The following is a 226,560-nucleotide window of genomic DNA, read 5'->3' on the forward strand; positions in this document are numbered from 1 at the left end:
ATGATGGCGCGCGCCTGCGCCGCCTGGTCCGAGGCGAAGACGCCGAGCAGTTGCAGGTGGCTGGCCGGTTCGGCGCGCGGTGCGGCCGCGCTTGCTCCGGCGAACAGGGGCGAGGCGACGAGATGGGCGGCCGCTACCTGCGGATCGTTGTTGCGATTGCTTGCCGGTGCGGCGGCGGGCAGGACGAAGGCGCCGAGCAGGCCGGCGAACAGCCAGACGGCGGCGAGCAGCACGGCGAGGCTGGCGAGATGTCCGAGTGCCGGCCAGAGCGGCGCCGGGTCGAGGCGAGGGAAAAGCTGGGCGGGGCGGCGCAAGGTGATCATGTCGGCGGGAAAGGGCGCTATGCCGGGGGCGGTGCCGGCCCGGCGAAGGACGCACGATAGTCGGCCTTTGTTACGCTTCGATGACGCCTTGTCATATTCGCCATGGCTGCCCGGTCGGGCCGGCGTGATCGCCGGGGGGGGGCTGTTTCCAGAAGCCGGAAACGACAAAGGCCACCGAAGTGGCCTTGATCATGTTGCGGACTGAACCGCTTTTCGCGTTCTTGCCGGTGGCGACCGACAAGAAATCGCTGGTGCCCAGGAAGGGACTCGAACCCCCACGGAGTTACCCGCTAGTACCTGAAACTAGTGCGTCTACCAATTCCGCCACCTGGGCACAGGTGCGAAGAGGGCGCATTATAAGGACTTTCTCGGGCTTGTACAGCGCTTTTTGAAAATTTTTTAATCCGGCTGTTGCGGAGATTTCCCGGCGACGCCTGTGGCGGCCTGTGAGACAATGCGGCCTGTCCCGCAGGTGTGGGGCAGAAATGAAAAAAGGCCTTGTTTTCACAAGGCCTTCAGTCAAAATCGTTGGTGCCCAGGAAGGGACACGAGTAGCTAGAAAATCAACGGGTACGACAGATATAACCTATTGATTTCTAATGGCTCTGATTCTAGGAAATCCCTAGAACACAACACCACATGACGCAGTTTCTGTCGCACCTACAGTATCACCGTTACCCGGCTGTGTGTAAAGGGCGTGTAGCCTCCGTACAATTTTCAGAGCGGGCTAAAATCTGACCGTAGACTGAAGACCGTCCATATGAACAACTATATGAAGAGTAAAGAAGGTCGATTTCGGGTTGGTTCATAAGAAGTGGGAATTACCTCAGTTATGAATACATCCAAAATGAGTAAAGCCGCCCGAAGGCGGCTTTACGAGTACGTGTCGGAACGGCGCCCGCAGTATCCATTAGAAGATTTCGCTTCAGGACCCCTGCGCTAGGAAACCTAGCACCCCGTTCAGATGGATGACTGAGTCATATGGCCCCATCTCTGCTAAACTACACCTCGCTTTCGTGCCACTACAGCGGGCAGTTCGTCGTATTCAGCGACAGACTCAGTATAGCGCAATCAAATTATAATTTGCAACTGAACCGTCCCCTGAGACGACTCAGAAGGGGACCGAATGACTTACTCTGTAGCAAGCAGAAAACGTGACTATTGGACTGTAAACGGCCAGATTAACTTTGGATTCATTCCTGGTGGACTTGTCCCCAGTGTAAAAGACCCACTGCCTGTGCGATTGCAGCGTGGTGATGCTAACGCACAGTGGGGGCACGACCATATCATGGCTGACCATGCACATTGGATTCGGAGCACAGGTTTGTCGGTTCCACACTTGCTCCTGACTAAACTAGCGCAACCAGGTCAAGCCTACACGACTGAAGTCGACTCGAAATTCAAAATAAAACTCAACCTGACACCCAATGCACTACTCCTCTTGAAGTTAACGCAAGGTGCTGATCCATTTTTTGGAGTCACCTCGCTTTATTAACCTGGCAAATAGATAGGGCGTTTATGTTATGATATTTGCATGGATAAAGAAGATGCCCGCAAGCTCAGGCCAGAGCAACAAAAGGAGAAGCGCAAGATAGCGCTTCGCATGCGAATGAACGGACGCGAATTTGCCGAGATTGGATTAGCGGTCGGAGTACATTCCCGTACGGTCCAATATTGGTGGTCGCGCTACCAGGCAGAAGGCCTCAAGTCGGCGGTAGAAGGCGGCAAAAGAGGCACGGAGATTGGTGAGCGACGCACACTCAGCGTGGAACAGGAGTGGGCAGTGCAGCAGTTGATCAGCGAGAAAATGCCTGACCAACTCAAGCTTTCCTTCGCGCTCTGGACACGGGCAGCAGTTCAGGAGTTGATCCATCGTCGTTTCAAGATCGACATGCCGATTCGGACGGTCGGTGAGTATCTCAAGCGCTGGGGTTTTACACCGCAGAAGCCGTTGAAGCGGGCCTATGAGCAGAAACCTGAATTGGTGGAGGCTTGGCTCAAGGAGAGTTACCCACGCATCGCCCGGCGCGCCAAGGACGAAGGGGCGGAGATTCACTGGGGTGACGAAACGGGCATCCGTAGCGATTGCCAACATGGCCGGAGCTATGCGCCAGCGGGAAAAACACCTGTTCAAAGGGTGCCCGGCAGCCGGTTTGCCACGAACATGATCTCCACGGTCACCAACCAGGGGAAAGTGCGCTTCATGCTCTATCGGGAAACGATGACGGCCACTGTCCTGATTCGATTCCTTGCACGCCTGGTTCGTGATGCTGGACGCAAAGTGTTTTTGATTCTCGACAACCTGCGAGTGCATCACAGCAACAAGGTTCGGGACTGGTTGGAAAAACATACCGAGCACATTGAGTTGTTCTTCTTGCCCGCCTACGCCCCGGAACTCAATCCGGACGAGTATCTGAATTGCGACCTGAAGGCCTTGGTTCATGGCGGAAAGCCTGCCAGGAATCGGGATGAACTGGAATCAAAGGTGCGAGGTGCAATGATGAAAATACAGAATCGCCCAAAACGGGTTATGTCCTATTTTAGACACCGAAAAATCCAATATGCCGCGTAATGAACCTATTGGATTGCCGGGTTAATACTTCCGGAATTCTTCTGTCGATGGTTCTTGGCTTGGAAATTATCCGGCCTGCACTCATGCGAGTAGTTTGCTTGCTGCCGACCCCATATTTAAATTGTTGGAACCCGTCCAACCAATTGTCACAATCAAGAAAAAGCGAGTTTTTACAAAACCTGCTGCTACCAAGGCCTAAAATCAGACCCAGATGAATCCCAAGGGTTCTTGGGTGTTGGATATTGAAAACCCGTATCGGGTATCTCTGCCACCTTGGGTTCTTGCCAACCATAATCGCATTCAGGTTCTTCATGGACCGGTTCGTCAACCTGTTGACGTGCCGGAATCTCAGGCGCTGGAGGTTCGACAGATGGTTGTTTAGGCTGAGGCTGGTTAACCTCTACCGTTGGTTTAGGTTTATCAGGTTCAAGGGTTTCGACCTCCCGTACAACTTTCCATACTGCATGAGTAGGTTGGTCTGCTGGTAGTTTATAGCGCTTGCCAAATAATATCTTGATAACTGAATCAACATGAGTTTTGTATTTATCTGGTATGAAATTTTTAAACTCTGTTAGCTTATCGTTAAAATTATTGAATACAATAGTTGCCATCGCTCTCCACCAACCAAGACTGCCTCCATATTCAGTTTCGGCATTAAAACCATCTTGTATTTCCTTGTAGTAGGATGACCAAGAGTATTTTCGACCGATTAGATTCATAATTTTATGTCGGTCTCTATATTCAACATCAGCATCTTGGCCTAGTAGTGCACGTAACGAGTAACATGCCTGTACATCCATAGGATTGGTTGGCATGTTGTAGCATAGCGTTTTATCTATTCCATTTTTAATTTCCGGCGCTTCATAAACAACCATGGCACGGCATTCAGATTCTTGAAGTGGTCTGACTGATTGCAAGATGCGTTTTCTTATACTGACTAACTTCGCAGTATTGGTTGTTTCTGGCTTAATAATGTTTTCCAATGCTGAGTCACTAGCCAGTGTGACATTGATGGTTTGTGACTTGGTATCTTGAAATTTGATACTATCAATATTAGGTTTTTGCGAACCAATATAGTGTGCTTTCAATATTTCGGTATCACGTTCTTTGTTGTAATCAAGTCCGCGTGATTTTATTAATTCACTCCATGATGCTTTGACTTGGCTACCTTTGAATGTTTGGTTTTCAACTTCAAAACTGAAGCCGTTCATGGTTCCGTTTTGTGCAATATTGGCAACAACAACGATACCCATGCTCTCTAATTTGGATATAAATTTTTCGACAGTTGCGCCACCATCAAGTGCTTCATCTATGGCTCTGGATAATCGCTTTTTTGGATTCAGATGGCTTACATTTGTTTCCTGCTTGCGTTTCTCCATAGCCAACTCTTGTTTGGTTGACTTAACTTCCATGCGTGTGTTTATTTCGTTGTTTGGTGCAATTTTAATTTTGCCAGCATCATCTGTTACATAATTCAAACCTTTTGTAGTGGTCAATCCAAACTCTTTTTCAAGCTCAGAGATGATGCGAGTACTGATAAGGTTCTCGTTTCTGCCAAGATATACAGAGCCATCAATACCTATTCTGTTGGCAATGATGTGTATATGCTGTCCATCTTCATCATCGTGAAGTACGCAAACATATTGAAAGTTGCTTGTGTCTAATTCAAGCAAATTTAAATATGCTTCCGCAATTTTGGCCCATTGTTCTTTGGTCAATTTGTCACCCTTTGGCAACCTTAATGAGTTGTGCCAAACGGGTTTTTTTATGTCCTTACGTGACTTTCTGATGGCATTGAACTCAGCAACTAACTCATCAACATCCAGACCAGCCATGTTGCTATCAATCAATTGACCTGGGTTGTCTGAGTGTCCATTTTTACGATCAAACACGTATAAGAGCACACCTCTGAAGAGGATGCCGCGTTTGATTTTCTGCATACCTTTCATTAGTTTTTACCTACCAGTTCACGCTGTAATTGTTTAACAGCATCTTTGATTTCGGATAGGTTCGTTTCCTGCTCAATGGTCAAGGTTTTGTCGTTCTTGATGATGCTACCGACAGCGCCAAGCAATTTATTGAGGCGCATGTATAGCTCCCTATTCTCGATAGAGATGATGGGTTGTATGGAGCGTAGAACGCACATACGTACCCATTCGTGTTGAGGAACTGAGCCACGGTTTTTGGTGAAGGTGGCATATTCCGATTTATTCAATCGGCAGCAAACAAGCTTAGTGCGTTTGCTCTCGTCAGCGTCAAAACCTAACGATAAATCTTCGGTTTTAGATAGATAATTTTTAGACATAAACCCTCCGTTTATAGGTGCCAACGGCAGGGGTCCAGGGGCTTGCCCCGGCCAGGATAGCTAATATATAGCAAGCGTAGCGCTGCGGAATATTAGCCCTGGCTTCTCCGGTGTTAAAACAAAAAAATAATCGTATCGTTTAACCCTAAAAAGAACTGTTCCGTTAAAACCTAATCAATATTGATTTGATTATATTAACACAAATTAATTAGGTTTCGATAAATAATCTAATATTGTTGATTAATAATATGTGTGTGATATAAGTAACGGTAGAAGGCTCTAGGATACAAACAAGAGAGGGTAAATATGAGCGTGCTAACGAAAAAGGTAGTGATTGAAACAATGTCTATGAATGTGCGTGTTCCTAAACAGCTTCATTCAGACATCGAAGCTATTAATAAAAAATTAGAAGAATATGAACTCGGTTTGGAGATTGTATTATCCAAGGTTGTCATACAAGCCATGAAGGAAGCAAAACGCCAAGGTGATAAGGTTATTAAAGAACATGAAGCAAAATTGAATGCTTCTAAGTCTGCATGATTGACGTTATTGCGATGTATCGACAACGGGATATTGTCGATACATGCGCTTTGGTTTAATTAACTGCAACGTTATATTGTTGTTTGGTTGCTGACATGTTGACGCTTGAGTTCATCGAGTAATGTTGTTACTTGATATAAACATATTTGCCCATCGCAAATCAAGTCATTAGAGAAATCAATAAATCCAAAACCGTTTATGTCACTTAGCATCAGTTCCAGATGGGCGATTGCTTCTGTGATTATATTTTTTAGGTGCTCGTAATTCATTTTGTGTAGCTTGGTAGTTGAGAAGGTGTATACCAAGCTACTTCGATTTATTGAATTAAGGCAACATTTGTTTTGATATTGACATGTATTTTCCTGTCAATACACGTCCATACATGAAAAGCCATGCCAATATATTTATGGCTTTAAACTTGTAATCTGAAAATAAAAATGGGATGCTTTTCTAATTTAGAAAAGCATCCCTATATAGAGTACGCTTGTGTAATTTTACTTAAAACCCAATCCGCTGCTTTGTGTTGGCGTAACAGTGCAAATATCATCATTTGTCCAGTTAATAATGAAACCTTGAAACCAAATTAGATTGTGAGCAGTTAAAGGAAAATGCAATGCTTCGGTTTGTCCTCGTAGAATAATGCAAATTTGTTTGATGCCATTAATGATGGTAATTGAAATTGAAACTATATCGTTCATTTCAATTTCTTGCGTGCCGCCGCCGAACGTGTCAAGGGATACTTTCATTTTATTCCAATAAACGTATCTAACTATCCAAATAGTATGCTTTATCTTTGATATGGCTTTTCTCATTTTTCACTCTGTTTTAATCTGTTCTTAAAATTAAAACAAAAAGTGAAAAATTAAAATCATTTAATCAAAAACTCTTCTTTGTCGTGACCGGCATCAATCAGTGCCTGGAACTCTTTAGGAGCGCGACCACGACCAGTCCAAGTCTTCTTACCATCAGGAGTGATGTACTTGGGCTTAGCTGGTGCACGAGTAGCGGTAGCGACTTCAGTAGGTTCGTTGGTAACAGAACCGAAACCACACTCAGCAGCAGTCAAACCGTATTTCTTGATGATGGCTGTGACTTGTTGGATTGCATCCGACAATTCTGCTTTACGTGCTTCTTCGATACGCTTGTCTAGTTCGTCACGTTCAGCCAGTAGGTCGTGGTAGCTTGCCATGGTGTTTATCTCCTGTGTATGCAAAGTAGAAAGTTTGGCAATTTACTACTGTTTATCATTAGTTACAAGAAACTCTTGGCAATAAAAAACCCACCGGTTTGGGTGGGTTCGGTGTTTATCAGAAATAGTGGGTTGGTTTTTCAGGCTTCAATTTCCCGTTTTGAAACCCAAGGTATGTACTACTTGAAAGCATGCCTGTCACAGGGTCTTCAACTCCACCGTAAGCAAACTGTTCTGTTCCATCACTGTTTCTATCGTACCCACGAGGCTTTCCAAATTTCTTCATAACCTCTTCTGGTGATGCACCATATAGTTTTTCAACTGCAGCATCAAACTCAGCAATGGTATAACCAAGTTTTGGTTTGGCGGCTTGAGTAGGGTTTGTTGTTGGTGTTGGTGCAGGTGGTGGTTCAGAAGAGCCACATGCAGTTAAAGCCAAGCAACACAAAACGATAGCTGGTACATATATTTTCATATTCAACGCCTTTAATTAAAATATTTTATTCGCAAGGCTAATCCTCACCTTTATCGAATATTGCGAAGTAGATTAAACGGAGAATCGGCATCAAGAACCATGGAAGAGTCAAAATCCAGAACACAACAACATCGAGTTTGTCCAGGTCCAGCGTGTCGAAAACGCCGGTTTTTCCAAAACGGCCATGTCCATGAATCCACGCAAACCATGCCGGAATTAGATAGACAATGCTTATAAAAATCAGATATATAAATCGAAGATACCCACTCAGCGATATATATATAAAATAAAGATATTCGAACAATTGTGTTTACTCCACTTTTGATTTAATCATCATCCATTGCTTCGCCTGGGCGATGATATGCACAAACAACCATTTCTATACGGCTGCTTAATTTCTTAATTTCTTTTTGCTTCTTGGATGTGTCACGCCAGTAAAGTTCTCTGGCTAGGATAGTGGTAGCTTGACCAACTAAATTAGATTCCGGGTAGGTGGTAACGGATAGTTCTCGTACTTGGCTACCAGTGTCGCAGTTGAACTCTGCGAGAATTTCGGCAGACTTGACCTTCGATGGGTTCTGGCTAAATCCATCACCAATAATAAATTGTTTTAATTGTGGGTCGATTAGTGTGAACCTTAATACTCCGTATTCACCAATGCGTTTAATCGAACCTGCTTTGATATAGGCACTCATGCCTTTGATGTTTAATGCAGGGTTGCCTACCGTGATGCCTTCATTATCTTGGGCTACTACTCGTTCACGTTCAGCTTTGGCTTCTGCATCCTGTTGTACGTGGTGAGCTGCATAGATGCTCATGCCGGTTGTAATGAGTAGCAGTGCAATGAATGGGCCTGTTCTATATATACGGGTGAGGTAGCTAGGCCACAAAAAGTGAACTAGTCGTCTACTGATGCCGGCTTTTTCTGATCGTCCATAGTCTACAAGGCGCTTGCGTATGGTCAGGTCAAGAACCAAGGCGGTGACGCCTAGCGCCAGTAGTAGCGCAGCCAACCCAACTAGAAGATTGGTAGATATATAGCCGGTCAGAGCCGCTACACCTGCGGAGAAGGCTAGAAGCGTGTTGTAGGGAAGGATGTACTTGACGACGACATGACCAAGGTCATGGCCTACGTGTGGAACGTCTGTTTGGTCGCTTACTGGGTGGGTCATAAATCGGTGAAATGCCGTACTAGACCTAAAGAGTTGAAAGTTTCAACTTAAAACGCACTTCATGTCAATCGGTTGACACTAGACCATCTGGGTCGAATGGAGACCTGTATGCGTGTTGATGAACGTGCGTTAGCAAAAAGGCTTGGGCAGATTGTTGCCAAGCGTCGTGCCATGTGTGGCCTGACCCAAGAAGACCTTGCTGAACGTTTGAATGTTGGTAACGAAGCTGTATCTCGTATGGAACGGGGTACAGTTCCACCGAGTGTTGCTCGTTTACATGAGCTGGCTGGAATCTTCAAATGTTCGGTATGTGACCTACTGATCGAGTCCAGTGCCAGGGCAGAAGAACAATCGGCCTACTTGTCAAAATTGCTTGCGAATGTGTCAGACGATGACCGTAACGTCATTCTGGATGTTGTACGCAAGTTGTCTGAGCACATGCAAAAATAGTCGCTTGTAGAGGCCTTATAGCTCGAAATTGAGTATTAACCTGGCAAATAGATAGGGCGTTTATGTTATGATATTTGCATGGATAAAGAAGATGCCCGCAAGCTCAGGCCAGAGCAACAAAAGGAGAAGCGCAAGATAGCGCTTCGCATGCGAATGAACGGACGCGAATTTGCCGAGATTGGATTAGCGGTCGGAGTACATTCCCGTACGGTCCAATATTGGTGGTCGCGCTACCAGGCAGAAGGCCTCAAGTCGGCGGTAGAAGGCGGCAAAAGAGGCACGGAGATTGGTGAGCGACGCACACTCAGCGTGGAACAGGAGTGGGCAGTGCAGCAGTTGATCAGCGAGAAAATGCCTGACCAACTCAAGCTTTCCTTCGCGCTCTGGACACGGGCAGCAGTTCAGGAGTTGATCCATCGTCGTTTCAAGATCGACATGCCGATTCGGACGGTCGGTGAGTATCTCAAGCGCTGGGGTTTTACACCGCAGAAGCCGTTGAAGCGGGCCTATGAGCAGAAACCTGAATTGGTGGAGGCTTGGCTCAAGGAGAGTTACCCACGCATCGCCCGGCGCGCCAAGGACGAAGGGGCGGAGATTCACTGGGGTGACGAAACGGGCATCCGTAGCGATTGCCAACATGGCCGGAGCTATGCGCCAGCGGGAAAAACACCTGTTCAAAGGGTGCCCGGCAGCCGGTTTGCCACGAACATGATCTCCACGGTCACCAACCAGGGGAAAGTGCGCTTCATGCTCTATCGGGAAACGATGACGGCCACTGTCCTGATTCGATTCCTTGCACGCCTGGTTCGTGATGCTGGACGCAAAGTGTTTTTGATTCTCGACAACCTGCGAGTGCATCACAGCAACAAGGTTCGGGACTGGTTGGAAAAACATACCGAGCACATTGAGTTGTTCTTCTTGCCCGCCTACGCCCCGGAACTCAATCCGGACGAGTATCTGAATTGCGACCTGAAGGCCTTGGTTCATGGCGGAAAGCCTGCCAGGAATCGGGATGAACTGGAATCAAAGGTGCGAGGTGCAATGATGAAAATACAGAATCGCCCAAAACGGGTTATGTCCTATTTTAGACACCGAAAAATCCAATATGCCGCGTAATGAACCTATTGGATTGCCGGGTTAATATTGATAGCGGACCTAGTGCACGGCAAGCCGCGCCATATAAAATTTTTTTGGTTTGGCTAGTTATTGTTAAAACCTGATTTTTTGTTTTTGATTAAACAGAAGATAAATATACTTCGTTTGCGAAGCAATAAATGTAAAAAAGCAGCCCCTTAAAGGCTGCTTTTTTACTATAGTATCTTTAGTAACTATAGTAGGAAATTTTTTGCTTCTTGAATCGTTGAGAGAGTAGGAAGACAAAAATGGGGGCGTGTCTGAAAGTACGGTAGAACGTGATTGAAAGTACGGTAAAGCGTGTCTGAAAGTACGGTTGTTTTCATTTTAATTTAGGACGTTTTATCGTCACAAAACCTGATTCTTTGTCTTCAATACATTCCCATCCGTTCAGTAAATTAATTTCGTCTAATGCATTGCGCAAATACTCTCGTCTTTTTCGAAGTTTTGCGGTTTCAGATTCATCACCCCATACATGCGGCATTAGTAAATCTAACTGGATTTTGTTTTCAGCACCATGGCGAATCCAACTTGATAACCAAACATGCAGACGTTTAGAGACTTCACTTTTTAATTCTCGTTGCTCTTTCATGTCTACGAAAGTTGATTGACCACCTGCTAATGCTTTACTCAGCATCGGGTTTATTGCAATTACTAAACGTTTGTCAATTCCTGCAATATGGCTGAACAGGTTGGCTTGCCAGAATAACGTAGTTACGTCATCACCTTTATAAATTACAAAACTAACGCCCGATAAACGGATAAGGCTTTCTTTGATTTGTTTGTAATTGTTTCCTGCATCAGTAACACCCATTACTTTGCAAATTTCGTTTACTGTCGTTTCCAATACCAATACATCAAGGTCGGATGCGTCATATTTCAATTTAAGAGCATCCCTAACCTCTTTCATTGTTTCAGATTCATCCGCTGGGCCAACACGTGTAACTCTACCTTTTTCAGATGCAAGTCTATGTACTGCCAAGAATACTGATTGGTCTGTAATGTTCAATGGGCAGTAGTTACGCCACCAAAACGTAAGGGCTTTGTACTTGTACCGGATTGATAAAGATTGACCTTCAAAGGATTGCCGTTTTAGCGGTCTGAACAATCCATCAGTCAAACAATGCGATGGGTCTACGCGTGCATGGTCGAACACAATCACATGCTTTTTTGTGTTCACAGGTGGTTTCTTGGTGGGTGTCTTTTTCTTTTTAGTCATAATTAAAAATAGTATATGACTGATTAGATATTAAACAAGTAATCAAAAGTTCATACCCATCTCGGGTAACTGGTTTTCCTCAGCCGTAATAATTTCGTTTCTGACCAACTTGATACCCTTCGGAATACGGTCAGTTTGTACAAGGTTCTGTGAAAGCATCTTGAATGGGGTCAGTTCTAATTTGAAGTCGACTTGTTCAATGTATGGCAGGAGTACATGCGGGTAGTAGTTGTCGCCGTACATTTGGTAGGTCTTGCCACGACCTTCCCGGTCATCTTCAAGCTTTTCCTTGTCTGAACGGCTATAAGCATGGCCTGCAATATCAGCGGCAATGCGTTCCGGTAGTTGGTTCTGCTTGAAGAAGTTGATGAACGTATGCCGGAATGAGTGGTTTGAGATTTCAGGGCGTTTGATTTTTAGAATATCCAGCAGCCGACCGAACCAGTCACCTACATAGTCAGAGCGTTTTTGTTTGCCATCCAGACGCAGGTTGGGAAACAGGTAGTCAAACCCATGACTCTTGATGGTTTCATAATATTCTTTGAACCCAAGGTCATTCCAAAGCTTCGGATGGATAGGAATCAGGCGTACAGACTCTTTGTTCTTGAGCTTCTGGCCGGTGCCTTCATGGAAGTAGAAGCATGGGATGTGTTCAGAACCGGGGATGTTTTCCGGGAACACGATATCTGCGGTTTGAAGTTGGCAGACCTCGTTTAGCCTGGCACCTGTGAAAAGCTGGATGTGTGGCACAAAGTATTGCTCTGGCCGGTTGTATTCTTCTAGATTGTAGTAACGGCTTTCAAAGATGGCCTTGAGTTCATCGGCTGAAAAAGGATCACGACCCTTGCTGTCATCTTCGGGTAAGTCGAGTCCGTTGGCTTCGTTGGTAGCTACCCATTTTTGTTGAATGGCATATTCGTAAAACTGACGTAGCACCCATAGATAATTATTAACGGTCTTGTTTGAACGAGTCTCAAGGTAGTCTTCAATCGCTACATTGATGACCTCCATGTCATTTTTTCTGGCCTTCTCCAAGTCGGTAATGTAGGCCTGCCACTTGGTCCTTTGTTTAGCCAGTACAGTTTCAAGGGTTTGTCCTTTGAAATCGGTCGTAAGGCGCTTCTTGAAATTGGGTGGGGTCAATGCGATGTTGGTACGAGCTTCAATAATCATGTCATGGGTGACATGAGCCACATCCATTTCTCCGATGTGGTAGGCCCATTCTTGAAGGTTGGATTTACGCTCCCCGGCTGAAGATGCTGTGTTCCAACCTTTTTTAGCTGTACGTTGTCCGGGTTTGACCTCGGTTGCACTTTCAATAAATGCGGCGATGGCTTGCGGGAAAGTGACGCCAGAAGCCTTTTGAGGTGCTTGGTGTGGGGTAGGTGCTACCAGTGTATTTTGATGGCTTACAGGGGCGTTTTGGCGAGCCTCGAAAATCTTCAAGATGCGTTCAGCGTTGCCAACCTCGGTTGGGTTGTTCTGATCGTAATCGAGCTTGAAGATACCCTTCGACAAGTCGATTTCTGCAATCAGATGGGTGTCATTGGGATTCGGTTTGATAGCCATACCAATCGGGGCATTAGATGTAAAAACCGTATGGTATTGGGCTACAAGCTCTCTTGCTAGTCGGATGGCTTCTTGAGCGTTCCCGGTACGCAAGGATTGACGGATGTTGGTACGGTTGCCAACCGATTCCCGTAGATGTTCAGGAACATGCAACCGGAAATAATAAATGCCGTGGCGTGAGCGGCTGAGATAAGATGGAACCCGCATGATGAATCCCTTGAACCGTCACCAGTGCGTTGTCCGACCATCTGTCTCACTAGATGGCTATGTTTGGGATTTTCAAGGGGTAGAAAAACAAAAAGCCCTGACGAATCAGAGCTTTATGCTTTTTGTGGTGCCCAGAAAGGGACTCGAACCCCCACGGAGTTACCCGCTAGTACCTGAAACTAGTGCGTCTACCAATTCCGCCACCTGGGCACAGGTGCGAAGAGCCGCGATTATAGAGAAAGAAAAAGAGATGTCAAGAATCAAACTATCCAAGATCCGCCGTGCCGACCCGTTCTTCGAACGTGAGTGCACCCGCTACGAATTCCCGCTGCCGTCCCGCGAATATATTTCCAAGGTGCTGACCGAAGAAGGCCGGCCGCTCTCCTTCATCGAACTGACCGGACTGCTCGACATTGCCGGCAGCGAACGCGACATGTTCCAGCGCCGGCTCGGCGCCATGGAGCGCGAAGGCCAGTTGATGCGCAACCGCAAGGGCTCCTACATCCTGCCCGAGCGCGCCAGCCTGACGCCGGGCCGCATCCAGGGTCACCAGGACGGCTACGGCTTCCTGGTTCCCGATGACGGCAGTGCCGACATCTTTCTCGACCAGCACCAGATGGGCAAGGTCCTGCATGGCGACCGGGCACTGGTCCGTGTCGTCGGTACCGACCGCAAGGGGCGGCCGGAAGGCAGCATCGTCGAAGTCACCGAGCGCGCCAATACGCGCGTCGTCGGCCGCGTCTTTGTCGAGCACGGCGTCGTCTTCGTGGTGCCGGAAAACAAGCGCATTGCCCAGGACATCCTGGTGTCGACCGAAAAGAAGGGCAAGATCAAGCCGGTTGCCGGTCAGGTCGTGATGGTCGATATCATCGAGCAGCCCAGCAAGTATTCCAAGCCGATCGGCTGCATCAGCGAAGTGCTGGGCAATTATGCCGATCCGGGCATGGAGATCGAGATCGCGCTGCGCAAGCACGACCTGCCGTTCGAGTTTTCCAAGGCTGCGCTCGCCGAAAACAAGGCCTTGCCAGACAAGGTCAAGAAATCCGACCTGGCCGGCCGCGAAGACCTGCGCGAACTGCCGCTCGTCACCATCGACGGTGAAACGGCGCGCGATTTCGACGATGCCGTCTTCTGCGAAAAGAAGGGCCGCGGCTGGCGCCTGGTTGTTGCGATCGCCGACGTCTCGCACTACGTCAAGCCGGGCATGGCGCTCGACAAGGAAGCCATGGAGCGCGGCAACTCGGTGTACTTCCCGCGCCGGGTCATTCCCATGCTGCCGGAAAAACTCTCGAACGGCATCTGCTCGCTCAACCCCGATGTCGAGCGCATGGCCATGGTTTGCGACATGGAAATCAGTGCTGCCGGCAAGATCGGCAAATACCGTTTCTACCCGGCAGTGTTCCGCTCGCATGCCCGCCTGACCTACAACCTGGTCTGGTCCTGGCTGTCTGGCGAAGCCAAGCCGGAAAGCGATGTGCACAAGCAGATCCAGCCGCAGGTCAAGGATCTCTACAAGCTGTTCCACGCGCTGCACAAGGCGCGTGAAGTGCGCGGCGCGATCGATTTCGAGACCACCGAAACGCAGATGCTGTTCAACGAGCAGGGCAAGATCGAGAACATCGTGCCGGTAGTGCGCAACGACGCCCACCGCATCATCGAGGAATGCATGCTGGCGGCCAATGTCTGCGCCTCGGCTTTCCTGGCCGAGCACAAGCAGCCCTGCCTGTACCGCATCCATGAAGCGCCTTCGGCTGAAAAACTGAAGAACCTGCGCAGCTTCCTCGGCGAGTTCGGCCTTGATCTGAGTGGTGGCGACGAGCCGGATGCCAAGGATTACGGCAAGCTGCTCGAGCAGGTCAAGCCGCGTCCGGACTTCCAGCTGCTGCAGACGGTGATGCTGCGCTCGCTGCGCCAGGCCATGTACAGCCCCGACAATGTCGGCCACTTCGGCCTAGCCTACGAGCATTACACGCACTTCACCTCGCCGATCCGGCGTTATCCCGACCTGCTCGTGCATCGCGCGATCAAGGCCGTGCTCGCCAAGGAAAAGTATGTTCCGGTCGGCAGCTGGGACGACATCGGTCTGCACTGCTCCGGTACCGAACGCCGTGCCGACGAGGCAACGCGCGACGTCGAGAACTGGCTCAAGTGCTTCTTCATGAAGGAGCGTATCGGCGAGGAGTTCGAGGGCACCATTTCGGCAGTGACCGCCTTCGGTATCTTCGTCGCCCTCGACACGATCTACATCGAAGGCCTGGTGCATGTCTCCGAGTTGGGCGAGGACTACTTCCAGTTCGACAACGTCAAGCACCAGATGCTCGGCGAACGCACCGGTCAGCGCTTCCGTCTCGGCGACCGGGCCAAGGTCAAACTGGTCCGGGCCGATCTGGAAACCAACAAGATCGATTTTGCCCTGATCCGCGAAGGCAAGACTCGTCCGGCCGGCAAGGCCGCACCGGGCAAGGCGCGCCAGGGCGGAAGAATGCAGCAGACGGCCGTGCCGACGCTGGTGCCGGTGTTCGAAAAGCCGGTCGGCAAGACTGCGGCCAAGGTCGGCCGCAAGGCAGCGCCGAAGGTGATCGTCGAGGCGCCCGCCAAGGCGGTCGCAAAGGCCCCCGCCAAGAAGGCAATCAAGGCGGCTCCGAAGAAGGTTGCCAAAGCACCGGCCAAGGCACCGGCCAAGGCGGCCGCCAAGCGGGGTGTCAAGGCTGCGGTCAAGCCGGCGGCAAAAAAGGCGACCGCCAAGCGTTGACCGCTTGAATCCTCAAGGCTCGGTCGGCTCGATCAATTCGGCCGCCTTGAGGGCGAGGAGGGCAGCCCCCTCCTCGTCGATGCCGGGCAACTGCTCGGCCAGCCAATTGAGCGAGGCCCCCGGAATCAGGTGCCTGGCCTCGACGATATCCGAGGGCAATGCCGGGTCATGATGGCCGCCGCTCGCCAGGTGGCGGGCCGTGTCTATGCACAGCCGGGAAAGATTGGCGCGCGTGTTGTCGATGCCGCGGATCAACTGCGGCAGCAATGGCGGCAGATTCCAGATGCTGGCGCATTTCAGGGTCAGATCCTTGAAGCGGAAGCCGCAGACGTCCATTTGCGCCTGGATGGAGCGTTGCGCCTTGCCGCTGTGCAGTGCCTCAAGGGCGGCCAGCGGCAGTTCCGGGGCGAAGGACCAGAGCAGCAATTCACCGATTTCCGAGAGCAGGGCCGCCATGGCGATTTCGTCCGGCTGCAGGTCGGTGCGGGCCATCCCCCAGCGCAGGGCGAGGCGGCTGGCCAGGTGGCTGCGCGCTTCGCAGGCGGCCAGACCGGCATTTTCTTCATTGGTCGCCGGGCAGTCGCGCAGCAGCTTGTGGAAGGTGTCGGTGCCCAGCTGCATGACCGCACCCAGCGGGGTTGTCGTTTCATGGCCCAGGCGCTGGCTGCGCCGGCTTTCGGCGGCGCGCAGCAGGCGCAGGCAGAGAAAAGGATCGGCGCCGGCAATGTCGGCGAGATCACGGGCGGACAACTGCTCGCCGAGTTCGCTCTCGCGTTCGAGCAATTGCGCCTTCGAACGCGGCATGCAGGGCAACTCGTGGTTGCTCAGGTAGGCAGCCCATTGATCAACGCCCCATTGTCGCTGGTGTTCGTTCAGCACGGATTTCCCTTTCATCGGTGAGGCAAGCCGTCAGGTGGTTATCGGCCGCGATGTCGACAACTCAAGGTTCGACCGGAAAATAGGCGTTTCGGCGTAGAATGCGGAAACAATATTTCGCAGGCAGACGACATGTTCGAGCAAGGCATTGGTGGGGCGGGCGTGCCGGCAGATACGATGCCGACCGGTTTGCTGACCGGTAACCGGACCATCGATCTCGAGCATCAGGAACTCTTCGCCGCACTCAAGGCGGCGCGCACCATCTGCCTCGATCTCAAGACCTATTCCTCCTGTGCCGGTTGTGGCGAGGCGCGTCATCAGCAGTGCGAGCAGGCGCTGGTCGATGTGCTGGGCAATGTGCTCAGCTTCGTCCTCGATCACTTCAAGACCGAAGAGTCGATCATGCGTGATTCGCTGCTGATGATGATCGACCGCGAATTGTGCCAGGTGCACATGGAAGACCACGCGGGAATCTCGGCGATGGTCGAGCGCATGGTCAGAGAACTTGATTCGACGCAGACCGTCAGCCTGGTGCGCGAACTGGATCAGCTGCTGACGCGCTGGGTTGCGCAGCACATCGCGACGCACGATGTGGCGCTGGTGAACTGGATCGAGCGCGAGGATTCGGCGCTGCGCACCAGCTTTTGAGCCCGTTTTGACGGTCGACCGCCGCCGGCGCGGTAAAATCGCGCCTTCAATTTTCAGAAAGTCGCCATGTCTTCCCGCCTGATCTACGGTTTTCACGCCGTTACCGCTAAGCTCCGCCACGATCCTGCCGCCGTCAAGGAGATCAGTTTCGATGCCGGGCGTCAGGATGCGCGTCTGCGCGACCTGCTCAAGCATGCCGAACTGCAGGCGGTGAAGGTGCTGGCGCTGGATGCCAAGCGGCTTGACGGCATGGCGCCGGGCGCCAAGCACCAGGGCGTCATCGCCCGCATCGAGGGCGGCCGCAAGGTGGCGCATCTCGACGACGTGCTCGATACGCTGGAAGAACCGGCCTTCCTGCTCGTACTCGACGGCATCACCGATCCGCGCAACCTCGGCGCCTGCCTGCGGGTTGCCGATGCGGCCGGCGTCCATGCCGTGATCGCGCCCAAGGATCGCGCTGTCGGCCTCACCGATGTTGCCGCCAAGACCGCCTGCGGTGCTGCCGAAACGGTGCCCTACGTGATGGTCACCAACCTGGCGCGCACGCTGCGCGAGCTGCAGGAACGTGAAATCTGCGTGATCGGCACGGCTGGCGAGGCAGAAGACGATCTCTATACCGCAACCTGGCCGCAGGCAACCGCCTGGGTGCTCGGCGCCGAAGGCGAAGGCATGCGTCGCCTGACCCGCGAGAACTGCGACCAGCTGATCAAGATCCCGATGCACGGCACGGTGGAAAGCCTCAACGTTTCCGTCGCGGCCGGCGTCTGCCTGTTCGAAGCCCGCCGGCGCCTCGGCTGATCCACGGTCCCGGCCGCGTCAGGCGGCCGGCCGGCGGTATTTCCGCCACATGCTCCAGCTGAACACGAAAAGCCCGAGCCAGATCAGCCCGAAGCTGACCAGGCGGGCGTTCTGCAGCGGTTCGCCGAACAGCCAGACGGCGGTCAGGAACTGCATGCTCGGGTTGATGTACATCAGCATGCCGACGCTGGCCAGATCGAGGCGCTGCGTCGCCGCGGCGAAGGCCATCAGCGGCAGGGCGGTGAGCACGCCGGCGGCAACCAGCAGCCAGGCGGTCAACGCGTCTGGCGCGGCAAAAACCGCGTGACTGGCGGTTTGCCACTGCCACAGCGCATAGATGCCGCACACCGGCAGCATGGCCAGGGTTTCCAGCCATAGTCCGGAAATGGCATCGACCGGCACCTGCTTGCGGACCAGACCGTAGCTGCCGAAGCTGGCGGCGAGGAAGAGCGACACCCAGGGCAGGCTGCCCAGGCTGAGCACCTCGTTGAGCAGCGCCGCGATGGCGAGCCCGACCGAAATCCACTCCAGCCGGTTGAGGCGTTCCTTGAGCACGAGCAGGCCGAGCAGCACATTGACCAGCGGCGTCAGGAAGTAGCCGAGACTGGAGGCGACCACCTGCTGGTTGGCGACGGCCCACAGGAAGACCAGCCAGTTGCTGCCGACCAGCAGCGCGGCCAGCGCCAGCATGGCGAACTGGCGCGGCGTTCTGAACACGGCCAGCACCTTGCCCCAGCCCTGGCGCAGGGTGAGCAGCAGGCTGACGAAAACGCAGGCCCAGACAGCACGGTTGGAGAGCACGTCCATCGGCGCGACATGCGACAGCTGCCGGAAGAAAAGCGGGAAAAAGCCCCAGATGCCGTAGGCGAGCAGGCCGAAGCCGATGCCGGCGAGCGGAGTGGTGGCGCGCATCGGGTCTAGTCTTCTTCGCGCAGGATGGCTAGCGCCGGCGACTGGAAGTCGCGCCGGTAAAGCACGATCAGCACGCCGATGGCGAGCGCGCCGAGGACGACCGGGTGGAGCAGCCAGCCGGAGGCGGCCAGGCCGAAGTAATAGGCGCGGATGCCGCGGTTGAAGTCGTCGCCGGCCAGGCTGTTGGCGCGTGCGACGCGCAGCGCGTAGCGGTCGATGGCCGGATCGCCTGCCTTGCCGAAGGGGGCGGCGCCGACCAGGATGCAGAGCAGGTTGAACTGGCGCAGCGACCAGGTGAACTTGAAATAGGCGAAGACGAAGGACGCGAGCAGCAGCATCAGCTTGAGCTCAAGCAGTTCGCGGTTGCCCTGGCTGCCGAAGGGCAGTTCGGTGGTGAAGCTGAGCAGCTTGTCGGAGGCACCGAGCGCGGCGAGCAGGCCGGCGATGATGTAGATGGTGGTGTTGGCGTAGAAGGAAACGCTGGTCACCAGGTTGCCGATCAGGGTCGAGTCGGCGACGCGGATCTCGCGCTCCAGCATGCGCTGCGCCCATTGCAGACGGTAAGCCTGGCTGGTGCGGACGAGGCCGCCTTCGCCCCAGCGGCTATGTTCGGAATACCAGGCGTAGCCGGCCCAGGAAGCGAAGAAAACGGCCACCGCGAGCCAGTCGACCGTGGAGAGATGAGGAAGTGCGTTCATGGCGTGGAGTTTGCCACAAGGCAGGCCGTCTGCGCGTTTCAGGCGGCGCCGGGAAGACGCTTCCTGCCGCCGATGACGAGGCCGATACCGCCGAGGATGGCGAGCGAACTGAGCAGCAGTTGCCAGCTGATCGCTTCGCCGAGAAAGAGCACGCCGCCGAGCGCGGCGAGCACTGGCACGCTCAGTTGCAGGCTGGCCGCCGTGGTTGCGGCGAGGGCCGGCAAGGCCGCGTACCACAGCGCGTAGCCGAGACCGGACGCGATGCCGCCCGAGGCCAGCGCGTAGATGACGCCGGCCGTATCGAGATTGATCCGTTCCAGGCCGGCGAGGCTGAGGACGAGGCAGAACGGCAGGGCGCGCAGGAAATTGCCGGCGGTCGCCACGGTCGGGTTACCGAGGCGCTTGCCGAGCAGCGAATAGACGCCCCAGGCGACGCCGGCGGCGAGCATCAGGGCGGCGCTGAGCGGCGGTGGCGCACTGCCCAGGCCGGGCGCGAGCAGGCTGAGCAGGCCGCCGAGGGCGAGGATGAAACCGGCCGTCTGCAGCGCCTGCAGGCGTTCGCCGCGCCACAGGCCGGTACCGATCATGGTCATCTGCACGGCGCCGAACAGGAGCAGGGCGCCGACCGCAGTCGGCAGGCTGAGATAGGCAAAGGAAAAGCCGGCGGCGTAGATGAACAGTGCCGCCGCGGCCAGCCAGCTGCCGCCGGGCGGCGTCGCCGGGCCGCGCCAGCGCACGAGCAGCCAGAGCACGGCGGCACCGGAGGCGAGGCGCAGGCTGGTGAAACTGCCAGCATCGATGCCGGTGGTTTTCAGCGCCAGGCGGCAGAGCAGCGAGTTGGCGGCGAAAGCGAGCATGGCGAGGACGACGATCAGGGCAAGGCGGCGGACGGGCATCGATATTTTCCGGGGCTGGCGGGCGACAGGCTGTGCTTGGGAAAGCGCGGCGGCGCCTTAAGTTCCCTTGCCCTTCAGCGCGCGGACTTCAAAGGCGGTTTCGTCCATCGTTTCGCCGCGCCCGTTTTCCAGGCGCAGCTTGTGGCGGCCCGGTTGCGGCAGCCAGGAGAGCTTGTCGCCGGCCTTGCCGAGCGGCTTGTCGTCGAGGCGCCAGCGCCAGTCGGGACCGGCCGTGGCGGACAGGCGCAGCGGCACGCGCTGGCGTTGCGGCGGGATGTCGGGGTCGAGCGCGATGACGCTGCCGTTCGCCGGGTAGGCGATGCGCGCCAGCGCCGTGCTTGGCGCGGCGCGCACGACCGGCATCTCGGTGCCGGCGAGGAACCATTCCGCGCGTTGCGGCTCGCGCGCCGGTTCGAAGCGGGTTTTCATCCGGACCAGACCGGCCGGGGCGGCGGGCGGCGCGCTGCGCACGCCGGGTCGGGCATGGCGCGCATCGCCGCGCTGCAGCCAGTCCATGACCTCGCGCCAGACCGGCGCCGCGCCGGACACGCCGGAGACGTCGTGCATCGGGCTGCCGCTCGCATTGCCGACCCAGACGGCAACGGTATAGCGGCGCGAGTAGCCGATGCACCAGTTGTCGCGCATGTCCTTGCTGGTGCCGGTCTTGGCCGCAGCCCAGTAGGGCGTGGCGAGCCAGGATTCAAGGCCGAAGGTGGTGGCGCGCGCATTGCGGTCGGCGAGGATGTCGCTGACCAGAAAGGCACTTTGCGGCGTGTTGACCGCATGCGGCGTGCCATCGAAAACGCCGGCGCAGCCTTCGCGGCGGCAGGGCGGCTCGGCCGCGGTCTTGCCCGGCTCGGCGCGCAGCGGCGTCCAGAGGCCGGCGTTGGCCAGGGTGCGGTAGGCGTTGGCGAGCATGAGCAGCGAGACGTCGGCCGAGCCGAGCGCCAGGCTGTAGCCGTACCAGTCGCCGCTTTCCTTGAGGCTGCTGAAGCCGCTCGCCTTGAGGCGTTGCTGGAAGGCATCCGGGCCGAGCCGGACCAGGGTCTTGACCGCCGGCACGTTGAGCGAGCCGGCCAGCGCGACGCGCGCCGAGACCCAGCCGCGGTAGTGCGGCTCGTAATTCTGCGGCGCGTAGAGGCCGTTGCCGGCGTCCAGCGTCAGCGGAGCATCCTCGATCAGCGAGGCCGGCGTCAGCTGGCGGCGTTCGAAGGCTTGCGCGTAGAGAAAGGGTTTGAGCGTCGAGCCGGCCTGGCGCAGCGCGGTCACGCCATCGACCTCGGCGGCACCGGAAAGGTCGCCACTCGAACCGATCCAGGCGAGGATCTCTCCACTTGCATTGTCGATGGCGACGAGCGCGCCGTCTTCGACGTTCTGGCGGTGCAGGGCCGAAAGGTGGCGGCGCAGCGCCTCGCCGGCAAAACGCTGCAGGTCGCCTTCAAGCGACGAGCGTAGCGGTCGACCGGTCGAATTGAGCATTTTTCGCGCGAGATGCGGCGCCAGTTGTTCGCCGGGTGGCGTTGCCGGCGCGCCCAGGCTGCCGCCCAGCGCAAGCGTCGCGAAGCCGTCGAGACCGTCGCATTCGCCGGCCCGGTTCATTTCCTTGAGGAGGTTGCAGGCGCGTTTGACGACCAGCGCCGGGGCGGCGTTCGGGGCGCGCAGCAGGGCCGCGGCCAGCGCTGACTCGCGTTCGTCGAGCCCGTGCGGCCATTTGCCGAACAGCTTGCGGCTCATCGCGCCGACGCCCTGCAACTCGCCGCGGAAATCGACCAGGTTGAGATAGGCCTCGAGAATCTGCCGCTTGTTCCAGGAGCGCTCCAGGCGCAGCGCAGCGGTCGACTGCGAAATTTTGCCCAAAATGCTGCGTCGACCGCTGCGTTTCCCGTCTTCGTCGAGCAGACCGGCCAGCTGCATGCTCAGCGTGCTGGCGCCGCGCGTGCGGCCGCCCCAGAAATTCGTCCACGCCGCCTTGCCGGCGGCCTGCCAGTCGACGCCGTCGTGTTCGAGAAAGCGCTTGTCTTCGGAAACGATCACGGCGCGCACGAAGGCCGGCGCGATGTCGTCCAGTGCGGTCCACGCTTCGCGGCGGCCGTTTTTGTCGAGGCGCAGCGTGTGCAGCGGCCGGCCGTCGCGGGCGAGCAGCGTCGCATCGGAGCTGACGTAGGCGGCCCGCACTTCGGCAAAACCAGGCAGCGCCAGCGCCATGCCGGGCAGGCTGCCGGCAAGACAGAGAAAGAGAAGCGGTGCGCGGAGCTGGCGAATGGGCACGAGGAAATGGGGCAGATTGGCTTGCTCGATGCTTATAACGGCTTTGTCGCTGGTGATGCAAGCTGGTTTCCGGCGCCGTCCTGCACTTGCCAGGCTTTTATTCACCGGCTTGTTTACCTGGCGAGAGCAGGACGGCGCATCATGGCGGGAGTACAACAAGAAAAATCATCGATGATCGAATCCATTCTCCTGACTGCCGCCCGCATCTTCACCTTCAACCGGCAGCAGCACCTGACCAACGCCAGCGGCTTTTTCTTCGCGCGCGGCGAGCGGCTGTTCCTGGTGACCAGTCGGCATGTGCTGTTCGATGAACCGAGCAAGCATTTTCCCAATCGCATCGAGATCGAGCTGCATATCGATCCCGACAACATGGCGCGTTCGACCGGTTTCTCGATGCCGCTCTACCGCGATGGCAAGGCGGTCTGGCGGCAGGCGACCGATGCGGCCGGCGAGATCGACGTCGCCGTGCTCGAGATCAATCGCGAGGCCTTGCCCAAGACGACCGTCTTCCGCGCCTTCACGCCGGCCCACCTGCTGGCGCCGGACGACCAGATCGAGGTCGGCAGTTCGCTGCTGGTGGTCGGCTTTCCGCTCGGCTTTCACGACACGCTGCATCACACGCCGGTGGTACGCCAGGCCATCGTCGCCTCGTCCTTCGGCCTGCGCTTCCAGGGCGAGGGCTATTTCCTGACCGATGCGCGCACCCATCGCGGCAGCAGCGGTGCGCCGGTGGTCATGCGGACCAGCGAGGAAAAGCCGGAACTGGCCGGCCTGCCGTGGATGTTGCTCGGCATTCACTCGGCGCGGCTCGATGTCGGCACGCGCGACCTCAAGCTCGACGAGGCGCTCGGCCTCAATTGCGCCTGGTACGCCGACCTGCTGCTGATCCTGACCAAGGACTGATTTATTTTGCGCCGCCCGGTTAATCAACGGGCATCGGCCTATAGTGGGTTGGACCGGCAACTGCCGGAGTCAGTCAGGAGTACGAGCATGGGCAAGACGACGAAAAGCAACAAGGAAACCAAGAAGGCCGCTGTGTTGACGCCGAAGGAAAAGAAATCCGCCAAGCAGGTCAAGAAGCACGCCGGTGACGTCGCGCCCCTGATCCACCGCTAGGCGTTTTCAGTTCAGGCAGCGCCCTTGAGCATGCTCAGGGCGACCTGCTCGGCGACCTTGATGCCGTCCACCGCCGCCGACAGGATGCCGCCGGCGTAACCGGCGCCTTCGCCGGCCGGAAAGAGGCCGTGCGTATTCAGGCTCTGGCATTCGGCATTGCGCGTGATGCGGATCGGTGACGAAGTGCGTGTCTCGACGCCGGTCAGGATCGCATCGGCCATCGCGAAGCCGCGAATCTGCTTGTCGAAAGCCGGGATCGCCTCGCGCAGCGCTTCGATCACGTAAGCCGGCACGCAACTCGCCAGATCGGTCATATGCACGCCCGGCTGGTAGGACGGATCGACCTCGCCCAGCGCGGTCGACGCCCGGCCGGCGAGGAAATCGCCGACCCGCTGTGCCGGTGCGGCATAGGTGCCGCCGCCGGCGACGAAAGCCGCCGATTCCCACTGCCGCTGAAAGTCGATGCCGGCCAGCGGATTGGTCTTGAAGTCGCCGGGAAAATCCTCGGGATTGACGTTGACCACCAGCGCCGCGTTGGCATTGCGCTCGGCGCGCGAATACTGGCTCATGCCGTTGGTCACGACGCGGCCTTCTTCCGAAGTCGCCGCAACCACCTGGCCACCCGGACACATGCAGAAACTGTAGGCGGTACGCCCGTTCTTGCAGTGATGCACCAGCTTGTAATCGGCGGCGCCGAGCAGTTCGTTGCCGGCATTCGGGCCGAAGCGGGCGCGGTCGATCAGGGCCTGCGGATGCTCGACGCGGAAACCGATCGAGAAGGGTTTGGGCTCGATATAAACGCCCTGCGCGTGCAGCATCTGGAAAGTGTCGCGGGCACTGTGGCCGATCGCCAGCACGACATGCCGGCTGGCGAGCGAGCTGCCGTCGGCAAGCGTCACGCCGGTGACCTGGCCATCTTCGATGTCGATACGGTCGACCTTGCTCGAGAAGCGGATTTCACCGCCCAGCGCGGTGATCGTCGCGCGCATGTTCTCGACCATCTTGACCAGGCGGAAGGTGCCGATGTGCGGCTTGCTGACGTAGATGATCTCTTCCGGCGCGCCGGCCTTGACGAATTCCTCGAGCACCTTGCGGCCGTGGAACTGCGGGTCCTTAATCTGGCTGTACAGCTTGCCGTCCGAGAAGGTGCCGGCGCCGCCTTCACCGAACTGCACGTTCGACTCCGGGTTGAGCTTGTTGTCGCGCCACAGGCCCCAGGTGTCCTTGGTGCGCTCGCGCACGGCCTTGCCGCGTTCGAGGATGATCGGTTTGAAACCCATCTGGGCCAGCATCAGGCCGGCGAGCAGGCCGCAGGGGCCGGTGCCGATGACGATGGGCCGCTCGTTCAGCCCGGCCGGCGCCTGCGCCACGAACTTGTAGTTGGTGTCCGGCGTCGGCGCGATGTGGGCGTCGTTGTTGGCCGCCTTGAGGCGCTGCACGACCGCGGCTTCGTCGCGGATCTCGACATCGAGCGTGAACACGAAAACGATGTTGCTGCGCTTGCGGGCATCGTAACCGCGACGGAAAACCGTGAAATTCAGCAGGTCGACCGGTGCGATGGCGAGGCGTTCGACAATCGCGGCACGCAGGTCGTCGTCGGTGTATTTCTTGAGCGGGAGCTTGATTTCGGTCAGGCGCAGCATGGTGTCTATCCGTGGGGGCGCATTGCGGGCGCGTATTCTAACGCAGGCCGGGCGGGCCGCCGAGCAGCGCGCCACCGGCCGGGAAAATCAGGTCGCAGCGGCGGTCGACCGGTGTTCGATCAGGCGGCCGCGGCCGGCATCCTTGGCGGCGTAGAGCGCCTCGTCGGAACGCAGGAGCAGCGCGCCCAGTTCGCTTTCATCGGCCAGGCAGGCCAGGCCGGCGCTGTAGTCGAGCGGAAAGCCGAGCGTTGCCGCGGCGCGGGCGTGCAGGGCGCTGCGCAGGCGATGGTCGAAGGCGCGCGCGGCGCCGGCCTCGGCCATCGGCAGCAGGACGCAGAACTCCTCGCCGCCGATGCGCGCGACGATGTCGCCGCTGCGCTGCTGCTCGCGCATCAGTTGCCCGAACAGGCGCAACGCTTCGTCGCCCTTTTCATGGCCGTGTTCATCGTTGACCCGCTTGAAATGGTCGAGGTCGAGGGAGAGCAGGGCAAGCGGCTGGCGGTAGCGGCGGGCATTGGCAAAGGCGCGTTCGGCCTGCTCGTTCCAGCCGCGCCGGTTGAGGATGGTGGTCAGCGGGTCGATCACCGCCTGGTCGCGCAATTGCTGTTCCGCCTCTTCGCGCCAGGCAACCAGCACCGAAACATTGGTCAGGACCAGCGTCGCATTGGCGACGACGAGGGCGAGCAGGTTGATCGGGTGCGGCGCCGCGAAATTCGGGTACAGTTCGCTGAAAAAGGCGCCGAGGATGCCGCGGGCCAGGGTCAGTGTCGCCATCGTCGAGCAGCAGATGAACAGCGCGTGCCGCCAGCGACCGCGCAGCGCGCTCGATGAATTGAGGGTGGCGCTGGCGAGGATGGCGATTTGCAGGGCGATCAGCGCATTCGACCAGCCGACCCGCCAGGCGTAACTGTCGAACAGGAGCACGTAGCCGATCGGCATGGCGATGACCAGCGCGAGCAGGAGCGGCGCAAAGCGGCGCGGCCCGAGCCAGCGGCCGAGCGCCTGATAGAGCAGCCAGTTGCTGGTGCTGAAACAGGCCATGGAAATGGCCGACAGCACCAGGTTGGGCCAGCGCGTATCCCATTGTTCGGAGAGGATGACGGCGATCCAGGCGCCGGCATGCACGATCAGCGACAGACGAGCCGCGTGCGCGGCCGGGCTCAGCGCCCGCCCCATGATGACGGGGAGCAGAATCGCCAGCGCCAGCAGATTGACGACGTTGACGACGAGCAGGGTTTGCGGATCGAGTGCCATGGCGGGCTATTCTGGGTGGTGGCCGGGAATTGTCAAAGCGGAATCCGGCCATTCGGGTCGGGGCCTGCTCGGGCAAGGCATTCGGGCAAAGGTTCCCGGAGAAAGCCGGTGCCGTACGGTCGACGCCGCCGGGAAGGCCTTTTTCGGCCCGACCGGCTGGCGGTCGACGCGGCTCAGGCCGGCGTTTTTGCCGCGCGCCGGGCGAGCAGCGGCAAACCGAGTTGCTGGCGCAGTTTCTGGCAATCGGGATTGGGCGTGCCGTCGGCCTGCCAGTTGGCAAATTCGCGGCAGGGCGTCGGGCGCTTGCTGTAGATCGTGCAGTGGATGCCCGGCCGGCCCAGTTCGCCGCGCAGCGCGACGCAGCGTCCGTGGCCGCTTTCGGTGCCCTGCATGCAGGCAATCAGCGGGGTGACCTGGCTGGTCAGCTCGGCCGGCACGAAACCGCCCAGGCCACCGGTCAACTCGCCGCAATAGAAGGAAACGCGGTAATGCGCGCAGCAGGCGCCGCAGTCGAGGCAGGGATTGTCCGGCGTCGCGGACGCCGGAGCAGCGGGAACCGGGGAGGCGTGAATTCCTTGGCTCATCTTCGGAAAACGGGAAAAACATGGACAGGGACGCGAATTTAATCAATTCGGCCCGGTTTTGTCAGCCTCCGCTGGGTTGCCCAGGCGCTGCGCCGCTTCGATAACGGCGAGCACGCTCGGGTGGGTCAGGCGGCGCTCGACCGAGATGGCGAAATAACTGACCTGGACCTCCGTCGTCCGGCCGAGCACGGCCAGCTTGCCGGACGCGACGAATTCCTCTTCGGCAATGCTCGCGATGGGAAAGGCGCCAATGCCGCGCAGGCCGAAGGCGGCCATCAGCGCCGTATCGTCGAACTCGCCGACGACGCGGGCGCGGATGCGCTTGCGTTCGAGCCAGGGCTGCAGGCTCTTGCGCAGGGTCGAGTCCTCGCCCGGCAGGAGCAGCGGCAGATGGTTGAGGCAGGCCGGAAAGTCGGCGGCATGCAGCGCTGCTTGTTCACGGGTAACCAGGAAGGAGACGCCGGAATCGAGCAGGCGATGGTTGTAGGCGCGCACGCTGAAACCGGGCGGCAGCGGGCCGTCGGAAATGACCATGTCGAGCTCGTGGACCGCCAGTTGCGCGAGCAGGCGGTCGAGCTGCCACTCGCGGCAGGCGAGGCGGGTCGGTTGTTCGCCGCGGATCGCCGGTTCGAGCAGCGTGCAGGCGAGCGACTTGGGCACCGCATCGGAGACGCCGACGCGGAACTCGGTCGGCCGGCCCTGCGGATGATGCTTGATCATGACCTCGAGTTCGGCGCTCAGCGCGAACAGCTCGTCGGCGTATTCGAGCGCCATCTTGCCGGCCTCGGTGAGCACGATGTTGCGTCCCTGGCGGGCGAACAGCTCGGTGCCCAGGCTGCTCTCGAGCAGGCCGATCTGGCCGCTCAGTGTCTGCGGCGTGACATTGATCGCCGCGGCGGCGCGCGCCACGCTGCCGGCCCTGGCCACCTGCCAGAAGTAGAAGAGATGTTTGTGATTCACGGGAGCTGGTTATCCATCGAGAAAGCCGCATGATTAACTGAAATAAATCGAATTTATTTTAATCCGCACATGCGCTAACTTGCTAACCCGATTCCGCGCGGGCCGATTCTGCTCATCGTCCGGTCCGTCACGCCCAGTCCCCTTCTTCGAGGTTTTGCATGCTTTCCGCCCTTGTCGTCGTTTTCATCATCGCTTATGCCGCGATCGCGCTCGAGCACCCGCTCAAGATCAACAAGTCCGCCTCGGGCCTGATCGGCGCCGGCCTGCTCTGGACAATTTATGCCATGGTCCAGGGCGATCCGCACCTGGTCGGCGAGCAACTCGGCGAGTCGCTGACCGGCACGGCGCAGATCGTCTTCTTCCTGATGGGGGCGATGACCATTGTCGAAGTGGTCGATGCGCACAACGGTTTCGAAGTCATCACCAAGCGCATCCGGACGACCAAGTTGTCGTCGCTGATGTGGCTGGTCGGCTTCGTGACCTTTTTCCTCAGCGCCATCCTCGACAACCTGACCACCACCATCGTGATGATCTCGCTGGTGCGCAAGCTGCTCGCCAAGCACGACGACCGCCTGTTCTTCGCCGGCATCATCGTCATCGCCGCCAACTCGGGTGGCGCCTGGTCGCCGATCGGCGACGTGACGACGACCATGCTGTGGATCGGTGGCCAGATCACTTCGCTTGCCATCATCAAGTCGGTGCTGCTGCCGTCGCTGGTCAGCATGCTGGTGCCGATGGCGATCACTGCCTGGGTCCTGCGTGGCAAGGAGGTGGTCAGCCCGGAAGCGGTCGATAGCGATCACGGCCTGCACACCACCGAGTTCGAACGCAACCTGATGTTCTGCATGGGGATAGGCATCCTGGTTGCCGTGCCCGCCTTCAAGACCGTGACCCACCTGCCGCCTTTCATGGGCATCCTGTTCGGGCTGGGCCTGCTCTGGCTGGTCGGCGATCTCGTGCATCGCCACAAGGAAGACGAATTCAAGATGCATTTCACGCTGGCGCACGCGCTGAGCAAGATCGACATGAGTTCGCTCGTCTTCTTCGTCGGCATCCTGCTCTCGGTCGCCACGCTCGAGCACACGCACATCCTGACCTCGCTCGCGCAGTGGCTGGATGCCGCGGTCGGGCGCCAGGAAATCATCGTGCTGATCATCGGCATCGTCAGCGCCATCGTCGACAACGTGCCGCTGGTCGCCGCCTCGATGGGCATGTATGACCTGGCGCGCTTCCCAGCCGACCATTTCCTCTGGCAGTTCCTCGCCTACTGTGCCGGCACCGGCGGTTCCATCCTGATCATCGGCTCGGCGGCCGGGGTCGCCGCGATGGGCCTCGAGAAGATCCACTTCTTCTGGTACGTCAAGCGGATCAGCGGCCTGGCCCTGGTCGGCTACTTTGCCGGTGCCGCCATTTTCCTCGTCCAGCGCGGGTTGACCGCCTAGGGGCTAGAGCGCGAAACGCAGCAGCAGGCTGGCGCCGCTTGCGATCAACAACAGGTTGAGCAAGCGTGCCAGCTGCTCGCGGCTGATCTTCAGGTCGATATGCCGGCCAAGCCAGACGCCCGCCGCCATCGCCGGCAGGAAGGCGAAGGCGGTGAGCAGCAGTTCCAGATCAAGCAGGCCGAGCGCCAGGCAGAGCACGATGCGCCAGGCCGTAGACAGGCCGATCAGCACTGCCTGCGTGGCGCGAAAGGCCTCGCGGCTGGCCAGGTGGCGTTCGAGATAGCTGGCGTAGATAAAGCCGCCGCTGCCGAACAGCCCGCCCAGTACGCCGCCGAACAAGCCGCTGGCCAGCGCCCGCCGGCCGCTTGGGCGGTTTTCCCCTTTTTTGCCGAGTAGACCGCGCAGGCCCTGGCTGATGATGAACAGGCCGAGCGCTGCTGCCAGCGGCGCGGCCGGCAGGCGGGCAAGGAGCACCACGCCGAGCAACTGGCCAAGCAGCATGCCGGGAAAGAGGCGAGCGAAAGCCGGCCAGTCGACATGCCGGCGCGCCTGCCAGCCGCGCAGCGCCGAGCCGCCGCAATCGAGCATGGCCAACAGCGGCACGCTGCGCGCCACCGGCATGAGCAGGGTCAGCGGGCCGCCGGCAAACAGCGCCGAGCCGAAGCCGACCAGCGTGAACACCGTGTAGGCGGCGGCGACGGCAAGCATCGCAAATATCAGGCTGCCCGGCTGGGCGAGCAGGTCGGCAAGAAAATTGAAGTCGCTCATCGCGTCGGGCTCCGTGGATTGATGCCTTCAATTCTCGATGTGGCTCAGGTATAAGACAAATATCGAATATCAAGCCAATCTATTCAATAAAAGCATGCCTAGCCTGAAGCAGATCCGCTATTTCCTCAGCGTCGCCGACCTTGGTGGCTTCACGCCGGCCGCGGCCGGCCTGTTCGTGGCGCAACCGGCGTTGAGCCGGCAGGTCGCGCTGCTCGAAGAAGAACTCGGCTTCGCGCTCTTCGTGCGCGAACCGCGCGGCGTGCGCCTGACGCCGGCCGGGGCGCTCTACCGCGAGCGCGTGCTTGGCGTCGAACAACTTCTCGCCGGCGCCGCCGAAGAGAGCGGCCAGTTGGCGAAAGGCGAAGCCGGTGTGCTGCGCCTGCTGCATTCCAGTTCGCTGCCGGCGCGCAGCCTGTTGCCGGCGATGCAGCGCTTTCTCGCCGAATCGCCGCGGGCACGCATCGATCTCGACCGCATCGCCTCCGAAACGCAGATCAGCGAAGTCGCCGCCGGCCGCGCCGACCTCGGCATCATCCGCCTGCCGGTCCTGCGCCGCGACCCGGCCGTCCGCCTGCTTGATTTGCCGCCCGAACGCCTGTGGGTCGCCCTGCCGCCGGCGCATCCCCTGGCCGGGCGCGATACGCTGCTTCTCGCTGAACTGCAGGACGAAGCCTTCGTCTCCGCCGTGCACCGCGAACGCGGCGGCCTCGCCCGGCGCGTCACCGAGCTCTGCCTGCAACGCGGCTTCGTGCCGCGTACCGCCCGCATCATCTCGCGCAAAACCTCCATGCTCGACCTCGTTGCCGCCGGCCTCGGCATTGCCGTCGTCCCCGCCGGCATGACCCCGTCCACCCCGACCGGCATCACCTTCCGGCCGCTGGCCGATGCCGATGCCGAGGCGCACAGCGCGCTGCTGCTGCCGCTGCAGGCATCGCCGCTGGCGGAGCGGTTTGTCGGGGTGGTGCGGGAGATGCGGGGTGGGTGAGGCTGCTTGTTGTTTGTGTGGGTAGGAAATCGGGCGGGAAGCGCCCAACTGTGGTCATACGGCTTCTCCTGATAGCCGAAGACGAAATGACCGCTGTACTCGGAGAGCAGCTGTATGGCCTACGAGAACTACTCAGCCAAAGCTGCATTACCCGGAACCTCTTGAGTTACGATGAGAATGCAATGAAAGAATACCAAGACACCGAAACAGGGATGGTCTATGCGTTTGAGGACGACTACGATCCCTTCAGAGCGAATAATAGGAACATCCCTAAGACGCTCACGGCTGCTGTCAAACCGAAACCCGACGATTCTCATGTCTGGTATCAAAATACTTGGATCAAACAAGAGGATGCCCCGGCTGGTTATACACCGCCAATATCGGGTGTTCCCTCGTACAACCCCGCGTGGATGGCTCATTTGCGTCCTTGCAGTGCTGTCCATCGGGACGCTTTCTCAGGCTTGAACGTTACGCTCGACCAGATCAATGCGAACTCATATGACGGAAGCAAGCTTGCTGAGGTGGTCACACTACTACCTCTCGGGAATTCAAGCGGAATTCCAGCCCTCGTTAGTTACGATGGAGCCATAGCGATTCCCCAGTGTGGCGACTTCCCTACTCGGGTTGATGGGGGGCGCAAGCTCAATGAGATACTTTGCAGCCTTCTCCTTGGCGGCGTCCATGTTGAGGTTCTTCGCTCCGAGGAAGTCGTTATCGGAGCGTTGCACGATAAGACCAGTCTCTTTGCATATACCCCATCACTCCACGCAACCCTTCGGTTGAACTGGGCTGCTCCGACAGATCGTTTCGGGCCTTTGATGCACCCAAGAATCCTGATGGCGGATGAGATGCACAAGGCATTTCACCAGGGGCAACACGTCATTCAATCGATGGTCTCTTTCTCCCCGTTCTTCCTGCTGAGTGGCTACACGGCAATGGTGTATCGGAATAACAGCGATGCACTCAACAACCTCTGGATAACTGTTGAGCAGCTTACGGAGCATCTATGGGGTGAGCAGTACCTGAAGAACAGGAGCAGCTTTCCTGCCTATGTTGCGAAAGCCCACTCGAAGCCAAAGATCAAGAAGACACTTGGCCGTATTTCCACAAAGCACAAACTTCTGTGCCTATCGAATATTTTCAGCAAAGATTGCTACCGAGTCCTTACCCGTGCGCGGCGAAAACGCAATGAGCTCGCACATGAAGGTGTTGTACCTGACGCTGGTCTCATAGAACGGTTGTGGAGTGTGCTTCCTGAACTTATCGAAGTGGCCTCTGGTACTAGACCCTTGGGATTGAGGCGACTCAGTGGAGGTGCAGTAGAGAATTGGGATATTCCGGCAAGAACTGACTTCGATGAGTGGGTAAACCTTGCGGAGGCTCTTTAGCTGACAGGCTGCTAGTCCAGCATGGATGGTAGCTTCGCTCAGAAACCTGCCTTTGGAAACTCTGCGGTGCGAAACCGGATTGGGCACCTTGTCGCCATAGCCAGGCAGTAAATGCCTCCAGTGTTCCTCATAGTGCGCTAAGAACACTGGCTAAAGCCCGTCACCCAACCTCCACCCAGGCAAAAAAGCCCTTCCCCAGCGGTCGACCGCTGAAAAAGGGCAAAAACCGCCGGTTGTCGCGACCGGCGGAGGGCTGGTGTTCAGAGTTGTTCCAGCGTTTCCTTGGCTATCAGTTTCCAGACTTGCGCTGCGGCTTTGCCGCGCAGGCGGACGAGGTAGATTTCGTCGTTGCCCTGCTTGATGCGGCTGACCGCTTCGCCGACTGGAATCTGCAGCAGATCGGCGAGGATGAGCGGGGTGACGCCGCCGTGGCTGACGATCAGCACGCTGCCGTGACGGTGCCGGGCGCGGATTTCGGCAATCGCCTGGGCGACGCGGCGGGCCTGGCTGGCGACGGATTCACCGCCGTCCAGGCTGTCTTCGAGATTGCCGCTGCGCGCCTTGAATTCGGCGCTCAGTTCGGCGTCGCGGCCGTCTTCGTACATGCCTTCAAATTTGCCGAAGCTGCGTTCGGCAAGCGCGGCGAGCGGCTTGCCGGCCTGGCCGGGGCGGGCCAGCGCGGCGGTCTCGCCGGCGCGCGCCAGGCTGCTGTGATAGATGGCGGCAAAGCGGATGCCGGCCAGCTTGTCACCGAGCTGGCGGGCCTGCGTCCGGCCGGTTTCGTTGAGGTGGTTGTCGGTGCCGCCCTGCAGGCGTTTTTCCAGGTTCCAGTCGGTCTGGCCGTGGCGCGCCAGGTAGAGATCGAGCACCGGCTCGCCGGCCTGGGCCAGGCCGCTGGCGAGCAGAAGCAGGAGCGGGAGCAGGATGGCGGCGAGGCGGCCGGTGAAGTGGGTTTTTTTCATCGTCGTCTCCGCGCTCAGCGTGCCTTGAGCAGTTCGGGCACGTGCAGCAGGATGAACTCATTGTCGTCCTGGCGGTTGGGCTGGCGCGCGGCCGAGTAGGGCAGGTTGTTGTCGTTGGCGACGACGATGTGCTCGGCGTCGACGACATCCACATCCTCGATGGTGACGAAGGGGAAGGTGAATTTGCCGTCCTTGCCGCCACGGCGGGCGAGGCCCTGCGGGTCGCGGATGTCGAGCAGGTCGATGTGGCCGATCTTTTTCACGAAGCCTTCGCTGTCGGCTTCGCCCAGGCTGATCTTGTAGATGCGCTTGAATTTTGCCGGCACATTCTGGCAATCCGGGCGGGCCGGGCCGTTGCAGGCGTGCTCGGGCAGGCCTTCGCCGTTGTCGCGCTCGATGATCAGGCCGCTGTCGGCGTCGATCATGTTGAAGTCGCCGATGTTGTTGCCGTTCTGCTCAAGCGGGTACTTCCACGAGCGGCCGGTCCATTCGCCCTTGGCGACGCTGAATTCGAGGATGCGCAGGTATTCGCGGCCGTCCTTGTTCTCCCATTTCTTGTCTTCGGCGTTCCAGAGCGGGCCTTCGAGCAGCGGGTAGAGGAACTGGCCGTCCTTCGACGCGGCCATGCCTTCGTAACCGCGCGAGCGGCGGGCGACGGTGGTGAAGGCGCCGGAGGTGGCCGGCGTGGTCACGCTGTAGTGGTCGGGTGATTTGAGCGTCTTGCCGTCGACCTTGGTCTCGAACACCGCGAGCACCTTGCCCTTGCGGTCGGTCTTGATCAGGTAAGGGCCGAGTTCGTCGCCAAACCAGACGGCGTCGCCGATCGGCTGGATCGACTCGATGTCGAAGTCGGCGCCGGTCAGGTAGCGCTGCTTGGTGCCTTCATTGACGATCAGGAAGGGCACCTTGCGTTCCGGGTCGTGCAGGAAGGCGGTCTTGTTCAGCTTGACGCCGCCCTTCTGCCAATCCGGCTGCAGGCGGTGGAACATCAGCATGGCATCGGCGCTGTTGTTCTTGGCGCCGTAGCCATTGTCCTGCAGCACCCAGAAAGTGCCGTCGCCGTTGCTCTTGATCCCGGAAAAACCCTGCACCGGCTGGCCCTTGAAAGGCAGCGGCACGCCGGTCGGGCGCGGCACGCCCTTGTCGGAAAGGTAGGAATGACCGGGCAGGCTGCCCGCGGCATCGACGCGGCGGCCGTCGGCGGCGGTGTATTTGCCGGAAATCTTCAGGCTTTCCGGCGCATCCTTGGGCGGAGCCAGGAAGGTTTGCGCCGGCAGCACGGCATGACCGGTCAGCGTGGCGGGAAAGGCCTGGTCGGCGAGCGACAGCGTCGGCGCGAGCGCGGCCGACAGGGCAAGAACGAGAGCGGAAGGCTTGAGCATGGAGATTCCCGGAGCAAGTGGAGACGATGCAAGCCTATGCATGTCGCGTTGCAGGGGAATGACGGGCAGATGACTCCGCCGGCCCGGGGGGCGGGCAAGGTCGGGCCCGCCGCAGCAAGCCCGACCTCGGGAACGATCAGATGTGCGTGATCAGCGTTTCTGCCGGCAGGCGCGATTTCGGCAGCTTGGCGTTGAAGTCTTCGCTGCTGTGGTAGCCGAGGCTGGCGATGACGACGCTGCTCAGGCCTTGTGCGGCGAGGCCGAGTTCGGCGTCGAGAATCTTTGCGTCAAAACCTTCCATCGGGCAGGCGTCGATTTCCAGCGTCGCGGCGCCGAGCAGCAGGGTGCCGAAGGCGAGGTAGAGCTGCTTTTCCATCCACAGCCGGGCGTCCTTGTATTCGTTGGCGTGCAGGTCGGCGTAGAAGCTGCGCGACTTGTGCTGGCCGGCCTTGGCGTCCGGCGTCGCGAAGCGGCCGTCCTTGTCTTCCTGTTCGAGCACGGCGAGTAGGTGATCGCCATCGAGCGCTTCGCGCACGCAAAAGACGACGACGTGCGAGGCATTGAGGATTTTCTGCTCGTTGTAGGAATAGGCACCCTGCGCGGCCTTGGCGACGCGCGCCTTGCCTTCCGGCGTGCTGGCGACGACGAAGTGCCAGGGCTGCGAATTGACCGAGGAGGGCGCATAGCGCAGCAGGGTTTCAAGCTGGGCGAAGGTTTCGGCGGGAATCTTGCGGGCCGGGTCGAAGGCCTTGGAGGTGTAACGGGTCTGGGCGATTTGGGCGATGTTCATGGATGGTTTTCTCGCGGGTAAATTGGCTGTTTTTTCGGGTTGACCGGTGGGCGTTTCAGAAGCTGTTCATGATTTTTCGCTTGTCATTCAAACCCCTGATGAAACTACTAAGCAACCGACTAAGCCGCCAAAGAACGGCGGCCAAGTCTCTGCTTATCCCCAGCCCTCCCCTTATTAGGGGAGGGTGCTCGCCGGTGCGCGATTTGGGGTGCTCCTCCCCTGTCAAGGGGAGGTCGGGAGGGGTTTTTCAGACGTATCAAATAATGCCGCAGCTTGGTTTCATGACTTTCGGAAGATCGTGAATAGCCTCTCAGGACAGCAGGTCGAGACGGTCAATGTTCACGCCCGTGACCTTGCCGTCGAGGGCGGCACCGAGCGCGGCGAAATGCGGCGTCGCCATGTGGCGGTCGAGCGTCGCGTCGTCCTGCCAGCGTTCGATCATCACGAAGCGGTCCGGGGTGTCGCGCGCGGCGTGCAGGTCGTAGTGCAGGCAACCGGCTTCGGCGCGGCTCGGCGCGACGACGGCGAGCAGGGCGGTATGGACTGCGCTGCGGTGTTCGGGCTGGGCGGTGATGGTGGCAACAACGCTGAGGGGCATGCGGATACTCCGGTGGATGGGTGACGCGGCCATCATCGCCGAATTCGATCTATTAAAAAACCGCTGTTTGACTAATTTATTTTCAAATATTTTTTGAAAATAGGCGGCAATCCTGCCTAGAATTTGCCCATGAACACCCTGCGCGATTTCGAACTCTTTCTCCTGGTGGCGGATTACGGCAGCCTGTCGGCCGCGGCGCGCCGCCTAGATATCACGCCGGCCGCCGCCAGCGTCGCCCTGAAACGCCTCGAGGCCGAGGTCGGCGTCCAGCTCTTCCGGCGCTCGACGCGCAGCCTGCGCCTGACCGACGAAGGGCAGGTCTTTCTCGAACATTGCCGCCAGGCCATGCAACTGCTCGCCGACGGGCGGGCCGCGGCGCTGACCGGCTCGGCGGCCTTGCGCGGCGTGCTGCAACTGTCCATCCCCTCCGATTTCGGGCGCAACGTCATGCTCGGCTGGCTCGACGATTTCCAGGCGCTGCACCCGGAGCTGACCCTGCGCCTGCTGCTCAGCGACCGCAAGGCCGACATCTTCCGGCAACCGGTCGACCTCGCCTTCCGCTACGGCAAGCTGCCCGATTCCTCGCTCGTTGCCTTGCCGGTGGCGCCCGATAACCGGCGCGTCCTCGTCGCGTCGCCGGCTTACCTCGAACGCCACGGCGCGCCGGCGCACCCGGACGAACTGGTCGGCCACAACTGCCTGTGCTTCCTGCTCGGCGAGCAGGTGCATGATCGCTGGCGCTTCTTCCGCGATGGGCAGGAGCTGTCGGTACAGGTGCGCGGCAACCGCATTTCCGACGACGGCGACGTCGCGCGGCGCTGGGCGCTTGCCGGCCAGGGCATCGCCTACAAGTCAGGCCTCGATGTTGCCGCGGATCTGCAAGCCGGCCGCTTGCTCCGGCTCTGCCCCGAATTCACCGGCGAACCGGCGCCGCTGCACCTGCTTTGCGCCGACCGCCGCCAGATCAGCCCGGTGGTGCGCGCATTGCGCGAGTTCGTGACCGGGCGCTGCGCGCAGTTGCTGGGCGAGTAGCGAAGACACTTCGGATTTGCCGGATCTCTGCCGCTTGATGCGCCAGTGCCGGCGCCGGGAGGGCTGGCGGGCTTCCGGCAAGCCTGCAATCAACGCAGGGAGCGCCTTTTGCCTCCGAAATGCCCCGTTTTCTTGCGGCCAGGTAGCCATCTTCGCCGAAAACCCGGCCTCGATCGGAGTAAAATCCCGTCCCCCTGCTTATTCGCCTCTCTGGCGGATTGCCAAAATCTCCGGGAGACCTTCCATGGCGGCCAATCCAGCCCCCGCAACACCTGACTTTTTCGACCGTCGCCGTACGGTTGCCCAGCCCGGCTTCAACCGCTGGCTGGTGCCGCCGGCCGCGCTGGCCATCCATCTGTGCATCGGCATGGCCTACGGTTTTTCCGTGTTCTGGCTGCCGCTGTCGCGCGCACTCGGCATCACCAAGTCGATCGAATGCGCCAAGGACATGGGTTTCTTCGAGCAGGTGTTCAGCAGCGGCTGTGACTGGAAGATTTCCATGCTCGGCTGGATGTACACGATGTTCTTCGTCTTCCTCGGCTCCTCGGCCGCGATCTGGGGCGGCTGGCTGGAAAAGGCCGGGCCGCGCAAGGCCGGCGTCGTCTCGGCGGTGTGCTGGTGCGGCGGGCTGGTCATCTCGGCGCTCGGCGTGCATCTGCACCAGATCTGGCTGCTCTGGCTCGGCTCCGGCGTGATCGGCGGCATCGGCCTGGGCCTCGGCTACATCTCGCCGGTCTCAACGTTGATCAAGTGGTTCCCGGATCGGCGCGGCATGGCGACCGGCATGGCGATCATGGGCTTCGGCGGTGGTGCGATGATCGGTGCGCCGCTCGCCGACAAGCTGATGAAGTACTTCGCGACGCCGACCTCGGTGGGCGTGGTCGAAACCTTCCTCGCGCTGGCCGCGATCTACTTCGTGTTCATGATGGCCGGGGCGCTCGGCTACCGCGTGCCGGCCGAAAACTGGAAGCCGGCCGGCTGGACGCCGCCGGCCAAGGCGAAGACCTCGATGATCACCGACAGCCACGTGCACCTCGACGTCGCCTGGAAGACGCGCCAGTTCTGGCTGATCTGGGCCGTGCTCTGCCTCAACGTGACGGCCGGCATCGGCATCATCGGCATGGCCTCGCCGATGCTGCAGGAAGTCTTCGCCGGCAAGCTGATCGGCGTCGACGTTGCCTTCAACGACCTCGATGCCGCGCAGAAGGGCGCCATCGCGGCGGTCGCCGCCGGCTTTACCGGCCTGCTCTCGCTGTTCAACATCGGCGGACGCTTCTTCTGGGCCTCGCTGTCCGACCGGATCGGGCGCAAGGCCACCTATTTCACCTTCTTCCTGCTCGGCTTCGCGCTCTACGCCGCCATCCCGAGCACGGCGCAAGCCGGCAGCCTGGCGTTGTTCGTCGCCTTCTTCTGCATCATCCTGTCGATGTATGGCGGCGGCTTCGCGACGGTGCCGGCCTACCTCGCCGACATGTTCGGCACCCGCTTCGTCGGCGCCATCCACGGCCGCCTGCTCACCGCCTGGTCGGCCGCCGGCATCTTCGGGCCGGTGCTGGTGAACTACATCCGCGAATACCAGCTCGACCAGGGCGTGGCGCGCGCCGACGCCTACACCATCACCATGTACATCCTGGCCGGCCTGCTCGTGCTCGGTATGCTCTGCAACTGGCGCATCCACCAGGTAGCGGAAGAACACCACATGACGCCGGCAGAACTGGCCGAAGAAAAGAAGGGTGCCGACGACACGCACCAGCACTTCGTCGAAGACGTCTCGGCCCTGGTCAACGAAGCGAGCCACTCCTGGCGCGTCTTCCTCGCCTGGCTAGCCGTCTGGATCCCGCTCGGCTGGGGCGGCTGGATGACGATTCAGAAGACGGTCGTGTTCTTCAAGTAAGACCGGTATGGCGCGGGGAGCGGGTGCAATGCCTGCTCGCCGCGTTGTGGTTTTTGGATTTTTTTGGTGGTTGACCGGTGGGGCGGGTGGTTGGCCTTGTCGCTGTAATTGCCAGCCTAAATAAGCGGGCGCTCAGAACGAAGCTGTAGAAAAATAGTATTCATGCCCGCATCGTGCCGTGAACCATATGGAATAACAAGGCTCCAACCTGAAGACGAGTTCAGGAGAAGGCCATGGCCCGCTACAAAGCAATCGACACCAGCCCGAGGTTTCTGGCGGTGGATCTGGAGAAGCAACTCCTGCCGGGCAGTTTCGAACATGCCGTGCATCACCTGCTTGAGCACGAATTCGACCTTTCCCTCTTCGACACCCGTTACCGCAATGACCAAAGCGGTGCCTGCGCCTACCCGCCGGGGATGCTGCTCAAGGTCATTCTCTGTGCCTACGCTCAGGGTGTGGTGAGCAGCCGGGGCATCGAGCGGCTGTGCCGCGAACACGTCACTTTCATCGCTCTCAGCGGCGACTCCGCGCCGCACTTTACGACGCTGGCCGCCTTCGTTTCCAGCCTCGACGAGGAAGTCGCCCAACTCTTCGCCCAGGTGCTTTACCTCTGCGACCGGCAAGGCCTGATCGGCCGGGAGATGTTCGCCATTGACGGCGTCAAACTGCCAAGCAACGCCTCCAAAGCCAGAAGCGGCACGCGCGCTGACTTCGCCCATCAAGCCGACAAACTCGAAGCCGCTGCCAGGAAGATGCTTGAGCGCCACCGCGCAAATGACAGCCTGCCCGTCGAACCCGACCTTGCCGAGAAATCCCGGCAAAAGGCCGAAAGCCTGGGGCGTGAAGCCGCCGAACTGCGCCAGTGGCTGGCCGATCACCCGAAGGATCGCAAAGGCAGCAAAGGCGCCATCAGGAAGAGCAACCGCACCGATCCGGACAGCGCCAAGATGGCGACCGGCAAAGGCGTCATACAAGGCTTTACTGGCGTGGCAGCGGTCGACGCCAAAAATCAGGTCATTATCGAAGCGCAAGCCCATGGCACCGGTTCGGAACAGGAACTGCTGCTGCCGGTCGTGCGCGCCACGCAAGCCCAGGCCACCCCGGATACGCTCTACACGGCCGATGCCGGCTACCACTCAGAACGCAACCTCAAGGAACTGGCCAAAGAGAACATCAACGCCCTGATTGCCGACAACGGCATGCGCCAACGCGACGAACGCTTCAAGGACCAGGGCAAACACAAGCAGAAGCCTGATCCGCTCTACGACAAGGCGCACCCGAAGAAAGCCGCCAAACGTTACCGGCCGCAGGACTTCACGCTCGATCCGGCCACTGGTATTTGTAGCTGTCCAGCCGGCAAGCAGCTCTACCGCAACGGCACGAACTGCATCCACAACGGCCGCCTCGCCACGAAATACAGCGGCACCCTGCGCGATTGCCTACCCTGCGAACAACGCGCCAAATGCCTGCGCACGCCGGAGAAGACCCAGGTTCGGCAGGTTGCTTTCTTCCGCGGCAAAGCCAATACAACCGAAGAAAGCCACACCGACCGGATGAAGCGGGCCATCGACAGCGAAGAAGGCAAAGCCCGTTACGGGAGGAGGTTTGCCACGGTCGAGCCGGTGTTTGGCAACCTGCGGCACAACAAGCGGCTGGATCGGTTCACGCTACGCGGGCGCAAGAAGGTCGACACGCAATGGAAGCTGTATTGCCTGGTGCACAACATCGAGAAACTGGCGCATCACGGGTTCGGGCAGTAGGCAACAAGAGAAGGAATCTCCCTGCCAGGCGGTTGCCGCCATCCCCGACAGGAGGGCGCAGCGGTTGACCAGTTCAAATGCATGAAAAAGCAAAAAGGCGCAAAGAAAACCTGCGCCATTTTTTTGCCGGAAATCGGGCTGGAAAAGGGTTTTTCTACAGCGTCAACGTTTTAGGTAAGGGGCGCTGCGCTGCGCTTTATCGCGCAGCGTCCAGCGACCGGAGGGAGCGGCCTTGACTGATGGGATGGACTCCCCCGTCTTTTCAGCGCTCAATTGGCGTTGCCGGTGCTCATGGGGATGGGGATCGGTCTTCGACGAAAGGAGTCCGAAATGCATGCTACTACCGTTGCAGTTGATCTGGCCAAGAGTGTATTCCAAATCGCTATTGCCGATGCGCATTGGAAAGTCATCGAGCAGCAGCGCCTGACCCGTAGCCAGTTCGAACGCTGGTTCCACAACCGGGATGTCGGGCTGGTTGTCATGGAAGCCTGCGGTTCCGCGCACCACTGGGGCCGCTGGCTCAATGGGCTGGGGATTGAAGTCAAACTACTGCCTGCCGCCTATATCCGGGCTTATGTGAAGCGCAACAAGACCGACGCCGCCGATGCCTGTGCCTTGCTTGAAGCGGCGCGTTGTGCCGACATCGTGCCGGTGCGGGTGAAATCCGTCGAGCAGCAGGCACTGCAGGGCTTGCACCGCATCCGCTCCCGCTGGATGGGCACACGAACCTCTCGCATCAACACCCTGCGCGGTTTCTGCCGGGAGTTCGGCCTGGTCGTGCCGCAAGGTGCGCGCACCGGCGTCGAAGCGATGAGCCGGGCGCTGGCCGATCCGAATGCAGCGATCCCGCTGTTGATCCGCGAATCCATGAAATTACTGATCGAGGAAATTCGCCTGCTCGAACTGCGCATTGCCCAACTGGAGAAGGAGCTGACTTCGTTGGCCCGGCAAAGCCCGGCCTGTACCGAACTGCTGACCATTCCCGGCATCGGCCTGCTGACAGCCACCGCCATGGTTGCCGCCACCGGCGGCAGCGTTAGCCACTTCAAGGATGCCCGGCACTTTGCCAGTTGGTTCGGCCTGACGCCGAAGGAATTCTCCTCCGGCAACAGTCGCAAGCTCGGCCGGATTTCCAAAAAGGGAGATCGCTATCTGCGCATGTTGCTCACCCATGGCGCCCGCGCCGTGTTGCGGGCGGCCGAACTGGCCAGGCGAGCTGGCAAGCCGCTTGATGGCTTGCGAACCTGGGCCACCGAGATCCAGGCACGGACCCATCACAACAAGGCCGCTTGTGCCCTGGCCAACAAGTTGGCCAGGGTCTGTTATGCCGTGCTGCGTGATCACACGCCGTTCGGGAGTCCTCAGCCCCGTCAGGAAAAGAAGCTCGCCCGGTCGACTTTTGCCATTGCTGCCTGAAAGGAGAAACCGTGTTTCGTTGTTCCCCCTCCTCGCGTTTGCTTTGAGACTGATCGCCCATCATGGCTAATTGGGTCGCACCCACACGGATTGACGCCGATAACTCTGCCGGCAGCTTCATGCGTGCCGCTCGTACCGATTGGCGCTCCGTGGGCAGATTCCATGTCGGCACGGGTCAAATAGAACCCACTATCGATGCCGGATATACGACTGCATGCGTAATCCAACAGCCAGACCTATCGATCAGTTTCCTTGCTTTTTGGGGGAGTCCATATACGCAATGTTAGGAGCCGGGCTGAACCGACCGAAGAATTTGAACATAACGGTTTTGATTAGCAAGAAAATCTTGGCGATCAGTTGTGAATGTGATTGAGGCATAAGCCTTGCCAAGGTTTGCACATGCAACTACGTAGAACGTGGGCTTGGTTTCGCCCGGCCAGACGCCTTCGAACTCGCGATAGATGACAGAGATCTTTTCGGTTTTAAGTTTTTTAACTTGGCTTGTTGGTTTGTACCAGTCATGAACCGAGGAAAATCTATAGTTTGAAAATTCCTCTAGGTTTCCACCCTCTTTCGCGTATGCGGATGCAGTAAGCGAAACCCGCTTATCTGGCGACGAAAATGAAAAATATTTTCGGTCGTTGTTATTCACCCAAGACTTTGGAAGTTGGATAGAAAAGACATTGTCGCCAAAGACATGGGCGACCGATTCTTCTGCAATAGCGCTAAATGGGGCCAGTAGCAGACATAACGAGCTGATGAGCTTTTTCATCTGAAGGCTCCTAACGTGAAGTGGACGGCGTTTTTGATGTATACGCTGGCTCGGCGCCGTATACGCTGGATAACGAGATACTCTGGATGTAAGACACAGCGGGCCTTTTTGCTGATTTGAAAGAATATTCATGGGAATGGATGGCGGCCCAACACGGCGCAGCAAGATCCCTTCCCCGATTCTGCCTGCTGCTAACCCTTTTGTCATTTTGTTGTCGAGCGTTGCCAAAAATGACGGTTGATGGGGTTTCCGAGGTCTGTACCGGTCGACCACCCAAAAACAGCAAAAACCAGCCGTCTACCGCCACACATCCGTAAAATGCCTCCCTTCGTTTCCCCCGCCAAGGTTCGCCAATGACACTCCCTTCCCACAAACCCGATGTCTGCCTGCCGACCGGTTCGGCCGAGCTGGCGATGCTTGATGTCTATATGCCGATGATGAAGTCGGCGGCGATCATTTCGGCGGGGCGGCTAGGGTTGTTCGAGGCGCTGGCGGGCGGGGCGCTGGGGCTGGTCGAGCTGGCGGCGAAGATCGGCAGCAGTGCGCGTGGCACGGCGACGTTGGCGGATTTCCTGGTCAGCATTGGTTACCTGGAGAAGCAGGGCGAGGCGTTTGCCAATACGGCGAGCACGCAGCGCTGGTTCACCAGTGCCGGCCGGGTCGATTACACGCCGGGTCTGCTGTGGACGCACGAAGCCTGGCCGATGATGGGCGAGCTGGCCGAGGCCGTGCAGCGCGGCGGGCCGGAACAGACGCTGTGGCAGGCGATGGAGGAAAGGCCGCAGCTCGGGCCGGTGTTCTCGTCCTACATGGCGGCGTTTGCCGGCGATCTCGGGCCGGATCTGCTCAAACATGTGCCGATTGCGCCGGCGCAGCGTCGGCTGCTCGATCTGGGCGGCTCGCACGGCCTGCATTCGATCCGCTTTTGTCAGGCGCATCCGCAGTTGCAGGCGCAGATCGTCGATTTGCCGAGCGCTTTGACCAACACGCCGGCAACCATTTCCGCGGCCGGCTTGAGCGAGCGGATCAGCCTGACGCCGGGCAATGTGCTGGACCACGACTGGGGCAGCGGGCACGACGTGGTGTTCTACCTGTCGGTCGCCCACAACCAGACGGCGGAGGACAATCGCCGCGTCATCGCGCGCATTGCCGAGTCGCTCAATCCGGGCGGTTTGCTGGTCATTCATGAATACATCGAGGACCGGCCGCTCAACGCCTTCGTGGCCGCCTTCCGCCTGACCCTGCTTTACGAGACCGGCACGCAGACGCACCGGTCGGAAGACTACGCTGGCTGGCTGGCGGAGGCGGGGTTCAGCGAGGTGATGCGGATCGACCTGGATCCGCGGGAAAAGGGTTCGTTGCTGCTTGCCCGGCGCTGATTGCGGGGAGTTGGTTTCGGGCTCCCGCGGCTAGAAACCCCTCCCGGCCTCCCCTTTTCAGGGGAGGTGCAAAACATCCCGGCTCAACCGACCTTCCTCTCCTGAGAGGGGGAGGGGTTTGCGGTCAGGCGAAGCGAGGCCGGTGCCCGGACATATGTCCAGGCAAGGAGCGTGGGCTGCTTCCTATACCAGCCAGAGCTTCTTCCAGCCTTCGTGGCCGATGCGTTCCATGGTTTCGATATTGCGCTCGAAGATGCTCTCGGCGTCCGGAAAGGCGGCGACGGCGCGGTCGATGCTGCTTTCGCGCAGCAGGTGCAGGGTCGGGTAGGGCGAGCGGTTGGTGAAATTGGCGATGTCGTCCGGCTCGCTGCCGGCGAACTCGTATTGCGGGTGCAGGCTGGCGATCTGGAAGACGCCGTCGTAGCCGAGGTTGCGGTTGAGCGCATCGACTTCGGCGAGGAAGAAGTGATAGTCGAGGAAATCGGTCATCGCCTGCGGGTGGATGAGCAGCGTCGTGTCGAGTTCGGCCGGGTCGGTGTCGCGCAGGCGGTTGAGTTCGCTTTCGATTTCGGCGAGCAGCTCGTCGGCCGTCGTCGCAGCGGTCAACGCGTAGCGGACCTGCTTTTTGACGAAGACGCTCTTGGCGAACGGGCAGAGATTGAGACCGATCACGGCGCGTTCCAGCCACAGCTTGGTGTTGGCGATGATTTCGTCGCTGGCGGCGACATCGGTGTAAGGCATGAGCATCTGGGGCATGGCGGCAGACCTGGCAGAAGGGAGGGCTGACCGTCGGTCCGGTCAGGGCGTTTTGCTAACGGCCCTGAACACAGGCTGCGCGCGGGAAGTGCGGCGTTGCACCGGGCTGGCCCGGCGCAACGTCCGCCATTTTAGCCGCTTCAGCGTTCCTTGTTGCCGATCACGCCCCACAGGGCGCGGAACTTGCCGGCGAAGGTCAGTCTTTCGTCGGACATCGCTTCGAGGAAATCGGACAGGCGTTTCGACTTGGCGACGGCAAAAAGCACCAGGGCGATGAAGACCGTGGTCGCGATCAGGCCGTGCATGGCGCGTTCGAGGATGGAACCTTCGCCGAAGGCGATGATGTTCATGCCGAAGTAGCCGGTGGTCACCGTGGCGATCAGGCCGAGGATGGTGATCACGGTCAGGCGGACGACGGTGTTCGATTGCCGGCGCTGCGAGTCGCTGTCGAGGTAGTGGCTCATCTCGCGAATTTCGTCGCGCACGTCGTGGTACATCGCGTCGTTGCGCAGGTGGTCGGCGCAGAGGCGGTAGATGGCCTGCACGTGCGGCCGTTCGGACAGTTCGTGGAACCAGTAGCGGTGCGTGAAGCGCAGGAAAGTCTCGAAATTGGCGCGGATGCGGCGCTTGAAGCGGCGCACCGAGATGTCGTTGCGGATGTCGAGGTCGTTCACCGCATCGACCAGCACTTCGGAAAAGACGAGCAGCGAGGCGCGGTGCAGGTGGGCGATCAGGAAAACGAGGAAATACTGGTGGCGGAACTGCGCCAGCACGCCGCGCTCGCCATCGACGAAAAAGGGCGAGGCGGCATCGCCGACCACGGTGAAGGCATTGCCGGTGCACATGAAGCGGGTGTTCGGGCCGGCTTCGCTGTCGGTCCAGAAACGGTCCTGGCAGAAGCGCTTTTCGAATTCGATGACCATCGGCTCGTTGACCGGCAGCGTCTCATCCGGATGCAGCATGGTGGCGAGGCCGAGACGTACCCAGTCTTCGCGGCGGAGGCTGCGCGGCCGGTCGACGGCAAGAAAGGCCATGATCGGCATGCGCTGGTATTCGACCAGGCGGTAACGCAGGTCGCCGGGTTCGTCGGAATGCGCCAGCACGAGCGGCCGCAGCAGGCTGGCCCAGTGTTCGGAAACGCAGGGGCTGCGGTGCTGGCAGACGTAGCCGAGATACTTTTCGCGGCGCTCGGCATCGGAGCGGGCGACGACCTCGCCGTCGGCATTCAGCCATTCGGCGAGATAGACGTTGTGCAGGCCTTCGCCGCCTTCTTCCCAGCCCGACGGATAGGCGCGCCCGAAGCGGAACAGGATGTCGCGCGCCGTGGCGAGCGGCAGGTCGGTGGCGCGGACTTCGAGATTGAGCTGGACGAGGTCGAGATCGTGGAAGAAATACAGGTCGAGGTGCACGATATGCAGTTCGACCGGTTGCTGGCCCTTGCGCAGGGTCAGGCGCAGGCCGGTGATGTCCTTGCGCCGGAAGACGTGCATCGGCGAGTTGCCGGGCGGGTCGTCCGGTGCGCCGTGGTGCGAGCGGCCTTCGCCATAGAGGAAGCGCTGCACGTAAGGCAGGAAGGAGACGAATTCGCGGTAATGCCGCTCTTCGAACTGGCTCGGATCGTCGGTGAATTCATCGTCGATCAGGCGCCACGGGTGGCTGCCCTGGCGGGCTTCGAAGAATTCCCAGTGGCGGCCATCGCTGCCGTCGGTGGCGAGCGGTTCGAGCTGCAGCGGCCAGACCAGGCTGGCGTGAAAAAGCCGGACCAGGTCGTCGTCCTGGCGAGTGGCGGTCAATGGCACGAATACTCCCTGCGGTGAATGGCGCAGGGGGGATTCTAGGGCAATTGGCCGGCCCGCGTTCAGGCGGCGGCGAGGCCCTTGCGCAACAAGTCGTCGACCAGGGCGTTGAGGTCGAGCTGACGCGCCGTGGCTTGGCTGCGCAGGGTATCGGCGAGTTGCGCATCGAGCTTGACGGCGAAGGGGATCAGACCTTTCGCCTGGTCGAGCTTGCGCTGTTCCTTGCGGTCGACCGTGCCGCCCTGGGCAAAACGGTCGGGCGTGCCGGCCTGTTTCATGCGGCCGTCGATTTTTTGCGAAAGGCTCTTGTAGAGATCGGTTTTTTTCATGGGGGACTCGGTAGGGTGGCCTGTCGGCGCGGGGCAGTCCGGGAGATGCAATGCGGGGCGTCTGCGGAGGCAGAAAGCGATGGGTCGCCATACCGGGCAAGGCTGTTATGTGGCGTGGCAGACAGAGCGGCCGCGCCGGCAAGGGGTACAAGGATAGCGTCTGCCCGCAGCCGGCGGGAATGTTTCTGCCCGGCTGCACTTTTCCGGAGGAATGATCATGAAGAAAACAGCCGTATTGATGCTCGTCGTTGTCGCCAGCCTGCTGTCCGGCTGCGTCGTTTACGATAATCCGAACCGCGCTGGCGGCCCGCGTCATGGCGAGCGCGACCGGGATCGCGATGGTGTGCCCGACCGCATGGATCGCGACCGCGATGGCGACGGCGTGCCGAATCGCCAGGACCGGCGTCCGGCCGATCGCGACCGCTACTAGCCGGCAGCGTCGTGTCGCAAAGCCGACAAGCGCTGCGGCCGCGCCGGGCCGGCAGGCCGCCCGGCCTTGTCCGGCGGGGCGGCGGCTTTCTGGCATCGGTCTTGCGTCGACCGCTGCATCCGCCTACTCGCCTTGACGCCATGACCGCTGCTCAACCCACCCCTTACCAGTGCATTTCACCTGCGGCGGCCGCCGCCCTGATCCGTTCGACACCGAATGTGACGATCTTCGACGTGCGTGATCTGGCCAGTTACCGGCTCGGTCATGTCGAGGCGGCAGCGCATCTCGCCGAGGATCGCTTTCTCGCCTGGTCGAAGCGACTCGACCAGGAGCAACCGGTGCTGATCTATTGCTACAAGGGCAATGCCAGCAAGACCTACGCGCAGATGTTCTGCGATTTCCGCTTCAGCAATGTGTTCAGCGTGGACGGCGGTTACCAGCCGCTGGCCGAGGCGCTGGCGTGATTGCGGCGCACGTTGAACGCTGGGTTGCGGCCAATCCGCTGGCGCCGATCGAGGTCGATTGTGCAACGGCGGTGATGCTCAAGATTCTCGATGGCAAGTGCAAGATGGCGGCCGACGAGAAGATCGTCATGGCGCATCTCTACGACGCGGTGCGGCATCTGCCCGGGGGCAGCCTGGGCGAGGATAGTCATGCCCTGATCGGGCGTGCCCGCGGCCAGGACGACGAGGCGCTGAAAAACTTCATTTACGAGCAGCGCGTGCTCGCCGAAACGGTGATCGGCCGGCTGGTGATGAAGGCTTTCAAGGCGATGATCCGGCAGCGCGGTCTGCTCGCCATCGACGTGCCGGTGGAGGACGACGCCTGATGAAACGCTTCTACATGACGCCCGGTTCGTGCTCGACCGGCATACACATCCTGCTTGAAGAATGCGGCCTGGTCTTCGAGGCCTGGATCGTCAATCTGCTGGCCGGCGACCAGTACAAGAAAGACTACCTGGCGATCAATCCCAAGGGCAGCGTGCCGGCCCTGGTGCTCGACGACGGCAGCGCGCTGACCGAGTTTTCGGCGATTGCCTGGTGGCTGGCGAAAACCTGTCCGAAACGCAAGCTGCTGCCGGAGAGTATCGAAGGCGAGGTGCGCGTGCTCGGCATCATGAACTACGCGGTACATACGCTGCACACGCAGGGTTTTGCCCGCATCTTCACCACCGAGCGCTTTTCATCGAGCGCAGCCGAGCAGGAATCGGTCAAAGCACAGGGTCGCCAGATCATCGACCAGGGCTTTGCCATCATCAACCGCGAACTGGCCGGCCGGGATTACGTCGTCGAAAATTTCGGGATTGCCGATGCGGCGCTGTTCTATGTCGAGTTCTGGGCCGACCGGACCGGCATTCCGCTGCCGGAAAACTGTCTCGCCCACTATCGCCGCATGCTGACCCGGCCGGCGGTGCGCCAGGTGCTGGCCGAAGAGGGCTACGCGGCCGTCCTTAAACAGGACGGCCAGGCAGGCTGATGGTGCTCAGACGGCTGCCGTCGTGGCGACGGCAGCGGCCGATATCTCTGCGCCGGCCTGGGCCAGCGGGTGGGCGCGGCGGGGAATGAAATTGTCGTCGAGCAGGCGTTCGATGCGAAAGAACGCTTCGTGCCGCGAAAAGGGCTTTTTCATGAAATCGTCGGCGCCGATGCGGGTGCCGAAAAACTGTTCCATCGCCTGTTCGTTGCCGCTCATCATGATCACCGGGGTTTCGCGCAATTCCGGATCGCGGCGGATGGCGCGCAGGGCGGCGAAGCCGTTCATGCCGGGCAGCACGATGTCGAGAAAGACCAGTTCGGGTTTGTGTTCATGCATCAGCAGCAGGCCGGCTTCGGCGTCGAGCGCCTCGTAGACTTCGTAACCGGCCGAGCGCAGGAATTTGCGCAGCACCGTGACGATGGTTTTCGAGTCGTCGATGACCAGGACCCGGGTGCCTTCGCGGGCATTGATGCGCGGCTTGTGGCGGCGTTCCTCGATGGCCTGCTCGAGAAACGGGGCCGGCTCTTGTGCGCTTGCCGGTAGTGTGTCGCTGCTGCCGCCAAAGAGGCGCCTGATGAATTCAAATATTCCCACGACTGTTCCCTCAATCGAATACTGCTGTGTCTGGCAGCCTGTCTCGGCCGTTCCAGAACTTTGGAAGAATATCAAGCGGGCTATTCTATGATGCGCCCTGCATTTTTTCGAGGGATTTCTTGATCCCTGCTTCCGAAAGTCCGGAAATGCCCTGTTTTTACAGGTTGACCGGTAGCTGTCATTACCCGCGTTTGCCGTTGTGCCGCAAGGCGTCCATCTCCTCTATCATTCGCCCCTGTCTTGTTTGAGCCGCAGGGAGTGCCCGTGTTTTACATCGTTGAAAGCGACAAGTCCTTCTACGAAGTGACCTTCGATCTGGAGCCGGTCATCCAGCGCCTCGGCTTCAGCGTGCTGCAGGCGCATGACTTCGGTGAAATGCTGCGCAGCAAGGACATCGATTTCGACGACGAGTGCAAGGTCTTCGAAATTTTCAATTTCCGCCAGACGGAAAAACTGCTCAGCCAGGACATGCGCCTCAGCCTGGCCTTGCCCTGGCGGATTTCGGTCTATACCGAGAACGGTGCGACCAAGATCGGCCTGATCAAGCCGACGGCCTTGCTCGCCACGCTGGCTCCCGTTGCCGACTGGGCCAGGCTGGCGCGCGAGATCGAAGAGCGGGCGATCCAGATCGTCGACGAAACGCGCTGAGCCCGGCTTAGTCAATTGCGGCTGCCGCAGCCTCGGCCTTGCCGCTGAAGGCGGGGCCGCTGATTTCTGCTGCCGTCAGGCCGCGATTGACGTCCAGCCCGGTCAACCGCCAGTCATGCACGGCGAGGCCGGGAATCGGCTTGCGCAGGCGTTCGTGAAAGCGCGTCGGCCAGGTGACGCCGGCAATCTGCCGGTGTTCGAAGAAATCGACCTCGGCAATCGCGCCCTGGGTGGATTCCAGCCCTTCCATCGTGAAGCGCACGCGGCGCAGCAGATGCTTCTCGCGGTCGAAGAACAGCTGGTAGCGATCTTCCGCCGACAGCCCGTGGCCCGGCCGGCGCACGGCGATGATGCTGAGGCAGGCACGGCCTTCGACTTCCTCGTCCGGCCCGCTCGCCAGGCTCAGGTTGCCTTCCAGAAAATAGAAAGGTCCGCTCAGGAACATGCGGTAGCCATCGGCGACCAGCGCCGCAGCGGCGAGCGCCTCCTTGTCGCTGCTTGCCGTGCCGTTGTAGCTGACCTGTATGCCATCGACACTTCGCACCACCTGCTTGCTGCCACCCGGGCCACGGTGCTGCTGGGCGTTCAGCGGGCGCGCGCCGAGGATCAGGCGCTCCTGTGAAGTCTGGCGAAATTCGGCATCGATCAGCGTCGGTTGCAGGCGCTTGACCAGTCCGGCCCATTCGCCGGCATAGCTGATGTTGATATCCCGGATCTGGCGGAAAGCGGCAAGGCCATGGGCTTCGGCCGAAGCCTGCAGCACGGCGCGTGCCGCCGGCTGTTCGCCGCTGCTGTCGGGCTGCGGGATGCCGCGCGAGCCGCAGGCCGCCAGCAAGGGCAGGCAGAGCGCGAGCAGGATGAGATGAAAGCGGGTTGGGTGCATGGCATTTTCCTTGGCAGGGCTGGACGGTCGACCGTTGAAAAATGGCCTTTTTCAGTGGTCGACCGGTGCGGGTTTGGTTGCTTTGCCTTGATTGTCGATTTTGTAATTAATATCACATTTGGAAGACATGCGATATCGGAATTTTGTTCCCGGTATTTGGCGATGAGCCCGGAGGTAATGCAGTCCATTTGCACAGATCATCGCGGAATGTACGCAACTGTTACCTATGGCAATGTATTTGATTACTAGTTAACTGGTAATGCTGGTTCTGTGATAAAAACCTGTTTCTATCGCTGCAATATGCAGTTGTTGTGTTGTATTTGTTAAAAATGGGGGTTTTATGAGTATTGCGCAACGGATTGTTCTGCTCATCGGTCTGGCCGTTGCCGGATTGATTGGCTTGGGAGGATTCAGTCTCTATCAAATGGCGACCATCAACAAAGGGGTGCGTCAAACCAACGATATGACCTTGCCCAGCATTCGCACCCTGGAGACTGCCCAGGTCGCTTTCCTGCGCGCCCGTCCGCGCTTGCTCAGCATTCTGCTCAACACCGAACCGGAAAAGCGGGCGGAGGACGAGAAACAGTTCCGTGAGCGCATGGCCGAGATGAACAGTGCCTTGAACGAGTATGAAAAATTGATTTCCGACGACAAGGATCGTGAATATCTCGAGAAGGACAAGCGTACGGCCGAAGCCTACGCCGGCTTTGCCGAGAAATTCCTTGCCGTGGCACGTCAGGGCAGGCGCGAGGAGGCGATGCAGATTTCCGCCAGCGCGGCTGATACGGTGAATAACTTGTCAAAGGCACTCGTCGAGCATGGCAAATACAACCATGATGTTGCCGCACAGGAAGCAAAGGCCGCCTATGGCGTCCATGAGCGTGCGATAACCCTGGTGATCACGGCGGTAATCCTGATCGGCCTGCTGGTCGCCGCCATCGGTTTCATCATCTATCGCCATGTGGCCGGCGGGATGAGTGAAATGGTCAGCATGTTTGCCCGCATCGAGAGCACGCTTGACTTCACGACCCGTCTCTCCGTCAAGGGCCATGATGAACTGGCGCGCGTCTCGGTCGCCTTCAACGGCCTGCTTGAGCGCCTGCAGCAGAGTTTCCGCCAGATCACCAGCCGCGCCGAATCGGTCAACAATGCGGCCCAGCGGGTTTCCACGGCGGCACATCAAATGTCGGTGGCCTCGCAATACCAGAGCGAAGCGGCGTCCAGCATGGCGGCTGCGGTCGAGGAAATGACGGTGAGCGTCAATCACGTCGCCGACCGTGCCGAGGATACCCGCCGTCTGGCCAGCAACGCTGGCGCGGTTGCCCAGCGTGGTGAAGGCATCATCAGCGCCACCGTCCAGTCGATCAACGGCATTGCCCAGACGGTGCAGGGCGCATCCGGTGAATTGAGCAACCTGGAGCAGCAGAGTGAAAAAATCTCCAACATCGTTTCGGTGATCAAGGAAATTGCCGACCAGACCAACCTGCTGGCGCTCAACGCGGCGATCGAAGCGGCGCGTGCCGGCGAGCAGGGGCGCGGTTTTGCCGTGGTCGCCGACGAGGTGCGCAAGCTGGCCGAACGTACCGGCAAATCAACCCAGGAAATCGCCTCCACCATCCAGCAGATGGTGGCCGGCTCGCAGGCTGCCGTGCACAGCATCCAGAGCGTCGAAGGTGCGGTCACCGCCGGTGTCGGCTACGCCGAGCAGGCGAGCAGCGCGATGCAGGAAATCGGCAGCGGCTCGGCCGATACGGTCGGCATGGTCAGCGACATCACCAGCTCGATCCGCGAGCAGGGTGTGGCCAGCACCGAGATCGCCCAGCAGGTCGAAAAGATCGCCCAGATGACCGAAGAAAACAGCGCCGCCGCGCAGTCGACATCGAACACCTCGGAAGAACTGGTCAAGCTGGCGCAGGAAATGCACCAGATCGTCGCCCAGTATCGCGTCTAAACGTTTCAGACCAAGCACAGGCCGGCTCCCGCAAATGCGGGGCCGGCCTTTTTATTTAGGGTGATGTGTCCCGGAGGGCTGCTTCAGGCAGCAAATGCGGCAGATATTCTGTGACCAGCAAATCAACCACTGCGGCTTGGCGTCTGTCTCTGGTTTTTTTCAGGTTTTCCCGGTCATCCTGTTCGGACAGCCAGCGCTTGAATTGACTGAATGTCACCGGCGAGATCGTGTTCATGCGTGCCATGTAACCGGCACTGGAAACGATGACGCTGGAAAACCTCGGCGCGTTCAGCAACATGCCGGCGTTGCGTGCCTGGGTCACCCAGAAGTCATCGTCATCATCGGACAATCGAATCGGGTGCGGATCGTTCTCGATGGCTTCTCTCCGGAGAATATCGACCTCGAAACCCTTGCTGTTCACCGCGGTGTATTTTTGCTCGCTCCGGATCGAGAAAGTCGGGTCAACCTGGCGCAGGATGCCAACCATGGAGGATCCCAGGACCTTCATGCTGCTGACAAATTGCACGCGTTTGCGCGTGTCCCAGAGCAGATCGACATCGCGTGTTTCCATCGCATTCGAGTCCATGATGCGGACCCCGGCGGCGATTTCGTAGGCGTACAAGGCATGTGTGCCGACCACGGTGAAATATTCGGCAAGCCCGGCTTGATCAAGCCGGTTCAGGATGTCCACGACAATGCCCGGGGCGCGCCCGACATGGAGCGCCCGATTCAGGCGCTGGTTGATGCGCATCCGCTCACGCAAATCGGTTTCGCGCTGCTCGGCGGCGATTTTTCTGGCGGTGAAATTGGCGTAGATTGATTCGGTTTCAGCCGATCTCGGCCCCAGGCTTTTCTGGCTGTTGGTGGGCGAGGTGCGAATCAGGTACTCGGTCTGGCCTGCGCTTTTCCAGTACATGCCGCCGCGAACTTCTCGCACTTCCTTGACTGCGCTTTCCCATGCCTGAAAAGTCGATTTTGCATCGATGTACTGGCGCTTTGCACCGTCATCGAGCTCCATCAGGTCAAGCAATTTCGGTGTCTTTTCCATAAATCTGAATTTACACGGAAATTTCTTTTATTTCAATTGACTATGTGTTTTTTCCGGCAGGTCTGTTGCGGCCGGGTAGGGGGGCTCAGGCCTGAGGGATGGCCTGGCCGTCGATGCTGGCCACCTGTGCCAGGAACTGCTCGATCGGCAGCGGCCGCGAGAAATGGTAGCCCTGGCCGTAGGTGCAACCCAGGCTGCGCAGCAGGTCGCGCTGTTCGGCGGTTTCGATGCCTTCGGCGACGACGCTGAGCTGCAGGGCGTCGGCCATCATGATGACGGCTTCGATCATCACCCGGTCGCTGGCGACCTGGCTCATGTCGCGGATGAAGGCCTTGTCGATCTTGACGGTATCGACCCGGAAGCGCTTCAGGTAGGAGAGCGAGGAGTAGCCGGTGCCGAAATCGTCGAGATAGACGCGGAAGCCGGCGCTCCGGATCGCGTCCAGCCAGCGCAGGGCATCGTGCGACTCGCCGATGAGCAGGCCTTCGGTGATCTCGAGGCCGAGACGTTGCGGCGCAATGCCGTGGCGGGCAGCGATCTCGCTCACCTTGGCCGGGCTCAGGCCGTCAGGAATCTGCCGGGCCGAGACGTTGACCGTCAGGCTGAGGTCGAGGCCGGCAGCCTGCCAGTCTGCCAGTTGCTGGCAGGCGGTTTCCATGCACCACAGGCCGATTGCGTTGATCAGGCCGGTCTGCTCGGCGAGCGGGATGAAGTTGTCGGGCGGCACCAGGCCGTGCGTCGGGTGTTGCCAGCGGATCAGCGCCTCGGCGCCGACCACGCGCTGGCTCGCCAGATGCACGATGGGCTGGTAGAACAGGCGCAGTTCGCCGCGCTGCACGGCAAGGCGCAGATCGTTGGCGAGGTTGTGCCGGTGCTCGATGGCATGCCGCATGTCCTGGTTGAACAGGCTCCAGATCTGGCCGCCGCGGTGGCGCGCATCGTTCAGCGCCAGCTCGGCGTTGCGCAGCAGGGCGGGCAGGCTGGTCCCGTCACCTGGGTAGAGTGTCGCCCCGATGCTGGCGCCGAGGCAGGTTTCCTGGCCGCTGACCGAGAAGCGCTCGCCGAGAACGCGCAGGATGCGCTGGCAGATGCTGTCCAGCTTGCCCGGCTCGTCGATGTTGGGCAGCACGACGGCGAATTCGTCGCCGCCGACGCGGGCCACCCAGTCGGTGTTCTTGATGCAGGAGAAAATGCGCGCCGCAAAGCCGATCAGCACGCGGTCGCCGGCCGGAAAACCGAGCGCATCGTTGAGCTGCTTGAAGCCTTCGAGATCGATCAGGAGCAGGGCGAAGTGCTGATCCTGTGCCTTGGCGATCTCGTTCGCCCAGAACTCCTCGAACCCCTGGCGATTGGCCAGGCCGGTCAGCTGGTCGGTGATCGCGGCGCGCTTGGCGGCCAGCTCGGCATTGCGCCGGCTGGTGACATCGCTGACGATGCCTTGCACCATGCAGCCACCGATCGGCGTCAGCGCCACGTTCAGCCAGCGCTGTGGCGTCACGCTGCGGAGCAGGGCCAGGTCATCGGCGACGGCAGCGTTGCTCTCGATGCAGCGCTCGATCATCTGGCGCAGATGAGCCGTATCCGTCCAGGGCAGGGCGAACAGCGAGCGGGGGGCGGCGTGGTCGGCAGCCGGCAAGGGCAGGCCGGTCAGCTGGGCCAGCGAACGGTTGTAGGAAGTCATGTCGCCGAGTGCGTCGGCAATGAAGATACCTGATTCGGCATTTTCGAAAATGTCGCGGTACTTGCGCTGGTCTACCTCATGCCGAAAGTGCAGGCGCTGCTCGATTTCGAGGGCGCTGACCAGGCGGGCGCTCAGCGCATTGATGTCCCGGGTCAGCAAGCCGAAGGCATTGTGTTCGTGGCCGGGCGGTGCGGCCAGCTGCTCGCCGCCGGCCGGGTCGAGCTGGTTCAGGCGCTGCGACAGCTCGGCGATCGGCTTGACGACCTGGCGCAGCACGGTGAGGGTCAGGGCAATGGCGACCGCGACGATCAGCAGCAGCATTTGCAGCGCGATCTGGCGGCGCGCCTGGGCGACCAGGCTATCGATCGCGGCACCGTCGGGCTGCAGCGCAATGTTGCCGACGATCGTGCTGTTCTCGAAGGGCGAAACAATATTGCGGTGTATCGGTTGACTGCCGAAAACGGCCTGTTTTCCCTCTGCCGAATTGCGTTCCAGGTGCGCCAGCATTCCCTTGTCGGAACGAATGTCGACTGCCTGGACTTCGCTGTTCCTGAGCAGGCCGCGCGCCACCTCCATGGCCAGTTCCTCGTTGCCGACGAAGCAGGCGACGCGGACGGTATCCTCGACGGTATCGAGCAACTCGCCGAGGCGCCGGTAGGCGTCCGCTTCGGTCTGGCGGGCAACGTTGATCGACATCGCCAGCATGATCAGGCCGCCGACCAGCAAGGTGATGACGATGATGTTGCCGACGGTGCGCCCGAGCAGGCTGCGTTGCCACAATTCGCGCATCAGCGTCCTGGCTCGAAAATGACCCGCAGGCGGCGATCCAGTCGCGTCGAATCGATATAGCCGATCGCTTGCGGATTCTGCAGCAGGGTGTCGATCAGCTTTTCGTGGCTGTCGATCTGACGCGGCGGTGTGGTGCGCCCGGTGAACAGCAGGCGCGCCCAGTAGGCATTGATCTCGGCCCGGCTCTTGCCGGTCAGGCGCTCGTAGAAGGTGCCGCTTTCCGGGGTCAGGTCGAGCGGTTCGGCGAGCTTGCCGCTGGGCAACTGGCGATAGCGCCCGAGGTAGATGTTGATCAGGTCGTCGCGCTTCAACTGGCCGATCTCGCTGTCCTGGCGAACCACGACGACCAGTTCGCCGGCGCCCGCGACAGGCGGGAGCAGAAGCAGAAGGAGGCCGAGGAGGGCGCGTAGTCGCATGATCGGGCTAGAAGACGAAATCCATGGCCATGGTCAGCACGTTGGTGCGTCCGTTCCAGTTGCTGCTTTCGTTGCGGAACGGAAAGACCGAGCCCGGTTTGCCGCGTATCGCGTCGAACTGGATCTTGAGATCCATGTTCTCGCGAAAGTCCCAGCGCAGGCCGAGCGAGGTGGTGTGCTGATCGGCGTGGCTGTCGGCAAGCACCCTGGCGACGCCGGCATTGAGCTCATCGAAGGGGGCGCCGCCCGGCAGGCCGGTACTCAGCGAACGTGCCTTGGAACGTATCCACGAATAACCGGCGAAAGGCGTCAGGCTGCCGATCCGGTAGCCGGCCAGGAAATAGCCGGACTGCCAGTTCTGGAAAGACTGGCTGCCATGGCGGGCGCGACTGACCATGAACTGGACCTGCCACGGGCCTTCGTCATAAACGGCCCCGAGCGAGTCGAAGCGGCTCGTCGAATCGGCCACGTCGAGGGCGCGCGCCGCCGCAACCGCCGATGGCATGCCGGTTTGCTTCAGGCCACTGGTCAGTTCGTCTATGGGCAGGTTGTGGCTGAACTTCAGTTGCGAGCTGCTCAGGCGCACGGTCCACGCGCCGCTTTGCAGGCTGATGTTGCCGCCCAGCATGCGCGAGCCTTGCAGGTTCCAGCTGCGGTCGGCAAGCGGCAGCTTTTCATTCAGCCAGCCGCCATGGAGGCGCGTGCGCAGCAGCAGATCGCCAATCGGCAGGACCCACTGCGCATCGGCACCGTCGATATGCGCGAAGGGCAGGACGCCGAAATAGTCGGCCGACGGACGGACCGTCAGGTAGGTGTAACCGACATGGCGCGAATCGGCATACATGTAGAAATCGGTGGCCAGCCGGCCGAGACGAAAGCTGCTGTGACCATTCGGGTCGTAGCGCACGAAACCCCACATCAGTTCCGGGTCATAGCTGCTGCCAATGTGATAGCGGCTGATCCCCTGCGCGATGACGGCCAGCTGGTCGCTGAGCACCCAGTTGGCCTGCAGGCCGATCAGCGAGTCGACATTGGCGCTCCATTCGCCCTTGCTGCCATGCGGTTGCGAAAGATCGCGCACGAAACCGGCACCGTTTGATGAAGAACGGGTCATGCCCAGCGTACCGAAACCATTCAGGCTGAAACGGCTGGCCGTCTCGCTGTCCTCCGCCTGGGCAGCCGTATGCACGCCGAGCGCAAGCAGAGCGGCGAGCAAGGACTGGTTTGTATGGTTTTTGTAAATATTTCGCATGGAAAGGTAATTTACCAGATTCGTACTGGATATAAGGCACTAATTCAATACACATTTCCATGACATTGCTTCCGCTCCGGGCGGCGCCGGTCGACGCCGGCTGGCAGGCGGAAATCAGCCGTTCGGGACGCACGGCAGCGAGGCCGGAATATGCCAGTGAAGGGGGCTGGCACCTGAGCGCATCGGCCTCGCGAGGTGCCCGGCATGCGCTTGCCGGCCGCTCATTGCCAAGGCTTTCCGGGCGAGGCTGCAAGGCATTTGTCACGAAACCGGGTTAAATTGGCGTCTTGCTTCTTGTTGTCAGGATTTTTCGATGTTGATGCCCAGTCTTCACTTTCATCCGGCCCGTGAAACCGCCGGCCGGCCGCCGCTGTTCTTCGTGCATGGCGGCTACAGCAACTCCTCCCTGTGGGATGTGCGCTTCATTCCCTATTTTGTCGAGCAGGGCTACGACTGCTACGCGCTCGACCTCTCCGGGCATGGCCGCAAGCCGGAAGATCGCGAGCATCTCGACGATTTCGGCATCGACGATTACGTGGACGATCTGGTCGCCGCGATGACCCAACTGCCGGTGACGCCGGTGCTGATTTCCCACTCGATGGGCTGCCTGGTCAGCCAGCGTTTTCTCGAGCAGGGCACGGCGCGCGGCGTCGCCTTCCTGGCGCCGGTGCCGTCCACGGGCACGGCCGGCACGGCCAGCCGCTTTGCGCTGACCATGCCTGATTTCTTTGCCGAGCTGCCCAATGCGGTCAACGGCACGGCGAGCGAGAAAACCATGCGCACCATGGCCAGCGTCTATTTTTCGCCGGCCATGCCACCGGAAGAAACGCTGCAATACCTGCCGCTGATCCAGCCCGAATCGGAAAAGGCCGTCGCCGAAATGGTCACCTCGCCGCTGCGCCGTGCCCGCGGCCGCGCGAGAATCCCGGCGCTGGTCATGGGCGGCTCGGCCGACCAGGTCTTTCCGGCCTCGATGCTTTATTTCACCGCCGCGTCATGGAATGCCAAGACCGTGATCATCCAGGGCGCCGGCCACATGCTGATGCTCGACCCGCAATGGCCAGACGCCGCCGGCCAGTTGCTCGACTGGCTGGAAAGCCTGGCCTGAGCCAGCGATCAGGCGGCTGACCCGGCCGCTTCCCCGGAAAAATAGCGGCGCGGCTCCATGCCCAGGGTGCGCTTGAACATCGCGGTAAAGGCGCTGGCGCTGCGGTAGCCGAGCTTGGTCGCGACCAGTGCGACCGGCACGCCGTTGGCCAGATGGCCGAGCGCCTCGACCAGGCGCGCCTGCTGCCGCCACTGGCGAAAGCTCATGCCGGTTTCTCGCTGGAACTGGCGGGCTAGCGTGCGGCTGCTCGTCGCCTGCTGCTCGGCCAGGGTTTCCAGGGTGGCGCGGCTCTCCGGGTTGTCGACCAGTTCCTCGCACAGCTTGTGCAGGCGCGGCTCGGCCGGCATCGGCAGGTGCAGCGCCGGGATCTTGAGAAAGCGCAGTTCGCTCAGCACCAGCGTCGCGATCTGGCCGGCCCGGCCGGCCTGGTCGTAGGCGAGCGGTTCGTCGAGCAGGGCGAGGATCAGGGCACGCAGCAGCGGGCTGACGTCGAGCAGGCAGCAGATGTCGGGCAGGTCGGGCGCCGCGTCGGGGCGGATGTACAGCGTGCGTATCTCGACCGGGCCGAGCATGATCACGCGGTGCGGCGTGTTGGCAGGAATCCACACGCCGCGCACCGGCGGCACGACCCAGCTGCCGGCCTCGGTTTCGACGCGCATGACGCCGCTGCCGGCGTAGATCAGCTGGGCGCGCAGATGGCTGTGCACCGGCGTTTCGCCGCCGCGGTAATTGCGCGCCTTGGCGGTCACCGGGTGGGGCAGGGTCTGATGCTGGTCGTCATGGCCGCAACTCATGGTCGGGCCGGCGATTGTCCAATTCACGATATTTTCTGTCCGGACATGCTGGGATCGGTCATTCTAGACTGGCGTTCCAGTAATCTGAAAGACCCCAATGGAAAAGACACTTACCGCCGACGCCACACCCGCCGCGCCGGACGCCCTGAACGCCACCACCTACCCGGTGATTGCCGCGATCAGCTTCTCGCACCTGCTCAACGACATGATGCAGTCGGTGCTGCTTGCCATCTACCCGATGCTCAAGCTCGGCCTCAACCTCAGCTTCGGCCAGATCGGCCTGATCACGCTCGCCTACCAGCTGACCGCCTCGCTGCTGCAGCCGCTGATCGGCCTGTACACCGACCACCGCCCGAAACCCTACTCGCTGCCGCTCGGCATGGGCTTCACGCTGGTCGGCCTGTTGCTCCTGTCGCAGGCCGGCAGCTTCGCCGCCGTGCTGGTGGCGGCGATGACCATCGGTATCGGCTCCTCGATCTTCCACCCGGAATCCTCGCGCGTCGCGCGCATGGCGGCCGGCAGCCAGCCCGGCCTAGCGCAGTCGGTATTCCAGATCGGCGGCAACCTCGGTTCGGCGATCGGGCCGCTGCTCGCCGCGCTGATCATCGTGCCGTACGGGCAGGGCAGCGCCGCCTGGTTCTCGCTGTTCGCGCTGATCGGCCTCGTCGTGCTCAGCTTCGTCGGGCGCTGGTCCAGCCACCATGTTGCCAACTTCAAGAAGCGCATGAAAGCGCAGGTCGACAACGGCCTGACCCGGCGCCAGATCGGCTGGTCGCTCGCCATCCTCGGCCTGCTGATGTTCTCCAAGTTCTTCTACATGACCAGCCTGAGCAGCTATTACACCTTCTACCTGATGGACAAGTTCGGCCTCGAACTCGGCAGCGCGCAGCTCTACCTGTTTGCCTTCCTCTTCGCCGTTGCTGCCGGCACCGTGCTCGGCGGCCCGATCGGCGACCGGGTTGGCCGCAAGCGCGTGATCTGGGTGTCCATCCTCGGTGTCGCGCCATTCACGCTGATCCTGCCGCACGTCGGCCTGTTCTGGACCGGTGTGCTCTCGGTGATCATCGGCATGATCCTCGCCTCGGCCTTCTCGGCCATCCTGGTCTACGCCCAGGAACTCATGCCCGGCAAGGTCGGCGCCATCTCCGGCCTGTTCTTCGGCTTCGCCTTCGGCATGGGCGGCATCGGCGCCGCACTCCTCGGCCAGTTGGCCGACGCGACCAGCATTGAAACGGTCTACCAGGTCTGCGCTTTCCTGCCGTTGATCGGTCTGCTGACGGCGTTTCTGCCGACGATCAGGAAGGCTTAGGGCGCTATCGGTCGACGGTGGAAAAACGCGGTTTTTTGGCGGTCGACCGGTAAAAACGGGTGAAAAGCAAAAATGGCGCGGATAAATCCGTTGTCGCCGAGTCACGCGCTTCTATGCGTGACTCGGTCTGGGGAGATGCAGTGTGACATTGCGCTTGAGCGCGCGCCGCGTGCCGGAGGCAGTCAAAATGAACAACTTCGATTGATTAAAAAACCACAATAATTTTTAATTTGATCTGGTCAATTTTATTTTTACTATGGCCATCATTGCCTATGAGTGATTTCCCGCACGATTTCACCCGAGATACTCTGGATTTGCTTGCTGATCATCGGGGCGAAAATGCCGCCACCTGCCGAAGATGATGTTTTGTAGTTGCGTGTGCCGACAGGTGTCTTGCTCGGTAATTCAAAGAACGATACGTCTGCATCAACAAATGCGTTCCCTGTCATGATTCCGAACATGAATCTAGCTCCCTGCGAGACATAGCGGTAATCAATGACCTTGATGACGACGAGTGTCTGGTTCTTTTGCGGCACTTCGGCGCTTGATTCCTGATATGAAATTGCCATTCCATGTTTCTCCGCCGCATCTTTCATTGCTTCCCGCCATTCCTGGCGAAGCTTTTCCCAGTCTTCCGACGTTGTTGCGAGATCAGAGCCACTAACAGTCAGCACAATGCTTTTAGCAGCACCTTGACTGATTGCTAGTCGGCTCTCTGATTTCGAGGTACGTTCAACGGTTGCTGCGCATCCGGTCAGAACTAGTGCGCTAATGACGATGAGAGCTTTAAGAGGGATAGGCATATTTTTAGAAAAATAATGTGGAAGATTGCCAGCCTATGCGGCTTTTCGCGCAGGTCCGGTTCATTACTAATGAAGATGCTGCTGGTGAATTGCCTCTGAAGCGACTTCCGACAGCATTTTCTCCAGAAATGGCTGGACCGCAGATTCGAATCGAGCATCAATCTCCGCTGCCTTAAGAAAGTGCGGGCGCGCAACTTGGAAGTCTTTCTGAGCATAAGCAGCTAGCGCCAAATACCAATGAAGGGCAGCGTCGTTTGGGTAAATGGTCAATTGCTCCTCGCAGTCTTTGATTACCGCAAGCGTGTCTCCATTTCTGTATTGGAGGTCGATTGACGCAAGTGCCTCATTGGCCTTCTTTCTCTCTCGTGACGCTCGACTTCCATCCCAACTCATCACGCCGATTACGACGAAATAGAGAATGAACAAGGCAATTAGGTAGTAGGGGCTGTCGAGAAAGTTCGATATGACTCCCCGGCCTGTATGGTCGGCGGGAGCCAGCATTGAAGAAATGATGGGAAGTACGGACAGGAAGAGAAGTACTACCGGCATCAACCTTGAGCGATCGAAATGACGCTTCTTCATTTGCGCAACCCCGAGCACGGATTACCAAGGTTCAACAAAGTACATGGCTCCTTTAAGATCCCCCTCGACGCTGTAGAAAAATAGCATCCATGTCGTCATCGTGCCGTGACCCCTTCACCGCAACATCAGCGCGAACACGCCCCAGCCCAGATATTCTCGCGTGTAAGTGGCGTAGCGCTCTGGTTCTGAGGTCAGCTGGGCGCGCACCTCTGGCGCCAGCTCGTCGTCGGGATTGGCTTCAAGCCAGCGGCGCATGGTCAGCCATTTGGCCGCTTCGTACCTGTCCCAGCCATCCTGGTCGGCGAGAACCATTTCGACGACGTCACAGCCAAGCTCGCGGAAGGATGCGAGCAGTGCCGGCAGCGTGTGGAAGTCGGAGATCGAGTGGGCAAGACAGCCCTGGGCAAGCTCTTCCGTCGGCGGCAACTGCCGCCAGTAGGGTTCGCCGATGAGGATGATCCCGCCGGGGCGCAGGCTCTGCGCCAGAAGCGCTACCGTGCCGGAAAATCCGCCCGCGATCCAGGTGGCGCCGACACAGGCTGCGATATCGACCTTCTCGTCGGAGACATAACCGGCCGCATCGGCATGGATGAACCCGACCTGATCGGCGACGCCGAGTTCTTCGGCGCGGCGTTTCGCTTGCTCGGTAAATAGCTGGCTCATGTCGACGCCGGTGCCGGTCACGCCATGATCGCGCGCCCAGGTGCACAGCATCTCCCCCGAACCGCTGCCGAGGTCGAGCACTCGTGCCCCCGCTTCCAGCCGCAGCGCCGCGCCGAGCGTGGCGAGCTTGTCGGGCGTAATCGGGTTATGGATGCGGTGCGCGCTTTCAGTGATGTTGAATATTCGGGGGATGTCCATGGCGGGAGGCTTTGGGGCCGGTCTTATTTGTTTGAAAATGCGGAATTGATCTTGTAGGTATTAACCTGGCAAATAGATAGGGCGTTTATGTTATGATATTTGCATGGATAAAGAAGATGCCCGCAAGCTCAGGCCAGAGCAACAAAAGGAGAAGCGCAAGATAGCGCTTCGCATGCGAATGAACGGACGCGAATTTGCCGAGATTGGATTAGCGGTCGGAGTACATTCCCGTACGGTCCAATATTGGTGGTCGCGCTACCAGGCAGAAGGCCTCAAGTCGGCGGTAGAAGGCGGCAAAAGAGGCACGGAGATTGGTGAGCGACGCACACTCAGCGTGGAACAGGAGTGGGCAGTGCAGCAGTTGATCAGCGAGAAAATGCCTGACCAACTCAAGCTTTCCTTCGCGCTCTGGACACGGGCAGCAGTTCAGGAGTTGATCCATCGTCGTTTCAAGATCGACATGCCGATTCGGACGGTCGGTGAGTATCTCAAGCGCTGGGGTTTTACACCGCAGAAGCCGTTGAAGCGGGCCTATGAGCAGAAACCTGAATTGGTGGAGGCTTGGCTCAAGGAGAGTTACCCACGCATCGCCCGGCGCGCCAAGGACGAAGGGGCGGAGATTCACTGGGGTGACGAAACGGGCATCCGTAGCGATTGCCAACATGGCCGGAGCTATGCGCCAGCGGGAAAAACACCTGTTCAAAGGGTGCCCGGCAGCCGGTTTGCCACGAACATGATCTCCACGGTCACCAACCAGGGGAAAGTGCGCTTCATGCTCTATCGGGAAACGATGACGGCCACTGTCCTGATTCGATTCCTTGCACGCCTGGTTCGTGATGCTGGACGCAAAGTGTTTTTGATTCTCGACAACCTGCGAGTGCATCACAGCAACAAGGTTCGGGACTGGTTGGAAAAACATACCGAGCACATTGAGTTGTTCTTCTTGCCCGCCTACGCCCCGGAACTCAATCCGGACGAGTATCTGAATTGCGACCTGAAGGCCTTGGTTCATGGCGGAAAGCCTGCCAGGAATCGGGATGAACTGGAATCAAAGGTGCGAGGTGCAATGATGAAAATACAGAATCGCCCAAAACGGGTTATGTCCTATTTTAGACACCGAAAAATCCAATATGCCGCGTAATGAACCTATTGGATTGCCGGGTTAATATCAAGGTATTTTGAATAATTGGTAAATGAAGAATTTACTTTTGGATTAGACATCAACTCCTGCATGGCTAACTTGCCAATAGCGGCAAAGGCAGATTGAAAGGATGCAGCACCTTCTTTCTCCATTGCCAATTTTGCTTGCGATCTACAGTTTTCCGTCATCAGGCGCGTAACTATCGAGGCCAACATGCGATCCGCTTCTTCACGGTTTGCATCGGTAATATTCGAGAGGTCCTGCATGTCCGGGTGCGCCGACATACCTATAAATACCCACTTGGCCAAATCCTTCCGCTCTTTGCCTGTGGTGTTGTCAGACAGGCAAGTGCTTAATGCCTCTGTAGCAGGCCCTGCGATTGCGGATGATGTAAGCGTCGCTGAGCCAATAATGATGGCAAGCAGAGTCTTGGTGATTTTGTTCATGGAATTGTTTTTCATGATTTGCGGTTCTGGTGGTTTAGTAATCAGGATATTCTGAATGCGTAACGTTGGAAATAACCGGATCGCTTTAGCGAGTCCGGTTGATTGACTTGTTAGGCGCCATGATTCCAGCAGCCATTACTATCGCAATCAAAAAAATCCACATGAATATGTGGTCCTAAGGTTTCTCTTACGATTTGATAAGACTTATTGCAATAAGCTTGGTCATTTCCGTAAACCGATATTGCTACGCGCTGAATCCCAGTATTTGTCATCTTTCGTAAAATATGGATATCGTGCTCTCCTAAGCCCCAGCCATAAATTGTAAGGTCTGTTTTGGGGGCTGGGAATACTTCTCTGTATACAGTTGAAAGATAATAGCTATTTTGGATGGCGGAAATTTTTTGAAAGGCAGTGCCTTCGCTGACAAATAATGGAATAACTTGCTCGCTCTTCCAGAGATTAAGTATTGACCCCAGCAATCCAATTCCTTGAGCATTAATTTTTGATTCTTGCTCAACGGCATTTCTGCAAAGAATTAGACTGCCATGCGGGTAAAAAACTAGTGTTATTGCTCTGTCGTGAAAGCCAATTGATTGGCGGAATCTCTGCCAGTTTTCATCAAAGTAACCACTCACGAAGCAATCTTTAAATGAATGTTGGTCGCGTATATCCAATCCATACGTCATCGTCCAATAGACAATCAAGTCATAGTTGAGCGAAATGACCGTATCGAATCTCTTTAGGAAGTCATAAATATTTGGTATTTGATCCGAGATATCATTGTATTCTGGATGTATATCGCGAACAGTCTGTATCAGGCTTTCGCGTACCCTGATATATGCGTTGTGAGTTATTGCATCAGGTATCTGTAGTGCTCTGTTTACGTTTGACGCTTGCCAAACGAGACGTAGGACTAACTCAAAATCATTGGTTTGAAAGAAGCCAAATAATTGTTGGACATCGTTTGGCAGAAGGCCGTTGTTTAAAGCATGCTGAAGTAGGGAAGCATAGGCAAATCGTGGGCTAACAGAGATGCTAGCGCCGTTTCCAAGAATAATTGTGCCTCTATAGTTTGCGGAAATATTTGCCCATGGTTGTATTTCAAATGGCACAGAATTCTCCTTGGCGCCTAACGTGAAGTAAACGTCATAGTAAAAAACCAAATCCAGCCATTAATAGCCAAATCCGGACATATCTTTCCATTACTGGACATCAACAAATTTCCATATCTAGGCATCTGCCACCACCCGCATTTCCAGCCCCAGTGCCTTGACGGTTTTCAGCGGGAGTTGCCAGAGTTTGTGTTCCGGATGCCATTTCCCGCCCGCTTTCTTGACGCGTTCGCGCAGCTCGGTTTCGCCGTAGCCGATGCGTAGCCAGGCGGTGGGTTCCGGTTCTGCCGGTTGGGTTTCGACGATGATTTCGACCGTGGTCAGCTTGCGTTTTTGTTGCGGGTCGAGGCGCTGGCGGATGCAGACCAGGGCGTCGCCGTAGCGGTCGACGAGCGGCCCGGTGCCGGGGGCGCCGGGCGGCAGTTGAGTGAGGATGCGGGCGTTGTCGAGGTATTCGGGAGACAGCGTCGGGCGGGGTGGTGCAGCGGTCATCGTTTTCCGGACGACGAAGGAGGAACGGTCAGGTTAATTGACCGCTGCATATGGCGCAAGCATTCACTCGCCCACGACGATCCTTCCATTCGGCATTTCGCCAAAAACGTCAGGGGCATACATCGCTTCGACGCGCGTCGGCGGCAGGGCGAAGTTGCCGGCATTGTTGAGGCGCAGGGTGTATTCGATGTTGAAGCGGCCTTTCGGCAGCATGGCGTAGTAGGCGCGGAAGGCGCTGAAGCTGCGCTCGACGTAGGTCGGCCACATGCCGCGGCTGCTGCGGTTTTCGCCGAGGCCGGCGATGGCCGAGTCGCGGCCGTCGCCGTCGCCCATGATGCGCGCGCCGGCCGGGATCGGATCGGAGAGGGCGACCCAGGTCATGTCGTTGTCGGCATCCACGGTCAGCGTGACGCGCCAGAGGTCGCCGCGGCTGATCTTGCCCGGCGCCTTTTCCTGGATGGGCGTGACCTTGCGGCTGATCCGGTAGCCCATGGCGCGGGCCGGGCCGTCGGGAATCGCGGCGAGCAGCTGGATGGTCGCCCACGGCTTGCCGCTGCCCTGGTGGCTGATGTTCAGCTTGTCGTCCTTGCCCGGTGGCGTTGGCCAGGGAAGGTTGAGCGGCGCGGCGGTTTCGCCGGCGGCGAGCTTCTTCCAGTCGAGTTCGGCTTTTGCCTTGGCGAGGCTGGCCTGCGTGGTGCCGGCCACCGGTTCACGTTCGAATTTCTGCGCAAAGCGGTCGAGGGTGACGCGTGCCCAGGCGTTGGCCGTGGTGGTCAGCCAGCGGCCGCGCACCTGGCGTTCCATGGCGCCTTGCACGAGGCGCGGCAGGTCGTCCTTCCAGTCCGGGTCGTCGAGCATGGCTTCGATCAGTCGGAAGGCGTTGGCGTCGGCGCTGAGCATCATCCACCAGCCGTAGTCGTCGCGCTCGCTGGTGAAGACGAGGCGGCTGCCAGCGTAGCTGAGGCGGTTGCGCAACTCCTGTTTCGCGTCGGCGAGTTTCTTGTCGCGTTGCGGCAGCTCGGGCAGGGCGCGCGCGATCTGCACCCAGTCGATCAGCGCAGCGGTCGACAGGCGCAGCGGGTCGATTTCCAGCGCCGCGGCGGCGCGGGTCGGCTTGCTGCCCTGGCGGACGAGGGCTGCGAGCGCGTTCAGGCGGCGCGCCAGCGAGTAGTCGCCGGGCGCCCATTCACTGGTCTTGATGCGCCCTTCGACAAAGGCGGTGAGGCCTTGCAGCATGCGCTGACGGCTGTCTTCGGGCAGCGTGAAGCCAGCCAGCGTGACCAGGTCGAGCAGGTAGGCGGTCAGTGTGGCGCTGCCGCCGCTGCCGGGGAAGTAGCTGGCCAGCCCGTTGTTGTCGAGGTAGCCGGGCAGGGTGTTGGCGATGTCCTGCCAGCGCTTTTCATCGTGCAGGCCGACGGCGACCGAGGTTTTCTGTTCCAGGCAGCCGAAGGGGTATTCCTCGAAGAAGCGCTTGAGGCCGGGTGGCGGCGTGGCGAGCCTGGGCGACAGGCTGATTTCCAGCCCGCCCTTGCCGGGTAGTGCGCCGGCCGGCGGCGTGACCGGTACTTCAAAGTTGCCGGCAATGCGCGTGAAGCTGGCCTGCTGCACCGTGACCGGCACGGCGGGGGCGATCTGCTGCGTGATGCGCAGCGTGTCCTGGCCATTGCCGCCTTCTTCCTTGGCGCTGAATTCCCATTGCTGGCTGCTCACACCCTCGGCGGCGCTGATGTTCCAGCTCAGTTCGCCGGCACTTTCCGGGGCCAGCGTGAGTTTTTGCGCGGCGAGCAAATTGGCCCCGTTTTTGCCGTTGACCGCTACGACCATCTGGCGCGCCGTGCCGTTGCGCAGCGTGAGCAGCGCCTTGAAGGTATCGCCTTCACGCACCAGCGGCGGCAGGCCGGAGATGATCTGCAGGTCCTGCTTGGTCTTGACGCTGGCGCTGCCGGTGCCGAACAGGCCGGCACCGGCGGTGGCGATGCCGACCAGCTTGAATTCGCTCAGCGAGTCGTTCATCGTCACCTTGAGCGTGGCGCTGCCGGTGTTGTCGAGCACGACGCGCGGCTGCCACTTGAGCAGGGTGTCGAACAGCTCGCGCGCCGGGGCGCGGCCGCCGCCACCGCCGGGCGGCAGGGCTTTCTTGCCGAAGTGGCGCTTGCCGATCACCATCGATTGCGCGGTCGCCGTTTCGACCTCGTAGCCGCGCTTTTGCAGCATGGCGTCGAGCAGGTTCCAGCTGTCGTTCGGGCGCAGTTCGAGCAGCGCCTGGTCGACGGCGGCAAAGGCAACTTCGGTGCCGGCCGGGGCGGGTTTGCCGTCCGGCGTCGTGACCTTGATCTTCACCGTCGCTTCTTCGCGCGGCCGGTAGTCGGTCTTGTCGCTGCTGATATCGACCTTGAGCCTGAAGCCCTCGGTGCCGACGGCGATTTCGGCGAGGCCGAGGCGGTAGGCGGGCTTGGCGAGGTCGACCATGGCGGTCGGCTGCTCCGGGTTCCACCATTCCTTGAACCAGCTCAGCGGTTCACGCCAGCCCCAGTCGAAAAACGAGTACCACTTGAGCGGCTCGACGCGGCCGCGCACGGCGAGCACCGAGACGAAAACGTTCGGCCCCCATTCCGCCTTGACCGGCAATTCGACCATCGGCTTGAAGCGCGACAGCGGCTGCACGAAGGTTTCGATGATGCCGGAGGTTTCCACCGAGATCAGCGCGGTCGCTTCGCGAAACGGCGTGCGCACCTGGAAGCGCGCGGTGTCGCCGGGTGCGTAGGCCTTCTTTTCCGGGATGACGTCGATGCGGTCCTGGTTGCCGGCGGCAAACCACAGGTCGCCGGCGCCGGTGACCCAGTAGCTGGTGCCGGCGCGGGCGATGTTGCCGGCGTTGTCTTTCGCTTCAGCAAGCAGGTAGATCGAGCCGGATTCGCTGCCCTTGGGTTCGCAGAAGAGCAGGCCGCGGCTGTCGGTGGTGCCGGCGCAGACTTCGCCGAGATCCTTGTATTCGCTGTTGTTCTCGTAGGCGTAGAAGCCGCCGACGATGCGCCGGCGGTGGCTGCTGTCGATGCGGCGCTTGGCCTTGACGCTGACCTGCTGGCCGGCGAGCGGCTTGCCGGCGGTGTCGAGGGCGACGATTTCGACGCGGTTCTTGCCGCCACTCGACGCCCAGTCGGCAACCTTGATGCCGACGGTGAGCGCGGCCGGCCACAGTTCGACGCGGCCGTGGATGGTCTGGATCTCGCCGTTCGGGTCGGCAAAGCTCATTTCGGCATAGACCTCGCTCGGACCTTTGGGTTTGGCTGGCAGCGTGACGTCGAGCTTGCCGGCGCCGGCCTTGTCGAGGGTCAGCGCCTGGCGGTCGAGGATCAGGGTTTCGGACTCGCTGTCACCGTCGATCTTGAAGGCGGCGCGCTCCTCGTCGTTGAAACCGAGCTGGAAGCTGTAGGCCTCGTAATGCTTGTACACCGGCCAGCGCGGGCGCAGCGTGGCGGAGACTTCGACTTCCGCATTCTTCGCGGCGCCGCCGTTCAGGAAGGACAGGCCGAGCGCCAGCGGCACCTTGGTCGGCGCCACCTGGCGGCCGGGCACGCCTTGCACGCTGCCGGTGAACACCGGCAGGCGGAAGTCGGCGACGCGGAATTCGCCGCTGTAGATTTCGCCGCGCTTGCCGCCGGAGAGCACGATTTCGTAGGTGCCGAGCTTGGCGGATTCGGGCACTTTCCAGGTGTTGACCGCTGAGGCCTGCGCATCCCAGCTGATCGGCTGGGTGAATTCGGTGCCGGTCTCGTTGTGGCGGATGACCAGCTTGTCGGGCAGGCCGGCCAGCTCGGGCAGCGTGAAGCTGCGGCTGTTGCGGCTGCGCGCGATGTGCTTGAAGGAGGCCGTCTGGCCGGGCCGGAACAGGCTGCGGTCGAGGATGCTGTGAATCTTGAATTCGCCCGTCTCGCCCCAGGTTTCAACGCCGAAGCGCCAGGGTTCGATGCCTTCGTTCCAGTCCGAGCGCACGAAGCTGTAGTCGCCGTTGAGGCGGGCGCTGGCGAACAGGAAGTTGCTGCCGTTGCGGCAATTCGGCACGCGCAGTGCCTGCTCGACGAGGGCGCGGCCTAGGCGGTCGGTTTTGCCCTGCCACAGCGAACTGCCGTCGCAGCCGGAAATGGCGATCACGGCATCGGCCACCGGCTTGCCGGAGTCGAGCGCAGTGACCCAGACCAGCGCGTTGTCCTTGCCGGTTTTCAGATGCACGGCGAGGTTGGTGACCAGCGCCGCGGCGCGCACGTACATCGGCTTGGGCGTCGCGAGCAGCGCGGTGCCGAGCAACTGGCTCTCGATTTCGACGATGTGGTAGCCGGGTTTGCTCAGCGGAATGCCGACCACCTCGAATTCGTTGCTGCCGCCCGGCTTGGGCAGGTCCTGGCGGCTGACGCCGGGGCGCCTGGCGAGGAAGGAGAGTTCGCGGGCGTAGTAGGGGTCGTAGCGTTCCTCCATCTTGCCGTCGATGAGCAGGCGGACCTTGCCGCTTTGCTGCTCGAACTTTTCCAGGGCCTGCATGGCGGCGATCACGTCGGCGTCTTCGGTCAGGCGCTGTTCGCTGAAGCGGTGGCTGCCGGGCAACGCCAGGCGGGCCGTCCTGAGCGCCGCCTCGACATTGCGCAGGGTGACCGGCAGCAGGCCGCCTTCCTTCAGTTCAAGAATGCCGAAACCGCCGGGGAACTTGGCGAGCGGCGGCAGGCCGCCGGTTTTCGTCTTGAGCGGGAAGCTGGCGGCATTGGCGAGTGGGCGGCCGGCGTCGTCCTTGATGCCGGACGGAATCTCGACGGTGATTTCTGCGTTCTGCGGCAGTGGACCGGGGAAAGTCACGCTCTGGAAGGTGCTTTCGCGGGTTTCGTTCTTGGCATTCGGATCGAGCGGGGCGCGCGGGCCCTCAGCGGTCAACAGGCGGAATTTGGCCAAAAGCTTCGCATCGAAGGGCGCATTGAAATTGAGGGTGAGCGCCGACAGCGGTGAGCAGGGTGCGCCGGCCTTCTCGCGCTCGCAGTTGAGCGTCGCCTTGAACGGCTCGCGCACCTTGTGGGTGAAGCTTTCTTCCTTCTCGGTCGGCGTGCCGTTGCTGGCCTGGATGCCCTTGCCCCAGACCAGTTTCATCTTGCTGCCGCTGGGCAGGCGCTCGGCGCAGGCGACGACGAGCGGCGCGCTGCCCATGTTGCCGACATGTTCGAGCACGGCGGCGCGGATGTCCTTGCTCACCGGCCGCGCCGGGATGCGCTGGCCGACGCCTTCGGCTTCGCACCACAGGTTGTTGTCCAGTGACTTCGGGTCGAGCATGGCGCCGCCGTTGATGACAAAGGCCTGGTCTTCCTCGATGCCGGAACCGGGCGCCGGCCGCAGGCTCCACGGACGCGGCGCGGCGCCGCTGAATTCGAAGCGGTTGCGGCCGTTGACCGCCTCGCCGTTCACAGCGGTCAACCCGTTTTTGAGGGTGAAAATGCAGCGCTCGCCGGGTTGCAGCGGCCGCGCCATCTGCCAGGCCCAGGTCCGCTCGTCGATCCAGCGCTCCTCGCCGGCAATGCCGGCGCAGTCGATGGCAAACGGGGCAGGCGCCGATGTCGCGCCGAGCGCCACCAGCGGGCCGCTGAAGCGCGCCGTGACGCGGGTCTGGCTGGCGACCTTGCCCTGCGGCTGGAACTGCTGGACGGTGGCGGCCTGGGCGGCGGCGCTGACGAGCAGGAAACTGGCGAGAACGAGCGGGCGAAGTGAGGTCATGGTCTGGGTGCGGGTGGAAAGTCGGTGGGCATGCGGCGAGCATGGCGAGTGTGCCACAGAGCGCCGCGAATTCGACAGCGGCGCGCCCGGCAGCTATCCTGCGCGCTTTGAAAATTCAGGGGATTCCCATGGGACAAGCCAAAAACCGCGGCTCGCAGGCCGAACGCATTGCCCAGGCGCAGGCCAAAATCGCCGCCAGCAAGCCGGAAAAGCTGGTCTGCAACGGCTGCGGCGCCGACGTGACGCAGATCCACCCGGTCGACACGCGCGGCCTGCGCGGCATCGAAGCGATCTGGGTCGGCCAGTGTGAATGCGGTCAGACGACCTTCGCCGCCTCCGGCGAACCGAAGGCGGTCGATGCCTTCTTCTTCGCGCTCAGCGAAAACTCCGAACTGACCCTGGGCAGCCAGAGCAAGGACGGCGAGCAACACACCACGGCCTGAGGGCTGCCACGTTAGCGGCAGCCCTTGCCGACCGTGCAGGGTATCGTCGAGATGGTCGGGGCCGGCGGTGGTGTCGGGCTCGGCTTCACCGGCGCCGGCACCTGCGGCCGGGGTTCGGGGCGGTGGCTGCCGCCGATCTGGATCGATATCGAGCCGCCCTGGCATTGCGCAATGCGGCGTTGCCGTTCGGCGGCCGGCAGGTTCTGACGCATGACATTGTTGACGCAGTCGTTGCCGCCACCGCCATAGACCGGTGCATAACCCGGCGCGTAGCCGGGGGTGTAGACCGGCACCACGACCGGCTGGCGACCGCTGCGGCAGGCCGCTTCCATCTGGGAGCGCTGGCCGAGGGGAACGGCCTGGCTGTCGAGCTGGCGCAGACAGTCTTCGATGTTCTGCGCATTGCCCTGACTTGCCGATGCGGCCGCCTGGGCTGCCTGGGCAGCCTGCGTTTCACGCTCGGCGGCGGCGTCGGCGCGCTGCGCCGCTTCGCGTTTCTCGACGAATTCCTTCATGCGTGCCACATCGCGTTCGGCTTCGCGGCGCTGTGCTTCCGATACCGGTTCGTCGCGTTGGCTTTTCAGCGTGCTGGCCGGGCTGGCGCAAGGCGTGTTGGAAATCTCGACGCTGCCGTCGGCCGTACGGCATTTGTAGATGTCGGCCTGGACGCCGGCGCTCCAGGCGAGGGCGAGCAGGACAAGCAAATGGGGGCGGATCGGCATGGGGCTGGCTCCTGATGGTTGACGCAGCGGCGTTGCCCTTACTTTAGTAGGCTTGCGCCGCGCGAACAATGCCGGGCGCCGGCTTGTAGCGGTCGACCGTCGATTTTCGGCATTTTTCAGGTCCTGATCCGCGTCACCAGCAGCTGGTCGATCTTGTGGTTGTCGACGTCGATGACCTCGAACTTGAAGCCGGCGTGCTCGACCGAGTCGGTCGGGCGCGGCAGCTTGCGCAGCGTGTACATCATGAAGCCGGCGATGGTTTCGAACTGCTCGTCGTCGGGGAAAGCTTCGATGCCGAGCACCGTTTCCAGGTCGCCGACCGGCGTCATGCCGTCCACCAGCCAGGAATCGACATCGCGCTGGATGATCTGCTCGTCGGCCGGCGCCAGCATGGTGTTGCCCATCAGCGTGCTGGTTACGTCGTTGAGCGTGATCAGGCCGACGATCAGCGCGTATTCGTTGATGATCAGCGCAAAGTCTTCGCGCTGCGCCTTGAAGTGCTCGATGATCTCGGCCAGGGTCAGGGTTTCCGGCAGGATCAGAATGTTGCGCAGCAGGCCCTCGCCATGCAGCGCCAGCGGCTTGCCGTCGAGCAGGCGGCTGAGGATGTCCTTCGAGTCGACATAGCCGATGACATGGTCGATGCCGCCGTTGCATACCGGGAACTTGGCGTGCGGCTGGGCGCTGATCGTGGCGCGGATGTTCTCCTCGCTGTCGCCCTGTTCCAGCCAGACGATGCTTTCGCGCGCGGTCATCGTCGAGGGCGCGGTGCGGATTTCCAGCTCGAAGACGTTCTCGATCATCTGCCGTTCCTGGCGGGCGACCACCCCGGCTTCGGCACCGGCGTTGGCCATCGCGACAATGTCTTCCGGTGTGACGTCTTCCGGGCGAGTTGCCGGCAGGCCGAGGCGCGTCATGACCAGCGTCGCGATGCCGTTCAATGCCCAGATCAGCGGTGTCAGCAGACGCAGGCAGAAGACCATAGGGCCGGCAATGCGCAGTGCGATGGCTTCCGGCGCGACGATGGCGATGCGCTTGGGGATGAGGTCGGCGACCAGCACGAAGGCGACCGTGACGAGCAGGAAGGAGGCGACCGAGCCGAGCGTCTGGGCGGTGTCGGGCTCGACCAGACGGGTGAATAGTTGCGCAAAGCTCGGTGCGTAGGCGCCTTCGCCCAGTACGCCGGCGAGGATGGCAACCGCGTTGAGACCGATCTGGACGGCCGTGAAGAAGTGGCCGGGCTGGGCCTGCAGGGCGAGCACGCGGGCGGCGCGCGCTTCGCCTTCGTCGAGCAGTTGTTCCAGTTTGAGCTTGCGGGCCGCGGCCAGCGAGATTTCGGAGACGGCAAAGAAGGCGCTGGTGGCGATCAGCAGCAGGATGATCAGTGAATTTTCAAGCAGGCTCATGGTGTTTCCTGTGGCGCGGCTGCGGGCAGCCCGGGAATATCCCGACTTTAGCCGGGGCGAGCCGCCGGGGCAATCTTTCCGCGTTGTGGCGGGGAGGTCTTGAACTGCTACAAATAATTAAATTTTATGCTTGTATTTGTATCGAATGGGGTGGTTTGGCCTGAATTCTCGCTAAACAGGTGGCGACTTTGCTATCCTTCCGCCTTGCTGAAAATGATACGCCGGGGAGGGCGGAGCAGACGTTCGATGTCGGCCGGCTTCCCGGTTTTGCTGTTGAACCTTCCGATCTGGCCGTAGCCCCCGTGAGCAATTCCATCCAAACCCGCCTTGACGAATTCCGGCAGCAGCGCCGGGTTCAGGCCGGTTCGCTGATCATTTCCGTCTTTGGTGATGCCATCCTGCCGCGCGGCGGCCGCATCTGGCTGGGCAGCCTGATCCGCCTGCTCGAACCGCTGGAACTCAACGAACGCCTGGTGCGCACCTCGGTTTTCCGCCTTGCCAAGGAAGAATGGCTGCGTACCGAAACCTGCGGCCGACGTGCCGATTACGTGCTGACCGCCTCCGGCCGGCGCCGTTTCGAAGAAGCTTCACGCCATATTTACGCTTCGCATGCACCACTCTGGGATCGCCGCTGGCGGCTGATCCTGGTCGTTGGCGATCTGGAGCCCAAGGTGCGCGAGCAGGTGCGGCGCGCCCTGTTCTGGCAGGGTTTCGGCGCACTGGGCGGCGATTGTTTCGTGCACCCGAGCGCCGAGCTGTCGAGCGTGCTCGATGCCTTGATCGCCGAAGGTCTGGGCGATGCGCTCGGCGCCTTGCTGCCGCTGTTTGCCGCCGATTCGCGCTCGGCGCAGTCGGCAAGCGATTCCGATCTGGTGCGCCGGGCCTGGGATCTCGGTGCCCTGGCCGAGGCTTATGCCGCGTTCGTGGCGGTCTACCAGCCGATTTTGACCGATTTGCAGCACGATCAGCTGGGCGAAGTCAGCGAGCAGGATGCCTTCCTGCTGCGCACGCTGCTGATTCACGATTACCGCCGTCTGCTGCTGCGCGATCCGGAACTGCCGGAAGTGCTGCTGCCGTTCGACTGGCCGGGGCAGCAGGCGCGCCTGCTGTGCAAGGAGTTGTACAAGCGCCTCGAGCCGCTCTCGGCGCGCCATCTCGACCAGGTGCTGTGCCTCGCCGACGGCAGCGTGCCGGCCGAGGATGCCAGCCTGGCCGAGCGCTTCCCGCAATACGATCCGCTCGAGCGCGCCGCCTGAGTTTCTAGCCGCGCGCCTTCAATTCGGTCAAGGGCACGACATCGGGCATTTCGATGCGCTTGCGGTCGGCTTCGACCGCCGTCAGTGGTGCGGTTTCGACCATGCTGCCCAGGCAGCGCCGGGTCAGTTCCTGGTAGGTGCGCGTGCCGTCCGCTTTCCATGTCATTTCCTGCTCCGTCAGCGGCCGGATCACCTTGGCCGGCACGCCGGCGACCAGTACCTGCGGCGGGACGACCTGGCTGGCCTTGACGAAGGCCGAGGCGGCGACGATGCTCGCTTCGCCGATCACTGCGTTATCCATGATCACGGCATTCATGCCGATCAGTGCATTCTTGCCGATGCGGCAGCCGTGCAGCACGGCGCCGTGGCCGATGTGGCCGTTCTCTTCGACCACCGTGTCGGTGCCGGGAAAGCCGTGCATGACGCAGGTGTCTTGCAGGTTGGCGCCGGCTTCCAGGATCAGGCGGCCGAAATCGCCGCGCAGGCTGGCGCAGGGACCGACGTAACAGCCCGGGCCGACGATGACGTCGCCGATCAGCACGGCGCTGGGATGCACGTAGGCAGTGGGATCGACCACCGGGACGATGCCGTCAATGGCATAAACACGCAGGGACATGAAGTAGGCTCGCTTTGGACTGAAGTGCATTATTATAGAATCAGTTTCGAATAACGTAACTCGGGGGGCGAGATGATCGACGAAGCGGATGGCAAGCACGGCGTACAGTCACTGGAGATCGGCATGGGTATTCTGCGCGCCATGGTCGATGGCCAGCGCGCGATGATGCTCAAGGAAATTGCGGCGGCGGCCGAGATGCCGCCCTCCAAGGCGCACCGTTACCTGGTCAGTCTGATCCGTGCCGGTCTGGTCGAGCAGGACCCGATGACTTCGCGTTACGACCTCGGCCCCTTTGCGATGAATATCGGCCTCGTCGCGCTCGATCGTCTCGACCGCGTGCGTCTCGGCCTCAACGCCATCGCCGAGATGCGCGACGAGATCAACCAGACCACGGCGCTCGCCGTCTGGGGCGACCGCGGCCCGGTCATCGTGCGCTGGGAGCGGCCGCGCCGGCCGATCACGGTCAACGTGATTACCGGCACCGTGCTTGATCTGCTCTCTTCGGCGACCGGCCGTGTCTTTGCCGCCTGGATGCCGAAGAAGACAGTGGCGCCGTTGATTGCGGCCGAGCTCAAGGCGGTCGACGTGCCGCCGGAGCTCAAAACGAAGAGTGGCATCGAGGCCATGCTCGCCGACATCCGCGCCAAAGGCTTCGCCACCACCGACGGTTTCCACCGGGTGCCGGGCGTCGAGGCGGTGGCGGCACCGGTCTTCAATTTCAAGAACGAGATCACGATGTCGGTGCTGGTGGTCGGCGTGCAGGGCATGTTCGATACGCGCGCCGACGGCGATGTCGTGAAAAGCCTGCTGCGCCACGCCGAAGCACTCTCCTTGCGGCTCGGCGCACATGGCGAGGCGAAGGTGCCGGTCTGACTCGGCAATGAGTGGCCATTTCGCGCGGACTCAGGGATAACGCCACCTCTCAAGGCGGGTGTCTGCTGCTATTCTTGAGCCTTCGCTAAATCCCGGAGCACGCGCTTTGGCAACGCAACACCGCTTTGCTGTGACGACCTGGTTGCAGGTGCTTGCCATCGTCGTGCTGGGATGCCTGCTGACCTTCGCGAGTGAGCGCTACGATCACCAGCTGGGCGAGCAGGCGGAAATGAAGCGGATCGAAGCCCAGCTGCGCAGCGCCGCACTGCGCCTGGAAAGGAATCTGGGCACCATCCTGCAGGTCAATTACGACTTCGCAGCGGCCTTGCCGCCCGACCTGTCGGTCAATCAGCCGGTGCTTGATGCCGTCGCCAGACGCTTGCTGGCAGCGCATCCGCGTCTGATCAACGTCACCCTGTCACACAAGCTGGACGTCGTTTTCGTTTTTCCGGTGAAGGGAAACGAGGCCGTGATGGGCATGAATTACGCCAATCGTCCGTACATCATGACCAGCCTGCAGCGCGGCATCGAGGCACGGGAAACGATCGTGGCCGGGCCGATCAGTCTGGTGCAGAGCGGTCGCCCTGGTCTGGTGGCGCGAACCCCGCTGTTTCCGGCGCGTGCCGATGGCCAGCCGGGCGATTTTGCCGGGGTCGTATCGACGGCCATCGATTTCGCCGGATTGCTGGCCGATGCCGGGCTGGCTGGCCCGACCATGTCCTTTGTCGTTGCCATGCGCGGACGCGACGGTACCGGGGCGCAGGGCGAGGTTTTCCACGGCGATCCCGGCTTGTTCAAGCAGCCGCATGTTGCCGTCGATCTGAGCCTGCCGGGCGGGCAATGGCATCTGGCGGCCATGCCCAAACCGGGTGGCGAAGGCGATGTCCTGCGTCCCTGGCTGATTCGCGGCATCGGCTTCCTGCTCACGCTCATTGCCGTCCTCTGGTGGCTCGCCCGGCGGCGGCAATTGCTGCTCGCCGCGGGACTGCAGCCCGCAACGGGGGAGATGTCTGTCCGGGATCTGCCAGGCAAGGGCCGGATCGGTCTGCGCACCTTTCTGCTCGGCGCCTTGCTGCTGGTCCTGTTGCCTATCATTGCGATCAGCGGCTGGCTTTCCTATCTCAATGCGCAACAGTCGTCCGGGCAGTTTTCCCGGTCGCTTGCCAGTGCCCTCGGCGAGCGCATCCATGACCGGGTCAGCGACTTCTTCGAGGTGCCGCGGCGCGTCGTCACCTTCAATGTCGAACAGGCACGGGCTGGTCTGCTCAGCGTTGATGCGCGCGAGCAGATGATGCAGCGCTTCCTGCTGCAGATTCGCCAGCAGCCCCTGCTGACCTTCATTTCGGTTGGTCTGGCCGATGGCGAATACTACGGCGGAAGCCGCCCGCCGCTTGGTCCGGACAAGGGCTTGCGCATGATGCGTGTCCGGCATGCCGATGCCGGCGCCCTGCACATCTATCGTGTCGACGATGCGATCCGGCCGGCCTCGCTGCTGGGCAAGGGGAACAGCAATTTCGATCCGCGCACCCGCCCCTGGTACAAGGCCGCGATCAGCGCCGGGCGCATGGCCTGGTATCCGGCCTACAAGTACGTCATCAACGATGCCGAAGGCGCCTATGACACCTGGGGCGTCGGGATGTCGGCGCCGCTCTACGATGCCTCCGGCAAACTGATCGGCGTGACGACCGCGGATGTGGCCCTGTCGCAGCTGGAAGAATTCCTGCGCGAACTGACCGCCAATTCGAATGGCGTGGCCTTCATTGCCGAGAATGACGGCAAGCTGCTGGCCACCTCATCGTTCGATACGGTCAACCGCAGCAAGAGCGGCGAAAGCAGCCGCCTGGATCTCGCCGGAAGCAGCAACCCGCTGCTCCGTGCTGCGGGCATGGCCCTGAAGGATGCCGGACAACCCGAGGGAACGGTGCCGGTGACGCTCGATGGCAAGGAATATCTGATCGACTGGCGCAGGCACCAGCTCGAACAGGGGCCACAACTGACGATCGGGGTCATTGTCCCGAATGACAGCCTCGATGGCCTGGTCAGCAGCATGCTGCGCAATGTCATGTATCTGGTGCTGATGGTCATGCTGTTCAGCGTTCTGATCGGCTTGTTCGCCGCCGAGTGGGTGTCCCGGCCGCTGATTCAGCTGTCGCGCGCCGCCGCCCGGCTGGTTGCCGGCCGCTGGCAGATCGAGGCTGGCCAGGCGAGTCCTATCCATGAAGTCGCCTCCCTGTTCGATGCAATGAGCGGCATGGCAGCCCAGTTGCAGCAGCATACCGACAGCCTGGAAAAGCAGGCGGCCGACCTGCGGCGCAGCAATGAGCAACTGCAAGTCGAGGTCGAGGAGCGGGCCAGGTCGGAACAGCGCATCCAGGCACTCAATGTCGACCTCGCAACACTCAATCAGACCCTGTTGCTCGCCAAGGAGGCGGCCGAATCGGCCAACCGCGCCAAATCGGCTTTCCTGGCGAACATGAGCCATGAATTGCGGACTCCGATGCACGGAATCATGGGCATGATCCAGCTGGTCCGTGGCCGGGTCGGCGATGCCAAGGCACAACACCAGCTCGACATGGCGCGGGAGTCGGCCAACCGTCTGCTGCTGATCATCAACGACATTCTCGATATTTCAAAAATCGAAGCGGATCGCCTGGTCCTCGATGTGGCCGACTTCAAGCTCGACCGTATGCTCGACAACGTCGTCAGCCTGGTCGGCCTGTCCGCCGAACAGAAGGGGCTGAGCCTGCAGGTCAGGGCCGCCCCGGACGTGCTGGATCGCACACTGCTCGGCGATAACCTGCGCCTTGGCCAGGTCCTGCTCAATCTGGTCGGCAACGCGGTCAAGTTCACCGAACGGGGTGGAGTCACCCTGGGAGTCGATCTGCTCGAGGACAAGCCGGGGGGCGTGGTCCTGCGTTTTGAAATTGCGGACAGCGGCATCGGCATTACTGCCGAACAACGCGAGCGCCTGTTCGCCGCCTTCGAACAGGCCGACAGCTCGATGACGCGAAAGTATGGCGGCACCGGCCTTGGTCTGACGATCAGCAAGCGCCTGGTTGAAATGATGGGCGGCAAAATAGGCGTCGATAGCGAGCCGGGACGGGGCAGCACCTTCTGGTTCACCGTCTGCCTGGGCAAGGCCGCCAGCAATGCCCCGCCCTTGCCGCTGCCCGCCCCGGAAAGTGCGGAAAGCCGCCTGTTGCGCGAGTTTGCCGGCGCCCGCATCCTGCTCGTGGAAGACGAGCCGATAAGTCAGGAGGTGTCGTGCGGACTGCTTGAGGAAGTCGGCTGCAAGGTGGATCTCGCCGACGATGGCGAGATGGCGCTGTGCCTGGCACGGGCCGGTCGCTACGACCTGATCCTGATGGACATGCAGATGCCGAAAATGAACGGGGTCGATGCGACGCGGGCGATCCGTGCCGAATCGCTGAACCGGGATGTGCCGATTCTGGCAATGACTGCCAATGCCTTCAACGAGGACAGGCTGCGTTGCCAGGAAGCCGGCATGAACGATCACGTCGGCAAGCCGGTGGTGCCGGAAATCCTCTACGAAATGCTGCTCAAATGGCTGTCGACCGCGCCGCGCTGATGCAGGGCGTCCGCTGGCAGCGTCAGCGGGGATTGGCGAACAGGTTCCTGATCTCCCGGTAGCGTTCGTCCGAGGTCGGGAAAAAGCCGCTGATCTTCAACTCATGGAACATGCCGGTGAGTGGTGCCGGGTTGCCGAGAAAGACCTGTCTGATTTTTGCGGCCAGCGCCGGGCAGAGGCGGTCGCGCAGGACGAAGGGATCGTAGGGAATGGGGGGCGATTGCCAGATGAGCTGCAGTTCATCCGGTTTGAGCTTGCCCTGGCGCTGTGCTTCGTCATAAACGCTGCTGGCCACGAAGACGGCATCGACCAGTCCTTTTTTCACGGCCTCGATGGAGCGGTCGTGCGAGCCGGAGAAAATGATCCGCTTGAAATAGGACTCGGCGGGCATGCCGGTCTGTCTGGCAATCGCCTGGCGCGGCAGGATGGCGCCCGAGGTGCTGGCCGGGTCGGTCAGGCCGAGTGTGCTGCCGCGCAGCTGTTCCAGTTTGTCGATGCCGCGGTCGCGCCGCACCAGCAGCATCGAGTGGTAGCTGGCGGCGGTTTCCGGGCTGCTCCGGTCAACGCTCGAAAAAGTGGCAAAAGGCGTGATCCGGGCGCCGCGGCTGACTGCGATGGCATAGGAGGCCGGACCCAGTTCGGCGAGGTCTATGCTTTCGCCGAGCAAACCTTCGATGGCGGAACTGTAGGACGGTGAGGGGACGACTTCGATGCGCCGCTCCAGGACTTTTTCCAGCTGCCGGATCAGCGGCTGGTATTGCGCGAGTTGCGCTTCCGGATTCTTGAATGGAATCAGGGCGAAGCGCAGCGGACGCGGGTTGTCGCAGGCCGGGGCGGCGCGGGCGGGCAAACTGGCGAACAGGGTAGAGGCGAGGATCAGGCAGGTGAGGATGTTTTTCATGTCGGGGCGAGGGTGGAGGCTTGCAGCAACAGGCGGGCAGCCTCGCCGGGAACCGGGCGGCTCAGGAAATAGCCCTGCGCTTCGTCGCAACCGGCGGTTTTCAGGTGCACCAGCTGGTCGAGCAGTTCGACGCCTTCGGCGATGACCCGCATGCGCAGGTTGTGGGCCAGGGTGATGATGGAGGCGACGATCACCGCATCATCCGGGCTGTTGCGCAGGCTGCCGATGAACTCCTTGTCGATCTTCAGGCAGTGGATGGGCAGCGTGCGAATGTGGGCGAAGTTGGAGAAACCGTTGCCGAAGTCGTCGAGCGCAATGCCCATGCCCAGCGCTTCGACTTCGCGCAACACCTTGCCGGCGGTTTCGAGGGATTCGACCAGGCTGCTCTCGGTGATCTCGATTTCGAGAAGCGCCGGCGCCACGCCGTGCCTGGCGAGAAAGCCGGCCAGACGCTGCGGCAGCTTCTCGTCGTGCAGTTGCCGGGCCGAGACATTGCAGGCGATCGGCACCAGCGGCAGGCCTTCGGCCTGCCAGGCCGCCAGTTCGCGGCAGCAGGCCTCGGCCACCCAGTCGCCGAGATCGATGATGAAGCCGGCGTGCTCGGCGAGCGGGATGAAGTCGTTCGGGTAGATCAGGCCGAACTCCGGATGCTGCCAGCGAACCAGCGCCTCGAAACCGACGATGCGATAGTCGGAAAGCCGCACCTTGGGCTGGAAATGCAGCACCAGTTCATTTTCGGCAATGGCCCTGGGCAGGCGCTGTTCGAGATTGAACAGGCGGTTGCCGGCCGGGTTCAGATCCGGGTCGTAAAAGGTGTATTTGCCGCGGCCGCTGCGTTTCGACTGGTACATCGCGGCATCGGCATGCCGGCACAGCGTGTCGAAGTCGTGGCCGTCGCGCGGAAAGAGGGTAATGCCGATGCTGGTGCTGACCAGGATGTCGTTGCCGTCGAGCTTGTTGAACGGGTGTCCGATCTGTTCGACCAGCTTGGCCGCTATCGTTGCCGTGTCCTCGATGTTTTCCAGGCCGGTCAGCAGCACGGCAAACTCGTCGCCACCGAGGCGGGCGACCAGGTCGGATTCGCGCAGCGTCGAACGCAGGCGGGCGGCCACGGCCTGCAGCAAGAGGTCGCCGACATGGTGGCCGAGCGTGTCGTTGATGAATTTGAAACGGTCGAGGTCGAGATAGAGCAGCGCATAGTGCTTGCGGCTGCGCTTGGCGCGCGACAGGTGGCTGATCACCAGCTCATGGAACATGCGGCGATTGGGCAGTTCGGTCAGGTGGTCGTGGGCGGCCAGCTTGAAGGCGCGGCGCTTTTCTTCCTCGAGCTGCTCGATCAGGCCGAGCTTTTCGCCATCGGCGATGGCCAGCGCCGAGTACAACTGGCCCTGGCGACGGATGCTGCGCGCCACCCAGTAGGTGGCGAACGCAATGATTGCACTCAGGATGCTGAGCACGAAAAGAAAGCGGTTGCGGTTAACCTTGTGGCTGGCCAGGGTTTCCTCGACATCGCGGCTGACCGCGACGCTGAAGGGATGCCGGGGCAGCGCGTGGAAGCTGGCCAGGTAGAAATTGCCTTCGCCGAACAGGTCGACCGTCACCGACCCCTGCTGCACGTCGCCGGCCGGCAGCAGGCGACCCGGCCCGGCCGGCTTGAGGACGAGCCCGGCCTGGCGGATTTCGGCGATGTTTTCGCCGCTGCTTTTGAGGATCTGGATGACGCCCGACGGGCCGATGTCGATGTTCTGGTAGAAGGCGAGGAAATAGCCCAGGTCGAGAACGAGCAGCAGGACGCCCCGGGGCTGGCCATCCGTGCCGCGTACCGGATAGAGCAGCGGCACCTGCCAGGCATGTTCATCCGAGGCGGGCCGGGTGGCGACGCGCATGCCGACCGGCTGCTCGCCGGCGGCATCGCGCAGGATGTGCTGCAAGTCGGCGAGCAGTTCGGGGGAGTCGCTGCCCGGCGAGGAGCCATACACGCGGTGCAGCCTGTTGTCGTACAGCGCCAGGCGCAGGAAGGCCCGGTCGGTGGCCCGCATTGCCGACAGGCGGCTGCCGGCGTCGTTGCGTTCGCCTTCGAAGTATTCGTTGGCGGCAATCGCCATCAACTGGCCGCGATCGAGTACTTGCGCCAGATTTTCGGAAATGATCCCGGCCAGGTTTTCCTGCTGGATGCGGGCATTCGTGCTGACCAGCGCCTTTTCGGCGTCCAGGCGCTGCCAGGTAATGCCCCAGGCGAGGGCGAGCAGCGCCAGGCTGAGGGCGACGCAACCGACAAGCAGGGCGCGCCAGTCGTTCCGGCTCAGACGCAGCAACCAGGCCTTGCAGCAGAGCGCGAACGAAAACCTCACCTTGGCATGATCCGGAATGTAATCGCGCGATTATGTTGCCGCGACGTGACAGGCGTGTGACACCGGTCAGCGCGCAAAGCGGCGCAGCATCAGGTAGCGGCCGTCGACGCCGCTCTTCGGCACCAGCGTGAAGCCATGATCGCGAAAACGCTTGGCCTTGGCGCTGGAGACCAGGATGCGCCCGCTGGTGAAATTCTTTTCTATCCACTCGATGCGCGCCCCGAGCAGGGCGCGGCCTATGCCCTGGCCGCGATGTTCCTGGGCGACCGCCGAGAGATAGAGCAGATGCGTCTTGCTCGCCCAGTCGGCGGCCTTGACGCCGCCGATGCCGACGATCTTGCCGGCCTTCTGCGCGATGAAGAATTGCCGGTAAAGACGGCCGTCGACCGCCTGCAACTCGTCCTGCAGGCGGCGCTGGCCATAATGTTCGGGTTCGGCAAAGGCGTTGACGAGCAGCACCAGTGCCGCCTCGACCAAGGGCGCGCTGCTCGTATCCAGAATTTCGATTTGGAATTTGGTCATCGGCTGGCTGCATCTTGACTGATTGCCTCGGGACATCAGCCTAGCCGGCCGATATTTCATTCCGATGAAGGCTGCCCGCTTGCCGTTTTCCGCTCGGCCTCTGCCGGCACCTGCGGTAGTTGCTGGCAGTCGCCGGGAGCGATGCTGGCGCTGTTGCCGCGCAGGAAATCGAGGCGCAGTTCGCTGACCAGCGCATTCAGGCTCGGTTTGAGCGCCGGGCGCCCGGCTTCGCGGGCGAGTAGCACGCCGCTCCAGTATTGGGTGTGTGAAGCGACCGTCGTGGCGAGCCAGCCATCGACGCAGGGGCGCACCGGGATGTCGCGCACGCCCTGGCCGAAGGCCGGGGCCAGCGGTCCACCGACCAGATCGCCGAAAATCAGTCGCGCGTACGGGAAATACAGGTTGCTCCAGCGGACGCAGGCAAATGGTGCGCCGTGATGCGGGACCGAGACGCTGCACAGGCTGTTGCCGACGCGGTAGGTCTGGTTATAGGCGAGGTCTTCGCCGGGATGCGGCGGGCAGGTCGGGAATTCGTACTCGAGTTTCTTGCGCGCGAAATCGGCGACATCGTCGGCCATCAGCAACTGGGCATGGGCGAGCGGCGAGCCCAGGGTGATGAAATCGGTGATCAGCCAGGGAATGCCGATAGCGCGGAATTCCTGCCAGACATTGTGCTGGCTCTGCTGGAACAGCTCGGGGTTGCGGCTCTCGCCTGTCGTCAGGGGCTGCGCCTTTTTGCCGAATTCCTTGAGCAGGGCCTGTTTGCAGCGATAGGGATGGACCGGCTTGCGCAGTTCGGTCCATAGCGTGCGGATCAGGTCGTAGCCGATCACCGAGCCCAGGCTATGGCCGACGATGACGATGCGCCGGTACTTGCCGGAGGCATGCAGGGTCTTGAGCAGCTTGATGCCTTCGCTGCGGATCTTGTTGCGCGCCTCGATGTTGCCGGGGTCGGGATGCAGGTAGCGCGCCGCATCGGCGACATAGCCGAGGATGAAGGTGCTGCCCACCCATTGGAGGACAAATGCGCCCAGGCCGGCGAGGATGGGCCAGCGCTCGCTCAGGCCGAGGCTGCCGGGCGTCCCGGCGCCGCGGATTTCGATGCCGAGGGCCCAGAGCAGGCAGAACAGGCCACTCAGGATGAGCCCCCGGCTCAGCCAGTAAGCTGCTTTCAGGCCGGGCGGAATCGCCGCCGGCGGCCGGCGCACCAGGCGGAGCAGCCAGCCGACGACTTGCGAATACTTGGCGTCGCGCATGTGATGCGCCCAGTAGAACTCGTAGAAATCGGTGAGCGGCCGTTCGCGCGTGCGCGGCGCCTGCAGGCAACGGGTTTCGAGCAGGTCGCTCATGACGTCGGGCTTGCTGCGATAGCGCGGGTTTCTTTTGCTATCGGCCAGCACGGCATCGACGAAGCCGCGCAGGGTGGCCATCGGCCGCTGTTCGCCGATGCCGTGGATGACGACGACGGCCTGGCGGATCTTCCTGTCGTTGTTGATCTGAACCGCGATTTGCGGCGTTTCGTCCGGTCGACCGCTGGCGGCGGCCGGTTTTTCGGTGTCGGCTGGCGTGTGTTCCTGGTCTGGCGTGTTCATGGTTTTCCCCCGGTGCATGAAAGTTCGTTATAGAACATCGGCATGCACCGGGGCAAGCCCGGCGCCGGTTCAGGCCAGCCAGGCCGGTGGCCGCTTGTCGAGGAAGGCGGCGATGCCGTCCTTCGCTTCGTCGGTGGCGCGCTGCCGGGCGATGCGGCGGGCGGTTTCCTCGCTGATGATTTCGTCGATTTTTTGCCCGTCGACCGCTGCGATCAGGTCCTTGGCCGCCTTCTGCGCCTGCGGGCCGCCCTGCAGCAGGGTTTCGGCGAGTTGCGCGACGGCGGCGTCGAGCGCTTCCGGGGCGACCACTTCGCCGACCAGGCCGATCGCCAGGGCGCGCTCGGCGCTGATCCGCTCGGCACTCTGGAAATAGCGCAAGGCGTGGCGTGGACCGATGGCGCGCAGCACGTAGGGGCTGATCGCCGACGGGATGATGCCGAACTTCACTTCCGACGTGGAGAAGGCCGCCGTGGTGTCGGCAATCGCCATGTCGCAGGCCGCGGTCAGGCCGGTGCCGCCGCCCAGCGCGGCGCCCTGGACGCGGGCGATGGTCGGTTTCGACATCTGCGCCAGGGTTCTCAACATGTTGGCGAACTTGCGCGCATCGTCGAGATTCTGTTCCGGCGTGAATTGCGCGGCGCGCTTCATCCAGTTGAGGTCGGCGCCGGCCGAAAAGTGCTTGCCGCGCCCGCCGAGGACGACGACGCGCACCGAGGCATCGGCATCGAGTTCGCGGCAGGCGGTGGCGAGTTCGGCGATCAGCTGTTCGTCGAAGGCATTGAAGACGGCCGGGCGGTTCATCCAGATCGTGGCGATCCGGCCGGCGCGTTCGATTTCGAGGGTCTGGTACATGATGGTTCTCAGCGGTTCTTGAAGCTCGGCTTGCGCTTCTCGGCGAAGGCGGCCATGCCTTCCTTCTGGTCTTCGAGGGCGAAAGTGGCGTGGAAGACGCGGCGCTCGAAGAGCAGGCCTTCGTTCAACGACGATTCAAAGGCGCGATTGACCGATTCCTTGATCATCATGATCACCGGCAGCGAGTAGCCGGCAATGGTCTGCGCCGCTTTCAGGGTTTCTTCGAGCAAAGCGTCGGCCGGGAAAATGCGCGCGACCAGGCCGGCGCGCTCGGCTTCGGCGGCATCCATCATGCGCGCCGAGAGGCACATGTCCATCGCCTTGGCCTTGCCGACGGCGCGCGGCAGGCGCTGCGAACCGCCGAGGCCGGGCATGGTGCCGAGCTTGATTTCCGGCTGGCCGAATTTGGCGGTGTCGGCGGCATAGATCATGTCGCACATCATCGCCATCTCGCAGCCGCCGCCCAGCGCAAAGCCGGCCACCGCCGCGATCACCGGCTTGCGCGCCGTCTTGATGCGCTCCCAGCCCTGGGTGATGTAGTCGTTCTTGTAGGCGTGCATGTAGTCGTAATCCTTCATCGCACCGATGTCGGCGCCGGCGGCGAAGGCTTTTTCACTGCCGGTGATGACGATGCAGCCGATGTTTTCGTCGGCTTCGAAGGCGTCGACCGCCGCGTGGATGCCGGCGATCACGTCGGTATTGAGCGCATTGAGCGCTTCCGGGCGGTTGAGGCGGATCAGGCCGACCTTGCCGATGACTTCGGTGAGGACTGTCTGGTTCATGGTGTTCTCCGAAAAAATGGCCGCCGGGCGTTAACCCTGGCGGCCGAACAGTGCAGCAGGGAAGATCGAATTACTGGGCGATGCTCCAGTCGCCGCTCTTGACTTCGAGCATGCGGAAAGCGGACAGATCGAGGCCCATGTGGTCGGTGGCCGACATGTTCACGATGCCGCCGGTGCCGACGTAGCCCTTGGTGGCTTCGAGGGCGTCGCGGACCTTGGTCTTGTCGGTGGAATTGGCCCGTTTGATCGCGTCGACCGCCAGCATCAGGCCGTCGTAGGCATGGCCGCCGAAGGTCGAGACATCGGTCTTCCAGCGCGCTTCAAAAGCCTTGCTGTAGCCGACGGCGACCGGTTTCTGCGGGTCCTTGTCGTTGAGCTTGTTGGCGACGAGCAGGGCGGCAGCCGGCAGGCGGATGCCTTCTGCGGCCGGGCCGGCGAGCTTGATGAACTCTTCGGAAGCGACACCGTGCGCGTGGTAGAGCGGCAGATTGACGCTCAACTGCTTGAAGTTCTTGGTGGCGATCGCCGGCCCCTGGCCGAGACCGAAGATGAACACCGCCTGCACGCCCGGCGTGCCCTTGATCTTGGTCAGCTGCGGGCTCATGTCGGTATCCTTCGGCCCGTAGGTTTCGTTGGCGACCAGGGTGATGCCGTACTTGGCGGCAACGCCTTCGCTTTCCTTCTTGCCGGAACCGCCGAAACCGCTGGTTTCAGAGAGCAGGGCGACCTTGCTGATGCCGCGCTTCTTCATGTCCTCGAAGACCTTTTCGGCCGCCATGCGGTCGGTGTGCGGCGTCTTGAACAGCCATTTCTTGACCGGCTCGACGATGACCACGGCGCCGGCCAGCGAGATAAACGGAATGCCCGCCTTCTCGACCAGCGGTGCGGCCGACATGGTGGCGCCGGTGGTGGTGCCGCCGACCAGCACGTCGACCTTGTCGTCCTCGATCAGGCGCTTGGTGAAGCCGTTTGCCTTGCCGGCATCGCTGCCGTCGTCGTAATGGACCAGTTCCAGCGGTCGACCGAGTACGCCGCCCTTTTTATTGATGTCCTCGACGTACATCTGCAGGGTTTTCAGTTCCGGATCGCCGAGGAAGGCGGCCGGACCGGTGACGGAAAGGACCGAACCGATCTTGATCGGGTCGGCAGCGAAGGCACTGAATGCGCCAAGAATCAGGACGGCGCCGGCAGCAAGCTTTTTGATGCTTTTATTCATGGGTTTGTCTCCTCCACGGGGTGTTGTCGGTACTGCGGTTAAAACGGTTTTGCCCGGTCTACAAGCGTGGACCGGGCGGCGGGACTTCAGACGCGCTCGATCACCATGGCGATGCCTTGCCCGACCCCGATGCACATCGTGCATAGGGCGTAGCGGCCACCACGGCGCTGGAGTTCATAGGCGGCGGTGGTGACCAGCCGGGCGCCGCTCATGCCGAGCGGGTGGCCGAGCGCGATCGCACCGCCGTTGGGATTCACATGCGCTGCATCGTCGGCCAGGCCGAGATCGCGCAACACGGCCAGCGCCTGCGCGGCGAAGGCTTCGTTGAGTTCGATGACGTCCATGTCGGCGAGGCTGAGGCCGGTCTGCGCCAGCACCTTGCGCACCGCGGGGGCGGGGCCGAAACCCATGATGCGCGGCGCCACGCCGGCCGTCGCCATGCCGACGACGCGCGCCAGCGGCTTGAGACCATACTGGCCGGCGGCGGCTTCCGAAGCGATCAGCAGCGCACAGGCACCATCATTGACACCGGACGCATTGCCGGCGGTGACCGTGAGTTCCGGGCCGTTCACGCCCTTGAGCTTGGCGAGCTGTTCCAGCGTCGTTTCGGGACGCGGATGTTCGTCACGGTTGACCACTTTCGGATCGCCTTTTTTCTGGGCGATGACCACCGGCACCAGCTCGTCGGCGAAACGTCCGGCCGCATCGGCGGCGCCCCAGCGCTGCTGCGAGCGAATCGCGAAGGCGTCCTGGTCGGCGCGGCTGATGCCGAACTGCTCGGCGACATTGTCGGCCGTCTGCGGCATCGAATGCGTGTCGTAGAGTTTCTTCATCAGCGGGTTGGCGAAGCGCCAGCCGATGGTCGTGTCGTAGATCGCCGCATTGCGCGAGAAGGCGGAGTCCGCCTTGCCCATCACGAACGGAGCGCGCGACATGCTTTCGACGCCGCCGGCCAGCATCAGCGAAGTTTCGCCGGCCTTGATCGAACGCGCGGCGAGGCCGACCGCATCCATGCCGGAGCCGCACAGGCGGTTGACCGTCGTGCCCGGCACTTCGATCGGCAGGCCGGCCAACAGGCCGGACATGCGGGCGACGTTGCGGTTGTCTTCGCCGGCCTGGTTGGCGCAGCCGTAGATGATGTCATCGACGGCCGTCCAGTCGACCTGCGGATTGCGCTCCATCAGCGCCTTGAGCGGAATGGCGCCGAGGTCGTCGGCACGCACGCCGGACAGCGCGCCGCCGTAGCGGCCGATCGGGGTGCGGATGGCGTCGCAGATAAAGGCTTGAGTCATTTTTTTAGGATCCAGGATCGAGTTGTCAGGAGCGAGTGGTCGAGCCATCGGCCTCAGTCGCGTTTCGGGCGTTCGTCGAGCACGCGCTTGGCCTTGCCGACCTGGGTGCGCGGGATGGCGTCGAATTCCATGACGGTGATCTTGGTCGACACGCCGATGATGGTCTTGATGCGGTGCTGCAGTTCCTTGCTGATCTGCTGGATCTCGCTCTGCGGCAGCTTGCCGGACAGCTCGCGCTGGACTTCGCAGCGGACTTCGAGGTTGTCCATGTGACCGTCGCGGGTGACGACGACCTGGTAGTTGCCGGCCAGGCGCTTGTCGCGCAGGATCTGTTCCTCGATCTGGGTCGGGAAGACGTTCACGCCGCGGATGATCAGCATGTCGTCGGAGCGCCCGGTGATCTTGCCGATGCGGCGGAAGGAGCGGGCGGTCGGCGGCAGCAGGCGGGTCAGGTCGCGGGTACGGTAGCGGATGACCGGGAAGGCTTCCTTGGTCAGCGAGGTGAACACCAGTTCGCCTTCCGAACCGTCGGGCAGGACTTCGCCGGTTTCCGGGTCGATGATCTCGGGGTAGAAGTGGTCTTCCCAGATCACCGGGCCGTCCTTGGTTTCGATGCATTCGCAGGCGACGCCGGGGCCCATGACTTCGGTCAGGCCGTAGATGTCGATCGCGTCGATGCCGAGCTTACGTTCGATTTCGCTGCGCATGCCTTCGCCCCAGGGTTCGGCACCGAAGATGCCGACCTTGAGCGAGATTTCGTCCGGCTTGATGCCGAGGCGCTCGAATTCTTCGGCGATCACCAGCGAGTAGGACGGCGTCACCATGATGATCTCGGGCTTGAAGTCCATGATCTGCTGCACCTGCTTCTCGGTCTGGCCACCCGACATCGGCACGGCGCAGCAGCCGAGGCGCTCGACGCCGTAGTGGGCGCCGAGGCCGCCGGTGAACATGCCGTAACCGTAGGCGACATGCACCATGTCACCGGCGCGGCCACCGGCCGCACGGATCGAGCGGGCGACGACGTCGGCCCAGTTGTTGAGGTCGTTCTGCGTGTAGCCGACCACGACCGACTTGCCGGTCGTGCCGGAAGACGCATGCAGGCGGGCAATCTTGTTGCGCGGCACGGCGAACAGGCCGAACGGATAGTTGTCGCGCAGGTCGAGCTTGGTCATGAAGGGGAACTTGCCGAGGTCGCTCAGCGTCTTCAGGTCGTCCGGATGCACGCCCTTTTCCAGGCATTTGCGGCGATACGGCTCGACATTGTCGTAGCTGTGGCGCACCGACCACTTCAGGCGTTCGAGTTGCAGGGCCGAAATTTCGTCGCGGCTGGCGGTCTCGATAGCGTCGAGTTCGCCGGGCAGGGGTTTCTTGGCGGTCATGTTTGTCTCCTCTGTTGTTTGCTTGATCATTAGTTGTTGGCGGCTAGAGCGGTCAGCGGTTTTGCTAACAGCTCTTGCTTCCTAACAACTAACTGCTGCTTTCCAGTCCGGCGATCACTTCGCCATTGATGCGATAACTCTTGCCGCGGAACAGCGCGACGGTCTTGCCGCCGGCCACGCGCACGCTGATGTCGTAAACGCCGGTACGGCCGGCCGCGGAACGTTCGACAGCCTCGGCTTCGAGCGTGTCGCCTTCTTTCGCCGGGGCGAGGAAGTCGATATGGCAGGCCGACGCGACGGTGTTTTTGTTGTAGCTGTTGCAGGCATAGGCGAAGGCGGTATCGGCCAGGCTGAAGATCATGCCGCCGTGGCAGATGTGGTGGCCGTTCACCATGTCGCCGCGCACCGTCATGGTGAGCAGCGCGGCGCCCGGCTGGACGCGCACGATCTTCATGCCCAGTGCCTGCGCAGCGCGGTCACGGGAAAACATCGCCGTGGCGGTGGCTTCGGCCAGGGCTTGTGCCTCGGCCGGGGAGTGGTGGTGTTCAGTCATGGATGTTTCTTCCGGCAAAGACGGCGCGTTGCAGCAGCGGCGAAATGCGGTAGCGGTCCTCGCCGTAGCAGGTGCCGAGGTTGGCGAGCACGTCGCAGATGTTGCCGGCGCCGACCGCGTCGGCCCAGGCGAGCGGCCCTTGCGGGTAATTGACGCCGAGGCGCATCGCCGAGTCGGCGGCGGTTTCGGAGCAAACGCCCTGGTTGACCGCATCGGCCGCTTCGTTGGCGAGCATGGCAACCGTACGCATCACGGCCAGGCCGGGCACGTCGAGAAAGCGCGAGACGGCAAAGCCGGCGGCCTGCAGCAGGCCGACGGCCGAGTTGATGGCGGCCGGTTCGCACTGTTCGGCGGCAGCAATCGCAATGCGGCTGGCCGTGGCGTAGTCGAGTGCGAGGTCGATCAATACCGTATTGGCGACGCCGGATTCGGCGGCACATTGCGTCGCGCTGCGTCCGTCGGTGACGTAGAGCGTCGCGAGCCCGATGTCGGCGATACGGCCGTCCGTTTCCGGCGCGCGCGCAAAGGACAGGCCGCTGTGCGAAAGACGGTCAGCCAGTGCATCCGCAGCGGTCGACTCGCCAAAAACGGTGATTTTGCCGGCCGGCGTTTGCGCCGCTTCGGTCTGCGCGGCCGGTTTCACGGCGCCGTCGCGGTAATCGTAGAAGCCGCGGCCGCTCTTCTTGCCGTAGAAGCCGGCATCGACCAGTTCCTGCTGGATCAGCGAGGGCAAAAAGCGCTGGTCGTTGTAGAAGGCGCGCCAGACCGAGTTGGTCACGGCGAAATTGACGTCGTGGCCGATCATGTCCATCAGCTCGAACGGCCCCATGCGGAAGCCGCCGGCCTCGCGCATCACGGCGTCGATGGTGGCGTAGTCGGCAGCGCCTTCCTGCGCCAGGCGCAGCGCCTCGGCGTAGTAGGGGCGGGCGACGCGATTGACGATGAAACCGGGCGTCGATTTGGCATGCACCGGCGTCTTGCCCCAGGCCGCGGCGGTCGCGAACAGGGTGTCGGCGATGGCGCGGTCGGTCGCCAGGCCGGAGACGATTTCAACCAGGGCCATGAGCGGCGCCGGATTGAAGAAGTGCAGGCCGGCCAGGCGTTCCGGATGCTTGAGCGCGGCCCCGATGGCGGTGACCGAGATCGACGAGGTATTGGTGCCGAAGATGCAGTCGGCGGCGACGATGTCCTCAAGCTCGGCGTACAGCTTCTGCTTGGCTTCGAGGTTTTCGACGATGGCTTCGACGACGAGTGCGCAGCCGGCCAGATCGGCGAGGTTTTCGACCGCTTGCAGGCGCCCGCCGGCAGCCGTAGCCGCCGCAGCGGTCAACCTGCCTTTTTCGGCCATTTTGCCGAACTGGGTGCGGATGCCGTCAACGGCCTTGGCGGCGGCGCCCGGCCGGTTGTCGAGCAGACGCACGACATGGCCGGCGGCGGCTGCCACCTGGGCGATGCCGGCGCCCATGGCACCGGTGCCGACGACGGCTACGATGGCCGGTTGGGGGCTGCCGTATGCGTTCATTTTCCAGCGTGCATTCAATGCCGGATCAGGGGGCGCCTCAGTTCCCTCCCCTTCAAGGGGAGGGGTAGGGTGGGGATGGGTTTGATTTCCTTGCCCTTGGCGGGGAAACCCATCCCCATCCCGGCCTTCCCCTTGAAGGGGAAGGGGAGAGTCATCACGGGGTGTTGGGAGCGGAGCGTGGCTCATGCTCATTCCCCGGTGAACTTCGGTACCCGTTTTTCCATGAAGGCGGCGACGCCTTCGGCGTAGTCCGGGCTCCAGCCCAGCTCGCGCATGTAGCTGCCTTCCAGCGACAGTTGCTGCTCCAGCGTGTGGCCGGGGGCGGCGTGCATCGCCTGGCGGGTGCGCACCAGCGCCTTGGTCGGCGCCGTGGAAAGTTGCCTGGCCAGGGCGTCGACCGCTGCGGCGAACTCGGCATCTTCGACGCATTGCCAGATCAGGCCCCAGTCGGCGGCCTTTTCGGCGGGCAGCTTGTCGGCGAGCAGGGCGAGGCCCATGGCGCGCGCCATGCCGACGCGCTGCGGCAGGAACCAGGTGCCGCCGGTGTCCGGAATCAGGCCGATCTTGGAGAAGGCTTGCAGGAAGGAGGCGGACTTGGTGGCGAGCACCAGGTCGCAGGCCAGCGCGACCGAAGCACCGGCGCCGGCGGCGATGCCGTTGACCGCCGCGATGGTCGGCACGCGCAGGTTCTGCAGGCGCAGGATCAGCGGCTTGTAATTGGCTTCGACGACATTGCCGATGTCCGGCATCTTGCCGTTGATGCTGGCCATGTCCGGATCGGCCAGGTCCTGGCCGGCACAGAAGGCGCGGCCGGCACCGGTCAACACCAGAACGCGGATGTTTTTGTTGGTCTGGACGTGGTCGAGCGCGTCGCGCAGCTCGGCATGCATGGCGCCGGTGAAGCTGTTCAGCTTGTCCGGGCGGTTCAGGGTCAGGCGGGCGACGCCGGCCTCGACGTCAAACTTGATGTTTTCGTAGGTCATTCAATTCTCCAAAACGCGTGCAGAAATCGTCGCGAGCCCGTTCAGGCCGGCCTGAGCAGCGCAGTCGTACGCATGTACGGCGAGCAGCGCAGGGCCGGGATGGGCGGGCGCAGTAGATTTATGCATGCGTTCAAACGTGGTAGCGGCGCTGGACGACTACGAATCGGTTGGCGACGAAAGCGGCATCGGCATAGGACGCATTGGCGGCCGGATTGCCGCCGGTGCCGTGGTAGTCGGAATAGGCCGCCGACTGGTTCACGAAGACGCCGCCGGTCAGGTTGATCGACAGGGCGACCTTGGAACGCATGGTGGCGGCGGTCATCGCGTCGAGTACGTCGGCGCTGGTCGAGTAGATGCCGGCGGTCAGGGCGCCGTGGGTGGAAATGATGCGTTCGGACAGCGCAATCGCGGCGGCGGTGTCGGCGACCTTGACGATGAAGCTGATCGGGCCGAAGCGCTCTTCCATGTAGGCCTTCTCGTCGGCGGCATCGCAGGCGAGCAGGACCGGGGTGCGCACTTCCGACTTCGGGAATTCCGGGTTGTCGAGCCTGGTCGAGGCGAGGATGACCTTGCCCAGCGCGCCGCTGTCGGCTTCATTGATGCGCTTCAGCGTATCGGCCGACTGCACGGCGCCGAGCACGGCGAGGGCAACTTCCGGCTTGGACAGGAAGCCGGAGACGGCTTTTGCCAGGTCGGCACAGACCTCGTCGTAGCTCTTGTGGCCGTCTTCCGTTTCGATGCCGCCGGCCGGCACGAAGATCGCCTGCGAGGTGGTGCACATCTGGCCGGAGTAGAGCGACAGCGTGAAGGCCAGGTTGCGCAGCATCGGCTTGTAGGCGTCGGTCGAGTCGATGACGATGTTGTTAACGCCGGCCAGCTCGGCATAGACGCGGGCCTGGCGGCAGTTGTCGATCAGCCATTGGCCGAAGACGTTGCTGCCGGTGAAGTCGATCGACTTGACGGCCGGATCGGTCACCAGCTTTTGCGTCGTGGCGCGGTCGGCAACGCACAGCGTGACCAGGTTGGGATCGATGCCGTTCTCGGCCAGCACGGCGCGGATGGTGCGTACGGTGATCGCGGCCGGCAGGATGGCGTTGCTGTGCGGCTTGACGATCACGGCATTGCCGGTGGCGAGCGTGGCAAACAGGCCGGGGTAGGTGTTCCAGGTCGGGAAGGTGCCGCAGCCGACCACAACGCCGACGCCATGGCCGACCAGTTCGAAGTGCTTCTTCATGACCAGCGGCGGGTTCTTGCCCTGCGGCTTTTCCCAGGTCGTTTCAGTCGGCACGAAGCTTTGTTCGCGGTAGGCGTAGGCCACGGCTTCGAGGCCGCGGTCCTGGGCGTGCGGGGCGCCGGCCTGGAAGGCCATCATCCAGCCCTGGCCGGTGGTCATCATCACGGCATGGGCGAGTTCAAAGCTCTGCTGGTTAAGGCGCGACAAAATTTCCAGGCAGATGCCGGTGCGGCCGTCGGCGCCGGCTTTCTGCCAGCCGAACATGGCCTGCTGGCCGGCAGCGATCAGCGCAGCGTGGTCGCAGACGGGATATTGCACATTCAAATCGATGCCGTAGGGCGACTGTTCGCCACCGGTCCAGCCGCTCTGGCCGGGCTGGCCGAGTTCGAAGTTCTGACCGAGGTGGGCCTCGAAAGCTTTCTTGCCATCTTCGGCCGCCGTTTCGCCATAAGTCTTCGGGCTCGGCATCTCGTTATAGGCCGACCAGTAGCCACGGGTGTGAATGGCGTTGAGGGCACCGTCGAGCGTGGCGCGGTGTTTTTCCAGTAGTTGGGCGGACATCCATATCTCCTTGGGGCTTTTTTCTTGGGCAAGTGCGCTGCAGTGCGGCGCGAATCTGGGCGAACGATACGAAGTTGCTCGCATGTTGTCAATTGTTTGTATCGTAAAAATACCAATTTTTCGTGGTTATGTTTAGTAAAAACGATTTTGACGCAGTGCAAAAAATGAATAAAAACAATGGCGAAAAATGTTTTGTGCGCAAAATTTTTTGCGAGATTCTGAAATGTAAAATTTGTTCTGAAAAATATTTTACACAAAGCGATACAAAAAACGTTGACACGTGGTGTTGGTAAGTATCATTATTCGATCCACGCCATCCGGGCACCTGGATGACTTACCAACCTGAGACGAAAACCCCGCCAAGGAGGAGATATGGCTAGCAACAAGGAACGTTTTGCCGACAAGATGGAATTCCCGCCGGAAATCCAGCAGCCCAACATCTATCCGCTGTCCTGGAACAGCAAGACCAAGAAGTTGCAGGAAGTCTGGGAAGCCGCCCGTCGCGAAGACTGGGATCCGGAAAAACTGCCCTGGGATACGCTGGATGTAGACAGCTACACCTGGGAAGAGCGCGAATCCATCGCCTACTGGTGGAGCCTGCTCTCCGTGTTCGATGCTTCCGCACCGCCGGTTTTTGCCGAAGCGCTGATCAAGACCTATGAAGTGCATGAGGAAGATCCGGTTCGCAAGTGCTTCTTCTCTGTCACCCGCGACGAGCAGAACCACGAAATCATGTGCGGCCTGGCTATCACCAAGCTGCTCGGCCATCCGGACCCGATCACCTACGTGCCGAAGACCGACCTCGGCCGCCGCCTGCAGAAGAACGTGCAGTGGCTGTACTTCAACGGCGCCCGCTACTGGACCGGCTACAAGCAAGCCGTGCCCAAGTACGACCTGGCGGTATTGTTCAGCTCCTTCCTGATGGGCGAAATCGCTGCCGCCACCATCTTCAAGCAGATGTTCGACAACTCCCGCGAAGCCGTCTTCAAGGAAGGTTTCAAGAACATCGGCCGCGACGAAGGCCGCCACATGGCGATCTGCATGGCCGTCATGGAACGCGACTACCCGGGCCTCAAGGAAGAAACCAAGGCTGTCGTCACCAAGCAGATCCGCGCCGGTTACCTGTTCCTGTCGGCCGTGCTGTTCGAGCCGCCGATGGAATTCTGGGACCTGCCGGAAGACTTCATCGCCAACCAGCGTGAAGGCGAAGAAGTTGCCCGCGGCGCCGGTTTCGGCATCCCGAGCTACGAAGCCAAGCTGGAAAACTGGCGCAACGCGATGATCAACCTGAAGGGCGTGCTCGACAAATACAACATCCCCTTCCCGGCGATTCCGGAAGTCGGCATCACCGGTCAGGAAGTCAGCGACGTCGATCTGGACGACATCATTCCGGTCTTCTGATCGGTCGACCGTGTAAAAAAAGCAAAAACGGCCGGTACCCCGCAAGGGGCGCCGGCTTTGCCGCAATAGAGAAAACAAAAGCGAGGAAGAGACAAAATGGCGAAGATCATCATGCAGCCGTCTGGTAAATCGGTCGATTGCGCCTACGGCGATACCGTCCTGATGGCATTGGAAAAATCCGGCTACGCGCTGCCCAACAACTGCCGCGCCGGTGCCTGTGGCGAATGCAAGGTCAAGGTCACGTCCGGCCAGTTCGACCAGGGCATGGTGCTCGACATGGCGCTGTCGCAGGACGAACGCAAGCAGGGCTATGGCCTGATGTGTATGGCCAAGCCGATTTCCGAGGAAATCAGCATCGAGTGGGGCACCGAGGACGCCAAGCCGAAACTCTTCCCGCCGCGCGAAGACGCGCTCTTTGTGGTTACTGACAAGAAACAGATCGCCGCCCGCGTCGTCGAGCTGCGCTTGCGTCCGGTCGGCCAGCCGATCCGCTACTGGCCCGGCCAGTACGTGACGCTCGGCAATCCGCGCGCCGACATTCCGGCCCGCGCCTATTCCATTTCCAACGCACCGCGCCCGGATGGCGAACTGGTGCTGCAAATTGCCCGCGCCGAAGGCGGCGTGACCAGCAACTGGGTGCATGACCAGCTTGCGGTCGGCGAGGGCGTCAAGGTTTCCGGCGCCTACGGCACCTTCATCGGCGATCCGTCGGTCGATACGCCGGTGCTCTGCATCGCCGCCGGCACCGGCCTGGCGCCCGTGCTGGCGCTGGCCGAAGCGGCACTGCGTCGCGGCTTCAAGAAGCCGGTGACCATGCTCTTCTCGGCGCGCACCAAGGCTGACGTCTATAGCCAGGGCATGATGGCCTGGTGGCGCACCAAGCACCGCAACTTCGACTACAAGGTGACGCTGACCCGCGAAGAAGCCGAGGGTTTCCTCAAGGGCCGCATCGATGTCGTGCTGCCGCAGATGTTCAAGGATCTCTCCAAGCACACCATCTTCATTGCCGGCAGCCCGGAGTTTGTCGATGCCGGCGTTGCCGCCGTCAAAGCGCTCGGCGCGCAGGACGAGTTGGTGCATAGCGAGGGCTTCTTCGCGCAGCAGCAGCCGGTCACGGCGGATGCCGACCATCTGCTGGCCCACTGATCGATTTTTGCCCATTTGCAGCGGTCGACCGCTGCAAAACAATAAAAACGGAGACGACATGAACAACCATCGCCCGCGGGCAGGGAGGCTGTGATGCTTGCCCAGTTCCTGCAATTCCTCTTTTCCGGGATCACGGTCGGCGCCACCTACGCGCTGGCTGCGCTCGGCTTCACGCTGATCTACAACGCCAGCAACGTGATCAACTTCGCCCAAGGCGAATTCATCATGCTGGGCGGCATGCTTGCCGTGTTCTTCACGCAGGCCGGGCTGCCGCTGCCGGTCGCGCTGCTGCTCGCCATCCTGATCCCGGCCATCGTCGGCGTGCTGATCGAAAAGCTCGCCATCGAGCCGGTCAAGGGCGCCGAACCGGTCACCCTGATCATCATCACCATCGGTGCCTCGCTGGTCATTCGCGGCCTGACCGCGGTGATCTTCGGCAAGGGCACGCACAGCCTGCCGGCCTTCTCGGGCGATGCACCGATCGAGATTCTCGGTGCGACGCTGCTGCCGCAGAGCCTGTGGGTGCTCGGCGTGACCGCCGTGGTGGTTGTGGCGCTGTGGTATTTCTTCAACCGCACGCTGCACGGCAAGGCCATGCTGGCGACCTCGTTCAACCGCCTGGCGGCTGAGCTGGTCGGCATCAACACCTCCTGGGTGCTGTTCATGAGCTTCGCGATGTCGGCGGCGCTCGGTGCGCTGGGCGGCATTCTGCTCACCCCGATCACGCTGACCTCCTACGACGTCGGGATCATGCTCGGCCTCAAGGGCTTCGTCGCCGCCGTGCTGGGCGGCCTGGGCAACGGCCTCGGTGCCGTGGTTGGCGGCCTGCTGGTCGGCATCCTCGAAGCGATGGGCGCCGGCTACATTTCGTCCGCCTACAAGGACGCGATGCCTTTCGTGCTCATCCTGTTCATTCTCTTCTTCATGCCGCGCGGCCTGTTCGGCGGCAAATCGACGGATCGGGTCTGACATGAAGAAATCTGTCTACAACGGCCTTTACCTGGTCATCGCCATCCTGCTGGTGCTGCCTTTCGTGCTGCCCAACAGCTTCTACCTCGATCTGGCCATCCGCATGGCGATCAATGCCGTGATCGTGCTCGGCCTCAACCTCCTGATCGGCTTTGCCGGCCAGATCAGTCTTGGCCACGCCGGTTTCCTCGGTATCGGCGCCTATGCCTCGGCCGTGTTGCCGACGCATTTCGGCTGGCATCCGCTGCTTGCCATGGGCGCCGGCGCCGCCACCACCGGCATTCTTGCCGCCCTGGTGGCGCGTCCGATCTTCAAGCTCAAGGGCAACTACCTGGCGATGGCGACGCTCGGGCTGGGCATCATCATCAACATCGCCCTGCGCAACGAAGCGCAATGGACGGGCGGGCCGGACGGCATGCCGGTGCCGGGCATGGGCCTGTTCGGCTTCGAGCTGGCCAGCGACAAGCACTGGTACTGGGTCGTCGCGCTGCTGCTCTCGGTGTCGGTGTGGGCTTCGCTCAACCTGATCGATTCGCCCTTCGGCCGGGCGCTGCGTGCGCTGCACGGCTCCGAAGTCGCGGCGCAGGTGGTCGGCGTCGATATCGTGCGCTACAAGGTCGCGATCTTCGTGCTCTCCGCCGTTTTCGCCAGCCTGATGGGCAGCGTCACGGCGCATTACGTCGGTTTCGTCAGCCCCAACTTCGCCGACTTCTTCCATTCCATCGAACTGGTCACCATGGTGGTGATCGGCGGCATGGCCTCGGTGTACGGCTCGCTGGTCGGCGCCGTGCTGCTGACCGCGCTGCCGCAGGCGCTGGCCACCTTCGAAGGCTGGGAAACCGTGGTCTTCGGCGCCATCCTGATGCTCTCGATGATCTTCCTGCCCAAGGGCCTGGTGCCGACGCTGGCAGCCAAATTCGGCAAGGGGAACTGAACATGTCGCTACTCGAAGTCAAGGACCTGTCCATCCATTTTGGTGGCGTCAAGGCGGTGCAGAACGTCTCGTTCAACATCGACGCCGGCATCGTCTATTCCGTGATCGGCCCGAACGGCGCCGGCAAGACGACGCTGTTCAACCTGATCACCGGCGTCTACAAGCCGACTACGGGCGAAATCCGTCTCGACGGCGAAGCCATCCACGGCAAGTCGCCCAACGAACTGGCCCGGCGCGGCGTGGCGCGCACCTTCCAGAACCTGCAGATCTGCATGAACATGACGGCCATCGAAAACGTCATGGTCGGCGCCCACCTGCGTCTGGACCGCAACCTGGTCAAGGCGGCGCTGCGCTTCCCCGGCCTGAAAAGGCGCGACCGCGAAATGCGTGCCGAAGCAGCGCAACTGATGGACTTCGTCGGCCTCGGCCAGTACGTCGAAACCCGCGCCGACGCGATGTCCTACGGTGCCCTCAAACGCCTGGAAATCGCCCGCGCCCTGGCCATGCAGCCGCGCCTGATCTTCCTCGACGAACCCGCCGCCGGCCTGAATCCCAAGGAAACCATCGAGATCGACCACCTGGTGCGCAAGATCGCCGACTCCGGCGTGACCGTGGTGCTCGTCGAACACGACATGAAGATGGTCATGAACCTGTCGGACCGCATCTTGGTGCTCGACTACGGCAAGAAGCTGACCGAGGGCACGGGCGAGGAAATCAGAAAAAATCCCGATGTGATTGCGGCTTATCTGGGCGCTCACGCGTAACAAGGGGAAGAACATGGAAGCACTACGCATCATCACCGAAGAGCACCAGAACCTCTGGCGCATCGCCACCACGCTGGACATGGTGGCTGACGAGATCGACGCCGGCAGCAAGGTCGAGACGCCGTTCTTCAGCTCGGTCTTCGACTACATCGAGCAGTTCATGGACCGCGCCCACCACGCCAAGGAAGACGCCTTCCTCTTCCCGGCGCTGCGCCTGCGCTCGCCGGCAGCGGCGGCGATCCTCGACCGCCTGCAGGTCGAGCACGTCAACGGCCCGGAAGTGCTGCGCGATTTGCGCACCAAACTGGCGTCGACCGCTGGCGGCGGCGAAAGCAATGCCGCCTTCACGGCGGCGCTACGCAACTACACGTCGGCGATCAAGAACCACATCCGCAGCGAGGAAAAGGACGCCATGCCGCTCGCCCGCGAGGTGCTGACCGGCGACGACTGGGCCGAAATCGACCGTGCCTTTCTCGACAACGACGACCCGCTGTTCGGCGGCAAGGCGCGCGCCGAATTCCGCGAACTGTTCCACCGCATCGCCAGCCTGGCGCCGGAATCGATCGGCCTCGGCGCGCACAGCACCGGCGAGCTGCAACCCGGCGCCGCCAGCGGGCCGGGCGATGTGCTGCTCTCGGTCAAGGGCATGGAAAGCTGCTACGGCCGGATCAAGGCCCTCAAAGGCATCGACCTTGAAGTGCGCAAGGGCGAACTGGTCGCGCTGGTCGGCGCCAACGGTGCCGGCAAGACCACCTTCCTGCGCACGCTCTCCGGCGTGCAGGCGATGAGCGCCGGCCAGATCATGTTCGACGGCGAAGACATCAGCAAACTGCGCGCTGACCTGCGCATGCGCCGCGGCATCTGCCAAAGCCCGGAAGGCCGCCAGGTCTTCGGCCCGCTCAGCATCGAGGACAACCTGCGCCTGGGCGCCTACACCCAGCCGAAAGGGCAGGTCGAAGGCGATCTCGAAAAGATTTTTGCGATGTTCCCGATCCTCAAGGAAAAGCGCAACCTGCCGGCCGGCACGCTCTCCGGCGGCCAGCAGCAGATGCTCGCCATCGGCCGCGCCCTGATGGGCCGCCCGAAAATGCTCCTGCTCGACGAACCGTCGATGGGCCTCGCGCCGCTGCTCGTCGAAGAAGTCTTCAACGTCGTCAAGACGCTGAAAGCCCAGGGCATGACCATCTTCCTCGTCGAACAGAACGCCTTCGCCGCCCTCGCCATCGCCGACCGCGGCTACGTCCTCGAAACCGGCCACATCACCCTGACCGGCACCGGCCAGGAACTGATCAGCAACGAACAGGTCCGGGCGGCTTATCTCGGGATGTAGGGAAATGGGTGGTTTTTAGCGGTTGACCGGTGAAAACGGGCGCTTTTTGGGGCGCCCGTTTTTTTGGGGGGAGGGCTGTTGTTCGGCCAATGTGGTCGTTAGCATCAGCTAATTCAGATGGCCGTTATCTGACTTCTACCAGACGTTACTTATCAAAATACATCTAATAGACAACGCAAATGCATAAGTGATGGTCTTCAACCGGCTTTTGCTAGAAAATGCCCAGCTATTCTTGGAACAACAATAACGAAAAAGCGTAAGCCACCGCCATGTCGAACCCTTTCTTCGATCATCCGATCCTGAATTCCCCGTATGAGCGCCCTGCACGTCACTGGGAGTTGGACGAATCGGGGCAGCCAACGCAGCAAGTTCTGGATGCGCGTCGCCGTGCCGAGTTCATCACACCGATACCCAAGCCGAAGAAGCAAAAGAAGATGCCAAGGCAGGAAGGTTTCATCTTCGACGAAGGCGTGGGGCTATCCACCAAAGCGCAGCAGTACGATCCAACCTCGATCATTAACGAGGTGCGTAACCACGTAGACGCGTGGCGCGCGCTCCCGAATCCGAACCAGTGGCAGGTTACGCCTGAGACGGCGCGCCTGCTCCTGCACTGGCGGCACCACGGTTTCAACGGTGTTCGGCCCTTTTTCTGTCAGGTCGAAGCGGCTGAAACAGCCATCTGGCTGACCGAGGTTGCACCCAGCACAAAGCACGGCAAACGCCTGCTCGAACACCTCGCAGCCGCCAACAAGGACGCCAACCCGGAGTTGATGCGGCTGGCCCTCAAGCTAGCCACTGGGGCGGGCAAGACAACCGTGATGGCCATGCTGATTGCCTGGCAGACCATCAACGCGGTGCGTCGTCCGAGCAGCAAACAGTTCACACGTGGCTTTCTTATCTGTGCGCCGGGCCTCACCATCAAGGACCGGCTACGCGTACTGCAACCACATGACCCCGACAGCTACTACAAAGAACGGGAACTGGTGCCGGCCGACATGCTCGATGACATGGGCCGCGCCAAGATCGTCATCACCAACTATCACGCCTTCAAGCTGCGCGAGCGCATCGATATTTCCAAGGGTGGGCGGCAACTGCTCAAGGGGCGCACTGGCGACGAAATCGTCACCACGGAAACCGAAGGCCAGATGCTCCAGCGTGTCATGCCCGACCTGATGGGCATGAAGAACATCCTGGCCATCAACGATGAAGCCCACCACTGCTACCGTGAAAAGCCCCTGGGCGCAGGCATTGGTGACGATGAAGAACTGAAAGGCGACGAGAAGAAAGAGGCCGATAAAAACAACGAAGCCGCCCGGTTGTGGATCTCCGGGCTCGAAGCCGTCAATCGCAAGCTGGGTCTATCCCGCGTCTTCGATCTATCCGCCACGCCGTTTTTCCTACGCGGTTCAGGCTACGCCGAAGGCACGCTATTCCCCTGGACGATGAGCGACTTCTCGCTAATGGACGCCATCGAATGCGGCATCGTCAAACTGCCGCGCGTGCCGGTCGCGGAAAACATCCCCGGTGAAGAAATGCCGGTCTTCCGCAACCTCTGGGAGAACATCCGCAAGGACATGCCCAAAAAAGGGCGCGGCTCCAATCAGGAACTCGACCCGCTCAAGCTGCCGACCCGGCTGCAAACCGCGCTGCAAGCGCTTTACGGGCATTACGAGAAGACCTTCAAGCTCTGGCAGGATGCCGGAATCTCCGTGCCGCCGTGTTTCATCGTGGTCTGCCAGAACACCGCCATTTCCAAGCTCGTCTATGACTTCATCTCGGGCTTTCAACGCAAGAACGACGACGGCAGCAGCACGCTGGAAAACGGCCGTTTGCCCCTGTTCCGCAACTTCGACGACACCACCGGCAACCCCCTACCACGCCCCAATACGCTGCTGATCGACAGCGAGCAACTCGAAGCTGGTGACGCGCTGGACGACAAGTTTCATGACATGGCGGCCGATGAAATCGAGCGCTTTCGTCGCGAAATCATCGAGCGCACCGGCGATGTCCGCGCCGGTGACAACATCACTGATCAGGCCCTGCTGCGCGAAGTCATGAACACCGTCGGCAAGGCCGGGCAACTCGGCGGTGCGATCCGCTGCGTCGTCTCGGTGTCGATGCTCACCGAAGGCTGGGACGCGAATACCGTGACCCACGTGCTGGGCATTCGCGCTTTCGGCACGCAACTGCTGTGCGAACAGGTCATCGGCCGCGCCCTGCGTCGCCAGTCCTACGAACTCAACGACGAGGGCCAGTTCAACGTCGAATACGCCGACGTTTTCGGCATCCCCTTCGACTTCACCGCCAAGCCGGTCATCAGCCCGCCGCAACCGCCACGCGAAACGGTGCAGGTCAAAGCCATGCGCCCCGAGCGCGACGCCCTCGAAATCACCTTCCCGCGGGTCGAGGGCTACCGCGTCGAATTGCCCGAAGAACGCCTGCTGGCCAACTTCAACGAGGAATCCACGCTTGTCCTGACGCCCGATCTCGTCGGGCCGTCACAAACCCAGAACTCGGGGATCATCGGTCAGTCGGCCGACATGACCCTGCAGCATCTGGGCGATGTGCGCTCCTCCACCTTGCTCTTCCACCTCACCCAGCGCCTGCTCTACACCAAGTGGCGCGACCCCGGCGAGGAACCCAAGCTGCACCTGTTCGGCCAGCTCAAGCGCATTACCAAGGAATGGCTCGACAATCATCTGGAATGCAAGGGCGGAACCTACCCCGCGCTGCTCATGTATCAGGAACTGGCCGACATGGCCTGCAACCGGATCACCGCCGCCATCACCCGCCACTTTCTCGGCGAACGGCCCATCAAGGCGCTGCTCGATCCTTACAACCCCAGCGGCTCGACCCGCCACGTGCGGTTCAACACCTCCAAGGCCGACCGCTGGCAAACCAGTTCCCAGCGCTGCCACATCAACTGGGTTGTGCTCGATAGCGACTGGGAGGGCGAATTCTGCCGCGTCGCTGAAATGCACCCCAAGGTCAGTGCCTACGTCAAGAACCATGGCCTCGGCTTTGAAGTGCCCTATCGCTACGGCTCGGAAACGCGCAAATACCTGCCCGACTTCATCGTGCTGGTCGACGACGGCCACGGGCCGGATGACCTGTTGCGCCTGGTCGTCGAAATCAAAGGCTATCGACGCGAGGACGCCAAGGAAAAGAAATCGACCATGGACACCTACTGGGTGCCCGGCGTCAATCACCTTGGCTCCTACGGGCGCTGGGCCTTTGCCGAGTTCACCGACGTCTTCCAGATGCAGGACGATTTCGCCAAGAAGGTGGAGGCCGAATTCGGACGCATGATAGCTGTGGCCGTTCAGAAGGGAGTGGATCATGAATAACATCAAGCTATTCGAGTCGAAGCAAATTCGCTCCGCTTGGGATGATGCCGCCCAACGCTGGGTTTTTGCCATTGTCGATGTGATCGCGGTGCTCACCGAAAGCCCCAATCCGCCGGTCTATTGGCGCGTGCTCAAGAAGCGCCTGCTGGCCGAAGGAAATGAAACCGTTACAAGCTGTAACGCTTTGAAGCTGACCGCAGCCGACGGCAAACAGCGCCTTACCGATGTGGCGGATACTGAGCAACTCCTGCGCCTAATCCAGTCCATTCCTTCCCCCAAGGCCGAACCCTTCAAACGTTGGCTGGCCAAGGTCGGCTACGAACGCCTTGAAGAAATTGAAAACCCGGAACTCGCCGCCGCCCGCATGCGCGAGATTTACAAGGCCAAGGGCTACAGCGACGCCTGGATCGAAAAGCGGGTGCGCGGCATCGCCATTCGCGACGAACTGACCAACGAATGGCAGAAACGCGGCGTCAAGGAACAACGTGAATACGCCATCCTCACCGCCGAAATCAGCCGCGCCACCTTCGGCATGACGCCGAGCGAGTACAAGACCTTCAAGCAACTCGACAAGCCCGCCGACAACCTGCGCGACCACATGACCGACCTGGAACTGATTTTTTCCATGCTCGGCGAAGCCTCCACCACCGAGATTGCCCGCCAGCGCGAGGCCCAGGGCTACGACGAAAACCGTGCAGCCGCCATCGCCGGGGGCAGCGTGGCCGGCAAGGCCCGGCAAGACCTGGAACAAAAATCCGGCCGCCGCGTCACCAGTCCGGAAAACTACAAGGCACTGCCCGAGGCCGTTGCCCGCAAAAAGTTGAACAGGAAAGAAGATTGAGCATGGCCAAAGCACCCAGCACCACGAACGTCGAGCAGATCACCCACGACGACGCCAAACGCAAGAACATCCCCACCGCCGAATACCAGTCGGTGCTCGACGACAACCAGAAAAACCCAAAGCAGGTCCGCTACCCGCGCAACACCGATCTCGACCCGCAACTGGTCTGGCGCGGCAAGGACGAGCAGGACTGGAGCGACCTCGTCGTCCACGCCCCGCCGCTCTACATCCAGGAAAAGGTGCACCCCAAGGCGCTGATCGACGAGCTGCTGCGCGAATCCAAGGACCGCGAACACGAAGCGGGGCAGGCAACGCCCGATCTCTTCGCCGACTTCAACGGCATCCCCAAGGACGCCGACAAGACCGAGTTCTACCAGCACGACCAGAACTGGAGCAACCGCATGATCCTCGGCGACAGCCTACAGGTCATGGCCAGCTTGGCCGAGCGCGAAGGCCTGCGTGGCAAGGTGCAGTGCATCTATTTCGATCCGCCCTACGGCATCAAATTCAACAGCAACTTCCAGTGGTCAACCACCAGCCGCGACGTCAAGGACGGCAAGGCCGACCACATCACCCGCGAGCCGGAACAGGTCAAGGCGTTTCGGGATACCTGGCGGGATGGGATTCATTCCTACCTGACTTACCTGCGCGACCGGCTGACCGTGGCGCGCGATCTGCTGACGGACTCGGGGTCAATCTTTGTGCAAATCGGGGATGAGAATGTGCACCGGGTGCGGGCGGTGATGGATGAGGTTTTTGGGGACGATAACTGCTGCGCCGAAATTGTGTTCCGTAAGACGACTGGCAAAGGAAGTGCGCTTCTGGATAGCAGCTATGATGTGCTGCTCTGGTATGCGAGGGATAAGCAACACGTCAAATATAGATCGCTGTTTGACGACAGAACTTACGTTGGCGACGACAATCTTCGCTTTTTCGAGGATGCGGTATATCAGACCTTCACAATGACGCCAGAGCAGTTGGCTGGATTTGCCCCATTGCCAGCCGGCAGCAAGGTCTATCATCCAAACCCAATCACGAGCGCACGATCCAGCGGCGAGAACGACGTCCGTGATTTCGAGTTCAATGGAAGACGCTTCACTCCTGGAACAAGAACTTTCAGTACCAATGAAACCGGGCTGCGGCGATTACGTTCCGCTGGTCGCCTGCTCGCCATTGGTAATACGCTGAGGTTCAAGCGTTACCTTGACGACTTCCGCGTAATGACGCGGACGAATATCTGGGACAACACGAGGCAAAGTGGGTTCGGTGATGCGAAAGTCTATGTGGTGCAAACGCCTAGCATCGCCATACAGCAGGCAATGCTAATGACCTCCGACCCCGGCGACCTCGTCCTCGACCCGACCTGCGGTTCTGGTACCACCGCCACCGTCGCCGAACAATGGGGCCGCCGCTGGATCACCATCGACACTTCCCGAGTCGCACTGGCGCTGGCTCGCGCCCGCATCATGGGCGCCCGCTATCCCTACTATCTGCTCGCCGATTCCCGCGAAGGGCAGTTGAAGGAGGCGGCAGTTACTCGCACGGCACCCAGTTCGCAACCGACCCACGGCAATATCCGCCACGGCTTTGTCTATGAGCGCGTGCCGCACATCACGCTGAAAGCCATCGCCAACAACGCCGAGATCGACGTGATCTGGGATCAGTGGCAGGAAAAACTGGCGATTTCCTGCGGTCAACTGCAAAAATTGCTCAAAAACAATTGGCAGGAATGGGAAGTTCCGCGCGAAGCCGGCAAGGATTGGCCGGCCGCGGCCAAGCAGGCGCACGCCGACTGGTGGCAGGCGCGCATTGCCCGGCAGAAGGAAATCGACGCCTCCATCGCCGCCAAGGCCGATTTCGAGTACCTCTACGACAAGCCCTATGAAAACAAAAAGGCGGTGCGCGTGGCCGGCCCCTTCACCGTCGAGAGCCTCTCGCCGCACCGCGTGCTGGGTGTCGATGAAGATGACGAGTTGATTGACACCCTGCGCCAGCAGGAAGCCAAATATGCGGCGAAGCAGTCCTTCCCGCAGATGATCCTGGACAACCTGAAAACTGCCGGCGTGCAGCAGGCGCACAAAGCCGACCGCATCAGCTTCGTTTCGCTGGTCGCCTGGCCGGGCGACATGGTCTGTGCAGAAGGCCGCTACCTGGAAGCCGAAGGGGTAGAAAAACGCGCTGCCATTTTCATCGGCCCCGAATTCGGCACCGTGCAGCGCGCCGATCTGGTCGAAGCAGCCCGCGAAGCCGCCGACGCCGGCTTCGACGTGCTGATCGCCTGCGCCTTCAACTTCGAAGCGCACACCACGGACTTTGCCAAGCTCGGCAAACTGCCGGTCCTGAAGGCGCGCATGAATGCCGATCTGCACATGGCGGAAGACCTCAAGAACACCGGCAAGGGCAACCTGTTCGTGATCTTCGGCGAGCCGGACATCACGCTTCTACCTGAAGGCGACAGCCTGCGCGTGAAGGTGAATGGCGTCGACGTGTTCAAGCCGCAAACCGGCGAAGTCATCAGCGACGGCGCCGACGGCATCGCCTGCTGGTTCATCGACACCGACTACAACGAAGAAAGCTTCTTCGTCCGCCATGCCTACTTCCTCGGCGCCAACGACCCCTACAGCGCCCTGAAAACCACGCTGAAAGCCGAAATCGACGCCGAAGCCTGGGCCTCGCTCAACAGCGACACCTCACGCCCATTCAAGAAACCGAAGTCCGGGCGGATTGCGGTGAAGGTAATCAATCACCTGGGGGATGAGGTGATGAAGGTGTTTCGCGTGGCATGATGCTTAACTGGATTAAAGAGTACGGAGAAAGCAAATGGCGTTGATCGAAGGATTTCGGGTCAAGAATTACCGGGCGCTCCGGGATGTGACGCTGGGCAAGTTGTCGACTGGACAGCAGCAGGTTGAACCGCTTACGCCCTTCACAGTGGTGATCGGCAAGAATGGCGCCGGCAAGAGTACTTTGTTCGACGCCTTTGGTTTCGTCGCCGATTGTCTATCGACGGACTTGGAAACTGCCTGCGACGCCAAACAACGTGGCGGGTTCGAGCGGATGCGTTCACTGGGAACAGATGAGCCGATTTGTTTTGAGATTTACTACCGCGAATCCAAGAGCGAGCGGCCGATTACCTACGAGCTGCACATCAACCTGGATGAGTCGGGCCGCCCCTTTGTGCAGTATGAGTTTCTCGGGCAACGCCGAAAAGGACAGCGCTTTGGTCGTCCCTACCCCTTTTTGCGCTTGACGCACGGTTCGGGTACGGCATGGGCGGGTGACACCGCTATTGAGGGCGAGGGCGACGAGGAGCCGAACACCAAAATGGACGTTACCCTCACTGATCTTCGGCAACTGGGTATCGCCACGTTAGGAACGCTCAAGGAGCATCCTCGCATCAAACGGTTCAGGGATTTTTTGAAAGGCTGGTATCTGTCTTACTTCCACCCTGACTCAGCACGCTCGATTCCCTCTGCTGGTGCACAGCGTCACCTGAATATGCATGGCGACAACATCGGTAACGTAGTGCAGTACATGGAAAGGGAGCACAAGGAGCGTTTCCAGTCGATTCTTGATCGGATTGCAGCAAAAATTCCCGGCATCCAAAGCATCAAGACATTGGTGACGGCAGACAAACGGGTGCTACTCCAGTTCAATGATGGAGCGTTCGCCGATCCATTTTACGCAGGACAGATGTCAGATGGGACGCTGAAAATTTTTGCCTATCTGTTGCTGATGGAAGACCCCGAGCCGCCACCGTTTATTTGTATCGAAGAACCAGAAAATGGTCTTTATCACAGGTTGCTGGATGCGCTGGCCACCGAATTACGAAATCATGCGACCGGCAAAAAAAACGCGCCGCAGATTTTCGTGACGACCCATCAGCCTTATTTCGTGGACGCGCTGACGCCTCAGGAAGTGTGGATATTGAAAAAAGGGGCAGACGGGTACTCGACGGTACGACGCGTATCCGAACTGGCGTTGGTAAACAACTTGGTCGATGAGGGCTTGCCGCTTGGTAGCCTCTGGTATAGCGACTATCTGGACGCGGACTGAGCCATGCATATTGAAGTGCTTGTGGAGGATAGTTCGGGCGCGAAGTTGGTCGAAACTTTGCTGCCTGCTTTGATCGGGGGCTACGGAGAGCCACATACCTGGCGCGTTCACTCGTACAAAGGGATCGGTCGTCTGCCCCCCAATCTGGCAGCCGGAGGCGACCCCGCCAAGCGGGCCTTGCTTAATCAATTGCCAAGATTATTGTCTGGATATGGCAAAACGCCTGGCATTGACGCCGTCGTGGTGATCGTTGATAACGACGAGCGCGATTGGAAGGTTTTCCTGGGGGAACTGAAAGCGCTTTTGGCAACGTGCGACCCTGCACCGAATACCCTTTTTCAATTGGCGATTGAGGAAATGGAGGCCTGGTATCTCGGTGACAGGCAGGCGATTGTGGCTGCTTACCCAAAAGCAAAAATAGCTGTACTGGATAGCTACAAGCAAGACAGCATTTGCGGGACATGGGAACGCCTTGCGGATGCGGTGTATCCAGGGGGTAGCGCCGCAATACATAAAGCAGGCTGGCCATTACCAGGCCAAGTTAAGCATCAATGGGCCGATGCTATCGCGCGCCACATGAATGTGGAGGAAAACAAGTCTCCCAGCTTTGCAAAATTCCGTAACGGAATATTGGGCTTGATTGCTTAACTTGAGGTTGCACATGGAGTTTCGCATCGCCGACACCTTCACTGACAGTCTTGCCAGACTGACCGGTGACGAGCAGAAGCAGGTCAAAACAACGGCCTTCGACTTACAGTTGAATCCGGCCAGCCCTGGCATGAGTTTCCACAAGCTGGATCGCGCCAAGGACAAGAACTTCTGGTCGGTGCGGGTGGGCAGTGACATTCGACTGATTGTTCACCGTAGCGAAGCCAGTCTGTTGCTCTGCTACGTAGATCACCACGACAAGGCCTACGAATGGGCCGAGCGCCGCAAGCTGGAGACGCACCCGAAGACCGGTGCGGCGCAACTGATTGAAATCCGCGAGACGGTGCAGGAAATCATCGTGCCGGTCTATGTGCAGAGCCCGTTGCCATTGCCGGCAAGCGCTACACAGCTTCTGTTCCGGGGCGTGGCCGATGACCTGTTGCTGAGCTATGGTGTTCCGCCGGAGTGGCTGCCTGATGTGAAACTAGCTACCGAGGACACACTGCTCGCGCTCGCAGATCATTTGCCGGCAGAAGCGGCCGAAGCGCTTCTCGAATTGGCGACGGGCGGCAAGCCGCGCATGCCGACGCCTGCAACCGCCAATCCGTTTGACCACCCCGACGCGCAACGCCGCTTCCGGGTGATGAGCAATGTCGAGGAACTGCAACGGGCGCTCGATTTCCCGTGGGAGAAATGGACGGTCTTCCTTCACCCCGAGCAGCGCCAATGGGTGGAGCGAGACTACGCCGGTCCGGCCCGCGTCTCCGGCTCGGCGGGTACCGGCAAGACCATCGTTGCCCTGCACCGTGCAGCCTACTTGGCGCGCCAGCATCCCGATGCACGGGTATTGCTGACCACGTTTTCCGATACTTTGGCCAATGCCCTGCAATCGAAGCTGAACCGGCTGCTGACTTCCCAACCACGCCTTGCCGAGCGGATTGACGTGTATTCCCTCGAAGCCATCGGGCTGCGCCTGCACAAGACTCAGGTCGGCTCGGCCAGGCTGGCGTCCAGCGAAGACATTCGCCAACTCATGGCCGATGCCGCCAAGGCGGTGCCGGGGCATAAATTCGGCCGTCACTTTCTACTCACCGAATGGGAGCATGTGGTCGATGCTTGGCAACTCGATCACTGGGAAACTTATCGCGACGTGGCGCGCCTCGGCCGCAAAACCCGGTTGCCGGAAGCCCAACGGGCGGTGTTGTGGGAGATCTTCGAGCACCTTCGTTCCGGCTTGCGCGAAAAGGGTTTGCTTACGGCCTCGGGGCTGTTCACTGCTTTGGCTAATGCCCTGAAGGCTAGGAGCAACCCCGTTTTCGATTTTGCTGTGGTTGATGAAGCGCAGGATATCGGGATCGCGCATTTGCGCTTTCTGGCAGCACTGGCCGGCGGCGAGGGTGCGATTCGCCCGAATGCACTGTTCTTTGCTGGCGATCTCGGGCAGCGCATCTTTCAGCAACCTTTTTCATGGAAGTCACTTGGCGTCGATGTACGCGGACGTTCGCGCACACTACGCGTCAACTACCGGACCTCGCATCAGATTCGCAGCCAGGCTGACCGATTGCTTGGCCCGGCGGTAACCGATGTGGACGGCAATAGCGAAGATCGCAGCGATACCGTTTCGGTATTCAATGGCCCGCCGCCCTGCATCCAGACCCTGCGCGATGCGGCGGAAGAAAGTACGGTGGTCGGTCGGTGGCTCGCTGACTGCGCAAGCGCAGGCATCCAGCCGCACGAGATCGGCGTATTCGTTCGTTCCGACGCGCAAATTGCTCGGGCCGAGGAAGCCGTTCGCCTCGCTGCTTTGCCTTACCTGATTCTGGACGAGCATGTGGCTATGGAACACGATCATGTTTCGATCAGCACCATGCATCTGGCGAAAGGACTGGAGTTCCGCGCAGTGGCCGTGATGGCCTGCGACGATGAGGTTATTCCTTTGCAGGAGCGGATCGAAACGGTTGGCGATGACGGCGATCTGCAGGAGGTTTACGACACCGAGCGGCAATTGCTCTATGTAGCGTGTACCCGAGCCAGGGATCGTTTGCTGGTTACTGGTACAACGCCATCATCTGAATTTTTGGATGACCTACAAGGCAAGTGAGTTAACGTCGAGTTTAGAAATTCTGATATAGGAAATATCGGGAATTTATCCCGTCGTTGGCCTATTGGATTGCCTGTGCCTACGGGAATGAAGGCCGAACAACCTCCGAAAATTGGCAGTTTTTACCGGTCGACCGCTCAAAACGGGCATTTTTCACAATGCCCGTTTTTCCTGCCCAAATTTTGTGCTGCACCCGTTCTCCATACAACCCCGCTTTCCCCCAGGAAATCCGGATAATGGCGCCCAATCCATTTCTTCACGCCTTTTCTGGAATTCCCGCATGGAAATCAAGGTCAATTTTCTCGACAAGCTTCGTCTCGAGGCCAAGTTCGACGACTTCACGGTCATCGCCGATCAGCCGATCCGCTACAAGGGCGATGGCTCGGCGCCGGGGCCGTTCGATTACTTTCTGGCTTCGTCGGCCTTGTGTGCGGCTTACTTCGTCAAGTTGTACTGCGACACGCGCAACATTCCGACCGAACACATCCGTCTGTCGCAGAACAACATCGTCGATCCGGAAAACCGCTACCAGCAAATTTTCAAGATCCAGGTCGAGTTGCCGGCGGATATTTCCGCCAAGGACCGGCAGGGCATTTTGCGCTCCATCGAGCGGTGTACCGTCAAGAAGGTGGTGCAGACCGGGCCGGAGTTCGTCATCGAGGAGGTCGAGAATCTCGATGCCGATGCGCAGGCCTTGCTGACGCTGAATCCGGACTCGGAGGCGAGCACCTATATCGCCGGCAAGGATCTGCCGCTCGAGCAGACCATCGCCAACATGTCCGGCATTCTGGCCGGGCTGGGCATGAAGATCGAGATCGCCTCCTGGCGCAATCTGGTGCCCAACGTCTGGTCGCTGCATATCCGCGATGCGCATTCGCCGATGTGCTTCACCAACGGCAAGGGCGCCACCAAGGAAAGCGCGCTGGCCTCGGCCTTGGGCGAGTTCATCGAGCGGGCCAATTGCAATCACTTCTACAACGACAATTACTGGGGTCCGGAGATCGCCAACGCGGCCTTCGTGCATTACCCGAGCGAGCGCTGGTTCAAGCCCGGCAAGAAGGATGCGCTGCCCAAGGGCCTGCTCGACGACTACTGTCTGGAAATCTATAACCCGGACGGCGAGCTGCGCGGCTCGCATCTCTACGACACCAATTCCGGCAACACCGAACGCGGCATCTGCGCGCTGCCCTATGTGCGCCAGTCGGACGGCGAGACGGTGTATTTCCCGACCAACCTGATCGACAACCTCTTTCTCAGCAACGGCATGAGCGCCGGCAACACGCTGGCCGAGGCGCAGGTGCAGTGCCTGTCGGAAATCTTCGAGCGGGCCGTCAAACGCGAAATCCTCGAAGGCGAAATCGCGCTGCCCGATGTGCCGGCCGAGGTGCTGGCGAAATACCCCGGCATCGTCGCCGGCATTGCCGAACTGGAAAACCAGGGCTTCCCGGTGCTGGTCAAGGATGCGTCGCTGGGCGGCGAATTCCCGGTGATGTGCGTGACCCTGATGAACCCGCGCACCGGTGGCGTCTTCGCCTCCTTCGGCGCGCATCCGAGCCTGGAAGTGGCGCTCGAACGCAGCCTGACCGAACTGCTGCAGGGGCGCAGCTTCGAAGGCCTAAACGACCTGCCGCGCCCGACTTTCGAGAGCAATGCAGTCACCGAGCCGAACAATTTCGTCGAGCACTTCATCGATTCGAGCGGCGTGGTGTCCTGGCGCTTCTTCAGCGCCAAGGCGGATTACGAATTCGTCGAGTGGGATTTCTCGGGTGAGGGTGAAAATTCCAACGCCGACGAGGCCGCGACGCTGTTCGGCATCCTCGAAGACCTGGGCAAGGAAGTGTACATGGCGGTTTACGACCAGCTCGGCGCCACCGCCTGCCGCATCCTGGTGCCGGGTTATTCGGAAATCTACCCGGTCGACGACCTGATCTGGGACAACACCAACAAGGCGCTGGCCTTCCGCGCCGACATCCTGAACCTGCACCGCCTCGACGATGCTGCGCTGGAAGCCTTGCTGGAGCGTCTGGAAGAGAGCGAACTCGACGACTACACCGACATCATTACGCTGATCGGCGTCGAATTCGACGAGAACACGGACTGGGGCCAGCTGACGATTCTGGAATTGAAGCTGCTGATCAATCTTGCCTTGCAGGACTTCGCAGCCGCCAAGGAACAGGTCGAGGCCTACCTGCAGTACAACGAAAACACCGTCGAGCGCGGCCTGTTCTACCAGGCGCTCAACGTGGTGCTGGAAGTGCTGCTCGACGACGAACTGGAACTGGACGATTACGTGGTGAATTTCCGCCGCATGTTCGGCAACCCGCGCATGGATGCGGTGCTCGGCTCGGTGGACGGCAGCGTGCGTTTCCATGGCCTGACGCCGACCAGCCTGCAACTCGAAGGCCTGGACCGCCACCAGCGCCTGATCGACAGCTACAGGAAACTGCACACGGCGCGGGGCAGGGCGGCCTGATCAAAAAAAAGCCCCCGAAAAATCGGGGGCTGGACTGCAGTTGATATGCCTTGGCCGGACTCAGGCGAGGTCGAAGCGGTCGGCGTTCATGACCTTGGTCCAGGCGGCGACGAAGTCCTGCACGAACTTCTCCCGGTTGTCGTCCTGGGCGTAGACCTCGGCGTAGGCGCGCAGCACCGAGTTGGAGCCGAATACCAGGTCGGCGCGGGTCGCCGTCCAGCGCGTCGCGCCGCTCTTGCGATCGACGATGGCGTAGCTGTTGCGGCCGGTCGGCTTCCAGGTGTAGGCCATGTCGGTCAGATTGACGAAGAAGTCGTTGCTGAGCACGCCGACGCGGTCGGTGAAGACGCCGTGGGCGCTGCCGCCGTGGTTGGTGCCGAGCACGCGCAGGCCGCCGATCAGCACGGTCATCTCATGGGCGTTCAAGCCCATCAATTGCGCCCGGTCGAGCAGCATTTCCTCGGCGCTGACCACGTAGTCCTTCTTTTGCCAGTTGCGGAAGCCATCGGCCAGCGGTTCGAGCACGGCGAAGGATTCGACGTCGGTCATCTCCGGCGTCGCATCGCCACGGCCGGCGGCGAAGGGCACATCGACCGCGTAGCCGGCAGCCCTGGCAGCCTGTTCGATACCGACATTGCCGGCGAGCACGATCACGTCAGCGACGCTGGCGCCGGTTTTGGCCGAAATTTGCTCGTAGACCGCCAGGACCTTGGCCAGACGCGCCGGCTCGTTGCCTTCCCAGTCCTTTTGCGGGGCGAGGCGGATGCGCGCACCGTTGGCGCCGCCGCGCTTGTCCGAACCGCGGAAGGTGCGGGCGCTGTCCCAGGCGGTGGCAACCATCTCGGCGAGCGACAGGCCGCTGGCGGCGATCTGTGCCTTGACGGCGGCGACATCGTAATCGGTGCGGCCGGCCGGAACCGGGTCCTGCCAGATGAGGTCTTCCGCCGGCACGTCCGGACCGATGTAGCGCACTTTCGGACCCATGTCGCGGTGGGTCAGCTTGAACCAGGCGCGGGCAAAGGTTTCCGAGAAGTAGTCCTGATCGTCGCGGAAGCGCTCGGCGATCTTGCGGTATTCCGGGTCGAACTTGAGCGCCATGTCGGCGTCGGTCATCATCGGCATGCAGCGGATCGAGGCGTCTTCGACGTCGACCGGCTTGTCTTCCTCGCTGATGTTGATCGGTGCCCACTGGTGCGCGCCGGCCGGCGACTTGGTCAGCCACCAGTCGTACTTGAAGAGCAGCTCGAAGTAGCCGTTGTCCCATTGCGTCGGATGCGTCGTCCAGGCACCTTCGATGCCGCTGGTCACGGTGTCGCGGCCGATGCCGCGGCTCGTGTGATTGTTCCAGCCGAGGCCCTGTTCATTGACGTCGGCGGCTTCCGGCGCGGCGCCGAGATTGGCCGCGCTGCCGTTGCCGTGCGCCTTGCCGACGGTGTGGCCACCGGCCGTGAGGGCGACGGTTTCTTCGTCGTTCATCGCCATGCGGGCAAAGGTGATGCGCATGTCCTGCGCCGTCTTGAGCGGGTCGGGCTTGCCGTCCACGCCCTCCGGATTGACGTAAATGAGGCCCATCATCACGGCAGCGAGCGGGTTTTCCAGATCGCGTTCGCCGGAGTAGCGGCTGCCGGTGGCGCCGGTCGGGGCCAGCCATTCCTTCTCGGAACCCCAGTAGATGTCCTTTTCCGGTTGCCAGATGTCTTCGCGGCCGAAGGCGAAGCCGAAGGTCTTGAGGCCCATCGACTCGTAAGCCATGTTGCCGGCGAGGATCATCAGGTCGGCCCAGCTGATCTTGTTGCCGTATTTTTTCTTGATCGGCCAGAGCAGGCGGCGTGCCTTGTCGAGATTGGCGTTGTCCGGCCACGAGTTGAGCGGCGCGAAGCGCTGGTTGCCCTTGCCGGCGCCACCACGGCCGTCGGCGATGCGGTAGGTGCCGGCCGAGTGCCAGGCCATGCGGATCATCAGGCCGCCGTAGTGGCCCCAGTCGGCCGGCCACCAGTCCTGGCTGTCGGTCATCAGCGCCTTGAGGTCGTTCTTGAGTGCGTCGACGTCGAGCTTCTTCACTTCTTCGCGGTAGTTGAAGGATGCGCCGAGCGGATTGGTCTTGCTGTCGTGCTGGTGCAGGATGTCGAGATTGAGGGCCTTCGGCCACCATGCCATGTTCGAGACGCCGGCCGAGGTGGCGCCGCCGTGCATGACCGGGCATTTGCCGGCGGAACTTGCGTTTTTCTGATCCATTTTTCTACTCTCCTGAGTATGTGGCGTTAATAGAGGCAACACGGTCATCTTAGAAAAGGCGGGGTCTTTTATCTAATTGATTGGTCGGATTTGATTGATAGGGATCGGCTATTGGTGTTCCTGTCGCCGGAGATTTGCTGCGGGGTGATGCGCTGCTGGCGCTGCGGGGAGGTGGGGTTGGGTCGGCTGCTTGTGACAGGCGAGGGCCGGTCGTCCGGGCGATCAATCTAGCATAAATAGATGCCGGGTATTCCGGGGTGTGCATGGCGGGCTGGCGCCGGGCACGTTGGGCGGAGTCGGTCGGTCGCGCCATGGAGATTCTCGCCGTTTGCGGCAACAACTTACAATGCCGCCATGACCGCAAACAAGTCTCCCACGCCTTATCTGACCGGTTATCCGGCCGACCTGGTGGCGCAGGTGCGGACGCTGATCGAAAACGATCAGCTGGCCGGCATCCTGCTCAAGAAGTATCCGCAGCCGCATGCGGTGCGTACCGACCGGGCGCTTTACGATTACGTGCTGGACCTGAAGAACACCTATCTGCGCAACGCCGGGCAGATCAGCAAGGTGGCTTTCGACAGCAAGCTGCATGTGATCCGCAATGCGCTCGGCACGCACACCAGCATTGCGCGGGTGCAGGGCACCAAGCTCAAGGCCAAGCGCGAAATCCACGTATCGACGCTGTTTCGCGAGGTGCCTGAGGATTTCCTGCGCATGATCGTCGTGCATGAACTGGCGCACACCAAGGAGCGGGCGCACGACAAGGCTTTCTACCAGTTATGCCGGCACATGGCGCCGGATTACTTCCAGCTCGAGTTCGACCTGCGCACCTACCTTTGCCATCTCGATGCCGGCGGGCGGGCGTTGTGGCCGGCTACGCCCGACAGTCAGGTGCCGGATGCCTAGGCTGCGGCGGATAGACTGCCGGATTTCGTGTTGGCCGGCCGTTGCCGCTTGATGCTCAGAGTGCCGCTACGGGTTGGCTGGGGCAACATCGCGAGTTGCTTGCGATCGGGACGTTGCAGCCAGTCGAGTAGTTCGCCGAGCTGTTTTTCCGATCCGAAGGCAATCTGCAGCAGATATTGCACAGACTTCGGGATGTCGCGCCCGGCCTCATAGTGCGATCCGCCGGACTGGGTGACTGATACGCGCGCCCAGAATTCATGCTGGCTCATGCCCAGTAGTTTCCTGAGCTGGCGCGCTTGTTCGCCGGTCTTGAAAACAAGTTTAGGTTGTCTGATTGTCATTCCTGCCTCTCCTCACGGTTTTCGGGCTTGGCTTGGCTAGTGGTCGGGATATCAACCATCAGGCGAAATCATAGCGCAAATAAACGATTAAATTGATACTAAATTATCAATTTAATCGTTTATGTGTGAGGGGTGGGCAGGCTCGCTCTGCGCAATCGTATGGTTGCGGACAAAAAAATGGCGCGGATTACGCTCCGCGCCATCTTGGTTTTTGTGCTTTTCCAGCGGTCGACCGCTAAAAAAGCACGATTTCTACAGCGTACGTACCTTGACCGTCTTGCCCTTGACCTTGCCGGCCGAGAGTTTGCGCACGGCGTCGCGGGCGATGTCGCGATTGACGGCGACGTAGCTGCTCTGGTCGGTGACGGTGATCTTGCCGATCTGTTCGCGGGTGAAGCCGGCTTCGCCGGTCAGCGCGCCGAGAATGTCGCCGGGGCGGATCTTTTCCTTGCGCCCGCCGAGGATCTGGAGCGTGGACATCGGCGGCACCAGCGGCGAGGTATCGTCGTTCTTGAGGTCGCTCAGGCTATCGACTTCGAGCGGGCAGTTCATCGCCTGGGCAATCGCGGTGATGCGCCGGCGGTCGCTGTTGCTGCACAGGCTGAGCGCCCAGCCGTCCTGCTCGGCACGGCCGGTACGGCCGATGCGGTGGATGTGGATTTCCGGATCGGGCGTCACGTCGACGTTGATCACCGCTTCCAGATTGGCGATGTCGAGGCCGCGCGCCGCGACGTCGGTGGCGACGAGCACGGAGACGCTGCGGTTGGCGAACTGGATCAGCACCTGGTCGCGCTCGCGCTGTTCGAGGTCGCCGTTCAGGGTTAGCGCCTGGATGCCTTCGTGGCGCAGCACGTTGAGCAGGTCGCGGCATTGCTGCTTGGTGTTGCAGAAGGCAAGCGTGCTGACCGGGCGGTAATGCTTGAGCAGCATCGCGACGGCCTGCAGGCGCTCTTCGTTCTTGACCTCGTAGAAGCGCTGGCGGATCTTGGTTTCGGCGTGCTGTTCAAGGAGCTTCACTTCCTTGGGCTGGCGCAGGAACTGTTTGGCGAGCTGGGCAATGCCTTCCGGATAGGTCGCCGAGAAGAGCAGGGTCTGGCGCTCGGCCGGCAGGCGCTTGACGACGTAGGCGATGTCGTCGTGGAAGCCCATGTCGAGCATGCGGTCGGCTTCGTCGAGAACCAGGGTGTTGAGTTCTTCAAGACGGATGCTGCCGCGTTGCATGTGGTCCATGATGCGGCCGGGCGTGCCGACCACGATATGGACGCCGTTTTCCAGGCTGGTGATCTGGTTGCGCATGGCCGAGCCGCCGCACAGCGGCAGGACCTTGATGTTTTCTTCAAAGCGCGCCAGACGGCGGATTTCCTGCGTTACCTGGTCGGCCAGCTCGCGCGTCGGGCAGAGCACCAGTGCCTGGATGGCAAAGCGCTTCGGGTTCAGGTTGTTGAGCAGGGCGAGGCCGAAGGCGGCGGTCTTGCCGCTGCCGGTCTTGGCTTGCGCGATCAGGTCGTTGCCGGCCAGCGCGAGCGGCAGGCTGGCCGCCTGGATCGGCGTCATGCTGTGGTATTCGAGCTGCTGCAGGGTCGCCTGCATGGCGGCCGGCAAAGGCAGCTCGGCGAAGGACGGGCTGGCGGTTTCGGTGATTTCGCTCATCTCAGTCCTTGCGGCGACGCGCCGGCATCGGCTTGCGCTGGCGCTGGCCGGGGCGTTGTGCCGACTTGTCTTCCGGTTTCGGCTTCGGCACCAGCAGGTTCTTGACCGGGCTGGCCGCGGCGGCGCGGTGTGCGGTGATGGCGGCGTTGACGGCGGCTTCCTCAACCGTGACGACCGGGTGTTCGCCCTTGCTGGCGTACATCGAGAGCTTGTCGCGGATGATGAACAGGCGTTCGGCGGTATCGGCCTTTTTCGGCAGCTTGTTGACGATTTCCTGGGCGTCCGGCGTCAGCGCATAGCCTTCGCCAGCCTGCACCAGCAGGCCGTTGGCGGCGAGGCGGGTGAAGGCTTCGGCGAGCTTGGGCGCGGCCGGGACATTGCCCTGCAACAGGTCGATGGCGGCGACGATGTCGAGCAGTTCGGCAGGTTTGCGCTTGGCGCCGAGCATTGCGGCGAGCAGGAGGAGGACGTCTACATCATGAATGGCTTGCATCTTTGACCTTTGAAATTCGGTGAAATGGGTGCCGGGCGGGTGCGGGCACCAAACATCCGCGCGCAGGGAGGCGCGGATGGAAAGCAGTGCTTTTCGGTGAGGGTGAGAGTGTAAGGGCTGGCACCCCAAAATAACGAGTGCTTTCAGGCCTTAAACCGGGAGAGAATGCAACTATGAAGCCAAACGCCACAGATATAGCCGCGCCGTACGACTGTGACAGCGCTTTTCCCGAGGCCCAACCCGCTGCCGATATTCCGGAATATCTCGGCCAGCATTACTGGTGGGCCTACCTGCATCCAGGCGCCGTGCGCTTCTTCGAGCGCGAATGGCTGGTCAACCTGATCCTGTGGGGCAATTTTCGTCGCCTGCGCGATGCGGCCCTGGCCGAACTGGGGCCGAGCATCAAGGGTCGCTGCCTGCAGATCGCCTGCGTCTATGGCGATTTCAGCCAGCGCATCGCGGCCCGCCTCGCACCCGAGGCCCGGCTCGACATCATCGACGTGGCGCCGGTCCAGATTGCCAACCTGCGCAACAAGCTGGCGCCCGATCCGCGCATCCACCTCGGGCAGCAGGACGCGAGCGCCCTGCGTTTTGCCGACGCGAGTTTCGATTCGACACTGCTCTTCTTCCTGCTCCACGAGCAGCCGGCCGCCGTGCGTGCCGCGACGCTGGCCGAAGCCATGCGCGTCACCAAACCGGGCGGGCAGATCGTCATTGTCGATTACCACAAGCCGCGCGCCAGCAATCCGCTGCGCTACGTCATGCATCTGGTGCTGAAAACCCTGGAGCCCTTTGCGCTCGACCTGTGGCGGCACGAGATCGCCAGCTGGCTGCCGGCTGGTGTGGCGCCGGCGTCGATCAAGAAAAGCACTTCGTTCGGCGAGCTCTACCAGAAGATCGTCATCCGGCGCTAGAAAACGGGTTTTTTGCGGCGTCGACCGCTCAGGCCCAGGCCGTGAAGCTCTTTTGCTGCGCCGTTTCGCTGCTGCCGTAGTAGCGCTCGATCTGGCGCTGGCGTGCCGCGCCGGATTCGTCTTTACCTTCGTCCGGTTGCTCGCGGGCCAGTTCAAGTTGAGCTTCCTGTGCCATCTGGCTGGCCTGGGCGGCGACTGCCAGGTCCTGTCCGGAAGGATCGGCCGGGGCCAGTGCCGCAGCGCGGATGGTCCGGGCGCGGCTGATGGTTTCTTCCGGCGTCCGGCCGGGCGAGGTATCGATGCTGACTTCGCCACCGACTGCATAGCTGACGCCGTCCGGACCCTTCTGATAAGTGAAGCTGGCCGCCGATACGGCGAGCCCGCCGGCCGCGGCCAGATGCGCCTGCTCATGGCGGCGGACCTGCTGGTCGCGGGCCTTGAGTTTGGCGATCAACGCGGCGTCGGCCTTGTTGCCACTGGTGTCGCTTGCGCTGCCGGCCTGGCCTGCAGCGGCTTTGGGCGTGGCGCTGCCGCCGTTTGCCGCCGGCCCGGCGGTCGACGCTGCATAAGAAGGTGAATTGAAGCGCAGGCCGGAAATGTTCATGGGCGTGCCAGTTCGCGCCAGGTGGCGCCTATCTGCCAGCTTTCCATCCAGGCTGGCAGGCTTTCGGGGGGCATCGGGCGGGCGATGCCGTAGCCTTGCACGATGTGGCAGTCGAGCTGGTAGAGACTGGCGGCGTGCTGCATGCTTTCGACGCCCTCGGCAATGACGGCACGCTCGAAGGCCTGCGCCAGGCGGATGACGCTTTCGACAATGCTGCGGTCGCCGGGCGCGGTCAGCATGTTGCGGACGAAGCCCTGGTCGATCTTGAGCGTCTGGATCGGCAGGCGCTGGAAATAGGTCAGCGACGAATAGCCGGTGCCGAAGTCGTCAAGGGCGATGCTGATGCCGAGCGCACGGCATTCGAGCAGGGTTTTCGAGACATCTTCAAGGCGGGTGATGGCCGCCGTTTCGAGGATTTCGAGTTCGAGGCCGCGCGGGTCGATGCCGTCAAAGCGGGCGATGGCATCCTGCAGTTGCCGGGTGAAATCGGGCTGTTGCAGGTGGTGCGCGCTGATGTTGATGCTGATTCCGAACCGTCGCCCGGCGGCCTGCCAGCGGGCGAGCTGGCGCAGGGCGTGGTGGATGACCCATTGGCCAACGCCGATTTCGAGTTCGGTGCCGGCCAGCGCGGGCAGAAAGGTGGCCGGGGCGAGCAGGCCGAGTTCCGGATGCTGCCAGCGGATCAATGCTTCGACGCCGACGATTTCGCCGCTGCGCAGGTCGACCTTGGGTTGGTAAAAAAGGCACAGTTCGTTGTTTTGCAGCGCCCAGGCCAGACGCAGGCGCGATTCGCGGTGCGCCTGCACTTGCCGGTCCTGCTGTGTGTCGAACAGGTGGTAGCGGTTCTTGCCGCTCTGTTTGGCGAGGTACATCGCCTGGTCGGCATGGCGGATCAGGGTGTCGGCATCGGCGTCGTCACTCGGGAAGAAGGTGATGCCGATGCTGGCCGAGACCTGGCAAGTGATGTCGCCGTGGCGGATCGGCGTGGCCGCGGCATTCAGGATGCGGCGCATGATTTCGTCGCATTCGCCGGGCCCCGCGATGCCCTGCAGGACGATCACGAATTCGTCACCGCCCAGGCGGGCGATGGTGTCGTCCTCGCGGACGCAGGCTTGCAGGCGGGTGGCGATGGTGCTGAGCAGGATGTCGCCGGTTTTGTGCCCGTGCGCATCGTTGACCGCCTTGAAGCCGTCGAGGTCGAGCAGGCAGATGCCGAGCGAGCCTTCGGTGCGGTGCGCATGAGCCATGGCCTGGCGCAGGCGGTCATCGAGCAGGCGGCGGTTGGGCAAGCCGGTCAGCGGGTCGAAGTGCGAGATGCGGTAGAGCTCGGCCTCGTGCTCCTTCAGGTGATTGATGTCGGTAAACACCGCCAGATGGTTCTTGACGGCGCCCTGCGGGTCGCGAATCACCGCAATCGACAGCATTTCCGCGTAAATTTCGCCGGTCTTGCGGCGGTTCCAGATTTCTCCCCGCCAGCTGTCATGGTTCAGGAGATCCCGCCAGAGGGCCTGGTAGAAGGCGGCTTCCTGCATGCCGGAACTGAGCAGGCGGGGATCGCGGCCGAGCACTTCGTCGCGCGTGAAACCGGTGATCCGCGAGAAGGCACGATTGACATCGACGATACGGTTGTCGGCGTCGCTGATCATGATGCCTTCCTGGCTGTTCTCGAAGACGCTGGCAGCCAGTTGCATGCTGTCCTTGATCAGGCAGGCGACGGCGGCCTGGGCCAGCTTTTCGGCCAGCGGCAGAAAGGCCAGTTGCAGCGTCTGGCTGAGCGCTTCGCCCTGGCGACCGAAAACCAGCGTGCCGAAGCCGGGCAGGTGATAGAAGTGGAAGTGGGTGTCGCCGATTTCACGCACTTGCGGTGCAGTCGGCTGCTCGGCCAGGCCGGAGCCGTAAAGCAGGAAAGCGTGGAAACTCGGATTGGCCAGCGGATGGCGCGGCAGCAGGCAGGCCGCTTCGGCTGGCTGGCCGTCGTGGGCGGCCGGTGTGGCGCGCAGGATGGCGCAACTGGTGCCGTTGAGCAGGCGCAGCAGGGTGCGCGCGGTGCGCTGCAGCATCGGACTGAGTTCGCTGCTCGATCCGATGACCAGGGAGATCTGGTAGAGGATTTCGGTTTCGAGGCAGATGTTCATGATCTGGCCAGCAGGCCGAGTACGGCGGTCTTGTTGAGGAACTCGGGGTAGTCGCGCCCGTTGTTGCAGATTTCGCCGATCGCCAGCATGCCGATCAGCGGCTCCTCGCCCTGGACGCTGGCCAGTTCCTCGGTGAAGCGCTCGCCGAGAAAGAGAACGCGCGAAATGCAGTCGATGAACAGGCGCAGTTCGCCCGGTCCGGCACCGCTGCAGGCACGTCGGGCCGCTTCGCCGGCGGCGGCGATCAGGGCCTGCGGTTCGCCGTGCAGAACATGGACAAATGCGCCGGTGGCGACTTCGCCGACACAGGTCAGGCTGCCATCGCTGCCGACGCTGATCGGGTCGCGCACCACGACTTCGCTGCCGAGTTTGTGAATGCCGAAGGGGTAGGCCTTGGCGACCGCAAAGAAGTTGTCCGGGCCGGGTTCCTGGCCGCCATGGGCGCTGACGATTTCGCGGTAGACCTCCAGGGCCGGCCGGTAATTGAGGCTGTGGATAGTGTTCTGGTGCGCCGCGGTGACCTTGATCGAATCCGAGATGATTGTCCAGCCGTGGCTTCTGCCGATGCGACTATCGATTTCCAGGTGAACCAGCAGGGCGACATCCTGTTGCAGGCCGGCATTGCTGATTACGCAAGGTTTCTGCATCAGCGACAGCGAGCCGGCGCCACCGCCGATCTGGTTCATGCCCAGCCCGAGGTGTTCGAACAGGGCGCCGATCAGGTCGCCGATGCGGCCGGCAAAGCCGTCCACGAAGATGAGCAGGCTGCCCTGTGCGGCGCGCAGGTCGGCGCAGGCAGCGGCCGCCTGGTCGATGTCGAGTGCCGGATCACTCAGTTGCCCGATGCAGCGGATGTCGGGCCGTACCGGCAGGGCAACGACGATGCTGCCGCGGGCAAAGTGCTCGCGACCGAAGATGAGGCGCGGAAAGATGCCGCCAAAAACGGGCTTGCCGAGTTTGCGCAGGATCGGGTCGAGGGTTTCCGGCGAAAAGCCGTTGTCGTCGCAGGTCAGCAGCAACAGCCCGCCGGTTTCGGGTCGGGCGTCGAATGCGTCGAGAATCTGCGTCAGCGCGGCGAGCGTTCCTGTCGCTTCGAACCTGACCTGCATGTGAGAAAGCTCCCTGAATACGGCGCCATGAAACATTTGTCTCCAGTCGGGATGACGGGGAGGCCGCGTTTTTTGCGTTGTTTCGGGAAATTCTACACTCGCCCGGCATGGATGGTCAGTGCAAGAAAATAATGAGTTTGTCCGTGACAATGTGTCACGGACACTGACGAAAGGCGTATTATCCGGGCCCATGAATTCAGCCAGTGTTGTCGATGCTGCGGAGCTTGAACGTGAAACCGGTCTGGGCAAGGATCTCTTGCGCAAATGGCGTTCCCGTTACGGTTTTCCGACGCCCTTGTCCGGTAGCGACGGGGTGTCCGGCTATCCGCGCGAGCAGGTTGCCCAGCTGCGGCTGATCAAGCGTCTGCAGAACACCGGTTATCGCGCCCGGCAGGTAGTTGGCAAGTCGCTGGAAGAGTTGCAGCAACTGGCTCTGGTGGCGGTCTGCGCCGACAATGCGCAGCCGGAATCGGCATCGACCCGGCGGGCGCTGGATTTGCTGAAACAATTCGACCTGGCCGGCCTTGATGCTTTCCTGCTGGCCGAGCGGCAGCGGCAGAGCTTGCACGATTTTGTCATCGACACGGTTTCGCCGCTGGTCACCGGGCTCGGAGATGCCTGGGCGCGGGGTGAAATCGAGATTTACCACGAACATTTATGTACTGGCATCCTCAGTCGCCTGCTGCTTGCAGAAATCGGCAAGGCGATCCCGAAAGCCGGTTACCCGCGCGTCCTGTTTGCCACGCCCAGCGACGAGATGCATGTTCTCGGTCTGTACATGGTCCAGGCCGTGCTGGCGGATGCGGGGGCCTGGTGCACCGATATCGGCCCGCATGTGCCGCCAGGCGAGCTGGCATCGGCCGCGCGGGCCTGTCAGGCGGATATCGTTGCCCTGTCGTTCAGTTTTTCCTATCCCGAATGGCGGGTGCGACCGCTCCTGACGCATTTGCGCCAGAGTCTCCCGGCGACAGTGGCGTTGTGGGCCGGCGGGGCTGGTGTTTCCTTCATCAAACGCCCGTCGCGCGGGATTCGTGTGTTTTCCGACCTGGGCGCTGCGGTGGCGGCCCTTGAGCAGCGCGCCAATAAGACTGACGCGCCCGACCCGGCAAAGGAAGCTTGAATTTGGCCAAGCCGACCGATCTTTCTGATGTCCGCCGCCTGTTGCGGGATGGCACCCATGCCGAACATGTCCGGCTGAATCAGCATCCCCTGCTGGCGGGTATCACCCGGCCTGACTATGCACTGACGACATACCAGCTCGTACTGACCGCCTACTTCCATTTTTACCGTGCCCTCGAGGCAGCCATCGACCAGGCGCTGGCCGCCGGCTTGAGCCGCTTTGATTATGCGCCGCGCCGCAAGCTGCCCTGGCTGGTGGAAGATCTGGCGTATTTCGGGATCGATCCCGAGCTTGCTTTCCGGCAAGCCGGCATTTCACTGCCGGCGATGAGGTTGACCGATGAGGGGCAACTGCTGGGCGCGCTCTACACCATCGAAGGTTCTTCGCTGGGCGGCCAGGTCATCTCGCGGCATCTGGCAGCGCATTTGGCGCTCTCGCCGGAGCAGGGGGCGCGGTTTTTCTACGGCTATGGTGATCAAACCATGCCCTTATGGCAGCAGTTCGACAGTTTTATCAATGCCGCCCTGACGCACGAAGCAGCTCGCCTTGCTGCGCTGCAGACCGCCCAAACGACATTTGCCACGATGGAAGCAGTTCTCGATGAATACCTTGCCCGAAGCCAGCCAGCAAGCAGCGCTTGAAGAAGCCCTGAAGGTTTGCGCCAGCGAACCGATTCACCTGATCGGCAACATACAGCCGGTGGGCGTTCTGCTCGCGGTGGATAGACAGTCATTCATCATCCGGGCGGCGAGCGCGAATCTGGACAGTATCTTTCCGGCGACCGCCGGCGGGGTGATTGGCCAGGCGCTGGCCACGCTGATCAGCGCCGAGCAACTGGACTGGCTGCACACCCTGATCGAACTCGGTGACTGGGGCGGGGCCAAGGTCTGGTCGGTCGACCTGCCAATCGATGGCAAATTGCGCACTTATGATGCCCAAGTCTTTCTCGCCGGCGATCTTTTCGTGATCGAGGTGGAGCAGGCGCAGGCATCGACCGGCGACGTCTTTCACAAGCTTTTCATCCCGATTCGCGATGCACTGTGGAAACTGGATGCGGAAAACGATCTCGATCAATACGCCCGCATGGCGGTCGAGCAGGTCCGTTCGCTGACCGGTTTCGACCGGGTCATGATGTATCGCTTCGATGCCAACTGGGATGGCGAAGTGATTGCCGAAAGCAAGATCGAGGAAGCCGACTCCTATCTCGGCAACCATTTTCCTGCTTCCGACATCCCGCCGCAGGCGCGCGCCTTGTACACCAAAAACCTGGTGCGCGTCATTGCCGACGTCAATGCCGAGCCGGTGGCGCTGCTCTCGGTCGACGGCAAGCAGCCGGCACAGGCGATCGATCTGAGTCATTCCTGGTTGCGCAGCATGTCGCCGGTGCATATCGAATATCTGCGCAACATGGGAGTCTGCGCCAGCCTGAGCATTTCGCTGGTGCAAAACGACCGGCTGTGGGGGCTGATCGCCTGCCATCATTTCACGCCGCGCTATGTCAGCCTGCGTTCGCGCGAACTCGACGAGTTCATCGGTCGCGTGGTCTCCCTGAAACTGATCAACATGGACGCCGTGGAGCGCGATGCGATGAGTCTGCGCATCCGCGACCTGCTTTACGAACTGACCAGCCTGATCCGGACTTCGGACGAGCTTGATTCGATCATCGTGCTGCTCAAGGAAAAGCTGCTCGGCCTGGTCCGCGCCGAGGGCGCCGTCGTCACCATCGAGGGGACTCGTCACCTGCTGGGCAATGTGCCGCCGCCGGCGGTGCTTGATCGTCTGGTCGGCCTGCTGCGGGAGCTGCCGGTGGCGCCGGTGTTTCATACCGATGATCTGCGCCAGTTGCTGGAAGGGGCGGGCCTGACGGTCGATGATGACGCGCTGAGCGGCATGATGGTGGCGCCGCTGGATCACAAGCTGAACAACTTCGTCATCTGGTTCCGCCCCGGTATCCTGCGTACCTTGCGCTGGGCCGGCAACCCGCAAAAGACAGTGATTCGCGATGGCGACGGCTTGCGGATCTCGCCGCGGACTTCCTTCGATACCTGGATCCAGACCTACCACGACAAATCGATGCCCTGGTCGCAGGTCGAGATCGATGCGGCCAATTCGCTGTCGCTCGCCCTGATCGAGGTGCTCGCCCAGAAGGCCCTGAAAAGCAGCGAGGAGAGTTACCGCCTGCTTGCTGAAAACTCGACCGACATGATTGCCCGCCTGCAACTGGATGGCCATTTCCGCTTTGCCTCGCCGGCCTGCCGTGAATTGTTCGGGCGCGAGAGCCTGCAGTTGAACGACCTGTGCCTGAGCGATGTCGTGGATGAAGCGCCCGAGGTGATCGCCAGCCTGCTGCAATCCTTGCAGTCGCTGGGGGCAATGACGACCCGGGTGATGCGGGGGCGGCGGCTGGATGGCTCCGATTTATGGGTCGAAGCGACCCTCAAGCACACCATCGGTGCGCATGGCGAGAGCGAGATCCTGCTCAATGCGCGCGATGTGACACAGCGCTACAACTATCAGCTGGCGATCGAGGATGTGCATCGTCGCCACACGCAGATTCTTGAGGCGGCGGGCGAGGGGCTGGTCAGCATCGACAATCGCGGCAATGTGGTTTACGCCAACGAGGTGGCGGTCAAACTCCTCGGTCACGACGAAGAGGAACTGGTCGGACGTTACTGCTGCGAGGTCTTTTGCTGGGAGGTGCCTGAGGTTTGCGGCACTGACGCAGGCTTTGGCTGCCCCTTCATCGCCACGCTGAAGGACGGCGAAACCCGTCAGGGAACGCAGCTGGTCGAGGCCGGCGAGGGGCGCCCGCACATGTTGCTGCAGTATGTGTGCACGCCTTTGTCCGATCATCAGCAGGTCAGCGGCTGCGTCATCGTGTTCAGTGAAATCGCCCCCAAGGCCGAGACCGGACAGAGCCTGCCGACCGAGGTGATTCTCGACGAGGCGGCCGAGGCGGTCATGGTGACCAACAGTGCGGGGCACATTACCTCGATCAACCGGGCCTTTACCGAAATCACCGGCTACAGCAGCAGTGAAGCCCTCGGGCAGAGCCCGCGCCTGCTCAAGTCGGGGGTGCATACGCCGCATTTTTATGCCGAGTTGTGGCGCTTCCTGCAGGAAAAGCGGCGCTGGTCCGGAGAAATCTGGAATCGGCGCAAGAATGGCGAGATTTATCCGCAGTGGGGCAGCATTTCGGCCGTGCTCGACAATGCCGGCAACGTGCAGAACTACGTTTCGGTGTTTTCCGATATCTCGAAGGCGAAGCAGGCGGAAGAGCGGCTTTTCCATCTGGCCAATCACGATCCGCTGACCTGCCTGCCCAACCGGATGAACTTCACCGAAGTCCTGGATCAGAGCCTGCAGCGCTGCAAGCGCCAGAAATATGGTGCCGCGGTGATTTTCATCGATCTGGATCGTTTCAAGATCATTAACGACACCCTGGGCCATGCGGTCGGTGACAAGTACCTGAAGATTATCGCCGAGCGCCTGCAGGCGGCGACGCGCAAGCAGGATGTTCTTGCCCGCTGGGGCGGTGACGAATTCGTGTTGTTCATGGAAGGCTTCGACGACGTGCACATGATCGGCGAGACGATGAGCCGCATGCTCGCCGGCCTGGCCGAACCGTTGCTGATGGGCGGGCATGAACTGATTCCGACGGCGAGTATCGGGATTGCCATTTATCCGAACGATGGCCGGCGCTCGGCGGAACTGATCAAGGCTGCCGATACGGCGATGTACGGCGCCAAGCAGCGCGGCCGCAATTGCTACGAGTTCTACTCGCAGGACATGGTGAAGGGGCTCAACGACAAGTTGCAGATGACCAGCGAGCTGCGCCACGCCTTGCTGGAGCAGCAGTTTTTCCTGGTCTACCAGCCGCAGGTTGATCCGGCCGACGGCAGCGTCAAGGGCGTCGAAGCGCTGGCGCGCTGGCGGCACCCGCAACGCGGCGTGCTTCCGCCGGCGGCTTTCCTGCCGATGATCGAGGAAATGGGGCTGATCGGCGATTTCGGACTCTGGGTGCTCAACGAAGCCTGCCGCCAGATGCGGCTATGGAGCGAGCAGGCGCTGCCGATTCCCAAGGTGGCCATCAACGTTGCGCCGGCCCAGCTCAAGGATTCCTTCATTGGCGAGGTGGACGCGGCGATCCGGAAGTCGGGCATAGATCCGGCCCGGCTCGAACTGGAAATCACCGAAGGCGCGCTCGAATCCGGCGAAACCGCCCGCCGCATTACGGCCGGCCTGCGTGCACTCGGGACGCTGCTCGCGGTCGACGACTTCGGTACCGGCTATTCCTCGCTCTCCCACATCAAGCTTTTTCCGATTACCTGTTTCAAGATCGACAAGTCCTTTGTGGACGGCATTCCGGACAATGCCGCCGACGTCGCCATCGTGCGCGCCATCCTCGCGCTGGGTTCGAGCTTCAAGGTCGAAATAGTTGCCGAAGGTGTCGAAACCGTCGAGCAGATGCAGTTTCTCAAAAACGAAGGGGTGAGCAACATCCAGGGCTACTACTTCGCCCGTCCGATGCTGCCGGAGGATTTGTTGGGCTGGCTGAGCTGAAACGAAGGCCGGCTGGTACATGGATAAAAAAATGCCTCCGGAGTCGGAGGCATTTTTGCTCTTTTGATGCGGTCGACCGTTACAGGATCATCCCCGCGCCAACCGTGTTGTTGTTGCTTTCATCAATGATGATGAAAGCGCCGGTGCCGCGGTTTTCCAGGTAGGGGTCGGCGAACAGCGGCTGGGCCAGCTTGAAGGTCACCTGGGCGATGTCGTTCATCGCCAGTTTCTCGGCCGGCACCTTTTCCAGCGTGTTCACGTCCAGGCGATGGTCAATGGCGGCGAGCTTGGCTTTGCTGTCGCGCGTCGTGTGGCGGATCAGGTAGGTGCGGGCACGGTCCATCGGCGCTTCGGCCATCCAGCAGACGGTGGCTTCGATCTGTTTGACGGCAGCCGGCACTTCGTTCGACTTGACGATCATGTCGCCGCGCGAGGTGTCGATTTCATCGGCAAGCAGCAGGGTGATCGATTGTTCGGTGAAGGCTTCCCCGATATCGACGCCACCGAGTTGCACGGCCTTGACGGTCGACTCGCGGCCGGAGGGCAAAACCGTGACGGCGTCGCCGACCTTGATCGAACCGGCTTCGACGCGGCCCATGAAACCGCGGTAGTCGTGCAGTTCCGGGTTGGCGGAATCCTGCGGGCGGCAGACGTACTGGACCGGGAAGCGGAATTTCTCGGTGTGCTCGGTATGCGCGGCCGGGGCGGCTTCGAGCATTTCGAGCAGGGTCGGGCCTTCGTACCAGTTCAGGTTGTCGCCACGGTCCACGATCATGTCGCCGTTCAAGGCGGACAGCGGAATGAAGCGGATGTCTTCGATGCCGACCTTGGCGGCGAATTCGAGATAGTCGGCCTTGATCTTCTCGTAGGTTTCCTGCGCGTAGTCCACTAAATCCATCTTGTTGATGGCGACGATCAGGTGCGGGATGCCGACCAGCGAGGCGAGCTTCGAGTGGCGACGGGTTTGCGTCAGCATGCCCTTGCGCGCATCGATCAGGATGATGGCGAGGTTGGCGGTCGAGGCGGCGGTCACCATGTTGCGGGTGTACTGCTCGTGGCCCGGCGCGTCGGCGATGATGTACTTGCGCGTGCCGGTCGAGAAATAGCGGTAGGCGACGTCGATGGTGATGCCCTGTTCGCGCTCGGCTTGCAGGCCGTCGGTGAGCAGCGACAGGTCGACGGCGCCGAGGCCGCGCTTTTCCGAAGTCTTGGCGATGGCCGACAGCGTGTCGGCGAGAATGGTCTTGGTGTCGTACAGCAGGCGACCGATCAGGGTGCTCTTGCCGTCATCGACGCTGCCGCAGGTCAGGAAGCGGAGCAGGCCGTGGTCTTCGATTTTGTCTTGTGTGGTCATGTCTTTTTTCCGTAAGGATCGAGGATTCAGGATCGAGGATCGAGTGGCCTGCGGTTTTGCCGGGGCCTCGATCCTAATAACTCGATCCTAGAAATACCCTTCTTTCTTGCGTTGTTCCATGGAGGCGTCGCTGGTCTGGTCGTCCAGACGCGTTGCGCCGCGCTCGGTGATGGTGGTGGTGGCGGTTTCGAGCACGATCTTGCTGACAGTGTCGGCGTCCGACTCGACCGGTGCGGTGCAGGAGATGTCGCCAACGGTGCGGAAGCGCACCAGCAGGTCGATGACCTCTTCACCGGCTTTCACCGGGTTGGCGAGTTCGCCGGAGACGAGCGGTACATTGACCGGCACGATGGCGCCCTGGCGCATGACGACCGGGCGGGTGTGGGCAAAGTAGATGCTCGGCAGTTCCAGGCCTTCGCGCTCGATGTATTGCCAGACGTCCATTTCCGTCCAGTTCGAGATCGGGAAGGCGCGGATGTTCTCGCCCTTGTGGCTGCGGGCGTTGTACAGGCTCCACAGTTCCGGGCGCTGGTTTTTCGGGTCCCACTGGCCGAATTCGTCGCGGAAGGAAAAGATGCGTTCCTTGGCGCGGGCCTTTTCCTCGTCGCGACGGGCGCCGCCGATGCAGGCGTCGAAGCCGAATTCCTCGATGGCTTCGAGCAGCGTCACCGACTGGTGCTTGTTGCGCGATTCGCCTTCATGCTTGAGCACGACCGTGCCGCGCGCCATGGAGTCTTCGACCGAGCGCACGATCAGGCGCTCGCCGAGTTCGGCGGCACGCTGGTCGCGGAAGGCGATGACTTCCTTGTAATTGTGGCCGGTGTCGATGTGCAGCAGCGGGAAGGGGAACTTGCCGGGGCGGAAGGCCTTCTCGGCGAGGCGCAAGAGGCACAGCGAATCCTTGCCGCCGGAGAAGAGCAGCACCGGGTTGGAACACTGGCCGGCCACTTCACGCATGATGTGGATGGCTTCGGCTTCGAGCCAGTCGAGATGGCTGAGCGTGGAGGAGGTGGAGCGTTGGGTCATTGCTGGGTAATCCGCAGGGATTGTCGAATGGGCGCCATTGTAGCAAGGCCTTAATATTCAATTAAGAACATGTGAGCATCTGTTTATCGTGTTTTGATATAAAGAGATGTGTTTTCACGTCTCGGCACCAGCGCAGCGGTCAACTCGCGATTTTGGGCAAAAACCGTCGTTTCAGGAGGTGGCCGCCTGGCGCAACCATTTCAGGATGGTCTGGTAGAGCCGGTCCGGATCGACCGGCTTGGAAACGAAGTCGTTCATGCCGGCGTGCAGGCAGCGCTCCCGGTCCTCGTTGAAGGCATTGGCGGTCATCGCGATGATCGGAATGGCCTGGCCGCCAGGCAGGGCACGAATCCGGCGGGTGGCTTCCAGCCCGTCCATGCGCGGCATCTGCATGTCCATCAGGATCAGCGCGTAAGGGGCATGACTGCTCTGCCGGAAGATGTCGACGGCGATCTGGCCGTCTTCGGCGACATCGATTTCCAGGCCGGCTTCGCACAGGAGTTCGCGGGCGACTTCCTGATTGATCAGGTCGTCCTCGACCAGCAACAGGCGCCGGCCGGGATAATCCCGGCGCAGGCTGTTTTCGAGTTTGCCATCGGCTGCGCTCGGTTCGAGGGCCGCAGCGTCGCTGTTTGTCTTGTCCAGGTTTGCCGTGAACCAGAAGGTGCTGCCTTCACCGAGGCTGCTCTCGACACCCGCTTCGCCGCCCATCAGTTCGGCCAGGCGCCGGGTGATGGCGAGGCCGAGACCGGTACCACCGAAATTGCGGGTGGTCGAACCGTCGGCCTGCTCGAATGCATTGAACAGCCTGGACTGGACTTCGGGCGTGATGCCGATGCCGGTGTCACTGACGGCAAACCGGACCAGCACCTGAGTTTCGTCTTCCCGCTGTTTCCTGACCTGCAGGGTGACACTGCCTTGCTCGGTGAATTTGATCGCGTTGTTGGCCAGATTGAGAAAGGCCTGGGTCAGCCGGGTCGAGTCGCCCAGCAGCGTGCCCAGATCCTGATCGTTATCGACGCGAAGTTCTATCCCTTTTTCCTCGGCAACTTCGGTCAGCATCGAGATGATGTTGATGCTCAGGGCGCGCGGGTCGAGCGGGCGTTGTTCGAGTTCGAGCTTGCCCGCCTCGATCTTCGAGAAATCGAGGATGTCGTTGATGATTGCCAGCAGGTGGTTGCCCGAGGTGGCGATCTTGCGCAGGCGCTCGACGTGCCCGGGATCGCTGATCTGCCGGCCGAGAATGCGCGCCATGCCAAGAATGGCGTTCATCGGGGTGCGGATTTCATGGCTCATGTTGGCGAGAAATTCGGACTTGGTCCGCGTTGCGATTTCGGCCGTTTCCTTGGCCTGGCGCAGCACGGCGAGTGTTTCCCGTTCGCTGGTGATGTCCTCGATGACCGCCATGGCGCCGCGTTCCGGATGGTTCGGGTCGAGGAGCTGGCCGCGCAAGCGCGCCCAGAAGGTCGAGCCGTCCTTGCGGATCATTTCCTGCTCGCGGCAATGCACCTTGCCGAGCGCCATTTCTGCATAGGCGACACTGCCGCCCAGTTCCCAGCCTGCCTGGTCGATGTACCAGAGGCGGGTCGAGCAATCATCGAATTCACCCGGTCCGTAGCCGAAGATGATTTCGAGCTGACGGTTGCAGCGCTGGATGATGCGGTCGCGAATCAGCACGATGCCGACGCTGGCCGAGTTGAAAATGGCCCGCTGTTCGATGTTTGCGTTGCGCAGTTCGATCTCCAGGGTCTTGCGCTGGGTGATGTCGGTATGCGTGCCGACCGCCCGGGTCGGGCGGCCGCTCGCGTCACGGCCGACGACCTTGGCGCGACTCAGTATCCACAAGTAGTTGCCGTTGCCACTGCGCAGCCGGAACTCCAGTTCGTAATGGCCGATCTGGTTCAGGCGGCGCTGCGCCTCGGCGGCCACCCGTTCGCGTTCTTCCGGATGCAGCAGATTTAGCCAGCAACTGGCCAGCGAATTGTCGAAGAGGGCCGGGTCGTGGCCGAGCATGCGGAAATAGGCCGGGGTGCAGTAGCACTCGTCGCTTTCCATATTCCAGTCCCACAGGCCATCGGTCGATGCTTCCATGGCCAGCGACAGGCGTTCCTCACTCTGGCGCAACTGGTCCTCCAGCTTGCGGTAGCCGCTCAGGTCGGTGAAGGTGGCGAGCAGGCCGTTGTCGAGCAGGCGACCACCGATCAGCATGGTGGCCTGCTCGCCATTCTTGCGACTGACCCGGTATTCCCTGGCCTCGATTTCGCCGGCGCTCAGGCGAGCCTGGGCGACAGCCTTTTCCCATGTCGTGCGGACCCATTGCCGATAGTCCGGATCCGGATAGGCGCGCCACCACCATTCGTCTATGGTCGGCAATTCCTCCGGGGCATAGCCGAATGTTTCGGTAAAACGCCGGTTGAAGAACACGATCTGCTCGCCATCGAGAAAAACCATGGGGATAGGGGCTGCCTCGAAGAGCTCGCGCAACTGGCGGTCGTTTTCCGTACTGATCGCCGCCTGGCGCGCCATGGCCAGGGCCTGTTCGGCCTCCAGGCGGGAGCTCACGTCACGCGACAGCATCAGGTAGCGTTCGCCACCTGCGCTGGCCGTCTTCATCTGGGCGACGGAAAGTTCGAACCAGTGTGTCCGGCCGTCGATCGGCAGCATGATCACCCGGCCGTAGTCAGTCCCGCGCTCGCGGGCCGCCTGCAGCGCCTGATGCACACTTTCGGCTGCTTCTGGCGGCAGTGCCTCATCCACCGTCAGTCCGAGCAGTTCCTGCCGGGACGCAGCGAGCAGGCTTTCCTTGCTGGCGTGAATGTCGATGTAGCGGGCATCGCCGTCCAGTTCAAAAAGCAGGTCGGGAATGGCTTCCAGTGTTGCGGCAAGGTGGTCCTTGGCACTTTCACTCGCCGCGCGCGCGGCTTCGAGATCGTCCAGGGCCTGCTTCAGCGTTTGGGTCTTGCTGGCGACGCGGCCGACCAGCATACGGTTCCAGATGAAGAGCAGGGTGCCGAGCGCGAGGAGGACGAGCAGCGCGCCGCCGGCATAGCGTCCGTAAGTGCTGAAATCGAGTGTTGTGCCCAGCCATTTCCGGCGCAGGGCGGCGTCCTCTTCTTGACTGATCGCACGCATGCCGGCAACGACCAGGGCCAGCGTCGCCTCATCGCCCTTCTTGACCGCCCGGTGGAACTGGCCTTGTTGCAGATTGAAGGCTTTGCGGAACTGCGTTTCGACCTTGAGCCGGTACATGTAGAAATTGGCTGGGTATTCGTCGAGACAGAAGACCTTGACCTCGCCGGCTGCGGCGGCCTGGATCAGTTCGGTATAGCTGCGGTAGTACTTGTGATTGACGATGCCTTCGCCATTGAGCGCCTCGATGCAGGCATCGCCTTCCATGAGGCCGACCTGGAAGCCCCTCAGGGTTTCGCTGCCGGATATGCCGGAAATCGATGCATGGCTGTAGATGGCGACCGGCAAGTCGGCGTAGGGCGGCGAGAAGTCGTAATAGGGAGCGCGGCCCGGTGTTGCGAAAATGGTTTCGATGACATCCGCCCCGCCTTTTTGCATGACTTTCTGTGCATCGGCCCAGTTCATCGCAATGAAATTGACCTTGACGCCGGTTTTGCTTTCCCAGAGTTGCCAGTAGTCGAGCAGGTAGCCGGCCGGCTCGCCGGCATCGGTACGGAACAGGAAGGGCGGATAGTTGTCGTCACCAACCACGGTGATTGCCACCGGTCGGGTCGGAATCGGCTGTGCGTCGGCAGCAGGTGCATGCGGCGGGACCAGATAGCCGCTTGCAGCAAGGACGAGACAGCATGTCAGGGCACGTTGGCGCCACAGGGTCCTGATCATTTCCGCTCCTGGTTGATCGAAAGCCGGATGCGCCGTGTTGGCGCATCAGCTTGGTCAGGCTTGAGCGTTAATAATAAGGGGAAAAGCGATGCGCAGGTTATGCCTTGATGCTATTCCTTTGGCAATTTTTGCTGGTTCTCAGATGCCGTTGTGAACCTTGGTGTATTCCTGCAACAGCTGCTGGTGCAGTTCGCAGCCGGCCAGGTCGGGGCCGGGCGAGACCAGGCCGAAAAAGCGGATGTCGCCGTCGATCAGGTCGGTGGCGAGATCCAGCGTTGCATCACCGTAGAGAGTGACCAGGGCGGCTTCGAAATTGTCCGGATTCTCCATGTCGAGCAGGGTTTCGATGCAGTCGTAGGTGCGGCGACGGCCGGCATCAAGCTGTTCGAACTGGCGCACCCAGGCGCAACCCTCGCGGATTGCAGCGCCATCGCCAATGGCCAGCGCGAGCATGGTCTTCAGTTCGCCGACACGCAGGTCGGCCCACAGCGAGCCGGCATCCGGGGCGAGGCCGATCAGCGCGGCGACCGGGCGCTCGTCGGCGATGTTGAGTGCGTTCAGGGTGTCGAGCAGGTCGATGCACTCGTCATCGTCGAGTTCGGCGAGGTTGAGGATGGCCGGGCGAAGGATGGCGCCGTGGCTGTTGTTTTCCCATTCCAGATCGTCGATCGGGTAGATCTCCGACATGCCGGGGACCAGGATGCGGCAGGCGTACACGCCGAGATGCTCGAAGTCGGCGACGTAGATGTCGTGGCCGGCGGCGTGGATGCAGTCGCACAGCCAGGCGTAGTCGGCGGCCGTGCTGTCGCTGAAGTTCCAGTCGACAAAGGCGAAATCGGCTTCCTCGCCGAGAAATTCCCAGCTGATCAGGCCGCTCGAGTCGACGAAGTGGATTTCGAGGTTCGGTGCGCTGGCGATTTCCTCGAGATTGAAGCCGGGCGCCGGGAAGCCGTCGAGAGCATCGAGGGCACGGCCCTGTAGCAACTCGGTCAAGGCCCGTTCGAGAGCGATTTCAAAACGCGGATGCGCACCGAAGCTGGCGAACACGCCCTGGTCGTGCGGGTTGAGCAGGGTTACGCAGAGCACCGGGTACTTGCCGCCGAGCGAGGCGTCCTTGACCTGAATGCCGAAGCCGGCCGCACACAAGCCGGCAATGCTGGCGGCAATCGCCGGGTAACGGCCAATGACTTCTGCCGGCACGTCCGGCAGGCAAAGACCTTCCGCAATGACCTTGAACTTGACGTGGCGCTCGAGGATTTCGGCGAGTGCCTGGGCGCGTGCCTCGGCTGGCGTGTTGCCGGCCGCCATGCCGTTGCTGACGTAGAGGTTGCTGATCAGGTTGACCGGAAAGAAGACCTCGGCCGCATCGGCCTGGCGTACGTAGGGCAGGGCGCAGATGCCGCGCTCGAAGTTGCCGCTGTTCAGGTCGACCAGCATGTCGGCCGGAATGCTGTTGTCCGGGTTGTAGAAGGCCTGCAACTCGGGGGTCAGCAATTCGGCCGGCCAGGCGGCGTCGACCGCCGGGAACCAGCGTTCGCGCGGGTAATGCACGAATTCGCCTGTGGCCCACTGTTCGCCGAGATAGTAGTGGTTCCAGAAATAGTTGCAGGCCAGGCGTTCACAGAATTCGCCCAGCGCGCTGGCACGCGCAGCCAGCTGGCTGGTGCCCTTGCCGTTGGTGAACATCAGGTGGCAGGCGCGGTTGCGGACATGGACCGACCATACGTTGTCGACCGGGTTGAGCCAGGTACATTCCTCGAGATCGAAACCGCGTGCCGCCAGGCTGGCTTGCATTGAGGCGATGGATTGTTCGAGGGAGGCGTCTTTGCCCGGAATGAAATGTTCGTTTTGCATCGGGCAAGCTGCCAGGTAGTCAAGGTGAGCAGTGTACGCCAAGGCGGCAGAAATGGCGATTTGACGCCCTCCGGAATGCTCTGTCGCCATCGACTGGGAGTACACTCAGCGAAGCGCATTACCTGAAAACCATTACCGTCGCGCCCGCGGACAAAATGACAATGAACTCGGTTTCCCATTTGAAGCTTTCCGATATTGCCACGCAGGCGGTGTCTACCGTATCGCCCGATACGCCGCTTGATGAAGCGGTCAGGCGTTTTGCCGCAAGGCATGTGTCGTCGCTGGTCGTTGTCGAGAACGGCCGGCCGGTTGGGATCGTCACCGAGCGTGATCTGGTGCGTCTGATGTATACCGGTTCTGCCGATGCGCGGCCGGTGCGGGCTGTGATGAGCGCGCCGCTGCTGACCGTGCCGCACAATCTCGATTTTTCGTCGGCACAGATCATGATGGCCAATTGCGGCATACGCCATCTGGTACTGGTCGATGAGGCCGGCGCCTTGTGCGGACTGGCCAGCGAAACCGATTTTCGCCGGCATCTGGGTACCGACCTGCTGGCCTTGATCCAGAGCCTGAATACCGTGATCGACCAGGGCGGCAAGCTGATTCATCCGGACCTGCCCCTGGCCTTTGCGCTGGAAACCATGGCTTCATGCAAGCTCGATTACGTCATCGTCGGGCGCGATGGCGTGGCCGAGGGCATCCTGACCGAGCGCGACGTGCCGGCGTTGCTGGCGCAGCATCTTGATCCGCACTCGGTCCGCCTGGCTGAGGTGATGAGTGCGCCGCTTCTCACGATCAGTATCGATGCTTCCGTCGACGAAGCATCCCGGTGCATGGAGCAATCCGGTTTTCGCCATCTTGGCGTCGTTGACCGGAGCGGCCTGTTTGTCGGTGTGCTCAGCCAGCATCGCATGCTGGAAAAGCTGGGCATGGCCCTGATGGGGCAAAGTCGCGTGCAGCTCGAGGATCGCATGAGCATGGTGCTTGAGGCGACCGGTGTCGGTACCTGGGAGTTTGACGACATCCGCGGGCAACTGGTGCGCAGCACCGCCCTGAACGGCATGATGGAGAGCGTTTCCGGCAGCACGCTGGAGGCGATCGACAGCGTGCTGCAGCGCCTCAAGCCGGCTGATCGCGAACTTCTGGTCGCCGGCCTGGAGCGGATGCGGCGCGGTGAACAGGAGCTTTTGTCCCTCGATTGCAGTATTCGCAATGGCGAAGGCAAGCCGCGCTGGGTTTCGATCCGCGGCAAGGTGCTGGAGCGTGACGCCGATGGCCGGCCGGTGCGCTCGGCCGGGGTGGCGATCGATATTTCGGCCCAGAAGGAATCGGAAGCGCTGCTGCGTCAGAGCGAGGCCCGCTTTCGTGATCTCATGGAAAAGGTGCCGCTGGCGATTGCCCATTTGAATGCGCGCCAGGAGATCGTCTTTCTCAACCCCCATTTTGAACGTCTCTTTGGTTATACCCGGGAAGATCTGCCCAATCTTGCCGCCTGGTGGTTGCTGGCCTACCCCGATGAAGAGCAGCGCAACGAGTTTCGTAATGCCTGGCAGGAAAAGGCGGCGATGGCCGCCGATGGCACCTTGCAGTCTTTCGAGCGGAGTGTCACCTGCAAGGATGGCAGCCGGCGGCACATCGAGTTTTCCGGCATCGTGCTGAGCGACGAGTTCCTGTTCATCCTCACCGATGTGAGCGAACGCCAGCGGCAACAAGCGATGCTGGAGTTCAGCAATGCCATTCTCGAGCGTATTTCGCGCGGCTCCTTGCTGAGCGACGTTCTCGATTTCATTGTTCGCCAGATTCAGGCAGTGGAACCCGGTATCGTCTGTTCCGTGCTGTTGCTCGACGAGGAGGGGCAGCATCTGCGGCACGGGGCGGCTCCCGATCTGCCGCTTGCTTATTCGCAGGCCATCGATGGCGCCCGGATTGGCCCGCAAGTCGGTTCCTGCGGCACGGCGGCCTATCGCGGCGAGGAAGTGTTTGTCGGCGACATTGCCAGCGACCCGCTCTGGGCCGATTACAAGGAACTCGCGCTCGGGCATGGTCTTGCCGCCTGCTGGTCTTCGCCGATCAAGTCGACTGTCGGCAAGGTGCTCGGAACCTTCGCGGTGTACTGGCGCACGCCGCGCCTGGATGTGGGCAGCAATGTCTCCCTCTACGTTGCTGCGGCAACCGCACTTGCCGGCGTCGCCATCGAAAGCCGCTTGCGCAACGACGAATTGCGCAGCCGGATTGACGAATTGCGGCGCTGGCAGCAGGCCACCTTGGGCCGCGAGGGCCGGGTGATCGAACTGAAACGCGAGGTCAATGCCTTGCTGGCCCGTCTTGGTGAGGCGCCACGCTATGCCAGTGTGGCCGGAAGTGGAGACGCGGCATGAGGGTTTTGCGACAAGCTACCGGTCGACTGCTCCTGCTTGCCTGTTTTGTGCTGTCTGGCCTGAGCAGTGCCCTGGCGGACGGGGGGCAGCGCCTGCGCGTCAGCATGGACGACAACTACCCGCCTTATGTCTTTCGCGATGATGATGGCGAACTGAAGGGCTACCTGATCGATCTGTGGGCGCTCTGGCAGGAAAAGACCGGGGTCGCCGTCGATATCGATGCGGTTGACTGGGCCGTCGCGCAGCAGCACTTTGCCGCCGGTCAGACAAATGTCATCGATACCATTTTCCGCACGCCCGAGCGTGAGGCGAAGATGGATTTCACCGCGCCCTATGCCGATCTGCCGGTGCCGATTTACGTGCATCACAGCATCCAGGGCATCGACGGGCTGAAAACGCTCAAGGGCTTTGCGGTCGGTGTCAAGAAGGGCGACTCCTGCGCTGATTATCTGGCAGCCCGGGGCGTGCTGCGTCTGGATGCCTACCCGAGTTACAAGGCACTGGTGGATGCTGCCGTCGCCGGCGAGGTGCGCATTTTCTGTCTCGACGAGGCCCCGGCCAATTTCCTGTTGCGCCAGGTCGATGCGGACAAGGCATTCCGCCAGGCTTTCAACCTGTATACCGGTCAACTGCACCGGGCGGTCAAAAAAGGGGATGCCGCCCTGCTGGCAACGGTCAACCGCGGTTTTGCGGCCATTTCCGGGAGTGAACAGCAGGCCCTGCACGACAAGTGGATGGGGCGGGAACTGGCGGTGGGGGCGTATCGCAGCGAATTGATCTTCGGCTTTGCCGGCGTTGTGGCGCTGGCGCTGCTGCTCCTCGTCTGGAACCTGCTGCTGCGTCGCCAGGTCGGGCGCCGGACCCGGCAACTCAGCGAGGAGCGCGAGCGCCTGAGTGCCATTGTCGACGGGGTTGGCGGCTATATCTTCATCAAGGGCCGCGATTATCGCTACCAGTTTGCCAACCGCGCGACCTGCGAATTGTTCGGGCGTTCGTATGAAGAGGTTGTCGGCCATCCGGATGAGGACTTCTTTGATGCCGAATCGGTGGAGCGCTTGCGCGCCAACGACCGGCGGGTGATTGAACAGGGTGAAAGCCTGCGCCATGTCGAAAACCGGATCACGCGAATCAACAGCGAGAGCCGCAGCTACGTTGCAGTCAAGGTGCCGATGCGCGATGCGGACGGCCAGATCATCGGCCTGCTGGGCGTTTCGACGGATATTACCGAGCAGCAACGCGCCGAAAAGGCGGTGCGCGATCTGGGTGACGAGTTGGCGGCCACCTTGCGGGCAATCCCCGACCTGCTTTTCGAGGTCGATGAAAACGGCCGCTACTGCAATGTCTGGAGCCAGGCACACGAGGATGAACTGGCGACCAGCCGCGAAGAGTTGATCGGGCGGACGGTGGCGGAAGTCATGCCGGAAGCAGCCGCCACCGTCATCATGGGAGCGCTGGCTGAAGCCTTGCAAACCGGTGATAGCCGCGGTCAGCTGATTTCACTCGATCTGCCCGGACTTGGCCGGCAGTGGTTCGAATTGTCGACCTCGCTCAAGGCGGGCGATGCCCGGCCACGGCGCTTCATGGTGCTGTCGCGCAATGTCAGCGACCGCCTGGCCGCGCAAGAGGCGGCCGGTGTGGCCCGCAACGAGGCGCATCGCTTGCTGGCAGAGGCCGAAAGCACGCGCCTGGCGCTGCTCAGCATGCTTGAGGATCAGAAACTGATCGAAAGCCAGTTGCGCAAGCTGTCGCAGGCGGTCGAGCAAAGCCCCGAGACGGTCGTCATCACCAACCTCGAGGCCAATATCGAGTACGTCAATCAGGCCTTTGTCGAGACCAGCGGTTATTCGCTGGATGAGGTGCTTGGACGCAACATGCGGCTGCTGGGCTCCGGGCAGACGCCGGCGGCAACTTATATGGCCTTGTGGCGTGCGTTGCGGGCAGGGCAGGTGTGGACCGGCGAACTGATCAACCGGCGCAGGAACGGCGAAATCTATTACGAACATGCGGTGATTTCGCCAATTCGCCAGCCCGGTGGTGAGGTGACGCATTACCTGGCGATCAAGCAGGACATTACCGAGAAGAAACGCATCAACGAAGAACTGGTACAGCACCGCCACCATCTTGAAGAACTGGTCGAGCAGCGCACCGGCGAGCTGCTTGCCGCCAAGGATGCGGCGGAAGTCGCGAGTCGTGCGAAGAGTGCTTTCCTGGCCAACATGAGCCACGAAATCCGTACGCCGATGAATGCAATCGCCGGGCTGACCCATCTGCTCCTGCGTGTCTGCCAGGATGAAGAGCAGCTCGACAAGCTGGGCAAGATCAAGCAGTCGGCCGACCACCTGACCGGGGTGATCAACGACATTCTCGACATCTCGAAAATCGAGGCCGGCAAGTTCGAACTTGAAACCATCGAGTTTGATCTGGGCGAACTGCTGGAGAGTGCCGGTGCGCTGATGCGTCACAAGGCGCAAGCCAAGGGGCTGGTCCTGCATGTCGCGGCGCCGCCCGAGCTGGGCGGACATCTGCGCGGCGATCCGACCCGACTGAAGCAGGCGTTGCTCAATTATCTCGGCAATGCCGTGAAGTTCAGCGAACAAGGCAGCGTCAGCTTGTGCTGCAGCCTGCTCGGGATCAGCGGGAATGTGGTCAGTCTGCGTTTCGAAGTCAGCGATACCGGCATCGGTGTCGAGCCCGAGGTCTTGGGCCGCCTGTTCAATGCATTTGAGCAGGCCGACAATTCGACCACCCGGCACTATGGCGGAACCGGGCTCGGGCTGGTCATTACCCGTCACCTGGCCGAACTGATGGGCGGTGAGGCCGGGGTGAGCAGCGTGCCCGGCGAAGGCAGCACCTTCTGGTTCACCGCCTGCTTCCAGCTGGTGATTGCCGGCAGCAAGGCCGATTTGCCGATCAATTCGCCGCTCGATGCGGGGGCGGAGGCAGCAGAACAACGGCTGTTGCGTGATTTTTCCGGGCGCCGGGTCCTGCTCTGTGAGGACAACGCGATCAATCGTGAGGTCGCACTTGAATTGCTCAACTATGCCGGCATCGTGGTCGATATTGCCGAACATGGCGGCGAGGCCCTGGAAAAGCTGCAGGCGGGATCCTGCGAGCTGGTCCTGATGGACATGCAGATGCCGGTCATGGACGGCCTGGAAGCGACCCGCCGGATTCGTGCGCTGCCCGGGATGAGTGCCTTGCCCATCCTGGCGATGACGGCCAATGTCTTTGCCGAAAACCGCGAGGCATGTCTGGCCGCCGGGATGAATGACTTTGTCGCCAAGCCGGTTGATCCGGCTGCACTCTATGCCGCCTTGCTCAAATGGCTGCCGGCGGCGGGCGAGGCGCCGCTTGTTTCACCTGATCCGGTAGTGGCAAGCGCACCGTCGGAGGATTTCGTGATTCCCGGCGTGGATCTGAGTGTCGGTCTGGCGATTACCCGCGGCAAACGTGAGCGACTGCTGCATCTGCTGCACTTGTTCGTCGCCAATCATGGTCGTGACGTACCTCAGATTCGTGAGTTGCTGGCGCAGGGTGAGGCGGCAAAGGCGGAACGGATTGCGCACGCATTGAAGGGCGCTTCCGGTTCGCTTGGGATCAGCGAAGTCTATCGGCTGGCGACGCAGCTCAACAGCCTGTTGCGTGATCAGGCAGCGGTCGACCTCGTCGAAGCGGCGATTTTGCCGCTGGCGGCCGAGCTGGATGCGGTTTGCGCCAGCATCGTCGCCATTCCTGAAGCTTGAAGCAAAAAGGGGGATGACCGTTGCCGGTCATCCCCCTTTTTTATGTTGCCTTGATCAGGCGCGGCTCTGGATTTCCTCGATGTAGCCGAGCATGCCGGTCTTCAGGTTGCCGGCATTGCCTTCATCGGTATCGATGTGCATGGCCAGGCGGAAAGCCGGATTGACCCGGACCACGACGTCGCCGAAGATCAGTTCGCGCTCGCCTTCGACACGGACGCGGACGATGTAGTTGTCGCGCACGCGGAAACGCATCGCATCTTCCGGCGACATGTGGATGTGGCGCTGGGCGCAAACCACGCCGCGTTCTATGGTCGAGCTGCCGTACGGGCCTTCCAGCGTCACGCCGGGCGTGCCGGCGAGGTCGCCGGACTGGCGGATCGGCGGTTGCACGCCGAGCTTGAACTGCTCGGTCATCGCGATTTCGACCTGGGTTTCCTTGCGGGTCGGGCCGAGCACGCGCACCTTGGCGATGCGTCCCTTCGGGCCGACCAGGTGCACCTGCTCTTCGCAGGCGTACTGGCCGGGTTGCGACAGTTCGTGCATCGGCGTCAGCTGGTGGCCGGGGCCGAACAGCTTCTCGACGTCGGCTTGCGACAGATGCACGTGGTGCGCCGAAATCTCGACCGGAATGGCCGGCGTGTCGTCGGCCTTGGCTTCCTGCAGCAACTGGTTGCGTTCGATGGCGCGCAGGGCTTCCCAGGCGACCAGACGCTCGTCGTCATTGGCGACAACCAGGATGGTGACCGGCGAGTCGTCGGCGGAAATGACTGCGTAGCCTTCGAACTGGCCGAGGTTGCGGTTCTTTTCCTCGTCGAGCTTGATGCCCATGTAGGAAAGGCCCTGGCAGGCCAGGCTGCGCACCGTGGCGCTGGTCTCGCCGATGTCGCCGGTGAAGGCGAGGACGTCGATGCCACCCATCGCCGCGACGTAGGCGCCGATGTTCTTGCGCACCTGGTAGCAGAAAGCCTTGTGTGCGAGCAGGGCGCGGTGTTCGCCTTCGGCCGCCGCGGCTTCGATCTCGTGGATGTCGCTGGAAATGCCGGAGATGCCCTTGAGGCCGCTCTCGGTGTTGATCAGCGTGGACAGCTGTTCCGGCGACATGCCGTGTTGTTCCATCAGGTGGATCATCACCGCCGGATCGATGCTGCCCGAACGGCTAGGCATGATCAGACCGTCAGTCGGCGTCATGCCCATCGTCGTGTCGATCGAACGGCCGTGATCGATAGCGCACAGCGAGGCGCCGATGCCGAGGTGGCAGGAGACGATTTCGAGTTCGCCGAGCGGGCGCTTGAGGACTTCAGCCGACTTCAACGAAACATAGCGGTGCGACGTGCCGTGGAAGCCGTAGCGACGAATGCCGTGCTGCTTGTACAGATCGTAGGGCAGGCCGTAGAGGTAGGCGTAGGGCGCCAGCGTCTGGTGGAAGGCGGTGTCGAATACGGCAACCTGCGGTACGCCCGGGAACTGCTTTTGCGCGACGCGGATACCGGCGACATTCACCGGGTTGTGCAGCGGCGCGAAAATTGCCAGTTCTTCGATGTCGGCGATCACCGACGGCGTGATGACGACCGAGCTGGAGAACTTGTTGCCGCCATGCACGACGCGATGGCCGATCGCGGTGACGTCTTCCGGATGGAAGGTGAAGGACGGGCCGAGCAGGGCGGTGGCTTCGGTCATCACGGCAAACAGGTCGGAGAGCTTGAACGGTGCGTGCTCGATGACCTTCTGCTGCGGGCCGACGGTCACGGTGATCTTGGCGACCTGCTTGTCGGCATGGTCGATGATGCCATGCACGTCGGCGCCGCTTTCCAGCGTGTCGTAGATGCCGAAATGGATCTGGCTGATGCCGACATTGAGCACGACGACCTTGCCCGGCTCCTTGGTGGTCAGCGACAGCGCGTAGGGATCGCTCGACTTGCTGACGGCGTTGGCCTGGGCGGTGACCAGATCGACCGACATGACGCGGGTGCGGTCGGCGAGCAGGCGCGACAGGTAGCCGAGCGCCTTGGGGTTGGTCAGGATGTGCGAGTTGAAGACTTCCTGCGGAATCATCAGCACGAAGCAGCGATTGCCGGCGATCACGTCGGCGACGATGCGGTCGCCGGTAAGCAGCGACATGACGCCGAAGACATCGCCGACGCCGAGCTGGGCGATCACCGAGCGGGTGCCGGTGTTGTCGGTCATCGAGATCTCGGCGTGGCCGCTGATCATGACGCCGATGAAACGGCCTTCGTCGCCGGTTTCAAGAATGGCTTCATTGCCTTCATAAGTCGCCAGACGCGACTTGATGACGATTTCCTCGACCTTGTCAGCCGGGAAGTTCTCGAACAGACGGACCTGTTCGAGGAAAAAGCGCTTCAGATCAATTTCGCTCATGCTGTTTCTCGCTTAAAACGGATTTTTATAGGCGAGAGACTATCACTGTTGCTGCGGTGCAGCAAAGCCTGCTTTGGTTACAGTTTTATATCAGCCCTTGACGTGCAAGCCACACTCCTTCGAGTCCGGGCTTTAGCTACGGCCGCCCCTGCGGGGCTTAACGTCGCTGCGCGTTTAGCCTGCGCTGAAGTGCTGATTCAGGAGGTGGCCTTCAAATGAAGGCCACATTCCTTGGTATCAGCACTTTAGCTGCGGCCGGAGCGTTGCTCCTTAACTTCGCGTTGCGAAATTAGCCTGCGCAGATCGCCGGATCAGCCTTTTACGTGCAAGCCACACTCTTTCGAGTCCGGCGATTCCCACCACCAGCGGCCGGAGCGGATGTCTTCGCCAAGCGAGATGGCGCGGGTGCAGGGGGCGCAGCCGATGCTGGGGAAGAACTTGTCGTGCAGGGCGTTGTAGGGGACGGCGTTCTGCTTGATGTAGGTCCAGACTTCCTTTTCCGACCAGTCGGCGAGCGGGTTGAATTTCTCCAGGCCGTTGCCTGCGTCGTATTCGCGTGTTGCCAGGTTGCCGCGCGTTGCGGCCTGTTCGGCGCGCATGCCGGTGATCCAGGCCTTCTTGCCGGCCAGGGCGCGCTTGAGCGGTTCGACCTTGCGCACGTAGCAGCAGCCCTTGCGCAGCTCGATCGACTCGTAGAAGGCGTTGATGCCGTTGGCGCGCACGTAGTCCTCAACGGTCGACGCCTGCGGGAAGTAGATTTTCAGTTTGAGGCCGTAATGCGCTTGCACGGCGGCCATCAGGTCGTAGGTTTCGAGTGGCAGGCGGCCGGTGTCGAGACTGAAGATCTCGATCGGCAGCCCGGCCTTGACGATCAGGTCGGTCAGCACCATGTCTTCGGCACCGAGGCTGTTGGCAAAGGCGGCCGGCGCCCAGTTGCCGGCGATGTCGGCGAGCAGGGCTTGTGCCGTCGCCGTCCTGGCGGCGACGCTGGCGGTCAGTTCGGGGGTGATCTTGAGCAGGCTGGGCGTCATCGGGAAATCTCAGGAACGGCGGCGGAAAAGCGGTTGCGGCTGGCTGGTCGAGGCCTGGTAGGCATCGCCGAAGCTGGAAAAGCCCTTGTTGACGGCGTGCACCGCATTCTTGCCATCCTTCAGTGCGTAGCTGTCGAAGCCGACGCGCTGCATGAAGAAAAGCTGGTCGTGCAGCACGTCGCCGACGGCGCGCAATTCGCCCTGGTAGGCATAGCGCTGGCGCAGCAGGCTGGCCGTGGAATAGCCGCGGCCATCGACGAACTTGGGGAAATTGACGGCGATCACGATGAAATATTCGAGGTCGCCGGCCACGTCTTCAACGCGCTCGTCGGGCTGGATGAGCAGGCCGATGCGCTTGCAGGTCGAGATGATCTCGGTCTTGCGCGCCTGCCAGACGGGCAGCGGGAAAATGATGTCGCCGGCGGGCAGGGCAACCGTTTCCGGCGTTTCGCCCTCGGCCAATTCAAGCGTTTTCCAGGTGTCGACCGCTACGGCCTTGTCTTTGATCAGTTGGGCCATTATGCGGTCTCCTTGTCTGCTGCCTTGGCTTTGCCGTGGGCGCGGCCTTCATATACGCGGTTCTTGAACGGGTCGATGCCGATGCGATCGAAGGTGTCGAGGAAGCGCTCCTCGTCGCTACGCTGCTCCAGATACACCGAGATGATCTTCTCGACGACGTCCGGCATCTCGTTCGCGGCAAACGACGGGCCGATCACCTTGCCTAGCCTGGCCTGGTAGCCCTGGCGGCCGCCCAGCGTGACCTGGTAGAACTCGTCGTTGTTCTTGTCGACACCGAGCACGCCGATGTGGCCGACGTGATGGTGGCCGCAGGCATTCATGCAGCCGGAAATGTTGAGGTCGATTTCGCCGATATCGAACAGGTAGTCGAGATTGTCGAAACGGGCCTGGATGGCGGTGGCGATGGGAATCGACTTGGCATTGGCGAGGTCGCAGAAATCGCCGCCCGGGCAGCAGATCATGCTGGTCAGCAGACCGATGTTGGGCGTCGCCAGGCCGTTTTCTTTGGCTATCTGCCAGACGGCGTAGAGATCGGCTTGTTTGACGTCGGCGAGGATGATGTTCTGCTCGTGGCTGATGCGCAGTTCGCCGAAGCTGTATTGGTCGGCGAGGTCGGCAACGACTTCCATCTGGTCGGAAGTGATGTCGCCCGGCGCCACGCCGTGCGCCTTGAGCGACAACGTGACGGCGGTGTAGCCGGCAACCTTGTGCGGCTGCCTGCAGCGGTCGACCCAGCGGCGGAAGGCTTTTTCCTCGGGCAATACGGTGTCGCCCGGGCTTTCGTAGGCCGGTGCGGTGAAATGCGCAGCAATGCGGTCGTACTCGGACTGCGTGATGGTGGCCGGGCCGCCCTTGCCGTGCGCCCATTCCTCTTCGACCAGCTTGGCGAAGGCTTCGACGCCAAGTGCCTGGACGAGAATCTTGATACGCGCCTTGTAGGCGTTGTCGCGGCGGCCGGCGCGGTTATAGACGCGCAGGATGGCTTCGCAGTAGGTCAGGATGTCCTGCCAGGGCAGGAAGTCGCGCACGACCTCGCCGCGGATCGGGGTACGGCCGAGACCGCCGCCGACGATTACGGTGAAGCCGACCTGGCCATCGACGACCTTGAGATGCAGGCCGATGTCGTGGAACCAGGTCACGGCGCGATCTTGCTCGGTGCCGGAAATGGCGATCTTGAACTTGCGCGGCAGGAAGGCGAATTCCGGATGGAAGGTCGTCCACTGGCGCAGGATCTCGGCGAGCGGGCGCGTGTCGATGATTTCGTCGGCAGCGACGCCGGCGAACTGGTCGGTGGTGATGTTGCGCAGGCAGTTGCCGGAAGTCTGGATGGCGTGCATCTCGACTTCGGCCAGTTCGGCTAGGATGTCAGGCACGTCCTCGATCTTCGGCCAGTTCAACTGCAGATTGTGGCGGGTCGTGAAGTGGCCGTAGCCGCGGTCGTACTTGCGCGCGACATGAGCCATGCGGCGCAGCTGGGCCGAATTGAGCATGCCGTAGGGCACGGCGATGCGGAACATCGGCGCATGGCGCTGGATGTAGAGGCCGTTTTGCAGGCGCAGCGGACGGAACTCGTCGTCGGCCAGTTCGCCGGCCTGCCAGCGGCTGACCTGGTCACGGAATTGCTCGACCCGCTCGTTGATCAGCTGGCGGTCGATGGCATCGTATTTGTACATGAAAATTCCTTAAGCAACGATCAGCTTGCCGCCGATGACCACGAGCATGGTGGCCAGCAGGCGACGCAAAATATGTTCCGGGACCTTGGTCGAAACCTGGGTGCCCAGCCAGATACCCGGCAGCGAACCGAGCAGCAGGCTGCCGAGCAAGGACCAGTCGACCCCGCCCATGGTCCAGTGGCCGAGGCCGGCGACCAGGGTCAGCGGCACGGCATGGGCAACATCCGATCCGACAATCCTGATCGGCGAAAGTTTGGGGTAGAGGAAGTAAAGGGCGGCGACGCCAAGGGCGCCGGCGCCGACGGAAGAAATGGTGACCAGCACGCCGAGAATGGCGCCGACGGCCACTGTGATCTTGCCCAGGCAGCATTTGCGCAGGGCCGATTCTTCGTGCTGGCTGGCATATTCGCGCAGCTTGCGGCCGAACAGGATGGCGATGGCGGTCAGCACCAGCGCGAAGCCGAGGCCATTCGAGATGATCTGGCCGAGCACGTTGCTGCCCTTGGGCAACTGCGAGAGGACGATGATGGTGAGGGCTGCGGCCGGGATGCTGCCCAGCGCCAGGCGGCCGGTGATAGCCCAGTCGATGTGACCCTTCCTGCCGTGCGCGACGGTGCCGCCGGCCTTGGTCAGCGCCGCGTAGAGCAGGTCGGTGCCGACCGCCGTCGCCGGATGTACGCCAAACAGCAGCACGAGCAGCGGCGTCATCAGCGAGCCGCCGCCAACGCCGGTCAGACCGACAATGGCACCAACGGCAAAGCCGGAAAGGGTGTAGAGATAATCCATGGCGCGCATCGTAGCAGTGGCGATTTGAAACAAAAAGAATATTGAGTTAGATTGGTATAGCTAAAGGTTATTAAGAACGCGAGGATCCAGGATTGAGCTGTTAGCAACAGTGCTCGATCCTCGATCCTCGATCCTCGATCCTCAATCCAGAAATGAAACTTCAACAACTACGTTACATCGTCGAAATCCAGCGTCAGGGACTCAATGTCTCGGAGGCGGCGGAGTCGCTCTATACCTCCCAGCCCGGCATTTCCAAACAGGTCAAGCTGCTTGAGGACGAACTGGGGATTTCCATTTTCGAGCGCAGCGGCAAGCGCTTTACCGGTATCACCGAGCCTGGCAAATCAGTACTGGCGATTGCCGAGCGCATCTTGCGCGAAGCCGAAAACCTCAAGCGGGCGAGCGCCGAATTCGCCAGCGGTGAAACCGGCCGTCTGGTTCTCGGTGCGACGCACACCCAGGCGCGCTATGCGCTGCCGGTCGTGGTGCGCGATTTCGTCGCCAAGCATCCGACCGTCAAGCTCGAGATGCACCAGGGCAGCCCGACCCAGATCGCCGAATGGGTGGTCAATGGCGAAGTCGATATCGGCATCGCGACCGAGTCGCTCGACCAGTATCCGCAACTCGTCACGTTGCCGGTGCGCCAGTGGAGCCATTGCGTGATTGCCCCCGAAGGGCACCCGATCCTGGCGACGCAACCTTTGTCGCTCAACGAACTGGTGCGCTGGCCGCTGGTCACCTATGACTCGGCCTTTACCGGCCGTTCCCGTATCAATCGTGCTTTCGAGCGGGTCGGGACGCAGCCCAACATCGTGCTCACCGCTCTCGATGCCGACGTGATCAAGACCTATGTCAGCCTTGGCCTCGGGCTTGGCATCATTTCCGGGCTGGCTTTCGACGCCCAGCGCGATACCGGTCTGGTGGCAATGGATGCGGCGCATCTGTTCGAGTCGAACACGACACGGCTGGCGCTGCGTCGCGGCACGTATTTGCGGCGTTACGACTACGATCTGATTGCCGGATTTGCGCCGCATCTTTCCCGGCATGTGGTCGAAATGGCCATGCTGGGCGGCGGTGCGGAATATCAATTATGACTTTTGTCGTATTTGCCGGGTTTCGTTGAGGGGTTAAGCTGTAACGGCCAACCAGGAGCCGTCAGCATGAATGCCGTAACCGAAGAGAAAGCGTTGTTGAGTTTGTTGCAGGGCGTCGACTTTCCGCCTTGCCCTGCCGTTTTGCTGGCCGTTGATGCCGAACTGAAAAAGGAAACGCCGGATCAACGGGAAATCGCGCGTCACATCAGCACGGATGTCGCTCTCTCCGGTTGTCTGATGCAGGTTGCCAATTCGCCGGCCTTTTCGACGGGGCGACCGCTCAACTCCATTACCCAGGCGCTGCAAATACTGGGGACGCAGCAGGTATTCAATCTGCTGGTAACCCAGTTGCTGAAAGTGGCCTTGTCCGGTGCGCCGGATGTGTCGCTGGATCGTTTCTGGGACTCTTCAGCCCAGACCGCCCGTCTTGCAGCCGAGTTGGCGCGCCGTCTGCGTTGCGTGCGGCCTGATGTTGCCTACACCTTCGGACTTTTCCACGATTGCGGCATTCCGCTGTTGATGAAGCGCTTTCCGCAGGCCAGGGCCGCACTGGCCGAGGCCAACGTGGCAGATGAGCAGAGTTTCACCGAGGTCGAAGAGCGTCATCTCGGCACCAATCATGCTGTGGTCGGTTATTTCCTGGCGCGCCGCTGGCATTTGCCGTCATTCGTTGCCGAAGGCATCCTGCATCATCACGACTATCGTTTGCTGGCCGAGCCGGGGCGTGTTTCCGAGGACGTAAAACGTCTGATTTCGATTGTCGTGCTCGCCGAACACATCATCCGCCTGCAGGCGGGTGACCATGGCGAACAGGAGTGGCACAAGGCAGCTTCGGTCGCCTGTGAAAGCTTGGGCTTGTCGCTGGCGGCGATTGATGACCTGATCGAGGATATGTGCGAGTGGCTGGCCTAGCCAGCCTTTGCAGCTGTTTGGCCTAAGCGTCGGCGCAGTATCCGTACTGGTTTATCCAGGCTTGGCTATTCCCAGTGTTCGGTCACTTCGCTGGCCCAGGCGGTGGCGCCGAGCAGGGCGCTGTTGATGCTTTTCGGGCTGATTCCGGCGTCGACCGCTGCATCCTGCAGTTGTGCCGGATCATGGCTCTCGCTTGCTTCGGCCACGGCGAGCAGCGCCGCGTAAGGGCCGCTCCGCTCGAGCAGGGCCTGGCTGATTTCCTGGGCAAGCGGCAGTTCTTCGATGATTTCGTGCAAGGGCTGTTGCAGCAGACGCTCCAGGCAGGAAAAAATTCCGGTCAGGAAAAGCGGGTCTGGCGGCAGCGGCGGCGAAGTCAGCATTGCCAGGTCTTCCATCAGCTTGCCGCGGGTCAGGGCACTTTCGACCAGCATCCAGTCCGCGAAATTGGCCTCGTTGACCGAAAAGAGCAGGATGGCCAGCCAGCGCGTCAGACGCTGCCGGCCGAGCATGATCAAGGCCTGGCTGATCGAATCGATGCGGTGGTTGAGGCCGATCACCGGTGAATTCAGGTAACGCAGGATGCGGAAGGTCAATACCGGGTCATGCTTCATGGCGGCAGCAATTTCCGGCGTTTCCGCTTCACCCTGGACCAGGCGCAGCAGGTTCAGAAGGTGAATCTTGTGCGGGTCAACCTGGCGTATTCCCGGTCTGGCCGGGGCGGTGGCGGCAAAGTTGCCGTGGAAGAAATTGAAATGCCATTGCTGGCAGAGTCTGTGTTCGTCCAGGCTGTCGATGTTGGCGGCAAACAGATGTACCGGCGGTTGTTTCTCGCTGGCCCGGAAGGCCACGGAAATGTCGCGGACATTGCCGGCATCGCTGCCGGCCACATCAATGACACCGTAGTCGGCCAGGGGGGCGACGTGGCTGAAGGCCGGGTGGCCGGGGCGATGGCTCAGCCCGATGCCGATGCCGCGCTGGCGCAGTTGCGCAAGCTTGTCGCGCAGTGTTGCCGTATCGGTGTCGCGATTCGAGAGATGCAGCAACAGCACCAGGTTTTCGCCGGGCAGGCGGTCGACCGTTGCTTGCCGCAGCGTGATCGAGGAGAGCGGTACGAAGGCCGGCAGGGTATTCCAGGCGGCATTGCTGGCCAGCAAGGTGTTGAGCAGCAGGTCGTCGATCAGGTGCTGGACGTCGTCCGGCCCATTGGCCAGCAGGGCTGACCGGTAAAGACGGAAGAGGTGGCCGGCCAGACGGTTCTGCCGGTCAAAAACGGCCTCCCGGCAGAGTAGGCCGGTTTTTCCCTGGTCGTAGAGAATGTCGTTCTGAAGCTGGTTCTCGGCCAGCGCGCCGGCGTCACCGGCAAAGATTTTTTTCAAGCTGAACAACCCGTTCCCCAAACAAAAATGCCCGCTTGCAAGCGGGCATTATCGCATGGGGCAGGCGAGCTCAGTCGACTTTGGCCTTTTCGCGCAGGTCCCTGACCAGCTGTTCGATCTGGCGGTTGGTGACGCGTTGTTGCAGTTGCGGCTTGACCTGTTCGAACGGCGGCGGGGTCAGCGAACGCGAGTCGTCGAGCTGGATGACGTGGTAGCCGAAATCGGACTTGACCGGTGCCTTGGTGTATTCACCCTTCTTCAGCTTGGTCATCGCTTCGGCAAACGGCTTGACGTAGGAGCTCGGCGTGCTCCAGTCGAGTTCGCCACCCTTGTCCTTGGAGCCCGGATCCTTCGACTGCTTGGCCAGTTCGGAGAACTTTTCGCCCTTGTCGAGCTTGGCGATGATCGCCTTGGCATCATCTTCCTTGTCGACCAGCACGTGGCGGACCTTGTATTCGGTATTGCCGAGAGTGGCCTTGATGCCGTCGTATTCGGCCTTGAGCTGGGCATCGGTGACCGGATGGGCGCGCGAGTAATCGGAGAGGAAGGCACGGATCAGCACGGCCTGGCGGGCAAGATCAACCTGGCCCTGGACTTCGCTCTTCTTGTCGAGGCCCTTTTTCTTTGCTTCCTGGGCGATGACTTCGCGGCGGACCAGTTCTTCCTTGACCGCATTTTTCAGTTCGGGCGAGTCGGGAGCGCCCTGGGCCTTTTGCTCGGCCAGGAAGGCATCAAAGACTGCTTGCGAAACGGCGACGCCGTTAACCGTCGCTACGGGCTTGCCCTTTTCTGCAGCCAGTACCGGCGCCGAAACGATGGCGCCAGCAACGAGCAGGGCAGCCAGACGGGAAAGTTTGAGCATGTAATTCATCCTTGGGGTGGGGGAAAACCAGAAAATTATACTTCGCCGGGCGCGCGGGCGTTGATGGCCAAAGCATGTATTTTGCCGCGCATCAGGTCGCCGACCGCGTCATAAACCAGGCGGTGGCGGGCGACCGTGGTCTTGCCGGCAAACACCGGGGCGACGATGTCCAGAACGAAGTGGCCGCCATCCCTGGCGCCGGCATGGCCGGCGTGACGGTGCGACTCGTCTTCGATGGCAATCGATTCCGCCTGCAATACGGCGAGGCGTTCGCGCAGCAGTTCAAGCGTACTCACGCCGGCAGCGCTTTCTTGAACGGTTTGACGACGACTTTTTCATAGACGCCGGCGGCGATGTAAGGGTCGGCGTCGGCCCAGGCTTGCGCGGCGGCAAGCGAAGCGAATTCGGCAATGATGATGCTGCCCGAGAAACCGGCCGGGCCGGGATCGGGCGAATCGATGGCCGGACAGGGGCCGGCCAGGATCAGGCGGGCTTCGGCCTGCAGAGCCTGCAGGCGCTCAAGATGGGCGGGGCGGGCGGCCAGGCGTTGTTCGAGCGAGCCGGCGCGGTCTTCACCGATGATGACGTAGAGCATTATTTTTCTTCCTGCACGTATTTCGACAGCAGCAGACCTTGCCCGACGATGAAGACGAACAACAGGCCCATGCCGCCGAACAGTTTGAAATTGACCCAGGTATCGGTCGTGAAATTGAAGGCAATGAACAGGTTGAGGCAGCCCATGAACAGGAAGAAGGCCACCCAGGAAAGGCTGAGCCGGTTCCAGACGGATTCGGGGAGCGTCAGCTGTTCACCGAGCATGGCCTTGATCGCGTTCTTTTTCAGGATGAAGGACGAGAAGCCGATGCTGCCGGCGAACACCCAGTACAGGATGGTCGGCTTCCACTTGATGAAGGCTTCGTTCTGGAAGATCAGGGTCAGGCTGCCGAAGACGCTGACCAGCGCGAGGCTGACCCAGAGCATCTTGTCCACCTTGCCGTGGCGCAGTCGCACCCAGATGATCTGGGCGACGGTCGCGGCAATGACGACGATGGTGGCGAGCAAAATCGGCGCCTGCTTGAGGTCGACCGTTGCCGAACCGAGCAGGGAGGCAACCCAGCTTGCCGCCAGCTCCGGACTTTTCTCGGAGTACTTGAAGGCGACAAAGAAGAGGATGACGGGGAAGAGGTCAAAAAGCAGTTTCATGGCGGCGCATTATATACTCCGAAAACAACCCGTCCGTATCCGAGAGCGCTTATGCATACCGTGCTGATCATCGATGACAGCGATATCAACCTGACCCTGATCAAGGCCTTGGTCTTGAAGCTGGGCGAGTGCAACCCGGTCCTGTTCGAGAATCCGCTCAAGGCGCTCGACTGGTGCCGGGAAAACGTGCCGGATCTGGTCATCGTCGATTACATGATGCCGGACATGGACGGCTTGCGTTTCATCAGCGCCTTCCGCGCCCTGCATGGCCGCGATGAAGTGCCTATCCTGATGGTTACCGCCAATGACCAGAAGGATGTCCGCTATGAAGCCTTGCTCGGTGGTGCCAACGACTTCCTGACCAAGCCGATCGATCGCGTTGAATTCGGGGCACGTGCCCGCAACATGCTGTCGCTGCGCACCGGCCAGAAGTTCCTCGCCGACCGCGCCCAGCACCTCGCGGCGTTGGTCCATGAGCAGACCCGCGAGATCCGCGACCGCGAGAAGGAACTGATTTTCCGCATGTCGCGTGCCGCCGAGTTCCGCGATCCCGAAACCGGCGCCCATATCCAGCGCATGGCCTATTACTCGCAGGCCATCGCCAAAGGCCTGGATCTCGACGAATCCGTCCAGAAGCTGATTCTCGAAGCGGCGCCGATGCACGATGTCGGCAAGATCGGCATTCCCGACTACATCCTGCTCAAACCGGGCAAGCTGACGCCGGAAGAGTTCGAAGTCATGAAGGGGCACGCCCGTCTTGGCCATGAACTGCTCAACAACAGCGGTTCGGAGATCCTGCGCGCCGGCGCCCAGATCGCCATCAGTCATCACGAAAAATATGACGGCAGTGGCTATCCGCGTGGGTTGAAAGGAAATGACATTCCCCTGTTCGGTCGTATCGTTGCCGTGGCCGATGTGTTCGATGCCCTGACCTCGGAGCGCCCCTACAAGAAAGCCTGGTCACTCGAGGATGCCGTACATTTTCTCGAAGAAGGTCGCGGCAAGCATTTTGATCCACTATGCGTGGAAGCCTTTCTGGCAACCTGGGATATCGTGCTCGACATTCGGCAGCGCTTCCAGGATGAAGACGCGCCGATGCTTTGAGCCGGCGTTGGTGAACAAGATACGGAGACAGGAATGACAGCAGCGTTCAAGCTGGACAAGGCCGTGATTCTCGAGCGCCTGGGTGGCGACGAGGAAATTTATACAATGATGGTCGACATGTTTTTACAGGATGTCGAAAACAATTGCACGGCTTTGGCCGCCTCCCTGGTCGCCGGTGAAATGCCGGATCTGCAGCGCGAGGTGCATACCGTCAAGGGCTTGCTCGCGACCTTTTCGGATGATGCCGGTGCCGAAGAGGCGCAAGTCATCGAACGGCAGATCAAGTTGGGTCAGACGGCGAATCTGGCCGAAGAAATCGCTGCCCTGCAGGCCCGCCTGCGCGAAGTGGCCGGCGTGCTAGGCACCCGGTAGATTCAGGAATCCGGCGGCGCCGATGGAGCCGCCAGGCGGCGCGTAGGGTACGACGCCGAGCAAGGGCGCTGGCAGCAAGCCTTGCAGCGTCGCCAGATTTTCGTCGAAGCGTGCCATTGCCGAATCGATCCGGTTGGCGACCCAGCCGGCCAGTTCAAGGCCGCGGCCGACGATGGCTTCTGCCGTGAGCAGCGCGTGGCTGATGCAGCCCAGGCGCATGCCGACGACCAAAATGACCGGTAAACCGAGGTCGACCGCCAGGTCGGCACTGTCGCGGTCGACCGTGAGCGGAATGCGAAAACCGCCGGCGCCCTCGACGATGAGGAAATCGGCGGCGGCCATCGCCTCTGCGCAGGCTGCCTTGATCACGGCAAAGTCGATACTGCGGCCTTCTTCGGCGGCAGCGATGTGCGGCGCAATCGCCGCGGAAAGACAATAGGGATTGACCACGGCGCGCGGCAGCGCCAGATTGCTGGCGGCGAGGATCTGTTCCACGTCCTCGTTTTGGCCGGATGCATCGGTGCCGGCGGCAATCGGCTTGAGGCCGGCAGCCTGATGGCCATCCTGTGCGGCGCGCCGGAGCAGGGCGCAGGTGATGAAGGTCTTGCCGATCTCGGTATCGGTACCGGTCAGGAAATAGGCTTTTTTCATGCTTGGGCGTAAAGCGTGATGACGTCGTAGGTGAGCGGCAGGCCGGCCGGTGTGCGCAAGGTTTCGCCGGCCGCCTCGGCGCGCGCGAAGGCGGTGCGGCTCATCAGGCTGCGCCGCTGGCCGGCGCCGACCTGATTGGCGCCAACCGCCTTGACCGCCTTGAGCAGCGACTTGAAATCCGGGTAATGCGCGATTTCCGTGCTTTTTTGCACGTCGACCGCTGCGAAGCCGGCCGCGAGCGCAATCTGCCGGATTTCGTCCGGACTGTGAAAACTTAGCGTGTGACGGTATTCGTCTACGCCGGCAAAGGCATGGCGTAGTTCGTGGAAGGTAGCCGGGCCGAGGCTGGCCAGGGCGAGCCGGCCGCCCGGCTTGAGCGTGCGCCGCGCTTCGCGCAGGGCCAGCGCCAGTTCGCACCACTGTACGGCCAGGCTGGACCAGTAAAGGTCGAGGCTGGCGTCGACCAGCGGCAGATGTTCGAGGTCGCCGGCCAGGCGGCAGCACGGTGCCACGATGCGCCCGAGCATGGCGGGCGAGAGGTCGAGAGCGAGTGCCTGCGCGGCGGGAAAGCGCGCCAGCAGCAGGGACTGCGCATAGCCGGTGCCGCAGCCGGCATCGAGCAGGCGGTCGACCCGGATGTCAGGCAGGCCGGCGAGCAGGCGATCGCAGATGCGGCGCTGCACGGCGGCGGCGCTGTCGTAGGTCGGGGCGGCGCGCTCGAAGGAAAGCCGGACGCGCGCCTTGGCGGGTTTATGCATTGACGAAGGCGGCGACGCGGGCGACGAAATCGGCCGGCGTCGAGATGAAGGGAGCGTGCGCGCAATCGGCAAAGACTTCGAGGCGGGCGCCCGGAATCAGCGCGGCGAGCGCCTCGGCGGCGGGCAGCGGCATCAGCGGATCGGCCGAGCCGTTGAGCAGCAGGGTCGGTACCTTGATTTCGGTTGCGGCCTGGCGCAGGTCGACGACGCGCAGCCATTCGAGGCCGGTCGCCAGCACGGCGCCGGACGGGCGCGGGTCGGCCAGTTGCAGGAGTTCCTGCGTCACCGCCTTGGCGCGTGCGTCGCCGCGATTGAAGCCGCCGACGAAGCGCGGCAGCATGGCTTCGGCATCGGCGGCAATGCCGGCCGTGAATTCGGCGAGCATCGCCGGCGGCATGCCGTGTGGCCAGCCGTCGCGCTGCACGAAACTGGCCGTGCCGGCAACCAGCACCAGCTTGCCGACCTTTTCCGGGGCCAGCGCGGCAACGGCGAGCGCCAGCTGGGCGCCGAGCGACCAGCCGCACAAGGTGGCGCCGGCCGGCAGACGGGCTGCGATATCGGCTGCGGCGGCATCGAAATCGGCAATCAGCGGTGCATCAGCGTAGCCGGGCAGGTCGAAAAACTGCCCGTTTAGCGCGTCGACCGCTGCGGCAAGCGGGCCGCGACCGAGGCACCAGCCGGGAATGAAATAAAGGGGAGTGGACATGGCAGAAGAAAACTCAGGGGAAGGAAGGGATTTTAACCCGCCAGCGTCGCTGCTTCCGCCCGCAATGCGTCAATCAGGCAGCTTATGTCGGCGGCGGTGTGCGCGGCGGAGACTGAAATACGCAGGCGCGCCGTGCCCTTCGGCACCGTCGGCGGACGGATCGCCGGCACCCACAGGCCACGCTCCCAGAGCGCCCTGGCGAGCGCCAGCGCCGCCTCGTTGTCGCCGACGATCAGCGGCTGGATGGCGGTCGGCGAGGGCAGCAATTGCCAGCGCAGGCCGGCCAGGCCGTCGCGCAGCTGGGCGATGCGGGCGAACAGGTTGGCGCGCAGCGCTTCGCCCTGTTCGATGATGTTGAGGCTTTTGCTCAGCGCGCAGGCGATCGGCGCCGGTGCGGCGGTCGTGAAAATGTAGCTGCGCGCGCGCTGCAGCAGGTATTCGATGGCAATCTCCGAACCGGCGACGAAGGCGCCGCCGACACCGGCCGCCTTGCCCAGCGTGCCCATGAGCAGGATGCGCTTGGCCGCCGGCAGGTTGAAATGGCTCAGACTGCCGCGGCCCTGGGCGCCGAGCACGCCGAAACCGTGCGCGTCGTCGATCACCAGCCAGGCGTCGAAGCGTTCGGCCAGCGCGAGGAGTTGCGGCAGCGGCGCGAGGTCGCCGTCCATGCTGAACACGGCGTCGCTGACGATCACCTTGGTCTTCGCGTCACTTGCCGCCAGCAGGCGCTCGAGCGCCGCCATGTCGTTGTGCGCATAGCGCTGGCTGTCGGCGCCTTGCGCCTTGGCCAGTTGCACCGCATCGATCAGCGAGGCGTGGTTGAGCTTGTCGGCGAAGACCGCAGCGCCGCGCCCGGCCAGGGTCGGCACGATGGCGAGATTGGCCAGGTAGCCGGTGGAAAAGGTCAGGGCGCGGGGAAAGCCGACGAAAGCGGCGATGTCCTTTTCAATCTGTTCATGCGGCGCCAGATGGCCGCTGACCAGGTGTGAAGCGCCGCTGCCGGCGCCCCAGTGCAGCGCGCCGTCGGCCATGGCCTGGGCAATCTCAGCGTTGCCGGCGAGACCGAGATAATCATTGCTGGCGAAATTGAGCATTTCCCGGCCGTCGACCGCTGCGATCCGGCCGCAGGGCGAGGCGAGAACGCGGCGACGACGGGTCAGGCCGGCAGCGGCGATTTCTTCGAGTTCGGTGGTGAGGCGGGTTTCGATCGATAGTGTCATGGGGTGTGCTCTGCCTGCAGCCCGGCGGGAATGTCGCGTTTGCCGTGCAGCACGCGCCAGATGTCGAGGTGGCCTGGCTGTTCGACGTAGAAAATCAGGTAAGGGAAATCGGTCAAGGGCCAGCAACGCAGGCCGGGCAGATTCAGTTCGTGGGCGTAATGGATCGAGCCGCTGGTCGGGTAATTGGCAATATGGACGTAAGCCCGTTCCAGCGCGTCGATGAAAGCCAGCGCCGCTTGCGGCGAGCCTTCGGCGAGGTAGTAAGCCAGCGCGTCATCGATATCCCGCTTGGCCTGCCGGCGCGGGACGACGGGTTTGTCGCTCACTGCCCGGTCTGTTCCGCCACCCGGGCGCGCAGGCCCGCGAAATAAGCGGCATCGGCGGCGCTGTCCGGCGCGGATGCGGCACCGGCCAGCAACAGGCCGCGCAACTGCTGACGATCCTGGTCCTTGCGGATCAACTCGCGCACATACTCGCTGCTGGTGCCGTAACCGCGCTGGCTGACCTGATCGTCAACGAAACTCTTCAGCGCATCGGGCAGGGAAATGTTCATCGTGCTCATGGCCGAATCGTAGAAGGCTTGGCAAAAATTGGCAAGATTTGGTGTCGACCGCTTCAGCGCAGCAAGACCAGCGTCAGGCCAGCCACAGCGATCAGGCCGACAATGAGCAGCAGGCGGCTTTGCCAATAGACGCGGCGCACCAGCTGTGCGTTCTGTTCGGCCAAGGTCTTGAGCAATTGCGACGAGGCGAGCATTTCTTGCTGCAAGCGGTCGAGTTCGCCTGCCAATTCGGCGATCCGCGCTGCCTGATCGGCCGGGCTGGGGGTGTCGCTTGGCGCGCTTGGCGAAGTGCCGGTCGGCGCTTTCTTGCGGGCGACCGTCTCCCACAATTTCTTCGCGCCATCGGCGACCTTGGGCGCATTGCTGACGACGTCGGTCCAGGGAACTGCTTTAAGGATGCTTAGCCAGCCGATTGCCATTTTTTGAGATTCTATAAAGTTGTATTTTGTGGCGTTTTCAGCAACGTTGATGTTAGAGAAAACGGGCAAGAAAAGGGAAGGTCAAGGAGTCTGTTTAAGGTATTAACCTGGCAAATAGATAGGGCGTTTATGTTATGATATTTGCATGGATAAAGAAGATGCCCGCAAGCTCAGGCCAGAGCAACAAAAGGAGAAGCGCAAGATAGCGCTTCGCATGCGAATGAACGGACGCGAATTTGCCGAGATTGGATTAGCGGTCGGAGTACATTCCCGTACGGTCCAATATTGGTGGTCGCGCTACCAGGCAGAAGGCCTCAAGTCGGCGGTAGAAGGCGGCAAAAGAGGCACGGAGATTGGTGAGCGACGCACACTCAGCGTGGAACAGGAGTGGGCAGTGCAGCAGTTGATCAGCGAGAAAATGCCTGACCAACTCAAGCTTTCCTTCGCGCTCTGGACACGGGCAGCAGTTCAGGAGTTGATCCATCGTCGTTTCAAGATCGACATGCCGATTCGGACGGTCGGTGAGTATCTCAAGCGCTGGGGTTTTACACCGCAGAAGCCGTTGAAGCGGGCCTATGAGCAGAAACCTGAATTGGTGGAGGCTTGGCTCAAGGAGAGTTACCCACGCATCGCCCGGCGCGCCAAGGACGAAGGGGCGGAGATTCACTGGGGTGACGAAACGGGCATCCGTAGCGATTGCCAACATGGCCGGAGCTATGCGCCAGCGGGAAAAACACCTGTTCAAAGGGTGCCCGGCAGCCGGTTTGCCACGAACATGATCTCCACGGTCACCAACCAGGGGAAAGTGCGCTTCATGCTCTATCGGGAAACGATGACGGCCACTGTCCTGATTCGATTCCTTGCACGCCTGGTTCGTGATGCTGGACGCAAAGTGTTTTTGATTCTCGACAACCTGCGAGTGCATCACAGCAACAAGGTTCGGGACTGGTTGGAAAAACATACCGAGCACATTGAGTTGTTCTTCTTGCCCGCCTACGCCCCGGAACTCAATCCGGACGAGTATCTGAATTGCGACCTGAAGGCCTTGGTTCATGGCGGAAAGCCTGCCAGGAATCGGGATGAACTGGAATCAAAGGTGCGAGGTGCAATGATGAAAATACAGAATCGCCCAAAACGGGTTATGTCCTATTTTAGACACCGAAAAATCCAATATGCCGCGTAATGAACCTATTGGATTGCCGGGTTAATAAGTGGCAAGCCAAGCGCGTTCTTCTTCGGACGGGTCATACTTTCCAGAGTTTGGTGACACTATCTTCCAATATCTGGCTGATTCGCCGAGTGAACCGATGAATGCGAATTCAACAACTACATAAAATAGCCAAATTGAAGCGCGGATTGTTTTTAGATTCATATCAAGACCAGCATGTTGCTCTGTGTAGGGGGCTAGTGGCTTAATTTTTTGATGAAGTGGGCTGATATGGGTAAATAAATTGGACAGCATTCCATAAATTTGGCCAAAAGGCGGGATGATTTTTTTCGCAGTTGTTATTGCATGTGGAGTGTTGAATTCTCCACTCTGGATTTTCTTTAGATCGGATGAATTCTGTAATCCATGTAGGCATACAGCCATTGCTTCTACTGCATTGCGTAAAACAGTTCCGGGGACGAGGAGATATCCTGCTCGAAGAACATAAACAGCAGCAGATAGAGAAATGGAAATATTTATTAAAACTTCAACGGCCCATGATTGCACATTGCTGAGTGGTCTTTGGCCATTAAGTGCGCTAATTAGAACGAAAGCGGCTTGAGAGTAGAGGTCGCTAATTTCATTAAGATCATCGTCACACAGAATGTCAAAACTTTCAGCGATAGCCAGCGACTCACGCTTGATTTGATTAATAAGTAAATCAGAGGTAACGATGATTGGCATATAACATCTAAAAATATTATCTGGTTTAGGTCGCGTAGGCACAAATTGTGAATCACAGACTTATATTTTTTTGTTTGAATGTTTTCCGGTAATGGCTTCTTTAGCGCGGATTTTTGCTCTTCCTGCGATATTTTCGTTGGTGCTTAGTGATCCGATAAAACCCGACTCGCAGGCCAGTTCATAGGGAGTTTTATCCGTCGGCTTGCTGGCAAGGTCTTGTTCTACATGCCGCGGAGTACGAACGGTGGTGGTCATGGCATGCTCCAGAAAATTATGCATTGACGGTAATACAGAGTCTGCGGGGTAGCAAGCGCCCTTGAACCAGCCGTCTGCTTATGCCCATGCTAGGCTTTCCCCATGAGCACGATTTTCGACATTCTTGCCGAGCGCCGCATCGGCGAAGCCGTGGCGCGCGGCGAGTTGGATGATTTGCCGGGGGCCGGGCAACCCTTGTTGTTCGAGGACGAGCCCTTCGTGACACCCGAGCAGCGCATGGTCAACCGGGTACTCAAGAACGCCGGTTTCACGCCGCGCGAGGTCTTGCTGCGCAAGGAGGTCGCCGAATTGCGCCGGCGGGTTGAAGAAACTCAGCCGGGCGAGCGGCGCGAGCAGTTGAAGAAGGAACTGGTTTTTCTGCTCATCCAGGTTGCCGGAAATCGCGGTGCCTAGTGTGCACCGCTAGATGCGTGCTTAGTTGCCGTACCCGGAAAGGGCGGCATCGAGCGCCTGTTGCGCAACCCGTCCGAGTTGCGCGATTTCCTCGTCGCTGATGACATACGGCGGCATCAGATAGACCGTGTTGCCGATCGGCCGCAGCAGCGCTTCGCGTTCGAGCGCGGCGCGGTAGAACTTGCGCGAGAAGTGCGGGTCGTCGGTGGCGACGTCGAAGGCGGCGATCATGCCGCGCAGGCGCAGGTGGCGGACTTGCGGGTGGTCGAGCAGCGGCGCCAGCGCGGCGCCGATTCTGGCCGATTTGTCGCGGTTGACCGTCAGAACATCGTCTTTTTCAAAAATGTCGAGCGTTGCCAGCGCGGCGCGGCAGGCGAGCGGGTTGCCGGTGTAACTGTGCGAATGCAGGAAGGCGCGCGTCACCGAGTCGTCGAGGAAGGCGTTGTAGATCGTGTCGCTGCACAGCACGATGGAGAGCGGCAGGTAGCCGCCGGAGATGCCTTTCGACAGGCACATCAGGTCGGGTCGGATTTCCGCCTGTTCATGCGCGAAGAAGGTGCCGGTGCGGCCGCAGCCGACGGCGATTTCGTCGCAGATCAGGTGAACTTCATGCTGGTCGCAGAGTTGGCGGGCGAGGCGCAGGTATTCCGGGTCGTACATCGCCATGCCGGCGGCGCCTTGCACCAGCGGTTCGACGATCAGCGCGGCGGTGCGTTCGCCGTTGTTCTCCAGCCAGTCGGCGAGGCCGGCGGCGGCGCGGCGGGCGACGTCGGCCGGCGTTTCGCCGGGTTCGCCGAGGCGGAAGTCAGGCGAGGGCAGGACGTGCGCGGCGTGGCGCACCAGCGGCGCGTAGGCATCCTTGAAGATGGCGACGTCGGTGACGGCCAGCGCGCCGACCGTTTCGCCGTGGTAGCTGCCGGCCAGGCAGAGGAATTCCGCCTTTTCCGGGCGGCCGACGTTGCGCCAGTAATGAAAGCTCATCTTCAGCGCGATCTCGGTCGCCGAGGCGCCGTCCGAGGCGTAGAAGGCGTGGCCGAGCGCGCCACCGGTCAACGCGCTCAAACGCTCGGAAAGCTCGACCACCGGCTGGTGCGTGAAGCCGGCCAGCATCACGTGTTCGAGCGTTTCCAGCTGTTCCTTGAGCGCCGCGTTGATGCGCGGGTTGGCGTGGCCGAACAGGTTGGTCCACCACGAGCTGATGCCGTCGAGGTAGCGCCTGCCGTCGAAGTCGTAGAGCCAGGCGCCGCTGCCGCGGGCGATCGGGACGAGCGGCAGGTGCGCCGGCGAGGCCGCGTCGGCGTGGTGCTGCATCTGAGTGCACGGGTGCCAGACGGCGGCCTGGCTGCGTGCCAGCCAGTCGGAATTGGATGAATTGCTCATGGTGTCGGCAAGATCGGGCCGGCACGCCTGCGCGCGCCGGCCCGTGGGTCGGTCAATGCAGGGCTTGCGAGTTGGCGGCGGCCTGCTCGGGCATTTCGGCGTGCGCCAGTTCGGCTTCGGCATTGGGGAAGAGCGGGGCGCCGCAGTCGTCGCAGAATTCCATCGGGAAATGATGGTCGAGGAAGAGCACGTCCTTGACGCCGCATTCGCGCAGCACGGCTTCGATCTCGCCGGCGGCGTCGGTCGCTTCGTCTTCGGCGCCGAGCAGCGGCCAGACGATGCCGTGGTAGGTGTCTTCACCGTCCTTGGGGCCGAGGCCGACACGGTATTCCTCCATGCGGCGGTCGTAGCAGGGGCCGACGACGGCGCGGATGTCGGCCGGCATCAGGCCGAGCATGGTCTGCAGGAAGGCGACCGAAGCTTTCAGCGAATACGGGCGCGACAGGCGGTCGGCATTGCGGCAGCCGGCGTGGTAGGCGTCGGGCAGCAGCGGTTGCCAGGCGCAGCCGGTGAGCAGGGCTTCGAGATTCGGGCTGCCCTGCTTGATCCATTCCTTGAGCGCGCCTTCCTTGCTGCCATCCTTCTCGTTCCAGCGGAACAGCGGCTTGCCGCGCGGCACGGCGATGGCGCCGACCAGGTAACGCACGTCGGAGAGGAAGCGGTTGGTTTCCGGCATGCCGTTGGTGTCGACCGCCAGGTGCTGGCCGGCCAGCGCGGTTTCACCGAGCGACTGGGTGAGCAGCCAGGTGTCGCAGAAACTGCGCGGCAACTGGTCCGGGCTGAACAGGAAATCGGCCAGCGCGACGCGGCTGTCGGCGCCGAAGACGTGGGCGCCGAGATGCGTCGCCAGTGCTTCGACGGTGGCCTTGGGCACCGGGCAGGACGGGATGGAGAAGCGCGACCAGGCGAGCACCGGCGCGGTGAACAGCATGATGTCGAAGGCGCCGCCCTTGGCGTCCATGCGCATGGTTTCGGCGCGCGCTTCGACCATGTCGGCGAGTTCGTCGTGGGCGCGCGGGTTGGCTTCGAAGAGGCGGTCGAGCGCGGTATTGATGTCGTCCTCGGCGCCGTTCTTCAACAGGCTGTCGACCATTTCGCCGAGCTGGGCTTCCCAATAGCTGTCTTCAAGCTTGCCGCCGGATTCGGAAAGGCCGGTGGACAGACGCTGGAGTTCAGCAGCATCGCGGGAAAGACGGTCGCGCGAGCCGAAGCGGGTTCGTTTCATGGGTGTTCCAGTAAATACAAAGAAAGGATTTTACCAGCCGGGCGGCGATTGGCGGCGGCCATCGCTGCCGGTGACGCGATCGGCCGGAGGCGTGGCGCGCCTGATCGGCCGCAACTTGAGCGGATCGCAACACTCCTTGAGCGTTGCAGGACAGCGCTTGGCGGGCGGCGTCGGCAAACTGCGGACGGTCTTAACCCGCAAGGAGAAATAACATGCAATGCAAAAACAGCAATTTCAGCCTGTTGACCGTGCTGGCGCTCGTCGCCGGTCTCGCCCAGGCCGCCGAGTTCAAGGTGGAGAGCGCCAGCCAGAGCGACGGCCGGCTGCCCGCCGCGCAGTACGCCGACACGTTCGGCTGCCAGGGCGGCAACCAGTCGCCGCAGGTCAAATGGTCCGGCGCGCCGGCCGGTACCCTGAGTTTTGTCATCACCATGTACGACCCTGACGCGCCGACCGGTTCCGGCTGGTGGCACTGGGTGATCGCCAACATCCCGGCCAGCGTGAACGAATTGCCGGCCGGCGCCGGCAGCGTCGGCGGCCAGCTGCCGGCCGGGGCCTTGAGCATCGCCAACGACGCCAGCCAGCCCGGTTATCTCGGCGCCTGCCCGCCGGTCGGGCAGAATCACCGCTACATCATCACCGTGCATGCGCTCAAGGTCGAAAAGCTCGAACTGCCGCCCAACGCGACGCCGGCGCTGGTCGGTTTCATGAGCTGGGCGAACGGTCTGGGCAAGGCCAGCCTGACTTTGCACGGGGCGCGTTGAGCCTTGGGCGTACTGGCCGCTATGATGCGGCCAGCGGTCGACGCTGCCAAAACGGCAAAAACCATCGCCCGCCCTTTGCCAACCAGAACGGGAACCGCATGCAACCGCGCATCCTCCATCGCTCCGGCGTCGCCACCACGGCCAGCGTGCTGCAGAAGCAGGCGCTCGAATTCAAGCGCCTGTGCATCGAGCAGCCGGTGCTGATCGTCGTCGAGCGCGGCAGCAAGACGCTACGTCGGGAACAGGGCGAATGCGTCATCGGCGCCGGCGAGGCGGTCGCGATTGCCGGCGGCCAGACGGTGAACATCATCAACCAGCCGGCCGCGGACGGCAGCTATCGCGCATTCTGGCTGGCCTGGGATGCAGGGCTGATCGCCGCGCACGCCGCGGCGCATCCGGCGCAGCCGGTGATCCGCCAGGCCTTGCCGCTGCCCGCCCGCTCCGCCGAGTTCATGGCAGCCTTCCGGCGCGCGGTAGATGCCGTCGAGGATGGCGACATGCCGCTCGACATTGCCCGGCACCGGGCCGCCGAAATGCTGTTGTGGATAGGCGCGCACGGCGGCAAATTTGCTCCGGTCGAGGCGTTGACCGCTGCGCTCAAGGTGCGCCGCCTGATCGGGCGTGATCTGGCGCAGGAGTGGAGTGCCGCCGCCGTCGCCGCCGAGCTGGCGATGAGCGAGGCAACGCTGCGCCGGCGCCTGGCCGAGGAGGCGACCAGCCTGTCGGAAATCCTGGTCGATGCGCGCCTGTCGTTCGCGCTCAACCTGCTGCAATGCAGCGCGCAGCCGGTGACGCAGATCGCCCTGCAGGTCGGCTACCAGTCGCCCTCGCACTTTGCCGTGCGCTTTCGCCGCCGCTTCGGCTTCGCGCCGAGCGCCATCCGCCGGCAGGCGCTGCACGCCTGAAAGGCTTCCGGTAAGATGGGCAACATGCTGATCTTCCTCTCCCCCGCCAAGTCGCTCGACTACAAGACGCCGCCGCATGTCGCCACGCACAGCCTGCCGGCCTACCTGAAACAGTCGGAAACGCTGATCAAACAGCTGCGCAAACTGTCGCCGGCCGACATCGCCAACCTGATGGACCTTTCCGATCCGCTGGCGCTGCTCAATTTCAACCGCTACGCCGACTGGTCGCTGCCGTTTTCCCCGGACAACGCCAAGCAGGCCGTGCTTGCCTTCGACGGCGATGTCTACGACGGTCTGAGCGCCAATACGCTGGGTGCCGACGATCTCGACTTCGCGCAAAGCCAGGTGCGCATCCTCTCCGGCCTCTACGGCATCCTCAAGCCGCTCGACCTGATCCAGCCCTACCGCCTGGAAATGGGCACCAAATTCGCCAACCAGGCGGGCAAGGATCTCTACGCTTTCTGGGGCGAAACCCTGCTCGACGCGATCAATGCCGAACTCGACGCGATGCCGCATCCCGTAGCGGTCAACCTCGCTTCCGAGGAATATTTCAAGGCGGCGGTCGGGCGCAAGATCAAGGGACAACTGATCCAGCCGGTGTTCGAGGATTGGAAGGGCGGCCGCTACAAGATCATCAGCTTCTACGCCAAACGGGCGCGCGGTCTGATGACGCGCTACGCCGTGCTCAACCGCCTGACCGATCCGGAAGGCCTGAAGGATTTCGACAGCGACGGCTACGCCTGGGTGCCGGAAGCTTCCGACGAGAAGAGCTGGGTGTTCCGGCGGCGTCAGGAGTAAGCCGGCATCGCGTCAGCCTGCAAGCAGCGCCGAAGCCGCGGCCGGTTTCATGATCTGGAAAGTCAGTGTCGTGCGGCCGCGCAGTTTCAACAGCGCCTTGTCCTTGCTGACCAGCACGTCGGCGCCGCAGCGGGCGGCGAGTTCGAGGAACTTCTGGTCGTCGCGGTCCTTGCAGCGCGGCAGGTGCGGCGCCTCGCCGGCGGGAACGCATTTGACCAGGCCGCTGTAGCGGGCGTAGCGGTCAACGATCATTTCCGGGGTCATTTTGAGTTGCGGATAGGTCAGCACCCGCTGCAACTCGTCGAGCGTGCGCTCATCGACAAAACACTCGATGCGGCCGGCCTCGAGCGCCGCCATGATAGGCACGGCATCGGTATTGGCCCAGTGGAAAAGGTCGAGGACGACATTGGTATCGAGGACGAAGCGCAGCATGGCGCGGATTATAATGCGCCCCTTTCCTTCCTCACCCGGATTCCGCCGCATGTCCCGCATTCTTCTCGCCCCGATGGAAGGCCTCGCCGACGATTTGTTGCGCGGTGTGCTGACCGATATCGGCGGCTACGACTGGGGGATTTGCGAATTCGTCCGGGTTTCCAACACGCTGCTGCCGGCCAAGACCTACGAGCGCATCTGCCCGGAGTTGCTCAATGACAGCCGGACGGCAAGCGGCACGCCGATGCGCGTGCAGTTGCTCGGCTCCGACCCGCATTTCATGGCGGAGAACGCGCGCCGGCTGGTCAGCCTGAAGCCGGCCGGGGTCGATCTCAATTTCGGCTGCCCGGCGCCGACCGTCAATCGCCATCGCGGCGGTGCGGCGCTACTTGGCGAGCCGGAACTACTGCACGAAATTGCTGCCGCGGTGCGCGCCGTCGTACCGGTCGACATCCCGTTTACGGCCAAAATGCGGCTCGGTATCGACGACACCAGCCGCGCTGTGGAAAACGCCCAGGCGCTTGCCGCCGCCGGCATCGACGAGCTGATCGTGCATGGCCGTACCAAGGCCGACGGCTATCGACCGCCGGCGCGCTGGGAGTGGATCGACAAGGTGCGCGCCGCGATCGACATTCCGCTGATCGCCAACGGCGAGGTATGGACGGTCGAGGATTTCCGCAATTGCCAGCAGGTGACCGGTTGCGCCGACATCATGATCGGTCGTGGCGCTGTTGCCGATCCGCTGCTCGCCCGCCGCGTGCGCGGCGAAGCCGTCGGCGGCTGGGAGGAAATCCTGCCCGGCGTCGGCAATTACTGGCTGGGCATCCGCCGCAAGGTGGTGCCGGTGCATGCCGGCGGCCGCCTCAAGCAGTGGCTGGCCATGCTGCGCCGCAATTACCCGGAGGCCGAGGCGCTTTACCAGTTGCTGCGCCCGATCAAGGCGGCCGAAGATGTCGAGGCGGCGCTGCTCGCGGCGGGCATCCTGACCCCGGAGCGACTCGCGGCATGAACGAAGGCAACTCGCGTTTCATCAGCAGCGCCCAGGACGGCCCGCACCGCGATCTCGAAGCGCTGGTCCGCCGCCACATGGCGCATCCGTTCAGGAAGCCGGTTGCCGATTACAACCGCGAGGCGTTTGCCGCTGCCCTGGCCGCCTGGGAACAGTTCGGCCGCAGCGCGCCGCTGATCCTCGATGCCGGCTGCGGTGTCGGCTGGAGCACGCTGAACATCGCGCAGCAGTTTCCCGATCATTTCGTTTTTGGCGTCGATCAGTCGGTCGACCGCCTGAGCCGTGGCAAACCCATGGAAATGCCCGCCAACGCCGTGCTGATCCGCGCCGACCTGGTTGATTTCTGGCGCCTGCTCGCCGAAAACGGCATCCGCCTGGCGCTGCATTACAACCTCTACCCGAACCCGTGGCCGAAGATCGGCCATCTGGCGCGGCGCTGGCAGGGGCACGCTGTCTTCCCCGTATGGAAAGCGTTGGGCGGCGTGCTCGAATGCCGCAGCAACTGGCACATCTACATCGAGGAAATGGCGCTCGCGCTGGGCTGGCTGAGCGGCCAGCCGGTGGCCGCCGAAGCCTATGCGACGGACGTTCCGATGACGCCCTTCGAGAAAAAATACCTCGCTTCCGGCCACCAACTGTGGCGCTGCCGGGTCGATCTCGGATGAGCGTCTGCCAAAGCTGCGGCGCCTGCTGCGTCAGCTTTCGCGTCGATTTCCATCCCGCCGAACTGGCTGGCGGGGCCTTCGCCTGGGGCGAGGGCGTGCCGCTCGCGATGACCTTGCCGGTCACCCCCAACATCGTGCGCATGCGCGGCACCGACGATGCGCCGCCGCGCTGCATCGCACTCGCCGGCCAGGTCGGCGAAGCGGTAAATTGCACGATTTACGACGGCCGACCGTCGCCGTGCCGTGAATTTGATATTGAACACGCAGCCTGCAATAGGGCGCGCCAGCGCTGCGGATTGCCGGCGATTTGAGGTTTTTCGTTCCGGTGGCCTTTGGTCTTTGTCAGCGGGTTCGGGAAGCGAGAGAGCTCGCGCAATGACAATGCGAATTTCTTAGGCTGGATTCGGCCATAAGCGAACTTTGGTCCGTTCTACTAACCTGCCTTTCAATAGGCCGCTTACTGCCAGAAGGTGACTAATGTCCCAAGTTTTTTGCAGACCACATTGTTGTGGTGCCTAAAATTTTCGCGGGGTGGAAAAGTATTCCCCGATCAACCGGTTCAGGTACGCAGCGGCGAAACTTGCGGCTGCTTCTGCGGCACTTCCTCCGGTGATGGCAGGGTTAAGCTCACGGATGAAAAATGGTGTGTCCCAGGAGGCGCCTTCCTGCATTGGAGCAAGCGTCAGTTTTTCTGCAGTACTAAGCCGTTCATTGCTTAGTGTTGTAAAAATCTCGGCCAGCCGGTAGTTGTCGAGCATGCCATCGGCTACTTTGGCGTCTTCCTGTTGGAGCTGATTGCTGATCCAGTGCATGGGAATGGCGGGGATGCGCCAGAAACGTACTTGTCGTATTACAAAATCCGCGTCGTTTCCAGCGTGTTGAGCAATTGTCGGTAAGAGTTCAATCGTTGGGCGGATATTGTCTGGTTCCGTTGCGAATTCCGTCAGTACTTCGTCAATTTTGGTCACCAGTTCGTCGTGTGTCACGGGGTGGTCAATCCGTTTGGTGTTGGTAAAGCAACGGAGGATGTCTTCGATTGTTTCATCCAGGGGGTGTGGCAGGTGCTTTGCGTGAGGCCAGAAGATGGCATCGCAATTGTCGATCGGTGCCCCGTTGCGCAATAGTTCGCTTGCGGAAATCTGAATGACCAGCGCTGTCGTGGCAGGGTCGAGAACAGATCGTTCAACTCGCCAGCCGAGAGATGGAGGACTTTGGGTTTGGCCGGGGGCGGTGGCATTGGCCAAATGAAGCGTGGCGATCAAGCCGTTTGATTCCAGGATATTTGCGATAGAACGGCATAGCTCATTGCCTTCCGATGGTGGGGCGACCACCAGAAAGGTCGGAATCCTGCCGGAAAGCCGCTTGGGCAGCAGGGTGCGCAGCGCCAGCGTGGCATCTCCGATGCCGGAGAGGCCGGGAGTGCAATTTACTTCGATGATGGCGCACGGGCTGTCTTTCCAGGAAACGGCGATATCCGAAGTCATGAAATCAATGCCCATTGCGTGGACGCGAAAGAGGCGAGCCACCTGGATCGCCAATTCATGGTTGTCGGGATGAATGTTACGGGTGAGATTGGAGAGCGTGCCGCCTTGTGCCAGGTTGGCCTGACCTCTAAGGTAGATACATTGTCCCGCTTCCGGGATGGTGTCGAGCGACAAGCCGTCCTGCCCGTCGAGAAAGTCATGGAGCGCTTGGTCGACGAGGATGGGTTTGAGGTAACGGTCGGCGCTTCCCTTTTGTTCCATCCTCCGCCGGTTTTCGGCGTCAATCAATTGCCGGATTGGCGTTATCCCGTCGCCGAGTACATGGGGTGGCGTCCGCCGATAGGCTGAAAGCAGTTTGCCATTTATCACCAGCATGCGGTGGTCGAATCCATCGATCTGTCCCTCGACCATGATTGGAAAACCACCCGCCGAATGTGCGTAGTGAACCGCGCTGGTGATTTGCCTGGCATTCCGTATATTGGTTGTGATGCCTTTACCCTTGCCGAGCGTGATTGGCTTGATCACGCAGGGATATCCCAGTTGCCGTGCAACATGCTGTGCTTGCTCCGGATTGTAGGCGACTGCAGCGCGGGTGGTGGGCAACCCCATGCGATGCAGGAATTCGATCGTGCCCAGTTTGTCGATTGACAGGCGCAGACCGCTCAGGCTGTCCAGTTCGTTGGCAATGCCAAAGCAATGAAGACCCCGCCTACCCTGGCCGAGCTGGTTTGTATTGGTCTGGATGCTGACTGGCGTGAAACTGACTCTCTGGTTTCTGGCTGCGCGGTTCAGCAGGATGGTGACGCTATCGATGCTGTTTATGCGACGAGCCTGAAACAGCAGGTTATGGATGGTTTCCTCACTCGGTGTCGGATACTCGCAGAGCGTCCTGAATACTGCGAGCAGGAGGGATATGCTGATCTGTGGATAGATATGGGCGAGGCATACCCAGCTTGTCGAGTCGGTCGTTCCGTAATTCCAGTCAGGCGTGACCCAGCGGGTATGGAGGATGCTGCTCAGAATGCCGATGGCCTCGGCCAGGCCAACTGTTTCTTCGCCCTCGTATGCGGAGATTTCGCAGCCAATGGCAAGCAGATGACTGATCAGCGCCTTGATTTGGTAACGATACGGGAAGGCCGGAAAGGATATTTCGACGGAAGGGCCGTGAAAGTGCGCGTTTGGTCCGAAATATTGCCGAAAACTTGGGGCGGTTTTGCTGAGATCGTGATTTTCCATGGATTTGTGGTGCTCATATACCTTTGTTCGTGAAGCCGGTCAGGTTGGCTGGGTTCAGCCGCCGCGCATCTTGCTGGTCTTGCCATGGGGCATCCAGTAGAGCATCTTGGCTTCGCGCCGGGTTTGTTTGCGTAGCGAGGAGTTCCCCTGTTTGCTGTTGATCGGGATTTGTGGACACGATGCTATCAAATAGCTGGACATCCGATCAGTATGCAATTGCGCTATGTGACTGCTTGGCTTTGAAAGCTGCCTCAAGAACACGTTTTGACCGAAGGACTGCAGAGGGGCGTAAGCAGTCTCTCAACTCTGCCCAATCGAGTCGATAACTCCCCGCCCGCCAACAACCCCGATGCAGCCGTCGCCTTGAAGCACCGGTACAGCCCGTTGCAATCGGTTACTTGAAAACGCCCGTGGCCGCCCGTATCTTCCTGCTGTGGCCGCGGTTCGTTTGCCGGCCCGACATCCATCCACCCAGCCAGCGCCAGGCATCCTGCGCCGGCAAGCCTCAGGTAGCCATGATCACCATCCAGACCAGTTCGCTGAATCCCTTCCAGAAAGTTGTTGCCACGCTGCTTGGTCTTGCGACGCTGGTGCTTGGCGTGATGTTTTCCGTCGTGCTGATTCCGGTCGTGGCCTTGCTCGGCGCCATTGGTGTCGGTTATTTCTGGTGGAAGACGCGGGCGCTGCGCAAGGCGATGGCGGATATCCGCAGCCAGCGCGACGCGGACATCATCGAGGGCGAAGCGGTCGTCGTGCGCGAATACCGGGAAGTCCGCCGCCTCGAGAACTGATCAGTTCTTGCTCTGCTGCACTTCAGCGTGGCGCGGGCAAGTGGTCAGGTGGTCGTTGACCATGCCGCAGGATTGCATGAAGGCGTAGCAGATGGTCGAGCCGACGAACTTGAAGCCGGCCTTGGCGAGCGCCTTGCTCATTGCATCCGATTCCGGCGTGCGGGCCGGCACCTCGCTCAGCGCCGACCGCTGATTCTGGATCGGCTGGCCGCCGACGAAACTCCACAGGAAGTCCGAGAAGCTTTGCCCGTCGGCGCTCAGCGCCAGGAAGGCCTGCGCGTTGCGGATCGCGGCGGCGACCTTGAGCCGGTTGCGCACGATGCCCGGATCGGCGAGCAGGGCGGCGACCTTGGCTTCGTCGTAGGCCGCAATTTTGACCGGGTCGAAGTCGTCGAAAACGCGTCGGTAGTGTTCGCGCTTTTTCAGGATGGTCGCCCACGACAGGCCGGCCTGGGCGCCTTCGAGCAGCAATAGTCCGAACAGCGCCTGGTCGTCGCGCAGCGGCACGCCCCATTCCTGGTCATGATATTGGCGGTAGAGGTCGAAACCTTCACACCAGGGACAACGTTGCATGGTTTCGCCTCCGTGATTTTTGCCTGTTTGCAGCGGTCGACCGCTGCGCCAGCGCTATTTTGCCGCCGATTTGCCTTTTTTCTTCGCTTCTTCGAGTTGGCTGGCAAAACGTTGCGTCTCCTCCTCGAGTTCCTTCTCGATCTCGGCCATGCGTGCCGGGTCGGCTGGCTCGGGCTTGTCGCTGCCTTCGCGGTAAATCGACTGCATCGCCAGTGATTCGAGCAGCAACTCGGTGATGCGCGCGCTGCTCTCGATCAGCGGGCGGCGCGGGTCGTTCGGCGGGAGGTAGGCCTGCTTCAGGTCCGGCAGGACCTTGGCAAACATCGGGGCGAAGACGCTGCGGCTGCGGTCGTCGGCTTCCCTTTCGGTCAACTTGCCGGCGCGCAGGTTTTCCTGCTCGGCCTTGAGCGCCTGCATGGCTGCGTCAAAACCTTGCAGGCCGCGCATGGTCACGGCGCTGCTGGCAAACAGGCGGTGCATGTCGACTGCTGCCGGCGGCGCCAGGCTGGCCAGTCCGGTGGTGACGACGGTGATAATGGCCAGCGCGACAAGGGCGCGCTGACGGAAGCTGCGGGCAAAGTGCTCGCTGTCGAAACGCTCGGGCAGGATAAAGGCGAGCAGGCAACCACCGAGCAGGCCGCCAACGTGGGCCGCATTGTCGATGCCCGGATGCGTGAAGCCCTGCAGCAACGAGTAGCAAACGAAAAATCCGATGCCGCTCAGGGTTGGTTTGCTGAAAGTGGCAGGCAACTGCTGGCGATGCTGGTAAATGCCGACCAGCAGGGCGCCGGCGATGCCGAAGACGGCGCCTGAGGCGCCGACCGAAACGGCCTGCTGCGCAGCAAAGAACAGGCTGAGCACGCTGCCGGTCAGGCCCGAACCGAGGTAGATCAGGAGAAACAGGCGGTGGCCGTAGATGCGCTCGACGGTGATGCCGATGCTGGCCAGCCCGAGCATGTTCATGAACAGGTGCATCACGCCGTTGTGCATGAAGGTGGAAGAAAGCAGGCGCCACCATTCGCCGCGCTGGACTTCGGAGGCGGCATTGCCGCCCCAGAGAAGCAATTGCTCGCTCGGCGTCTTCAGGATGCCGGCGCCGTTGAGCAGGGTCAGGCCCCAGAGCAGCACGTTGGCGGCGACCAGCAGCCAGGTGACCCAGGGCGTCGGGGTGAAGGACTTGAGCTTTTCCTGGAACAGTCTTTCTTCGGCCAGCGGGTTGGCCTGGGGCGTGGCGTCCGGCGTGTTGCCGCGGGCCTGTTGCTGGCAACGGCTCACCGCCTCGAACAGCTTTTCCTGCGTGGCCGGTTCAAAGCCGCTGAGGGCGATGGCCGGCCGGGCGGCGTTGGTCCCGGTCCAGAAGTCGCGCTGGTTTTTGCGCCCCGGCGCTTCGCCCAGCTGGAACAGGAGCTGGCGCACGCCCTGGCTGGCTTCCAGTGTGATGCCATCGATTTCCAGCCAGTCGAGGCGCTTGTCCTTGCCCCGGAACAGGGGCGATTCGATGCCCTGGCGATCGAGGCGAACGTAGGCTTCCTCGCCGGAAAGCTGGCGCCGCAGGTACCAGTCAATCGAGATGGCAATGGTGAGTGTGATGATCAGCGTGATGCCAAGACTGCCTGGCGTTGTCTTGCCGCCCGAAAAAGCCGTGAAGGCGATGACTGCAAGCATCGTCAGCCAGAAAATGCCGCGTGTTTTGCCGAGCTGGCTCTTTTTCGAGGGGAGGAAGGTTTCGCTGTAGCCGTCGGGGATCAGGTTGTTTGGTGCAGCCTTTTCAGCATTTTCTTGCACTTGATCGGTGGCGGAATCTGCCGGCTGCTGTGCAGCCAGGTCGGCCGCGAGGTTTTCCGGAGCAAAGTCGGCATTGAGCCGGTTGAGGGCCTGTTCGCGCAGGCGTTCGGCAGTTTGCCGGCTGGCAATGGGGGCAGAGTGCATGGTTCGATTGTCCGGATCGCTGGATTAGTGATTCGGGATAATCATACAGCATGTCCTGTCCGGGCCTTCGTCAGCCCTGCGTCGAGCTGCAGGTGACTTAGCGATGTCGTGTGTTCGCTTTTTTGCAGAGCGTCAGGTTGTGCCAGGTGGCTTTGGCGACTTCTATGTAGTTGTCGTGATCACAGGGCGGCAGGCCAAGGTCGTCTGCATCCACCGCTTTGGCGGCGCGTGTGGCGGCAAGTGTTGTCAGGCAGGCGGCGGGTTTGCCGTCATGAAACTGGGCCAAAGCGAGATCGTTTCTGACCGCGTCGATTTCTACCCAGTTCATGAACTCGCCACATGCGGCCAGCAGTTGCGCCAACTTTTCGCTGGCTGCGGCGAACTGGCGGGCGCGGTACAGTTCAAGAAAGGCCTTGCGGCCTGCCTGTTGTGCCTGATGCGTGCACCGGGCCGGCAGCGTTTTGTAGATGCCGGCGAATCCGGCGCGCGCACCACAGTAGTTGCGACATTCTTCCTCGGTGATCGGCTCGACGGCGATCTGCCCCCCGCGCTGCCGGAATGCGATCCTGCAGCGGGCGGCATTGTCATCCTCCTGCCAGGCGTCGGCGATTCCGGTGGTGCCATGGATGACGCCGGATACTGCGCAGAGATGGCAGTTGCCGCCCATGCTTTCGATGTCGAAACGGGTCCGGGCGGATGCATCGGTCGTGATGCTCAGCGTTCCCCAGTCGCCGGCCGGCACGTAATGGCCGGGAGCAATGTCGCTTGCTGTTTCGCCGGCGCTGCCGAGACTGGAAAGCAGCAGCGTAGCCAAGCCGAGTGCAAGCTGTTGCCAGTTCATCGGAAAAACGCCGCTACGCGCCATGAGCTGCGGCTCAGCGGCGTTCCCAGATCGTCACTTCGGCCAGCGTGTGCTGGAACTTGCGTTTCGTTTCGCGGATCACGAAGGGCACTTCAAGCGGTCCGTTCACCAGCCGGAAGTGTTCGCCCAGCATGGCTTTCAGGCCATCGAGCGTGGTCAGGTTCTCGCCGTCCTTCTTGAAGCCGCCGATCCACTCCTCGCGTTTGGTGTGTTCTTCCAGCCAGGTGTAGGGCGAGGTCAGCATGAGCAGGCCGCCGGGGTTGAGGCGTTCGTGCACGCTTTCCAGGAAGCGGGCCGGGCTGTACAGGCGGTCGATCAGGTTGGCGGCGAGGATCAGGTCGTAGCCGGTGAAGATGGGCTTGAGGTTGCAGGCGTCGCCCTGGAAGAACTCGACCTTGCCGGCGACGCTTGCCAGATCGTGTTCGGCCAGGCTGCATTCCTTGTGGCTGAGCAGCTCGCCTTCATCGACCAGGGTGTAGCCGAGCCGGCCCTGTTCGATCAGTTGCGTGCCGATGCCGATGAAACGGGCCGAGAAATCGATGCCGGTGACCTTGTTGAAATGGCGCGCCAGCTCGAAGCTGGCACGGCCGGTGGCGCAGCCGAGGTCGAGGGCCTTGCCGGCCGGCTTGTTACCCATGGCGCTGATCGCCATGCGGGCCAGGGTCAGCGGGAAGTTGGGCACGCCGTAGTATTCGGCGCCGTAGTGGAATTCTATGTACTCGGAGACCAGGCGGTCGGTTTCGTAATGCGAGGCCGGGCGGCCGGCTGGCGCGTCGCTGACGACATAACGGAAACCGGCGTGCTGGAAGAAGTGGCGGCGGAAGGCGTAGCGCGAAACCGGCGCGGCTTCGTTGCCGCAGGAAATCCACGAGCCGCCCTTGATCAGGTTGTGGCGGTCGTCGAAGGTTGGTGTCGTGAAATCGTCGTAGCAGGGATGGACTTCGAAACCCGGGAGCGGGTAAATCGGCGTTTCCAGCCATTGCCAGACGTTGCCGATCACATCGAAGAGCGGGCCGTGCGCGTAGCGGTCGACCGCGCAACTGGAGGCAAAATGCGCCAGTCCGAGATTGGCATCCGGGCCGTCGCCGGGCAGGTCGGGGACGCCGGCGAACAGGCGCAGCGCCTGCCATTCGTCTTCGGTCGGCAGACGTACCGGCTGGTTGGTCTGGCGGGCCAGCCAGTTGCAGAAGGCCTTGGCCTCGTGCTGGTTGGTTTCGACCGGCCAGTTCCAGGGCATCGGCACTTCTTCGAGCATCAGGCGCAGGCGCCACTGGCGGCCCTGGCGGATCCAGAAAGTCGGCTGTTCCGCCTGGGCAAAAGTTTTCCAGGCGCGGCCTTCTTCCGTCCACAGCGCATCGTCGGCATAGCCGCCGGCCTCGACGAAGGCGAGGAATTCCTGGTTGGAGACGAGATGGCGGCTGGCCTGGAAGTTACCGGTCGACGCCGGGTGGCGGCCGAATTCGTTGTCCCAGCCGTAGATTTGCGGCTCGCTGCGGTCGCGGCCAAGGCGGAAACTGGCGGCGGGGATATCGACCAGGGTGTTTTGCGGCGCCAGGCTGCTCTCGCGGCAGGGTTCCCAGTCCGGGTGCGGCTGCACGTAGTCGAGCCGGTGCTGGCGGATCAACACCGACGAGGTTTCGAGATGGATGCGTTCGTGCTCGATGCCCATCAGGATCACCCACCACGGGTTGTCCCAGTTGATCGGCAGGCTGAGCGTTTTGCTCCGGATCAGGTGGTCGACCGTCTGGCGCACCTGCTTGCGGTAGGCGCGCACCGCGGCTACGGTCGGCCAGTCGTAACGCGCGTCGTTGAGATCATCCCAGCTCATTTCATCGACGCCGATGGCGAACATCGACTCGAATTGCGGATTGATGCGTTCTTCAAGCAGGCCGGCCAGTACCAGCTTGTTGATGAAGAAGGTTGCGGTGTGGCCGAAGTAGAAGATCAGCGGATGGCGCAGCGCGATCGGCTTGACGGTATAGGCCGCATCGTCCTTGAGCACCTCGAACAGTTGCTCGTAGCGGTCGAAGGTGGCGTGAAAGTAAGCGAGGATCTGCTGCCGCATCGACTCGGCATCGCTACCGGTCAACCGTGGCGTTTGGGGAAAAATGGGCTGGGACATACGATTTCCGGATGAATTCGTTGTTTGATTCACAGGGGCGACAAGGTGGCGACGACCTTGCCCGGTTCGATGCGCACCGAGCGCAGCAGCCAGCGCGCCGCCAGTTCCTGGGCGTTGCCGTTTTCGCGCAGGGTATAGACCGGCTTGCTGCGAAAGTAGGTGGTGATCAGTGAATTGACCACGCGGCGGGCGGAGGCTTCCGACTCGCGGGGCAGGGCCAGGGATTCGACCGTGTCGATGACGGGGTTTTCCAGGAAGAAGGCTTTGGCGTTGTCGTCGTAGCGGATGCCGGCGTTGCCGGTGACATCGACCGGTACCGCCGGGTTGCCCAGCAGGGCGATATTGACGCGGGCGCTGATGCCGACGCGGTTTTCCGGTGTGCCAAGCACGATGTGCGGCGCTTCGGCCAGGGCCACGGTCATCAGGCCGCCGTAATTGCGCGCCTGGGTGCCCGATTTGGCGAGTGCGTTCTGGATCTGCGCTTCTGAGAAGGCAATTTCCCGATCGAGAAAGCCGGCCAGTGCGCTTGAGGCATAGCCGAGCAGGGCAGCAAGAAGAAAAGTGGCGATTTTCTGTTTCATGAAAGGGCAGGGCGGCACAAAGTCGCAGTCTAGCAGGGCGTGCGGACGAACTGTATTTATCCCCGTTCTGGTCGGGCAAGTCTGTGGATAAGCTCTGGACAGGTCAGCTAGCACCTTGTCTCGCAAGGGAAAAAAGGCGTTGCCTATAAATTGGGCGATTTCGTGGCGGGTTGATTGATCTGAATCGGAGATGTCAGCTATCGCAATAATTCAATTTACGCGAAATTTTGCGTTGGCTAAGCTCAGCTTCCCAAGCAGAGAAAGAGACCCATGCCCTACGTCAATATCAAGATTACCCGCGAAGGCGCGACGCCCGAGCAAAAGGCCGAACTGATCGCCGGCGTCACCGACTTGCTGCGCGATGTGCTGGGCAAGAACCCCCAGACCACGGTCGTCGTCATCGACGAAGTGGACACCGACAACTGGGGTATTGGCGGCGAAAGCGTGACCCGGCGCCGTCTGCGCGGCAGCTGAGAGTTTTTGCGGCGCACTGGGGATAAACAACACTTATCCCCGTTCAGGTCGCGTAAGCCTGTGGATAAGCTCTGGATGGATTGCGCAAACCATTGACTGATTAGCGGTTTTTTTGAATCGCCTAAAAAATGGGCGATTTTTCCGCATGTGTTGAGCGAGCGTCTTATCCCCGTTTTCGTCGGGTAAGTCTGTGGATAAGCTCTGGGTAGATTCGGCAAGGCATTGACGGCACAAGGGTTTTGCTGGTTTGCCTGTTTTTTGGGCAGGCGACCGCCTGGATTGCCCGCATCGATTTTGGCCGATGGCAAAATCGATGAGATAACATATAATATATAAGACTTGCGAGCCGGCCTGGGGATGCAACAAGCCGAACCATTCGGTCGCCGCCATTGTCGTAAAATACCCGTTTCCCTAGAGCAACCCTTTACGAAAGGAAGTCGCCGTGCTTGAAGCCTATCGCGCCCACGTAGCAGAGCGTGCAGCCCTCGGTATCCCGCCGCTGCCCCTGTCCAAGCAACAGACCACCGAACTGGTCGGCCTGCTGAAGAATCCGCCGAAGGGCGAAGAAGCCGCTCTGGTCGAGCTGATCACCTACCGCGTTCCGGCCGGTGTGGATGATGCCGCCAAGGTCAAGGCCGAGTTCCTGGCCAAGGTTGCCAAGGGCGAAGAAGCCTGTGCCCTGATTTCCAAGGAAAAAGCCACCGAACTGCTCGGCACCATGCTCGGCGGTTACAACGTCAAGCCGCTGATCGACCTGCTCGCCTGCCCGACCTGCGGCAGCGTTGCCGCCGAAGGCCTGAAGAAGACCCTGCTGGTGTTCGACTTCTTCCACGATGTCGCTGAACTGGCCAAGGCCGGCAACGCCAATGCCAAGGCTGTCATGCAGTCCTGGGCCGACGCCGAGTGGTTCACCTCGCGTCCGGAAGTCCCGGCTTCGCAGAAGCTGACCGTTTTCAAGGTCACCGGCGAAACCAACACCGACGACCTGTCGCCGGCACCGGATGCCTGGTCGCGTCCTGACATCCCGCTGCACGCCCTGGCCATGCTGAAGAACCCGCGTCCGGGTATCGAAGCCGACGAGCCGGGTACGCGCGGTCCGTTGAAGCAACTGGAAAAGCTGGCTGCCAAGGGCAACCTGATCGCCTACGTCGGTGACGTGGTCGGTACCGGTTCCTCGCGCAAGTCCGCCACCAACTCCGTGCTGTGGTTCACCGGCGAAGACATTCCTTTCGTGCCGAACAAGCGTTTCGGTGGTTTCTGCCTCGGTTCCAAGATTGCCCCGATCTTCTTCAACACCATGGAAGATGCCGGCGCCCTGCCGATCGAAATCGATTGCAGCGCCATGGACATGGGCGACGAGATCGAACTGAAGGTCGATCAGGCTACCGGCAAGGTCACCGCCACCAAGAACGGTGCCGTGATCGCCGAATCGCAACTGAAGACCCTGGTGATCATGGACGAAGTCCGCGCTGGCGGCCGTATCCCCCTGATCATCGGTCGCGGCCTGACCACCAAGGCGCGTGAATTCCTCGGCCTGCCGCAATCCACGCTGTTCCGCCTGCCGCAAAACCCGGCCGACGACGGCAAGGGCTACTCGCTGGCCCAGAAGATGGTCGGCAAGGCCTGTGGCGTGACCGGCATCCTGCCGGGCACCTACTGCGAGCCGAAGATGACTACCGTCGGTTCGCAAGACACCACCGGCCCGATGACCCGCGACGAACTGAAAGACCTGGCCTGCCTCGGCTTCTCCGCCGATCTGGTCATGCAGTCCTTCTGCCACACCGCTGCTTATCCGAAGCTGGTCGACGTGCGCATGCACCGCGAACTGCCGTCCTTCATCTCGACCCGTGGCGGCGTTGCGCTGCGTCCGGGCGACGGCGTCATCCACTCCTGGCTGAACCGCCTGCTGCTGCCGGATACCGTCGGTACCGGCGGTGACTCGCACACCCGTTTCCCGATCGGCATCTCCTTCCCGGCCGGCTCCGGTCTGGTCGCCTTTGCCGCCGCCACCGGCGTCATGCCGCTGGACATGCCGGAATCCGTGCTGGTCCGCTTCAAGGGCAAGATGCAGGATGGCATCACCCTGCGCGACCTGGTTAACGCCATTCCGCTGTACGCCATCAAGGCCGGTCTGCTGACCGTCGAGAAGAAGGGCAAGAAGAACGTCTTCTCCGGCCGCATCCTGGAAATCGAAGGCCTGCCGGACCTCAAGGTTGAACAAGCCTTCGAACTCTCTGACGCCGCCGCCGAGCGTTCCGCTGCCGCCTGTGCGATCGCCCTGAACAAGGAACCGATCGTCGAGTACATGCGTTCGAACATCACCCTGATGAAGTGGATGATCGCCGAAGGCTACTCGGATGCCCGCACCCTGAAGCGCCGCATCAAGTCGATGGAAGAGTGGATTGCCAACGGTGAACTGCTCAAGGCTGACGCCAATGCCCAGTACGCCGCGGTTATCGAAATCGACCTGGCCGAAGTTACCGAGCCGATCCTGGCCTGCCCGAACGATCCGGACGACGTCAAGATCCTCTCCGAAGTCGCCGGCGCCAAGATCGACGAAGTCTTCATCGGTTCCTGCATGACCAACATCGGCCACTTCCGTGCCGCCGGCAAGGTCCTCGAAGGCAAGTCCGACATCCCGACCCGTCTGTGGATCGCTCCGCCGACCAAGATGGATGCGCTGATCCTGACCGAAGAAGGCTACTACGGCGTCCTCGGCAAGTCCGGCGCGCGCATGGAAATGCCGGGCTGCTCGCTGTGCATGGGCAACCAGGCACAGATCCGCAAGGGCTCCACGGCGATCTCCACCTCCACCCGCAACTTCCCGAACCGCCTCGGTATCGACACCCAGGTCTATCTCGGTTCCGCCGAACTGGCCGCCATGTGCGCCCTGGCCGGTCGTATCGTGACGGTGCCGGAATACATGGAGCAGATCAAGCTGGTGAACGCCAAGGCCGGTGAAGTCTATCGCTACATGAACTTCGACCAGATTCCGGAGTTTGTGGAACAGGCGGCGACCGTCGAGATGTAAATTCGCGAAAATCGGCCTGTTTTGCCGGTCGACCGTAGCAAGATGAAAAAGCCCCCGTCGGGAAACCGGCGGGGGCTTTTTGTCAGTTAAGCAGGCTGAATCCGTTCGCTGCCGTGTAGCCTCCACTTCTGCCAATGGATGCTGCCACACATGCCTGCACTACGAATTGTGTTGCCAAGAGCAGTTATGTAGCCGCGAAGATCGTCTCCTTTGCTCACGGGCACGGAGTCTTCGAGCATGAACGAGCGCGAGGACAATGCCGCTTCGGCATAGTCGCGGTATTCCTCGGCATTTCGCCAGTGCTGCCCCTCGGCAATGGCTTTATCCACCCTGGTTCCGAAGTCGGACAAGAATTTGTAGTGCAGGAAGGGGGCGACCAGTGGCGAGGGTCGTCCGTAACTGTCGAAGTGGGAGTTGAAATTCTGGTATCCGCCATGCTCGACAAAATACAGTTTTTGTTTGGTCATGATCGGCGGATTTTTGCCAGCTTGCTTAAAGCGTGCTCTGGGGCCGCTGAACAGAAAGAGTCGTTGTTCGTTCCAGTATGCTTTTGCATGCCGAACCGGGTCCATCCATTGGCACCAGTCGGAAAATGGACGACCGGGCTCATAAGGCGCCAATTGATCGCAGGGCTGCTCCGGGTATACATCAATCAACGGGGTGAAGACCCGGTTGAGGCCCATGCGTTCCGCACGGGCAATCAGACCTGAAATGCCTTCCTGCTCGCAACCCGGCCAGACGAGCAATTCATCGGCATCCGTCAGCAGCAGCCAGCGCTTCATCGCATGTCGCGGTCCTAGCTCATTGATCCACACCGTTCCAAAACGACTTGCCGCAAACATCTCTGCCGGAGCATGGTAGAGCGTCACGTCCGACTGCTCTCGCAAGTACTCAACCGTGCCGTCAAGCGAGCCATTGTCAATGAACAGAAATTCATCACAGCCCAGGCTGCGGTAGTGATGCAAATACCAGGGCAGTCTTGCGCGTTCGTCCTTGACGACGCAGGCAACGAGCACTTTGCCCTGACCCATCGGCGGCCGACTGGCTGAATCCAGCTTGCATGGAAAGTCGTCTGTTTCAACCGGAGGTGTGACGACGCCGCTACTTGTGTTGAGACGGGCTGCCAGAGCGAGCGTTTCCGGTTTTTGCGCGTAGCTGTGTTTCTGCTGCAGCACTGAATTTAGTTTGTCGGGATCTGGCTGAACCCCCAGAAATGCAAACAGGGGAGCAAGACCCTGCATCCCCAGGATCAGGCGCTCGTAGCGGACGACAAAGGCATGCTCATGATGTTCTGCGTACTCGAGAAAGATCCGATCAGCCTGCTGCAAGCTTTTGCGCAACTCCGCAGGATCGTGTTTTTTCCAGAAATCGCTGTCGCAGACTGCTTCGTGGGCGCGCGTATTGAAGATTATGGCAACGTCGGGCAAGAGCCGCGAAAGGAAATCAAGGAAATCCTGCAGACGCTCAAGGTGCTTGATGTAGCGGATTTCCTTAAACCCCCAATAGACATCCTCTTGCGCATCCGAGACGCCCAATTGTGCCCGAAGCATTGCACGCGCCTGCACTAGGAAAGCCTCAGGGGACACTTCTGCTGCGCCAAACCATGCGCTCGTGGGGGGGGCTGCTGGAATTCATGCCAAAGCCCGTTTTCGTTTGGATGAGCGACTTCCAGGCTAGGTACAGGCCCCAGCAGAAATCATGGTTTTCACCGCGAATCAGAACATTGGGCAGAGTGTTGAGCACACCTTGCAACAAGGTTGATCCGCTCCGTCCATAAGTCACCACCAAAATAGACTTGAATTTCATCAGGTATTCCCGGCTTTATTGATACGAAGCATGATTAAGCCTTTTTCTATGCTCATCAAGTCATGCGTTCAGTTTTCCTCCATTGAACATGTTTCGTACCCTTCTCAACAGGAAATTTACGGTTTTGCGTTATGGGCTTTGTCGGGAAAGTTGTTGATTAAGTCAGTATTTTTCCAATGGTGTAATCCCGCGTTAAAATTAAAAATTCCAATCAGGAAATCTAGACCTCATGCACGAGCTTGTTATCGGTCAAGACCAATTGCTGGCCAAGAACGAATATGGCTGGGTCTGTCTGCCGCGCTCCAGCGCGCATACCTACACCTCGCAGGCGGTGCTGGCAGGCCGGGTACACGAGCCGACGACCATCGAATACCTGCTCGAACATCACGGTGGCGAGGATATCGTGCATGCTGGCGCCGGCTTCGGCGACTTCCTGCCGGCGCTGGGCAAAGTGTGCAGCGGCAAAGTCTGGGCTTTCGAACCCAATCTCGAAAACTACCGTTCTGCCCGGAAGACCATTGAACTGAACGGGCTGACCAACATCGTGCTGCAAAATCTGGCGCTCGGAGCGCAGCCAGGTGCAGCCCAACTTCGCGTGATGGATGGCGAAGCCGCGATGGGCCCGCGCTCTGAAATCTGCGATGGCGAGACAGTTCTGGCGCACGAAAGCCAGCCCTGCGAAATCCGCACGCTGGATGAGTTGCTGCCTGAGGCAGCGGTCGCCATCATCCACCTTGATATCGAGGGCTACGAATTCGAAGCCCTGCGCGGGGCGGCCGGACTCATCGCCCGCTGCCGGCCACTGATCGTTCTCGAAATCGACGGTCGGGCGCTGGATTACAACCGCTTCATGGCATCAATTGATTACCGGCCTGTCGAACAGCTGATCTACAACGCCGGTGCGATGGTCTTCGTCAATACAGTTTATGCCCCGCTGACAACATGCCCGGAAACATCACCCTCGACCTGATCCGCTGGGCCGAAAAGACCCCGGATGCCCCCGCCCTGCTGTTCGGCAACGAGAGCATCAGCTACCGGCAACTCGACCAGACAGTCTGGAAACTGGCCCAGCATCTGTACGATCACGGTATCCGCCGGCAGCAGGTCGTCGCGCTGACGATAGGAAATGAAATCCTGCTCGCCGTCACGCTGCTCGCCGTCGCCCGGCTGGGCGCTGCGGGAATATCGCTGGCCCGCAGCATGGGTGCGCAGGAACGTCTCGCCGCTGCGCATCAGGCTGGTATCTGCTGGTTGCTGACGGACCATGAAACTGCAGCAATGAATGATGTGGCAACGATCCGCTTGGCTTCTGAGCCTGCCGCCTGGAACGCGACTCGCGTCAGGTATGGCATCCTCGAAGAATCACCCGTCGCCCCTTGGCAAATCATCCGTGGCTCTGGAACCACCGGCGAACCGAGACTGCTGCCGATCAGCCACGACCAGGCAGCCGCGCGCTTCCGTGGCCAGGCACTGGCGAGCTCGATTACTCCAGGAGACCGCCTGGCCGGGCTATCCGGCCTGGAGTTCTCGATTTCCAAGCATCGCCTGGGGTGGGCACTGATGGCGGGTGCCGCGTATGCAATCCTTGATCATGCAAACCCGCTGGATGACATTTCCCGCCTCGGTGTCTCGCTACTGGGAATTTCGGTAATGCATGCCGAGCAGATGCTGAGCAAACCGGACTCCACCGCCCGCCGCGCGCTCGAAGGCGTCCGCGGCATATGGAGCGCCGGCTCTGTGGTCAGCAACGACCTCAGGACACGGATACGCAGTCAGCTCAGCGAAAACCTGTGGATCGACTACGGCAGCAACGAAGCCGGCCACCTGACCCTGGCTCGCCCGCCCGATGTTTTCGACACGCCAGGCACCGTCGGTCGCAGTCTGCCTGGCAGTCGAACTGCAGGTCGTCGATGCCGAAGACCAGCCCCTGTCTGCCGGCCAAGTCGGCCATGTCCGCGTGCGCGGCGGCGGCATGATCGACGGCTACCTCGGTGACGAGGCGGCTACCAGGCAGTCCTTCCGGAATGGCTGGTTTTATCCAGGCGACATGGGCTTGCTGACGGCCGACGGGCAACTGGTGCACCGCGGCCGTTCCGACGAGATGATGATCGTCAACGGGATCAACATCTACCCGGAGGAAATTGAAAGTGTGTTGCGCGGCTATCCGGGAATCATGGACGTCGCAGTCGTGCCGCTGCATTCCAGAATCAGCCAGGACCTTCCGGTCTGCGCCGTGGTTACCTCTGCCGGCAGTCAGCCGACTGAAGCGAAAATGGACCGTTTCGTCAGGGAACGCATCGGGCACCGCGCGCCGGCACGGATCATCGTGCTCGACAGGCTGCACCGTAACGAACAAGGCAAGCTCGACCGAAAGGAACTGGCTCGTATCCTGCTGGCAAAAATCACAGGCGAGGCATGATGACTTCAATCTCGTGTGGTTGTGCCAATAGTGCTTCTTAGTCAGTGTTCTTAATTCCTTTGTTTCCTCTCGTCTTCTTGGCTGCACTACTTTAGGCTGGTGATGAGTTTTTTATACAGCATGGATTTCACAAGGATTTGATCTCAATCTCTAGTGGATCAGGCTACTAGATACAAAGACCGGTAAAGTCCGCTGATTTGTTGCTGCAACAATTTTGACCAGATCAGAGCGTTTGTGGTGGGGGTATGGTCGAGGTGTTTGTTGTGAAAATGGGTTGTTTTCCCTGGTTGACCGTAACAACGCCAAAGTCTCCCGTCAGAATACCGTTTGGGAGTGCCGCGGTCTGCTGGCTATCGAGCCGTCGTGCATGCTATTACGCACATCGACACCCTTGTTCACTGCGCTCTTGCATCTCCATTGATCTGGCCTGAATTGGTGCAGGAGGAGCGTTCTTTTGGGTGAGCTTCGCATCGTTCTCGTTTGATCTGGTGAGAAAAGCGTGGTGATACTTATTTTTGGGGTGTCAAATTTCCTGTCTTTTGGGATTTCGTGGTGTTGGCCCTGTTCTGTATTAGGCGAAGTTTCTCCTCAATGGCTTCCTTGAGCTTGGCCCTGATCAACTTACCCTGTTCGTTGCGCGGTATTTCAGGGAGTACGAATATGAATCTGGGCATGCGAAAGCCCAGGTGGTGATGCGCGAAATCGTTAAGTTCCTTTTCGCTGACAGTAGCCGATGGATGAAGCGTGACTGCGCATACCGGCACGTCCTGGTGGACCGCAGAATTTAACGGTATGACTGCTACGTCGCGCACGGCTTCGTGTTGTGACATGGTCAACTCGATTTCGGCGGGATAGATGTTGATCCCGTTCATGTTCATCATGTGGTCGGAGCGTCCGCAATAAATCAGCTGTTCGTCCTCCGACAGCCATCCCATGTCGCCGGGGTAAAACCAGCCGTCCCGGAAAGCCTTTTTGCTGGCTTCGGCGTCATGTAGATAGTGCTGGATCATCCACGGGGTTCTGACCCTGACATGACCTGTTTGTCCTCTTTCAATCACGTCCCCCCGGCTATCGACAATTTCGATCTCAACATCTGTCGCCGGGCGACCTACGGTTCCGGGACGATGCATCAGTTCTGACGGAGGCACCACGGTCAGGAGCCCCATCTCGTTGGTGCCATAAAATATCCATAACGCGCTTGTCAGCTGGGCTGCAACTCGCTGCCGCAGTCCATCACTTACCGTTGATCCGGCGACGAAGAGGGCGCGCAGGCTGGTTTTTCCGCGCTCCGGGGCATGCGCGACTGCTGCCAGAATTTTTTCTAGATGTACAACACCGGTATTCAATACGGTGATGCCGAAATCTTCACGGATCGATATGGGGTCGATTTGTTGCCGGTAAATGGACGCGACGGATCCACCTGCGAACAGGGCGGCAAACCACCAAACCTTGGAGGTGAGGTAATCAAGATGCGAAAGGGTTGCTAGTCGGTCGCTCGGTGACAGGAGTGTGGTTTTGCTGGTCAACCTGATGCGGGCAAGCAATTGCGAATGCTGGATGGCAAAGTACTTGGGGCGCCCGGTTGATCCAGAGCCGGTAATGATCAGGCAGGGGGCACTCGGTGAGTCATCGCTGATATCGTCGTCGCTGTCGGCTGTTTCTTTCGGCAACCTGAAAACATCCATGACGATTTGCGGGATATCAGGCAGGTTGGCAGATTTGCTCTCCGTGACCAGGATGCTGACACCCGCTTGGCTTGCCATATTTTTCTGCATGGTTGGCGGCACGCTGCGCGGTATCGAGAATGCCGTTGCGCCAATTCGAGCGGTTGCCAATATGGTGACAAGTAATGCAACTTCATCGTCAAAGCAGAGCCCGACGATAGCACCTGTCTTAACACCATGCCGGAAAAGCTGTCGTGCCGTGCCATGAACCAGATATTTCAACTGGGCAAAAGTCAACGTGCCAGCCGGCGCACTTACTGCCAGTGCGTCAGGTGTCGATCTTGCATACCTTAACACTTCATGCGAAATATTCATTCCGATGCTCCCACTTATCGGTATTGTGATGCCGCACTGGCTTTCGTTTCAGTCTTAACTGAAATTTCCGGCTTCAGTGAGATCCCTTTGGATGCCTGATTCCCACACTGGTCAGCGAATGCGGCAGGTGTTATCCAGCCTTGTAAGCTTTTTCCGAGGGGGCGATTCCCATTTACGTTATAGCAACGTCGCCGTGCCTTGATTTTGCCTTTTGCATCCTCCAAGGACAATAGCCAGTGCCTGTTCAAGCACATTCGGCATAAACCAGGTAACCGAAATTCTCGCAAGGAAGCGTTCGAGCTGGTTGGCGAAGGCCTGCCTGTCGGCCAGGCCGAAGTCACCGAGCCGATCCTGGCCTGCCCGAACGATCCGGACGACGTCAAGATCCTGTCCGAAGTCGCCGGCGCCAAGATCGACGAAGTCTTCATCGGCTCCTGCATGACCAACATCGGCCACTTCCGTGCCGCCGGCAAGGTCCTCGAAGGCAAGTCGGACATCCCGACCCGCCTGTGGATCGCCCCGCCGACCAAGATGGATGCGCTGATCCTGACCGAAGAAGGCTCACGGCGTCCTCGGCAAGTCCGGCGCGCGCATGGAAATGCCGGGCTGCTCGCTGCGCCCTTAAGGAAGTACCCTTGGGGTATGTATGGGCAACCAGGCACAGATCCGCAAGGGCTCCACCGCGATCTCCACCTCCACCCGCAACTTCCCGAACCGCCTCGGTATCGACACCCAGGTCTATCTCGGTTCCGCCGAACTGGCCGCCATGTGCGCCCTGGCCGGCCGCATCGTGACTGTTGCGGAATACATGGAGCAGATCAAGCTGGTGAACGCCAAGGCCGGTGAAGTCTATCGCTAGATGAACTTCGACCAGATTCCGGAGTTTGTGGAACAGGCGGCTACGGTCGAGATGTAATTCGCGAAAATCGACGTTTTTTCAGCGTCGACCGCTAAAAAGCCCCCGTCGGCTCAGTGGCAACTGAGCGGCGGGGGCTTTTTTACCTACCGGCGGCGCTCAGTTAGCGGCGAAGGTTTCATTTTCGATCAACCAGCGGCCGTTGTTGCGGCGAACTTGCAGCGTCTTGGTGCCGTGGTCCTCGAGGCGGTCGGAGGTGTAGTCGAGGGCGAAGCTCAGCGTGGCGCGGTCGTTGCTGCCGAGTTCGATGGCGGTTTCACCTATCTTGAGATCGATGAACCTGGCCTGGCCGATGATGCGCTTGCGGGCGGCACGCCACTCTTCCGGGCTGTCGCTGTTACCGGCGTAGCCCGGCGCGTAGAAGGCGAGGTAGGTCGCGGTGTCCTGTTCCGACCAGGCCTTGCTCCATGCTTGCACCAGGTTGCGCAACTCGCCTTCGGCCTTTTCGCTGGGCGTGGCCAGGTGTTCGCCGCTGGGTGCCGGCGTCCCCGCCGCGGGCGGCAGGGCCTGGAGCATTGTATCCGGGGGCGCCGGCAAGGGCTGCGCACCGGAAAAGTCGGAAAAGATGCTGCTCAGGCTGAGTGCGAACATGCCGACGCCGATCGAGATGGCGGCCAGCTTGATGCCTTGTCCTGTTTTGTCGTTAGCCATTTCTGCTCCCTATGATTGTTGAATGGTTTGGTGACCAGGCAGCATTATTGAGCAAAAAATGATATTTAATCGATAATATGAAACTTATGGCGTCATAAATTTTCATATATTTAGCTTGTTTGCAAATGGCGCCGCGCATGATCCGGGGCGCTGTCCGGATACCTGATCCGAGCTGCCATGTCGGGCAAATTTGCGTTTTTTACCGGTCGACCGGTACGGGCCGGCCTTTTTCAGGTCGTCGGGATTCGCGCCAGAAAACGATCAAGCTGGTTGGCGAAGGCCTGTCGGTCGGCCTGGCCGAAGGCGGCGGGGCCGCCGGTGTCGACGCCGGCACTGCGCAGTTCTTCCATGAAGTTGCGCATGGCCAGGCGTTCGCGGATGTTGGCGGTGGTGTACATCTCGCCGCGCGGGTTGAGGGCGTGGCCACCGCGCCCGATGACCAGCGAGGCGAGCGGGATGTCGGCGGTGATCACGAGATCGCCCGGCTGCACCTGCTCGACGATGTGCGCATCGGCGACGTCGAAGCCGCTCGGCACCTGGATGGCGCGAATGAACTTCGACGGCGGCGTGCGCAGCATCTGGTTGGCAACCAGCGTCGTCTGGATCTGCCGGCGCTCGGCAGCGCGGAAGATGATTTCCTTGATCACGCCGGGGCAGGCGTCGGCATCGACCCAGATCTGCATGCCTTATTTCCCGGTGGTCGACGGCGCCAGCGGGGCAAATTCGGCCGGCACCCAGGCATAGCCTCCCTTTTGTTCCTTGCGGACATGGCCGATGCCGGGGAAGGGCAGGTGCATGCCGGCGACCAGCAGGCGTTCTTTTGCGGCCTGCGCGAAGATGCGCTTGCGGGCGAGCACCGCCTGCTTGGGATCGTTGTCGAACTCGATGGCGACGTCGGGGCGGGCGAACTGCACGGCGTGGTTGTGCACCAGATCGCCGAGTACCAGCAGCTTGTCGTTGCCGCTCTCGAACAGGTAGCTGGCGTGGCCCGGCGTGTGGCCGTGCGTATCGACGCTGCGGATGCCGGCGAGCAGTTCGCGGTCGCTGTCGAAGGTCTTCCACTTGCCGGCGGCGCGGTAGGGGGCGGCGGCATCGCGCGCCATCTTGAAGAAGCCCTGCATTTCGGCCGGTGCCTGGGCGGCGATGCTTTCGCTCAGCCAGAAATCGTTGTCGGCCTGCGCCGACCAGACTTCGGCATTGGCGAAGACGGCCTTGCCTTCAGGCGTGACCAGGCCATTGACGTGGTCGCCGTGCAAATGGGTGACGAGCACCGTGTCGACCTGTTCCGGCGTGTAGCCAGCAGCTTTCAGGTTGGCGACGATATTGCCGAGGCCCGGCCCGAACAGCTTGGCGGCGCCGGCATCGACTAGCACCAGCTTGCTGCCGGTATTGACCAGATAGGCATTGACCGCGGTCTGCACCTTCGGACCCTGCAGGAACTGGCGGGCGAGCAGGCGCTGCACGTCGCGTTTCTGGACGTTCTTGAGCAGTTTTTCGTCGAGGTCGATGGCGCCGTCGTAGAGCGCGGTGACTTCAAAAGCACCGACTTGCAGACGGTAATAGCCGGGAACCTGGGTCTGCTGCTGCGGTGCGGCGGCGCTCGCGAAGCCGGCGACGAGGATGCAGAGGCCGGCAAGGAGCAGGCGGGCCAGCGCTTGAGGCTTGTGGATCATGGCGTTCTCCTGGTTGGGGAGGGCAAGTATCCCATGACTGAGCGCGCAGATGGATTGACGCAGCGGATTTTGACTGGGAGAATGATAACGATTCTCAACAAAACGCAGTTTTTCGACAGGGTGTACTCGTGAATATCGCGGCCAATCCCACCGATGCCATCGCTCAGCTCTATGCGAGTCACCACGCCTGGCTGCATGCCTGGTTGCGCCGCAAGCTCGGCTGCAGCCACGGCGCCGCCGATCTGGCGCAGGACGTGTTCGTGCGCATTCTCGCCTCTCGCGATGCGCTGTGCGGCATGCGCGAGCCGCGCGCCTACCTGACGACGACGGCGCAGCGGCTGATGGTCGATCGCATCCGGCGCGAGGTGATCGAGCGCACCTATCTCGCCGAGCTGGCCATCGTCATGGAAAACGCGCCGACGCACCCGTCGCCCGAACAGATCCTGCTCACCCTGGAAGCGCTCGGGCAGATTGCCGACCTGCTGGCCGGCGTCTCGGCCAAGGCGCGCGAAGCCTTCCTGCTGCATTATCTGGAAGAGCGCTCGCATGCCGAGATTGCCGCGCAGTTGCAGGTCTCGACCCGCATGGTGCACAAGTACCTGGTGCAATGCCTGGTCCAGTGCGCCGCGGCGCGCCCGGATTGAGCCCGGGCATGCAGGCCGGAGCCGACTCCGTCGCCGCCCAGGCGGCCGAATGGATTGTCCGCCTGAGTGCCGACGATGCCGGCGAACAGGCCGAGCTGGCGCAGCATTTCGCTGCCTGGCGCGCGGCCGATCCGCGGCACGAGGCGGCCGCCGGGCGCATGGAGGCGATGCTCGGCGAGTTGCAGGCGGTGCGCCGCAGCGGTGCCGCCCGCCCGGCCGGGCGGGCGCTGCGTGCCGCGCTGGGCGGCAAGGGGCGCAGCGGTGCCCGGCGCGGTGTCGCGCTGGCCCTGCTGCTTGCCGGCCTGAGTTTCCTTCCCGCCTGGTTCGGCCTGGCCGGCCAGGAACCGGGCTACTGGCTGACTGATCTGCGCTCGGCCGCCGGCGAGTGGTCGACGACCCGTCTGGCCGATGGCAGCACCATCGCGCTGGCCGGGCTCAGTGCGGTCAACCTCGCTTTTGATGGCAAAACGCGGCGCGTCGAACTGGTCCAGGGCGAGATCCTGGTCGATGTCGCGCACGACGCAACGCGGCCCTTCATTGTCGCGACCGAACATGGCAGCGTACGGGCGCTGGGCACGCGCTTCACGGTACGCCGCGAGGCCGGGGCGACGGTCGTCACCATGCTCGCTTCGCGCGTCGAGGTACGTCCGGCCGAGGCAGCCGCAGGGAGCGCCGGCGCGCTGGTCGTGCAGGCCGGCGAAAGCGTCCGTTTCAATGCCGACCGCCTGTTGCCGCCCGCGCCGGTCGATCCGCCCAGTGTCGATCGCGCCTGGGCGCAGCGCCAGTTCGTCGCCCAGGAAATGCCGTTGCCCGACGTGCTCGATGAACTCGACCGGCAGCGCCCGGGGCGCATCGTCTTCGACCGGGCGGCGCTGGCCGGGCTCAAGGTGACGGCCGTCCTGCCGCTGACCGATACCGACCGCGCCTTGCAACTGCTGGTCAACAATTTCCCGGAATTGAGCATCCGCAGCTACTCGCCTTATCTGGTAACGGTCGACATGGCGAAAAACCCGAAAACCACGGCCCGGTAATTTTTTTTGCTTTTCCGGTTCCGCTTGCGCGATCTCGTCCGTCAAGTCAGATGAAGGACACGATCGGCCGCCAGGCATTTCCTGTTGGACAGGTGCGTTAGCCAGTTTCGCGTCGCGTCCTTCGTCCCGCTTGGGGATCAATTGCCAACAGGAAACCGACGCTCATGCACAACATCAAACCAGGCCCGTACGCCGGCATTGCCGGCGGTGCCCTCAAACCCCTTGTCTTCGCCCTGCACCTGGCGCTGTGCGGGATTGCCGCCAGCCCGGCCTTCGCGCAGTCGGCGAGCCAGGCCGCCGTGTACGACATTCCGGCCGGGCCGCTCGGCGAGGCGCTCAATCGTTTCGCGCTGCAGGCCGGAGTCGCCATCGTGGTCGACGCGGCAAAACTGCGCGGTTTGCAGAGCCCCGGCCTGCACGGGCGTTACGACGTCGAGGCGGGCTTTGCCGCCTTGCTGCGCCATAGCGGCTACGGGATCAGCAAGACGGCGGCCGGTTACCTGCTCGTTCCCCAGCCTCGGCCGGTAACGGTTGCGCCGAACCGCGAGCACGAGGATCCGATGCTGGCCGAAACGCTGGTCGTCGAGCAGCGCGAGTCGTCCGGCACGACGGTCATCGACCGCCGCGTGATGGATGCGCTGACCGGCGGCAATGGCGACATCACCAGCATCCTGCGCGTCATGCCGAATGTGCAGTTCGACAACAACCAGTTGCACACCGGCCGCCAGGGCGAAATCTCGCCGGCCGACATCAGCATCAACGGCGCCAAGTTCTACCAGAATCTCTACCAGCTCGACGGCATGTCCTTCAACAACGACATCGACCCGGCGAGCGGCGACAAGTCCTCGTCGATCACCGAAGTGACCTCAGCCAGCCAGGGCATGGCGATCGACAGCAGCCTGCTGTGCAAGATCACCGTGCGCGACGCAAATGTCCCGGTCGAGTACGGCGCCTTTACCGGCGGCGTCGTCTCGGCCGACACCTGCGCGCCGACCAAAACCTTTGCCGGCCAGGCCTCGATCGGCACGACCCGCTCGGAGTGGATGGAATACAAGATCGCGCCGGAGCAGCAGGGGACTTACGACAGCACGACCAGTTCGAACTATGCGCGTGCCTTCGACAAGTGGACCTACAAGCTGTCGCTGCAGGGCAAGCCGACCGAGAATCTCGGTCTGATCGGCAGTTTCATCCGGCGCACCTCGACCATCCCGCTCAACGGCGACTCGGCCTACAAGAATGGCGTCGGCGGTACGCCGGAGGAAACCCGGCGTACCGACAATTTCTTCGTCAAGGCCTTCTGGAAGGCGACTCCCGACAACAATGTCGACTTCTCCGTGCAGTACGCGCCGACTGCCGACGATCGTTTCATTTCGGCAATCAAGGACAGTCACTACACCTATAACGCCGGCGGTCTCGGTCTCAACGGCGGCATTGCCAGCCGTTTCGACCACTTCGTGCTCAGCCAGCGCCTGAGCATGACCGAGATGCAAAGCTCGCGCGACGGCGACTCCAGCCTCTACAAGACCTGGCGTTATTCGGCCGATGACAAGAACTGGGGGACGAGCACCCTGAGCAACGAAGGCGGTTACGGCGATGTCGAACAGAAACAGACGGCGCAGAACTACACAGCCAAGATCGACTGGGAGCCGCTCGCACTGTTCGGCACCGAGCACCGCCTGCAGGCCGGTTTCGAACTCGGCCACAAGGAGTCCTATTACAACCGCAAGACGCAGTACGAGTCCTACTACACACCGGCTTCCTACAGCGGCAACTGCCTGCGCGCCGACGGTACGGTCGATCCCTACTGCTCGACGGCCGATACCGCGAACGGCTGGGCCGGACAGTACCTGAAGAGCAAGGTTGTCTATCTGGCCGGCAAGTTCACGGTCAAGGAAGACATGCAGAGCGTTTTCCTGCAGGACGAGATCCGCAAGGGCAATTTCATGGCCCGGCTCGGCCTGCGCTTCGACTCGAGCAGCCTGGCCAAGGATGACACCCTGGCGCCGCGCGCCGCCTTTTTCTACGACCTGTTCGGCGACGGCCGTACGCGCTTCGAGGCCGGCGCCAACCGCTACTACGGGCGCAATTTCATGACCTACTACATGACGGCCAACCGCCTGTCGCTGCAGTCGGCCGTGCTGACCCGGAACAGTCTGACCGACTGGGGGCCGCTGGTGATGAGCACGACGTCCTCGATGTATCACTTCGAGGATCTCAAGGTGCCCTACGACGACGAAGCCATGCTCGCCTTCAAGCAGCGCATCGGCAGCACGCTGCTCGGCATCAAGTACGTCGACCGGCGCAGTCGCGACCAGGTCGTGCGCGTGCTGCGCGCGGCCGGCGATTACTGGTTCGAGAACACCGGCACCAGCAACGCGCAGACCCTGTCGATGACGCTCGAAACGCAGCGCCCGTTCGTGGCCTGGGGAACGCGGACTTCGGTCATGGCCGGGATTGAACAGATCAAGTCGCACACCTCGCACACCGATTACTACACCAGCGACCAGGATTACAACGACAACCGCGGTCTCGATTACATCGTCTACGAAGGCAAGCTGATCAGCCCGATCGACAAGCCGGCCGACAACTACAACCGGCCGTGGACGGGCCGCCTGCTGTTCATGACAGAAATCCCCGCCGCCAACCTGAGCATCGGCAATTTCTTCCGCTATCGCGCCGGTTACCAGAAGGTGGTCCAGAACGGCACCAAGGATGTCGGCGGCGTGACCTATACCAATTACGACCGCAAATCCTTCGACCCGGCGCTGACCTGGGACATGCGCATCAACTGGGACGTGCCGGTGGCGACCCGGGAAAAGCCCTTCGTCATGCTGAGCATCGAGAACGTGCTTAACGCGACCAACGCGATCGAAAACTCCGGTTCCTATCTGATTTACGAAAAAGGCCGCCAGTTCTGGCTGGAAGTCGGTCTCAAATTCTGAGGTGATGATGCATCGAGCAAGCAAACTGTTTTTCCTGGCCGCCGCCTGTCTGTGTTCGGCGGCGGCCTTTTCCGCCGAGCCCTGCCGCCAGGAGGCGGCCTGGGACGTCGCCTGCCTGCGCCAGCGCTATGCCGTGCCGCTCAAGGCCTGGCCGGCACCACGTATCGAGGGCGGTGGCGAGTGGCGGGAAATGGCAGCGGTCAACCCGCCCGATTTGCCCAAAACCGTGCCCTATGCGCTGCTCCGCCTGGGCATCCGGCTGTTCTACGACAAGGCGCTCTCCGACTCGGGGGAAATCGCCTGCGCTTCCTGTCACCGGCCCGACCATGCCTTTGCCGACACGCTGCCGGTGACGCCCGGCCATGCCGGGCGCAAGGGCATGCGCAATGCGCCGGCGCTGGTCGGCGTCAGTCACGCGACCAGCCTGTTCTGGGACGGCCGCTCGCCGACCCTGGAGCACCAGGCGCTCGGCCCGGTGGCCGATCCGGCCGAAATGGCGATGGCGCTCGACAAGCTGCCCGGCAAGCTCGCCGCCATTGCCGGCTACCGCGAGGATTTCCGCCGCGCCTACGGCGACGACGCGGTGACGCTGCCGCGCATCCAGTCGGCGCTGGCCGCCTACGAGCGTACGCTGGTGCCGACGCCGACCCGTTTCGATGCCTTCCTCAAGGGCCAGGCGCAGGCGCTCGACGACAAGGAACTGCTCGGCCTGCACCTGTTCCGCACCAAGGCCGGCTGCATGACCTGCCACCACGGCCCGGCGCTCAGCGACAACAAGTTCCACAATCTCGGCCTGACCTGGTTCGGGCGCAAGTACGAGGATCTCGGGCGCTACAAGGTGACCGGCGACGTCAGGGATGTCGGCAAATTCAGGACGCCGACCCTGCGCAACGTGGCGCAGAGCGGACCGTGGATGCACAACGGCCTGTTCCCGGCACTGCGCGGCATTCTCAACATGTACAACGCCGGCATGCCGCGGCCCAAACCGGTCAACGAAGCCCAGGCGGTCGACCCGCGTTTTCCGGTCAATTCCGAGCTGCTCAAGCCGCTTGATCTGAACGAAGAGGAAATCCGGGCGCTCGAGGCTTTCCTCCATGTCCTGTAAGGCGTTTTGCCTTGCCGTCGTGCTGCTGGGCGCGGCCGGCCTGCTATCCGGCCCGGCGCGCGCCGCCGCGCGGCTTGAGGCGCAGGCGGCGGGCGTCAGCGCGCATGTGCTCGACAACGGCTTCAAGATCATCCTGCTGCCGGTTGCCAATGCCGCCACGGCCCGCGTCGAACTGCTGGTCAAGGTCGGCAGCAAGCAGGAAGGCTACGGCGAAACGGGCATGGCGCACCTGCTCGAACACATGCTGTTCAAGGGCGCCGGCCGGCATGCCGACCTGAAGAGCGCGCTGAACGCGCTCGGCGCGACCTGGAACGGCACGACGACGGTCGAGCGGACCAATTTCTTCGCGACGGTGCGCGCCGACCCCGCCAAGGTCGATGCCCTGATCCGGCTCGAGGCCGACCGTTTCCTGCGGCCGGGCTTCGCGCCGGCCGACCTGGCCAGCGAGATGAGCGTGGTGCGCAACGAGCTGGAGCGCAAGGACAGCGATCCGGACAGCCTGGTGACGCGCGCCCTGCGGCGCCAGAGCTATTTCTGGCACGGCTACGGACGGCCGACCATCGGCGCCCGCAGCGACATCGAAGGGGCGCCGTTCGCCGCGCTGCAGGCCTTTCATCGCCGGTATTACCGGCCCGACAACGCGCTGTTGGTCGTTTCCGGCCAGATCGACGCGGCCCGCGTGCTCGCCCTGGCCGAGGCCGAATTCGGTCATGCCGCGCGGCCGGCAGATCCGCTCCCCGGCAACTGGACGCGCGAAGAGGCGCGGCCGCAGACCAATCGCAGCGAACTGTTCGGCGATGCCGGCAAGGTGATCGCCGCCTCGGCCTGGAAACTGCCGGGCAGCAAGCTGCGCCAGACGCTCGCCATCGAACTGGCGAGTCCGGCCCTGTGCGCCGCCGCCTGGGGAAAACTGCGCCGCGAAGCGGTCGAGGCGCCGGAGGCCGCGCTCGGCATGAGCTGCCATGTCGATGCCTGGCCCGACTACAGCCTGTTCGTGGCGCGGGCCAGTGCCGGCGAACAGGCCGATGCCGACGGACTGGCGCGGCGCATGCACGGGCAGTTGGAAAAAGTTTTCCGGAGCGGGCTTGGCGAAGCGCAACTGGAGCGCACCCGCAGCAAGGCGCTCGCCGCCCTGGCGCGGCTCGGCCAGTCGCACGAGGCGCTGGCGGCGCAACTGGCCGAAGCGGAAGTGGCCGGCGACTGGCGGCTGTTTTTCCGGCGCCGCGAGATTCTTGCCGAACTGACGCTGGACGAGGTCAATGCCGCCCTGCGCACCTGGCTGATCGACATCAACCGCAGCGATGTCCTGCTTCGCCAGGGTGACGGTCGCAAGTTGCCGCCATCGCCGCCCGCCCCGGCGCTCGCCGAACTGGCGGGGCGCGACTGGCCGGTCATCGCCATGAGCGGCGCCGCCTTGCCGGCCTCGTTCGACGAACTGGCCGAACAGGTGGTCAGCCTGCCGCTCCCCGAGGCCGGACAAGCCGCGCTGCTTGCCCGCCAGACGCGCGGCAACCAGGCCTGGCTGAGCATCGCCAACGATTACGGCAATTTGCCTGCGTTGACCGGGCGCCGGGATGCCTGTGCCCTGGCCGGCAGCCTGCTCGCCCAGGGGGGCGGCGGCCTCGGTCGCAACCAGTTCGAGCGTCGCCTGGAAGCCTTGCAGGCGCGGTGGACCCTCGGTCTCGGCGGTCTTTCCCTGGAAGCGCCGCGCGCCAATATCGAGGCGGCACTCGATTTGCTGCTCGCCGCCTGGAAGTCGCCGCTGCTGCCGGCCGCCGAATTCGAAAGTCAGAAGCGGGCGCGCCTGGCCCAGCTGCGGGCCGCGCAGAAGGACCCGGCGCAACTCGCGGCGAATGCCGTCGCCCGGCGTTTCGACAATTACCCGGCCGGCCATCCCTACCAGACGCGCTCGCTGGCGCAGGCGGTCGACGCCGTGGAAAAGGTCGAAATGGACGACGTGCGGGCCTGTCTGGCCGATTTCGGCGGGCGTTCGCAAATCCGCCTGGCCATGGTCGGCGATTTTTCCGAAGCCGATGTCGCAGCAACCTGGGCGCGCCTGCGCGAGCTGCCCGCCGCCAGCCAGCCCTACCAGCGCATCGGCGAAGCGGCGCCGCCGACGGTTGATCGCACGCCGCTCGAGTTCGTCGCGGCCGAGCGCCCGAATGCCGAAGTGCGCGGCCTTGCCTTGTTGCCGATCTCGCCCGACGCCGCCGATTACCCGGCCCTGAAAATCGCCGTCAGCCTGCTCGGCGGCGGCAGCGACAGCCGCATCCGGCAGCGTCTGCGCGAGCGCGCCGGCCTTGCCTACACGGCCGGCGCGACGCTGAGCGGCGGCGATTTCGGGCCGCGCAGCCGCTTGACCGTGAGCAGCAGCGTCGCCAGCGCCCAGGCTGCGGCCGCGCTGACATTGCTCCAGGAAGAAGTGGTGCAGGCCCTGGCCGAGGGCTTCACGGCGGCCGAGGTCGAACGCGCCCAGGCCGCCTGGCAGGAAGCGCGGGCCAGATCGCTGGCCAGCGAAGGCGCGCTGGTCGGGCAATTGCTGCAGGGCATGCAGAGCGGGCGCGATTTTGCCTGGCAGGCCGAGTTCGATCGGCGCATCGCAGCGCTTACGGCCGCGGAAGTGACGGCCGCGCTGCGCCGCCACCTGGCGCCGGCTGCCCTGGTCTGGTCGGTGGCGCGCGGCGAGTGAACGGCGGCTGATTTTGTCGATTTCGGGATGGTCGACCGTCCCGGAGAGCGGAAAATGCTGCCCGCAAGCAGGCTGAAATCCGCTTCCGCAGCAGCGGGAACGCCACCGCCAGCCTGTCTCCTGTTATTCCGATCGCGACGGCGGTCCGCTGCGCGAGATGCAAGCCCGTTTTTGTTGGCCGCGGTGAGCATTTCCACCGGCCGAATTGCGCTGTTTGTTTGATACTCTTGCTTTCTGGCGTGCGTCTCGCCGCGCTTCATTCAAAACAGAAAACCTGGACGATCATGATCTCCCTCGAAAACCTGTCACTCAAAAAATACCTGAACCTCGTTTCCGCGCTGGTTTTTGCGATTCTGGTGCTTGTCGGTGCGGTCGGTATTGCCGCCTTGCAGGGGATTTCCTCGTCGGCTGCGAAAATGGGCGAGGGCAAGGATGTCGTGGCCGATATCCTGCCGCCGCCGCTTTTCATCATCGAGGCGCAGTTGACCGCTTACGACCTTGCAGCGGCATCGGAAGCGCAGCGTCCGAAATTGCTCGAGAAACTGCAGCAGCTGAAGAAAGACTATGTCGCCCGCAACCAGTTCTGGAGCAGTTCGGAACTCAATGCCGATTTGAAGGCAAAACTGCTGGGTGAGCAGAAGACGCAAGGCGAACTGTTCTGGGGCGAGCTGGAGAATGTCTTCCTGCCGGCGCTGGCGGCGAATGACACGGCGCGCATGGAAAGCTCCCTGCGCCAGATGCGCGAGCGTTACGAGGCGCATCGCGTGGGCGTTGAGGCAACCGTTGTCGTCGCCAACCAGTTTGCCGAATCGACCTTGAAGAACCTGACCGATACCAGCTGGCTGGACAGTCTGGCGATGTCGGCGGCGATTGTCATCGGTTGCCTGCTGATCGTGCTGGCCATGCGTTCGCTGTCGTCCACGCTGTTTCGCCGGATTGGCGGCGAGCCGGCGGCAGCCGTGGCCGTGGTCAGCCGGATTGCCGGTGGCGATCTGGGCGGCCGGATCGAGCTGGCGCCGGGTGACTCCTCAAGCATGCTGGCGGCCATGAAGTCGATGCAGGATACCTTGGCCGGCCTGGTCGGCGAAATCCGTGACATGGTGCTGGCCGCCGAACATGGCGATCTCGGGCGGCGGATGGGGCTTGCCGACAAGCAGGGTTTTGGCAGGGAGATCGGTGAGGCGCTGAATCAATTGATGGTGGTGACCGATACCAGTTTGCAGGACGTCTCCCGCGTGGCCGGGGCGCTGGCAGCGGGTGATCTGTCGCAGAAGGTGGATGCGGTTTATCCCGGTGCCTTCGGCCAGACCGCCGGGGCGATCAATGCCACGGTACAGGCCCTGGCGCAGGTGATCGAAGAAGTCAGGGAAATCGTCAATGCCGCTGCGCAGGGCGATTTCAGCCGGCAGATCGATGTGGACAGCAAGCGCGGTTACGCCCGCACCCTGGCCGAACTGCTCAACAGTCTGGGCATCACGGCGCACCAGGCGCTCTCGGATATTTCGCTGGTCGCCCGAACGCTGGCCGACGGCGACTTGCGGCAACGCATCGAAAGGCAGTATCCCGGCTTGTTTGGCGAAACGGCGCAGGGCATCAATACGACGGTCGATAACCTGAAGGAAGTGATCGGCAACGTGGTTGCTGCGGTTGACGCGATCACCACCGCCGCCAAGGAAATTTCAGCTGGCAATGCCGATCTCTCGGTGCGTACCGAAGAGCAGGCTTCCAGCCTTGAGGAAACGGCTGCCAGCATCGAGGAGTTCACCGCAACCGCCCAGCAGAACACGGCGAGCGCCAAGGCGGCGAACGAGCTGGCGATGGCGGCGTCGGAAATGGCGATCAAGGGCGGCGAGGTGGTCAAGGCGTCGGCGGCGACGATGATCGAAATCCAGACCAGTTCGAAGAAGGTCGGCGACATCATCAGCGTCATCGAAGGAATCGCCTTCCAGACCAACATCCTGGCGCTGAACGCGGCGGTCGAGGCGGCACGCGCCGGCGATCAGGGCAAGGGCTTTGCCGTGGTCGCGACGGAAGTGCGGGCGCTGGCGCAACGCTCTGCCACGGCAGCCAAGGAAATCGGCGCATTGATTGCGGATTCGGGAAGCAAGATCGAACGCGGCTCGACGCAGGCACGCGAAGCTGGCGTGCGCATGGAGCAGATTGTCGAGTCGATCGGCAAGGTGACGGCCATCGTCGCCAGCATCAGCCGGGCTTCGAGCGAACAGACCGCCGGGATCGAGCAGGTCAACCAGGCGGTTTCCCAGATGGACGAAGTGACGCAACAGAATGCCGCCCTTGTCGAGGAGGCAGCTGCGGCGGCCGAGTCGCTGGAAGATCAGGCGCAACAACTGCAGGAGCAGGTGGCCCGCTTCAAACTGGATAACAGCCTGTCCGGGCTGGCCAGGCTGGCCAAGCCGCAGCGGACGGCCGGGCGCGAACGCAGCGGCAAGGCCGTACTGTCGGCACCTGCCGACGACAACGCGGAGTGGAATACGATTTGATGACAGGCCGGAAAACGCCGGCCTAAACCGGCCGGCTTAAAGCGCCGACCAGAGGGCCAGCCCGAGGCAGGCCAGCATCAGGTAGCCGGCCAGGCCGCCAAACAGCATCTGGCGATCGTTTTCGCGGCGGCCGAGGGCAAACATTTCGGTGACCGGGACGCGTCGACCGTAACGCGCCTCGCCTTGCTGCCCGGCACGGATCGAAACCAGGGATGCAGCGACTGCAATCAGGAGCAGCAGCGGTACCGGCGTTTGCGTCCACGCCAGCCAGGCGGCCGGCAGCACCAGCGCCAGACCGGTGATGCTGCGGATGATCAGGAGCGGCAGGCGGCGCTGGTTCATGCGGATTCCCCCATCGCCTCGCCCATGCGGATGGCGCGCGTCGGCGCCCAGTCCGGGTTTAAGGCCAGCGTGTCCTTGGGGAAGAGCATGACGACGGTCGAACCGAGCAGGAAGCGGCCCATTTCCTCGCCCTTTTTCAACACGATGTTGCGGTCGTCGTAACGCCATTCGCGCACGACGCCGGGGCGCGGCGGATTGACCTGGCCATGCCAGACGGTGGCCATGCTGCCGACGATGGTGGCGCCAACCAGGGTCAGCACGAAGGGGCCGCTGGCCGTCTCGAAGACGCAGACGACGCGCTCGTTGCGTGCGAACAGGCCGGGCACGCCGCGCGCCGTGGTCGGATTGACCGAGAACAGCGCGCCGGGCACGTAGATCATGCGGCTCAGCTTGCCGTCGCAGGGCATGTGGATGCGGTGGTAATCGCGCGGGCTGAGGTAGAGCGTCGCGAAACTGCCGTTCTCGAATTTCTTGGCCAGTTCGCGGTCGCCGCCGACCAGCGCCGTCGTCGAATAACTGTGGCCCTTGGCCTGGAAAATCTGATCGCGCTCGATGGCGCCGAACTGGCTGATCGCGCCGTCGACCGGGCTGAGAAATGCAGCCTCGGCGAGCGGCCGGGCGCCCGCCTGCAGCGGCCGGGTGAAGAATTCGTTGAAACTCTTGTAGCTGGCGATGTCCGGATTCGCCGCTTCAGCCATATTCACCTTGTAACGGCCGACGAACCAGCGGATGACGCGAGTGGTCAGCGTGCCGGCCTCCTTGCTGGCGAGCTTGCCGGCGAGAATGGTCAGTGCCTGTTTCGGGATCAGGTATTGGGGTAGTACGGCGAGACGGTCGGACACGATGGAAACCGGTAAATTGGCGACCCGCGATTATACGGGTTCGCCGCTTTGCCTCCTATGTCCCTGCCATCTGCAATTGGCGCCGGACTCAGTCCTTCGAATACAGTCCGACCCGGTTGCCTTCGCTGTCGATGAACAGCGCGATATGGCCGATGCCCTTGCCGAGGTCGGTTTTGTCCATGACGACGTGACCGCCGGCGGCCGGGATGCGCGCCAGTACGACGTTAAGATCGGCGCCGCCGTCGAGATAGACGAGCGTGCCGTTGTCGCGCGGTTGCAGTTGCGGCATGGCGACCAGGGCGCCGCTCGGGTAGGGCTCGGCGTAGGGGAAAATGGCCATGGCGATGTCGCCGCAGGTTTCGCGGCGCAATTCGATGGCGAGAATGTCCTGGTAGAAGGCGACGGCCCGGTCGAGGTTGGTGGTGGCGATTTCAAACCAGCGCAGCGGATTGTCCATGATGTTTTCCTTGATGAAATTCAGCGGCGGGATGCCGTTGATGCAGCGCATTCTGGCCGGGGGCTCCTGACAGCATGGTGTCAGGAGGCTTGGCGTGCCCGGCGAAACGGCGTGCTATGCTGAAATTCCCGTTTTTCCCGTCATGACATGCGCCCGGCCGACCGACTGTTCCAGATCATACTTTTGCTGCGCAACGGCCGCGTCGTCACCGCTGCCGCCCTGGCCGAGGTGCTCGAGGTTTCCGAGCGCACCATCTATCGCGATATCGCCGATCTGGTGAAATCCGGCGCGCCGATCGACGGCGAGGCCGGCGTCGGCTATCGCCTGCGCCGTGGTTACCAGGTCCCGCCGCTGATGTTTACCGGCGATGAGCTCGAAGCGCTGGTGGTTGGCGCCAAGCTGGTCCAGGCCTGGGGTGACTCTGCCCTGGGCAAGGCGGCAGCGCAGGCCATGGCGCGCATCGAGGCGGTTTTGCCGCGCGCGCTGGAAGAGCGGGTCGGCGCATCGAGCCGGCGTTTCCTGGCGCTTGACTGCCTGCAACCGGCGCCGCTGCGCGAACCGATGGCCTTGCTACGGGCCGGCATGGAAAGCGGCCGCAAGGTTTCCGTGAGTTATCGGCGGGCCGACGGCGAAGTGTCGCAACGCACGCTATGGCCGCTCGGCCTGGTTTTCTGGGGGCATTGCTGGACGCTCGGCGCCTGGTGCGAGTTGCGACTGTCCTTCCGGACCTTCCGCGTCGACCGTATTTTGGCCGTCGAGCTGAGCGAACAGATTTTCGACGACCGCTACGGCCACCTCTGGCGCGACTACCTGGCGACGGCGCGCGGCGACGGCGAAGCCTAGTCGGTCTTGGTGGCGCAGGATTTCATGTCAAATTGCCCGATATCGCATTCCAGATCAATTTTCAGGATATGGGCGCTGCATTTGGCGCTACCATAAGCCCCCTGTTTTTGCCGAGAAACGATCATGCGCCGGGGCTTTTGCCAATTCCTTGCCGTTTGTTTACTGTCTTTGCTGATTGCCGGGTGTGCCTCGCCGCCGCGTCTTCGTGATGTCAATTTGCTGGCCACCAACGTGGAAAAGACGACGCGTCTGCATTTCGTTTACCGGCAGGTCGAGATGCGTACCGTGTCATCGACCCGTTATGGCCAGGGCGCGCCGGTCGTGGATACCGGGTTCGCCGGATTCGGCAAAGTCCTGGTCGGGCAGGCTCCCCAGGCTTTCGCCGGCCACCGGGTGACGGTGCTTTCTGCGGCCGTGGTCGGTGGTTCCGAAATTCTGCCGGTCAATTCGCCGGCCGCCGGGGTCGAGCCGGCACCGGTGCTGTTGATTGTCCCGGTCAGCGGCAGTACGCAGGCCAATCGCCAATCGACCCGGACCAGTTATGTGTTTGCCGTGCAGCTAACGGATCCGCAAAGCCGGCGTCTGCTCTGGAAGGCGACGATAGATACCAGCACATGGGCCGGCAACGATTTCGTGATGAAGAGTTTCGAAAAAACCGAGTACGACGACAAGTACGCCTTGCAACTGCTGCAGGCGGTTGCCGAACAATTGGCAGTGGCCGGCCTGATTTGATGGTGCCGGCCGGAACGGGAGGAAATCATGCTTGAAAAAACGGGCTGTCTGCTGTTTGCCCTGTTGCTCGCCGCCAGGGCGTCTGCAGCCGATGTTGCCGTACCGGAAAACCTGGTTGTAGGCTGGATCGATTCGCCGGATGCGCTGGCCCAGGTCGGCTACTGTGTGCCGGATATCAGCCCGGCAAAACTGGAGGAAATCCGGGGCGGAGCGGCCAAGGGGAGCGTTGTGAATTATCGCAGGGGGGCGGACAAAACCCCCTATCTGATCGCCAGCGGCGACCGCTTTGCCTGCATAGACCGCAATGGCAACGGCAAGCCGCTCCTGCCGGCCCGCCTGTTCAGCAAGATGCTGAGCCTGGAGGGGGCAAGCGAGCAGACTGCCAACGACTTGCGGCTGAGTCTCGCCCAGCAGGTGGCGCAACGCGGCATGGCTGATGCGCTGGTGAAATTTTCCAATGGCAATGCCCTGGAGATCATGATCCTGGTCGCCGAAGATGCGCCCGTCGAATTCCTCTATTCGACCAACTTTCTCAAGGCCGGTGCCTACGACGAGAGCAAGTACCGTTTTGTTGCCTCCGGTCCGATCAAGTCGTTTTCCTCCATGGCCTATGGTGCATCCTCCCGGCGCGCCGTTGGTATTCTGCAGGATGAGCCGGCGCCCCGCCCGTTGCGTGGCGAGTACTTGCTGGCCAAGGGCAGCAGCGCTACCGGCGACTATCGTTTTGCCGGCAGCACCTGGCGCTTCAACAACGGTTCTTCCATTTATCTTGCGCCAGGCGGGAATGTCAGCTTCCGGCCTACGGCGGGCGACGAAAAGACCGGTTCCTGGACGGTCGACAACGGCGTCCTCTATTTCAGCTACGGGCAGGTTTATGGTTCGGCGACGCTGGCCGATGGCGACAAGCTGGCCGTCGATTTCAGGAGTCCCGTCTCGGGCCCGGAGAAGAAGGAACGGCGCTGGACGGCCCGCCTGGATAAAGGCGGATTCTGACGCGCCTCACGGCGAGCGCTGAGGCAGCGTTCGCTCGTTGCGTGCCATCGCTGTGCGCTGAAGCCTAGCCGGCGTTCTCGCTAACCGGGAAACGCGGTGCCTGCGGGGTTTCAGGGGGCGCAACCGACCAGCGTTCCTTGCGCCACTTCTCGCGTTCGCCGTTGCCGCAGAAGGTCCAGGCGACGAAGCGGCTCTGCTTCTGTCCCTGGGCCATGGCGATGGTGCGCGATTCGACGACTTTCGCCTTTTTCAGCGCGGCTTCGATATGCACCAGGTTATCGGCCTGTGAGACCAGGCTGGTGAACCACATGACGCGCTTCGGGATGTTGGCGCTCTGCTCGATCATGTTCTTGACGAAGGCGCGCTCGCCGCCATTGCACCACAGCTCGGTGCCACCGCCGCCGAAATTGAGGCGCGGCTGCTGCACGGCGCCCTTTTTCGCGCCGGGCTTGTTGAGGTTGTTCCACTTGCGCTGGCTGACCGCATGCACGTCATCCGGCGAATTGTGGAAGGGCGGGTTGCAGATGCTCAGTTCGAAGTTTTCGCCGGAGCGCAGCAGGCCGGTGAAGATGTTTTCCCAGACCGGCTGGTGGCGCAGTTCGACCATACCGGTCAACTGCTCGTTTTTGCCCAAAATCATTTGCGCATTGGCCAGCGCCGTTTCGTCGATATCGACGCCGAGGAAGTGCCAGCCGTATTCGGCGGCACCGATCAGCGGATAGACGCAGTTGGCGCCGACGCCGATGTCGAGCACACGCACGCCGGCGCCGGTCGGGATCGTTTTCTTGTTGCAGGTCGCGAGCAGGTCGGCGGCGTGGTGGATGTAGTCGGCGCGGCCGGGAATCGGCGGACAGAGGTAGCCGGCCGGGATTTCCCAGCCCTTGATGCCGTAATGCAGGGCGAGCAGGGCGCGGTTGAAGGCCTTGACGGCGCTCGGATTGGCGAAATCGATGCTCGGCGTGCCTGCCTTGGTGGTGATCACGAACTTGACCAGACCGGGCGCGACGGCCGTCAGCGCGGCGAAATCGTAGCCGGCCGCATTCTTGTTGCGCGGGTGCAGTCCGGGTTTCTGGGCGGGTGTGGTCATGCGCGTTCCGATCATTTTGCTGGGGGCGGAGTATCCCACGGAACGATCCTTGAAACCTCAGTTGACCGCTTGTCCATCCCAGGGAAATCTCATGAGCGCTGATTTGAGTGCCTTCGATACCATTGATCCAATGGGTGCGAGCGCTACGTGGCTGCTGGCACGTCTGGGCGGGCGCCCAGCTTTGTCGCTCCTCCTTGCAGGCATGAGCCTGCCGCGTCGTCGCTTCGCGCTGGCCATCCCGCCCAAATGCACCAACAGCCGCGTCCAACCAAGGTTTCAAGGATCATTGTTACAAGAACGACAAGCCGCCTTTCTTGCCAACTGTTTGTTTTTTTGCTGTTTTTACACGTCGACCGCTGGGCATGAAATTCGCTGCATATTGCGAATTCGTCCCCCACGGAGTCTTCCCATAATGAAACTGCAAATCGAACGCCCGCATATCGAGGCGATGATCCAGGCTTTTCCGCGTCTTGATTTTGTCCGGGAGCAATTGCGCTTCGGCAACAAGGTCGAACTTTCCTTCAGCCAATTGACTGACGAGGAACTCGCCTTCCTCGAAGATTTGTATGCCAGGGGCGGGCCGGAGCTGCGGGCGCGCGGCGCGCAGATCGCCACCTTGCAGAAGGCGATGCGCGAGGGCGGCCGGCGTTTCGAGCCGGAGGAGCTGGAAATGGCGGTGCCGGCCATCGCCCGCTACCTGGCCGAAGGTTCGACGCGCGGCTGGGTGTTTTCGGCGACCATCACCGGCAAGCCGCTGGCCTACGTGGTGACGCGCCTCGACTACACGCCGCCGTCGGAAGAGGAAACTGGCAAGATCTTTGTAGAACTCAAAGCCAATGCCCGCGCCCGCATGGCGACGGCGACGGTGCGCATCACCGGGCCGGACATCGCCGGTCGCAATATCGCCGAAATCCTCGCCGCCAAGGGCTTTGTCAAGGAAACGCCGGAACTGCTGCAAAGCTACGACGAAGGCGCGGCGCGCTATTTCGACTGGCGGGCGCAGTACGGCGCGCAGTTCGCCGGCACCGGCGTCGGCTATTTCGCCGAGAATCCGACGGCGACGCATCGCGATACCGATTACACGCGCAAGGACATGATCATCTTGTCTTCGACCGGCAGCCCGTCGCGCCTGGTCAACGATGAAAGCATCCTCGGCGAGCGCGTGCTGGCACTCGATGCGACCGGCGACATCATGGCCAAGTTCGTGCGCCGCGTCGCACGCAATTCGCGCCTCTCCAACAAGGAGGAGGCGGAGGTCGAGGAAACCCAGGCCAGCATGCCGAAGGGGATGTTCACCGAACTGCCGGTGCATTTCTACATCCTGATGTTCCACCTCGAACTGCACCATTACGTCTGGGTGCATGTGGACGACATGGAACCTTATGTCTACCAGCCGGAACTCAAGGACAAGCTGGTGCTGCCGCCCGAGCAGACCGACCTGATCGACATCCTGACCGCCGAGATGGATGTGCTGATGGACGACATCGTCGCCGGCAAGTCGGGCGGCACGACGGTGCTCTGCGCCGGGCCGGCCGGGGTCGGCAAGACGCTGACGGCCGAGGTGTACTCGGAAATCATCAAGCGCCCGCTGTATCGCGTGCATTCCGGGCAACTGGGGCTCAATGTCGCGGCCATGGAAGTGGCGCTCAAGGAAGTGCTGACCCGCGCCCAGCGCTGGGGCGCGGTCATGCTCATCGACGAGGCCGACGTGTACATCAAGAAGCGCGACGACAACATCACGATGAATGCCGTGGTCGGCGTCTTCCTGCGCGTGCTGGAATATTTCAATGGCTTGCTCTTCCTGACCACCAACCGGGTCGATGACATCGACGAAGCCATCGTTTCGCGCTGCATCGCGCTGATCAAGTTTCATCCGCCGACACGCGCCGACCGGCGCAAGATCTGGGGCGTCATGAGCGAGCAGTTCGGCTTGCCCGTCGCGCCGGAGCTGCTCGAACGCCTGCCCGACATCTTCCCGGAGGCGACCGGGCGCGACATCAAGGGGCTGGCCAAGCTGGTCGCCAAGTACTGCAACCAGAAACAGGTGGCGCCGGGCGTCGATGTCTTCCGGCGCTGCTCGATGTTCCGCGGCATGGAGGTGGTCGAGGCTTAGGCGGTCTTCGCTTCCGGCAGCGAGGCGGCGATCGGCGAGCCGTCCCGCTGCTGGCGGGGCTCGATTGCGTTGTTCGTCCGCTCGTTGGGTGAATTTCCCGATGCGGCGTTGTTAGAATCGGGCCCCATGAACAGTCCAGCTGCGCGATTCTTCCGGCGTCTCTTTCCGGCCATGCTCCTGCTTGCCGCCGCCGTCCAGGCGCAGGAGAGCGTGCGGATCGGCGTCCTTGCCTGGCAAGGGCTGGAAGAAGCCGAAGTGCACTGGTCGTCGCTGGCCGGACAACTCGAGAAACGCCTGCCCGGCAAACGCGTCGAGCTCATCCATACCGATCTGGCCGGCATGGCGGCGGCCCTGCGGGCGCGGGAGCTGGATTTCGTCATGACCAATCCCGGGCATTACGTGATGCTGGAAGCGGAAACCGGCATTTCCCGGATTGCCACGCAGGTCGGCAGCGGCTTCGCCGATCCCGCGCATGTGGTCGGGTCGGCTGTGGTCGTCAGGCGGGAGCGACAGGATATCCGTTCCCTGGAGGACTTGCGCGGCAAGCGCCTGGCTGCCGTATCCCCCGATGCCTTCGGCGGTTACCAGGTGATCTGGGCCGAACTGCGGCGGGCCGGCCTCGATCCGGAGCGCGGCCAGGTCGCGCTGCAATTCACGGATTTCCCGATGGCGCGCGTGATCGATGCCGTGCGCAAGGGTGAGGCTGATGCAGGCGTGCTGCGTGCCTGCCTGCTCGAATATCTCGAGCGCGAAGGTGTTTTGCCGCCCGGCGAGTTGCAGGTCGTCGCCGTCCGGTCGACGTCCTCCCCGTGCCAGGTTTCGTCGCCGCTCTATCCGGGTTGGGCCTTTGCCGCGGCAGCCGGGACGCCGCCGGCGCTGGCTCGCGATGTCCTGCTCGCCTTGCTGTCACTGGCGCCGGATGCGACCGGATCGTCGTGGAGCGTGCCGGCCGATTACCACGCCGTCTACGCGCTGTTTCGCGAGTTGCAGATCGGTCCCTACGCGGTATTGCGCGAGACCGCCTGGTCTTCCCTGGCGCGCCGCTACTGGCCGTGGCTGGTCGGACTGCTCTGCCTGATGCTGGCCGGGGGCGCCTATACCTTGCATGTCGAGCACCTGGTTCAGCGTCGCACCCGCGAGCTGAGCCGGGCTCTCGACGAACGGCATCGTCTCGAAGCGACCCTGCAGGCCGGACAGCAGCAGATGGAGCACCTGTCGCGCCTGTCGATTCTTGGCGAACTGGCCGGCACGCTGGCGCATGAACTGAACCAGCCGCTGGCGGCGATCGGCAATTACGCCCGCAGCCTGTTGCGCCGGCAGCAACGTGACCAGTTGTCGGCGTCCGCTCTGCAGCAGGCGGCGGAAGAGATTGCCGGCGAGTCCGAGCGTGCCGCCGGCATTCTCGCCGGCATTCGCGCCTTTGCCCGCAAGCGCGCGCGGGTCCGCGAAATCTGCGACATGGCCGAACTGGTCCGCGAAGCTGCCGGGTTGATGCGCGGCATGACGGCCGGCGGCCCCAAGATCGAACTGCTGGATGCCTTGCCCGAGCAGCAGCGGCATGTTTGCGTCGATCCCCTGCAGATTCAGCAGGTCTTGCTCAACCTCTTCAAGAATGCCTGGGATGCCCAGCAAGGCGTGCATGTCGAGGCCCCGATCGAAGTGACTTTGCAGGTCGTCGATACGACCTGCCGGATTGCCGTGCGCGACCATGGCGTCGGTCTGGCACCGGAGGTGGACGCGCACCTGTTCGAAGCCTTTTTTACAACCAAACCGGAGGGGCTGGGCTTGGGATTGTCGATTTGCAAGACCATCGTCGAGGCGCATGCCGGCGAAATGCAGGCGCTGCCCGCCGCGCCCGGTCCCGGCACGGTATTCTGGTTCAGCTTGCCGCTGGTCGCCGCCGGCGCCGCGGCGTCGGGAGAGGAAAAATGATGGCAGGGAAGGATGTACCGGTCATTCACGTGGTTGACGACGAAGCGCCGTTTCGCCGTTCCTTGTTGTTCCTGCTTGAATCGATGGGCTGGACTGCCGTCGGGCACGAATCGGCGGAAGCCTTCATGCAGGCCGCCCCGGCCTTTCCGGCGGGCGGCGGCTGCCTGGTCCTCGATATCCGGATGCCGCGTCTCAGCGGCCTGGAGTTGCAGCGCCGCCTGCAGGCCGGCGGCTCGCCCTTTCCCATCATCTTCATGACCGGGCATGGCGACGTCGAACTGGCCGTCCAGGCGATGAAGGCGGGGGCGATCGATTTCCTGCAGAAGCCGTTCAAGGACCAGTTGTTTCTCGATACGGTCGAGCGCGCCGTGCATATCAGTTGCGAGCGTTACCTGGAAACGCGCCGGCATCAGGAAGCGCAGCAGGTGCTTGAGCGCCTGTCGGTGCGCGAACGCGAGGTTGCCCGCCTGCTGGCGCAGGGCCTCGCCAACAAGGAAGTCGCTCGCCTGCTCAAGATCAGCGACAACACGGTTCACGTCCATCGCCAGCATGTCATGGAAAAAACCGGTACCGGCAGTGCCGCCGAACTGGCGCGCCTCATCCTGCGGGCTGATCCGGGCGGTCTCGACTAATCGGTTTCGGCTATTGCGCTAAACGGACTCCCGGATGGCGGAGTAGCACCGGGCTCCCTAGACTTGCTCCCAAACAAGTCAAAGAGGGAGTATCAGCATGATGAGCAAAAAATCCGGACAGCCGGCGGCTGTTCAAGCACTGGGAAAATACTTGCGCAAGGTGCTGCGCAACTGCGTCGGCATGGGCCTGGCGCTGGCCGTTTCGGCGGCCGCGGCGGCCGATGCGACGAGCCTGGAACGCGGGCGTTACCTGGCGCAACTGGGCGATTGCGTCGCCTGCCACACGGCGGAGAAAGGCACGCCGATGGCCGGCGGCCGGGCCCTCGAAACGCCCTTCGGCAAGCTCTACTCGACCAATATCACGCCGGACAAGGAAAGCGGCATCGGCGGCTACAGCTTCGCGCAGTTCGATCGCGCCATGCGCAAGGGGGTTGCGGCAGATGGCCACAATCTCTACCCGGCGATGCCTTATCCGTCCTATGCCAAGATGAGCGGCGAGGACATGCAGGCCCTCTACGCCTACCTGATGCAAGGTCTGCCGGCGGTCAAGCAGGAGAACAAGCCGAGCGAAATGGCATGGCCGTTCAGCATGCGCTGGGGCCTGGCGATCTGGAACTGGTTCTTCCTCGACGACACGCCTTATCAGGCAAATACGACCCAGGACGCGGTCTGGAACCGTGGCGCCTATCTGGTGCAGGGTCTCGGCCACTGCGGCGCCTGCCATACGCCGCGCGGCATCGCCTTCCAGGAAAAGGCGATGAGCGACGCCGGCGCGAAGGGCGAGTACTTCCTCGCCGGTGAAACCGTCGAATCCTGGCGGGCGCTCAGCCTGCGCAACCTGTGGACGGTCGAGGATACGGCGCTGTTTCTGAAAACCGGGCAGAACCGCTTTGCGACGGCTTCGGGCAGCATGACCGAAGTCATTTCGCACAGCACGCAACATATCAGGGACGAAGACCTGACGGCCATCGCCACCTATCTGAAATCCCTGCCGCCCGGCCCCTATGACAAGCCGATTCAGGCTGCCACGGCAAAGCCGGTGGCGCTCGCCAGGGTTCCGGAAACCTTGTTTACGACGCGCGGCGGCCTCGGTTACATCCAGTTCTGCGGCGATTGCCATCGCGCCGATGGCGGCGGTGTGGACAAAATCTTCCCGACCCTGGCCGGCAATCCGACGGTGATTTCGAAGGATGCCTCGACGCTGGTGCACATCATTCTGACCGGCGGCCAGACGGCGGCGACGGCGACGCATCCGCGGGTGTTCACGATGCCCGCCTTTGCCCGCCTGGGCGACAGGGAGCTGGCCGAAATCCTCAGTTTTGTGCGCGCCAGCTGGGGTGATGGCGCCCCACCGGTCGACGTCGCTACAGTGAGCAAAATGCGCGCCGAACTCGATCCCAAGACGACCGATTCGAGCAAGTTCGACACGCCGCGCCTGGCCGACATGCTGGCCGCGGCCAATGCCGAGCAACTGGTGCGCGGCATGCGCCTCAACCTGGAAACGCGGACCCTGTTGCCCGATCATGTCGGCGATCAACTCAATTGCACGAGCTGTCACCTGAATGCCGGTACCGTGGCCGACGGTTCGCCCTATGTCGGCGTCTCCGCCTTCTTCCCGAGCTACGGGGCGCGGGCGGGCAAGATCATCACGCTGGAAGAGCGCATCAACGGCTGTTTCCGTCGCTCGATGAACGGCAAGCCGCTGGCCAAGGACTCGCCCGACATGCAGGCGATGGTTGCCTACTTTGACTGGATGAAGCGCGAAACCAAGCCTGAGGACAAGGTGGCGGGACGCGGTATCGGCAAGATCGACAAGAAAATCGTGCCCAACAGCGAAAACGGCAGGAAAATCTATGCCGATCAATGTGCGATCTGCCACGGCGAGAACGGCGAGGGGTTGAAGAATGCCGCCGGCCAGATGGTCTACCCGCCGCTGTGGGGTGACGAGTCCTTCAACATCGGCGCCGGCATGGCCCGCACCTATACGGCCGCCGCCTTCGTCAAGCGCAACATGCCGATCGGCTTCCACGACAAGTTCCCGCTCGGCCAGGGCGGTCTCTCCGATCAGGAAGCGGTCGATGTCGCCGAATATTTCAGTCACCAGCCGCGCCCGGACTTCCCGGACAAGGTCAAGGACTGGCCGAAGGATCCCAAGCCGAGCGACGCCCGTTATTGATTACGCCACGCTGCTTTCATTTGTAACAGCCGCTCCCTCCGGGGGGCGGCTTTTTTAACCCGGCAGTCCTTGCATGCTCAAGCGGGTTTCTTCCAGCAGAGCAGCAACGACCGAGCCACCAACAGCATCTTCCGGATCCATGGCGATGACGCGGGCTATCATGTCAGCTGCCAAGGGCAACTGGTCGCTGCGCAGATGCACGAAGGCCAGGCCTTTGAGTGCAGCGAGGGCATTGCCCGGGGCGGATTTCCAGAGCCGCCAGTCAGCCGGCAAGCCAGCGAGTGCGGCGGCTGCCTCCAGCCAGTTGCGGGCAGCGGGCAGGGCTTTGTCGAATTGTCGACAGCGGTTGTAGTGTTTGACCAGGCAGCGATGCGCGGGAAGCGTCTGCGGTGCCAGCGCCAGGACTGCGAGAAAGCTGCGTTCGGCCAGCGCCGGATCGCTAAAATGGGCGGCAACTCCTTGTTGCAAAAGCAGATCGATCTCGGGTGGCAGTTTGCCGAAGTCGAGCTTTTCATCGTCGTCGTCAGGTGTCATGTGCGAAGCTTCCTTCTGTTGCGGTCGGGTGGCACGGAATAAGCAACAAGCGTGCACGAGCCGTTTCAATCTTTACTCAGGAGGTCGCATGTTTCTCGCAATGAACCGTTTTCGCATCGCACTCGGCAAGGAAGATGCCTTTGTCGAGCACTGGCGCAATCGCAACAGTTATCTCGGCGAAGTGCCGGGTTTCATCAGTTTCAACCTGCTGCGCGGCGACACCAACGCAGAGCGCACCTTGTTTGCCTCGCACACGATTTGGGAATCGGAACAGGCCTTTGCCGACTGGACGCAGTCCGAGGCTTTCCGCAAGGCGCACATGGCGGCCGGCCATTCGCCGCGCGATTTCTACCTCGGGCTGCCGCTGCTCGAATTGTTCGAAGCCGTGCTCTGAGCGGTCGACGGCCTTTTTGCGGCAAAAACCGTCAGTGTTCCTTGCCGTCGATGCGCGGCTGCAGCAGGGCGGGAACGTGGCGGATGGCGAGAATGGCGTAGCAGGCAAACCAGCAGGCGGCGGCGAGCTGGATCCAGAGAAGGTAGAGGGCAGGATAAAGCTGCGGCAGCACGATGCGTAGTGCGAGCGCGCCGAGCATGATGTACAGCGTCGCCTTGTCGAGCGTATCAAAGACGACCTTGCGCCCGGTGTGGCCCTGGCTGATGCGGATCAGCATGGCCGGAATGACGCAGCCCATGGCGCCGAAGGTGAATAGGTGCACCGAGACACTGCCGACCCAGACGAAATTGACGACATGACCCAGCGCTTCGATCAGCAACTGGCCGACGATGGCCAGGTAGCCGACGTACATGATGCCGATGTCGATGCGGCGCAGCGCGAGCTGCGGTTTCCAGAACACGAAGCGGATGCCGAGCAGCACGGCGAGCGTCAGCGAGAGCGCAGCGGTCAACGGTCGTGGCAGGGCCATTTCCATGACCAGGATCAGGCCGAGCAGCTTGATCGCCATGTCCAGTAGCGGGTGGCGCAGGATCTGCGCCTGGAAGGCCGCTTTCATGAACCCGGTCAGCGTGCGTTCGAGCATGACGAGAAAGGCGAGGCGGAAGAGCCCCATGCTCATGCTGTAGCCGGCCGTGAAGTTGTCACCGTTGAGCATCAGGTACTTGGCGACCAGGAAGGCGGGCAGGATGATCAGGAAAAAGGCGTTGTCGCGGTAGCTGTCGCGTGCCCGGTGACGGATCAGCGTCCACATCAGCATGCCGCTGATACAGCCGAGGAAGGCGTTGTTGGAGAGCAGGAAGAGGGCGCGCGGCCAGGCGCCGCCGCAACTCATGCCGAGGCGCTCGAACAGCCAGGCGGCGGCGAGCAGCATCAGGGCCGGGCCGTGATAGCCGCGGATATTCACCCAGTTCTTGGTCGAGGTCAGCAGGAAACCGCCGAGCACCGCCCAGCCGAAACCGAAGAACATCTCATGGGCGTGCCACTGGACCGGTGTGAAGGCATTGTCCGGTGCCGCGAGCAGGCCGCTGAAAATCAGCGCCCAGGCAACCGGCAAGGTCATGCCGGCGAGGCAGGCGAGGGTGAAGAATGGACGAAAGCCGGCCAGCCAGAGTGGATGTTTCGCGAGTTGCATGTTTGAACCTTTCGGGATGGCGGGTGCCTGTTGTATTGAGTTTAGCGACAGACGCCCGTCACATCTTTGATTTATCCCGTGCTCGTCGAGCAAGAGCCTTCACATTCGCGTAAAATTCCGGGCTTAGTCAGGCGCGCGATATCGCGATCGGGCCGGGCTGCTTTTCTGAAGGATAGCAATGAAGCGCGTGGATGATTTCCGCTTGCAGTTGGGCAAGCATGAACTTGTACCAATCATGATTGGCGGCATGGGCGTTGATATTTCGACGGCCGACCTGGCCCTGGAGGTTGCTCGTCTGGGTGGCGTTGGCCATATCTCGGATGCGATGATCAAGACGGTCACGGACCGTCGTTACAAGACCAAGTTCGTCAAGGAAAAGCTCGCGCTTTACAAGTACAACGCGGAAAACGAAGACAAGTCGGCCGTCAAGTTCGATCTTGGCAAGATTGCCGAAGCGACCAAGCTGCATGTCGCCGGCACCATGGAACGCAAGCAGGGCTCCGGCCTGGTTTTCGTCAACTGCATGGAAAAGCTGACCATGAATGCGCCGAAAGAGACGCTCAAGGTTCGCATGACTGCGGCGCTGGATGCCGGTATCGACGGCATCACGCTGGCTGCCGGCCTGCATCTCGGTTCTTTCGCCTTGATCGAGGATCACCCGCGTTTTCGCGATGCGAAGCTCGGCATCATCGTTTCCTCGGTGCGCGCTTTGCAACTGTTCCTGAAAAAGGTTGCCCGCACCAACCGCCTGCCTGACTACGTCGTTGTTGAAGGTCCGCTCGCCGGTGGCCACCTGGGTTTCGGCATGGACTGGGCGCAGTACGACCTGGCGACCATCGTCGCCGAAGTCATGCAGTACCTGAAAAACGAACATCTTGAAATTCCGGTCATTCCGGCCGGTGGTATTTTCACCGGTACCGATGCGGCGCAGTTCCTCGAAGCCGGTGCTGCCGCTGTCCAGGTGGCTACCCGCTTTACCGTTGCCAAGGAATGCGGCCTGCCCGAGAAGGTGCAGCAGGAGTACTTCAAGGCCAGCGAAGACGATATCGAGGTCAACCAGATTTCCCCGACCGGCTACCCGATGCGCATGCTCAAGGGCAGCCCGGCGATTGGCGATGGCATCCGCCCGAATTGCGAAGCCTATGGTTACTTACTCGATGCCAATGGCAAGTGTTCCTACGTCACTGCCTACAACCGAGAAGTTGCCGCCCATCCCGGAGCGCGCAAGGTTTCGGTGATGGACAAGACCTGCCTCTGCACGCAGATGCGCAATTTCGACTTGTGGACCTGTGGTCATCTGACCTATCGTCTCAAGGATACGACCAACAGGCTGGCCGATGGCAGCTACCAGATCCTGTCGGCTGAGCATGTTTTCAAGGATTACCAGTTCAGTACCGACAACAAGGTGGCGCTGCCGCAAAAGCAGACGGTCTGATTCGCTTGCTGGATGCGTAAAGGGAACCCGGCGCATTTCTGGCCGGGTTTTTTTCTGGTCGGTATTCGCTGTTGCAGTTCATTCGAGGCTGGAAAAGTGTTTTTTGCTGAGGCAGTCATGCCGGAATTTAATGATGATGCGATATAGTGCTGGCCTTTCCGGGCAGGACGTCATCATTTCTGGTGCAAACATGTCGCAAAACCAATCAACGGATTTTTTTCTCGCAGCGGCCAAAAAACTGCACCTCGTTGCAGCCCTGGTTGCCCTGGTTTTCGTCGGGCCGGTTGGTGCCGAAGAAGAATCGGCCTTTTCCTTGCACGGATTCGGCACGCTTGGTGCAACTCGAACCTCGACGGCTGATGCCGAATTCGTCCGCGACCTTTCGCAACCCAAAGGTGCGAGCAAGCACTGGGATGGCAAGGTGGACAGCATCCTCGGTCTGCAGGCCAGCTGGCGCCTGACGCCCGATCTGGAGGCGGTCGTCCAGGCGATCAGCCACTATCGTTACGATCGCAGCTTCAAGCCGGAGGTCTCCTGGGCTTACGTCAAGTACGATCCGACGCCGCAAGTGAGTCTGCGGGCCGGGCGTCTCGGTACCGAATTTTTCATGATGGCCGATTCGCGCCAGGTCGGTTATTCCTATCTGCCGGTACGGCCGCCGGGCGATTTTTTCTGGTACCTGCCGTTTTCCAGCATTAACGGGGTTGATGCGGCGTTGACCGTGCCGGTCGGTGAGGATGTCTTGCGCGGCAAGCTCTATTACGGGATTTCCGAGGGCAATATCCCGCTGGCTGACAAGCAGTGGAGCCTGGATGGCTCGGCGATGGTTGGCGGCTATCTCGATTACCAGCTGGGCTCCTGGCTGTTGCGTGCCAGCTACGCGAATATCCGCTTCAATCACAACATGCCGATTGAGGGCGATCTGGCATCAGCTGTTCTGGCTGGTGCGATGACGTCGACCGAGGCTGCGCAGGCGCGCGACTATCTGGCGGCAGACAATACGCGCAGTCACTATTATTCGGTCGGGGCAATTTACGACAATGGCCCTTGGCAGTTGCAGATCATGCTCAACAAGATCACCCAGGGCAGCCGGATTTTCCAGAGTTCGTCGGCGGGGTATTTGCTGGCAGGCTACCGGGTCGGCCCGGTGACGCCTTTTGCCGGTTTCTCCTGGATTCGTTCGGAGTCAAGATCAACTGCCGTGAATCCGGTGGTCCAGTACATCATGGCGGATGCGCACGCGCATCAGAATACGATCATTCTTGGTGCACGTTGGGATGTGGCGCGCAATGTGGCGCTCAAGGCGCAGTGGGATGGTATTCGTGGCGAGCCGCAGTCGATATTCCCTTTCCGGGCCGAGAACAGGAATGCCTGGAGCGGGAAGATGGATGTCTTCAGTCTGACCATGGACTTTGTCTTCTGAAATCATGAAGCCGTCCCGTCTTCATTCTCTCGTTCTCCTTGTCTGGCTGGTGCTGCTGCCAGTGCGC

General features: G+C 61.5%; 197 protein-coding genes, 2 tRNA genes and 2 pseudogenes (2 of these 201 only partly in view). 88 read left to right on the forward strand and 113 right to left on the reverse strand.

All coding sequences use genetic code 11. The annotated features are described in order from the left end of the window. Positions 1-323: the 5' portion of a type II secretion system protein N gene (locus KI612_RS06770; protein ID WP_226443057.1), read on the reverse strand. The gene continues 181 nt to the left of window position 1, outside the view; the window shows 323 of its 504 coding nt (coding positions 1-323); the start codon lies at positions 321-323; its stop codon lies off the left edge, out of view. Between the two features lie 249 nt (positions 324-572). Further along, positions 573-657, reverse strand: a tRNA-Leu gene (locus KI612_RS06775). A gap of 792 nt (positions 658-1,449) precedes the next feature. Here KI612_RS06775 and KI612_RS06780 point away from each other — a divergent pair. After that, a complete protein-coding gene (locus tag KI612_RS06780) occupies positions 1,450-1,818 on the forward strand; it encodes a hypothetical protein (protein WP_226443058.1) in 369 nt (122 codons plus the stop codon). A gap of 39 nt (positions 1,819-1,857) precedes the next feature. Next, positions 1,858-2,895 (forward strand): IS630 family transposase, encoded by a 1,038-nt coding sequence (locus KI612_RS06785; RefSeq protein ID WP_226440294.1) that lies wholly within the window; start codon positions 1,858-1,860, stop codon positions 2,893-2,895. 185 nt (positions 2,896-3,080) lie between these two features. Here the strand turns inward: KI612_RS06785 and KI612_RS06790 are convergent, their stop codons facing one another. Together KI612_RS06790 and KI612_RS06795 are read right to left on the reverse strand one after the other, a co-directional pair. Continuing rightward, on the reverse strand, positions 3,081-4,844 hold the full coding sequence (locus KI612_RS06790) for a relaxase/mobilization nuclease domain-containing protein (protein ID WP_226443059.1): 1,764 nt from the start codon (positions 4,842-4,844) through the stop codon (positions 3,081-3,083). After that, positions 4,844-5,200 (reverse strand): hypothetical protein, encoded by a 357-nt coding sequence (locus tag KI612_RS06795; RefSeq protein ID WP_226443060.1) that lies wholly within the window; start codon positions 5,198-5,200, stop codon positions 4,844-4,846. Before KI612_RS06795 ends, KI612_RS06790 begins: the two co-directional genes overlap by 1 nt. 330 nt (positions 5,201-5,530) lie before the next feature. Here KI612_RS06795 and KI612_RS06800 point away from each other — a divergent pair, with 330 nt between their 5' ends. Continuing rightward, a complete protein-coding gene (locus KI612_RS06800; protein WP_226443061.1) occupies positions 5,531-5,740 on the forward strand; it encodes a hypothetical protein in 210 nt (69 codons plus the stop codon). A 494-nt stretch (positions 5,741-6,234) separates the two neighbouring features. Here the strand turns inward: KI612_RS06800 and KI612_RS06805 are convergent, their stop codons facing one another. The 4 genes from KI612_RS06805 to KI612_RS06820 form a co-directional block, all read right to left on the reverse strand. Beyond that, positions 6,235-6,486: a hypothetical protein gene (locus tag KI612_RS06805; RefSeq protein ID WP_226443062.1), complete on the reverse strand. Its 252-nt coding sequence runs from the start codon at positions 6,484-6,486 to the stop codon at positions 6,235-6,237. 122 nt (positions 6,487-6,608) lie between these two features. After that, complete coding sequence (locus KI612_RS06810) at positions 6,609-6,929, reverse strand: H-NS histone family protein (protein ID WP_226443063.1); 321 nt, start codon at positions 6,927-6,929, stop codon at positions 6,609-6,611. A 118-nt stretch (positions 6,930-7,047) separates the two neighbouring features. Further along, the gene (locus tag KI612_RS06815) at positions 7,048-7,404 is read right to left on the reverse strand and encodes a hypothetical protein (protein WP_226443064.1); all 357 of its coding nucleotides are present in this window, start codon (positions 7,402-7,404) and stop codon (positions 7,048-7,050) included. Between the two features lie 326 nt (positions 7,405-7,730). Beyond that, positions 7,731-8,576, reverse strand: coding sequence for a hypothetical protein (locus tag KI612_RS06820; protein ID WP_226443065.1), 846 nt, complete (start codon positions 8,574-8,576; stop codon positions 7,731-7,733). Positions 8,577-8,684: 108 nt separating this feature from the next. Here KI612_RS06820 and KI612_RS06825 point away from each other — a divergent pair, with 108 nt between their 5' ends. Both KI612_RS06825 and KI612_RS06830 read left to right on the forward strand, forming a co-directional pair. Next, positions 8,685-9,026: a helix-turn-helix domain-containing protein gene (locus tag KI612_RS06825; protein ID WP_226443066.1), complete on the forward strand. Its 342-nt coding sequence runs from the start codon at positions 8,685-8,687 to the stop codon at positions 9,024-9,026. A 78-nt stretch (positions 9,027-9,104) separates the two neighbouring features. Then, the gene (locus KI612_RS06830; protein ID WP_226440294.1) at positions 9,105-10,142 is read left to right on the forward strand and encodes an IS630 family transposase; all 1,038 of its coding nucleotides are present in this window, start codon (positions 9,105-9,107) and stop codon (positions 10,140-10,142) included. A gap of 340 nt (positions 10,143-10,482) precedes the next feature. Here KI612_RS06830 and repC read toward each other — a convergent pair whose 3' ends face one another. The 4 genes and pseudogenes from repC to KI612_RS06845 all read right to left on the reverse strand — a co-directional run bounded on the left by repC (position 10,483) and on the right by KI612_RS06845 (position 13,365). Then, entirely contained in the window at positions 10,483-11,340 is an 858-nt protein-coding gene (gene repC, locus KI612_RS06835) for a replication protein C, IncQ-type (RefSeq protein WP_226443067.1), read from the reverse strand. A gap of 81 nt (positions 11,341-11,421) precedes the next feature. Continuing rightward, complete coding sequence (locus KI612_RS06840) at positions 11,422-12,948, reverse strand: site-specific integrase (protein WP_404818098.1); 1,527 nt, start codon at positions 12,946-12,948, stop codon at positions 11,422-11,424. 75 nt (positions 12,949-13,023) lie between these two features. Continuing rightward, positions 13,024-13,155: pseudogene (locus tag KI612_RS19930) on the reverse strand (DUF6538 domain-containing protein); the annotation flags it as partial. Positions 13,156-13,280: 125 nt separating this feature from the next. Next, positions 13,281-13,365, reverse strand: a tRNA-Leu gene (locus tag KI612_RS06845). Positions 13,366-13,405: 40 nt separating this feature from the next. Here KI612_RS06845 and rnr point away from each other — a divergent pair. Beyond that, positions 13,406-15,907, forward strand: coding sequence for a ribonuclease R (gene rnr / locus KI612_RS06850; RefSeq protein ID WP_226443069.1), 2,502 nt, complete (start codon positions 13,406-13,408; stop codon positions 15,905-15,907). Between the two features lie 12 nt (positions 15,908-15,919). On the opposite strand, the gene KI612_RS06855 is transcribed toward rnr, so the two are convergent. Further along, on the reverse strand, positions 15,920-16,786 hold the full coding sequence (locus KI612_RS06855; protein WP_226443070.1) for an HDOD domain-containing protein: 867 nt from the start codon (positions 16,784-16,786) through the stop codon (positions 15,920-15,922). Positions 16,787-16,915: 129 nt separating this feature from the next. Here KI612_RS06855 and KI612_RS06860 point away from each other — a divergent pair, with 129 nt between their 5' ends. Both KI612_RS06860 and rlmB read left to right on the forward strand, forming a co-directional pair. Then, entirely contained in the window at positions 16,916-17,431 is a 516-nt protein-coding gene (locus KI612_RS06860) for a bacteriohemerythrin (protein ID WP_226443071.1), read from the forward strand. A 66-nt stretch (positions 17,432-17,497) separates the two neighbouring features. After that, the gene (gene rlmB, locus KI612_RS06865) at positions 17,498-18,229 is read left to right on the forward strand and encodes a 23S rRNA (guanosine(2251)-2'-O)-methyltransferase RlmB (RefSeq protein WP_226443072.1); all 732 of its coding nucleotides are present in this window, start codon (positions 17,498-17,500) and stop codon (positions 18,227-18,229) included. Between the two features lie 18 nt (positions 18,230-18,247). Here the strand turns inward: rlmB and rarD are convergent, their stop codons facing one another. The 4 genes from rarD to pbpC are packed head-to-tail and all read right to left on the reverse strand — an operon-like array spanning position 18,248 to position 23,003. Continuing rightward, the gene (rarD, locus tag KI612_RS06870) at positions 18,248-19,141 is read right to left on the reverse strand and encodes an EamA family transporter RarD (protein WP_226443073.1); all 894 of its coding nucleotides are present in this window, start codon (positions 19,139-19,141) and stop codon (positions 18,248-18,250) included. Between the two features lie 5 nt (positions 19,142-19,146). Then, positions 19,147-19,839: a DUF599 domain-containing protein gene (locus KI612_RS06875; protein WP_226443074.1), complete on the reverse strand. Its 693-nt coding sequence runs from the start codon at positions 19,837-19,839 to the stop codon at positions 19,147-19,149. A 38-nt stretch (positions 19,840-19,877) separates the two neighbouring features. Continuing rightward, positions 19,878-20,735: a DMT family transporter gene (locus KI612_RS06880; RefSeq protein ID WP_226443075.1), complete on the reverse strand. Its 858-nt coding sequence runs from the start codon at positions 20,733-20,735 to the stop codon at positions 19,878-19,880. A 57-nt stretch (positions 20,736-20,792) separates the two neighbouring features. Further along, positions 20,793-23,003, reverse strand: a complete 2,211-nt coding sequence (gene pbpC / locus KI612_RS06885) for a penicillin-binding protein 1C (protein WP_226443076.1) — start codon at positions 23,001-23,003, stop codon at positions 20,793-20,795. A gap of 171 nt (positions 23,004-23,174) precedes the next feature. Between pbpC and KI612_RS06890 the strand changes: the two genes are divergently transcribed. Further along, entirely contained in the window at positions 23,175-23,906 is a 732-nt protein-coding gene (locus tag KI612_RS06890; protein ID WP_226443077.1) for a S1 family peptidase, read from the forward strand. Between the two features lie 87 nt (positions 23,907-23,993). After that, positions 23,994-24,119, forward strand: a complete 126-nt coding sequence (locus KI612_RS19820) for a hypothetical protein (RefSeq protein ID WP_264180820.1) — start codon at positions 23,994-23,996, stop codon at positions 24,117-24,119. A gap of 11 nt (positions 24,120-24,130) precedes the next feature. Here KI612_RS19820 and KI612_RS06895 read toward each other — a convergent pair whose 3' ends face one another. The 4 genes from KI612_RS06895 to nhaR form a co-directional block, all read right to left on the reverse strand. Beyond that, entirely contained in the window at positions 24,131-25,762 is a 1,632-nt protein-coding gene (locus tag KI612_RS06895) for an NAD(P)/FAD-dependent oxidoreductase (RefSeq protein WP_226443078.1), read from the reverse strand. A gap of 87 nt (positions 25,763-25,849) precedes the next feature. After that, positions 25,850-27,016 (reverse strand): GGDEF domain-containing protein, encoded by a 1,167-nt coding sequence (locus KI612_RS06900; RefSeq protein ID WP_226443079.1) that lies wholly within the window; start codon positions 27,014-27,016, stop codon positions 25,850-25,852. Between the two features lie 173 nt (positions 27,017-27,189). Next, positions 27,190-27,600: a YkgJ family cysteine cluster protein gene (locus tag KI612_RS06905; protein WP_226443080.1), complete on the reverse strand. Its 411-nt coding sequence runs from the start codon at positions 27,598-27,600 to the stop codon at positions 27,190-27,192. A gap of 42 nt (positions 27,601-27,642) precedes the next feature. Further along, positions 27,643-28,560 (reverse strand): transcriptional activator NhaR, encoded by a 918-nt coding sequence (gene nhaR / locus KI612_RS06910; protein ID WP_226443081.1) that lies wholly within the window; start codon positions 28,558-28,560, stop codon positions 27,643-27,645. Positions 28,561-28,718: 158 nt separating this feature from the next. On the opposite strand from nhaR, the gene nhaD reads away from it, so the two are divergent. Then, entirely contained in the window at positions 28,719-30,002 is a 1,284-nt protein-coding gene (nhaD, locus tag KI612_RS06915; protein WP_226443082.1) for a sodium:proton antiporter NhaD, read from the forward strand. Positions 30,003-30,005: 3 nt separating this feature from the next. On the opposite strand, the gene KI612_RS06920 is transcribed toward nhaD, so the two are convergent. Continuing rightward, positions 30,006-30,770: a TSUP family transporter gene (locus tag KI612_RS06920; RefSeq protein ID WP_226443083.1), complete on the reverse strand. Its 765-nt coding sequence runs from the start codon at positions 30,768-30,770 to the stop codon at positions 30,006-30,008. A 94-nt stretch (positions 30,771-30,864) separates the two neighbouring features. Here KI612_RS06920 and KI612_RS06925 point away from each other — a divergent pair, with 94 nt between their 5' ends. Further along, positions 30,865-31,755, forward strand: a complete 891-nt coding sequence (locus KI612_RS06925; RefSeq protein ID WP_226443084.1) for a LysR substrate-binding domain-containing protein — start codon at positions 30,865-30,867, stop codon at positions 31,753-31,755. Between the two features lie 182 nt (positions 31,756-31,937). Beyond that, the gene (locus tag KI612_RS06930; protein ID WP_226443085.1) at positions 31,938-33,143 is read left to right on the forward strand and encodes a hypothetical protein; all 1,206 of its coding nucleotides are present in this window, start codon (positions 31,938-31,940) and stop codon (positions 33,141-33,143) included. Positions 33,144-33,403: 260 nt separating this feature from the next. Here KI612_RS06930 and KI612_RS06935 read toward each other — a convergent pair whose 3' ends face one another. The 4 genes from KI612_RS06935 to KI612_RS06950 all read right to left on the reverse strand — a co-directional run bounded on the left by KI612_RS06935 (position 33,404) and on the right by KI612_RS06950 (position 36,875). Continuing rightward, positions 33,404-34,105: a histidine phosphatase family protein gene (locus KI612_RS06935; protein WP_226443086.1), complete on the reverse strand. Its 702-nt coding sequence runs from the start codon at positions 34,103-34,105 to the stop codon at positions 33,404-33,406. A 14-nt stretch (positions 34,106-34,119) separates the two neighbouring features. After that, positions 34,120-35,487, reverse strand: a complete 1,368-nt coding sequence (locus tag KI612_RS06940; RefSeq protein WP_226443087.1) for an esterase-like activity of phytase family protein — start codon at positions 35,485-35,487, stop codon at positions 34,120-34,122. 136 nt (positions 35,488-35,623) lie between these two features. Next, positions 35,624-36,277, reverse strand: coding sequence for an oxygen-insensitive NAD(P)H nitroreductase (gene nfsB, locus KI612_RS06945; protein ID WP_226443088.1), 654 nt, complete (start codon positions 36,275-36,277; stop codon positions 35,624-35,626). Between the two features lie 310 nt (positions 36,278-36,587). Next, positions 36,588-36,875 (reverse strand): putative quinol monooxygenase, encoded by a 288-nt coding sequence (locus KI612_RS06950; protein WP_226443089.1) that lies wholly within the window; start codon positions 36,873-36,875, stop codon positions 36,588-36,590. A gap of 129 nt (positions 36,876-37,004) precedes the next feature. Here KI612_RS06950 and KI612_RS06955 point away from each other — a divergent pair, with 129 nt between their 5' ends. From KI612_RS06955 to KI612_RS06975, 5 genes are all read left to right on the forward strand, one after another. Beyond that, entirely contained in the window at positions 37,005-37,907 is a 903-nt protein-coding gene (locus KI612_RS06955) for a LysR family transcriptional regulator (RefSeq protein WP_226443090.1), read from the forward strand. A 244-nt stretch (positions 37,908-38,151) separates the two neighbouring features. Continuing rightward, positions 38,152-39,801, forward strand: a complete 1,650-nt coding sequence (locus tag KI612_RS06960; protein WP_226443091.1) for an OFA family MFS transporter — start codon at positions 38,152-38,154, stop codon at positions 39,799-39,801. 233 nt (positions 39,802-40,034) lie between these two features. Continuing rightward, on the forward strand, positions 40,035-41,561 hold the full coding sequence (locus KI612_RS06965) for a transposase (RefSeq protein ID WP_226443092.1): 1,527 nt from the start codon (positions 40,035-40,037) through the stop codon (positions 41,559-41,561). Positions 41,562-41,638: 77 nt separating this feature from the next. Further along, entirely contained in the window at positions 41,639-41,797 is a 159-nt protein-coding gene (locus tag KI612_RS06970; RefSeq protein WP_226443093.1) for a hypothetical protein, read from the forward strand. Between the two features lie 94 nt (positions 41,798-41,891). Beyond that, positions 41,892-42,977, forward strand: a complete 1,086-nt coding sequence (locus KI612_RS06975; protein ID WP_226443094.1) for an IS110 family RNA-guided transposase — start codon at positions 41,892-41,894, stop codon at positions 42,975-42,977. A 283-nt stretch (positions 42,978-43,260) separates the two neighbouring features. Here KI612_RS06975 and KI612_RS06980 read toward each other — a convergent pair whose 3' ends face one another. Next, positions 43,261-43,749, reverse strand: a complete 489-nt coding sequence (locus KI612_RS06980; protein ID WP_226443095.1) for a hypothetical protein — start codon at positions 43,747-43,749, stop codon at positions 43,261-43,263. 353 nt (positions 43,750-44,102) lie between these two features. Here KI612_RS06980 and KI612_RS06985 point away from each other — a divergent pair, with 353 nt between their 5' ends. Beyond that, on the forward strand, positions 44,103-45,128 hold the full coding sequence (locus tag KI612_RS06985) for a methyltransferase (protein WP_226443096.1): 1,026 nt from the start codon (positions 44,103-44,105) through the stop codon (positions 45,126-45,128). Positions 45,129-45,311: 183 nt separating this feature from the next. On the opposite strand, the gene KI612_RS06990 is transcribed toward KI612_RS06985, so the two are convergent. The 3 genes from KI612_RS06990 to KI612_RS07000 all read right to left on the reverse strand — a co-directional run bounded on the left by KI612_RS06990 (position 45,312) and on the right by KI612_RS07000 (position 48,009). Next, the gene (locus KI612_RS06990; protein ID WP_226443097.1) at positions 45,312-45,884 is read right to left on the reverse strand and encodes a DUF1415 domain-containing protein; all 573 of its coding nucleotides are present in this window, start codon (positions 45,882-45,884) and stop codon (positions 45,312-45,314) included. A gap of 140 nt (positions 45,885-46,024) precedes the next feature. Further along, entirely contained in the window at positions 46,025-47,683 is a 1,659-nt protein-coding gene (locus KI612_RS06995) for a CorA family divalent cation transporter (protein ID WP_226443098.1), read from the reverse strand. Between the two features lie 59 nt (positions 47,684-47,742). Continuing rightward, the gene (locus KI612_RS07000; RefSeq protein ID WP_226443099.1) at positions 47,743-48,009 is read right to left on the reverse strand and encodes a hypothetical protein; all 267 of its coding nucleotides are present in this window, start codon (positions 48,007-48,009) and stop codon (positions 47,743-47,745) included. 217 nt (positions 48,010-48,226) lie between these two features. Between KI612_RS07000 and KI612_RS07005 the strand changes: the two genes are divergently transcribed. The 4 genes from KI612_RS07005 (at position 48,227) to KI612_RS07020 (ending at position 49,915) form a co-directional block, all read left to right on the forward strand. Then, entirely contained in the window at positions 48,227-48,439 is a 213-nt protein-coding gene (locus tag KI612_RS07005; protein ID WP_226443100.1) for a hypothetical protein, read from the forward strand. Between the two features lie 140 nt (positions 48,440-48,579). After that, complete coding sequence (locus tag KI612_RS07010; RefSeq protein WP_226443101.1) at positions 48,580-48,903, forward strand: thiosulfate sulfurtransferase GlpE; 324 nt, start codon at positions 48,580-48,582, stop codon at positions 48,901-48,903. Beyond that, entirely contained in the window at positions 48,900-49,268 is a 369-nt protein-coding gene (locus KI612_RS07015) for a hypothetical protein (RefSeq protein WP_226443102.1), read from the forward strand. The genes KI612_RS07010 and KI612_RS07015 overlap by 4 nt, the downstream gene beginning before the upstream one ends. Continuing rightward, the gene (locus KI612_RS07020; protein WP_226443103.1) at positions 49,268-49,915 is read left to right on the forward strand and encodes a glutathione S-transferase family protein; all 648 of its coding nucleotides are present in this window, start codon (positions 49,268-49,270) and stop codon (positions 49,913-49,915) included. Before KI612_RS07015 ends, KI612_RS07020 begins: the two co-directional genes overlap by 1 nt. 6 nt (positions 49,916-49,921) lie before the next feature. Here KI612_RS07020 and KI612_RS07025 read toward each other — a convergent pair whose 3' ends face one another. Continuing rightward, the gene (locus tag KI612_RS07025) at positions 49,922-50,509 is read right to left on the reverse strand and encodes a response regulator (protein WP_226443104.1); all 588 of its coding nucleotides are present in this window, start codon (positions 50,507-50,509) and stop codon (positions 49,922-49,924) included. Between the two features lie 264 nt (positions 50,510-50,773). Here KI612_RS07025 and KI612_RS07030 point away from each other — a divergent pair, with 264 nt between their 5' ends. Further along, positions 50,774-51,157 (forward strand): DUF302 domain-containing protein, encoded by a 384-nt coding sequence (locus KI612_RS07030; RefSeq protein WP_226443105.1) that lies wholly within the window; start codon positions 50,774-50,776, stop codon positions 51,155-51,157. Positions 51,158-51,164: 7 nt separating this feature from the next. Here KI612_RS07030 and KI612_RS07035 read toward each other — a convergent pair whose 3' ends face one another. Further along, positions 51,165-52,040, reverse strand: coding sequence for a hypothetical protein (locus KI612_RS07035; protein WP_226443106.1), 876 nt, complete (start codon positions 52,038-52,040; stop codon positions 51,165-51,167). Positions 52,041-52,380: 340 nt separating this feature from the next. On the opposite strand from KI612_RS07035, the gene KI612_RS07040 reads away from it, so the two are divergent. Next, positions 52,381-53,991 (forward strand): methyl-accepting chemotaxis protein, encoded by a 1,611-nt coding sequence (locus KI612_RS07040; protein ID WP_226443107.1) that lies wholly within the window; start codon positions 52,381-52,383, stop codon positions 53,989-53,991. Between the two features lie 55 nt (positions 53,992-54,046). Here KI612_RS07040 and KI612_RS07045 read toward each other — a convergent pair whose 3' ends face one another. From KI612_RS07045 to KI612_RS07060, 4 genes are all read right to left on the reverse strand, one after another. Then, entirely contained in the window at positions 54,047-55,039 is a 993-nt protein-coding gene (locus KI612_RS07045; RefSeq protein ID WP_226443108.1) for a GSU2403 family nucleotidyltransferase fold protein, read from the reverse strand. Positions 55,040-55,124: 85 nt separating this feature from the next. Next, on the reverse strand, positions 55,125-57,509 hold the full coding sequence (locus tag KI612_RS07050) for a putative bifunctional diguanylate cyclase/phosphodiesterase (protein WP_226443109.1): 2,385 nt from the start codon (positions 57,507-57,509) through the stop codon (positions 55,125-55,127). Continuing rightward, positions 57,509-57,925: a type 2 periplasmic-binding domain-containing protein gene (locus KI612_RS07055; protein WP_226443110.1), complete on the reverse strand. Its 417-nt coding sequence runs from the start codon at positions 57,923-57,925 to the stop codon at positions 57,509-57,511. The genes KI612_RS07050 and KI612_RS07055 overlap by 1 nt, the downstream gene beginning before the upstream one ends. A gap of 7 nt (positions 57,926-57,932) precedes the next feature. After that, positions 57,933-59,141 (reverse strand): hypothetical protein, encoded by a 1,209-nt coding sequence (locus tag KI612_RS07060; protein WP_226443111.1) that lies wholly within the window; start codon positions 59,139-59,141, stop codon positions 57,933-57,935. A 355-nt stretch (positions 59,142-59,496) separates the two neighbouring features. On the opposite strand from KI612_RS07060, the gene KI612_RS07065 reads away from it, so the two are divergent. After that, positions 59,497-60,285 carry an alpha/beta hydrolase gene (locus KI612_RS07065; RefSeq protein WP_226443112.1) on the forward strand — a complete coding sequence of 263 codons (789 nt, stop codon included), beginning with the start codon at positions 59,497-59,499 and terminating at the stop codon, positions 60,283-60,285. 8 nt (positions 60,286-60,293) lie between these two features. Here the strand turns inward: KI612_RS07065 and KI612_RS07070 are convergent, their stop codons facing one another. Further along, complete coding sequence (locus KI612_RS07070; RefSeq protein WP_226443113.1) at positions 60,294-61,106, reverse strand: AraC family transcriptional regulator; 813 nt, start codon at positions 61,104-61,106, stop codon at positions 60,294-60,296. Between the two features lie 70 nt (positions 61,107-61,176). Here KI612_RS07070 and KI612_RS07075 point away from each other — a divergent pair, with 70 nt between their 5' ends. After that, positions 61,177-62,388, forward strand: a complete 1,212-nt coding sequence (locus KI612_RS07075) for an MFS transporter (protein WP_319002993.1) — start codon at positions 61,177-61,179, stop codon at positions 62,386-62,388. Between the two features lie 263 nt (positions 62,389-62,651). Here the strand turns inward: KI612_RS07075 and KI612_RS07080 are convergent, their stop codons facing one another. The 3 genes from KI612_RS07080 to KI612_RS07090 form a co-directional block, all read right to left on the reverse strand. Further along, positions 62,652-63,191, reverse strand: a complete 540-nt coding sequence (locus tag KI612_RS07080; RefSeq protein ID WP_226443114.1) for a hypothetical protein — start codon at positions 63,189-63,191, stop codon at positions 62,652-62,654. Positions 63,192-63,257: 66 nt separating this feature from the next. Further along, on the reverse strand, positions 63,258-63,773 hold the full coding sequence (locus tag KI612_RS07085) for a tetratricopeptide repeat protein (protein ID WP_226443115.1): 516 nt from the start codon (positions 63,771-63,773) through the stop codon (positions 63,258-63,260). Between the two features lie 114 nt (positions 63,774-63,887). Continuing rightward, the gene (locus tag KI612_RS07090) at positions 63,888-64,634 is read right to left on the reverse strand and encodes an SAM-dependent methyltransferase (protein ID WP_226443116.1); all 747 of its coding nucleotides are present in this window, start codon (positions 64,632-64,634) and stop codon (positions 63,888-63,890) included. Positions 64,635-64,737: 103 nt separating this feature from the next. Here KI612_RS07090 and KI612_RS07095 point away from each other — a divergent pair, with 103 nt between their 5' ends. Next, a complete protein-coding gene (locus tag KI612_RS07095; RefSeq protein ID WP_226440294.1) occupies positions 64,738-65,775 on the forward strand; it encodes an IS630 family transposase in 1,038 nt (345 codons plus the stop codon). A gap of 5 nt (positions 65,776-65,780) precedes the next feature. On the opposite strand, the gene KI612_RS07100 is transcribed toward KI612_RS07095, so the two are convergent. The 4 genes from KI612_RS07100 to KI612_RS07115 form a co-directional block, all read right to left on the reverse strand. Continuing rightward, positions 65,781-66,221 carry a hypothetical protein gene (locus KI612_RS07100; protein WP_226443117.1) on the reverse strand — a complete coding sequence of 147 codons (441 nt, stop codon included), beginning with the start codon at positions 66,219-66,221 and terminating at the stop codon, positions 65,781-65,783. A gap of 110 nt (positions 66,222-66,331) precedes the next feature. Further along, positions 66,332-67,333, reverse strand: coding sequence for a DUF4917 family protein (locus KI612_RS07105; RefSeq protein WP_226443118.1), 1,002 nt, complete (start codon positions 67,331-67,333; stop codon positions 66,332-66,334). 117 nt (positions 67,334-67,450) lie between these two features. Beyond that, positions 67,451-67,825, reverse strand: coding sequence for a hypothetical protein (locus KI612_RS07110; protein ID WP_226443119.1), 375 nt, complete (start codon positions 67,823-67,825; stop codon positions 67,451-67,453). A gap of 63 nt (positions 67,826-67,888) precedes the next feature. Beyond that, positions 67,889-73,573: an alpha-2-macroglobulin family protein gene (locus KI612_RS07115; RefSeq protein WP_226443120.1), complete on the reverse strand. Its 5,685-nt coding sequence runs from the start codon at positions 73,571-73,573 to the stop codon at positions 67,889-67,891. A 128-nt stretch (positions 73,574-73,701) separates the two neighbouring features. Between KI612_RS07115 and KI612_RS07120 the strand changes: the two genes are divergently transcribed. Then, on the forward strand, positions 73,702-74,016 hold the full coding sequence (locus KI612_RS07120; protein WP_226443121.1) for a hypothetical protein: 315 nt from the start codon (positions 73,702-73,704) through the stop codon (positions 74,014-74,016). Positions 74,017-74,027: 11 nt separating this feature from the next. On the opposite strand, the gene KI612_RS07125 is transcribed toward KI612_RS07120, so the two are convergent. Together KI612_RS07125 and KI612_RS07130 are read right to left on the reverse strand one after the other, a co-directional pair. Beyond that, complete coding sequence (locus tag KI612_RS07125; RefSeq protein WP_226443122.1) at positions 74,028-74,738, reverse strand: DUF4124 domain-containing protein; 711 nt, start codon at positions 74,736-74,738, stop codon at positions 74,028-74,030. Between the two features lie 116 nt (positions 74,739-74,854). Then, positions 74,855-76,144: a hemolysin family protein gene (locus KI612_RS07130; protein WP_226443123.1), complete on the reverse strand. Its 1,290-nt coding sequence runs from the start codon at positions 76,142-76,144 to the stop codon at positions 74,855-74,857. A 302-nt stretch (positions 76,145-76,446) separates the two neighbouring features. On the opposite strand from KI612_RS07130, the gene paaX reads away from it, so the two are divergent. Further along, on the forward strand, positions 76,447-77,400 hold the full coding sequence (gene paaX / locus KI612_RS07135; RefSeq protein WP_226443124.1) for a phenylacetic acid degradation operon negative regulatory protein PaaX: 954 nt from the start codon (positions 76,447-76,449) through the stop codon (positions 77,398-77,400). 4 nt (positions 77,401-77,404) lie between these two features. On the opposite strand, the gene paaY is transcribed toward paaX, so the two are convergent. Continuing rightward, positions 77,405-78,016: a phenylacetic acid degradation protein PaaY gene (gene paaY, locus KI612_RS07140; protein WP_226443125.1), complete on the reverse strand. Its 612-nt coding sequence runs from the start codon at positions 78,014-78,016 to the stop codon at positions 77,405-77,407. Positions 78,017-78,088: 72 nt separating this feature from the next. On the opposite strand from paaY, the gene KI612_RS07145 reads away from it, so the two are divergent. Then, a complete protein-coding gene (locus KI612_RS07145; protein WP_226443126.1) occupies positions 78,089-78,889 on the forward strand; it encodes an IclR family transcriptional regulator in 801 nt (266 codons plus the stop codon). A 106-nt stretch (positions 78,890-78,995) separates the two neighbouring features. Beyond that, on the forward strand, positions 78,996-82,478 hold the full coding sequence (locus KI612_RS07150; RefSeq protein WP_226443127.1) for an ATP-binding protein: 3,483 nt from the start codon (positions 78,996-78,998) through the stop codon (positions 82,476-82,478). Between the two features lie 22 nt (positions 82,479-82,500). On the opposite strand, the gene KI612_RS07155 is transcribed toward KI612_RS07150, so the two are convergent. The 13 genes from KI612_RS07155 to paaN all read right to left on the reverse strand — a co-directional run bounded on the left by KI612_RS07155 (position 82,501) and on the right by paaN (position 98,218). After that, the gene (locus tag KI612_RS07155; RefSeq protein ID WP_226443128.1) at positions 82,501-83,379 is read right to left on the reverse strand and encodes a phosphate/phosphite/phosphonate ABC transporter substrate-binding protein; all 879 of its coding nucleotides are present in this window, start codon (positions 83,377-83,379) and stop codon (positions 82,501-82,503) included. Beyond that, positions 83,376-85,730 (reverse strand): putative bifunctional diguanylate cyclase/phosphodiesterase, encoded by a 2,355-nt coding sequence (locus KI612_RS07160; protein WP_226443129.1) that lies wholly within the window; start codon positions 85,728-85,730, stop codon positions 83,376-83,378. Before KI612_RS07160 ends, KI612_RS07155 begins: the two co-directional genes overlap by 4 nt. A gap of 66 nt (positions 85,731-85,796) precedes the next feature. Then, positions 85,797-86,252: a GNAT family N-acetyltransferase gene (locus KI612_RS07165; protein ID WP_226443130.1), complete on the reverse strand. Its 456-nt coding sequence runs from the start codon at positions 86,250-86,252 to the stop codon at positions 85,797-85,799. Between the two features lie 56 nt (positions 86,253-86,308). After that, complete coding sequence (locus KI612_RS07170; protein WP_226443131.1) at positions 86,309-87,844, reverse strand: hypothetical protein; 1,536 nt, start codon at positions 87,842-87,844, stop codon at positions 86,309-86,311. Positions 87,845-87,913: 69 nt separating this feature from the next. Beyond that, entirely contained in the window at positions 87,914-88,699 is a 786-nt protein-coding gene (locus tag KI612_RS07175) for an enoyl-CoA hydratase/isomerase family protein (RefSeq protein WP_226444166.1), read from the reverse strand. 5 nt (positions 88,700-88,704) lie between these two features. Then, on the reverse strand, positions 88,705-89,478 hold the full coding sequence (locus KI612_RS07180; RefSeq protein WP_226443132.1) for an enoyl-CoA hydratase: 774 nt from the start codon (positions 89,476-89,478) through the stop codon (positions 88,705-88,707). 70 nt (positions 89,479-89,548) lie between these two features. Continuing rightward, a complete protein-coding gene (locus tag KI612_RS07185) occupies positions 89,549-90,694 on the reverse strand; it encodes an ABC transporter substrate-binding protein (RefSeq protein ID WP_226443133.1) in 1,146 nt (381 codons plus the stop codon). A gap of 86 nt (positions 90,695-90,780) precedes the next feature. Continuing rightward, positions 90,781-91,986: a 3-oxoadipyl-CoA thiolase gene (gene pcaF, locus KI612_RS07190; protein WP_226443134.1), complete on the reverse strand. Its 1,206-nt coding sequence runs from the start codon at positions 91,984-91,986 to the stop codon at positions 90,781-90,783. Between the two features lie 53 nt (positions 91,987-92,039). Then, entirely contained in the window at positions 92,040-93,365 is a 1,326-nt protein-coding gene (paaK, locus tag KI612_RS07195) for a phenylacetate--CoA ligase PaaK (protein ID WP_226443135.1), read from the reverse strand. An 88-nt stretch (positions 93,366-93,453) separates the two neighbouring features. Further along, entirely contained in the window at positions 93,454-93,918 is a 465-nt protein-coding gene (gene paaI / locus KI612_RS07200) for a hydroxyphenylacetyl-CoA thioesterase PaaI (protein ID WP_226443136.1), read from the reverse strand. Next, entirely contained in the window at positions 93,911-95,440 is a 1,530-nt protein-coding gene (gene paaH, locus KI612_RS07205) for a 3-hydroxyacyl-CoA dehydrogenase PaaH (protein WP_226443137.1), read from the reverse strand. The genes paaI and paaH overlap by 8 nt, the downstream gene beginning before the upstream one ends. Before the next feature lie 188 nt (positions 95,441-95,628). Further along, on the reverse strand, positions 95,629-96,423 hold the full coding sequence (gene paaG, locus KI612_RS07210) for a 2-(1,2-epoxy-1,2-dihydrophenyl)acetyl-CoA isomerase PaaG (protein ID WP_226443138.1): 795 nt from the start codon (positions 96,421-96,423) through the stop codon (positions 95,629-95,631). 130 nt (positions 96,424-96,553) lie between these two features. After that, entirely contained in the window at positions 96,554-98,218 is a 1,665-nt protein-coding gene (gene paaN, locus KI612_RS07215) for a phenylacetic acid degradation protein PaaN (RefSeq protein WP_226443139.1), read from the reverse strand. 372 nt (positions 98,219-98,590) lie between these two features. On the opposite strand from paaN, the gene KI612_RS07220 reads away from it, so the two are divergent. The 13 genes from KI612_RS07220 to KI612_RS07285 all read left to right on the forward strand — a co-directional run bounded on the left by KI612_RS07220 (position 98,591) and on the right by KI612_RS07285 (position 118,228). Further along, a complete protein-coding gene (locus KI612_RS07220; protein WP_226443140.1) occupies positions 98,591-99,619 on the forward strand; it encodes a hypothetical protein in 1,029 nt (342 codons plus the stop codon). A 96-nt stretch (positions 99,620-99,715) separates the two neighbouring features. Beyond that, on the forward strand, positions 99,716-100,765 hold the full coding sequence (locus KI612_RS07225; RefSeq protein ID WP_226443141.1) for a 2Fe-2S iron-sulfur cluster-binding protein: 1,050 nt from the start codon (positions 99,716-99,718) through the stop codon (positions 100,763-100,765). 93 nt (positions 100,766-100,858) lie between these two features. After that, positions 100,859-101,734, forward strand: a complete 876-nt coding sequence (locus KI612_RS07230; RefSeq protein WP_226443142.1) for a branched-chain amino acid ABC transporter permease — start codon at positions 100,859-100,861, stop codon at positions 101,732-101,734. A 1-nt stretch (position 101,735) separates the two neighbouring features. Further along, on the forward strand, positions 101,736-102,668 hold the full coding sequence (locus tag KI612_RS07235) for a branched-chain amino acid ABC transporter permease (RefSeq protein ID WP_226443143.1): 933 nt from the start codon (positions 101,736-101,738) through the stop codon (positions 102,666-102,668). A gap of 2 nt (positions 102,669-102,670) precedes the next feature. Further along, positions 102,671-103,432, forward strand: coding sequence for an ABC transporter ATP-binding protein (locus KI612_RS07240; RefSeq protein ID WP_226443144.1), 762 nt, complete (start codon positions 102,671-102,673; stop codon positions 103,430-103,432). 13 nt (positions 103,433-103,445) lie between these two features. Next, on the forward strand, positions 103,446-104,762 hold the full coding sequence (locus tag KI612_RS19885; RefSeq protein WP_319002994.1) for an ATP-binding cassette domain-containing protein: 1,317 nt from the start codon (positions 103,446-103,448) through the stop codon (positions 104,760-104,762). 269 nt (positions 104,763-105,031) lie between these two features. Beyond that, positions 105,032-108,109, forward strand: a complete 3,078-nt coding sequence (locus KI612_RS07255) for a BPTD_3080 family restriction endonuclease (protein ID WP_226443145.1) — start codon at positions 105,032-105,034, stop codon at positions 108,107-108,109. Beyond that, on the forward strand, positions 108,102-108,950 hold the full coding sequence (locus tag KI612_RS07260; protein WP_226443146.1) for a BRO-N domain-containing protein: 849 nt from the start codon (positions 108,102-108,104) through the stop codon (positions 108,948-108,950). Before KI612_RS07255 ends, KI612_RS07260 begins: the two co-directional genes overlap by 8 nt. A gap of 2 nt (positions 108,951-108,952) precedes the next feature. Further along, positions 108,953-111,736 (forward strand): site-specific DNA-methyltransferase, encoded by a 2,784-nt coding sequence (locus KI612_RS07265; RefSeq protein WP_226443147.1) that lies wholly within the window; start codon positions 108,953-108,955, stop codon positions 111,734-111,736. Between the two features lie 34 nt (positions 111,737-111,770). Next, positions 111,771-113,006, forward strand: a complete 1,236-nt coding sequence (locus KI612_RS07270) for an AAA family ATPase (protein ID WP_226443148.1) — start codon at positions 111,771-111,773, stop codon at positions 113,004-113,006. A 3-nt stretch (positions 113,007-113,009) separates the two neighbouring features. Continuing rightward, complete coding sequence (locus KI612_RS07275) at positions 113,010-113,654, forward strand: DUF4276 family protein (RefSeq protein ID WP_226443149.1); 645 nt, start codon at positions 113,010-113,012, stop codon at positions 113,652-113,654. A gap of 13 nt (positions 113,655-113,667) precedes the next feature. Further along, the gene (locus tag KI612_RS07280) at positions 113,668-115,755 is read left to right on the forward strand and encodes a 3'-5' exonuclease (RefSeq protein WP_226443150.1); all 2,088 of its coding nucleotides are present in this window, start codon (positions 113,668-113,670) and stop codon (positions 115,753-115,755) included. A gap of 280 nt (positions 115,756-116,035) precedes the next feature. Next, complete coding sequence (locus KI612_RS07285) at positions 116,036-118,228, forward strand: OsmC domain/YcaO domain-containing protein (RefSeq protein WP_226443151.1); 2,193 nt, start codon at positions 116,036-116,038, stop codon at positions 118,226-118,228. A 60-nt stretch (positions 118,229-118,288) separates the two neighbouring features. Here KI612_RS07285 and katG read toward each other — a convergent pair whose 3' ends face one another. Beyond that, entirely contained in the window at positions 118,289-120,463 is a 2,175-nt protein-coding gene (katG, locus tag KI612_RS07290; RefSeq protein WP_226443152.1) for a catalase/peroxidase HPI, read from the reverse strand. A gap of 354 nt (positions 120,464-120,817) precedes the next feature. On the opposite strand from katG, the gene KI612_RS07295 reads away from it, so the two are divergent. Further along, the gene (locus tag KI612_RS07295; protein WP_226443153.1) at positions 120,818-121,369 is read left to right on the forward strand and encodes a M48 metallopeptidase family protein; all 552 of its coding nucleotides are present in this window, start codon (positions 120,818-120,820) and stop codon (positions 121,367-121,369) included. Here the strand turns inward: KI612_RS07295 and KI612_RS07300 are convergent. The 3 genes from KI612_RS07300 to KI612_RS07310 form a co-directional block, all read right to left on the reverse strand. After that, positions 121,366-121,710 (reverse strand): helix-turn-helix domain-containing protein, encoded by a 345-nt coding sequence (locus KI612_RS07300; RefSeq protein WP_226443154.1) that lies wholly within the window; start codon positions 121,708-121,710, stop codon positions 121,366-121,368. The genes KI612_RS07295 and KI612_RS07300 overlap by 4 nt on opposite strands. Positions 121,711-121,962: 252 nt before the next feature. Continuing rightward, positions 121,963-123,360: an ATP-dependent RNA helicase DbpA gene (gene dbpA / locus KI612_RS07305; RefSeq protein WP_226443155.1), complete on the reverse strand. Its 1,398-nt coding sequence runs from the start codon at positions 123,358-123,360 to the stop codon at positions 121,963-121,965. A gap of 1 nt (position 123,361) precedes the next feature. Then, entirely contained in the window at positions 123,362-123,853 is a 492-nt protein-coding gene (locus KI612_RS07310; RefSeq protein ID WP_226443156.1) for a hypothetical protein, read from the reverse strand. A gap of 173 nt (positions 123,854-124,026) precedes the next feature. On the opposite strand from KI612_RS07310, the gene rquA reads away from it, so the two are divergent. Beyond that, positions 124,027-124,767 carry a rhodoquinone biosynthesis methyltransferase RquA gene (gene rquA / locus KI612_RS07315; protein ID WP_226443157.1) on the forward strand — a complete coding sequence of 247 codons (741 nt, stop codon included), beginning with the start codon at positions 124,027-124,029 and terminating at the stop codon, positions 124,765-124,767. A 28-nt stretch (positions 124,768-124,795) separates the two neighbouring features. Here the strand turns inward: rquA and KI612_RS07320 are convergent, their stop codons facing one another. From KI612_RS07320 to KI612_RS07330, 3 genes are read right to left on the reverse strand one after another with little or no spacing between them, the layout of a single operon-like run. Further along, positions 124,796-125,371, reverse strand: coding sequence for a putative metalloprotease CJM1_0395 family protein (locus KI612_RS07320; RefSeq protein ID WP_226443158.1), 576 nt, complete (start codon positions 125,369-125,371; stop codon positions 124,796-124,798). Further along, the gene (locus KI612_RS07325; protein WP_226443159.1) at positions 125,368-127,506 is read right to left on the reverse strand and encodes a putative bifunctional diguanylate cyclase/phosphodiesterase; all 2,139 of its coding nucleotides are present in this window, start codon (positions 127,504-127,506) and stop codon (positions 125,368-125,370) included. Before KI612_RS07325 ends, KI612_RS07320 begins: the two co-directional genes overlap by 4 nt. Continuing rightward, positions 127,503-128,615, reverse strand: coding sequence for an FIST signal transduction protein (locus KI612_RS07330; RefSeq protein ID WP_226443160.1), 1,113 nt, complete (start codon positions 128,613-128,615; stop codon positions 127,503-127,505). Before KI612_RS07330 ends, KI612_RS07325 begins: the two co-directional genes overlap by 4 nt. A 190-nt stretch (positions 128,616-128,805) precedes the next feature. Between KI612_RS07330 and KI612_RS07335 the strand changes: the two genes are divergently transcribed. Genes KI612_RS07335 through KI612_RS07345 form a run of 3 tightly spaced genes read left to right on the forward strand, consistent with a single transcriptional unit; the run spans position 128,806 to position 134,298 of the window. Continuing rightward, a complete protein-coding gene (locus KI612_RS07335; protein ID WP_226443161.1) occupies positions 128,806-129,735 on the forward strand; it encodes a MerR family transcriptional regulator in 930 nt (309 codons plus the stop codon). Positions 129,736-129,737: 2 nt separating this feature from the next. Beyond that, entirely contained in the window at positions 129,738-130,376 is a 639-nt protein-coding gene (locus tag KI612_RS07340) for a biliverdin-producing heme oxygenase (protein ID WP_226443162.1), read from the forward strand. Continuing rightward, positions 130,336-134,298, forward strand: coding sequence for an EAL domain-containing protein (locus tag KI612_RS07345; RefSeq protein WP_226443163.1), 3,963 nt, complete (start codon positions 130,336-130,338; stop codon positions 134,296-134,298). Before KI612_RS07340 ends, KI612_RS07345 begins: the two co-directional genes overlap by 41 nt. 79 nt (positions 134,299-134,377) lie before the next feature. On the opposite strand, the gene cysN is transcribed toward KI612_RS07345, so the two are convergent. The 4 genes from cysN to ycaO all read right to left on the reverse strand — a co-directional run bounded on the left by cysN (position 134,378) and on the right by ycaO (position 142,384). Next, on the reverse strand, positions 134,378-135,652 hold the full coding sequence (gene cysN, locus KI612_RS07350) for a sulfate adenylyltransferase subunit CysN (RefSeq protein ID WP_226443164.1): 1,275 nt from the start codon (positions 135,650-135,652) through the stop codon (positions 134,378-134,380). 87 nt (positions 135,653-135,739) lie between these two features. Next, entirely contained in the window at positions 135,740-136,678 is a 939-nt protein-coding gene (gene cysD / locus KI612_RS07355) for a sulfate adenylyltransferase subunit CysD (RefSeq protein WP_226443165.1), read from the reverse strand. 171 nt (positions 136,679-136,849) lie between these two features. Continuing rightward, the gene (locus tag KI612_RS07360) at positions 136,850-140,530 is read right to left on the reverse strand and encodes a PAS domain S-box protein (RefSeq protein ID WP_226443166.1); all 3,681 of its coding nucleotides are present in this window, start codon (positions 140,528-140,530) and stop codon (positions 136,850-136,852) included. 138 nt (positions 140,531-140,668) lie between these two features. Then, on the reverse strand, positions 140,669-142,384 hold the full coding sequence (ycaO, locus tag KI612_RS07365; RefSeq protein ID WP_226443167.1) for a 30S ribosomal protein S12 methylthiotransferase accessory factor YcaO: 1,716 nt from the start codon (positions 142,382-142,384) through the stop codon (positions 140,669-140,671). Positions 142,385-142,545: 161 nt separating this feature from the next. Here ycaO and KI612_RS07370 point away from each other — a divergent pair, with 161 nt between their 5' ends. Together KI612_RS07370 and KI612_RS07375 are read left to right on the forward strand one after the other, a co-directional pair. Further along, positions 142,546-144,762 carry a CBS domain-containing protein gene (locus tag KI612_RS07370; protein WP_226443168.1) on the forward strand — a complete coding sequence of 739 codons (2,217 nt, stop codon included), beginning with the start codon at positions 142,546-142,548 and terminating at the stop codon, positions 144,760-144,762. Beyond that, positions 144,759-148,505, forward strand: a complete 3,747-nt coding sequence (locus tag KI612_RS07375; protein WP_226443169.1) for a PAS domain-containing protein — start codon at positions 144,759-144,761, stop codon at positions 148,503-148,505. The genes KI612_RS07370 and KI612_RS07375 overlap by 4 nt, the downstream gene beginning before the upstream one ends. 54 nt (positions 148,506-148,559) lie before the next feature. On the opposite strand, the gene KI612_RS07380 is transcribed toward KI612_RS07375, so the two are convergent. The 5 genes from KI612_RS07380 to KI612_RS07400 form a co-directional block, all read right to left on the reverse strand. After that, positions 148,560-150,881, reverse strand: coding sequence for an acetate/propionate family kinase (locus KI612_RS07380; protein ID WP_226443170.1), 2,322 nt, complete (start codon positions 150,879-150,881; stop codon positions 148,560-148,562). 311 nt (positions 150,882-151,192) lie between these two features. Further along, positions 151,193-151,912, reverse strand: coding sequence for a phosphoadenylyl-sulfate reductase (locus KI612_RS07385; RefSeq protein WP_226443171.1), 720 nt, complete (start codon positions 151,910-151,912; stop codon positions 151,193-151,195). A gap of 9 nt (positions 151,913-151,921) precedes the next feature. Then, entirely contained in the window at positions 151,922-152,431 is a 510-nt protein-coding gene (locus KI612_RS07390; RefSeq protein ID WP_226443172.1) for a DUF934 domain-containing protein, read from the reverse strand. Next, positions 152,431-154,104 (reverse strand): nitrite/sulfite reductase, encoded by a 1,674-nt coding sequence (locus KI612_RS07395; protein ID WP_226443173.1) that lies wholly within the window; start codon positions 154,102-154,104, stop codon positions 152,431-152,433. Before KI612_RS07395 ends, KI612_RS07390 begins: the two co-directional genes overlap by 1 nt. A gap of 9 nt (positions 154,105-154,113) precedes the next feature. Beyond that, positions 154,114-154,890, reverse strand: a complete 777-nt coding sequence (locus KI612_RS07400; RefSeq protein WP_226443174.1) for a sulfite exporter TauE/SafE family protein — start codon at positions 154,888-154,890, stop codon at positions 154,114-154,116. 152 nt (positions 154,891-155,042) lie between these two features. On the opposite strand from KI612_RS07400, the gene KI612_RS07405 reads away from it, so the two are divergent. Both KI612_RS07405 and KI612_RS07410 read left to right on the forward strand, forming a co-directional pair. Next, positions 155,043-155,984 carry a CysB family HTH-type transcriptional regulator gene (locus KI612_RS07405; RefSeq protein ID WP_226443175.1) on the forward strand — a complete coding sequence of 314 codons (942 nt, stop codon included), beginning with the start codon at positions 155,043-155,045 and terminating at the stop codon, positions 155,982-155,984. A gap of 66 nt (positions 155,985-156,050) precedes the next feature. Further along, positions 156,051-156,896: an HDOD domain-containing protein gene (locus tag KI612_RS07410; RefSeq protein ID WP_226443176.1), complete on the forward strand. Its 846-nt coding sequence runs from the start codon at positions 156,051-156,053 to the stop codon at positions 156,894-156,896. Between the two features lie 65 nt (positions 156,897-156,961). On the opposite strand, the gene KI612_RS07415 is transcribed toward KI612_RS07410, so the two are convergent. The 5 genes from KI612_RS07415 to KI612_RS07435 all read right to left on the reverse strand — a co-directional run bounded on the left by KI612_RS07415 (position 156,962) and on the right by KI612_RS07435 (position 160,337). Continuing rightward, the gene (locus tag KI612_RS07415; RefSeq protein WP_226443177.1) at positions 156,962-158,272 is read right to left on the reverse strand and encodes an EAL and HDOD domain-containing protein; all 1,311 of its coding nucleotides are present in this window, start codon (positions 158,270-158,272) and stop codon (positions 156,962-156,964) included. Between the two features lie 70 nt (positions 158,273-158,342). After that, a complete protein-coding gene (locus KI612_RS07420) occupies positions 158,343-159,134 on the reverse strand; it encodes a peptidylprolyl isomerase (protein ID WP_226443178.1) in 792 nt (263 codons plus the stop codon). A gap of 35 nt (positions 159,135-159,169) precedes the next feature. Further along, positions 159,170-159,430, reverse strand: a complete 261-nt coding sequence (locus KI612_RS07425) for a BolA family protein (RefSeq protein WP_226443179.1) — start codon at positions 159,428-159,430, stop codon at positions 159,170-159,172. Next, positions 159,427-159,729: a YciI family protein gene (locus KI612_RS07430; protein ID WP_226443180.1), complete on the reverse strand. Its 303-nt coding sequence runs from the start codon at positions 159,727-159,729 to the stop codon at positions 159,427-159,429. The genes KI612_RS07425 and KI612_RS07430 overlap by 4 nt, the downstream gene beginning before the upstream one ends. Beyond that, on the reverse strand, positions 159,729-160,337 hold the full coding sequence (locus tag KI612_RS07435) for a septation protein A (protein ID WP_226443181.1): 609 nt from the start codon (positions 160,335-160,337) through the stop codon (positions 159,729-159,731). The genes KI612_RS07430 and KI612_RS07435 overlap by 1 nt, the downstream gene beginning before the upstream one ends. Positions 160,338-160,388: 51 nt before the next feature. On the opposite strand from KI612_RS07435, the gene KI612_RS07440 reads away from it, so the two are divergent. Beyond that, positions 160,389-161,441, forward strand: coding sequence for an HD-GYP domain-containing protein (locus KI612_RS07440; RefSeq protein WP_226443182.1), 1,053 nt, complete (start codon positions 160,389-160,391; stop codon positions 161,439-161,441). A 33-nt stretch (positions 161,442-161,474) separates the two neighbouring features. Then, positions 161,475-161,813 (forward strand): Hpt domain-containing protein, encoded by a 339-nt coding sequence (locus tag KI612_RS07445; RefSeq protein ID WP_226443183.1) that lies wholly within the window; start codon positions 161,475-161,477, stop codon positions 161,811-161,813. Here KI612_RS07445 and bioD read toward each other — a convergent pair. Genes bioD through KI612_RS07480 form a run of 7 tightly spaced genes read right to left on the reverse strand, consistent with a single transcriptional unit; the run spans position 161,799 to position 166,129 of the window. Beyond that, entirely contained in the window at positions 161,799-162,464 is a 666-nt protein-coding gene (gene bioD / locus KI612_RS07450) for a dethiobiotin synthase (RefSeq protein WP_226443184.1), read from the reverse strand. The two genes, KI612_RS07445 and bioD, sit on opposite strands and share 15 nt — an antisense overlap. Beyond that, positions 162,461-163,222, reverse strand: a complete 762-nt coding sequence (bioC, locus tag KI612_RS07455; protein WP_226443185.1) for a malonyl-ACP O-methyltransferase BioC — start codon at positions 163,220-163,222, stop codon at positions 162,461-162,463. Before bioC ends, bioD begins: the two co-directional genes overlap by 4 nt. Continuing rightward, on the reverse strand, positions 163,215-163,928 hold the full coding sequence (locus KI612_RS07460; RefSeq protein WP_226443186.1) for an alpha/beta fold hydrolase: 714 nt from the start codon (positions 163,926-163,928) through the stop codon (positions 163,215-163,217). Before KI612_RS07460 ends, bioC begins: the two co-directional genes overlap by 8 nt. A 32-nt stretch (positions 163,929-163,960) precedes the next feature. Then, positions 163,961-165,148, reverse strand: a complete 1,188-nt coding sequence (gene bioF / locus KI612_RS07465) for an 8-amino-7-oxononanoate synthase (RefSeq protein ID WP_226443187.1) — start codon at positions 165,146-165,148, stop codon at positions 163,961-163,963. Continuing rightward, positions 165,145-165,474: a type II toxin-antitoxin system RelE/ParE family toxin gene (locus KI612_RS07470; protein WP_226443188.1), complete on the reverse strand. Its 330-nt coding sequence runs from the start codon at positions 165,472-165,474 to the stop codon at positions 165,145-165,147. Before KI612_RS07470 ends, bioF begins: the two co-directional genes overlap by 4 nt. Then, positions 165,471-165,710: a type II toxin-antitoxin system ParD family antitoxin gene (locus KI612_RS07475; protein ID WP_226443189.1), complete on the reverse strand. Its 240-nt coding sequence runs from the start codon at positions 165,708-165,710 to the stop codon at positions 165,471-165,473. Before KI612_RS07475 ends, KI612_RS07470 begins: the two co-directional genes overlap by 4 nt. A 53-nt stretch (positions 165,711-165,763) precedes the next feature. Next, positions 165,764-166,129 carry a hypothetical protein gene (locus tag KI612_RS07480; protein WP_226443190.1) on the reverse strand — a complete coding sequence of 122 codons (366 nt, stop codon included), beginning with the start codon at positions 166,127-166,129 and terminating at the stop codon, positions 165,764-165,766. A 145-nt stretch (positions 166,130-166,274) separates the two neighbouring features. Between KI612_RS07480 and KI612_RS07485 the strand changes: the two genes are divergently transcribed. Beyond that, positions 166,275-167,312: an IS630 family transposase gene (locus KI612_RS07485; protein ID WP_226440294.1), complete on the forward strand. Its 1,038-nt coding sequence runs from the start codon at positions 166,275-166,277 to the stop codon at positions 167,310-167,312. A 21-nt stretch (positions 167,313-167,333) separates the two neighbouring features. Here the strand turns inward: KI612_RS07485 and KI612_RS07490 are convergent, their stop codons facing one another. Together KI612_RS07490 and KI612_RS07495 are read right to left on the reverse strand one after the other, a co-directional pair. Continuing rightward, on the reverse strand, positions 167,334-168,020 hold the full coding sequence (locus KI612_RS07490; RefSeq protein ID WP_226443191.1) for a hypothetical protein: 687 nt from the start codon (positions 168,018-168,020) through the stop codon (positions 167,334-167,336). Between the two features lie 60 nt (positions 168,021-168,080). After that, positions 168,081-168,275 (reverse strand): hypothetical protein, encoded by a 195-nt coding sequence (locus KI612_RS07495; RefSeq protein WP_226443192.1) that lies wholly within the window; start codon positions 168,273-168,275, stop codon positions 168,081-168,083. 102 nt (positions 168,276-168,377) lie between these two features. Between KI612_RS07495 and KI612_RS07500 the strand changes: the two genes are divergently transcribed. After that, positions 168,378-168,689, forward strand: coding sequence for a DnaJ family domain-containing protein (locus KI612_RS07500; RefSeq protein WP_226443193.1), 312 nt, complete (start codon positions 168,378-168,380; stop codon positions 168,687-168,689). Between the two features lie 21 nt (positions 168,690-168,710). Here the strand turns inward: KI612_RS07500 and bioA are convergent, their stop codons facing one another. Together bioA and KI612_RS07510 are read right to left on the reverse strand one after the other, a co-directional pair. Further along, positions 168,711-170,069: an adenosylmethionine--8-amino-7-oxononanoate transaminase gene (gene bioA, locus KI612_RS07505; RefSeq protein WP_226443194.1), complete on the reverse strand. Its 1,359-nt coding sequence runs from the start codon at positions 170,067-170,069 to the stop codon at positions 168,711-168,713. A 52-nt stretch (positions 170,070-170,121) separates the two neighbouring features. After that, positions 170,122-171,294 (reverse strand): DUF2863 family protein, encoded by a 1,173-nt coding sequence (locus tag KI612_RS07510; protein WP_226443195.1) that lies wholly within the window; start codon positions 171,292-171,294, stop codon positions 170,122-170,124. Between the two features lie 212 nt (positions 171,295-171,506). On the opposite strand from KI612_RS07510, the gene KI612_RS07515 reads away from it, so the two are divergent. The 3 genes from KI612_RS07515 (at position 171,507) to yaaA (ending at position 173,761) form a co-directional block, all read left to right on the forward strand. After that, positions 171,507-172,058, forward strand: a complete 552-nt coding sequence (locus tag KI612_RS07515) for a YbhB/YbcL family Raf kinase inhibitor-like protein (RefSeq protein ID WP_226443196.1) — start codon at positions 171,507-171,509, stop codon at positions 172,056-172,058. A 98-nt stretch (positions 172,059-172,156) separates the two neighbouring features. After that, the gene (locus KI612_RS07520; protein ID WP_226443197.1) at positions 172,157-172,963 is read left to right on the forward strand and encodes a helix-turn-helix transcriptional regulator; all 807 of its coding nucleotides are present in this window, start codon (positions 172,157-172,159) and stop codon (positions 172,961-172,963) included. Positions 172,964-172,987: 24 nt separating this feature from the next. After that, positions 172,988-173,761, forward strand: a complete 774-nt coding sequence (gene yaaA / locus KI612_RS07525) for a peroxide stress protein YaaA (RefSeq protein ID WP_226443198.1) — start codon at positions 172,988-172,990, stop codon at positions 173,759-173,761. A gap of 12 nt (positions 173,762-173,773) precedes the next feature. Here the strand turns inward: yaaA and KI612_RS07530 are convergent, their stop codons facing one another. Beyond that, positions 173,774-174,193, reverse strand: a complete 420-nt coding sequence (locus tag KI612_RS07530; RefSeq protein WP_226443199.1) for a putative toxin-antitoxin system toxin component, PIN family — start codon at positions 174,191-174,193, stop codon at positions 173,774-173,776. A gap of 49 nt (positions 174,194-174,242) precedes the next feature. Here KI612_RS07530 and KI612_RS07535 point away from each other — a divergent pair, with 49 nt between their 5' ends. Genes KI612_RS07535 through KI612_RS07545 form a run of 3 tightly spaced genes read left to right on the forward strand, consistent with a single transcriptional unit; the run spans position 174,243 to position 176,178 of the window. Further along, entirely contained in the window at positions 174,243-175,202 is a 960-nt protein-coding gene (locus KI612_RS07535; RefSeq protein WP_226443200.1) for a tRNA dihydrouridine synthase, read from the forward strand. Next, entirely contained in the window at positions 175,199-175,867 is a 669-nt protein-coding gene (gene trmB, locus KI612_RS07540) for a tRNA (guanine(46)-N(7))-methyltransferase TrmB (protein WP_226443201.1), read from the forward strand. The genes KI612_RS07535 and trmB overlap by 4 nt, the downstream gene beginning before the upstream one ends. Next, on the forward strand, positions 175,864-176,178 hold the full coding sequence (locus KI612_RS07545; RefSeq protein ID WP_226443202.1) for a YkgJ family cysteine cluster protein: 315 nt from the start codon (positions 175,864-175,866) through the stop codon (positions 176,176-176,178). The genes trmB and KI612_RS07545 overlap by 4 nt, the downstream gene beginning before the upstream one ends. A 204-nt stretch (positions 176,179-176,382) precedes the next feature. Here the strand turns inward: KI612_RS07545 and KI612_RS07550 are convergent, their stop codons facing one another. Further along, the gene (locus KI612_RS07550) at positions 176,383-178,587 is read right to left on the reverse strand and encodes an ATP-grasp domain-containing protein (protein WP_226443203.1); all 2,205 of its coding nucleotides are present in this window, start codon (positions 178,585-178,587) and stop codon (positions 176,383-176,385) included. A 410-nt stretch (positions 178,588-178,997) separates the two neighbouring features. On the opposite strand from KI612_RS07550, the gene KI612_RS07555 reads away from it, so the two are divergent. Beyond that, positions 178,998-179,378 carry a DUF1664 domain-containing protein gene (locus KI612_RS07555; RefSeq protein ID WP_226443204.1) on the forward strand — a complete coding sequence of 127 codons (381 nt, stop codon included), beginning with the start codon at positions 178,998-179,000 and terminating at the stop codon, positions 179,376-179,378. Here the strand turns inward: KI612_RS07555 and KI612_RS07560 are convergent, their stop codons facing one another. The 5 genes from KI612_RS07560 to KI612_RS07580 form a co-directional block, all read right to left on the reverse strand. Next, positions 179,379-179,951 (reverse strand): DNA-3-methyladenine glycosylase I, encoded by a 573-nt coding sequence (locus tag KI612_RS07560; RefSeq protein ID WP_226443205.1) that lies wholly within the window; start codon positions 179,949-179,951, stop codon positions 179,379-179,381. It abuts the gene before it with no gap. Positions 179,952-180,005: 54 nt separating this feature from the next. Further along, complete coding sequence (locus KI612_RS07565; RefSeq protein ID WP_226443206.1) at positions 180,006-181,880, reverse strand: rhomboid family intramembrane serine protease; 1,875 nt, start codon at positions 181,878-181,880, stop codon at positions 180,006-180,008. A 97-nt stretch (positions 181,881-181,977) separates the two neighbouring features. Next, a complete protein-coding gene (locus KI612_RS07570; RefSeq protein WP_226443207.1) occupies positions 181,978-182,721 on the reverse strand; it encodes a hypothetical protein in 744 nt (247 codons plus the stop codon). Positions 182,722-182,755: 34 nt separating this feature from the next. Further along, complete coding sequence (ovoA, locus tag KI612_RS07575; RefSeq protein ID WP_226443208.1) at positions 182,756-184,864, reverse strand: 5-histidylcysteine sulfoxide synthase; 2,109 nt, start codon at positions 184,862-184,864, stop codon at positions 182,756-182,758. A gap of 29 nt (positions 184,865-184,893) precedes the next feature. Continuing rightward, positions 184,894-185,445, reverse strand: coding sequence for a DUF1439 domain-containing protein (locus KI612_RS07580; protein WP_226443209.1), 552 nt, complete (start codon positions 185,443-185,445; stop codon positions 184,894-184,896). A 270-nt stretch (positions 185,446-185,715) separates the two neighbouring features. Between KI612_RS07580 and KI612_RS07585 the strand changes: the two genes are divergently transcribed. Both KI612_RS07585 and acnB read left to right on the forward strand, forming a co-directional pair. Beyond that, entirely contained in the window at positions 185,716-185,919 is a 204-nt protein-coding gene (locus KI612_RS07585; RefSeq protein ID WP_226443210.1) for a tautomerase family protein, read from the forward strand. A 442-nt stretch (positions 185,920-186,361) separates the two neighbouring features. Then, on the forward strand, positions 186,362-188,950 hold the full coding sequence (acnB, locus tag KI612_RS07590; RefSeq protein ID WP_226443211.1) for a bifunctional aconitate hydratase 2/2-methylisocitrate dehydratase: 2,589 nt from the start codon (positions 186,362-186,364) through the stop codon (positions 188,948-188,950). Positions 188,951-189,036: 86 nt separating this feature from the next. Here the strand turns inward: acnB and KI612_RS07595 are convergent, their stop codons facing one another. Both KI612_RS07595 and KI612_RS07600 read right to left on the reverse strand, forming a co-directional pair. Next, positions 189,037-190,500 (reverse strand): glycosyltransferase family 2 protein, encoded by a 1,464-nt coding sequence (locus tag KI612_RS07595; protein WP_226443212.1) that lies wholly within the window; start codon positions 190,498-190,500, stop codon positions 189,037-189,039. Between the two features lie 25 nt (positions 190,501-190,525). Next, positions 190,526-190,756, reverse strand: coding sequence for a hypothetical protein (locus KI612_RS07600; RefSeq protein WP_226443213.1), 231 nt, complete (start codon positions 190,754-190,756; stop codon positions 190,526-190,528). Positions 190,757-190,985: 229 nt separating this feature from the next. Between KI612_RS07600 and KI612_RS07605 the strand changes: the two genes are divergently transcribed. Genes KI612_RS07605 through KI612_RS19825 form a run of 3 tightly spaced genes read left to right on the forward strand, consistent with a single transcriptional unit; the run spans position 190,986 to position 193,175 of the window. Further along, complete coding sequence (locus KI612_RS07605) at positions 190,986-191,726, forward strand: FkbM family methyltransferase (RefSeq protein ID WP_226443214.1); 741 nt, start codon at positions 190,986-190,988, stop codon at positions 191,724-191,726. Then, on the forward strand, positions 191,699-192,751 hold the full coding sequence (locus tag KI612_RS07610; protein WP_264180829.1) for a long-chain fatty acid--CoA ligase: 1,053 nt from the start codon (positions 191,699-191,701) through the stop codon (positions 192,749-192,751). The genes KI612_RS07605 and KI612_RS07610 overlap by 28 nt, the downstream gene beginning before the upstream one ends. Then, a complete protein-coding gene (locus tag KI612_RS19825) occupies positions 192,729-193,175 on the forward strand; it encodes an AMP-binding enzyme (RefSeq protein WP_404818082.1) in 447 nt (148 codons plus the stop codon). The genes KI612_RS07610 and KI612_RS19825 overlap by 23 nt, the downstream gene beginning before the upstream one ends. Before the next feature lie 509 nt (positions 193,176-193,684). On the opposite strand, the gene KI612_RS07620 is transcribed toward KI612_RS19825, so the two are convergent. Next, the gene (locus KI612_RS07620) at positions 193,685-195,214 is read right to left on the reverse strand and encodes a class I adenylate-forming enzyme family protein (RefSeq protein WP_226443215.1); all 1,530 of its coding nucleotides are present in this window, start codon (positions 195,212-195,214) and stop codon (positions 193,685-193,687) included. 177 nt (positions 195,215-195,391) lie between these two features. After that, positions 195,392-195,670, reverse strand: a complete 279-nt coding sequence (locus KI612_RS19935; RefSeq protein WP_404818106.1) for a hypothetical protein — start codon at positions 195,668-195,670, stop codon at positions 195,392-195,394. Here KI612_RS19935 and KI612_RS07625 point away from each other — a divergent pair. Further along, a pseudogene (locus tag KI612_RS07625) lies at positions 195,551-196,073 on the forward strand (aconitase family protein); the annotation flags it as partial. The gene KI612_RS19935 and the pseudogene KI612_RS07625 overlap by 120 nt on opposite strands. 156 nt (positions 196,074-196,229) lie before the next feature. On the opposite strand, the gene KI612_RS07630 reads toward KI612_RS07625, so the two are convergent. The 3 genes from KI612_RS07630 to KI612_RS07640 all read right to left on the reverse strand — a co-directional run bounded on the left by KI612_RS07630 (position 196,230) and on the right by KI612_RS07640 (position 198,454). Continuing rightward, complete coding sequence (locus tag KI612_RS07630) at positions 196,230-196,781, reverse strand: nuclear transport factor 2 family protein (protein ID WP_226443216.1); 552 nt, start codon at positions 196,779-196,781, stop codon at positions 196,230-196,232. A 230-nt stretch (positions 196,782-197,011) separates the two neighbouring features. Further along, the gene (locus KI612_RS07635; RefSeq protein ID WP_226443217.1) at positions 197,012-197,464 is read right to left on the reverse strand and encodes a YaiI/YqxD family protein; all 453 of its coding nucleotides are present in this window, start codon (positions 197,462-197,464) and stop codon (positions 197,012-197,014) included. A 3-nt stretch (positions 197,465-197,467) separates the two neighbouring features. Further along, the gene (locus KI612_RS07640; RefSeq protein ID WP_226443218.1) at positions 197,468-198,454 is read right to left on the reverse strand and encodes an MBL fold metallo-hydrolase; all 987 of its coding nucleotides are present in this window, start codon (positions 198,452-198,454) and stop codon (positions 197,468-197,470) included. 128 nt (positions 198,455-198,582) lie between these two features. On the opposite strand from KI612_RS07640, the gene KI612_RS07645 reads away from it, so the two are divergent. From KI612_RS07645 to KI612_RS19890, 6 genes are all read left to right on the forward strand, one after another. Further along, positions 198,583-199,098 carry a sigma-70 family RNA polymerase sigma factor gene (locus KI612_RS07645; RefSeq protein WP_226443219.1) on the forward strand — a complete coding sequence of 172 codons (516 nt, stop codon included), beginning with the start codon at positions 198,583-198,585 and terminating at the stop codon, positions 199,096-199,098. An 8-nt stretch (positions 199,099-199,106) separates the two neighbouring features. Further along, complete coding sequence (locus tag KI612_RS07650; RefSeq protein ID WP_226443220.1) at positions 199,107-200,129, forward strand: FecR family protein; 1,023 nt, start codon at positions 199,107-199,109, stop codon at positions 200,127-200,129. 164 nt (positions 200,130-200,293) lie between these two features. Continuing rightward, entirely contained in the window at positions 200,294-203,071 is a 2,778-nt protein-coding gene (locus KI612_RS07655) for a TonB-dependent receptor (protein ID WP_226443221.1), read from the forward strand. A gap of 4 nt (positions 203,072-203,075) precedes the next feature. Continuing rightward, positions 203,076-204,176 (forward strand): cytochrome-c peroxidase, encoded by a 1,101-nt coding sequence (locus KI612_RS07660; RefSeq protein WP_226443222.1) that lies wholly within the window; start codon positions 203,076-203,078, stop codon positions 204,174-204,176. Beyond that, positions 204,166-206,865 (forward strand): M16 family metallopeptidase, encoded by a 2,700-nt coding sequence (locus KI612_RS07665; RefSeq protein ID WP_226443223.1) that lies wholly within the window; start codon positions 204,166-204,168, stop codon positions 206,863-206,865. Before KI612_RS07660 ends, KI612_RS07665 begins: the two co-directional genes overlap by 11 nt. A gap of 284 nt (positions 206,866-207,149) precedes the next feature. Continuing rightward, the gene (locus KI612_RS19890) at positions 207,150-209,366 is read left to right on the forward strand and encodes a methyl-accepting chemotaxis protein (RefSeq protein WP_319002995.1); all 2,217 of its coding nucleotides are present in this window, start codon (positions 207,150-207,152) and stop codon (positions 209,364-209,366) included. Positions 209,367-209,402: 36 nt separating this feature from the next. Here the strand turns inward: KI612_RS19890 and KI612_RS07675 are convergent, their stop codons facing one another. The 3 genes from KI612_RS07675 to KI612_RS07685 all read right to left on the reverse strand — a co-directional run bounded on the left by KI612_RS07675 (position 209,403) and on the right by KI612_RS07685 (position 211,058). Next, a complete protein-coding gene (locus KI612_RS07675; protein WP_226443224.1) occupies positions 209,403-209,708 on the reverse strand; it encodes a hypothetical protein in 306 nt (101 codons plus the stop codon). Continuing rightward, positions 209,705-210,550 carry an archaetidylserine decarboxylase gene (gene asd, locus KI612_RS07680; RefSeq protein ID WP_226443225.1) on the reverse strand — a complete coding sequence of 282 codons (846 nt, stop codon included), beginning with the start codon at positions 210,548-210,550 and terminating at the stop codon, positions 209,705-209,707. The genes KI612_RS07675 and asd overlap by 4 nt, the downstream gene beginning before the upstream one ends. A gap of 88 nt (positions 210,551-210,638) precedes the next feature. After that, the gene (locus tag KI612_RS07685; protein WP_226443226.1) at positions 210,639-211,058 is read right to left on the reverse strand and encodes a VOC family protein; all 420 of its coding nucleotides are present in this window, start codon (positions 211,056-211,058) and stop codon (positions 210,639-210,641) included. 96 nt (positions 211,059-211,154) lie between these two features. On the opposite strand from KI612_RS07685, the gene KI612_RS07690 reads away from it, so the two are divergent. The 3 genes from KI612_RS07690 (at position 211,155) to KI612_RS07700 (ending at position 213,575) form a co-directional block, all read left to right on the forward strand. After that, on the forward strand, positions 211,155-211,850 hold the full coding sequence (locus KI612_RS07690) for a helix-turn-helix transcriptional regulator (RefSeq protein ID WP_226443227.1): 696 nt from the start codon (positions 211,155-211,157) through the stop codon (positions 211,848-211,850). Positions 211,851-212,066: 216 nt separating this feature from the next. Continuing rightward, positions 212,067-212,582, forward strand: coding sequence for a hypothetical protein (locus tag KI612_RS07695; RefSeq protein WP_226443228.1), 516 nt, complete (start codon positions 212,067-212,069; stop codon positions 212,580-212,582). 27 nt (positions 212,583-212,609) lie between these two features. Beyond that, positions 212,610-213,575 (forward strand): hypothetical protein, encoded by a 966-nt coding sequence (locus KI612_RS07700; protein WP_226443229.1) that lies wholly within the window; start codon positions 212,610-212,612, stop codon positions 213,573-213,575. 64 nt (positions 213,576-213,639) lie between these two features. On the opposite strand, the gene rlmF is transcribed toward KI612_RS07700, so the two are convergent. Next, positions 213,640-214,662, reverse strand: coding sequence for a 23S rRNA (adenine(1618)-N(6))-methyltransferase RlmF (gene rlmF, locus KI612_RS07705; protein ID WP_226443230.1), 1,023 nt, complete (start codon positions 214,660-214,662; stop codon positions 213,640-213,642). A gap of 412 nt (positions 214,663-215,074) precedes the next feature. Between rlmF and KI612_RS07710 the strand changes: the two genes are divergently transcribed. Next, complete coding sequence (locus KI612_RS07710; RefSeq protein WP_226443231.1) at positions 215,075-216,775, forward strand: AAA family ATPase; 1,701 nt, start codon at positions 215,075-215,077, stop codon at positions 216,773-216,775. On the opposite strand, the gene KI612_RS19830 is transcribed toward KI612_RS07710, so the two are convergent. Continuing rightward, positions 216,772-216,903 carry a hypothetical protein gene (locus tag KI612_RS19830; RefSeq protein ID WP_264180830.1) on the reverse strand — a complete coding sequence of 44 codons (132 nt, stop codon included), beginning with the start codon at positions 216,901-216,903 and terminating at the stop codon, positions 216,772-216,774. The two genes, KI612_RS07710 and KI612_RS19830, sit on opposite strands and share 4 nt — an antisense overlap. Here KI612_RS19830 and KI612_RS07715 point away from each other — a divergent pair. The 3 genes from KI612_RS07715 (at position 216,902) to KI612_RS07725 (ending at position 221,515) form a co-directional block, all read left to right on the forward strand. Next, the gene (locus KI612_RS07715; RefSeq protein ID WP_226443232.1) at positions 216,902-218,707 is read left to right on the forward strand and encodes a sensor histidine kinase; all 1,806 of its coding nucleotides are present in this window, start codon (positions 216,902-216,904) and stop codon (positions 218,705-218,707) included. The two genes, KI612_RS19830 and KI612_RS07715, sit on opposite strands and share 2 nt — an antisense overlap. Further along, positions 218,707-219,339 carry a response regulator transcription factor gene (locus tag KI612_RS07720; RefSeq protein WP_226444172.1) on the forward strand — a complete coding sequence of 211 codons (633 nt, stop codon included), beginning with the start codon at positions 218,707-218,709 and terminating at the stop codon, positions 219,337-219,339. Before KI612_RS07715 ends, KI612_RS07720 begins: the two co-directional genes overlap by 1 nt. Before the next feature lie 97 nt (positions 219,340-219,436). Beyond that, positions 219,437-221,515 carry a c-type cytochrome gene (locus KI612_RS07725; RefSeq protein ID WP_226443233.1) on the forward strand — a complete coding sequence of 693 codons (2,079 nt, stop codon included), beginning with the start codon at positions 219,437-219,439 and terminating at the stop codon, positions 221,513-221,515. Positions 221,516-221,569: 54 nt separating this feature from the next. Here KI612_RS07725 and KI612_RS07730 read toward each other — a convergent pair whose 3' ends face one another. Continuing rightward, on the reverse strand, positions 221,570-222,049 hold the full coding sequence (locus KI612_RS07730; protein WP_226443234.1) for a hypothetical protein: 480 nt from the start codon (positions 222,047-222,049) through the stop codon (positions 221,570-221,572). A gap of 88 nt (positions 222,050-222,137) precedes the next feature. Between KI612_RS07730 and KI612_RS07735 the strand changes: the two genes are divergently transcribed. Next, positions 222,138-222,443: an antibiotic biosynthesis monooxygenase family protein gene (locus KI612_RS07735; protein WP_226443235.1), complete on the forward strand. Its 306-nt coding sequence runs from the start codon at positions 222,138-222,140 to the stop codon at positions 222,441-222,443. A gap of 31 nt (positions 222,444-222,474) precedes the next feature. Here the strand turns inward: KI612_RS07735 and KI612_RS07740 are convergent, their stop codons facing one another. Beyond that, positions 222,475-223,635, reverse strand: a complete 1,161-nt coding sequence (locus KI612_RS07740; RefSeq protein WP_226443236.1) for an NnrS family protein — start codon at positions 223,633-223,635, stop codon at positions 222,475-222,477. Positions 223,636-223,813: 178 nt separating this feature from the next. Between KI612_RS07740 and KI612_RS07745 the strand changes: the two genes are divergently transcribed. The 3 genes from KI612_RS07745 to KI612_RS07755 all read left to right on the forward strand — a co-directional run. Next, positions 223,814-225,070 (forward strand): nitronate monooxygenase, encoded by a 1,257-nt coding sequence (locus tag KI612_RS07745; protein ID WP_226443237.1) that lies wholly within the window; start codon positions 223,814-223,816, stop codon positions 225,068-225,070. 190 nt (positions 225,071-225,260) lie between these two features. Then, positions 225,261-226,493 carry a porin family protein gene (locus tag KI612_RS07750; protein ID WP_226443238.1) on the forward strand — a complete coding sequence of 411 codons (1,233 nt, stop codon included), beginning with the start codon at positions 225,261-225,263 and terminating at the stop codon, positions 226,491-226,493. 4 nt (positions 226,494-226,497) lie between these two features. After that, a protein-coding gene (locus tag KI612_RS07755; protein ID WP_226443239.1) for a substrate-binding domain-containing protein crosses the window boundary here: on the forward strand, positions 226,498-226,560 show its start. It continues 375 nt past the right edge of the window; the window shows 63 of its 438 coding nt (coding positions 1-63); it begins with the start codon at positions 226,498-226,500; its stop codon lies off the right edge, out of view.

Origin of the sequence: Quatrionicoccus australiensis (assembly GCF_020510525.1) — a bacterium.
GTDB classification, from domain to species: domain Bacteria; phylum Pseudomonadota; class Gammaproteobacteria; order Burkholderiales; family Rhodocyclaceae; genus Azonexus; species Azonexus australiensis_B.

What these genes read in the sequence shown, in the direction of transcription:
- KI612_RS07400 (WP_226443174.1), bottom strand. Translation starts at nt 154,890, where the DNA reads ATGGATTATCTCTACACCCTTTCCGGCTTTGCCGTTGGTGCCATTGTC.
- KI612_RS07300 (WP_226443154.1), bottom strand. Translation starts at nt 121,710, where the DNA reads ATGACAATCAGACAACCTAAACTTGTTTTCAAGACCGGCGAACAAGCG.
- KI612_RS06825 (WP_226443066.1), top strand. Translation starts at nt 8,685, where the DNA reads ATGCGTGTTGATGAACGTGCGTTAGCAAAAAGGCTTGGGCAGATTGTT.
- rarD (WP_226443073.1), bottom strand. Translation starts at nt 19,141, where the DNA reads ATGCGCGCCACCACTCCGCTCGCCGGCATCGGCTTCGGCCTGCTCGCC.
- KI612_RS07360 (WP_226443166.1), bottom strand. Translation starts at nt 140,530, where the DNA reads ATGATCAGGACCCTGTGGCGCCAACGTGCCCTGACATGCTGTCTCGTC.
- KI612_RS06820 (WP_226443065.1), bottom strand. Translation starts at nt 8,576, where the DNA reads ATGACCCACCCAGTAAGCGACCAAACAGACGTTCCACACGTAGGCCAT.
- paaN (WP_226443139.1), bottom strand. Translation starts at nt 98,218, where the DNA reads ATGTCCGCCCAACTACTGGAAAAACACCGCGCCACGCTCGACGGTGCC.
- KI612_RS07120 (WP_226443121.1), top strand. Translation starts at nt 73,702, where the DNA reads ATGGGACAAGCCAAAAACCGCGGCTCGCAGGCCGAACGCATTGCCCAG.
- rnr (WP_226443069.1), top strand. Translation starts at nt 13,406, where the DNA reads ATGTCAAGAATCAAACTATCCAAGATCCGCCGTGCCGACCCGTTCTTC.
- KI612_RS07535 (WP_226443200.1), top strand. Translation starts at nt 174,243, where the DNA reads ATGTCCCGCATTCTTCTCGCCCCGATGGAAGGCCTCGCCGACGATTTG.
- KI612_RS07420 (WP_226443178.1), bottom strand. Translation starts at nt 159,134, where the DNA reads ATGCTCAAACTTTCCCGTCTGGCTGCCCTGCTCGTTGCTGGCGCCATC.
- KI612_RS07675 (WP_226443224.1), bottom strand. Translation starts at nt 209,708, where the DNA reads ATGAACCAGCGCCGCCTGCCGCTCCTGATCATCCGCAGCATCACCGGT.
- KI612_RS07485 (WP_226440294.1), top strand. Translation starts at nt 166,275, where the DNA reads ATGGATAAAGAAGATGCCCGCAAGCTCAGGCCAGAGCAACAAAAGGAG.
- KI612_RS07580 (WP_226443209.1), bottom strand. Translation starts at nt 185,445, where the DNA reads ATGAAACAGAAAATCGCCACTTTTCTTCTTGCTGCCCTGCTCGGCTAT.
- KI612_RS07265 (WP_226443147.1), top strand. Translation starts at nt 108,953, where the DNA reads ATGGCCAAAGCACCCAGCACCACGAACGTCGAGCAGATCACCCACGAC.
- KI612_RS07735 (WP_226443235.1), top strand. Translation starts at nt 222,138, where the DNA reads ATGTTTCTCGCAATGAACCGTTTTCGCATCGCACTCGGCAAGGAAGAT.
- KI612_RS06875 (WP_226443074.1), bottom strand. Translation starts at nt 19,839, where the DNA reads ATGAACGCACTTCCTCATCTCTCCACGGTCGACTGGCTCGCGGTGGCC.
- KI612_RS07585 (WP_226443210.1), top strand. Translation starts at nt 185,716, where the DNA reads ATGCCCTACGTCAATATCAAGATTACCCGCGAAGGCGCGACGCCCGAG.
- KI612_RS07635 (WP_226443217.1), bottom strand. Translation starts at nt 197,464, where the DNA reads ATGCAGATCTGGGTCGATGCCGACGCCTGCCCCGGCGTGATCAAGGAA.
- paaG (WP_226443138.1), bottom strand. Translation starts at nt 96,423, where the DNA reads ATGACCTACGAAAACATCAAGTTTGACGTCGAGGCCGGCGTCGCCCGC.
- KI612_RS07565 (WP_226443206.1), bottom strand. Translation starts at nt 181,880, where the DNA reads ATGCACTCTGCCCCCATTGCCAGCCGGCAAACTGCCGAACGCCTGCGC.
- KI612_RS07035 (WP_226443106.1), bottom strand. Translation starts at nt 52,040, where the DNA reads ATGCACCCAACCCGCTTTCATCTCATCCTGCTCGCGCTCTGCCTGCCC.
- KI612_RS07720 (WP_226444172.1), top strand. Translation starts at nt 218,707, where the DNA reads ATGGCAGGGAAGGATGTACCGGTCATTCACGTGGTTGACGACGAAGCG.
- KI612_RS19825 (WP_404818082.1), top strand. Translation starts at nt 192,729, where the DNA reads ATGATCGACGGCTACCTCGGTGACGAGGCGGCTACCAGGCAGTCCTTC.
- KI612_RS07125 (WP_226443122.1), bottom strand. Translation starts at nt 74,738, where the DNA reads ATGCCGATCCGCCCCCATTTGCTTGTCCTGCTCGCCCTCGCCTGGAGC.
- KI612_RS07005 (WP_226443100.1), top strand. Translation starts at nt 48,227, where the DNA reads ATGAAGAAAACAGCCGTATTGATGCTCGTCGTTGTCGCCAGCCTGCTG.
- KI612_RS06970 (WP_226443093.1), top strand. Translation starts at nt 41,639, where the DNA reads ATGCATGAAAAAGCAAAAAGGCGCAAAGAAAACCTGCGCCATTTTTTT.
- KI612_RS06965 (WP_226443092.1), top strand. Translation starts at nt 40,035, where the DNA reads ATGGCCCGCTACAAAGCAATCGACACCAGCCCGAGGTTTCTGGCGGTG.
- KI612_RS07165 (WP_226443130.1), bottom strand. Translation starts at nt 86,252, where the DNA reads ATGACCAAATTCCAAATCGAAATTCTGGATACGAGCAGCGCGCCCTTG.
- KI612_RS07295 (WP_226443153.1), top strand. Translation starts at nt 120,818, where the DNA reads ATGACCGCAAACAAGTCTCCCACGCCTTATCTGACCGGTTATCCGGCC.
- trmB (WP_226443201.1), top strand. Translation starts at nt 175,199, where the DNA reads ATGAACGAAGGCAACTCGCGTTTCATCAGCAGCGCCCAGGACGGCCCG.
- KI612_RS07545 (WP_226443202.1), top strand. Translation starts at nt 175,864, where the DNA reads ATGAGCGTCTGCCAAAGCTGCGGCGCCTGCTGCGTCAGCTTTCGCGTC.
- KI612_RS07255 (WP_226443145.1), top strand. Translation starts at nt 105,032, where the DNA reads ATGTCGAACCCTTTCTTCGATCATCCGATCCTGAATTCCCCGTATGAG.
- bioA (WP_226443194.1), bottom strand. Translation starts at nt 170,069, where the DNA reads ATGAGCAATTCATCCAATTCCGACTGGCTGGCACGCAGCCAGGCCGCC.
- KI612_RS07110 (WP_226443119.1), bottom strand. Translation starts at nt 67,825, where the DNA reads ATGACCGCTGCACCACCCCGCCCGACGCTGTCTCCCGAATACCTCGAC.
- KI612_RS07715 (WP_226443232.1), top strand. Translation starts at nt 216,902, where the DNA reads ATGAACAGTCCAGCTGCGCGATTCTTCCGGCGTCTCTTTCCGGCCATG.
- KI612_RS07020 (WP_226443103.1), top strand. Translation starts at nt 49,268, where the DNA reads ATGAAACGCTTCTACATGACGCCCGGTTCGTGCTCGACCGGCATACAC.
- KI612_RS06955 (WP_226443090.1), top strand. Translation starts at nt 37,005, where the DNA reads ATGAACACCCTGCGCGATTTCGAACTCTTTCTCCTGGTGGCGGATTAC.
- KI612_RS07605 (WP_226443214.1), top strand. Translation starts at nt 190,986, where the DNA reads ATGCACGAGCTTGTTATCGGTCAAGACCAATTGCTGGCCAAGAACGAA.
- KI612_RS07345 (WP_226443163.1), top strand. Translation starts at nt 130,336, where the DNA reads ATGAATACCTTGCCCGAAGCCAGCCAGCAAGCAGCGCTTGAAGAAGCC.
- KI612_RS19885 (WP_319002994.1), top strand. Translation starts at nt 103,446, where the DNA reads ATGGAAGCACTACGCATCATCACCGAAGAGCACCAGAACCTCTGGCGC.
- KI612_RS06980 (WP_226443095.1), bottom strand. Translation starts at nt 43,749, where the DNA reads ATGAAAAAGCTCATCAGCTCGTTATGTCTGCTACTGGCCCCATTTAGC.
- KI612_RS07750 (WP_226443238.1), top strand. Translation starts at nt 225,261, where the DNA reads ATGTCGCAAAACCAATCAACGGATTTTTTTCTCGCAGCGGCCAAAAAA.
- KI612_RS06815 (WP_226443064.1), bottom strand. Translation starts at nt 7,404, where the DNA reads ATGAAAATATATGTACCAGCTATCGTTTTGTGTTGCTTGGCTTTAACT.
- KI612_RS06860 (WP_226443071.1), top strand. Translation starts at nt 16,916, where the DNA reads ATGTTCGAGCAAGGCATTGGTGGGGCGGGCGTGCCGGCAGATACGATG.
- KI612_RS07685 (WP_226443226.1), bottom strand. Translation starts at nt 211,058, where the DNA reads ATGCGCTGCATCAACGGCATCCCGCCGCTGAATTTCATCAAGGAAAAC.
- KI612_RS07725 (WP_226443233.1), top strand. Translation starts at nt 219,437, where the DNA reads ATGATGAGCAAAAAATCCGGACAGCCGGCGGCTGTTCAAGCACTGGGA.
- paaK (WP_226443135.1), bottom strand. Translation starts at nt 93,365, where the DNA reads ATGACCGCCAAGAAACCCCTGCCCGGCGAACTCGACGCTATCGAGACC.
- KI612_RS07500 (WP_226443193.1), top strand. Translation starts at nt 168,378, where the DNA reads ATGAGCACGATTTTCGACATTCTTGCCGAGCGCCGCATCGGCGAAGCC.
- KI612_RS07595 (WP_226443212.1), bottom strand. Translation starts at nt 190,500, where the DNA reads ATGCTTCGGGCACAATTGGGCGTCTCGGATGCGCAAGAGGATGTCTAT.
- KI612_RS07115 (WP_226443120.1), bottom strand. Translation starts at nt 73,573, where the DNA reads ATGACCTCACTTCGCCCGCTCGTTCTCGCCAGTTTCCTGCTCGTCAGC.
- KI612_RS07620 (WP_226443215.1), bottom strand. Translation starts at nt 195,214, where the DNA reads ATGAATATTTCGCATGAAGTGTTAAGGTATGCAAGATCGACACCTGAC.
- KI612_RS07630 (WP_226443216.1), bottom strand. Translation starts at nt 196,781, where the DNA reads ATGGCTAACGACAAAACAGGACAAGGCATCAAGCTGGCCGCCATCTCG.
- KI612_RS07330 (WP_226443160.1), bottom strand. Translation starts at nt 128,615, where the DNA reads ATGCAGGTCAGGTTCGAAGCGACAGGAACGCTCGCCGCGCTGACGCAG.
- rlmF (WP_226443230.1), bottom strand. Translation starts at nt 214,662, where the DNA reads ATGACCACACCCGCCCAGAAACCCGGACTGCACCCGCGCAACAAGAAT.
- KI612_RS07430 (WP_226443180.1), bottom strand. Translation starts at nt 159,729, where the DNA reads ATGCTCTACGTCATCATCGGTGAAGACCGCGCCGGCTCGCTCGAACAA.
- KI612_RS07055 (WP_226443110.1), bottom strand. Translation starts at nt 57,925, where the DNA reads ATGCGACTACGCGCCCTCCTCGGCCTCCTTCTGCTTCTGCTCCCGCCT.
- KI612_RS07085 (WP_226443115.1), bottom strand. Translation starts at nt 63,773, where the DNA reads ATGAAGAAGCGTCATTTCGATCGCTCAAGGTTGATGCCGGTAGTACTT.
- KI612_RS07700 (WP_226443229.1), top strand. Translation starts at nt 212,610, where the DNA reads ATGCTTGAAAAAACGGGCTGTCTGCTGTTTGCCCTGTTGCTCGCCGCC.
- KI612_RS07065 (WP_226443112.1), top strand. Translation starts at nt 59,497, where the DNA reads ATGCCCAGTCTTCACTTTCATCCGGCCCGTGAAACCGCCGGCCGGCCG.
- KI612_RS06990 (WP_226443097.1), bottom strand. Translation starts at nt 45,884, where the DNA reads ATGCCCCAGATGCTCATGCCTTACACCGATGTCGCCGCCAGCGACGAA.
- KI612_RS07280 (WP_226443150.1), top strand. Translation starts at nt 113,668, where the DNA reads ATGGAGTTTCGCATCGCCGACACCTTCACTGACAGTCTTGCCAGACTG.
- KI612_RS07405 (WP_226443175.1), top strand. Translation starts at nt 155,043, where the DNA reads ATGAAACTTCAACAACTACGTTACATCGTCGAAATCCAGCGTCAGGGA.
- dbpA (WP_226443155.1), bottom strand. Translation starts at nt 123,360, where the DNA reads ATGAGCGAAATCACCGAAACCGCCAGCCCGTCCTTCGCCGAGCTGCCT.
- KI612_RS07385 (WP_226443171.1), bottom strand. Translation starts at nt 151,912, where the DNA reads ATGACGCCCAGCCTGCTCAAGATCACCCCCGAACTGACCGCCAGCGTC.
- paaI (WP_226443136.1), bottom strand. Translation starts at nt 93,918, where the DNA reads ATGACTGAACACCACCACTCCCCGGCCGAGGCACAAGCCCTGGCCGAA.
- cysD (WP_226443165.1), bottom strand. Translation starts at nt 136,678, where the DNA reads ATGACCCAACGCTCCACCTCCTCCACGCTCAGCCATCTCGACTGGCTC.
- KI612_RS07075 (WP_319002993.1), top strand. Translation starts at nt 61,177, where the DNA reads ATGGAAAAGACACTTACCGCCGACGCCACACCCGCCGCGCCGGACGCC.
- paaH (WP_226443137.1), bottom strand. Translation starts at nt 95,440, where the DNA reads ATGAACGCATACGGCAGCCCCCAACCGGCCATCGTAGCCGTCGTCGGC.
- KI612_RS07100 (WP_226443117.1), bottom strand. Translation starts at nt 66,221, where the DNA reads ATGAACAAAATCACCAAGACTCTGCTTGCCATCATTATTGGCTCAGCG.
- KI612_RS19820 (WP_264180820.1), top strand. Translation starts at nt 23,994, where the DNA reads ATGGGCAAGACGACGAAAAGCAACAAGGAAACCAAGAAGGCCGCTGTG.
- KI612_RS06985 (WP_226443096.1), top strand. Translation starts at nt 44,103, where the DNA reads ATGACACTCCCTTCCCACAAACCCGATGTCTGCCTGCCGACCGGTTCG.
- KI612_RS07230 (WP_226443142.1), top strand. Translation starts at nt 100,859, where the DNA reads ATGCTTGCCCAGTTCCTGCAATTCCTCTTTTCCGGGATCACGGTCGGC.
- yaaA (WP_226443198.1), top strand. Translation starts at nt 172,988, where the DNA reads ATGCTGATCTTCCTCTCCCCCGCCAAGTCGCTCGACTACAAGACGCCG.
- KI612_RS06840 (WP_404818098.1), bottom strand. Translation starts at nt 12,948, where the DNA reads ATGGCTATCAAACCGAATCCCAATGACACCCATCTGATTGCAGAAATC.
- KI612_RS07390 (WP_226443172.1), bottom strand. Translation starts at nt 152,431, where the DNA reads ATGGCCCAACTGATCAAAGACAAGGCCGTAGCGGTCGACACCTGGAAA.
- KI612_RS07650 (WP_226443220.1), top strand. Translation starts at nt 199,107, where the DNA reads ATGCAGGCCGGAGCCGACTCCGTCGCCGCCCAGGCGGCCGAATGGATT.
- rquA (WP_226443157.1), top strand. Translation starts at nt 124,027, where the DNA reads ATGAAGCCAAACGCCACAGATATAGCCGCGCCGTACGACTGTGACAGC.
- KI612_RS06785 (WP_226440294.1), top strand. Translation starts at nt 1,858, where the DNA reads ATGGATAAAGAAGATGCCCGCAAGCTCAGGCCAGAGCAACAAAAGGAG.
- KI612_RS07370 (WP_226443168.1), top strand. Translation starts at nt 142,546, where the DNA reads ATGAACTCGGTTTCCCATTTGAAGCTTTCCGATATTGCCACGCAGGCG.
- KI612_RS07010 (WP_226443101.1), top strand. Translation starts at nt 48,580, where the DNA reads ATGACCGCTGCTCAACCCACCCCTTACCAGTGCATTTCACCTGCGGCG.
- KI612_RS07220 (WP_226443140.1), top strand. Translation starts at nt 98,591, where the DNA reads ATGGCTAGCAACAAGGAACGTTTTGCCGACAAGATGGAATTCCCGCCG.
- KI612_RS07510 (WP_226443195.1), bottom strand. Translation starts at nt 171,294, where the DNA reads ATGAAACGAACCCGCTTCGGCTCGCGCGACCGTCTTTCCCGCGATGCT.
- KI612_RS07155 (WP_226443128.1), bottom strand. Translation starts at nt 83,379, where the DNA reads ATGAAAAACATCCTCACCTGCCTGATCCTCGCCTCTACCCTGTTCGCC.
- KI612_RS07745 (WP_226443237.1), top strand. Translation starts at nt 223,814, where the DNA reads ATGAAGCGCGTGGATGATTTCCGCTTGCAGTTGGGCAAGCATGAACTT.
- KI612_RS19830 (WP_264180830.1), bottom strand. Translation starts at nt 216,903, where the DNA reads ATGGGGCCCGATTCTAACAACGCCGCATCGGGAAATTCACCCAACGAG.
- KI612_RS06905 (WP_226443080.1), bottom strand. Translation starts at nt 27,600, where the DNA reads ATGAGCCAAGGAATTCACGCCTCCCCGGTTCCCGCTGCTCCGGCGTCC.
- KI612_RS07730 (WP_226443234.1), bottom strand. Translation starts at nt 222,049, where the DNA reads ATGACACCTGACGACGACGATGAAAAGCTCGACTTCGGCAAACTGCCA.
- KI612_RS07665 (WP_226443223.1), top strand. Translation starts at nt 204,166, where the DNA reads ATGTCCTGTAAGGCGTTTTGCCTTGCCGTCGTGCTGCTGGGCGCGGCC.
- KI612_RS07310 (WP_226443156.1), bottom strand. Translation starts at nt 123,853, where the DNA reads ATGCAAGCCATTCATGATGTAGACGTCCTCCTCCTGCTCGCCGCAATG.
- KI612_RS07170 (WP_226443131.1), bottom strand. Translation starts at nt 87,844, where the DNA reads ATGAACACGCCAGACCAGGAACACACGCCAGCCGACACCGAAAAACCG.
- KI612_RS07235 (WP_226443143.1), top strand. Translation starts at nt 101,736, where the DNA reads ATGAAGAAATCTGTCTACAACGGCCTTTACCTGGTCATCGCCATCCTG.
- KI612_RS07570 (WP_226443207.1), bottom strand. Translation starts at nt 182,721, where the DNA reads ATGAACTGGCAACAGCTTGCACTCGGCTTGGCTACGCTGCTGCTTTCC.
- KI612_RS07225 (WP_226443141.1), top strand. Translation starts at nt 99,716, where the DNA reads ATGGCGAAGATCATCATGCAGCCGTCTGGTAAATCGGTCGATTGCGCC.
- KI612_RS07260 (WP_226443146.1), top strand. Translation starts at nt 108,102, where the DNA reads ATGAATAACATCAAGCTATTCGAGTCGAAGCAAATTCGCTCCGCTTGG.
- KI612_RS07475 (WP_226443189.1), bottom strand. Translation starts at nt 165,710, where the DNA reads ATGAGCACGATGAACATTTCCCTGCCCGATGCGCTGAAGAGTTTCGTT.
- KI612_RS07435 (WP_226443181.1), bottom strand. Translation starts at nt 160,337, where the DNA reads ATGAAACTGCTTTTTGACCTCTTCCCCGTCATCCTCTTCTTTGTCGCC.
- KI612_RS06895 (WP_226443078.1), bottom strand. Translation starts at nt 25,762, where the DNA reads ATGCTGCGCCTGACCGAAATCAAGCTCCCGCTCAAGAAATACACCGAC.
- KI612_RS07050 (WP_226443109.1), bottom strand. Translation starts at nt 57,509, where the DNA reads ATGCGCGAATTGTGGCAACGCAGCCTGCTCGGGCGCACCGTCGGCAAC.
- pcaF (WP_226443134.1), bottom strand. Translation starts at nt 91,986, where the DNA reads ATGACTCAAGCCTTTATCTGCGACGCCATCCGCACCCCGATCGGCCGC.
- KI612_RS07095 (WP_226440294.1), top strand. Translation starts at nt 64,738, where the DNA reads ATGGATAAAGAAGATGCCCGCAAGCTCAGGCCAGAGCAACAAAAGGAG.
- paaY (WP_226443125.1), bottom strand. Translation starts at nt 78,016, where the DNA reads ATGTCCCTGCGTGTTTATGCCATTGACGGCATCGTCCCGGTGGTCGAT.
- KI612_RS07335 (WP_226443161.1), top strand. Translation starts at nt 128,806, where the DNA reads ATGAATTCAGCCAGTGTTGTCGATGCTGCGGAGCTTGAACGTGAAACC.
- KI612_RS06940 (WP_226443087.1), bottom strand. Translation starts at nt 35,487, where the DNA reads ATGCTCAAGCCTTCCGCTCTCGTTCTTGCCCTGTCGGCCGCGCTCGCG.
- KI612_RS07740 (WP_226443236.1), bottom strand. Translation starts at nt 223,635, where the DNA reads ATGCAACTCGCGAAACATCCACTCTGGCTGGCCGGCTTTCGTCCATTC.
- KI612_RS07460 (WP_226443186.1), bottom strand. Translation starts at nt 163,928, where the DNA reads ATGTCCACTCCCCTTTATTTCATTCCCGGCTGGTGCCTCGGTCGCGGC.
- KI612_RS07520 (WP_226443197.1), top strand. Translation starts at nt 172,157, where the DNA reads ATGCAACCGCGCATCCTCCATCGCTCCGGCGTCGCCACCACGGCCAGC.
- KI612_RS06930 (WP_226443085.1), top strand. Translation starts at nt 31,938, where the DNA reads ATGAAAGAATACCAAGACACCGAAACAGGGATGGTCTATGCGTTTGAG.
- KI612_RS07180 (WP_226443132.1), bottom strand. Translation starts at nt 89,478, where the DNA reads ATGAACCAGACAGTCCTCACCGAAGTCATCGGCAAGGTCGGCCTGATC.
- KI612_RS06900 (WP_226443079.1), bottom strand. Translation starts at nt 27,016, where the DNA reads ATGGCACTCGATCCGCAAACCCTGCTCGTCGTCAACGTCGTCAATCTG.
- KI612_RS07480 (WP_226443190.1), bottom strand. Translation starts at nt 166,129, where the DNA reads ATGGCAATCGGCTGGCTAAGCATCCTTAAAGCAGTTCCCTGGACCGAC.
- KI612_RS07690 (WP_226443227.1), top strand. Translation starts at nt 211,155, where the DNA reads ATGCGCCCGGCCGACCGACTGTTCCAGATCATACTTTTGCTGCGCAAC.
- KI612_RS07600 (WP_226443213.1), bottom strand. Translation starts at nt 190,756, where the DNA reads ATGAAATTCAAGTCTATTTTGGTGGTGACTTATGGACGGAGCGGATCA.
- bioF (WP_226443187.1), bottom strand. Translation starts at nt 165,148, where the DNA reads ATGACACTATCGATCGAAACCCGCCTCACCACCGAACTCGAAGAAATC.
- KI612_RS06830 (WP_226440294.1), top strand. Translation starts at nt 9,105, where the DNA reads ATGGATAAAGAAGATGCCCGCAAGCTCAGGCCAGAGCAACAAAAGGAG.
- bioD (WP_226443184.1), bottom strand. Translation starts at nt 162,464, where the DNA reads ATGAAAAAAGCCTATTTCCTGACCGGTACCGATACCGAGATCGGCAAG.
- KI612_RS07490 (WP_226443191.1), bottom strand. Translation starts at nt 168,020, where the DNA reads ATGCCAATCATCGTTACCTCTGATTTACTTATTAATCAAATCAAGCGT.
- nfsB (WP_226443088.1), bottom strand. Translation starts at nt 36,277, where the DNA reads ATGAACATCGCCCAAATCGCCCAGACCCGTTACACCTCCAAGGCCTTC.
- KI612_RS06880 (WP_226443075.1), bottom strand. Translation starts at nt 20,735, where the DNA reads ATGCCCGTCCGCCGCCTTGCCCTGATCGTCGTCCTCGCCATGCTCGCT.
- KI612_RS07285 (WP_226443151.1), top strand. Translation starts at nt 116,036, where the DNA reads ATGGAAATCAAGGTCAATTTTCTCGACAAGCTTCGTCTCGAGGCCAAG.
- KI612_RS07515 (WP_226443196.1), top strand. Translation starts at nt 171,507, where the DNA reads ATGCAATGCAAAAACAGCAATTTCAGCCTGTTGACCGTGCTGGCGCTC.
- KI612_RS07640 (WP_226443218.1), bottom strand. Translation starts at nt 198,454, where the DNA reads ATGATCCACAAGCCTCAAGCGCTGGCCCGCCTGCTCCTTGCCGGCCTC.
- KI612_RS07090 (WP_226443116.1), bottom strand. Translation starts at nt 64,634, where the DNA reads ATGGACATCCCCCGAATATTCAACATCACTGAAAGCGCGCACCGCATC.
- KI612_RS06925 (WP_226443084.1), top strand. Translation starts at nt 30,865, where the DNA reads ATGCCTAGCCTGAAGCAGATCCGCTATTTCCTCAGCGTCGCCGACCTT.
- KI612_RS07040 (WP_226443107.1), top strand. Translation starts at nt 52,381, where the DNA reads ATGAGTATTGCGCAACGGATTGTTCTGCTCATCGGTCTGGCCGTTGCC.
- cysN (WP_226443164.1), bottom strand. Translation starts at nt 135,652, where the DNA reads ATGACCACACAAGACAAAATCGAAGACCACGGCCTGCTCCGCTTCCTG.
- KI612_RS07410 (WP_226443176.1), top strand. Translation starts at nt 156,051, where the DNA reads ATGAATGCCGTAACCGAAGAGAAAGCGTTGTTGAGTTTGTTGCAGGGC.
- katG (WP_226443152.1), bottom strand. Translation starts at nt 120,463, where the DNA reads ATGGATCAGAAAAACGCAAGTTCCGCCGGCAAATGCCCGGTCATGCAC.
- KI612_RS07655 (WP_226443221.1), top strand. Translation starts at nt 200,294, where the DNA reads ATGCACAACATCAAACCAGGCCCGTACGCCGGCATTGCCGGCGGTGCC.
- KI612_RS07560 (WP_226443205.1), bottom strand. Translation starts at nt 179,951, where the DNA reads ATGCAACGTTGTCCCTGGTGTGAAGGTTTCGACCTCTACCGCCAATAT.
- KI612_RS07495 (WP_226443192.1), bottom strand. Translation starts at nt 168,275, where the DNA reads ATGACCACCACCGTTCGTACTCCGCGGCATGTAGAACAAGACCTTGCC.
- ovoA (WP_226443208.1), bottom strand. Translation starts at nt 184,864, where the DNA reads ATGTCCCAGCCCATTTTTCCCCAAACGCCACGGTTGACCGGTAGCGAT.
- KI612_RS06950 (WP_226443089.1), bottom strand. Translation starts at nt 36,875, where the DNA reads ATGCCCCTCAGCGTTGTTGCCACCATCACCGCCCAGCCCGAACACCGC.
- KI612_RS07000 (WP_226443099.1), bottom strand. Translation starts at nt 48,009, where the DNA reads ATGAAAAAAACCGATCTCTACAAGAGCCTTTCGCAAAAAATCGACGGC.
- KI612_RS06920 (WP_226443083.1), bottom strand. Translation starts at nt 30,770, where the DNA reads ATGAGCGACTTCAATTTTCTTGCCGACCTGCTCGCCCAGCCGGGCAGC.
- KI612_RS19890 (WP_319002995.1), top strand. Translation starts at nt 207,150, where the DNA reads ATGATCTCCCTCGAAAACCTGTCACTCAAAAAATACCTGAACCTCGTT.
- KI612_RS06780 (WP_226443058.1), top strand. Translation starts at nt 1,450, where the DNA reads ATGACTTACTCTGTAGCAAGCAGAAAACGTGACTATTGGACTGTAAAC.
- KI612_RS07375 (WP_226443169.1), top strand. Translation starts at nt 144,759, where the DNA reads ATGAGGGTTTTGCGACAAGCTACCGGTCGACTGCTCCTGCTTGCCTGT.
- KI612_RS07275 (WP_226443149.1), top strand. Translation starts at nt 113,010, where the DNA reads ATGCATATTGAAGTGCTTGTGGAGGATAGTTCGGGCGCGAAGTTGGTC.
- KI612_RS07080 (WP_226443114.1), bottom strand. Translation starts at nt 63,191, where the DNA reads ATGCCTATCCCTCTTAAAGCTCTCATCGTCATTAGCGCACTAGTTCTG.
- KI612_RS07325 (WP_226443159.1), bottom strand. Translation starts at nt 127,506, where the DNA reads ATGAACATCTGCCTCGAAACCGAAATCCTCTACCAGATCTCCCTGGTC.
- KI612_RS06935 (WP_226443086.1), bottom strand. Translation starts at nt 34,105, where the DNA reads ATGAAAAAAACCCACTTCACCGGCCGCCTCGCCGCCATCCTGCTCCCG.
- KI612_RS07710 (WP_226443231.1), top strand. Translation starts at nt 215,075, where the DNA reads ATGAAACTGCAAATCGAACGCCCGCATATCGAGGCGATGATCCAGGCT.
- bioC (WP_226443185.1), bottom strand. Translation starts at nt 163,222, where the DNA reads ATGCATAAACCCGCCAAGGCGCGCGTCCGGCTTTCCTTCGAGCGCGCC.
- KI612_RS07240 (WP_226443144.1), top strand. Translation starts at nt 102,671, where the DNA reads ATGTCGCTACTCGAAGTCAAGGACCTGTCCATCCATTTTGGTGGCGTC.
- KI612_RS07530 (WP_226443199.1), bottom strand. Translation starts at nt 174,193, where the DNA reads ATGCTGCGCTTCGTCCTCGATACCAATGTCGTCCTCGACCTTTTCCAC.
- KI612_RS07045 (WP_226443108.1), bottom strand. Translation starts at nt 55,039, where the DNA reads ATGGAAAAGACACCGAAATTGCTTGACCTGATGGAGCTCGATGACGGT.
- KI612_RS06810 (WP_226443063.1), bottom strand. Translation starts at nt 6,929, where the DNA reads ATGGCAAGCTACCACGACCTACTGGCTGAACGTGACGAACTAGACAAG.
- ycaO (WP_226443167.1), bottom strand. Translation starts at nt 142,384, where the DNA reads ATGCAAAACGAACATTTCATTCCGGGCAAAGACGCCTCCCTCGAACAA.
- rlmB (WP_226443072.1), top strand. Translation starts at nt 17,498, where the DNA reads ATGTCTTCCCGCCTGATCTACGGTTTTCACGCCGTTACCGCTAAGCTC.
- KI612_RS06890 (WP_226443077.1), top strand. Translation starts at nt 23,175, where the DNA reads ATGATCGAATCCATTCTCCTGACTGCCGCCCGCATCTTCACCTTCAAC.
- nhaD (WP_226443082.1), top strand. Translation starts at nt 28,719, where the DNA reads ATGCTTTCCGCCCTTGTCGTCGTTTTCATCATCGCTTATGCCGCGATC.
- KI612_RS07445 (WP_226443183.1), top strand. Translation starts at nt 161,475, where the DNA reads ATGACAGCAGCGTTCAAGCTGGACAAGGCCGTGATTCTCGAGCGCCTG.
- KI612_RS07320 (WP_226443158.1), bottom strand. Translation starts at nt 125,371, where the DNA reads ATGAACATTTCCGGCCTGCGCTTCAATTCACCTTCTTATGCAGCGTCG.
- KI612_RS07185 (WP_226443133.1), bottom strand. Translation starts at nt 90,694, where the DNA reads ATGAATAAAAGCATCAAAAAGCTTGCTGCCGGCGCCGTCCTGATTCTT.
- KI612_RS07270 (WP_226443148.1), top strand. Translation starts at nt 111,771, where the DNA reads ATGGCGTTGATCGAAGGATTTCGGGTCAAGAATTACCGGGCGCTCCGG.
- KI612_RS07130 (WP_226443123.1), bottom strand. Translation starts at nt 76,144, where the DNA reads ATGAGCCTGCTTGAAAATTCACTGATCATCCTGCTGCTGATCGCCACC.
- KI612_RS07395 (WP_226443173.1), bottom strand. Translation starts at nt 154,104, where the DNA reads ATGTACAAATACGATGCCATCGACCGCCAGCTGATCAACGAGCGGGTC.
- KI612_RS06790 (WP_226443059.1), bottom strand. Translation starts at nt 4,844, where the DNA reads ATGAAAGGTATGCAGAAAATCAAACGCGGCATCCTCTTCAGAGGTGTG.
- KI612_RS06805 (WP_226443062.1), bottom strand. Translation starts at nt 6,486, where the DNA reads ATGAAAGTATCCCTTGACACGTTCGGCGGCGGCACGCAAGAAATTGAA.
- KI612_RS07550 (WP_226443203.1), bottom strand. Translation starts at nt 178,587, where the DNA reads ATGGAAAATCACGATCTCAGCAAAACCGCCCCAAGTTTTCGGCAATAT.
- KI612_RS06795 (WP_226443060.1), bottom strand. Translation starts at nt 5,200, where the DNA reads ATGTCTAAAAATTATCTATCTAAAACCGAAGATTTATCGTTAGGTTTT.
- KI612_RS07610 (WP_264180829.1), top strand. Translation starts at nt 191,699, where the DNA reads ATGCCCGGAAACATCACCCTCGACCTGATCCGCTGGGCCGAAAAGACC.
- KI612_RS07660 (WP_226443222.1), top strand. Translation starts at nt 203,076, where the DNA reads ATGATGCATCGAGCAAGCAAACTGTTTTTCCTGGCCGCCGCCTGTCTG.
- KI612_RS07440 (WP_226443182.1), top strand. Translation starts at nt 160,389, where the DNA reads ATGCATACCGTGCTGATCATCGATGACAGCGATATCAACCTGACCCTG.
- KI612_RS06975 (WP_226443094.1), top strand. Translation starts at nt 41,892, where the DNA reads ATGCATGCTACTACCGTTGCAGTTGATCTGGCCAAGAGTGTATTCCAA.
- KI612_RS07145 (WP_226443126.1), top strand. Translation starts at nt 78,089, where the DNA reads ATGATCGACGAAGCGGATGGCAAGCACGGCGTACAGTCACTGGAGATC.
- KI612_RS07380 (WP_226443170.1), bottom strand. Translation starts at nt 150,881, where the DNA reads ATGAGCGAAATTGATCTGAAGCGCTTTTTCCTCGAACAGGTCCGTCTG.
- KI612_RS06960 (WP_226443091.1), top strand. Translation starts at nt 38,152, where the DNA reads ATGGCGGCCAATCCAGCCCCCGCAACACCTGACTTTTTCGACCGTCGC.